The organism is Iamia sp. SCSIO 61187 (assembly GCF_019443745.1).
Classification (GTDB): domain Bacteria; phylum Actinomycetota; class Acidimicrobiia; order Acidimicrobiales; family Iamiaceae; genus Iamia.
On record NZ_CP050948.1, the window covers coordinates 736,531 to 960,474 of the forward strand.

General features: G+C 72.7%; 220 protein-coding genes, 2 tRNA genes, 10 pseudogenes and 5 other annotated features (2 of these 237 cut by a window edge). Of the genes and pseudogenes, 139 read left to right on the plus strand and 93 right to left on the minus strand.

Annotated elements, in window-relative coordinates:
• Positions 1-476 carry the 5' portion of an NADPH-dependent F420 reductase gene (locus tag HC251_RS03545; RefSeq protein ID WP_219943945.1) on the minus strand. The gene continues 166 nt to the left of window position 1, outside the view, so 476 of the gene's 642 nt are visible here — the first part of the coding sequence; it begins with the start codon at positions 474-476; its stop codon lies off the left edge, out of view.
• 82 nt (positions 477-558) lie between these two features.
• On the opposite strand from HC251_RS03545, the gene HC251_RS03550 reads away from it, so the two are divergent.
• Both HC251_RS03550 and truA read left to right on the plus strand, forming a co-directional pair.
• Positions 559-969: a winged helix-turn-helix transcriptional regulator gene (locus HC251_RS03550; protein ID WP_370651270.1), complete on the plus strand. Its 411-nt coding sequence runs from the start codon at positions 559-561 to the stop codon at positions 967-969.
• Between the two features lie 214 nt (positions 970-1,183).
• Entirely contained in the window at positions 1,184-2,014 is an 831-nt protein-coding gene (gene truA, locus HC251_RS03555; RefSeq protein WP_219943947.1) for a tRNA pseudouridine(38-40) synthase TruA, read from the plus strand.
• Between the two features lie 98 nt (positions 2,015-2,112).
• Here the strand turns inward: truA and ilvA are convergent, their stop codons facing one another.
• Together ilvA and HC251_RS03565 are read right to left on the minus strand one after the other, a co-directional pair.
• Positions 2,113-3,378 (minus strand): threonine ammonia-lyase, encoded by a 1,266-nt coding sequence (gene ilvA, locus HC251_RS03560; RefSeq protein ID WP_370651271.1) that lies wholly within the window; start codon positions 3,376-3,378, stop codon positions 2,113-2,115.
• A gap of 36 nt (positions 3,379-3,414) precedes the next feature.
• The gene (locus tag HC251_RS03565; RefSeq protein WP_219943949.1) at positions 3,415-6,117 is read right to left on the minus strand and encodes a DUF6351 family protein; all 2,703 of its coding nucleotides are present in this window, start codon (positions 6,115-6,117) and stop codon (positions 3,415-3,417) included.
• 197 nt (positions 6,118-6,314) lie between these two features.
• On the opposite strand from HC251_RS03565, the gene rplM reads away from it, so the two are divergent.
• The 5 genes from rplM to HC251_RS03590 all read left to right on the plus strand — a co-directional run bounded on the left by rplM (position 6,315) and on the right by HC251_RS03590 (position 12,492).
• Positions 6,315-6,767 (plus strand): 50S ribosomal protein L13, encoded by a 453-nt coding sequence (gene rplM, locus HC251_RS03570; RefSeq protein WP_219943950.1) that lies wholly within the window; start codon positions 6,315-6,317, stop codon positions 6,765-6,767.
• Positions 6,658-7,170, plus strand: a complete 513-nt coding sequence (gene rpsI / locus HC251_RS03575; protein WP_370651272.1) for a 30S ribosomal protein S9 — start codon at positions 6,658-6,660, stop codon at positions 7,168-7,170. Before rplM ends, rpsI begins: the two co-directional genes overlap by 110 nt.
• A gap of 10 nt (positions 7,171-7,180) precedes the next feature.
• Positions 7,181-8,560 (plus strand): phosphoglucosamine mutase, encoded by a 1,380-nt coding sequence (glmM, locus tag HC251_RS03580; protein WP_219943952.1) that lies wholly within the window; start codon positions 7,181-7,183, stop codon positions 8,558-8,560.
• A 76-nt stretch (positions 8,561-8,636) separates the two neighbouring features.
• Complete coding sequence (locus HC251_RS03585) at positions 8,637-12,116, plus strand: SIS domain-containing protein (RefSeq protein WP_219943953.1); 3,480 nt, start codon at positions 8,637-8,639, stop codon at positions 12,114-12,116.
• 10 nt (positions 12,117-12,126) lie between these two features.
• A complete protein-coding gene (locus tag HC251_RS03590) occupies positions 12,127-12,492 on the plus strand; it encodes a holo-ACP synthase (RefSeq protein WP_219943954.1) in 366 nt (121 codons plus the stop codon).
• Between the two features lie 120 nt (positions 12,493-12,612).
• Here HC251_RS03590 and HC251_RS03595 read toward each other — a convergent pair whose 3' ends face one another.
• A complete protein-coding gene (locus HC251_RS03595; RefSeq protein WP_219943955.1) occupies positions 12,613-13,392 on the minus strand; it encodes an alpha/beta fold hydrolase in 780 nt (259 codons plus the stop codon).
• Between the two features lie 93 nt (positions 13,393-13,485).
• Between HC251_RS03595 and HC251_RS03600 the strand changes: the two genes are divergently transcribed.
• The 13 genes from HC251_RS03600 to HC251_RS03660 all read left to right on the plus strand — a co-directional run bounded on the left by HC251_RS03600 (position 13,486) and on the right by HC251_RS03660 (position 26,134).
• Positions 13,486-14,793 (plus strand): homoserine dehydrogenase, encoded by a 1,308-nt coding sequence (locus tag HC251_RS03600; protein WP_219943956.1) that lies wholly within the window; start codon positions 13,486-13,488, stop codon positions 14,791-14,793.
• A gap of 8 nt (positions 14,794-14,801) precedes the next feature.
• Positions 14,802-16,178 (plus strand): threonine synthase, encoded by a 1,377-nt coding sequence (thrC, locus tag HC251_RS03605; protein WP_219943957.1) that lies wholly within the window; start codon positions 14,802-14,804, stop codon positions 16,176-16,178.
• A gap of 76 nt (positions 16,179-16,254) precedes the next feature.
• Complete coding sequence (locus HC251_RS03610; RefSeq protein ID WP_219943958.1) at positions 16,255-17,184, plus strand: LLM class F420-dependent oxidoreductase; 930 nt, start codon at positions 16,255-16,257, stop codon at positions 17,182-17,184.
• 57 nt (positions 17,185-17,241) lie between these two features.
• Positions 17,242-18,084 carry a DUF2510 domain-containing protein gene (locus tag HC251_RS03615; RefSeq protein ID WP_219943959.1) on the plus strand — a complete coding sequence of 281 codons (843 nt, stop codon included), beginning with the start codon at positions 17,242-17,244 and terminating at the stop codon, positions 18,082-18,084.
• 115 nt (positions 18,085-18,199) lie between these two features.
• Positions 18,200-19,123 carry a carboxylating nicotinate-nucleotide diphosphorylase gene (gene nadC, locus HC251_RS03620; RefSeq protein ID WP_219943960.1) on the plus strand — a complete coding sequence of 308 codons (924 nt, stop codon included), beginning with the start codon at positions 18,200-18,202 and terminating at the stop codon, positions 19,121-19,123.
• A 284-nt stretch (positions 19,124-19,407) separates the two neighbouring features.
• Positions 19,408-20,127 (plus strand): amino acid ABC transporter ATP-binding protein, encoded by a 720-nt coding sequence (locus tag HC251_RS03625; protein ID WP_219945609.1) that lies wholly within the window; start codon positions 19,408-19,410, stop codon positions 20,125-20,127.
• An 86-nt stretch (positions 20,128-20,213) separates the two neighbouring features.
• Complete coding sequence (locus HC251_RS03630) at positions 20,214-21,122, plus strand: glutamate ABC transporter substrate-binding protein (protein ID WP_219943961.1); 909 nt, start codon at positions 20,214-20,216, stop codon at positions 21,120-21,122.
• A gap of 52 nt (positions 21,123-21,174) precedes the next feature.
• Positions 21,175-21,876 (plus strand): amino acid ABC transporter permease, encoded by a 702-nt coding sequence (locus tag HC251_RS03635; RefSeq protein ID WP_219943962.1) that lies wholly within the window; start codon positions 21,175-21,177, stop codon positions 21,874-21,876.
• Positions 21,876-22,799, plus strand: coding sequence for an amino acid ABC transporter permease (locus tag HC251_RS03640; RefSeq protein WP_219943963.1), 924 nt, complete (start codon positions 21,876-21,878; stop codon positions 22,797-22,799). Before HC251_RS03635 ends, HC251_RS03640 begins: the two co-directional genes overlap by 1 nt.
• A gap of 71 nt (positions 22,800-22,870) precedes the next feature.
• A complete protein-coding gene (locus HC251_RS03645) occupies positions 22,871-23,686 on the plus strand; it encodes a type III pantothenate kinase (protein WP_219943964.1) in 816 nt (271 codons plus the stop codon).
• A 3-nt stretch (positions 23,687-23,689) separates the two neighbouring features.
• Positions 23,690-24,655, plus strand: coding sequence for an NAD-dependent epimerase/dehydratase family protein (locus HC251_RS03650; RefSeq protein ID WP_219943965.1), 966 nt, complete (start codon positions 23,690-23,692; stop codon positions 24,653-24,655).
• Positions 24,652-25,293, plus strand: coding sequence for a hypothetical protein (locus tag HC251_RS03655; protein WP_219943966.1), 642 nt, complete (start codon positions 24,652-24,654; stop codon positions 25,291-25,293). Before HC251_RS03650 ends, HC251_RS03655 begins: the two co-directional genes overlap by 4 nt.
• Before the next feature lies 1 nt (position 25,294).
• Positions 25,295-26,134, plus strand: coding sequence for an alpha/beta fold hydrolase (locus tag HC251_RS03660; RefSeq protein WP_219943967.1), 840 nt, complete (start codon positions 25,295-25,297; stop codon positions 26,132-26,134).
• 324 nt (positions 26,135-26,458) lie between these two features.
• Here HC251_RS03660 and HC251_RS03665 read toward each other — a convergent pair whose 3' ends face one another.
• On the minus strand, positions 26,459-27,091 hold the full coding sequence (locus tag HC251_RS03665) for a response regulator transcription factor (RefSeq protein WP_219943968.1): 633 nt from the start codon (positions 27,089-27,091) through the stop codon (positions 26,459-26,461).
• A gap of 43 nt (positions 27,092-27,134) precedes the next feature.
• Here HC251_RS03665 and HC251_RS03670 point away from each other — a divergent pair, with 43 nt between their 5' ends.
• Positions 27,135-28,100, plus strand: coding sequence for a diacylglycerol kinase family protein (locus HC251_RS03670; RefSeq protein WP_219943969.1), 966 nt, complete (start codon positions 27,135-27,137; stop codon positions 28,098-28,100).
• A gap of 76 nt (positions 28,101-28,176) precedes the next feature.
• Entirely contained in the window at positions 28,177-29,397 is a 1,221-nt protein-coding gene (locus HC251_RS03675; RefSeq protein ID WP_219943970.1) for a MinD/ParA family protein, read from the plus strand.
• Positions 29,398-29,421: 24 nt separating this feature from the next.
• On the opposite strand, the gene HC251_RS03680 is transcribed toward HC251_RS03675, so the two are convergent.
• On the minus strand, positions 29,422-30,279 hold the full coding sequence (locus tag HC251_RS03680; protein ID WP_219943971.1) for a class I SAM-dependent methyltransferase: 858 nt from the start codon (positions 30,277-30,279) through the stop codon (positions 29,422-29,424).
• Between the two features lie 99 nt (positions 30,280-30,378).
• Positions 30,379-31,461 (minus strand): sensor histidine kinase, encoded by a 1,083-nt coding sequence (locus HC251_RS03685; protein WP_219943972.1) that lies wholly within the window; start codon positions 31,459-31,461, stop codon positions 30,379-30,381.
• 65 nt (positions 31,462-31,526) lie between these two features.
• Between HC251_RS03685 and HC251_RS03690 the strand changes: the two genes are divergently transcribed.
• Both HC251_RS03690 and HC251_RS03695 read left to right on the plus strand, forming a co-directional pair.
• Positions 31,527-32,117 carry a TIGR00730 family Rossman fold protein gene (locus HC251_RS03690; RefSeq protein WP_219943973.1) on the plus strand — a complete coding sequence of 197 codons (591 nt, stop codon included), beginning with the start codon at positions 31,527-31,529 and terminating at the stop codon, positions 32,115-32,117.
• Positions 32,118-32,312: 195 nt separating this feature from the next.
• Positions 32,313-34,859, plus strand: coding sequence for an ATP-dependent Clp protease ATP-binding subunit (locus HC251_RS03695; protein ID WP_219943974.1), 2,547 nt, complete (start codon positions 32,313-32,315; stop codon positions 34,857-34,859).
• Positions 34,860-34,949: 90 nt separating this feature from the next.
• On the opposite strand, the gene HC251_RS03700 is transcribed toward HC251_RS03695, so the two are convergent.
• Both HC251_RS03700 and HC251_RS03705 read right to left on the minus strand, forming a co-directional pair.
• The gene (locus tag HC251_RS03700; RefSeq protein WP_219943975.1) at positions 34,950-35,450 is read right to left on the minus strand and encodes a Dps family protein; all 501 of its coding nucleotides are present in this window, start codon (positions 35,448-35,450) and stop codon (positions 34,950-34,952) included.
• Between the two features lie 72 nt (positions 35,451-35,522).
• Positions 35,523-36,008, minus strand: coding sequence for a carboxymuconolactone decarboxylase family protein (locus tag HC251_RS03705; RefSeq protein ID WP_219943976.1), 486 nt, complete (start codon positions 36,006-36,008; stop codon positions 35,523-35,525).
• Positions 36,009-36,086: 78 nt separating this feature from the next.
• Here HC251_RS03705 and HC251_RS03710 point away from each other — a divergent pair, with 78 nt between their 5' ends.
• On the plus strand, positions 36,087-36,377 hold the full coding sequence (locus tag HC251_RS03710) for a DUF4235 domain-containing protein (RefSeq protein WP_219943977.1): 291 nt from the start codon (positions 36,087-36,089) through the stop codon (positions 36,375-36,377).
• Positions 36,378-36,752: 375 nt separating this feature from the next.
• Here HC251_RS03710 and HC251_RS03715 read toward each other — a convergent pair whose 3' ends face one another.
• Complete coding sequence (locus HC251_RS03715; protein WP_219943978.1) at positions 36,753-37,430, minus strand: hypothetical protein; 678 nt, start codon at positions 37,428-37,430, stop codon at positions 36,753-36,755.
• A 35-nt stretch (positions 37,431-37,465) separates the two neighbouring features.
• Here HC251_RS03715 and HC251_RS03720 point away from each other — a divergent pair, with 35 nt between their 5' ends.
• The 4 genes from HC251_RS03720 (at position 37,466) to disA (ending at position 44,339) form a co-directional block, all read left to right on the plus strand.
• A complete protein-coding gene (locus tag HC251_RS03720; RefSeq protein ID WP_219943979.1) occupies positions 37,466-40,111 on the plus strand; it encodes a helix-turn-helix transcriptional regulator in 2,646 nt (881 codons plus the stop codon).
• A complete protein-coding gene (locus HC251_RS03725) occupies positions 40,108-41,541 on the plus strand; it encodes a hypothetical protein (protein ID WP_219943980.1) in 1,434 nt (477 codons plus the stop codon). The genes HC251_RS03720 and HC251_RS03725 overlap by 4 nt, the downstream gene beginning before the upstream one ends.
• Positions 41,542-41,833: 292 nt before the next feature.
• A complete protein-coding gene (gene radA / locus HC251_RS03730) occupies positions 41,834-43,207 on the plus strand; it encodes a DNA repair protein RadA (protein WP_219943981.1) in 1,374 nt (457 codons plus the stop codon).
• Between the two features lie 58 nt (positions 43,208-43,265).
• Positions 43,266-44,339: a DNA integrity scanning diadenylate cyclase DisA gene (gene disA / locus HC251_RS03735; protein WP_370651331.1), complete on the plus strand. Its 1,074-nt coding sequence runs from the start codon at positions 43,266-43,268 to the stop codon at positions 44,337-44,339.
• A 205-nt stretch (positions 44,340-44,544) separates the two neighbouring features.
• Here disA and HC251_RS03740 read toward each other — a convergent pair whose 3' ends face one another.
• Positions 44,545-45,348, minus strand: coding sequence for an adenylate/guanylate cyclase domain-containing protein (locus tag HC251_RS03740; RefSeq protein WP_219943983.1), 804 nt, complete (start codon positions 45,346-45,348; stop codon positions 44,545-44,547).
• Positions 45,349-45,447: 99 nt separating this feature from the next.
• On the opposite strand from HC251_RS03740, the gene HC251_RS03745 reads away from it, so the two are divergent.
• Positions 45,448-46,107: a dienelactone hydrolase family protein gene (locus HC251_RS03745; protein ID WP_219943984.1), complete on the plus strand. Its 660-nt coding sequence runs from the start codon at positions 45,448-45,450 to the stop codon at positions 46,105-46,107.
• Here the strand turns inward: HC251_RS03745 and HC251_RS03750 are convergent.
• Complete coding sequence (locus HC251_RS03750) at positions 46,104-46,763, minus strand: Crp/Fnr family transcriptional regulator (protein WP_255566590.1); 660 nt, start codon at positions 46,761-46,763, stop codon at positions 46,104-46,106. The genes HC251_RS03745 and HC251_RS03750 overlap by 4 nt on opposite strands.
• Before the next feature lie 82 nt (positions 46,764-46,845).
• On the opposite strand from HC251_RS03750, the gene HC251_RS03755 reads away from it, so the two are divergent.
• The 4 genes from HC251_RS03755 to sigH all read left to right on the plus strand — a co-directional run bounded on the left by HC251_RS03755 (position 46,846) and on the right by sigH (position 49,876).
• Positions 46,846-47,514 carry a 2-C-methyl-D-erythritol 4-phosphate cytidylyltransferase gene (locus HC251_RS03755; protein ID WP_219943985.1) on the plus strand — a complete coding sequence of 223 codons (669 nt, stop codon included), beginning with the start codon at positions 46,846-46,848 and terminating at the stop codon, positions 47,512-47,514.
• Complete coding sequence (ispF, locus tag HC251_RS03760) at positions 47,514-47,996, plus strand: 2-C-methyl-D-erythritol 2,4-cyclodiphosphate synthase (RefSeq protein WP_219943986.1); 483 nt, start codon at positions 47,514-47,516, stop codon at positions 47,994-47,996. Before HC251_RS03755 ends, ispF begins: the two co-directional genes overlap by 1 nt.
• Positions 47,993-48,970: a 23S rRNA (guanosine(2251)-2'-O)-methyltransferase RlmB gene (gene rlmB / locus HC251_RS03765; protein WP_219943987.1), complete on the plus strand. Its 978-nt coding sequence runs from the start codon at positions 47,993-47,995 to the stop codon at positions 48,968-48,970. Before ispF ends, rlmB begins: the two co-directional genes overlap by 4 nt.
• 264 nt (positions 48,971-49,234) lie before the next feature.
• On the plus strand, positions 49,235-49,876 hold the full coding sequence (sigH, locus tag HC251_RS03770) for an RNA polymerase sporulation sigma factor SigH (RefSeq protein ID WP_219943988.1): 642 nt from the start codon (positions 49,235-49,237) through the stop codon (positions 49,874-49,876).
• 172 nt (positions 49,877-50,048) lie between these two features.
• Here sigH and HC251_RS03775 read toward each other — a convergent pair whose 3' ends face one another.
• The gene (locus tag HC251_RS03775) at positions 50,049-50,567 is read right to left on the minus strand and encodes an NUDIX hydrolase (protein ID WP_219943989.1); all 519 of its coding nucleotides are present in this window, start codon (positions 50,565-50,567) and stop codon (positions 50,049-50,051) included.
• Positions 50,568-50,646: 79 nt separating this feature from the next.
• On the opposite strand from HC251_RS03775, the gene HC251_RS03780 reads away from it, so the two are divergent.
• Positions 50,647-51,438, plus strand: coding sequence for a formate dehydrogenase accessory sulfurtransferase FdhD (locus tag HC251_RS03780; RefSeq protein WP_219943990.1), 792 nt, complete (start codon positions 50,647-50,649; stop codon positions 51,436-51,438).
• Positions 51,439-51,462: 24 nt separating this feature from the next.
• Here HC251_RS03780 and egtD read toward each other — a convergent pair whose 3' ends face one another.
• Both egtD and egtB read right to left on the minus strand, forming a co-directional pair.
• The gene (gene egtD, locus HC251_RS03785; protein WP_255566591.1) at positions 51,463-52,422 is read right to left on the minus strand and encodes an L-histidine N(alpha)-methyltransferase; all 960 of its coding nucleotides are present in this window, start codon (positions 52,420-52,422) and stop codon (positions 51,463-51,465) included.
• Complete coding sequence (egtB, locus tag HC251_RS03790) at positions 52,419-53,717, minus strand: ergothioneine biosynthesis protein EgtB (protein WP_255566592.1); 1,299 nt, start codon at positions 53,715-53,717, stop codon at positions 52,419-52,421. The genes egtD and egtB overlap by 4 nt, the downstream gene beginning before the upstream one ends.
• Positions 53,718-53,851: 134 nt before the next feature.
• Here egtB and HC251_RS03795 point away from each other — a divergent pair.
• A tRNA-Thr gene (locus tag HC251_RS03795) sits at positions 53,852-53,924 on the plus strand.
• A gap of 46 nt (positions 53,925-53,970) precedes the next feature.
• Here the strand turns inward: HC251_RS03795 and HC251_RS03800 are convergent.
• The gene (locus HC251_RS03800; protein ID WP_219943991.1) at positions 53,971-55,002 is read right to left on the minus strand and encodes a DNA topoisomerase IB; all 1,032 of its coding nucleotides are present in this window, start codon (positions 55,000-55,002) and stop codon (positions 53,971-53,973) included.
• Positions 55,003-55,032: 30 nt separating this feature from the next.
• Positions 55,033-55,272, minus strand: coding sequence for a CsbD family protein (locus tag HC251_RS03805; RefSeq protein ID WP_370651273.1), 240 nt, complete (start codon positions 55,270-55,272; stop codon positions 55,033-55,035).
• Positions 55,273-55,417: 145 nt separating this feature from the next.
• Between HC251_RS03805 and HC251_RS03810 the strand changes: the two genes are divergently transcribed.
• On the plus strand, positions 55,418-56,002 hold the full coding sequence (locus tag HC251_RS03810) for a hypothetical protein (protein ID WP_219943992.1): 585 nt from the start codon (positions 55,418-55,420) through the stop codon (positions 56,000-56,002).
• Between the two features lie 28 nt (positions 56,003-56,030).
• On the opposite strand, the gene HC251_RS03815 is transcribed toward HC251_RS03810, so the two are convergent.
• Entirely contained in the window at positions 56,031-56,996 is a 966-nt protein-coding gene (locus HC251_RS03815) for a sigma-70 family RNA polymerase sigma factor (RefSeq protein WP_219943993.1), read from the minus strand.
• A 164-nt stretch (positions 56,997-57,160) separates the two neighbouring features.
• On the opposite strand from HC251_RS03815, the gene HC251_RS03820 reads away from it, so the two are divergent.
• From HC251_RS03820 to HC251_RS03840, 5 genes are all read left to right on the plus strand, one after another.
• Entirely contained in the window at positions 57,161-58,948 is a 1,788-nt protein-coding gene (locus HC251_RS03820) for an O-antigen ligase (RefSeq protein WP_219943994.1), read from the plus strand.
• 70 nt (positions 58,949-59,018) lie between these two features.
• The gene (locus HC251_RS03825) at positions 59,019-59,630 is read left to right on the plus strand and encodes an RNA polymerase sigma factor (protein ID WP_219943995.1); all 612 of its coding nucleotides are present in this window, start codon (positions 59,019-59,021) and stop codon (positions 59,628-59,630) included.
• A complete protein-coding gene (locus HC251_RS03830; protein WP_219943996.1) occupies positions 59,627-61,237 on the plus strand; it encodes a hypothetical protein in 1,611 nt (536 codons plus the stop codon). The genes HC251_RS03825 and HC251_RS03830 overlap by 4 nt, the downstream gene beginning before the upstream one ends.
• Before the next feature lie 70 nt (positions 61,238-61,307).
• On the plus strand, positions 61,308-61,598 hold the full coding sequence (locus tag HC251_RS03835) for a DUF3263 domain-containing protein (protein ID WP_219943997.1): 291 nt from the start codon (positions 61,308-61,310) through the stop codon (positions 61,596-61,598).
• Entirely contained in the window at positions 61,595-62,137 is a 543-nt protein-coding gene (locus tag HC251_RS03840; protein WP_219943998.1) for a LytR C-terminal domain-containing protein, read from the plus strand. The genes HC251_RS03835 and HC251_RS03840 overlap by 4 nt, the downstream gene beginning before the upstream one ends.
• Before the next feature lie 7 nt (positions 62,138-62,144).
• Here the strand turns inward: HC251_RS03840 and HC251_RS03845 are convergent, their stop codons facing one another.
• Complete coding sequence (locus tag HC251_RS03845) at positions 62,145-63,521, minus strand: trehalose-6-phosphate synthase (RefSeq protein WP_219943999.1); 1,377 nt, start codon at positions 63,519-63,521, stop codon at positions 62,145-62,147.
• A 32-nt stretch (positions 63,522-63,553) separates the two neighbouring features.
• Between HC251_RS03845 and HC251_RS03850 the strand changes: the two genes are divergently transcribed.
• From HC251_RS03850 to groL, 4 genes are all read left to right on the plus strand, one after another.
• Positions 63,554-64,543, plus strand: a complete 990-nt coding sequence (locus HC251_RS03850) for a glycerate kinase (RefSeq protein ID WP_219944000.1) — start codon at positions 63,554-63,556, stop codon at positions 64,541-64,543.
• A gap of 39 nt (positions 64,544-64,582) precedes the next feature.
• Positions 64,583-65,848 (plus strand): AI-2E family transporter, encoded by a 1,266-nt coding sequence (locus HC251_RS03855; RefSeq protein WP_219944001.1) that lies wholly within the window; start codon positions 64,583-64,585, stop codon positions 65,846-65,848.
• Between the two features lie 38 nt (positions 65,849-65,886).
• Positions 65,887-66,162: a ubiquitin-like small modifier protein 1 gene (locus tag HC251_RS03860; RefSeq protein WP_219945614.1), complete on the plus strand. Its 276-nt coding sequence runs from the start codon at positions 65,887-65,889 to the stop codon at positions 66,160-66,162.
• 243 nt (positions 66,163-66,405) lie between these two features.
• On the plus strand, positions 66,406-68,031 hold the full coding sequence (gene groL / locus HC251_RS03865; protein WP_219944002.1) for a chaperonin GroEL: 1,626 nt from the start codon (positions 66,406-66,408) through the stop codon (positions 68,029-68,031).
• A 216-nt stretch (positions 68,032-68,247) separates the two neighbouring features.
• On the opposite strand, the gene HC251_RS03870 is transcribed toward groL, so the two are convergent.
• The 3 genes from HC251_RS03870 to HC251_RS03880 all read right to left on the minus strand — a co-directional run bounded on the left by HC251_RS03870 (position 68,248) and on the right by HC251_RS03880 (position 74,275).
• Positions 68,248-69,285 carry a GSCFA domain-containing protein gene (locus tag HC251_RS03870; protein WP_219944003.1) on the minus strand — a complete coding sequence of 346 codons (1,038 nt, stop codon included), beginning with the start codon at positions 69,283-69,285 and terminating at the stop codon, positions 68,248-68,250.
• 228 nt (positions 69,286-69,513) lie between these two features.
• Complete coding sequence (locus tag HC251_RS03875; RefSeq protein ID WP_219944004.1) at positions 69,514-69,795, minus strand: hypothetical protein; 282 nt, start codon at positions 69,793-69,795, stop codon at positions 69,514-69,516.
• Positions 69,796-69,955: 160 nt separating this feature from the next.
• Positions 69,956-74,275 carry an FtsK/SpoIIIE domain-containing protein gene (locus tag HC251_RS03880; protein ID WP_219944005.1) on the minus strand — a complete coding sequence of 1,440 codons (4,320 nt, stop codon included), beginning with the start codon at positions 74,273-74,275 and terminating at the stop codon, positions 69,956-69,958.
• Positions 74,276-74,415: 140 nt separating this feature from the next.
• Between HC251_RS03880 and HC251_RS03885 the strand changes: the two genes are divergently transcribed.
• From HC251_RS03885 to HC251_RS03910, 6 genes are all read left to right on the plus strand, one after another.
• Positions 74,416-75,120 (plus strand): chlorite dismutase family protein, encoded by a 705-nt coding sequence (locus tag HC251_RS03885; RefSeq protein ID WP_219944006.1) that lies wholly within the window; start codon positions 74,416-74,418, stop codon positions 75,118-75,120.
• A 24-nt stretch (positions 75,121-75,144) separates the two neighbouring features.
• Complete coding sequence (locus tag HC251_RS03890) at positions 75,145-75,642, plus strand: GNAT family N-acetyltransferase (protein WP_219944007.1); 498 nt, start codon at positions 75,145-75,147, stop codon at positions 75,640-75,642.
• A 108-nt stretch (positions 75,643-75,750) separates the two neighbouring features.
• Positions 75,751-77,121: a branched-chain amino acid ABC transporter permease gene (locus tag HC251_RS03895; RefSeq protein WP_219944008.1), complete on the plus strand. Its 1,371-nt coding sequence runs from the start codon at positions 75,751-75,753 to the stop codon at positions 77,119-77,121.
• A gap of 4 nt (positions 77,122-77,125) precedes the next feature.
• Complete coding sequence (locus HC251_RS03900; protein WP_219944009.1) at positions 77,126-78,163, plus strand: branched-chain amino acid ABC transporter permease; 1,038 nt, start codon at positions 77,126-77,128, stop codon at positions 78,161-78,163.
• Positions 78,150-79,109 (plus strand): ABC transporter ATP-binding protein, encoded by a 960-nt coding sequence (locus tag HC251_RS03905; protein ID WP_219944010.1) that lies wholly within the window; start codon positions 78,150-78,152, stop codon positions 79,107-79,109. Before HC251_RS03900 ends, HC251_RS03905 begins: the two co-directional genes overlap by 14 nt.
• Entirely contained in the window at positions 79,106-79,933 is an 828-nt protein-coding gene (locus HC251_RS03910) for an ABC transporter ATP-binding protein (protein ID WP_219944011.1), read from the plus strand. Before HC251_RS03905 ends, HC251_RS03910 begins: the two co-directional genes overlap by 4 nt.
• A 358-nt stretch (positions 79,934-80,291) precedes the next feature.
• Here HC251_RS03910 and HC251_RS03915 read toward each other — a convergent pair whose 3' ends face one another.
• The 4 genes from HC251_RS03915 to HC251_RS03930 all read right to left on the minus strand — a co-directional run bounded on the left by HC251_RS03915 (position 80,292) and on the right by HC251_RS03930 (position 85,132).
• The gene (locus HC251_RS03915; protein ID WP_219944012.1) at positions 80,292-81,692 is read right to left on the minus strand and encodes an ABC transporter substrate-binding protein; all 1,401 of its coding nucleotides are present in this window, start codon (positions 81,690-81,692) and stop codon (positions 80,292-80,294) included.
• Between the two features lie 159 nt (positions 81,693-81,851).
• Positions 81,852-83,861 (minus strand): hypothetical protein, encoded by a 2,010-nt coding sequence (locus HC251_RS03920; RefSeq protein WP_219944013.1) that lies wholly within the window; start codon positions 83,859-83,861, stop codon positions 81,852-81,854.
• A gap of 429 nt (positions 83,862-84,290) precedes the next feature.
• Positions 84,291-84,584, minus strand: a complete 294-nt coding sequence (locus HC251_RS03925; RefSeq protein ID WP_219944014.1) for a hypothetical protein — start codon at positions 84,582-84,584, stop codon at positions 84,291-84,293.
• Positions 84,585-84,904: 320 nt separating this feature from the next.
• Positions 84,905-85,132 (minus strand): hypothetical protein, encoded by a 228-nt coding sequence (locus tag HC251_RS03930; protein ID WP_219944015.1) that lies wholly within the window; start codon positions 85,130-85,132, stop codon positions 84,905-84,907.
• Positions 85,133-85,266: 134 nt separating this feature from the next.
• Here HC251_RS03930 and HC251_RS03935 point away from each other — a divergent pair, with 134 nt between their 5' ends.
• Positions 85,267-85,758, plus strand: coding sequence for a hypothetical protein (locus HC251_RS03935; RefSeq protein ID WP_219944016.1), 492 nt, complete (start codon positions 85,267-85,269; stop codon positions 85,756-85,758).
• A gap of 24 nt (positions 85,759-85,782) precedes the next feature.
• On the opposite strand, the gene HC251_RS03940 is transcribed toward HC251_RS03935, so the two are convergent.
• Positions 85,783-85,983, minus strand: a complete 201-nt coding sequence (locus tag HC251_RS03940; protein WP_219944017.1) for a cold-shock protein — start codon at positions 85,981-85,983, stop codon at positions 85,783-85,785.
• Between the two features lie 92 nt (positions 85,984-86,075).
• The gene (locus tag HC251_RS03945) at positions 86,076-86,558 is read right to left on the minus strand and encodes an Rrf2 family transcriptional regulator (protein WP_219944018.1); all 483 of its coding nucleotides are present in this window, start codon (positions 86,556-86,558) and stop codon (positions 86,076-86,078) included.
• 224 nt (positions 86,559-86,782) lie between these two features.
• Here HC251_RS03945 and HC251_RS03950 point away from each other — a divergent pair, with 224 nt between their 5' ends.
• From HC251_RS03950 to HC251_RS03960, 3 genes are all read left to right on the plus strand, one after another.
• The gene (locus tag HC251_RS03950) at positions 86,783-88,123 is read left to right on the plus strand and encodes an FAD-dependent oxidoreductase (RefSeq protein WP_219944019.1); all 1,341 of its coding nucleotides are present in this window, start codon (positions 86,783-86,785) and stop codon (positions 88,121-88,123) included.
• A gap of 67 nt (positions 88,124-88,190) precedes the next feature.
• The gene (locus HC251_RS03955; protein WP_219944020.1) at positions 88,191-90,548 is read left to right on the plus strand and encodes a [protein-PII] uridylyltransferase; all 2,358 of its coding nucleotides are present in this window, start codon (positions 88,191-88,193) and stop codon (positions 90,546-90,548) included.
• 35 nt (positions 90,549-90,583) lie between these two features.
• Entirely contained in the window at positions 90,584-91,264 is a 681-nt protein-coding gene (locus HC251_RS03960) for an NUDIX hydrolase N-terminal domain-containing protein (protein ID WP_219944021.1), read from the plus strand.
• A gap of 51 nt (positions 91,265-91,315) precedes the next feature.
• On the opposite strand, the gene HC251_RS03965 is transcribed toward HC251_RS03960, so the two are convergent.
• Positions 91,316-91,783: a hypothetical protein gene (locus HC251_RS03965; RefSeq protein WP_219944022.1), complete on the minus strand. Its 468-nt coding sequence runs from the start codon at positions 91,781-91,783 to the stop codon at positions 91,316-91,318.
• A 95-nt stretch (positions 91,784-91,878) separates the two neighbouring features.
• Here HC251_RS03965 and HC251_RS03970 point away from each other — a divergent pair, with 95 nt between their 5' ends.
• A complete protein-coding gene (locus HC251_RS03970) occupies positions 91,879-93,387 on the plus strand; it encodes a wax ester/triacylglycerol synthase family O-acyltransferase (protein WP_219944023.1) in 1,509 nt (502 codons plus the stop codon).
• A 133-nt stretch (positions 93,388-93,520) separates the two neighbouring features.
• Here the strand turns inward: HC251_RS03970 and HC251_RS03975 are convergent, their stop codons facing one another.
• Positions 93,521-93,721, minus strand: coding sequence for a hypothetical protein (locus HC251_RS03975; RefSeq protein WP_219944024.1), 201 nt, complete (start codon positions 93,719-93,721; stop codon positions 93,521-93,523).
• Between the two features lie 231 nt (positions 93,722-93,952).
• Entirely contained in the window at positions 93,953-94,270 is a 318-nt protein-coding gene (locus HC251_RS03980; RefSeq protein WP_255566594.1) for a winged helix-turn-helix domain-containing protein, read from the minus strand.
• Between the two features lie 119 nt (positions 94,271-94,389).
• Here HC251_RS03980 and HC251_RS03985 point away from each other — a divergent pair, with 119 nt between their 5' ends.
• From HC251_RS03985 to HC251_RS03995, 3 genes are all read left to right on the plus strand, one after another.
• Positions 94,390-94,602: a zf-TFIIB domain-containing protein gene (locus HC251_RS03985; RefSeq protein WP_219944026.1), complete on the plus strand. Its 213-nt coding sequence runs from the start codon at positions 94,390-94,392 to the stop codon at positions 94,600-94,602.
• A complete protein-coding gene (locus HC251_RS03990) occupies positions 94,599-97,256 on the plus strand; it encodes a cation-transporting P-type ATPase (protein ID WP_219944027.1) in 2,658 nt (885 codons plus the stop codon). The genes HC251_RS03985 and HC251_RS03990 overlap by 4 nt, the downstream gene beginning before the upstream one ends.
• A gap of 139 nt (positions 97,257-97,395) precedes the next feature.
• Positions 97,396-97,845 carry a GNAT family N-acetyltransferase gene (locus HC251_RS03995; protein ID WP_219944028.1) on the plus strand — a complete coding sequence of 150 codons (450 nt, stop codon included), beginning with the start codon at positions 97,396-97,398 and terminating at the stop codon, positions 97,843-97,845.
• Between the two features lie 41 nt (positions 97,846-97,886).
• On the opposite strand, the gene HC251_RS04000 is transcribed toward HC251_RS03995, so the two are convergent.
• Complete coding sequence (locus HC251_RS04000) at positions 97,887-98,324, minus strand: helix-turn-helix domain-containing protein (protein WP_219944029.1); 438 nt, start codon at positions 98,322-98,324, stop codon at positions 97,887-97,889.
• 134 nt (positions 98,325-98,458) lie between these two features.
• Between HC251_RS04000 and HC251_RS04005 the strand changes: the two genes are divergently transcribed.
• The 3 genes from HC251_RS04005 to HC251_RS04015 are packed head-to-tail and all read left to right on the plus strand — an operon-like array spanning position 98,459 to position 102,415.
• Positions 98,459-99,862 (plus strand): MFS transporter, encoded by a 1,404-nt coding sequence (locus tag HC251_RS04005; protein ID WP_370651332.1) that lies wholly within the window; start codon positions 98,459-98,461, stop codon positions 99,860-99,862.
• Between the two features lie 11 nt (positions 99,863-99,873).
• Positions 99,874-101,424, plus strand: a complete 1,551-nt coding sequence (locus HC251_RS04010) for a N,N-dimethylformamidase beta subunit family domain-containing protein (RefSeq protein WP_219944031.1) — start codon at positions 99,874-99,876, stop codon at positions 101,422-101,424.
• A gap of 49 nt (positions 101,425-101,473) precedes the next feature.
• A complete protein-coding gene (locus tag HC251_RS04015; protein ID WP_219944032.1) occupies positions 101,474-102,415 on the plus strand; it encodes an ATP-binding protein in 942 nt (313 codons plus the stop codon).
• On the opposite strand, the gene HC251_RS04020 is transcribed toward HC251_RS04015, so the two are convergent.
• Complete coding sequence (locus HC251_RS04020; protein WP_219944033.1) at positions 102,405-102,983, minus strand: TetR/AcrR family transcriptional regulator; 579 nt, start codon at positions 102,981-102,983, stop codon at positions 102,405-102,407. The genes HC251_RS04015 and HC251_RS04020 overlap by 11 nt on opposite strands.
• Positions 102,984-103,081: 98 nt before the next feature.
• Between HC251_RS04020 and HC251_RS04025 the strand changes: the two genes are divergently transcribed.
• Complete coding sequence (locus tag HC251_RS04025) at positions 103,082-103,513, plus strand: hypothetical protein (protein ID WP_219944034.1); 432 nt, start codon at positions 103,082-103,084, stop codon at positions 103,511-103,513.
• Positions 103,514-103,519: 6 nt separating this feature from the next.
• Here HC251_RS04025 and HC251_RS04030 read toward each other — a convergent pair whose 3' ends face one another.
• Positions 103,520-104,710, minus strand: a complete 1,191-nt coding sequence (locus tag HC251_RS04030) for an acyl-CoA dehydrogenase family protein (RefSeq protein ID WP_219944035.1) — start codon at positions 104,708-104,710, stop codon at positions 103,520-103,522.
• Positions 104,711-104,746: 36 nt separating this feature from the next.
• On the opposite strand from HC251_RS04030, the gene HC251_RS04035 reads away from it, so the two are divergent.
• From HC251_RS04035 to HC251_RS04050, 4 genes are all read left to right on the plus strand, one after another.
• Positions 104,747-105,523 carry an SDR family oxidoreductase gene (locus tag HC251_RS04035; RefSeq protein ID WP_219944036.1) on the plus strand — a complete coding sequence of 259 codons (777 nt, stop codon included), beginning with the start codon at positions 104,747-104,749 and terminating at the stop codon, positions 105,521-105,523.
• Between the two features lie 10 nt (positions 105,524-105,533).
• Entirely contained in the window at positions 105,534-105,896 is a 363-nt protein-coding gene (locus HC251_RS04040; RefSeq protein WP_219944037.1) for a hypothetical protein, read from the plus strand.
• A gap of 247 nt (positions 105,897-106,143) precedes the next feature.
• A complete protein-coding gene (locus HC251_RS04045; protein ID WP_219944038.1) occupies positions 106,144-107,400 on the plus strand; it encodes an exonuclease SbcCD subunit D in 1,257 nt (418 codons plus the stop codon).
• Positions 107,397-110,489: an AAA family ATPase gene (locus tag HC251_RS04050; protein WP_219944039.1), complete on the plus strand. Its 3,093-nt coding sequence runs from the start codon at positions 107,397-107,399 to the stop codon at positions 110,487-110,489. The genes HC251_RS04045 and HC251_RS04050 overlap by 4 nt, the downstream gene beginning before the upstream one ends.
• Positions 110,490-110,563: 74 nt before the next feature.
• Here HC251_RS04050 and HC251_RS04055 read toward each other — a convergent pair whose 3' ends face one another.
• Both HC251_RS04055 and tesB read right to left on the minus strand, forming a co-directional pair.
• Positions 110,564-111,841: a sorbosone dehydrogenase family protein gene (locus HC251_RS04055; RefSeq protein ID WP_219944040.1), complete on the minus strand. Its 1,278-nt coding sequence runs from the start codon at positions 111,839-111,841 to the stop codon at positions 110,564-110,566.
• Complete coding sequence (gene tesB, locus HC251_RS04060) at positions 111,838-112,725, minus strand: acyl-CoA thioesterase II (protein WP_219944041.1); 888 nt, start codon at positions 112,723-112,725, stop codon at positions 111,838-111,840. The genes HC251_RS04055 and tesB overlap by 4 nt, the downstream gene beginning before the upstream one ends.
• Before the next feature lie 32 nt (positions 112,726-112,757).
• Between tesB and HC251_RS04065 the strand changes: the two genes are divergently transcribed.
• Positions 112,758-113,975 carry a glycoside hydrolase family 1 protein gene (locus tag HC251_RS04065; protein ID WP_219944042.1) on the plus strand — a complete coding sequence of 406 codons (1,218 nt, stop codon included), beginning with the start codon at positions 112,758-112,760 and terminating at the stop codon, positions 113,973-113,975.
• Between the two features lie 49 nt (positions 113,976-114,024).
• Positions 114,025-114,549 (plus strand): GtrA family protein, encoded by a 525-nt coding sequence (locus HC251_RS04070; protein ID WP_219944043.1) that lies wholly within the window; start codon positions 114,025-114,027, stop codon positions 114,547-114,549.
• 7 nt (positions 114,550-114,556) lie between these two features.
• On the opposite strand, the gene HC251_RS04075 is transcribed toward HC251_RS04070, so the two are convergent.
• Positions 114,557-115,864 (minus strand): DUF2254 domain-containing protein, encoded by a 1,308-nt coding sequence (locus tag HC251_RS04075; RefSeq protein ID WP_219944044.1) that lies wholly within the window; start codon positions 115,862-115,864, stop codon positions 114,557-114,559.
• A gap of 108 nt (positions 115,865-115,972) precedes the next feature.
• Here HC251_RS04075 and HC251_RS04080 point away from each other — a divergent pair, with 108 nt between their 5' ends.
• Entirely contained in the window at positions 115,973-116,560 is a 588-nt protein-coding gene (locus HC251_RS04080) for a class I SAM-dependent methyltransferase (protein WP_219945615.1), read from the plus strand.
• A 119-nt stretch (positions 116,561-116,679) separates the two neighbouring features.
• Here HC251_RS04080 and HC251_RS04085 read toward each other — a convergent pair whose 3' ends face one another.
• From HC251_RS04085 to HC251_RS04125, 9 genes are all read right to left on the minus strand, one after another.
• Entirely contained in the window at positions 116,680-117,687 is a 1,008-nt protein-coding gene (locus tag HC251_RS04085; protein WP_219944045.1) for a TlpA disulfide reductase family protein, read from the minus strand.
• 68 nt (positions 117,688-117,755) lie between these two features.
• Positions 117,756-119,297: an AMP-binding protein gene (locus HC251_RS04090; RefSeq protein ID WP_219944046.1), complete on the minus strand. Its 1,542-nt coding sequence runs from the start codon at positions 119,295-119,297 to the stop codon at positions 117,756-117,758.
• Between the two features lie 11 nt (positions 119,298-119,308).
• Complete coding sequence (gene sigJ, locus HC251_RS04095; protein ID WP_219944047.1) at positions 119,309-120,208, minus strand: RNA polymerase sigma factor SigJ; 900 nt, start codon at positions 120,206-120,208, stop codon at positions 119,309-119,311.
• Complete coding sequence (locus HC251_RS04100) at positions 120,205-120,669, minus strand: carboxymuconolactone decarboxylase family protein (protein WP_219944048.1); 465 nt, start codon at positions 120,667-120,669, stop codon at positions 120,205-120,207. Before HC251_RS04100 ends, sigJ begins: the two co-directional genes overlap by 4 nt.
• A 119-nt stretch (positions 120,670-120,788) precedes the next feature.
• A complete protein-coding gene (locus HC251_RS04105) occupies positions 120,789-121,619 on the minus strand; it encodes a Cof-type HAD-IIB family hydrolase (RefSeq protein WP_219944049.1) in 831 nt (276 codons plus the stop codon).
• 66 nt (positions 121,620-121,685) lie between these two features.
• Entirely contained in the window at positions 121,686-122,732 is a 1,047-nt protein-coding gene (locus HC251_RS04110; protein ID WP_219944050.1) for a hypothetical protein, read from the minus strand.
• The gene (locus HC251_RS04115; RefSeq protein WP_219944051.1) at positions 122,719-123,492 is read right to left on the minus strand and encodes a class I SAM-dependent methyltransferase; all 774 of its coding nucleotides are present in this window, start codon (positions 123,490-123,492) and stop codon (positions 122,719-122,721) included. The genes HC251_RS04110 and HC251_RS04115 overlap by 14 nt, the downstream gene beginning before the upstream one ends.
• A gap of 5 nt (positions 123,493-123,497) precedes the next feature.
• Complete coding sequence (locus HC251_RS04120; RefSeq protein WP_219944052.1) at positions 123,498-124,757, minus strand: glycosyltransferase family 4 protein; 1,260 nt, start codon at positions 124,755-124,757, stop codon at positions 123,498-123,500.
• Between the two features lie 74 nt (positions 124,758-124,831).
• Positions 124,832-126,091, minus strand: a complete 1,260-nt coding sequence (locus tag HC251_RS04125; protein ID WP_219944053.1) for a DUF445 domain-containing protein — start codon at positions 126,089-126,091, stop codon at positions 124,832-124,834.
• A gap of 71 nt (positions 126,092-126,162) precedes the next feature.
• On the opposite strand from HC251_RS04125, the gene dtd reads away from it, so the two are divergent.
• Positions 126,163-126,600, plus strand: a complete 438-nt coding sequence (dtd, locus tag HC251_RS04130; protein WP_219944054.1) for a D-aminoacyl-tRNA deacylase — start codon at positions 126,163-126,165, stop codon at positions 126,598-126,600.
• Here dtd and lnt read toward each other — a convergent pair.
• The 5 genes from lnt to hemE all read right to left on the minus strand — a co-directional run bounded on the left by lnt (position 126,584) and on the right by hemE (position 132,165).
• Positions 126,584-128,095: an apolipoprotein N-acyltransferase gene (lnt, locus tag HC251_RS04135; protein WP_219944055.1), complete on the minus strand. Its 1,512-nt coding sequence runs from the start codon at positions 128,093-128,095 to the stop codon at positions 126,584-126,586. The genes dtd and lnt overlap by 17 nt on opposite strands.
• Before the next feature lie 82 nt (positions 128,096-128,177).
• A complete protein-coding gene (locus HC251_RS04140) occupies positions 128,178-128,594 on the minus strand; it encodes a hypothetical protein (protein WP_219944056.1) in 417 nt (138 codons plus the stop codon).
• Between the two features lie 138 nt (positions 128,595-128,732).
• On the minus strand, positions 128,733-130,133 hold the full coding sequence (hemG, locus tag HC251_RS04145; RefSeq protein WP_219944057.1) for a protoporphyrinogen oxidase: 1,401 nt from the start codon (positions 130,131-130,133) through the stop codon (positions 128,733-128,735).
• The gene (hemH, locus tag HC251_RS04150; protein WP_219944058.1) at positions 130,130-131,071 is read right to left on the minus strand and encodes a ferrochelatase; all 942 of its coding nucleotides are present in this window, start codon (positions 131,069-131,071) and stop codon (positions 130,130-130,132) included. The genes hemG and hemH overlap by 4 nt, the downstream gene beginning before the upstream one ends.
• The gene (gene hemE, locus HC251_RS04155) at positions 131,068-132,165 is read right to left on the minus strand and encodes a uroporphyrinogen decarboxylase (RefSeq protein ID WP_219944059.1); all 1,098 of its coding nucleotides are present in this window, start codon (positions 132,163-132,165) and stop codon (positions 131,068-131,070) included. Before hemE ends, hemH begins: the two co-directional genes overlap by 4 nt.
• 152 nt (positions 132,166-132,317) lie before the next feature.
• Here hemE and HC251_RS04160 point away from each other — a divergent pair, with 152 nt between their 5' ends.
• The 6 genes from HC251_RS04160 (at position 132,318) to HC251_RS04185 (ending at position 138,598) form a co-directional block, all read left to right on the plus strand.
• Complete coding sequence (locus HC251_RS04160; protein WP_219944060.1) at positions 132,318-134,474, plus strand: UvrD-helicase domain-containing protein; 2,157 nt, start codon at positions 132,318-132,320, stop codon at positions 134,472-134,474.
• A 162-nt stretch (positions 134,475-134,636) separates the two neighbouring features.
• Complete coding sequence (locus tag HC251_RS04165; protein ID WP_219944061.1) at positions 134,637-135,398, plus strand: hypothetical protein; 762 nt, start codon at positions 134,637-134,639, stop codon at positions 135,396-135,398.
• Positions 135,399-135,473: 75 nt separating this feature from the next.
• Positions 135,474-136,271 carry a hypothetical protein gene (locus HC251_RS04170; protein WP_219944062.1) on the plus strand — a complete coding sequence of 266 codons (798 nt, stop codon included), beginning with the start codon at positions 135,474-135,476 and terminating at the stop codon, positions 136,269-136,271.
• 51 nt (positions 136,272-136,322) lie between these two features.
• Positions 136,323-136,399 (plus strand) — tRNA-Met (locus HC251_RS04175).
• 346 nt (positions 136,400-136,745) lie between these two features.
• A complete protein-coding gene (locus HC251_RS04180; protein ID WP_219944063.1) occupies positions 136,746-137,918 on the plus strand; it encodes a site-specific integrase in 1,173 nt (390 codons plus the stop codon).
• Between the two features lie 23 nt (positions 137,919-137,941).
• On the plus strand, positions 137,942-138,598 hold the full coding sequence (locus HC251_RS04185; protein WP_219944064.1) for a hypothetical protein: 657 nt from the start codon (positions 137,942-137,944) through the stop codon (positions 138,596-138,598).
• A gap of 490 nt (positions 138,599-139,088) precedes the next feature.
• On the opposite strand, the pseudogene HC251_RS04190 reads toward HC251_RS04185, so the two are convergent.
• The 3 genes and pseudogenes from HC251_RS04190 to HC251_RS04200 form a co-directional block, all read right to left on the minus strand.
• A pseudogene (locus tag HC251_RS04190) lies at positions 139,089-140,060 on the minus strand (IS3 family transposase); the annotation flags it as partial.
• Positions 139,932-140,045 (minus strand) — a sequence feature (AL1L pseudoknot). (Overlaps the previous pseudogene by 114 nt.)
• A gap of 10 nt (positions 140,061-140,070) precedes the next feature.
• On the minus strand, positions 140,071-141,219 hold the full coding sequence (locus HC251_RS04195) for an IS30 family transposase (RefSeq protein ID WP_219941236.1): 1,149 nt from the start codon (positions 141,217-141,219) through the stop codon (positions 140,071-140,073).
• Between the two features lie 73 nt (positions 141,220-141,292).
• Positions 141,293-141,574: pseudogene (locus HC251_RS04200) on the minus strand (transposase); the annotation flags it as partial.
• 392 nt (positions 141,575-141,966) lie between these two features.
• Between HC251_RS04200 and HC251_RS04205 the strand changes: the two are divergent.
• Positions 141,967-142,332: a hypothetical protein gene (locus HC251_RS04205; protein ID WP_219944066.1), complete on the plus strand. Its 366-nt coding sequence runs from the start codon at positions 141,967-141,969 to the stop codon at positions 142,330-142,332.
• On the opposite strand, the gene HC251_RS04210 is transcribed toward HC251_RS04205, so the two are convergent.
• A complete protein-coding gene (locus tag HC251_RS04210) occupies positions 142,305-142,889 on the minus strand; it encodes a hypothetical protein (protein ID WP_219944067.1) in 585 nt (194 codons plus the stop codon). The two genes, HC251_RS04205 and HC251_RS04210, sit on opposite strands and share 28 nt — an antisense overlap.
• A 138-nt stretch (positions 142,890-143,027) precedes the next feature.
• Positions 143,028-143,291 carry a hypothetical protein gene (locus tag HC251_RS04215; RefSeq protein ID WP_219944068.1) on the minus strand — a complete coding sequence of 88 codons (264 nt, stop codon included), beginning with the start codon at positions 143,289-143,291 and terminating at the stop codon, positions 143,028-143,030.
• A 15-nt stretch (positions 143,292-143,306) separates the two neighbouring features.
• On the opposite strand from HC251_RS04215, the gene HC251_RS04220 reads away from it, so the two are divergent.
• The 3 genes and pseudogenes from HC251_RS04220 to HC251_RS04230 all read left to right on the plus strand — a co-directional run bounded on the left by HC251_RS04220 (position 143,307) and on the right by HC251_RS04230 (position 145,453).
• The gene (locus HC251_RS04220) at positions 143,307-144,371 is read left to right on the plus strand and encodes a toprim domain-containing protein (RefSeq protein ID WP_219944069.1); all 1,065 of its coding nucleotides are present in this window, start codon (positions 143,307-143,309) and stop codon (positions 144,369-144,371) included.
• Positions 144,372-144,485: 114 nt separating this feature from the next.
• Positions 144,486-144,986: pseudogene (locus tag HC251_RS04225) on the plus strand (NADH-quinone oxidoreductase subunit B); the annotation flags it as partial.
• 17 nt (positions 144,987-145,003) lie between these two features.
• Positions 145,004-145,453: a pyridoxamine 5'-phosphate oxidase family protein gene (locus tag HC251_RS04230; protein WP_219944071.1), complete on the plus strand. Its 450-nt coding sequence runs from the start codon at positions 145,004-145,006 to the stop codon at positions 145,451-145,453.
• A 64-nt stretch (positions 145,454-145,517) separates the two neighbouring features.
• On the opposite strand, the gene HC251_RS04235 is transcribed toward HC251_RS04230, so the two are convergent.
• A complete protein-coding gene (locus tag HC251_RS04235; RefSeq protein ID WP_219944072.1) occupies positions 145,518-146,723 on the minus strand; it encodes an NAD(P)-binding protein in 1,206 nt (401 codons plus the stop codon).
• Between the two features lie 44 nt (positions 146,724-146,767).
• On the opposite strand from HC251_RS04235, the gene HC251_RS04240 reads away from it, so the two are divergent.
• The 8 genes from HC251_RS04240 (at position 146,768) to HC251_RS04275 (ending at position 151,849) form a co-directional block, all read left to right on the plus strand.
• A complete protein-coding gene (locus tag HC251_RS04240) occupies positions 146,768-147,304 on the plus strand; it encodes an RNA polymerase sigma factor (protein WP_219944073.1) in 537 nt (178 codons plus the stop codon).
• Positions 147,301-147,834: an SRPBCC family protein gene (locus HC251_RS04245; protein ID WP_219944074.1), complete on the plus strand. Its 534-nt coding sequence runs from the start codon at positions 147,301-147,303 to the stop codon at positions 147,832-147,834. The genes HC251_RS04240 and HC251_RS04245 overlap by 4 nt, the downstream gene beginning before the upstream one ends.
• A 163-nt stretch (positions 147,835-147,997) precedes the next feature.
• Positions 147,998-148,861: a nitroreductase/quinone reductase family protein gene (locus tag HC251_RS04250; RefSeq protein WP_219944075.1), complete on the plus strand. Its 864-nt coding sequence runs from the start codon at positions 147,998-148,000 to the stop codon at positions 148,859-148,861.
• Between the two features lie 65 nt (positions 148,862-148,926).
• Positions 148,927-149,418 (plus strand): hypothetical protein, encoded by a 492-nt coding sequence (locus tag HC251_RS04255; RefSeq protein WP_219944076.1) that lies wholly within the window; start codon positions 148,927-148,929, stop codon positions 149,416-149,418.
• A gap of 14 nt (positions 149,419-149,432) precedes the next feature.
• Positions 149,433-149,744, plus strand: a complete 312-nt coding sequence (locus tag HC251_RS04260; protein WP_219944077.1) for a hypothetical protein — start codon at positions 149,433-149,435, stop codon at positions 149,742-149,744.
• On the plus strand, positions 149,744-150,628 hold the full coding sequence (locus HC251_RS04265) for a sigma-70 family RNA polymerase sigma factor (protein ID WP_219944078.1): 885 nt from the start codon (positions 149,744-149,746) through the stop codon (positions 150,626-150,628). The genes HC251_RS04260 and HC251_RS04265 overlap by 1 nt, the downstream gene beginning before the upstream one ends.
• Entirely contained in the window at positions 150,625-150,975 is a 351-nt protein-coding gene (locus HC251_RS04270) for a DoxX family protein (RefSeq protein ID WP_219944079.1), read from the plus strand. The genes HC251_RS04265 and HC251_RS04270 overlap by 4 nt, the downstream gene beginning before the upstream one ends.
• A 76-nt stretch (positions 150,976-151,051) precedes the next feature.
• The gene (locus HC251_RS04275; RefSeq protein WP_219944080.1) at positions 151,052-151,849 is read left to right on the plus strand and encodes an enoyl-CoA hydratase/isomerase family protein; all 798 of its coding nucleotides are present in this window, start codon (positions 151,052-151,054) and stop codon (positions 151,847-151,849) included.
• Here HC251_RS04275 and HC251_RS04280 read toward each other — a convergent pair.
• Entirely contained in the window at positions 151,834-152,235 is a 402-nt protein-coding gene (locus HC251_RS04280) for an NUDIX domain-containing protein (RefSeq protein ID WP_219944081.1), read from the minus strand. The two genes, HC251_RS04275 and HC251_RS04280, sit on opposite strands and share 16 nt — an antisense overlap.
• Before the next feature lie 72 nt (positions 152,236-152,307).
• Between HC251_RS04280 and HC251_RS04285 the strand changes: the two genes are divergently transcribed.
• Complete coding sequence (locus HC251_RS04285; RefSeq protein WP_219944082.1) at positions 152,308-152,895, plus strand: TetR/AcrR family transcriptional regulator; 588 nt, start codon at positions 152,308-152,310, stop codon at positions 152,893-152,895.
• Positions 152,896-152,908: 13 nt separating this feature from the next.
• Here HC251_RS04285 and HC251_RS04290 read toward each other — a convergent pair whose 3' ends face one another.
• The 4 genes from HC251_RS04290 to HC251_RS04305 form a co-directional block, all read right to left on the minus strand.
• Positions 152,909-153,676, minus strand: a complete 768-nt coding sequence (locus HC251_RS04290) for a class I SAM-dependent methyltransferase (RefSeq protein WP_219944083.1) — start codon at positions 153,674-153,676, stop codon at positions 152,909-152,911.
• Positions 153,676-154,698 carry an alcohol dehydrogenase catalytic domain-containing protein gene (locus HC251_RS04295; protein ID WP_219944084.1) on the minus strand — a complete coding sequence of 341 codons (1,023 nt, stop codon included), beginning with the start codon at positions 154,696-154,698 and terminating at the stop codon, positions 153,676-153,678. The genes HC251_RS04290 and HC251_RS04295 overlap by 1 nt, the downstream gene beginning before the upstream one ends.
• Before the next feature lie 40 nt (positions 154,699-154,738).
• Positions 154,739-155,098 carry a hypothetical protein gene (locus HC251_RS04300; protein WP_219944085.1) on the minus strand — a complete coding sequence of 120 codons (360 nt, stop codon included), beginning with the start codon at positions 155,096-155,098 and terminating at the stop codon, positions 154,739-154,741.
• A 111-nt stretch (positions 155,099-155,209) separates the two neighbouring features.
• Positions 155,210-155,602, minus strand: a complete 393-nt coding sequence (locus tag HC251_RS04305) for a DUF6463 family protein (protein WP_219944086.1) — start codon at positions 155,600-155,602, stop codon at positions 155,210-155,212.
• A gap of 216 nt (positions 155,603-155,818) precedes the next feature.
• On the opposite strand from HC251_RS04305, the gene HC251_RS04310 reads away from it, so the two are divergent.
• Positions 155,819-156,187: a DoxX family protein gene (locus HC251_RS04310; RefSeq protein ID WP_219944087.1), complete on the plus strand. Its 369-nt coding sequence runs from the start codon at positions 155,819-155,821 to the stop codon at positions 156,185-156,187.
• 9 nt (positions 156,188-156,196) lie between these two features.
• Here the strand turns inward: HC251_RS04310 and HC251_RS04315 are convergent, their stop codons facing one another.
• The gene (locus tag HC251_RS04315; protein WP_219944088.1) at positions 156,197-156,664 is read right to left on the minus strand and encodes a nuclear transport factor 2 family protein; all 468 of its coding nucleotides are present in this window, start codon (positions 156,662-156,664) and stop codon (positions 156,197-156,199) included.
• Between the two features lie 219 nt (positions 156,665-156,883).
• On the opposite strand from HC251_RS04315, the gene HC251_RS04320 reads away from it, so the two are divergent.
• From HC251_RS04320 to HC251_RS04330, 3 genes are all read left to right on the plus strand, one after another.
• A complete protein-coding gene (locus tag HC251_RS04320) occupies positions 156,884-157,456 on the plus strand; it encodes a hypothetical protein (RefSeq protein ID WP_219944089.1) in 573 nt (190 codons plus the stop codon).
• Between the two features lie 56 nt (positions 157,457-157,512).
• Positions 157,513-158,325 (plus strand): maleylpyruvate isomerase N-terminal domain-containing protein, encoded by an 813-nt coding sequence (locus HC251_RS04325; RefSeq protein WP_219944090.1) that lies wholly within the window; start codon positions 157,513-157,515, stop codon positions 158,323-158,325.
• 64 nt (positions 158,326-158,389) lie between these two features.
• Positions 158,390-159,499: an IS5 family transposase gene (locus HC251_RS04330; protein ID WP_219944091.1), complete on the plus strand. Its 1,110-nt coding sequence runs from the start codon at positions 158,390-158,392 to the stop codon at positions 159,497-159,499.
• Positions 159,500-159,554: 55 nt separating this feature from the next.
• Here HC251_RS04330 and HC251_RS04335 read toward each other — a convergent pair.
• From HC251_RS04335 to HC251_RS04350, 4 genes and pseudogenes are all read right to left on the minus strand, one after another.
• Positions 159,555-159,791, minus strand: a pseudogene (locus HC251_RS04335) (integrase core domain-containing protein); the annotation flags it as partial.
• 26 nt (positions 159,792-159,817) lie between these two features.
• Positions 159,818-160,900, minus strand: coding sequence for an IS110 family transposase (locus tag HC251_RS04340; RefSeq protein ID WP_219943494.1), 1,083 nt, complete (start codon positions 160,898-160,900; stop codon positions 159,818-159,820).
• A 192-nt stretch (positions 160,901-161,092) separates the two neighbouring features.
• Positions 161,093-161,824: an IS3 family transposase gene (locus HC251_RS04345; protein ID WP_219944093.1), complete on the minus strand. Its 732-nt coding sequence runs from the start codon at positions 161,822-161,824 to the stop codon at positions 161,093-161,095.
• Positions 161,732-161,859: a sequence feature (AL1L pseudoknot), on the minus strand. Its footprint overlaps the gene before it by 93 nt.
• The gene (locus tag HC251_RS04350) at positions 161,818-162,144 is read right to left on the minus strand and encodes a transposase (RefSeq protein ID WP_219944094.1); all 327 of its coding nucleotides are present in this window, start codon (positions 162,142-162,144) and stop codon (positions 161,818-161,820) included. (Overlaps the previous feature by 42 nt.) The genes HC251_RS04345 and HC251_RS04350 overlap by 7 nt, the downstream gene beginning before the upstream one ends.
• A 58-nt stretch (positions 162,145-162,202) precedes the next feature.
• Here HC251_RS04350 and HC251_RS04355 point away from each other — a divergent pair, with 58 nt between their 5' ends.
• Complete coding sequence (locus HC251_RS04355; RefSeq protein ID WP_219944095.1) at positions 162,203-162,457, plus strand: IS3 family transposase; 255 nt, start codon at positions 162,203-162,205, stop codon at positions 162,455-162,457.
• 196 nt (positions 162,458-162,653) lie between these two features.
• Here HC251_RS04355 and HC251_RS04360 read toward each other — a convergent pair whose 3' ends face one another.
• From HC251_RS04360 to HC251_RS04370, 3 genes are read right to left on the minus strand one after another with little or no spacing between them, the layout of a single operon-like run.
• Complete coding sequence (locus tag HC251_RS04360) at positions 162,654-163,925, minus strand: trans-acting enoyl reductase family protein (RefSeq protein ID WP_219944096.1); 1,272 nt, start codon at positions 163,923-163,925, stop codon at positions 162,654-162,656.
• A complete protein-coding gene (locus HC251_RS04365; RefSeq protein ID WP_219944097.1) occupies positions 163,922-164,767 on the minus strand; it encodes an SDR family NAD(P)-dependent oxidoreductase in 846 nt (281 codons plus the stop codon). Before HC251_RS04365 ends, HC251_RS04360 begins: the two co-directional genes overlap by 4 nt.
• Complete coding sequence (locus HC251_RS04370) at positions 164,764-165,678, minus strand: alpha/beta fold hydrolase (protein WP_219944098.1); 915 nt, start codon at positions 165,676-165,678, stop codon at positions 164,764-164,766. Before HC251_RS04370 ends, HC251_RS04365 begins: the two co-directional genes overlap by 4 nt.
• 78 nt (positions 165,679-165,756) lie before the next feature.
• Here HC251_RS04370 and HC251_RS04375 point away from each other — a divergent pair, with 78 nt between their 5' ends.
• Positions 165,757-166,386, plus strand: coding sequence for a TetR/AcrR family transcriptional regulator (locus HC251_RS04375; RefSeq protein ID WP_219944099.1), 630 nt, complete (start codon positions 165,757-165,759; stop codon positions 166,384-166,386).
• Positions 166,387-166,666: 280 nt separating this feature from the next.
• Here the strand turns inward: HC251_RS04375 and HC251_RS04380 are convergent, their stop codons facing one another.
• The gene (locus tag HC251_RS04380; RefSeq protein ID WP_219944100.1) at positions 166,667-168,793 is read right to left on the minus strand and encodes an FAD-dependent oxidoreductase; all 2,127 of its coding nucleotides are present in this window, start codon (positions 168,791-168,793) and stop codon (positions 166,667-166,669) included.
• 56 nt (positions 168,794-168,849) lie between these two features.
• Between HC251_RS04380 and HC251_RS04385 the strand changes: the two genes are divergently transcribed.
• From HC251_RS04385 to HC251_RS04395, 3 genes are read left to right on the plus strand one after another with little or no spacing between them, the layout of a single operon-like run.
• The gene (locus HC251_RS04385) at positions 168,850-169,143 is read left to right on the plus strand and encodes a hypothetical protein (protein WP_219944101.1); all 294 of its coding nucleotides are present in this window, start codon (positions 168,850-168,852) and stop codon (positions 169,141-169,143) included.
• Positions 169,140-170,126: a fatty acid desaturase gene (locus tag HC251_RS04390; protein WP_219944102.1), complete on the plus strand. Its 987-nt coding sequence runs from the start codon at positions 169,140-169,142 to the stop codon at positions 170,124-170,126. The genes HC251_RS04385 and HC251_RS04390 overlap by 4 nt, the downstream gene beginning before the upstream one ends.
• Before the next feature lie 22 nt (positions 170,127-170,148).
• Complete coding sequence (locus HC251_RS04395; RefSeq protein WP_219944103.1) at positions 170,149-170,745, plus strand: TetR/AcrR family transcriptional regulator; 597 nt, start codon at positions 170,149-170,151, stop codon at positions 170,743-170,745.
• A 479-nt stretch (positions 170,746-171,224) separates the two neighbouring features.
• Here the strand turns inward: HC251_RS04395 and HC251_RS04400 are convergent, their stop codons facing one another.
• The 3 genes from HC251_RS04400 to HC251_RS04410 all read right to left on the minus strand — a co-directional run bounded on the left by HC251_RS04400 (position 171,225) and on the right by HC251_RS04410 (position 173,765).
• Positions 171,225-172,367: a site-specific integrase gene (locus HC251_RS04400; protein WP_219944104.1), complete on the minus strand. Its 1,143-nt coding sequence runs from the start codon at positions 172,365-172,367 to the stop codon at positions 171,225-171,227.
• 121 nt (positions 172,368-172,488) lie between these two features.
• Entirely contained in the window at positions 172,489-173,313 is an 825-nt protein-coding gene (locus HC251_RS04405; RefSeq protein ID WP_219944105.1) for a class III extradiol ring-cleavage dioxygenase, read from the minus strand.
• Between the two features lie 86 nt (positions 173,314-173,399).
• On the minus strand, positions 173,400-173,765 hold the full coding sequence (locus HC251_RS04410) for a helix-turn-helix domain-containing protein (protein ID WP_219944106.1): 366 nt from the start codon (positions 173,763-173,765) through the stop codon (positions 173,400-173,402).
• Positions 173,766-173,878: 113 nt separating this feature from the next.
• Between HC251_RS04410 and HC251_RS04415 the strand changes: the two genes are divergently transcribed.
• The 4 genes from HC251_RS04415 to HC251_RS04430 are packed head-to-tail and all read left to right on the plus strand — an operon-like array spanning position 173,879 to position 175,703.
• Entirely contained in the window at positions 173,879-174,781 is a 903-nt protein-coding gene (locus HC251_RS04415) for an SDR family oxidoreductase (protein WP_219944107.1), read from the plus strand.
• Positions 174,782-174,817: 36 nt separating this feature from the next.
• Positions 174,818-175,030 carry a hypothetical protein gene (locus tag HC251_RS04420; RefSeq protein WP_219944108.1) on the plus strand — a complete coding sequence of 71 codons (213 nt, stop codon included), beginning with the start codon at positions 174,818-174,820 and terminating at the stop codon, positions 175,028-175,030.
• Positions 175,031-175,047: 17 nt separating this feature from the next.
• Entirely contained in the window at positions 175,048-175,371 is a 324-nt protein-coding gene (locus tag HC251_RS04425) for a type II toxin-antitoxin system RelE/ParE family toxin (RefSeq protein WP_219944109.1), read from the plus strand.
• An 11-nt stretch (positions 175,372-175,382) separates the two neighbouring features.
• Positions 175,383-175,703, plus strand: a complete 321-nt coding sequence (locus tag HC251_RS04430; protein WP_219944110.1) for a helix-turn-helix domain-containing protein — start codon at positions 175,383-175,385, stop codon at positions 175,701-175,703.
• Between the two features lie 153 nt (positions 175,704-175,856).
• On the opposite strand, the pseudogene HC251_RS04435 reads toward HC251_RS04430, so the two are convergent.
• The 3 genes and pseudogenes from HC251_RS04435 to HC251_RS04445 all read right to left on the minus strand — a co-directional run.
• Positions 175,857-176,828, minus strand: a pseudogene (locus HC251_RS04435) (IS3 family transposase); the annotation flags it as partial.
• Positions 176,700-176,813: a sequence feature (AL1L pseudoknot), on the minus strand. Its footprint overlaps the pseudogene before it by 114 nt.
• A 10-nt stretch (positions 176,829-176,838) precedes the next feature.
• Positions 176,839-177,987 carry an IS30 family transposase gene (locus HC251_RS04440; protein WP_219941236.1) on the minus strand — a complete coding sequence of 383 codons (1,149 nt, stop codon included), beginning with the start codon at positions 177,985-177,987 and terminating at the stop codon, positions 176,839-176,841.
• A gap of 73 nt (positions 177,988-178,060) precedes the next feature.
• Positions 178,061-178,342, minus strand: a pseudogene (locus HC251_RS04445) (transposase); the annotation flags it as partial.
• A gap of 518 nt (positions 178,343-178,860) precedes the next feature.
• Here HC251_RS04445 and HC251_RS04450 point away from each other — a divergent pair.
• Positions 178,861-180,162, plus strand: coding sequence for a site-specific integrase (locus tag HC251_RS04450; RefSeq protein WP_219944111.1), 1,302 nt, complete (start codon positions 178,861-178,863; stop codon positions 180,160-180,162).
• 355 nt (positions 180,163-180,517) lie between these two features.
• Positions 180,518-181,198 (plus strand): GIY-YIG nuclease family protein, encoded by a 681-nt coding sequence (locus HC251_RS04455; RefSeq protein ID WP_219944112.1) that lies wholly within the window; start codon positions 180,518-180,520, stop codon positions 181,196-181,198.
• A gap of 186 nt (positions 181,199-181,384) precedes the next feature.
• Here HC251_RS04455 and HC251_RS04460 read toward each other — a convergent pair whose 3' ends face one another.
• The 6 genes and pseudogenes from HC251_RS04460 to HC251_RS04485 all read right to left on the minus strand — a co-directional run bounded on the left by HC251_RS04460 (position 181,385) and on the right by HC251_RS04485 (position 186,926).
• A complete protein-coding gene (locus HC251_RS04460) occupies positions 181,385-182,218 on the minus strand; it encodes a hypothetical protein (RefSeq protein WP_219944113.1) in 834 nt (277 codons plus the stop codon).
• Positions 182,219-182,580: 362 nt separating this feature from the next.
• Positions 182,581-183,552, minus strand: a pseudogene (locus HC251_RS04465) (IS3 family transposase); the annotation flags it as partial.
• Positions 183,424-183,537, minus strand: a sequence feature (AL1L pseudoknot). It overlaps the preceding pseudogene by 114 nt.
• 10 nt (positions 183,553-183,562) lie before the next feature.
• Entirely contained in the window at positions 183,563-184,711 is a 1,149-nt protein-coding gene (locus HC251_RS04470; RefSeq protein ID WP_219941236.1) for an IS30 family transposase, read from the minus strand.
• A gap of 73 nt (positions 184,712-184,784) precedes the next feature.
• Positions 184,785-185,066: pseudogene (locus tag HC251_RS04475) on the minus strand (transposase); the annotation flags it as partial.
• 58 nt (positions 185,067-185,124) lie between these two features.
• Positions 185,125-185,358 (minus strand): helix-turn-helix domain-containing protein, encoded by a 234-nt coding sequence (locus HC251_RS04480; RefSeq protein WP_219944114.1) that lies wholly within the window; start codon positions 185,356-185,358, stop codon positions 185,125-185,127.
• Positions 185,359-185,429: 71 nt separating this feature from the next.
• Positions 185,430-186,926: an ATP-dependent RecD-like DNA helicase gene (locus HC251_RS04485; RefSeq protein ID WP_219944115.1), complete on the minus strand. Its 1,497-nt coding sequence runs from the start codon at positions 186,924-186,926 to the stop codon at positions 185,430-185,432.
• 71 nt (positions 186,927-186,997) lie between these two features.
• On the opposite strand from HC251_RS04485, the pseudogene HC251_RS04490 reads away from it, so the two are divergent.
• The 3 genes and pseudogenes from HC251_RS04490 to HC251_RS04500 form a co-directional block, all read left to right on the plus strand.
• Positions 186,998-187,279 (plus strand): annotated as a pseudogene (locus tag HC251_RS04490) (transposase); the annotation flags it as partial.
• A gap of 73 nt (positions 187,280-187,352) precedes the next feature.
• The gene (locus tag HC251_RS04495) at positions 187,353-188,501 is read left to right on the plus strand and encodes an IS30 family transposase (RefSeq protein ID WP_219941236.1); all 1,149 of its coding nucleotides are present in this window, start codon (positions 187,353-187,355) and stop codon (positions 188,499-188,501) included.
• A gap of 10 nt (positions 188,502-188,511) precedes the next feature.
• Positions 188,512-189,483, plus strand: a pseudogene (locus tag HC251_RS04500) (IS3 family transposase); the annotation flags it as partial.
• Positions 188,527-188,640, plus strand: a sequence feature (AL1L pseudoknot). Its footprint overlaps the pseudogene before it by 114 nt.
• On the opposite strand, the gene mobF reads toward HC251_RS04500, so the two are convergent.
• The 3 genes from mobF to HC251_RS04515 form a co-directional block, all read right to left on the minus strand.
• Positions 189,438-191,300 (minus strand): MobF family relaxase, encoded by a 1,863-nt coding sequence (gene mobF, locus HC251_RS04505; RefSeq protein WP_219944116.1) that lies wholly within the window; start codon positions 191,298-191,300, stop codon positions 189,438-189,440. The pseudogene HC251_RS04500 and the gene mobF overlap by 46 nt on opposite strands.
• A gap of 139 nt (positions 191,301-191,439) precedes the next feature.
• Positions 191,440-191,982, minus strand: a complete 543-nt coding sequence (locus tag HC251_RS04510) for a hypothetical protein (RefSeq protein ID WP_219944117.1) — start codon at positions 191,980-191,982, stop codon at positions 191,440-191,442.
• A gap of 121 nt (positions 191,983-192,103) precedes the next feature.
• Positions 192,104-192,466, minus strand: coding sequence for a hypothetical protein (locus tag HC251_RS04515; protein WP_219944118.1), 363 nt, complete (start codon positions 192,464-192,466; stop codon positions 192,104-192,106).
• Positions 192,467-192,641: 175 nt separating this feature from the next.
• Between HC251_RS04515 and HC251_RS04520 the strand changes: the two genes are divergently transcribed.
• Positions 192,642-193,868, plus strand: a complete 1,227-nt coding sequence (locus HC251_RS04520; protein ID WP_219944119.1) for an IS256 family transposase — start codon at positions 192,642-192,644, stop codon at positions 193,866-193,868.
• A gap of 735 nt (positions 193,869-194,603) precedes the next feature.
• Here the strand turns inward: HC251_RS04520 and HC251_RS04525 are convergent.
• Positions 194,604-195,644, minus strand: coding sequence for a hypothetical protein (locus tag HC251_RS04525; RefSeq protein WP_219944120.1), 1,041 nt, complete (start codon positions 195,642-195,644; stop codon positions 194,604-194,606).
• Between the two features lie 346 nt (positions 195,645-195,990).
• On the opposite strand from HC251_RS04525, the gene HC251_RS04530 reads away from it, so the two are divergent.
• The 13 genes from HC251_RS04530 (at position 195,991) to HC251_RS04590 (ending at position 207,555) form a co-directional block, all read left to right on the plus strand.
• On the plus strand, positions 195,991-196,686 hold the full coding sequence (locus HC251_RS04530; RefSeq protein ID WP_219944121.1) for a hypothetical protein: 696 nt from the start codon (positions 195,991-195,993) through the stop codon (positions 196,684-196,686).
• Positions 196,687-196,932: 246 nt separating this feature from the next.
• A complete protein-coding gene (locus HC251_RS04535; protein WP_219944122.1) occupies positions 196,933-197,580 on the plus strand; it encodes a hypothetical protein in 648 nt (215 codons plus the stop codon).
• A complete protein-coding gene (locus tag HC251_RS04540) occupies positions 197,562-198,425 on the plus strand; it encodes a hypothetical protein (RefSeq protein ID WP_219944123.1) in 864 nt (287 codons plus the stop codon). The genes HC251_RS04535 and HC251_RS04540 overlap by 19 nt, the downstream gene beginning before the upstream one ends.
• A gap of 109 nt (positions 198,426-198,534) precedes the next feature.
• Positions 198,535-199,137: an SAF domain-containing protein gene (locus tag HC251_RS04545; protein ID WP_219944124.1), complete on the plus strand. Its 603-nt coding sequence runs from the start codon at positions 198,535-198,537 to the stop codon at positions 199,135-199,137.
• A gap of 422 nt (positions 199,138-199,559) precedes the next feature.
• A complete protein-coding gene (locus HC251_RS04550) occupies positions 199,560-199,859 on the plus strand; it encodes a hypothetical protein (protein WP_219944125.1) in 300 nt (99 codons plus the stop codon).
• A gap of 11 nt (positions 199,860-199,870) precedes the next feature.
• Positions 199,871-201,232 (plus strand): CpaF family protein, encoded by a 1,362-nt coding sequence (locus HC251_RS04555; protein WP_219944126.1) that lies wholly within the window; start codon positions 199,871-199,873, stop codon positions 201,230-201,232.
• A complete protein-coding gene (locus HC251_RS04560; RefSeq protein ID WP_219944127.1) occupies positions 201,229-202,092 on the plus strand; it encodes a type II secretion system F family protein in 864 nt (287 codons plus the stop codon). The genes HC251_RS04555 and HC251_RS04560 overlap by 4 nt, the downstream gene beginning before the upstream one ends.
• Entirely contained in the window at positions 202,089-203,000 is a 912-nt protein-coding gene (locus tag HC251_RS04565; RefSeq protein ID WP_219944128.1) for a type II secretion system F family protein, read from the plus strand. The genes HC251_RS04560 and HC251_RS04565 overlap by 4 nt, the downstream gene beginning before the upstream one ends.
• 35 nt (positions 203,001-203,035) lie before the next feature.
• Positions 203,036-203,245: a hypothetical protein gene (locus HC251_RS04570; RefSeq protein WP_219944129.1), complete on the plus strand. Its 210-nt coding sequence runs from the start codon at positions 203,036-203,038 to the stop codon at positions 203,243-203,245.
• 5 nt (positions 203,246-203,250) lie between these two features.
• Positions 203,251-203,637: a TadE family protein gene (locus HC251_RS04575; protein ID WP_219944130.1), complete on the plus strand. Its 387-nt coding sequence runs from the start codon at positions 203,251-203,253 to the stop codon at positions 203,635-203,637.
• A complete protein-coding gene (locus HC251_RS04580; protein WP_219944131.1) occupies positions 203,634-204,059 on the plus strand; it encodes a TadE/TadG family type IV pilus assembly protein in 426 nt (141 codons plus the stop codon). The genes HC251_RS04575 and HC251_RS04580 overlap by 4 nt, the downstream gene beginning before the upstream one ends.
• Positions 204,056-204,457 carry a TadE/TadG family type IV pilus assembly protein gene (locus tag HC251_RS04585; protein WP_219944132.1) on the plus strand — a complete coding sequence of 134 codons (402 nt, stop codon included), beginning with the start codon at positions 204,056-204,058 and terminating at the stop codon, positions 204,455-204,457. Before HC251_RS04580 ends, HC251_RS04585 begins: the two co-directional genes overlap by 4 nt.
• The gene (locus HC251_RS04590; protein ID WP_219944133.1) at positions 204,454-207,555 is read left to right on the plus strand and encodes a BTAD domain-containing putative transcriptional regulator; all 3,102 of its coding nucleotides are present in this window, start codon (positions 204,454-204,456) and stop codon (positions 207,553-207,555) included. The genes HC251_RS04585 and HC251_RS04590 overlap by 4 nt, the downstream gene beginning before the upstream one ends.
• A gap of 63 nt (positions 207,556-207,618) precedes the next feature.
• Here the strand turns inward: HC251_RS04590 and HC251_RS04595 are convergent, their stop codons facing one another.
• The 4 genes from HC251_RS04595 to HC251_RS04610 form a co-directional block, all read right to left on the minus strand.
• Positions 207,619-207,828 (minus strand): hypothetical protein, encoded by a 210-nt coding sequence (locus HC251_RS04595; RefSeq protein ID WP_219944134.1) that lies wholly within the window; start codon positions 207,826-207,828, stop codon positions 207,619-207,621.
• A gap of 108 nt (positions 207,829-207,936) precedes the next feature.
• Positions 207,937-208,116 (minus strand): hypothetical protein, encoded by a 180-nt coding sequence (locus tag HC251_RS04600; RefSeq protein ID WP_219944135.1) that lies wholly within the window; start codon positions 208,114-208,116, stop codon positions 207,937-207,939.
• A gap of 99 nt (positions 208,117-208,215) precedes the next feature.
• Complete coding sequence (locus tag HC251_RS04605; RefSeq protein WP_219944136.1) at positions 208,216-208,380, minus strand: hypothetical protein; 165 nt, start codon at positions 208,378-208,380, stop codon at positions 208,216-208,218.
• Positions 208,381-208,503: 123 nt separating this feature from the next.
• A complete protein-coding gene (locus HC251_RS04610) occupies positions 208,504-209,646 on the minus strand; it encodes a peptidoglycan DD-metalloendopeptidase family protein (protein WP_219944137.1) in 1,143 nt (380 codons plus the stop codon).
• 112 nt (positions 209,647-209,758) lie between these two features.
• On the opposite strand from HC251_RS04610, the gene HC251_RS04615 reads away from it, so the two are divergent.
• The 6 genes from HC251_RS04615 to HC251_RS04640 all read left to right on the plus strand — a co-directional run bounded on the left by HC251_RS04615 (position 209,759) and on the right by HC251_RS04640 (position 216,045).
• Positions 209,759-210,049 (plus strand): hypothetical protein, encoded by a 291-nt coding sequence (locus tag HC251_RS04615; RefSeq protein ID WP_219944138.1) that lies wholly within the window; start codon positions 209,759-209,761, stop codon positions 210,047-210,049.
• Positions 210,050-210,117: 68 nt separating this feature from the next.
• Entirely contained in the window at positions 210,118-210,768 is a 651-nt protein-coding gene (locus HC251_RS04620) for a hypothetical protein (protein ID WP_219944139.1), read from the plus strand.
• A complete protein-coding gene (locus HC251_RS04625; RefSeq protein WP_219944140.1) occupies positions 210,765-212,192 on the plus strand; it encodes a type IV secretion system protein in 1,428 nt (475 codons plus the stop codon). The genes HC251_RS04620 and HC251_RS04625 overlap by 4 nt, the downstream gene beginning before the upstream one ends.
• Positions 212,182-213,672 (plus strand): SCO6880 family protein, encoded by a 1,491-nt coding sequence (locus HC251_RS04630; protein WP_219944141.1) that lies wholly within the window; start codon positions 212,182-212,184, stop codon positions 213,670-213,672. Before HC251_RS04625 ends, HC251_RS04630 begins: the two co-directional genes overlap by 11 nt.
• Positions 213,669-214,976, plus strand: a complete 1,308-nt coding sequence (locus HC251_RS04635) for a VirB4 family type IV secretion system protein (protein ID WP_219944142.1) — start codon at positions 213,669-213,671, stop codon at positions 214,974-214,976. Before HC251_RS04630 ends, HC251_RS04635 begins: the two co-directional genes overlap by 4 nt.
• Before the next feature lies 1 nt (position 214,977).
• Entirely contained in the window at positions 214,978-216,045 is a 1,068-nt protein-coding gene (locus HC251_RS04640) for a toprim domain-containing protein (RefSeq protein ID WP_219944143.1), read from the plus strand.
• Between the two features lie 6 nt (positions 216,046-216,051).
• Here HC251_RS04640 and HC251_RS04645 read toward each other — a convergent pair whose 3' ends face one another.
• A complete protein-coding gene (locus HC251_RS04645) occupies positions 216,052-216,627 on the minus strand; it encodes a hypothetical protein (protein ID WP_219944144.1) in 576 nt (191 codons plus the stop codon).
• Between the two features lie 193 nt (positions 216,628-216,820).
• Here HC251_RS04645 and HC251_RS04650 point away from each other — a divergent pair, with 193 nt between their 5' ends.
• The 6 genes from HC251_RS04650 to HC251_RS04675 all read left to right on the plus strand — a co-directional run bounded on the left by HC251_RS04650 (position 216,821) and on the right by HC251_RS04675 (position 220,383).
• A complete protein-coding gene (locus tag HC251_RS04650; RefSeq protein WP_219944136.1) occupies positions 216,821-216,985 on the plus strand; it encodes a hypothetical protein in 165 nt (54 codons plus the stop codon).
• A 99-nt stretch (positions 216,986-217,084) separates the two neighbouring features.
• Complete coding sequence (locus HC251_RS04655) at positions 217,085-217,264, plus strand: hypothetical protein (protein ID WP_219944135.1); 180 nt, start codon at positions 217,085-217,087, stop codon at positions 217,262-217,264.
• Positions 217,265-217,372: 108 nt separating this feature from the next.
• The gene (locus tag HC251_RS04660) at positions 217,373-217,582 is read left to right on the plus strand and encodes a hypothetical protein (RefSeq protein WP_219944145.1); all 210 of its coding nucleotides are present in this window, start codon (positions 217,373-217,375) and stop codon (positions 217,580-217,582) included.
• Between the two features lie 288 nt (positions 217,583-217,870).
• Positions 217,871-218,188 carry a hypothetical protein gene (locus HC251_RS04665; RefSeq protein ID WP_219944146.1) on the plus strand — a complete coding sequence of 106 codons (318 nt, stop codon included), beginning with the start codon at positions 217,871-217,873 and terminating at the stop codon, positions 218,186-218,188.
• A 694-nt stretch (positions 218,189-218,882) separates the two neighbouring features.
• Positions 218,883-219,257 carry a hypothetical protein gene (locus tag HC251_RS04670; RefSeq protein ID WP_219944147.1) on the plus strand — a complete coding sequence of 125 codons (375 nt, stop codon included), beginning with the start codon at positions 218,883-218,885 and terminating at the stop codon, positions 219,255-219,257.
• A 151-nt stretch (positions 219,258-219,408) separates the two neighbouring features.
• Positions 219,409-220,383: a type IV secretory system conjugative DNA transfer family protein gene (locus HC251_RS04675; protein WP_219944148.1), complete on the plus strand. Its 975-nt coding sequence runs from the start codon at positions 219,409-219,411 to the stop codon at positions 220,381-220,383.
• A gap of 19 nt (positions 220,384-220,402) precedes the next feature.
• On the opposite strand, the gene HC251_RS04680 is transcribed toward HC251_RS04675, so the two are convergent.
• Positions 220,403-221,743: an IS256 family transposase gene (locus HC251_RS04680; protein WP_219941247.1), complete on the minus strand. Its 1,341-nt coding sequence runs from the start codon at positions 221,741-221,743 to the stop codon at positions 220,403-220,405.
• 89 nt (positions 221,744-221,832) lie between these two features.
• Between HC251_RS04680 and HC251_RS04685 the strand changes: the two genes are divergently transcribed.
• From HC251_RS04685 to HC251_RS04700, 4 genes are all read left to right on the plus strand, one after another.
• Positions 221,833-222,702, plus strand: coding sequence for a type IV secretory system conjugative DNA transfer family protein (locus HC251_RS04685; RefSeq protein WP_219944149.1), 870 nt, complete (start codon positions 221,833-221,835; stop codon positions 222,700-222,702).
• The gene (locus HC251_RS04690) at positions 222,699-223,019 is read left to right on the plus strand and encodes a hypothetical protein (protein ID WP_219944150.1); all 321 of its coding nucleotides are present in this window, start codon (positions 222,699-222,701) and stop codon (positions 223,017-223,019) included. The genes HC251_RS04685 and HC251_RS04690 overlap by 4 nt, the downstream gene beginning before the upstream one ends.
• 150 nt (positions 223,020-223,169) lie before the next feature.
• On the plus strand, positions 223,170-223,526 hold the full coding sequence (locus HC251_RS04695) for a hypothetical protein (protein ID WP_219944151.1): 357 nt from the start codon (positions 223,170-223,172) through the stop codon (positions 223,524-223,526).
• 194 nt (positions 223,527-223,720) lie between these two features.
• Positions 223,721-223,944: the start of a DEAD/DEAH box helicase family protein gene (locus HC251_RS04700; RefSeq protein ID WP_219944152.1), read on the plus strand. The gene runs 4,567 nt beyond the window's last position; 224 of the gene's 4,791 nt are visible here — the first part of the coding sequence; it begins with the start codon at positions 223,721-223,723; its stop codon lies beyond the right edge, outside the window.

The following is a 223,944-nucleotide window of genomic DNA, read 5'->3' on the forward strand; positions in this document are numbered from 1 at the left end:
GCGAGGGCGTCGGGGTCGTCGCCGGCCATGGCCACCGTCGGCACCTCGTCGCCCGGCTCCCGGTCCCGCCACGTGGTCCCGGCGAAGTGGGTGAGCGCCTTGACCACGCGGCTGCCCACGGCGACGTGCTGCGCTCGTTCGGAGGCGGAGCCCCTGTCGGCGGTCAGCCGGCCGCTCGGGTAGGCGAAGGTGTTGACGCAGTCGAGCAGCGGGAGCCCGGCGAGCATCCCCTCCGGGCCGCCGGCCCGCTCCAGGACGGGCTCGACGGCGTCGTCGGGGACGGCCAGGACGACGATGTCGCTGCCGGTGGCCACGTCGAGGGGATCGGTCGCGCAGGCCCCGTGCCCGGCCGCCGCGGCCGTCGCCGCCGCCCGATCCGGTGACCGGCCGGCGAGCCGGACGGTGTGGCCGGCCCGGCCCCAGGCGGTGGCGAGCGACAGGGCCATGCTCCCCGTCCCGAGGATGGCGATCTCCATGGTTGCTCCCGTGGTCTGGCGGTGGAGCGGGGCACGATACCGACGGCGTCGCGCACCGGACGGTGCGCGACGGCCTGCTTGGATGGGTGGGGTGGGCGACGAGACGACCCCGTGCGAGGTGTTCGTGGCGGACTGCCGGGTCCGGGCCGCCACCGACCTGCTGCGCCACCGCTGGGACCCGGTGGTGCTGCTCGGGCTGAGGGCCGGCCCGCAGCGCCGCGTCGCTCTCCGGTCGGCCATCGGCGGGATCAGCGACAAGGCGCTGTCGGAGAGCCTGGGCCGGCTCGTCTCCTCCGGCCTGCTCACCCGTGAGCGGGAGGTCGCCGCTCCTCCGCGCGTCCGCTACGGCCTCTCGCCGCTCGGGCGCACCCTCGTCGACGGGCCGCTCGCCGCGCTGGGGGAGTGGGCCGTCGAGCACGCCGAGGAGCTGCTCGACGGGACCGACCCGTGGGCCGACGACGCAGGAGCCGGTGCCGTTCGATCGACCCGGTGAGGTGACCCGGCGGTGGCGGCCCCGCCGCCGCCGTACGACGTCCTCCGACCCCGCCCGCCGCCCTGGAGGGGTCGGCTGCGCCGTCGCCGTACGACGTCCTCCGACCCCGCCCGCCGCCCTGGAGGGGTCGGCTGCGCCGTCGCCGTACGACGTCCTCCGACCCCGCCCGCCGCCCTGGAGGGGTCGGCTGCGCCGACGCCGTACTGTCATTGGCATGACGCTCTTCGACCCGGCGGAGGCCGAGACGCCGGTCGGGCCGACACGACGGTTGCGCCTGACCGTCGCCTACGACGGCACCGACTTCCACGGCTTCGCCCCCAACCACGGCGTGCGGACCGTCGCCGGCGTCCTGGCCGAGGCCCTCGCCCGGTGGCTGGGCCACGAGGTCGAGATCACCTGCGCGGGCCGGACCGATCGGGGTGTGCACGCCCACGGCCAGGTGCTCACCGTCGACGTGGCCGAGGCCCGCGTGGCTCGCCCGGGCGACCTCGCCGCCCTGGTGCGATCGGTGAACAAGATGTGCGGGCCCGAGGTGGCGGTGCGGGACCCGCAGCTGGTCGACGACAGCTTCGACGCCCGGTTCTCGGCCACGGCCCGGCGCTACCGGTACCGGATCTGGAACCACCCCGAGCCGGACCCGTTCACCGCCCGCCAGGCGTGGCACGTCGAGAAGCCGCTGGCCCTGGCCGCCCTGCGGCTGGCCTGCGATCCGCTGATCGGCCAGCACGACTTCTCCACCTTCTGCCGCAAGCCCAAGGGCCGGGAGGTCGAGCCGAGCATGGTCCGCCGGGTCACCGAGGCCCGGTGGATCGTCGAGGGCGACGGCCACCTGCGGTTCGAGATCGAGGCGTCGGCCTTCTGCCACCACATGGTCCGCAGCATCGTCGGGACGATGGTCGCCGTCGGGGTGGGCCGCATGACCGCCGGCGACGTGCGCGGCGCCCTCGCCTCCCGCGACCGGGCCCGGTCCGGCGACATGGCCCCGCCCCACGGCCTCACCCTCTGGACGGTCCGCTACCCCGGCTGGTCCAGCGTCCCGGGCTAGGGCCACCCGTCCCGGACTGACCCGAGACATCCGAACTCGGTGGCAGATGTGGGGTGTTCGTCCGAGATCTCCCACCGAGTTCGCAGGGGGCGGCCGCCTCAGCCGAGGAGGTCGACGTGGAGGCCCTCGGCCCGCAGGCGGTCGACGGCCTCGCGGCGCTGGTCCGGGTCCCGGGTCTCGAGGGTGAACACGACCTCGACCTCGTCGACGCCGACCCGCACGCCGGCCCGGTGGTGGTCGACCGAGAGCACGTTCAGGCCCTGGGCGGCCAGCAGCCCGGTGATGCGGGCCAGGGCCCCGGGGCGGTCGGGCACGACGATGCGCAGGCGCACGAACCGGCCCGAGGCCGACAGGCCCCGCTCGATCAGCTTGCCGAGGAGCAGGGGGTCGACGTTGCCACCCGAGAGGACGGCCAGCGCCGGCCCGGTGCCGGGCACCCGCCCGGACAGGAGGGCGGCCAGCCCGACGACCCCGGCGGGCTCGACGACGGCCTTGCACCGCTCGAGCACCAGCACGAGCGTCCGGCCGATCTCCTCGTCGGAGACGGTGATCACGTCGTCGACGAGGGCCTCGACGTGGGCCAGGGTCAGCGCCGAGGGCGACTTCAGGGCGATGCCGTCGGCGATGGTGTGGACCGAGTCGAGGGTGGTGGCCCGCCCGGCGTCCAGGGATGCCCGCATGGCGGCGGCGCCCGCGGCCTCGACGCCGACGATGCGGACCTCGGGGCGCAGGGCCCGCAGCGCGGCGGCGACGCCCGAGAGCAGGCCGCCCCCGCCGACGGGCACGAGGACGGTCTCGACGGCCGGCGCCTCGGTGGCCAGCTCCAGGCCGACGGTGCCCTGGCCGGCGATCACGAGCGGGTCGTCGAAGGGGGGGACGAGGTGCGCCGAGCCGTCGGCGGCGGCGGACAGGGCCTCGGCCAGGGCGTCGTCGACGGTGAGCCCCACCAGCCGGACGACGGCGCCGTAGGCCCGGGTGGCCTCGACCTTGGGGAGGGGCGCCGTCTCGGGCATGACGACGGTGGCCCGCCGCCCCGCCTGGGTCGCGGCCAGGGCGACGCCCTGGGCGTGGTTGCCGGCCGACGCGGCGATCACCGGCCGCCCGTCGTCGGGCAGCGAGCGGATGTGGTGCGAGGCCCCCCGGACCTTGAACGACCCGGTGCGCTGCAGGTGCTCGGGCTTGAGCCACACCTCGCGGCCGGCCAGCCGGGTCAGGGTGTCGGACAGCTGGGCCGGGGTGGGCCGGACCACGTCGGCGACGTGGGGCACCGCCGCCCGCACGTCGTCGATGGTCACCAGCTGCACTCGAGCGACGCTACCCACGCGGCACCGGCCCCGGACGCCACGGATGGTGCCAGGCACCATCCGTGCGCACGGAAGGTGCCTGGCACCATCCGTGCGTCAGCGGCGGCGCTCTCGGGGGCCGGTCGGCTGGGAGAAGGTATGGAGGGCGATGCCGAGGCCGAAGACCAGCAGGGCGGCGGGGACGAGGACGTCGAGCGAGTCGAGGCCGGTGCGGGCGAGCACCCCGTCCCGGGATCCGGTGCCCCGCCCGCTCCCGGGGGTCGAGGGGGCGGCGGACCCGTCACCCCCGGCGCCCACCGGGTCGGGGGTCGCGGGTGTCGACGGCGGCGGTCCCGGCACGCTGGCCGGCGGCTGGGGGACGCTGGCGGGCGGCTCCTCCGGCGGCGGCTCCTCACCCGTCGGCTGGGACCGCCCCACCCGCCACGTCAGCGGGGTGGGCGGCTGGAGGACCTCGCCGCCGAGCGACGGCCAGATCATCGACCGCTCGACCTCGCCCACACCGGGCTGGTCGTAGTCGCAGACCCCGTCGGGGAAGGCGGCGGCGAGGGCGTCGAGCTGGTCCTGGGTCATCGACGGCGGGTAGTCGGCGGGGTCGATCGGCTGGAGCCGGCACTTCACGATGTCGTCGGTGAGCGGCATGCCGGCCACGGCCCGGGGGGTCGAGACGACGGGCAGGACGAGCGAGCACGGGCCCAGGCCCGAGTCGAAGTCCTCGGGCACGTCGACCCGGAGCGGGAGGCCGAGGTCGGGGAGGTCGGCGCCGGGGAGGAGCGGTCCCTGGACCAGGCCCAGGGGCCCGTTGATGGCGGCGGTGTCGAGCCGCCCGCCGATCGTGCCGAACGCGCACCGGTCGTAGACCGACGCCGGCCGGGCCCCGGCGACGGCGGCCACGTGGTCGCCCCCCGGGTCGGGCCGGGCGGCGGCGGTGGCCGTCACCCACTCCTCGGCCTCGTCGAGGGCATCGGCCTGGGTGACCACGCCCCGCCAGATGACCTGGGTGTCGTCCTGGCCGGTGTGCTCCCGGAGCCGGGCCCGGACCTGGAACGGCCGGACCGACTCGTGGATGTTGGCCACCGGGATGAGGTCGAGGTACGGGCCCAGGTCGATGACCGGCGTCTCGCCCAGCGCCCCCCGCCCCACGATGGTGCCGGACTCGTAGAGGATGGCGGCCACCTCGGGGTCCATGGCGTGGCGCTCGGGCTGGGGCTGGCCGTCGATGTCGAGGCCGCCGATCCGGGTGTTGAGGTCGACGAACTGCTCGGGTGTGATGGTGCCGGCCTGGAGGGCGGCCAGGCCGTACTGCACCCCCACGTTGTCGAGGGGCCGGCGGGCGAAGCCGGTGGCCGGGTCGATGCCGAACAGGTTGACGTTGGAGTCCTGGAGGGTGCAGCGCACCCCGTCGGGGTTGGTCGCCGGGTCGTACCGCTGCTCGGCCGGGACGCACGACGCCGTCGGGTCGAGGCGGCTGAAGAAGGCGTCCTTCCAGCTCTGGCAGATGGCGTTGAGCTGGTTGCCGCTCAGGAGGTTGTGGCCGTTAACGGCGGCCTTCTGGGTGTCGGTCCACGAGAGCGTGGTGGCGTCGTAGTAGCCCTGCAGGAGGCCGCAGTCGGCCACGGTCATGGCGGTCGAGGGGATGTCGGTGAACGTGGCCGTCGGCATCCCGGCGGCGAGCAGCCCGGGGGCGTTGTTGATGGCGTTGTACTGCTGGAGGGCGGCGCCGGACCCGTTGGTCCCGATCACCGCCTCGACCAGGCCGTACTGCTCGCTGATGTGCTCCTTCACCATCATCGCCGTCTCGATGCTGATGAACGGGTTGCAGTGGACGCCGAAGCTGGTCAGCGTCGAGTGCACGGTGGCGTGCCCGCGGCCCAGCATCTGGTCGATCCCGGTGAGGTTGATGAGCAGCCGGTCGGCCGACACCTGGGTGAGGTCGACGGCGCCCAGGACCATCATCGGGTCGTTGACGCCCTGCTGGTGGCCCACCCCGCAGGACTCGCCGAAGGCGTGGTACACCCGGCCGTCGAAGGAGCCGCCGGCGAACGCCATCGGGTCGTCGCGGCCGGCCGGATCGTCGAGCACGGCGATGCGGGTGATGCCCCGGTTGATCGTGCGGGTCTCGACCCGGGCCACGAAGGGCACGGCCTCACCGCTCGAGGTCTCCGTGGCCATGACGTCGTCGGGGTAGGGCGCCGACGGGTCGGCCAGCTCGTGGAAGCCCTGGTCGGTCGTCGACCGGTAGAACCACTGGTAGGTCGGGGCGATCGAGCAGTCCTCGTCGAGCGGTGCGCCCAGCCCGGCGTCCTCGGTCCGGCAGGCGAACGGCTCCTGGTGCGGCCCGGAGATGATCGGTCCGGTCACCGGGTGGTCGCGCACGACGAGGGTCGCCCGCTGGCCCCCGGACACGGCGACCAGGGTGTTCTCGCCCTCGGTCAGCCCCGTGACCAGGCCCCGCCGCTCGCCGTCGGCGAGGGTGGCGAAGGCGGCCGTCACGTCGGTGCCGTCGCGGGTGACCGTCAGCGGCGCCCCCGGGTCGAGGCCTCGCACGGCCACGAGCACGTCGCCGCCGCTGACCGTGTCGGGCATGGTCGACAGGGTGATGATCTCGAACTGCCCGTCGCCCAGGGGCGGGGTGCGGAGCGTGTGGAGGTCGGCATCGACCTCGGCTGGACCGACCGGGACCTGGGCCGGCGCCGGGGCGGGTGGGGAGACGACGAGCGTGGCGCCCAGCACCCCCAGGGCGGCGAGCCCGCCCCGCAGCCGGGCGCGCCGGGTCCGTCGTCGTCCGTCAGGCGATCCCATCCGGGGTCCTTCGGCGCCGTCCCGTCGGGTCCTGCCCGGCAGACGGGTGAACGCCCCCTAGCAGACGCCAGGTTGCCCGGGGTGGAGGGCGGACCGTAGAGTTGCCAGTCGGCCCGGAGGGCTGTGACGTGGCGCGAGCCCCGTCTGCGGCCCCGCCCCACAGTACGCCCGGCTCTGCCGGATCGAGGAGAACAGTCGTGCCCACCTACTCGCCGAAGGCCAGTGAGATCCAGCGGCGTTGGTACGTCGTCGACGCCGAGGGCCTCGTCCTCGGCCGGCTGGCCACCGAGGTCGCCCGGATCCTCCGCGGCAAGCACAAGCCGACCTTCGCCCCCCACATGGACACCGGCGACCACGTCATCATCGTGAACGCCGACAAGATCGTCCTCACCTCGAACAAGGCGGAGACGAAGATCCTCTACCGCCACTCCGGCTACCCGGGCGGCATCCGCCAGCAGACCTACGGCGACGCCCTGGCCAAGAAGCCGGCCGACACGGTGCGCGGCACCATCAAGGGCATGCTCCCGCACACCCGCCTCGGTGCCCAGCAGCTCACCAAGCTGCAGGTCTACGCCGGCCCGACGCACCCGCACGCCGCCCAGAAGCCCGAAGTCCTCGAGATCCCCGGCGCCCGTCGCGCCACCGCGTAGGAGACCACCCGTGTCCAAGCCCCTCACCCAGACCACCGGCCGCCGCAAGAGCGCCATCGCCCGCGTCCGCCTGCGTGAGGGCGAGGGCAAGATCACGATCAACGGCCGCGCCGTCGAGGACTACTTCCCGAACGAGACGCACCGCATGGTCCTGTCGGAGCCGCTGGTCGCCATCGAGGCCACCGACCGCTACGACATCGACGTCACCATGGGTGGCGGTGGCCCCTCGGGCCAGGCCGGCGCCATGCGCCTCGGCATCGCCCGGGCGCTGGTGGCCCTCGACGAGGAGACCCGCCCCACGCTGAAGGCGGCCGGCTTCCTCACCCGGGACGCCCGGGAGAAGGAGTCCAAGAAGTACGGCCTCAAGAAGGCCCGCAAGGCTCCGCAGTACTCGAAGCGTTGATCGCCCAGCCTTGACGCTGAGGTTCGGGACCGACGGGGTCCGGGGCGCGGCCAACACCGAGCTCACGCCCGAGCTGGCCCTCGCCCTCGGGCGCGCCGCGGCCCGCACCCTCGGTCCGGGTCCATGGGTCGTCGGCCGCGACACCCGGGTGTCGGGGCCGCTCCTGCACGCCGCCTTCGCCGCCGGGCTGGCGTCGGAGGGGGCGACGAGCGTCGACCTCGGCGTGATCCCCACGCCCGGCCTGGCGTTCCTCGCCGCCGCCGACCAGCTGCCGGGCGCCATGATCTCGGCGTCGCACAACCCCTTCGGCGACAACGGCATCAAGCTGTTCCGCACCGGCGGGCTCAAGCTCGACGACGCCACCGAGGAGCGCCTCGAGGCGGACCTCGAGCGCATCGAGGCCGAGGGCATCCCCGGCTCGCCCACGCGCCCGGGGGGCGACCTCGTCGGCCGGCTGCGCTCGGCGCCCGACGCCTGGGAGCGCTACGCCCACCACCTGACCCACGACGTGCTCGACGGGCGGGACCTGGGCGGGCTCAAGGTCGTCGTCGACTGCGGCCACGGCGCCGCCTCCGAGATCGCCCCGCAGGTCCTCGCCTCGCTGGGCGCCACGGTCACGGTGCTCCACGCCGACCCCGACGGCACCAACATCAACGCCGGCTCCGGGTCCACCCACCCCGAGGCCCTGCAGACGGCCGTGCTGGCCCGCGGCGCCGACGCCGGCCTCGCGTTCGACGGCGACGCCGACCGGGTCCTGGCCGTCGACGCCGCCGGGCGGCTCGTCGACGGCGACCACCTCATCGCCCTGCTGGCCCTCGACATGCGGTCCCGTGGCCTGCTCCACGACGACGCCGTGGTCGTGACCGTGATGACCAACCTCGGGTTCCGCCAGGCCATGGAGGCCGAGGGCATCCGGGTGGTGGAGACCCCCGTCGGCGACCGCCACGTGCTGTCGGCGCTCGAGGAGCACGGGCTGGCCCTCGGCGGCGAGCAGTCGGGCCACATCATCCTGCGGGAGCGGGCCACCACGGGCGACGGCCTGCTCGCCGGCCTCGGCGTGCTCGACGCCGTGAAGCGCTCCGGGCGGACCCTCGAGGACCTGGCCTCGGTGATGGTCCGCCTGCCCCAGGTCCTGCGCAACGTCCGGGTCGCCGGGAACGCCCGCGACGTGGCCGCGGGGATCGCCGCCGAGGTGGCCCAGGCCGAGATCGCCCTGGCCGGGCGGGGCCGGGTGCTGGTCCGGGCCAGCGGCACCGAGCCCCTCGTCCGGGTCATGGTCGAGGCCCCGACCCACGACGAGGCCGAGTCCGTCGCCGCCGCCCTCGAGGCCGCCCTCCCGGCCCCCGCCGGCGGCGCCGCGGACGGCCACCAGGTGCCGGGCCCCTCCTGACCGGACCGGGCCGCGCCGACGAGGATCGGGGCGGCGCTCGGTAGGATCGCTCCGCCTCGACCCCTGGGAGACCCGCATGTGCGGCATCATCGCCGTGGCCCGCCGCACCAGCGAGCGGACACCCCCCGACTCGGCCACCGTGCTGGGCCTGGTCCAGGGCACGGCCGACCGGGTGGCGGCGTGCACGACGGGGCGCGACGTCCGGGGCCCCCTCGAGGAGGTCGCCTCCCGGCTCGTCGAGGCCGACGGCCTGCTCCGCGGGACCCCCGGGGTGCGGGCCCTGCTGGCCGACGGCGCCCTCGTCGCCGGGCTGGAGGCGGCGCTGTCCGAGCTCGCCGGCGCCGTCGCCGCCCTCGACCGCCGCCTCGACGACGTCCTGGCCGACCGGCCCACGGCCGAGCAGGAGGCGATCAACTCCGCCCTCGTCGCCGTGCGCGACGGCGCCTGGGCCATCGGGCGCGACCGGCTGCGGACGGCCCGGGCCGTCGCCGGCCTGACCGGTCCCGGGGCCACCTCCGCGGCCGTGGAGGCGATGACCTCGGTGCAGCTGGCCCTGTCCGCCCTCGACCGGCTCGAGGTCCGCGGCCGCGACTCGGCCGGCATCAGCATCCTGGTCAGCGGGCACGACCTCGACCTCGAAGCGTCCGACGTGGCCGCCGCCCTCGCCGAGCGCAGCGAGGACGCGACCTACGGGTCGGGGTCGGTGCGGGTCGCCGCCGGCTGCCTGTCCTTCGTCTACAAGGCAGCTGCCGAGATCGGTGAGCTGGGCGACAACTCCGCCGCCCTGCGCAGCGCCATCGCCGGCGACGGCCTCCTGGCCCGGGCGGTGGCGGCCGACGGGGCCGAGGCCCTGGTGCTGGGCCACACCCGGTGGGCGAGCGTCGGCATCATCTCCCAGGCCAACGCCCACCCCGTCAACAGCGACGAGCAGGGCACCGCCCCGACCCCCTTCGTGAACGCCGCCCTCAACGGCGACATCGACAACTTCGCCGACCTGAAGGCCGAGGCCGGGCTCCAGATCGCCCCCGAGATCACCACCGACGCCAAGGTGATCCCGACCCTCGTCAGCCGGGCCCTCGCCGCCGAGGCGCCCGGTGGGGCGACGGACCAGGAGGCCGCGGCCGAGGCGTTCCGTCGCACCGTCACCCGCTTCCACGGCTCGGTGGCCATCGCCGCCTCGGTGGCCGACGACCCCCACACCCTCCTGCTGGCCCTGCGGGGCAGCGGCCAGGCCCTCTACGTCGGGTTGGCCGACGACCTCTACCTGGTCGCCTCCGAGCCCTACGGCGTGGTCGAGGAGTGCACCTCGTACCTGCGCATGGACGGCGAGACGGCGGCCGACGCCGCCGACCCCACCGGCAGCCGGGGCCAGGTCGTCGTGCTCGACGCCCGCCGGGCCGGCAGCGTCGCCGGGATCCGGCGCCTGTCCTACGCCGGCGCCGAGCTGCCGGTGGCCGACACCGAGCTGGCCCGGGCCGAGGTGACCACCCGGGACATCGACCGCGGCGACCACCCGCACTTCCTGCTGAAGGAGATCAGCGAGTCGCCGCTGTCGTTCCGCAAGACGCTGCGGGGCAAGGTCGTCACCGGCGACGACGGGTCGCTCGAGGCCCGCCTGGGCCCGGAGACGCTCCCCGACGCCACCCGCGCCGGGCTGGCCAAGGGCACCATCACCCGGGTCATCGCCATCGGCCAGGGCACCGCCGCCGTCGCCGGCCAGGCGCTGGCCGCCACCCTGGCCGGGCTCACCGCCGGCTCGGACCTCCGGGTCGACGCCCGCCTGGCCACCGAGCTGAGCGGCTTCTCGCTCCAGGCCGACATGGCCGACACGCTGATCGTCGCCGTCAGCCAGTCGGGCACCACCACCGACACCAACCGCACCGTCGACCTGGCCCGCTCGCGCGGCGCCACGGTCGTGAGCATCGTGAACCGTCGGGGGAGCGACCTCACCGACCGGTCCGACGGCGTGCTCTACACCTCCGACGGGCGGGACGTGGAGATGAGCGTGGCGTCGACCAAGGCGTTCTACGCCCAGGTCGCGGCGGGCATCCTCCTCGGCTCGGCCATCGCCGCCGAGGTCGACGGCAGCGCCACCGGCCGGGCGACCCGGTCGCGGCTGCTGACCGGTCTCCGGGCGCTGCCCGAGGCCATGGAGGAGGTCCTGGCCACCCGCCCGGCCATCGCCGCCGCCGCCCAGGAGCTGGCCCCGTCGAAGCGCTACTGGGCCATCGTCGGCTCGGGCGCCGACCGCATCGCCGCCCAGGAGCTGCGGATCAAGCTGTCCGAGCTCTGCTACAAGGCCATCGCCTGCGACGCCACCGAGGACAAGAAGCACATCGACCTGTCGTCGGAGCCGCTGATCATCGTCTGCGCCGCCGGCCTCCAGGGGTCGAACGCCGACGACGTGGCCAAGGAGGTGGCGATCTACCGGGCCCACAAGGCGTCGCCCATCGTGATCGCCTCCGAGGGCGACGAGCGCTTCTCGGCCGCCCTCAAGGTCCTGACCGTCCCGGTCGTCGACCCCGCCCTGTCCTTCGTGCTCGCCACCGTGGTCGGCCACCTGTGGGGCTACGAGGCCGCCCTCGCCATCGACGCCTCGGCCCTGCCGCTGCGCCAGGCCCGGGCCGCCATCGAAGCCCGCATCACCGGACCGGGCGACGGCGACGGCGAGCGGCTGCTGGCCGACCTGCGCACCGACTTCACCCCGCTGGCGGCCCGGTTCTTCGACGTGCTGCGCAGCGGCGGCTTCGACGGCACCCTCGAGGCGGCCACCGCCGTCCGGTTGGCGTCGCTCATGCGCTACGCCACCGGGCTGGTGCCGCTCGAGAGCTTCGACGTCGAGCACGGCCGGGCCGGCTCTCCCGTCGCCCTCGTCGAGGACCTGACCAGCGCTCTCACCGACGCCATCGAGGAGCTGACCCGCCCCGTCGACGCCATCAAGCACCAGGCCAAGACGGTCACGGTGGGCATCTCCCGCAGCGACGAGGGCCTCCTCCAGCTGCCCCTCGTGGCTGCGACGCTGGCGGCCGGCGCGCCCCGCGACCGGGTCAGCTACAAGGCCCTGCGCACCCTGGCCGGGCTCGACGCCGCCGTGGCCGAGGTCACCGGCCACACCCGCTACGCCGTCGAGGGCTCGGTCGAGACCCACGAGGCCACCGTCCGGGTCATCGACCGGGGCGGCATCTCCCGGGACCTGCCGCTGCGGACCGTGCGCAACCCGGTCCTCCGGGGCACCAAGCACCGGGTGGCGATGGAGCGCGAGGTCACCGTGGCCGTGGGCCGGAGCGACGGGCGCACCGTCATCATCGTGCCCGAGGTCCGGGGCAACGAGTGCACGGGCCTGACCCTGCTCCACTGCCGGTTCCACGAGCGGCTGCCGGCGGCCCGGGCCCGGTCGGTGCTCGAGCAGTACCGCACCCGGCTCTCGGCCCTGCACGACGCCGTCACCGAGACCGAGCCCACGTTCCGCGACGACCTGCTGGGCGAGATCCCGATGATCGAGCTGCTGACCTCGCCGGTCTACGTCCTGGCGGAGCGCTGGCGCACCCACCCGTGAGCGGACGCCGATGATCGGCATCGGGACCGACGTGGTGGACCTGGACCGGTTCCGCCTCGTCCTCGACCGGACGCCGACGCTGGTCGAGCGGCTGTTCACGGCGGGGGAGAGGTCCCTGGCCGCGTCGCGCCGGGACCCGATCCCGACCCTGGCGGCCCGCTTCGCGGCCAAGGAGGCGGTGATGAAGGCCCTGGGCGTCGGCATCGGGGCCATCGACTGGCACGACGTCGAGGTGGTGCGGGAGGAGTCGGGCCGGCCCCGGCTGGTGGTCACCGGGCGGGCGGCCGCCCTCGCCGCCGCCGCCGGCGTCGGCGCCTGGCACCTCTCGCTGTCGCACTCGGCCCTGGTCGCCACCGCCGTCGCCGCCGCCGACTGACCGACCCACCCACCCACCCTGCGCCGAAACCCCACCCTGCGCCGAACTCGGTGGCAGATGTGGGATGTTCGTCCGACATCTGCCACCGAGTTCGGGTGGGGTGGGGGGTGGAGCTGGCGGTCAGGCGGTGAGGGTGGCCAGGATCTCGGGCCAGTGGGCCCGGTGGAGGCCGTGGTCGCCGTCGACCTCGTGCACGCGGGCGCCGGGGAGCAGGGCGGCCCACCAGCGGGCGAAGGCGACGGGGGCGACGTCGTCGGCCGTGCCGGCCCAGATGGTGGCCGGCGCAGCCGCCCCGGCCAGGTCGACGTCGGGGACCGCGGCCTGGACGGCGATCTCCTGGTGGAGGCCGTCGAGCCCCAGGGCCACGGCCTCCTCCTCGGCCGGCCCCTCGACCGGCGTGAAGGGAGCGACCTCGGCGGCGACGGCGTCCGGGGCCATCTCGGCCGCCATCTCGGCGAACAGCTCACGGCCCGGGCCGGCGGCGAGGCGCACGTCGGGGTCGGCGAAGGCGGTGATCGGCACCGCCGGCGCGGCCAGGCCGACGGCGCTGACCACCGCCGGGTGGCGGGCGGCCAGGGCCACGGCGTAGGGGGCCCCGGCCGACCAGGCCAGGACGGCGGCCCGCTCCACGCCGAGGCGGGCGAGGGTGGCCGCCAGGTCGTCGGCGACCGAGCCGAGCGTCCGCCCGGGGTGCGACGTGCTGCGCCCGCACCCCGGTCGGTCGACCGCCAGGAGGCGGACGCCCGCCGCCGCCGTGGCCGGATCGTCACCGCGCGACAGCCGGGAGTCGGGCGTCCCGTGGAGGTAGACGACCGGCACCCCGTCGGGGTCGCCGACGTCGTCGACGGCCAGGTCACGGCCGTCGGGCAGGCGCACGAGCCGGGGCGGGGTCGGGGGCATCGGCCGAGCGTACGGTCCGGGCCCGGCCACCCGGGCGGGGGAGGCGACAGCATCTCGTCAGGGGCCGGCGGGCCGGGTCGCTACCCTCCACCCGTGACCTCTGCTCCTGCGATCGTCCGCGTCGGCCTGCTGGGCTGCGGCAACGTGGGCGGTCCGCTCGTCTCGCTGGTCGACGAGCGGCGCGAGGCCATCGTCGACGGGGCGGGCGTCCGGCTCGACATCACCCGGGTCGCGGTGCGCAGCCTCACCCGCGACCGGGGCCTCGACCTCGACGACGGCGTGCTCACCCTCGACGCCGAGTCCGTGGCCACCGATCCCGACATCGACGTGGTGGTCGAGCTGATCGGCGGGATCGAGCCGGCGCGGGAGCTGATCCTCGCCGCCCTGGGCGCGGGCAAGCCGGTCGTCACCGGCAACAAGGAGCTGATCGCCAACCACGGCGCCGAGCTGGCCGAGGCCGCGGCCCGGGCCGGCGTCGACCTGCTGTTCGAGGCCGCCGTCGCCGGGGGCATCCCGATCGTCCGCCCCCTCCGGGAGTCCCTGGCCGGCGAGGACATCACCCGGGTGATGGGCATCGTCAACGGCACGACCAACTTCATCCTCACCCGGATGACCGAGGAGGGGACCGGCTACGCCGACGCCCTGGCCGAGGCCCAGAGCCTGGGCTACGCCGAGCGCGACCCCACCGCCGACGTCGAGGGCTACGACGCCGGGGCCAAGGCCGCCATCATCGCCTCGCTCGCCTTCGGCACCCGGGTGGTCGCGGGCGACGTGTACCACGAGGGCATCTCCGGCATCAGCGCCCACGACATCGCCTCGGCCTCGCGGCTCGACCACGTCATCAAGCTGCTGGCCGTGTGCGAGCGCCTCCCCGGCGCCGACGGCCCCGAGGTCGCCGTCCGGGTCCACCCGGCGATGGTCCCGGCCCAGCACCCCCTCGCCGGTGTGCGCGACAGCTTCAACGCCGTGTTCGTCGAGGGCGCCTCCGTCGGTGATCTGATGTTCTACGGCCGGGGCGCCGGCGGCGGCCCCACCGCGTCGGCCGTGCTGGGCGACCTGGTCGACGCCGCCGTCAACCGCACGAAGGGCACCGCCGCCGCGGTCGGCTTCGGCGGTCGGGCCCGGATCCGGCCCATCGACGAGCAGCGCAGCCCCTTCTACCTGAGCCTCGACGTCGAGGACCGGCCCGGTGTGCTGCGCTCGATCGCCGAGGTGTTCGAGACCCACGACGTGTCCATCCGCTCGCTGGAGCAGGAGGGCATCGGTGCCGACGCCCGCATCGTCCTCATCACCCACGTGGCCCGCGAGGCCGACCTCCGGGCGACCGTCCGCGACCTGCGGGGCCTGCCCACGGTGCACGAGGTGGGCAGCGTGATCCGCGTCGTCGCCAGCGAGGAGTAGCGGCCGCCGTGCGCTACCTCAGCACCCGCGGGTCGTGCCCGCCGGTCGGCTTCGACGGCGCCCTCATCGGCGGGCTGGCGCCCGACGGCGGCCTCTACGTCCCCGAGGAGTGGCCGGCGATCGACGTCCACCCGTCGGTCGAGCGCTACACCGACGTCGCCGTCGACGTCCTGGCGCCCTACGTGTCACCGGCCATCCCCCGCGACGAGCTGCGCCCGCTGGTCGAGGAGGCCTACGCCACCTTCTCCCACGCCGACGTCTGCCCCGTGACCCCGCTGGAGGACGGCCTCCACCTCCTGGAGCTGTTCTGGGGGCCGACCCTGGCCTTCAAGGACGTGGCCCTCCAGCTCCTCGGGCGGCTCATGGATCGCGAGCTGGCCCGCCGCGACGAGCGGGCCACGGTGCTGGTCGCCACGTCGGGCGACACCGGGTCGGCCGCCATCGAGGCCTGCCGGGGCCGCGACCGCCTCGACATCGTCGTCCTCCACCCGGCCGGGCGGGTCAGCGACGTGCAGCGCCGCCAGATGACGACCGTCGACGAGCCCAACGTCCGCAACGTCGCCATCGACGGCGACTTCGACACCTGCCAGGACCTGGTGAAGGCCGCCTTCGCCGACACCGCCCTGCGCGACGAGCTGCGCCTGTCGGCCATGAACTCGATCAACTGGGCCCGGGTGATGGCCCAGGTCGTCTACTACGTCACCGCGGCGGCGGCCGTCGCCCCCGACGGTCCGGTGTCCTTCGCCGTCCCGACCGGCAACTTCGGCAACGTCCTGGCCGGTTGGGTGGCCAAGCAGGGCGGTCTCGACGTCGACCGGCTGATCGTGGGGTCCAACCGCAACGACATCCTCACCCGCTGGATCGCCAGCGGGGTGATGGAGGTCGAGGGCGTCGAGCCCAGCCTCAGCCCGTCGATGGACATCCAGGTGTCGAGCAACGTCGAGCGGTACCTGTGGGAGCTCTACGGCCGCAACGGCGCCGTCGTGGCCGAGGCCATGGCCCGGTTCCGGTCCGACGGCCGGCTCGACATCGGCGCCGCCCGCCTCGACCGCGTGCGGGCCACGTTCTCCGGCGTGCGCGTCGACGACGAGGCCACCCTGTTCGAGATCCAGCGGGTCCACGAGGCCCACGGGGTGCTGGTCGACCCCCACACCGCCATCGGGATCGCCGCCGCCCGGGCGGTGCCGTCGGACCCCGACGTCCCCCGGGTCGTGCTGGCCACCGCCCACCCGGCCAAGTTCCCCGACGCCGTCGAGGCCGCGACCGGCGTCCGCCCCCTCCTGCCCGAGCACCTGGCCGACCTGCTCGACCGCCCCGAGCACCTCACCCCGCTGGCCGCCGACAGCGCCGTCCTGGCCGACTACCTCCGCGCCGAGCTGCTCTGACCCCACCGACCCCGGGACGGACCACGCCCGCGCTGCGGGGTCCGTCCGAAGTTCGAGGGCGGTACCGTCGGCGGCCATGGACCTCCGGATCTTCACCGAGCCGCAGCAGGGCGCCAGCTACGACGACCTCCTCGCCGTGGCCCGGCTCAGCGAGGAGCTGGGCTTCGACGCCTTCTTCCGCTCGGACCACTACCAGCGGATGGGCGACGGCTCGCCCCTGCCCGGCCCCACCGACGCCTGGATCACCCTGGCCGGCCTGGCCCGGGAGACCTCGACCATCCGCCTCGGCACGCTGGTCACCGCCGGCACCTTCCGGCTGCCCGGGCCCCTGGCCATCTCCGTGGCCACCGTCGACGCCATGAGCGGCGGGCGGGTCGAGCTCGGCCTCGGCTCCGGGTGGTTCGACGACGAGCACACGTCCTACGGCATCCCGTTCGGGTCGGTGAAGGAGCGCTTCGACCGCTATGAGGAGCAGCTGGCCATCATCACCGGCCTGTGGGCGACGCCCGAGGGCGAGACCTTCTCCTTCGACGGCGCCGAGTACCAGCTGGTCGACTCGCCGGCGCTGCCCAAGCCGGTCCAGTCGCCCCGCCCGCCGATCATCATCGGTGGCGGCGGCCAGAAGCGGACGCCCCGCCTCGCCGCCACCTACGCCGACGAGTTCAACGTGCCCTTCACCGACCTCGACGGCACCGCCGCCGCCTTCGACCGGGTGCGGTCCGCCTGCGAGGCCCGCGACCGGGACCCCGGCACCATGGTCCTCTCGGCCGCCCAGGTCGTGTGCTGCGGCGGCGACGAGGCCGAGGTGGCCCGCCGGGCCCGGGCCATCGGGCGGGAACCGGCCGAGCTGCGCGAGAACGGCGCCGCCGGGACCCCCGCCGAGGTCGTGGCCCGGCTGCAGGCCTACGCCGAGAAGGGCGCCACCCGGGCCTACCTCCAGGTCCTCGACCTGACCGACCTCGACCACCTGCGCCTCCTGGCCGCCGAGGTGGCGCCGCACGTCTGACGCCAGGGCTCGGCGGGCCGAGGGCCCCGGGCGGGCGGGGGTCGGTAGCCTCCGGGCATGACCCTGCCCGCCCCCGCCGACCTCGGCCCCACCGCCGCCGGGCGGGACATGGGCTGGCACGGCGACCCGTGGCAGCGGCACCAGCTCCGCTTCCACGACGGGGGCCAGTGGACCGAGCACGTGGCCGACGGCGGGTTCTGCAGCCTCGACTCGGCACCGGTCGCCGACCTGCCCCGCTCGCACCCCCACCCGGTGCGGGACGCGCCGCCCGACGAGGGCGCCGGGCCGCGGGTCGTGCCCGACGCCGACCACCGCCCGGCCACACTCGCCAGCGAGCTGCTCCTCCTCGACCACCGTGACGGCCGCCGGCGGGCCCTCCTCGGCCCCGACGACCAGGTGGCCGGGTCGGTCGAGGAGCCGGCCCCGGCCTGGCCCCGCCGGCTCGTGGGCCTCCTCGTCGCCGGCCCCCCCACCGCGGCGACCACCCTCGTCGTGCGCGAGGCCGACGGCACCGAGCGCCTGCGCCTCTCCCGACCGGGGCGGCGCATCGAGCCCGTCGTCGACGTGCGGCCGGCCGACGGGCCGCCGGCCACGGTCCGGGCCTCGTCGGTCCGCCAGGGCATCCGGGCCGAGGTGCGCTCCGGCGACGACCTGGTCGGCCGGCTCGAGCAGGTCGGCCGCTCCCGCCACGCCCTGCGGGTCGTCGACGACGCCGGCACCCCTCTCGCCCGCCTGGCCGCGGTGTGGGACGTGCCCGGGCGCCGACGCCACCTGCCGCCCGGCGTCCTCCTGGTCGACCGGCGGCCCCCCGACGGGGGCGCCCTCGACCCGGCCGGGGGGCTCGTCCTCCTCGGCGCCCTCCTCTCCGCCGAGCTCCTGCTGCCCCCGCCCCCTCCCTGACGGGCGAGGTGGGGACGATCGCGGGTGCCCGGACCCCTGATCCGTCCCCGGTCCGGGCGTGCGGGCCGGTCCGTCGGCGGGGGACATCGCGGCACCCAGGCGCTAGCAAGGGGAGATGTCGCCGTTCGACCCGCCCATCACCGCCATCCGCGACGTGGTGGCCCGCGCCCTGGCCGAGGACCTCACCCCCCTCGGCGACATCAGCGCCGCCCTCCTGCCCCCCGGGGCCACGGCCACCGCCGTGCTCCGGTCCCGCGCCGCGGGGGTGGTGGCCGGGTGCGCCTGCGTCACCGAGGTGCTCGACCAGGTCGACCGCCGGCTGGCGGTGGAGTGGCAGGTCGTCGATGGCGACCCGGTCGAGCCCGGCGGGGTGGTGGGCGTCGTGTCCGGGCCCCTCGGCTCCCTGCTCACCGCCGAGCGGACGGCGCTCAACCTCCTGTCCCACCTGAGCGGCGTCGCCACCCTCACCCGGCGCTTCGTCGACGCCGCCGGCCCGGGCCTGCGGGTCTGGGACACCCGCAAGACGACGCCGGGCCTGCGCGCCCTCGAGAAGGCGGCCGTGCGCGCCGGCGGCGGCGCCAGCCACCGGGGGAACCTCTCGGAGTGGGTCATGCTGAAGGACAACCACCTCGAGCTGGTGGACATGGCCGAGGCCGTGGCCCAGGCCCGGGCCTGGTTCCCGGCCCGCACCGTCCACGTCGAGTGCGACACCCACGAGAAGGTCGGCGAGGCCCTCGACGCCGGGGCCGACGCCCTCCTCCTCGACAACATGACGCCGGAGGAGGCCCGGGCGTGCGTCGCCACCATCGACGCCCACGCCGAGGAGGTCGGGCGCCGGCGACCGGTGGTGGAGATCTCGGGCGGCATCACCCTCGAGACGGTCCGCGCCTACGCCGACGTCGGCGCCGACCTGGTCTCGTCGGGCTCGCTCACCAGCTCGGCCCCGGTCCTCGACATCGGCCTCGACGTGGTCTCCACCTGGCTGGAGGGCGACGAGTCGGGTCCGCCCGAGCGGCGCCGGTCGCCGGGCCCCGGCTGACGCCTCGCCCGGTGCGGGCCGACGCCCCCGACGCCGCCGACGCCCCCGGCTGACCTCCGTCTGCCGTCATCCCGAGCAGGGCCTCGGCGGCTGTGGTACCAACGTGTGGACCCTTCGGGGGGGAAGCCCGTCGAGACGAGCTCCCGTTGGACCAGCACCCGGCCGACACCGTCGACCTCCAGAAGCCGACCCCCTCCGCCGGGACCGTCGCGCCGGAGGCCCCGCCGGTCGAGGTCCCCGTCGGCGAGCACGGGTGGGCGCCGAACCCCGACGCCCTCGTCCAGATGCACCAGGTGCAGAAGCACTTCGGCCCGCTTCACGTCCTCAGGGACATCGAGCTCGAGGTCGGCCGGGGTGAGGTCGTCGTCGTCATCGGCCCCTCGGGGTCGGGCAAGTCGACCCTGTGCCGCACCATCAACCGGCTCGAGCCCATCGACTCGGGGTTGATCCTCATCGACGGGGAGCTCCAGCCCCAGGAGGGCACGGCGCTGGCTCGGCTGCGGGCCGACGTCGGGATGGTCTTCCAGAGCTTCAACCTGTTCTCGCACATGTCGGTCCTGAAGAACGTCACCGTCGGCCCCACCAAGGCCCGGGGGGTGAAGCGGTCGCAGGCCGAGGACCGGGCCCGGGAGCTGCTGGAGCGGGTCGGCGTGGCCGAGAAGGCCGACGCCATGCCGAGCGAGCTCTCCGGCGGTCAGCAGCAGCGGGTGGCCATCGCCCGGGCCCTGGCCATGGACCCCAAGATCATCCTCTTCGACGAGCCGACGTCCGCGCTCGACCCGGAGATGATCAGCGAGGTGCTCGACGTCATGGTCGAGCTGGCCGAGGCCGGCATGACGATGGTCGTCGTCACCCACGAGATGGGCTTCGCCCGCAAGGCCGCCGATCGGGTCGTGTTCATGGACCACGGCGAGATCCTCGAGGTCCGCGCCCCGGCCGACTTCTTCGACGACCCGGAGACCGACCGGGCCAAGGACTTCCTCTCCAAGATCCTGAGCCACTGAACGATGCCACCCGCCCGCCTGCCCGCCGTCCCGACGTCTCCCCCCGGCCTCCCTGCCACCCCCTGCCCACCCGAAAGGTCCCACCGATGATGAAGACCCGACTGAGGTTGCTCCTCGCCCTGCTCCTGCCTCTGGCGTTCCTGCTGACCGGCTGCGGCGACGACGACGAGGGGTTGGGCGACGGCGACACGCCCGAGACCACCGACCCCGAGGTCGCCGAGGACACCGAGTTCCCGGAGGGCTCGACCATGGCCCGCCTGGCCGAGGAGGGCTCGATCAAGATCGGCACCAAGTTCGACCAGCCCGGCCTGGGCGCCGTCGGGCTCGAGTCCGAGGACCCCGAGGGCTTCGACATCGAGATCGGCAAGCTCGTCGCCGCCGAGCTCGGCATCGCCCCCGGGGACATCGAGTGGGTCGAGACCGTCTCGGCCAACCGCGAGGCGTTCATCGAGAACGGCACCGTCGACATCGTGATCGCCACCTACACGATCAACGACGAGCGCAAGGAGGTCGTCGACTTCGCCGGCCCGTACTACGTCGCCGGCCAGGACCTGCTCGTCGGAGCCGACGACGACTCCATCAACGGGCCCGACGACCTCGCCGGCAAGCGGGTGTGCGCGGCCAGCGGCTCGACGCCCATCGAGCGCATCCGGGAGGAGTACCCCGACGCCGAGCCGGTCGAGTTCGACACCTACACCGAGTGCGTCGACCAGCTCCAGACCGGCCAGGTCGACGCGGTCAGCACCGACGACATCATCCTCGCCGGCTACGCCGCCGACCCGAACTACGAGGGTGAGTTCCGCGTCGTGGGCGAGACCTTCAGCGAGGAGCCCTACGGCATCGGCCTCGCCAAGGGCGACGACGAGTTCCGCGACTTCCTCAACGACGTCCTCGAGCAGTCCTACGAGGACGGCACCTGGGAGCAGGCCTTCGACGCCACCCTCGGCGCCAGCGGGGTCGAGGCCCCTGAGCCGCCCGAGGTCGACCGGTACTGACCTCGTGCCCGAGCTGACGGTGCGTCCCTCCCGTGGCCTGAGGTCCCCCTAGGTGGACCACGTCTGGGAGAACCGCGACCTCATCCTCGACGGGTTCCGCACCACGGTGTGGCTCACCGTCAGCTCGGGCGTGCTCTCGCTCCTGTTCGGCACCGTCCTCGCCATCATGCGGGTGGGCCCCATCCCGCCCCTGCGCTGGCTGGGCACCACCTACGTGACCCTCGTCCGGAACACGCCGCTCACCCTGGTGTTCATCTTCTCCACCTTCGGCCTGCCGCGGATGGAGGTCCGGCTCTCGTTCGTCGCCTTCGCCATCGTGGCCCTGACGATCTACACGACCGCCTTCGTCTGCGAGGCGGTGCGGTCGGGCATCAACGCGGTGGACGCCGGCGAGATCGAGGCGGCCCGGGCCATCGGGCTGCCGTTCCGGCAGGTCCTCACCCTGGTCGTGCTGCCCCAGGCGTACCGGGCCGTGATCCCGCCCCTCACCGGCGTGCTGAACGCCCTGCTCAAGAACACCTCGGTGGCGGTGGCGTTCAACGTGGCCGAGGCGAACCAGGTGCTGCGCCGGCTCCAGAACGCCGACGCCAGCGCCACGTTCCCCCTCCTGTTCACGACCGGCCTCGGCTACATCATCCTGGCGTCGGTCCTCTTCCTCGGGTCGTGGGCGCTCGAGCGGGCGGTCGACCCCGACCGGGCCCGGCGCCGCCGGTCGGGCGGCGGCGTCCCCGCCATGGCGCGCGAGGCGACCTGATGGCGGTCGCCCTCTTCGACGCGCCGGGCCCCCGGGGCCGGCGCCGCATCCTCATCGGCAGCATCCTGGTGGTCATGCTGGTCCTGGTCCCGCTCGTGGGCCTGGTCCTCTGGCGGCTGCATGCGACGGGCCAGTTCCGAGGCGCCTACTGGGACCCCTTCGGCGGCGCCGGCGTCCAGCGCATCCTCCTCCGCGGCCTGGTGGCGACGCTCAAGGCGGCCGGGTTGGCCCTGGTGCTCGCTCTGGTCCTCGGGGTCCTGCTCGGCGTGGGCCAGCTGTCGCGGCGGTGGCCGATCCGCATGGCTGCCACCGCCTTCGTGAACCTCTTCCGCGCCATCCCGCTCGTGCTGCTCATCTTCTTCGCCTTCCTCGGCCTGCCCCGGCTGGGCGACGAGATCGCGACCTGGTCGTGGGTCCCCGACGACCTCCGGACCTCCATCGTCGACCGGTTCGACGTCAGCTCCTTCGCCGCCCTGGTGATCGGGCTCACCCTCTACAACGGGTCGGTCTTCGCCGAGATCGTCCGGGCCGGGATCCGGTCGGTGCCCTCCGGGCAGGTCGAGGCCGCCTTGAGCATCGGGCTGACGCGCACGGCGGTGACCCGGCTCGTCCAGCTGCCGCAGGCGGTCCGCACCATGCTCCCCACCCTGGTCAGCCAGATGGTGGTGCTGCTGAAGGACTCCGCCCTCGGGTTCATCGTCGCCTACCCGGAGCTGCTGCGGTCGGGGCGGCGCATCTACACCAACATCGGCAACGTCATCCCCACCGCCATCGTCGTGGCCACCATCTACATCGTGATCAACCTGGCCCTCACCACGGTGGCCACCTGGCTCGAGCGCCGGGGGAGGGGCGGGGGGCGCCGGCGGGGGGCGACGGTCGACGCCCCGCCGGTCGCCGCCGACAGCGGGCTGCGCTCGATCTGAGTCGATTTCCCCCGTGGGTGGGGGTCGGAGCATGCTGACCACCTCGGCCCCCGGCCCGGAGGAACACCTCGGTGCTGCTCGCCATCGACATCGGCAACACCCAGACGGTGATCGGCCTCTACGAGGGGCCCGACGCCGACACCCCGGTCCGCGAGGGCGGCTCCCGGTGCGAGCAGGGGCTGCTCGACAACTGGCGGATCGCCACCAAGGCCGAGCGCACGGCCGACGAGCACGCCCTGACCATCCAGGAGTTCCTCGGCTTCCACGGCTTCTCGTTCGACGACGACATCGACGGGATCGCCATCTCGTCGGTCGTGCCCCGGGCCACGGCCGCCTTCCGCAGCATGGTCGAGCGGTACTTCGGCTTCCGGCCCGTCGTGATCGAGCCCGGCGTCCGCACCGGCATGCCCGTCCTGACCGACAACCCCCGCGAGGTCGGCGCCGACCGCATCGCCAACGCCGTGGCCGCCATCGACGTGTACGGCGGCCCCGCGATCGTCATCGACTTCGGCACGGCCACGACCTACGACGCCATCTCGCCCAACGGCGAGCTGCTGGGGTGCGCCATCGCCCCCGGCATCGACATCAGCCTCGATGCCCTGTACCAGCGGGCCGACGCCCTGCGCCGGATCGAGCTGCAGGAGCCCCGCAGCGTGATCGGCCGCAACACCGTCGACGCCCTGCAGGCCGGGGCCGTCTACGGGTTCGCCGGCCAGGTCGACGGCATCGTCGATCGCATGGTCGACGAGGTCGGGACCAACGCGACGATCCTCGCCACCGGTGGCCTGGCCTCGCTGATCGCGCCCTACTCCCGCTCGATCGAGATCCTCGAGCCGTGGCTCACCCTCCACGGCCTCCGGCTCATCTTCGCCAAGAACGTCGCCTGAGCGGTGCGCGTCCTCCTCACCGGCATGGGCGGCGAGCTCGGGACCCGCGTCACCAACCTCCTCGAGGCCGACGACAGCATCGAGGCGATCGTCGGGGTCGACATCGGCCCGCCCCGGGGCCGCATCCCCCGGGCCGAGTTCCACCGGGTCGACCCCCGGGACCGGGCCCGCACCGTCGCCGTCGTGCGCGACCTCGAGCCGACCGCGGTCGTCCACCTGGGCGTCTACGAGCCCGGTGCCCGAGTCGCCGCCCGCACGGCGGCGGCGATGACGCACGCCTCGGCGCTCGTCGCCCTGGGGGCGGCGGCCCAGTGCCCGTCGCTCGACCGCGTCGTCGTCCGCAGCGGCATCGAGGTCTACGGGCGCCCACGGGGTGGGGCCCAGCGTCCCGACGAGACCGTCCACCCCGAGCCGACGACCCCGTGGGGCCGCACCCTGCTCGACGTGGAGGACATGGCCGCCCAGGCCGCCGTCGCCGCCGACGTCCCCGTCACGATCCTCCGCTTCGCCCCCGTCGTCGGCCCCCACATCCCGACCCCGCTGGGTCGCTACCTCCGCCTGCCGGCGGTGCCGGTCTCGGCCGTGACCGACCCTCCGTTCTCGCTCCTGCACCAGGAGGACGCGGCCGCCGCGGTCGTCCGGGCCCTGGCCGCGGGGATCGACGGGACGGTGAACGTCGTCGGGCCGGGGGCCGTCACCCCGTTCCAGGCCGTGCGGCTGGGTGGGCGGATCCCCCTGCCGACCGTCGGCCTGGGGTGGCGGGCGGCGCGGGCCGGTTGCGCCCTCGTCGGCGCCCCGTTGCCGGCCCACGTCATCGAGCTGCTGACGCGTGGCCGCGGCGCCGACGGCGCCCTCGGCGAGGAGGCGCTGGGCCTGGCGCCGGCGCGCTCGACCGTCGACGTCGTCCACGACCTGTACGAGTGGGCCGAGATCGTCCACCTCGCCGTCGACCACCGGTCCGCCGCATGATGGCCGAGGTCCGGCTGACGCCGTCGGCGTTCCTCCGCCGGCGCCTCGACGGCACCCACCCGGTCGACGAGTGGGGCCTCGACCCCGACGTGATCGGGCTGGTCTCGCCCCTGCTGGGGGTCCGCTGGAGCGTCGAGACCCGGTGGTCCGAGCGGATCCCGCGCGAGGGCCCGGCCGTCCTCGTCCACAACCGGGCCCTCGGCCTCTCCGAGCCGGTCGTCCTGGCGCGGGGCGTGCGCCAGGCCACCGGGCGTCACGTCCGGACCGCGGGGCTGGTCGACGTGGCTCCGATCGTCACCGTGGGGCGGGTGCTGGGGGCCGTCGTCGACCGGCCCGCCGAGCTGCGCAGCGTGCTCCGCGCCGGTCACCTCGTCGCCCTGCCCCTGGATCGCGACGTGCGCCCGCGCCGGGCCGGGCGCCTGGCCCCGGCCGCGCTGGCCCCCGCCCTGGCGACCGGTGCGCCGGTCGTCCCCGTCGCCCTGGTGGGCCGGGAGGTGGGGCGGCGGTGGCGCCTGCTCGTCGGCGAGCCCATCGCCCACCCGCCCGGTCGGGGGCCGCTCGCCGTGGCCGACCTGGTGGGCGCGGCCCGGGCCGGCGTCCAGGACCTGCTCGACTCCGCCTCCACCCGGTGGGGCTGACGTGGCCTACGTCCGCACCGACGACGGGGTCCGGCTGCACTACCAGGTGTGGGGCCCGAGCGACGGGGAGCCGCTGCTGCTCGTCCACGGGCTCGGTGCCGACCACCGGGCGTGGATCATGCAGCGCCGGTCGTTCGGGGCCCGGTACCGGTGCATCGCCTTCGACAACCGGGGGGTGGGCAGCTCCGACAAGCCGGAGGGGCCCTACGACCTCGAGGTCATGGCCCGCGACGCCCTGCTCGTGCTCGACGCCGCCGGGCACGACTCGGCCCACGTGGTGGGCGTGTCGATGGGCGGGATCCTGGCCCAGATCATCGGCGTGCGGGCGCCCGAGCGGGTGCGCTCGCTGACCCTGGCGTGCACCGCCTGCCGGCACCTGCCGTGGCGGCGGGAGCTGCTGGCCGAGTGGATCGAGGTGGCCGAGAGCGAGGGCATGGGCGTCTTCGTCCGCGACAACATCCGCTGGCTGATGGGTCCCCGGTCGCTGCGGCGGATCTGGCCGCTGGCCACGTTCCTGGCCCCGCTGGTGGTCAACGTCCCGCCCCACGGGTTCGCGGCCCAGGCCCGGGCGATCCTGGCCATGGACGATGCCGTGGCCGACGAGCTGTCGGCCATCACCGCGCCGACGCTCGTCACCGTCGGCAGCCAGGACATCCTGACGCCCCGGGGCGACTCGCTGGAGCTGGCCGAGCGCATCCCCGGGGCCGAGCTGGTCATCATCCGGGGCGGGGCCCACATGGTCCAGGCCGAGCACGCCGGCACCTTCAACCGCGTCGTCCACGAGCACCTGGACCAGGTCGCCGCCCGCCCGACGAGCGCCAGCGAGTCCCGGACCGCCTGACCCCCCGACGAGCGCCAGCGAGTCCCGGACCGCCTGACCCCCCGACGAGCGCCAGCGAGTCCGCCACCACGTCCTCCGTCGACCAGAGCTCGCCGCGATGACGAGGCAACGCAGGGAACCGCGACCAGGAGCGGCCGAGAGCGTGGCGATGCCGGACGGAACCGGCGCAGCCGCAGGGGGGTGCGGGGGGTCTCCCCCCGCAGAGGCGAGCGTGGCGGCGAGGGACGAGCCGTCCGCCGCCGGGAAGACCTTCAGCCCCGAGCGGAGCGAGGGACGCTCAGCTCGAGGGAACGGAGGGAGCGCCAGCGACCGAGTGACCGAGATTCACTCGATTCCGTGCTCCAGCGCGTAGCGGATGAGCTCCTGCTTGCGGGAGAGGTGGAGCTTGCCGAGGATGTTGCGGACGTGGTTCTCCACCGTCTTCTCGGCGATGAAGAGCTCCTCGCCGATCTGGCGGTAGGTGTGGCCCTTGGCGACGTGCTGGAGGACCTCCCGCTCGCGCTCGGACAGGGCCTGGCCGCCGCCGCCGGTCTTGCTGAGCCGCCGGAACTCGCCCAGGACGAGGGCGGCCAGGCTGGGGGAGAAGACGGGCTCGCCCTGGGCCGCCTTCCAGAGGGCGGTGCGGAGCTCGGCCGACGGCGTCGACTTCACCAGGTAGCCGACGGCGCCGGCGGCCACGGCGTCGAGCAGGTCGCGCTCGGCCTCGCTGACGGTGAGCATGACGATGCGGGTCGTCTCGCCGCAGGTGCGGGCCACCTTGATGCCGCCGCCGCCGGGCATGTTGAGGTCGCACACCACGAGGTCGGGGCGGACCTGCCCGATGACGTCGATGGCCTCGTCGGCGTCGGCGGCCTCGCCGACGACGTGGAAGGTCTCGCCCAGGTCGGCGCGCAGGCCCGAGCGCCAGATCTGGTGGTCGTCGGCCACCACGACCCGCACCGCGTCCAGCTTCGCCACGCCGCCATCCTGGCACGGCCCCCGCCGCGGATACCGTGCGTCGGTGCAGATCGAGGTCGTCGTCAACTGCGGGGCGGGGTCGGTCGACGGCGATGCCGCCGAGGGGGAGCGGGCTCGCGTCGCCGAGGCCTTCGCCCCGATGGGCCTCGAGCCCCGCACCGCGGTCGTTGTCGGTGCCGCGCTCGGCTCGGCGGTCCGGGCCGCGGCCGAGCGGGGGGCCGACGTCGTGGCCGTGGCCGGCGGGGACGGCTCCCTGGGCACGGCGGCCGACGCCCTCCTCGACAGCGACGTCGCCCTCGGGATCTTGCCGCTGGGGACGTTCAACCACTTCGCCAAGGACCTCGGTGTCCCGATGGACCTGGCGGAGGCGGCCGACGTGGTGGTGAACGGCGACACCCGGACCGTCGACGTCGCCCAGGTGAACGGGCGCACGTTCGTGAACAACTCGTCGATCGGGTTGTACCCGGTGATGGTCGACCTCCGGGACGACATCCGCACCAGCCGGGGGTGGGGCAAGGTCCGGTCGGTCCCGCTGGCGTCGTGGCGGGTGCTGCGGCGGTTCCCGACCCGGCGCATGCACATCACGGTCGACGGCCACCGGTGGGATCGGCGGACCCCGTTCGTGTTCGTGGGCAACAACACCTACGAGGTCGGGCCCCGGGGCATCGGCGCCCGCACCGAGATGGCCGGGGGCGTGCTGTGCTGCTTCATCGCCAAGGCCGAGACCCGGTGGGCCTTCGCCCGCATGGCGATCGGCGCGGTCGTGCGGGGGGCCCCGGGGACGCCCTCGCTCGACACCAGCTGCGGACCCGAGATCACCATCGACGCCCACGGCCACCGGATCCTGGTGGCCATCGACGGCGAGGTCGACACGCTGCGCTCGCCGCTGGAGTACCGCTCCCGGCCGGGTGCCCTCCGGGTGCGCGTGCCCCGTGGGGCCGAGCCGCCGACCGGGCCCCCGGATGCCGACGACGTCGAGGTCGGCGTGGACGAGCAGGCCGGGGACTGACCCCCGCAGGGGCTGAGGTTTGCCGGGCAGCCGGTGACGGTAACCACGGGGGACCGCCCGGGCAGGAGGAGCCGCCATGGCCAGCACGTCGACGTCCGCCACCCCGATCCCCGGCCCGAACGGGTCGCGCCCGGCCGCCCCGCCGAGCGTCGACGTGGACCTGACCGTCGCCGGGCCGCCCCCGGCCCCGCCGCCCGACCCCCTCCGGCGCCCGGCCACCGAGCCCGCCTCCGCGGGACCGCGGGCCACCGAGCCCCCCGGCCCCGCCGCCGACCCACCCGCGCCGCCGGCCGCCCCCCTCGCCTCCGGGGGATCGCTCACGCCCGGCGCGAGCGGCCGCCCCGCCGACTCGTCGCTGCCCGACCCGGCCGCCCTCGACCGGCTCTGGCAGCCGCAGTCGCTCATCCCCGTGCCCAAGGCGGTGCCCCGGACCGGCTGGCGCAAGGGCGTGTACAAGGTGTCGGCCGGCAAGGTGAACCCGGGCCCCTCGTCGGCCGAGGCCATGCGGGACGACCTCCGCCACCAGGTCACCAAGCCGCTGGCGGCCCGCCGGGGCGAGCGCATCGCCGTGCTGTCGACCAAGGGGGGCGTGGGCAAGACCACCACGACCCTGATGCTGGGCCACACCCTGGCCATCGAGCGGGGCGACCGCATCGTCGCCCTCGACGCCAACCCGGACTACGGGACCCTCGGGTACCGGGTCAGCCCCGACACCCAGCGCACGGTGCGGGACCTGCTCGACGCCCGCCAGGGCATCCACTCGTACCCTGACGTCCGGGCCTACACCACCCAGGCGCCGTCCCGGCTCGAGGTCCTGGCCGGCGACGCCGACCCGGCGGTGTCGGACGCCTACACGGCCCAGGACTACGCCGACTCCCTCGGGATCCTCGGCCAGCACTACAACGTGATCCTCACCGACTGCGGCACCGGGGTCCTCCACGACGCCATGCGGGCCGTGCTCCACATGGCCACCCAGCTGGTGATCGTCACCGGCCCGGCCGTCGACCAGGCCCGCCACGCCGACCACCTGCTGCGCTGGCTCCACAAGCACGGCGCCGACCACCTCGTCGGCTCGGCCGTCACCGTCGTCAACGCCGCCCGCAACGACCTGGCCGTCGACGTCGACGGTCTGGAGGCCCACTTCCAGCAGATCACCCGGTCGGTGGTGCGCGTCCCCTACGACCCGGTGCTGGCCGCCGGCGGCATCGACGGCCTCGACCGCCTCGATCGGGCCACCCAGGACGCCTACCTGGCCCTGGCCGCCGCCGTCACCGCCGGGTTCGGCCGGGACGCCTGACGGCCCGCCTCCCCGGCGGCCGGGTCACCCCGGCACCCGCAGGTGCCAGATCAGCAGGAATGGGAGGCCGCCGTAGGCCTCCTGGACGGCATCGGGGACGAAGGGGTGGGCGAGGTGGCCGGCGAGCGTCTCGGGGTCGTGCTCGACCTCGACGCAGTCGACGACCTCCAGCCCGGCGCCGTGGAACCCCCGGACGTACGAGCTGATCGGGTGGTGGAGGTTGCGCACGTGGGCCAGGCCGCCCTCGTGGGGGAAGGCGGCCGTGCCGCCGATGAGCACCGACGTGGGGTGGATGTCGGACAGGACCAGCGTCCCGCCGGGGCGCACCACGCAGGCCAGCGAGGCCAGGGCGGCGGCCAGGTCGGGCACGTGGGTGAGGGCCAGCGAGCACACGGCCAGGTCGACGGCGTCGTCGGCGAGGGGCAGGTCGAGGACGTCGCCCTGCTCGAACCGGGCGCTCGGCACCTTGGCCCGGGCCACCTCGAGCATCTCGTGGGTGGCGTCGACCCCGACCACGTCCCACCCGCGCTCGACGAGGTGGGCGGCGTGGCGCCCGGTCCCGCAGCACGCGTCGAGCGCCCGCCCCGGGGCCAGGGCGTCGACGATGCGGTGGACCACCGGCTCCTCGCCGGCGATGGCCGGGTTGGGTCCGTCGTAGGTCGGCGCCCAGGCCGCGTACCCGGTCGTCACCGCGTGCTCGACCACCGGGATGACGATGTCGTTGGGGGACTCGTCCATCCGGGCCGCGATCGCGCGAGCCTCGTCGATCCGTGGTCGGGCCCGGTCGGGGTCGACGAGGACCGACCGCATGGCCGCCAGCCCCGACAGGGCCACGAAGAACTCTCCGCTGGTGAAGGTCTGCGGGGCGACGTCGTCCGTCATGGGCAGACGGTACCGGCCCCTCCGCCGCTCGTCCCGTGGGTTCTCGGGCGCACGGCGCACGGCCGACCGGGCGGGCCGGGTGGCGCGACCGGCCCGCCCTCAGCGGGGCAGGGTGAGGCGCACCTCGGTGCCCCGGCCGGGGGCGGACCGGACCTGGACCTGCCCGCCCACCTCGGCGACCCGACCCCGGATCGACCGGCCCAGGCCGACCCCCTCGGGCACGGCGTCGACGTCGAAGCCGGAGCCGTCGTCGTTGACCGACACCTGGACGCCGTCGTCGTCGGGGTCGACGAACACGACGGCCCGGGTGGCGTCGCCGTGCTTCGACGCGTTGGTGAGCGCCTCCCCGACCGCGCCCACGAGCGCCCGGACGGCGTCGGCGGGGATCTCCCCGGGGTCGTCGACGGCGGTGACCTCCACCGCCAGCCCGTGCCGGGCGGTGGCCGTCGCCGCCGCCTGGCGCAGCTCGGCCAGCAGGTCCCCGGGCGCCCGGTCGATCCCGAACAGGAACTGGCGAAGCTCGCGCTCCTGGGTCCGGGCCAGCTCGGCCAGGTCGCTGTCGGTCGACCGGCGCTGGACGACCGCCAGGGTCTGGAGGACGCCGTCGTGGAGGGTGCGGGCCACCTCCTCGCGGGCCCGGGCGGCGGCGATCTCGTCGGTGGCCTGCTGGAGCCGCCGCATCACGAGACCGGCGGCGCCCCCGGCCAGGGCGTAGAGGAACGTGGTCGACAGGAGGGACAGGAGGCCGGGGGACCCGAGGTCGTCGAGCCGGGTCCCGCCGTAGCGCCCCAGGCCGATGACGACGCCTGCGGCGGCGCCCCCGACCGGGCCGCCGGCGATCCCGGCGGCGAGGGCGCCGGCGATGGGCCACGCCGAGCCGAGGGCCACGCGGTGCGGGCCGCCGTAGACCCACCCGTCGGCCACGAGCAGGGCGGCACCGAGGCCGACCTCGGCGGCGACGACCTCGGGCCGGAAGAGCAGGGCCGGGCGCCACCGCGAGGCGGCGCCGAGGGCGAGCGAGGCCGCCGCCGTCGCCGCGCAGAGCCCCAGCGCCGCCGCCGGGTGGCCCAGCTCGTCCCGGGACACCCAGAGGACGACGGCCATCCAGGCCCACGCCAGGTAGCGGAACACCGCGAGCCCGCCCAGCACCCCCCGCTCCAAGGGGGTGACGCTCCGCTCCACCCCGACAGCATCCCACCCCGAGTCGCGGGTTCGGCACGAGGGCGTTCGGGTGGCAGCATCGCCCGGTGGAGCTGACCAGGGTGTGCGTCTTCTGCGGTTCGAACCCGGGCACCGACCCGGCCTACGTGGCCGAGGCCGAGGCCACGGGGAGGGCACTGGCCGAGCGGGGGATCGGGCTCGTCTACGGCGGCGGCTCGGTCGGGCTCATGGGCCGGGTGGCCGCCGCGGTGATGGACGCCGGGGGCGACGTCACCGGCGTGATCCCCGAGTTCCTGGACGCCGCCGAGATCGCCAAGCGCGACATCACCCGGCTGGAGGTCACGGCGTCGATGCACGACCGCAAGGCCCGCATGGCCGAGCTGTCCGACGCCTTCCTCGCCCTGCCCGGTGGCATCGGCACCTTCGAGGAGGCCTTCGAGGCCATGACCTGGACCCAGCTCGGGGTGCACGACAAGCCCATCGGGCTGGTCGACGTGGCCGGCTTCTGGGCGCCGGCCGCCGCCCTCCTCGACCGGGCCGTCGCCGACGGGTTCCTGGCCGAGGACGTGCGCACCAGCATCGTCGTGGAGCCGACCGGGGCCGAGGCCCTCGACGCCTTCGCCACCTGGCAGCGCCCGGGCCTGGGGAAGTGGACCGAGCGCGACGTGGTGCTGTGACATCGGGCCCGCAGGTGGTCCCAACGGCCCATGGAGGGTGGGCGACCACGGCCGATGGATCCCCGGGGGGATCCCGGGGGGAGGCCCGTCGCCCCCCTCCACCATCCCGGGGGCCGGGAAGGTGGAGGGGAGCGGTAGGCTCGGGACCCACGAACCCACACGGGAACCACCCCGGTCCCGTCGAGGGAGGCACAGGTGTTCGAACGCTTCACTGACAGGGCCCGCCGGGTGGTGGTGCTCGCCCAGGAGGAGGCTCGCCTCCTCAACCACAACTACATCGGGACCGAGCACATCCTGCTCGGCCTCATCCACGAGGGTGAGGGCGTCGCCGCCAAGGCCCTGGAGTCCCTGGGGATCTCGCTCGAGGCCGTGCGCAAGCAGGTCGAGGAGATCATCGGCCAGGGCACCCAGTCGCCCAGCGGCCACATCCCCTTCACCCCCCGCGCCAAGAAGGTGCTGGAGCTGAGCCTCCGCGAGGCCCTGCAGCTCGGCCACAACTACATCGGCACCGAGCACATCCTCCTCGGCCTCATCCGCGAGGGCGAGGGCGTGGCCGCCCAGGTGCTGGTGAAGCTGGGGGCCGACCTGTCCCGGGTCCGCCAGCAGGTCATCCAGCTCCTGTCGGGCTACTCCGGCCCCGGCAGCGGCCAGACCGGCTCGGGCTCGGAGAAGGCCGGGGCCACCTCCGGCGGCTCCGGCGAGGCGTCGCCGTCCGGCTCCCTGGTGCTCGACCAGTTCGGGCGCAACCTCACCCAGCTGGCCCGCGAGAAGAAGCTCGACCCGGTCATCGGGCGCAGCCGCGAGGCCGAGCGGGTCATGCAGGTCCTCAGCCGCCGCACCAAGAACAACCCGGTGCTGATCGGCGAGCCCGGCGTCGGCAAGACCGCCATCGTCGAGGGCCTGGCCCAGTCGATCGCCGGCGGTGACGTCCCCGAGACCATCGAGGACAAGCAGCTCTACACCCTCGACCTCGGCGCCCTGGTCGCCGGGAGCCGCTACCGCGGCGACTTCGAGGAGCGGCTCAAGAAGGTGCTGAAGGAGATCCGCACCCGCGGCGACATCATCCTCTTCATCGACGAGATCCACACGCTCGTCGGGGCGGGGGCCGCCGAGGGCGCCATCGACGCCGCCAGCATCCTCAAGCCGATGCTGGCCCGCGGTGAGCTCCAGACCATCGGGGCCACCACCACCGACGAGTACCGCAAGCACCTCGAGAAGGACGCCGCCCTGGAGCGGCGCTTCCAGCCGATCAAGGTCGAGGAGCCCACGGTGGCCCACACGATCGAGATCCTCAAGGGCCTGCGCGACCGCTACGAGGAGCACCACCGGGTCACCATCACCGACCAGGCGCTCGTCGCGGCGGCCAACCTGGCCGACCGGTACATCTCCGATCGGCACCTGCCCGACAAGGCCATCGACCTCATCGACGAGGCCGGCTCCCGCCTGCGCATCAAGCGCATGCAGACGCCCCCGGACTACAAGGACCTCGAGAACAAGCTGGCCGACGTGGTCAAGCGCAAGAAGGAGGCCGTCGAGGCCCAGCGCTTCGAGGAGGCGGGCAAGCTCCGCGACGAGGAGAAGGAGCTGCTCACCCAGAAGGAGGCGAAGGAGGCCGAGATCAAGGCGTCCGGCGTCGACCTCTTCGACCAGGTCGACGAGGAGGCCGTGGCCGAGGTCCTCTCCATCTGGACCGGCATCCCCGTGTACAAGCTCACCGAGGAGGAGACCAAGAAGCTCCTCGGCATGGAGGACGAGCTGCACAAGCGGGTCATCGGCCAGGAGCAGGCCATCGCCGCCGTCTCCCGGGCGATCCGCCGCACCCGGGCCGGGCTCAAGGACCCGAAGCGACCCTCGGGCAGCTTCATCTTCCTCGGCCCGTCGGGCGTGGGGAAGACCGAGACGGCGCGCACGCTCGCTGAGTTCCTCTTCGGCGACGAGCAGTCGCTCATCACCCTCGACATGTCCGAGTACATGGAGAAGCACACGGTCAGCCGCCTGGTGGGCTCGCCCCCCGGCTACGTGGGCTACGAGGAGGGCGGCCAGCTCACCGAGTCCGTGCGCCGCAAGCCCTTCAGCGTGGTGCTCTTCGACGAGATCGAGAAGGCCCACCCCGACGTGTTCAACACCCTGCTGCAGATCCTCGAGGAGGGCCGGCTGACCGACAGCCAGGGCCGCTCGGTGGACTTCCGCAACACCGTGCTGATCATGACCTCGAACCTCGGCACCCAGGACCTGCGCAAGGCCAACGTCGGCTTCGGCAAGTCCGACGAGGCGGTCACGTACGAGAAGATGAAGGAGAAGGTCAACGAGGCGCTCAAGCAGCACTTCCGGCCCGAGTTCCTGAACCGCATCGACGAGACCATCGTCTTCCACGAGCTCTCGAAGCAGGAGGTCACGACCATCGTCGACCTCATGATCAAGCGGACCAAGGTCCAGCTCGAGAGCCAGGGCATCGGCATCGAGGTCACCGACGCAGCCAAGCTGCTCCTCGTCGACCGGGGCTACGACCCGACCCTCGGGGCCCGGCCCCTCCGCCGGGCGATCCAGCGCTTCGTCGAGGATCCGCTGTCCGAGAAGCTCCTGTACAAGGAGTACTCGGCCGGGCAGATCATCATCGTCGACGCCGAGCCCAACCCCGACGACGACGACAAGCCCGACATCGTGTTCCGGGCCATCGAGGGCTTCGAGCCCCCGACGGTCGAGCTCGAGAAGGCCGGACCGGCGGAGACGCCGTCCCCCTGACCCAGGGCGGGCACATCCCTCGACGCGACGAACCCCCGGCCACGCTGCCGGGGGTTCGTCGCGTCCGGGGCGGGGCGTGGCCCGCCGGGATCAGCTGTCGAGGTTGCCGGACTTGTCCTCGAGGTGGGCCCGGACGAACCACTGGAACAGCTCCAGCTGGCTGGTCTGGGTGATGAGCATGTCCTCGGCCACCGGGTCGATGTCACCGGCCACCTTGATGGCGTTGCGGTGGTCCTCGATGACCCCCACGTAGACATGGTCGAGGGCCTGCAGGTGCTCGTGGGTCAGGGCCCGGTTGAGCTTGTAGTCCTCCCAGGTCCGGCCGTCGACGATGGCGCCGGGGGTGCCGAGGGGCTGGCCACCCATGGTGGCGATGCGCTCGGCCACGTCGTCGACCATCTCCGACACGGCGGCGTACTGGGGGTCGAGCATCTCGTGGACCCCGATGAAGCTGGGCCCCACCACGTTCCAGTGGATGTGCTTGAGGGTCAGCTGGAGGTCGATGAGGGCCAGGAGGCGGTTCTGCAGCGCGTCGCGGACCTTGGCGGCGTCTGCCTCCTCGAGACCGGGTGCGGTGTAGGCGCTGGGCATGGGTGTGTCTCCTTCACGGGCGGGCTCCGACGCCCTACCCGCGACCCCCCGGGTGACACACGCCCGGGCCGGTCAGGACGAGGCGGCGGGCAGGGTGCAGGCGGTGTCGAGCCCGAGGACCCGGTTCAGGCGTCCGAAGGCGATCCACGACCCGAGGCACATGCTCAGCTCGACGATCTCGGCGTCGGTGTAGGCCGCCTTCATCCGGGCCCAGAAGGCGTCGTCGAGCCCGTGGTGGTCGAGGGCGAAGCGCTCGGCGTACTCGGCGGCCAGGCGGGCCCGGGTGTCGAGGGCGTCGGTGGTGCGCCACGCGGTGACGGCGTCGGGGAAGGAGTCCTCGACCGTCTCCCCGTCCCGATCGGTGCGCCAGTCCTGGCAGAACAGGCACCCGTTGATCTGGGCGATCCGGAGCCGGGCGGCCTCGAACTCGCGGAGACCGAGGGTGGAGCACTCGTAGACCTTGGCCGACATCTTCGCCGCCGCCGGGCCGATGCCCGGGACCATCGTGCCCCACACGTGCATGATCGGGTCCGCACCCTCGGGGATGTCGACGCGCATGGGCGCACGGTAGCGACGGGATGGGTCGGGCGCCCGGCCATGGGGCAGGGTGGGCCGACCGACGACCAGGAGGCTGATGTGGAACTCGACGAGGAGCAGGTGTGGAACGGCGTGGCCAGCGCCGCCGCCATCGGGGCGGTCGTGGCGACCAAGCCGCTCGTCGCCCGGACCTGGAAGCTCCTGACCCGTCGGGAGGCCCCCGGCAACCCCGCCAGCCGCGACGTGACCTGGGGGGAGGCCCTGGCCTGGGCCCTCCTCACCGGGGCCCTCGTCGGCGTGATCCGGCTCGTCGCCCAGCGCCTGGCCGCGTCGGGCTGGGCCAAGGCGACGGGCGACTACCCGCCGGCCCTGCGCACGACGCGCCCCTAGCGAGCGAGCGGCGGCTGCGTCCCATCGCTCGGTGGACGAGAGGAACCCGGTCCCGCGGTCGCGTCCGCTCGGCCGGTGGCGTCCATCGCTCCGGCGACGGGTCCCCGAGCTGCACCGCCTCTCGCCAGCCGAGAGGTGCGGCTTCTGGAACGACGTGGCCATCCTCGGCGAGGTGATCACGGGGCTGCTCCAGCCCGTCAAGCTCGCCAACCTGTCGATGGGGTTCCGGAGGGTCCCAGCAGTCACGAACGGATGTTCGTCGCATGCCCGGCCGGCGAGGACGGCAAACCCGAACCTCCAGATCCGGTGACCTCCCTGTGTCCGACCTCAGCGCGCCGGGCGACGAGCCCGGCGCTCGCCCTCGTCCAGGAGCACCTAGCGGGGCGGCGGCTCGCCGAAGACCTGGGTGCGGTCGGGCGGGGTCCCGATGACGGGCCCGCCCGTCGACGGTGCCGGTGGCGGTGGAGGAGGAGCCGTCGCCGGGCCGAAGGGGCTCGGTTCCGGTGCCTGCGGGTCGTGGCCCGGGTCGTACGCCGGCCCGCCACCCCACCCGCCGGCGGGCGGTGCCGGGCGGCTTCTCCGGTCGGCCCCGAGGCTGCCCAGCATCACGGCCAGCCCGACGAGCCATCCGAGCCACATGCCGACGACGGCGCCCGGCGAGGCGTTGAACGAGAAGGTGTCGATGACGTCGTCGCCCGGACGGGGGGCGAACCGGTCGTCGACGACGAGCCCGTACACCCCGGAGCTCACGACCGACGCAGCGAGGAACGCCCCCCAGCCCCCGACGAACGCCGCCAGCGGGCGGGCCCGCCCCACGATCGCGCCGAGGACCGCGGTCACGACGATGAAGCTGAGCAGGTAGGCGATGGTGGCGCCCTGCACGCCGGAGGGGGCGTCCCACACCTGCCACCGCAGTCGGCCGGCGATCGACTGGCGGGTGAGCGCAGCGAAGTCGCCCCCGTCGCCGGCCCGGCGGGCGACCCACCCGTTCCCCAGGACGAGCATCACCACGATCGTGGTGATGGCGGCGAACAAGCCCGACTTGATCGACATGGGCCGGGTCTACCACCGCGGTACCGTGCGCGCCCGTGACCACGAACCGCCGTCCCGTGCCGGCGCCGGACGGCCTGGTGGGGCGGGAGTCGGTGCTGGAGCGCCTGGTGGCGTCGGTCGACGGGGGCTCGGGCACGGTGCTGCGCGGTCCCCGGGGCCGGGGGTGCTCGGCGGTGCTGGCCGAGGTCGCCCGCCGGCTGCGCGCCGCCGACCGCCCGACGGTCGTGCTCGACGCCGTCGGTGCCGCGCCGCGCCCGTTCGGGGCGCTCCACCGGGTCCTCCCCGGACCCCTGCCCGACGGCGTGGCCGGCGCCACCCTCGCCCAGGTGGTCGAGGCGCTCTTCGGCCCTCCCCCCGACGCCGGCGGCGGACCCCTCCCGGTCGTCGTCGTCGACGAGCTCGACGAGGTCGACGACGCCACCTCGGCGGTCCTCCACCACGCCGTGGCCGCAGGCCGGGCCCGCCTCCTGGCCACGGTGCGCGACGACCCGTCCGGCGCCGATGCCTCGCGGGCGTGGTGGCGTGACATCGTCGCCCGCGTCGAGCTTCCGCCGCTCGACCGGGACGGGTCCGACGAGCTCGTCGAGCGCCTCGCCGGTGGCGCCGTCGACGCCGCCAGCCGCGAGCGGCTGTGGCTGATGGCGCGCGGCCACCCGGGCTGGCTGGTGGCCGCCGTGGGCGCGACCCGCGCCGCCGGGGCGTGGACCCGCCACGCCGGCCTGTGGTGCCTGACCGGCGACCTGGCCGACACCGTCGATCCCGAGGTCCTCGCCCACGTCGACGCCCTGCCCGCCGACGTCCGCGCCGTGCTCCAGCCCCTCGCCCTCGCCGACGAGCTCGCCATCGACGATGCCGAGGCCCTCGGCGGGTCGGGTCCGCTGGCCGACGCCGAGCGCCGCGGCCTCGTCCGGGTCGTCGAGCGGGCCGACGGGACGCTGTGGTGCGCCGTCGCCAGCCGCCTGGTCGCGACCGCGCTGGGGGCGACCCGCGACCCCGCCGTCGCCACCGCGTCCTGGCGGCGCGTGGCCGACGTCCTGGCGGCATCGACCTCGACCGCCCCCGAGACGGTGCTGACCCGGGGGCTGGCGCTCGTCGGGGCCGGGTGGGCCGACCCGCCCCGGGGCGACGAGGACCGGGACGCGCTGGTGCGGGGAGCGGAGGCGGCCTACGACCTCAGCCGCTGGGAGGACTGCGTCACCCTGGCCGAGAGGGCGTGGCGCGCCGGCGCCGATGACCGGTCGCTCCAGGTGCTGACGGTGGCCCTCGGGCACCTCGGCGACCCCGAGGCCATCGCCGCCCTGAGCGACGACCTGGCCGGGCTCGACCTCGACCAGGAGGCGGTCGTCGGCCACGCCGAGACCATCGCCATCTCCCAGTTCCACGCCAACGACCCCGAGCAGGCCTTCGCCACCGCCGCTCGCGCCCGCCGGGCCGCACCGGGGCGCCGGGCGGCGATCGACGTCTTCGAGAGCCGGCTGCGCGCCTTCGGCGGCGACCAGGCGACGGCCCGGGCGCTCGTCGAGCCGTGGGTCGCCGACGACGACGCCGAGATCGCCGTCGAGGCCCGGACCGTCGTGGCGTCGGTCGACATGAACGAGGGGGCCACGGCTGCCGCCATCGAGGAGTTCGATCGCATCTTCGCCCTGGCGTCCGACAGCCCCCACGTCCACCCCAGCGCCCTCGGCGTCGCCTACCTCTTCCGCCTCGGCGCGCTGGCCGATGCCGGGCAGGTCGACGCCGCCATCGAGGGGGCCATGGCGGTCGAGCGGGCCACCGCGGCCGGTGGCGACCCCGCCTCGCACGGCTGGCTCGCCCTGCACCTCGGTCGGACCCACCTGCGGGCGGGGCGCCCGCGGACCGCGGCCCGCTGGTTCGGCGAGGCCGTGAGCGACCTCCGCCGGGTGCATCGGCCGGGGTGGCTCGCCCACCCGTCCGCCGGGCTCGTCGCCGCCCACGCTGCCGCCGGTGACCTGCCTGCGGCGCGGGAGGCCCGGGCCGCCTGGGCCGAGCTGCCCGCCCACGCCGTCCGCCTGTTCCGGTGCGAGGAGCTGCGCTACGCGTCGTGGTTGGACGCCGCCGAGGGGCTCCCGGCCGGGCCCCGGCTGCGGGAAGCCGTGGCCGTGGCGCGCGACGCCGGGATGGTCCCGTACGAGGCGGCGGCCTGGCACGACCTCTCTCGGCTGGGCGACGCCGACGACCGGGCCGAGGCGTCCGAGGCGTTGGCGGATGTGGCCGGCCGCACGGACAGCCGCCTCGTGGCCGTCCACGCCCGCCGGGCCACCGCCGTCGTCGAGGGCCGGATCGACGCCCTCGCCCTGGCGGCGGCGGCCTACGAGTCCATGGGCGTCGGGCTCGACGCCGTCGAGACGTGGGCCGAGGTGGCCCGCCGGGCCGACGACGAGCGCCAGGCCGCCCAGGCCCGCCGACGGGTCGGCGCCCTGGCGGCGCGCAGCGAGGGCCTCCGGACCCCCGGGCTGGGCGACGTCGACACCCACCCGGTCCTGACCGACAGGGAGGCGGAGATCGCGGCGATGGTCGTGGCCGGGGCCAGCCGCCAGGACATCGCCGACCACCTGGTCGTGTCGGTCCGCACCATCGACAGCCACCTCCAGCGGGTGTACCGCAAGCTCGGCGTGCGCGGCCGGGAGGGCCTGGTCGACGTGCTCGGACCGCCGACGTGACCGGCCTCGACGTCCTCGCCGCCCGGCTGCGCGAGCTGCGCGAGGGGCTGTGGGACCCGGCCGCGGGGCTCGAGGCGGTGCCGCCCGGCGTCGCCCCCGGGGTCGACCTGGCGGCGCTGGGGCTCCACACGGTCCGCGAGTCGGCCTACGGCGCCCTCGCCGACCTCGAGGACGGGCGGGTCGACCGGGCCGTCGTCGCCCTGCGGCGCATCGTCGCCCTCCAGCTCCACGCCCCCGGCCGCCCGTGGGACGGGACCTTCCCCGTCACCGCCGAGCAGCCGCCACCCCCCGAGGAGGGGGCGGTGGAGTGGCTGCACTGGGACCCCAACTGGCGCCAGTTCGTGGGCACGGCCCTAGCCCTGGTGGTCGAGCGGCACGGCGAGGCGGTGGGCCCGACCGTGGTCGAGGAGCTCCTGGTGCCGGCGGTGCGGGCGTGCGTGCGGGGCGAGCCCGACGACCGCATCCCGCCGTGGTACACCAACCCCGACCTGCTCCACGCCTGGCTCCTCGGGTGGCTCGGGGCCCAGGACGGGTCGACCACCCTGCTGGCCGCGGGGGAGGCCCGGGCCCGGGCCGCGGCCGAGCGCGTCCGCCGCCACGGCGACGTCGACGAGTACAGCTCGCCGACCTACGACGGGGTGGACCTGCTCGCCGCCGGCCTGTGGGCCGTCCACCCGCCGAGCCCGGCCTACGTCGACGCCGCCACCGTCGTCCTGGGCGCCATCGGCCCGCGGATCGCCGCCCTGTTCCACCCGCACCTGGGGGCGATGTGCGGCCCGTACATCCGGGCCTACGGGCTGGGCCTCGACCGGTACGTCGCCCTCGTCTCGCCCTGGCTGGTGGCGGCGGGGGCGCCGGTCGAGCGGGTGCTGCCCTGGCCCCTCGACGAGGCGACCGACCACGTCCACGACCTGTGGGCGGTGCCGATCGTCGCCGCCCTCGCCCCCGCCGTGGCCCCCTGGCTCGTCGTCCGGACCGACCTGCCCCGCCGCCACGTCCAGCGGTTCGGCTCGGTCGAGGCCGTCAGCGTCCTCACGTCCACCGCGGCCCTGGGCGCCGAGCGGGGCCGGCGCCCCGAGTTCGCCCGCGACCAGCACGTGCCCGTGACCCTCCACCACGGCTCGGGCTGGGTCGGGGTGGCCGAGGGCGAGGGGGCGGCGGGCATCGACGCCACGGTGGAGGGCGAGGCGTCCATCCGGGCCATGGTGGTCCCGGCCGAGGGGGCCGCAACGGTCGCGATCCGCACCCTGTGGTCGGCCGAGTCGGTGATCACCGACGGCGGTGCCCGCCTCGCCGTCGGCGCCATGGTCCTGACGCCGTCGGCCGCCCCGGCCTCGGTCACCGTCGAGGAGGAGCACCCCGGCTGGCGGGCCACCCTCACCTGGCCCGCCTCGGCCTCCCCGGTGACCGTCACCCTGACCGTCGGCTGACCGCCACGGATGGTGCCTGGCACCATCCGTGCTGGTCGCGGTGGTCGATCAGCCTGGCGGTGATCCGGAACGCGATGGCCAGGCAGAGGGCGGTGTGGCGGTGTTCTGTGCGGCGGTCGGTGTCGTGGCCGCCGGCACCGTTCTGACACCGCTGCCGGACACCGATGTCGCCTGGCGCGAACAGAACCGAGGGTGGCGACGGAGGTCGTTCCGACGAGCGTGACCGCCACGGATGGTGCCTGGCACCATCCGTGCTGGGTCGGGTGTCGCACCCCCTGCTTAGGGTGTCGCCATGGCCAAGGTCCGGTCCGTCCACCGCTGCACCGAGTGCGGCAGCGCGTCCCCGCAGTGGGTCGGGCGCTGCCCGGGCTGCGGCGAGTGGGGGACCCTGGTCGAGGAGGTCGAGGCGGCCGAGGTCGGGCCCGCCCCGGCATGGGCCGGATGGGGCTCGGGGGTGGCGGCCCGCCCGGCCCGGCCGAGCACCGACGGTGCCGAGGCCGAGGTGGCCCCGGTCCCCACGGGGGTCGACGAGCTCGACCGGGTGCTCTCGGGCGGGCTCGTGCCCGGGTCGGTCACCCTGCTCGGCGGGGCGCCGGGCACCGGCAAGTCGACCCTCGTGCTCCAGGCCGCCGCCGGGCTCGCCCGGGGCGGCGCCACCGTGCTCTACGCCTGCGCCGAGGAGAGCCCGTCCCAGGTGCGCGACCGGGCCCGGCGCCTGGGCGCCCTGCACGACCGTCTGTGGCTCGTGGGCGAGTCCCTCGTGCCCCGGATCCTCGCCTCGGTCGACGAGGTGAGGCCCGACGTGCTCATCGTCGACTCGGCCCAGAGCGTGGCCGACCCCGACCTGTCCTCGACGCCGGGCAGCGTCGCCCAGGTGCGCGAGGTCGCCCAGCGGCTGGTGCGCGAGGCCAAGGCCCGCACGCTGGCCACGGTCCTGATCGGCCACGTCACCAAGGAAGGGGCCCTGGCCGGGCCCCGGGTCCTCGAGCACGTGGTCGACACCGTCCTCGAGCTCGACGGCGACCGTCACCACGCCCTGCGCCTCCTGCGGGCGGTGAAGCACCGCTTCGGGTCGACGGCCGAGCTGGGGCTGTTCCAGCTGGGGGAGGTCGGCCTCGAGGGCGTGCCCGACCCGTCGGGGCTGTTCCTGGCCGACCGCCTCCCCGGGGTCCCGGGGTCCACCGTCGTGCCGACGATCGAGGGCCACCGCCCCCTGCTGGTCGAGGTCCAGGCCCTGGTGGCCCCGTCCAGCCTGGCCGAGCCCCGCCGATCGAGCACCGGTCTCGACCGGGGGCGGGTCTCGATGCTGCTCGCCGTCCTGACCAAGCGGAGCGAGCTCGACATGGGGAAGGTCGACGTCTACGCCCTGGCCGCCGGCGGCGTGCGGGTCACCGAGCCGGCCGCCGACCTGGGTCTGGCCCTGGCCATCACCTCGGCGGCCACCGGCCGCGCCGTCCCGGCCCCGCTCGTCGCCTGCGGCGAGATCGGCCTCGGCGGCGAGGTCCGCAGCGTCACCAGCCTCGAGCGCCGCCTGTCCGAGGCCGCCCGGCTGGGGTTCACCCGGGCCGTCGTCCCCGCCTCGGCACCGGAGCCGCCCGCCGGCATCACCGCGGTTCGCGTGCGCTCGCTCGCCGAGGCGATCGCCGCGGTGGGGCTGCTGGGCTAGGCCCCGACGCTCCCCCAGGGCCCGTCAGCGGGGCGACATCTACACTCCGACCATGACCGTGGCCAGCGCTGATCGTGAGGCGATGCTGCGTGCCCTGGCCCTGCTCTCCCCGGGCACGCCTCTGCGCGACGGTCTCGACCGCATCCTCCAGGCCGGCATGGGCGCGCTCATCGTGGTCGGAGACGGTCCCCCCGTGCTCAACATCTGCTCGGGGGGCTTCCTGCTCGACGCCGCGTACAGCCCGCAGCGGCTCTCGGAGCTGTCGAAGATGGACGGCGCCATCGTGCTGGCACCCAACGCCAGTCGCATCGCCCGGGCCAACGTCCACCTGGTGCCGAACCCCAACGTGCCCACCACCGAGACCGGCACCCGCCACCGCACGGCGGAGCGGGTCGCCCGCTCGATCAACGTCCCGGTCATCTCGGTGTCCCAGCGGATGAACGTCATCAGCGTGTACGTGGGCCACGAGAAGCACCAGATCGACCCCGTGCCCCGGGTCATCGCCCGGGCCAACCAGGCCGTCCAGACCCTCGAGCGCTACAAGGACCGCCTCGACGAGGTGTCGGTGGCCCTCTCCGCCCTCGAGGTCGAGGACCTCGTCACCCTCCGCGACGTCGTCACCGTCCTCCAGCGCAGCGAGATGGTGGCCCGCATCGCGGCCGAGATCGAGGGCTACATCATCGAGCTGGGCGACGACGGCCGCCTCGTGCGCCTCCAGCTCGAGGAGCTGATGGGCGGCATCGGCGACGAGCGCCGCCTGGTCGTGCGCGACTACTTCCACGAGGAGGACTCGTGGCACCTGGCCGAGGCGCTGGGGGCCCTGTCCGACCTGTCCGACGACGACCTCGTCGACCTGCGCCGGGTGGCCTCGGCCGTGCACCTCTCCGACGGACCCCCCGACCTCGACGAGTCCATGTCGCCCCGCGGCCACCGCCTTCTGTCGCGCATCCCCCGCCTCCCCGAGACGGTGGTCGAGGCCATCGTCGACCGCTTCGGCGATCTCCAGAAGATCCTCCGGGCCACCATCGACGAGCTCGACGACGTCGCCGGCGTCGGCAAGCTCCGCGCCCGCGCCGTCAAGGACGGCCTGAGCCGCCTCGCCGAAGCAAGCATCCTCGACCGGTACAGCTGAGTCTTCTCGTCACTCGCTCGGCTGCGCCTCGCTCCGTTCCTCGAGCTGAGGGGGCCTCGCTGCGCTCGGGCCGAAGACCTTCCCAGAGCCGGAGGGCTCGTTCCTCGCCCCCACGGCTCTTCGTCTGGGGGGGACCCCCAGACCCCCAGCGGCTGCGCCGGGCCGCGGCTGCGTCGTCTGCGATCCGTCGCGTGGCTGGGACCGGTCAGGTCGCGGTCACAACACAGGCGCTGACGGGGTCGATGCCCTTGAGGCGGTAGCGCTTGGCCCGGCCGAAGGTGATGCCGCGGATCTCCCCCACCGCGTCCCGCACCGCCACCGACGCCAGGGCGCAGCCGCCCTCGGCCTGCTCGGTGAGCCGGGCGGCGATGTTGACCACGTTGCCGACCACGTCGTCGTGGGTCACCACCGCCTCGCCGTGGTGGAGGCCGGCCCGGACCCGCAGCGGGCCGTGGTCCTCGCCCACGAGCTCGACGGCGGCCAACGCCGCCGCCTCGGGGGCCGGGAAGGTGAGCATGAGCCCGTCGCCCAGGCGCTTGACGACCCGCCCGCCCCGGCTGCGCACGATCGGCCCGAACCGCCGGTTGTGATCGCCCACCAGGTGGGCGGCGGCGTCGTCGCCCTCGGCGGCGGTGAAGGTGGTGAACCCCTCGAGGTCGGTGAACACGACCGTCACCTCCGCCGGGATGGCCACCTCGCCCGCGCCGACCTCGGAGCGGGAGAGCGACATGGCCTGGAGGGCGCTGAGACCGACGCTGGCCAGGACCGACGGCCGCCGCTCCGCGGTCCGCTCGAGGAAGCGCTCCAGCACCTCGGTCGGGGGTGCGATGCGCGCCGGGTTGGCCGTGGGGTCGGCCAACCAGTCGCGGTCCACGAGGCCGACGTCGACGGCCTGGTCGGCCCACTCGGCATCCGATCGGATCAGGCGGGCGAGGCGTTCGGTGATCGACTGGTGGAGCGAGGCGACCGCCCGGGCACCGGTGTCGCGGACGCCATCGGTGGGGGCCATGCTCTCACCCTAGGTCCGGGTCGCGTGGCCGATCGACGCGTCCGGCGTCGATCGGGGCGCGGCCGCCCCGGCGGGCGATCGACCGGCCATGCTGGCGGGGTGAGCAGCACCACCCTCCCGTCCGGAACCTCCGTCTACGTCGCCGAGACCGCCGGGGCGTCGCGCGGCCTCGTGATCGTCCCCGACATCGGCAGCCTCCGGCCGCTCTTCACCGAGCTGTGCGACCGGCTGGCCGCCGAGCACGGCTGGTCGGTGGCATGCTTCGACTCCTGGCCCGACCGGTCCGAGGCGACGCTCGAGGAGCGGCTGGCCGCGGCCGGCAGCCTCGACGACGCCCGGGTCATGGCCGACGCCGCCGCGGCGGCCGACCTGCTCGCCGTCGAGCCCGTCGCCGTCATGGGCTTCTGCCAGGGCGGCATGTTCTCGCTGAAGGCGGCCGCCTCCGGGCGCTTCGACCGGGCCGTGTCGTTCTACGGCATGGTGCGCCTGCCCGAGGAGTGGGTGAGCGAGACCATGGCCGAGCCGCTCGAGGTCCTGGCCGGGGCCGAGGCGGCGCCCATCTTGATGATCGTGGGCACCGAGGATCCGTGGGTCCCGGCCGCCGACGCCGACGCCCTGGAGGCCATCGGAGCCGAGGTCGTGCGCTACGAGGGTGCCGACCACGGCTTCGTGCACGACGCCGACCGCCCGGCCCACCGCGCCGCCGACGCCGAGGACGCGTGGCGTCGGGTGGGGGAGTTCCTGGCGGTGCTGGGCTAGCGGGCCCGCCGGGTGAGCTCGACCCGGTTCAGGATCCGGTAGCGGCGCTCGCGCTGGTCGATCCATCCGAGGCGCACGAAGCTGGCGATGGCCTTGTTCACCCGCTCCCGGGAGGCGCCGACCATGCCGGCCAGCTCCTCCTGGGTGATGGGGAGGACGAACTCCTCCTCGTCGCCGGCCAGCTCGAGCAGGCGCTTGGCCGTGCGCCCGGTGACGTCGAGGAAGACCGAGTCGGCCAGGGCCGTGTTGGTGTTGCGCAGCCGCCCGGCGAGCAGGCGCACGACGCCCCACAGCAGCGCCGGCCGGCCCTCGTAGATCTCGCGCAGCGGGGCGTAGGGGATGGTCAGGACCTGCGACGCCTCGAGGGCGCGGGCCTCGGCGGAGCGCCCCTCGCCGTCGAAGAGGGGCATCTCGCCCACCAGGTCGCCCCGCTCCATGAGGGCGACCATCGACTCGCGGCCGTCGACCGATCGCTTGGAGATGGCGATGCGGCCGCTGACGACCACGTGGAGCTCGTGGGGGACGTCGTCCTCGGCGAAGAGCAGGTCGCCCCGGAGGAGGTCGGTGGTGCTGGTGGCGGCCTCCACGGCCGCCATCTCGTCATCGGTCAGCTCGGTGAGGAGGGGCACATCTCGAAGGAGGGAGGTCTCAGCCACGCTCTCAGCGTACTGGCCCGGTCGAATGTCACAGAACTGGGGCGGGTCCTCGCCGCCCGGCCCGGAGGAATAGCGTGCGGCCGTGACCGACCCCGCCCCTCCCCGCGACGGACCGGTGTGGGCCGTCGTCGTGGCCGGTGGGGGAGGCTCGCGGTTCGGCGGGGCCAAGCAGTACGCCCTCGTCGCCGGGCGGCGGGTCATCGACTGGAGCCTCGCTGCGGCGCGCTCCGAGGCCGACGGGGTCGTGGTCGTGGTGCCGGCCCCGGACGTGGGCCGCACCCTCCCCGGCGCCGACGCCGTGGTGGCCGGGGGCGACTCGCGCTCGGCGTCGGTGCGGGCCGGCCTGGCGGCCGTCCCCCGCCTCGCCGGCGTCGTCGTCGTGCACGACGCCGCCCGCCCGGCGGCGCCCGCTGCCCTCTTCCGCACCGTGGTCGCTGCCGTCCGCGAGGGCGCCGACGCCGCCGTGCCCGGCGTCCCCGTCGTCGACAGCCTGCGCTGGCGGGGAGGGGGGGCCGTCGACCGCGACGCGGTCGTCGCCGTGCAGACGCCGCAGGCGTTCGCCGCGGACGTGCTGCGGGCGGCCCACGCCGACGCCCCGGAGGCGAGCGACGACGCCACCCTCGTGGAGCGGGCCGGGGGCCGGGTCGTCGTCGTCGAGGGCGACCCGGCCAACGTGAAGATCACCCATCCCGCCGACGTCGAGGTGCTCGACCGCCACCTGGCGGCCGCCGGCGCGGGAAGCGGGGCGTGATGCAGGTGCGCGTGGGCCTCGGCGTCGACCTCCACCCGTGGAGCGACGACCCCGAGCGTCGGCTGCGCCTGGGCGGCGTCACCTTCCCCGATGCCGCCGGGCTCGCCGGCCACAGCGACGCTGATGCCGTCGCCCACGCCTGCGCCGATGCCCTCCTCGGCGCGGCCGGGCTCGGCGACATCGGCCAGCACTTCCCCGACACCGACCCCCGCTGGAAGGGGGCCGACAGCGTTGCCCTGCTGGCCGAGGTCGCCCGGCGGGTGCGCGACGAGGGGTGGGAGCCGGGCAACGTCGACTGCTCGGTCGTGCTCGACGCCCCCAAGCTGGCCCCCGTGCGCCGCGAGATGGCCGAGGTCCTCACCGCGGCTGTGGGCGCGCCGGTCACGGTCACCGGCCGCCGCACCGAGGGGATCGGCGCCCTCGGGCGGGGCGAGGGGGTCATGGCCATGGCCGTCGCCGTCGTGACGAGGGACGCGGCATGAGCCGGGGTGGACCCAAGCGGGGCGGCGGGCCCCGGCGCGGCGGGTCCGGCCGGGGCGCGCCCGGCGGGCGCGGGCCGGGCGGCAGCGGGCGCGGCACCCCGAAGGGCCGGGGCGGCCCCTCGCGCCCACCGGCCCGCCCGCCCCGCGACCGGGCCGGGACCGACGAGGGGCGCCCGGCGGGCACCGGCTCGGCCCGCCGGGGCCTGGGCGGCGAGCAGGTCGAGGGCCGCCAGGCCGTCCGGGAGCTCCTGCTGGCCGGGTCCCGCCGCGTCCGCGAGGTGCTGGTGGCGGCGGACCTGGACCGCTCGCCCATCGTCGACGAGATCCTCCAGCTGGCCGAGGACGACCGGGTGCCCGTCCACCGCGTCACCCGGGCCCGCCTCGACGGGGCGGCCCGGACCGACGCCCCCCAGGGCGTCGTCGCCCACGCCGACCCGCTCGTCGAGCACGACGTCGACGACCTGGCGACCGGTGCCGTCCGGGCCACGGCGTCGGGCGACGGGCCCCCGTTCCTCCTCGCCCTGGACGGCCTGACCGACCCCGGCAACCTGGGCGCCGTCCTGCGCTCGGCGTCGGCCGCCGGGGTGACCGGGGTGGTCCTGCCCCGGCACCGGGCCGTGCACGTGACCCCCACGGTGGCCAAGGCGGCGGCCGGCGCCATCGAGCACCTCCCCATGGCCGTCGTCGGCGGGCTGCCGGCCGCCCTCGCCCGCCTGCGGGACCAGGGGGTGTGGTCGGTGGGCCTCGACGCCGACGCCCACCGGTCGCTGTGGGACCTCGAGGCGGCCGACGTGCCCCTCGTCCTCGTGCTCGGCGCCGAGGGGTCGGGGCTGTCGCGGCTCGTCCGCCAGCGGTGCGACCAGGTGGTGTCCATCCCCATGGCCGGCCCCCTCGACAGCCTGAACGCGGCGACCGCCGGTGCCCTCGCCTGCTTCGAGGTGGCGCGGCACCGGGGGGCGACGGCGCCCGACTGAACCGCGTCACCGAGGGCGGTGCCGCCGCCTTGCAGGGTGCGGGCGCCCCGATGGGCTGTCGAACGTGTGTCCGGGTGACCACGCGTCCGGGGTCCGGACTAGCCCGATCGGGCGTCGGCATGTACCCAGGTCAGGAAGCATTACTTGGAGTATTGGACGTGATGGTTGACACATCTTACACGGATGTGGCACAAACCCTTCTAGTCACTTCGGACTATGCCACGCACCACTGCAGCCTCCGCCGCACCGCACGAAGGAACCATCATGGCCCCGAGCACCGCCCTCACCTCCCGCCCCGACGCCGAGCTGGCCCGGCTCTTCCAGGAGGGGGACGGCGACGCCCTCGACGTGCTGCTCACCCGGTACCGGCGCTTCGCCCGGTCCCGGTCCCGCAGCTACTTCCTGATGGGCGGCGATGCCGACGACCTCGAGCAGGAGGCGCTGATCGGCCTGTACAAGGCGGTCCGCGACTACTGCCCGGACCACGAGGTCGCGTTCCGGCCCTTCGCCGAGCTGTGCATCACCCGCCAGCTCCTGAGCGCCATCAAGACGGCCAACCGCCACAAGCACCAGCCCCTCAACACCTCGGTGTCGCTCCACGGCGTGCGCGACGGGAGCGAGGACGAGGGCCGCACCCTCGAGGAGCGGCTGCCGTCGCCGTCGGCCATGGACGACCCCGCCGAGCGCCTGCTGGGTGACGAGCAGGTCGCCGTCCTCGCCGAGGCCATGGCCTCGGACCTCTCCCACCTCGAGATGGAGGTGCTCCGGCTCTACGTGGCCGGCCGCTCCTACGTCGAGATCGCCGACGAGGTCGGCCGTCACGCCAAGTCGGTGGACAACGCCGTGCAGCGCATCAAGCGCAAGCTCGGCCGCAGCCTGGCCGAGTACGAGACCGCCTCGGCCTGAAGCCAGGTCGCAGGCCTCGCCGCTCCTCATCCCGGGGTCCTGCTCTCGGCCTTCCCGCCGAAGCTCGCTTCGCTCGCCGGCTCGATCCGACGCACGCCGGGTGGAGGGGCTGCCGCCGGGCCGGACCGGACCGTCGTCGCGAACCGGACGGGCTCGACGCAGCCGCGGCCCGCTACTCCCGGGCGGGGAGGGGCACGACCGTGCCGGCGAGCAGGTCGTCGACCCGCCGCCGGTGGTCGGCGGCCATCACCGCGGGCACGTCGGCCGGCGCGAACCACGCCCACCCCGCCACCTCGGCCGGATCGGGCCGGACCTCGCCGGTGGCCCTCCCGGCGTAGACCAGCACCAGCAGGTGCTGGCCCTGGGCCGAGGCCTCGACGTAGACGCCGACCAGTCCGGTGAGGGTCACCTCGAGGCCGAGCTCCTCGCGGACCTCCCGGCGGGCGGCGTCCTCGGGGTGCTCGCCCAGCTCGACGAAGCCCCCCGGCGTCTCCCACATCCCGGCGTAGGGCTCGCGGGCCCGCCGGGCGAGGAGGATCTGGCCGGCGTCGTCCTGGATCACCACCGCGGCGCAGGGGGCGTTGCGGACGTGGACCCACCGCGACCCGTGGGTCGGGCAGGTGGGGGTGCCGGCCTCGTCGTCGGGGCTCGGCGCCCCGCACCTGTCGCAGTGCCGCACGCCGATCGCCATCGACCGACCCTAGACACCCGACGTCCGTCCGCCGCCCCGCCCGGCGTGGCCGCCGCCCCGGCCCCGTAGCCTGCGGGGCATGGCCCACTCCCGGTCGCGACGGCTGATGGTGCGCCGCCACGACGGCGGCTCGGCCCGTCGGGCCCCCGACGACGTCGCCGTCGAGGAGCCGCTGGAGATCCGCGTCGACGGCCAGGTCGCCACCACCACGATGCGCACCCCGGGCAACGACCACGACCTGGCCGTGGGGTTCGCCTGGGCCGAGGGGCTGCTCGACGGCGCCCGCCTCGACGGCGTCCGCTCGTGCGGCCTGGGCCTCGACGAGCGGGCCGCCTTCAACGTGGTCGACGTGGCGACCGGCGGGACGGCCCGACCGGTCGTGCCCCGGCTGACGCCCACCACCGCCGCCTGCGGCGTGTGCGGGTCGGCGACCGTCGACGAGATGCTCGACCGGCTGCGCCCCCTCGACGGCGTCCCGTCGATCCCGGTCACGGTCCTGGTCGCCATGGCCGAGGCGGTGCGGCCGCACCAGGAGCTCTTCGCCCGCACCGGCGGCGTGCACGCCGCCGCCGCCTTCCGCCCCGACGGGGAGGTAGTGCTCGTCCGGGAGGACATCGGTCGCCACAACGCCGTGGACAAGGTCGTGGGCCGGCTGCGCCTCACCGAGGCCCTGCCGGCGTCCGACCTCGGGCTCTACGTGTCGGGGAGGGCCGGCTTCGAGATCGTCCAGAAGGCGTGGGCCGCCGGCTTCGGCACCGTGGTCGCCGTCGGCGCCCCCACCTCGCTCGCCGTCGAGGTCGCCCGCACCGCCCGCATCACCCTCGCCGCGTTCCTGCGACCGGGCGGTCTGAACGTCTACTCGCCGGACTGACGCCGCCGCCGGGAGGGGCGACGCTCAGTCCCGCGTCGCCAGGGTCAGGGCGAAGTCGCCGTCGGGGTCGGTCCAGGTCTGGGCCGCGCCGAAGCCGGCCTTGGCCAGCAGGGGGGCCAGCCCCTCGAGCCGGAACTTGGCGCTGATCTCGGTCTGGATCGACTCCCCGTCGGCGAAGGGGACCTCCAGGTCGCACGCCGGCACCCGCAGCACCTGGGCGCCGTCGGACACGAGGTGCATCTCGATGCGCTCGCGGTCCGGGTCCCACCGCGCCTGGTGGCGCCAGCGCCGCAGGGCGGCGTCGGCCCCCAGCTCTCGGTTCAGCACGGCCAGCACGTTCCGGTTGAACGCGGCGGTCACTCCGACGGGGTCGTCGTAGGCGGCCAACAGGCGATCGACGTCCTTCACCAGGTCGGTGCCGAGGAGCAGGCCGTCGCCCGGCTCGAGCGTGGCCGCGACCCGGTCGAGGAAGCGACCCTGCTCGTCGGGGGTGAGGTTGCCGATGGTGCCGCCCAGGAACACGACCAGCCGCCGCCCCCCGGTGGGGATGCGGTCCAGGTCGTGCAGGAAGTCGCCGACGACGGGGACGACCTCGACCGCGGGCCGCTCGGCGGCGATGGCGGTGGCGGCCTGGTCGAGGATGCCGGCGCTGACGTCGAGCGGGCAGAAGCGTCGGAGGTGACCGGCGGCGGCGAAGGCGTCGAGCAGGAGGCGGGTCTTCTCCGACGTGCCCGAGCCCAGCTCGACGACGGTGTCGGCCCCCGAGGCGGCGGCGATCTCGCCGGACCGGGCGACCAGGATGGCCCGCTCCCGGGCCGTCGGGTAGTACTCCGGCAGCCGGGTGATGGCGTCGAACAGGACGCTGCCCAGGTCGTCGTAGAACCACTTGGGCGACAGCCACCGCTGCGGCTCCTCGCGGAGCGTCCGCCCGACGCTCGCCGCCATCGTCTCGGAGGCGGACGGGATGTCCGGGGTGGGCGTCATGCGTCGGCGGCGAGGCGGACGCCGGAGAAGGCCCACCGGGCCCGGGGCGGGAAGAAGTTCCGGTAGGTCGCCCGGGCGTGCCCCGGCGGGGTGGCGCAGCTCGAGCCCCGGAGGACGACCTGCCCGCTCATGAACTTGCCGTTGTACTCGCCGACCGCGCCCGGCGGAGGGGTGTAGCCGGGGAAGCCGACGTAGGCGCTGGCGGTCCACTGCCACACCTCGCCGAACGCCTGGCGGAGCGGCCCGACGGCGCCCTCGGCGCCCCGGGGGTGGGGGCCGGCGGCCGAGAAGGTCGGCTCGACGAAGGGCTGGGCGGCCACGGCCGCCTCCCACTCCTGCTCGGTGGGGAGCCGGGCCCCGGCCCAGCGGGCGAAGGCGTCGGCTTCGTAGTGGCTGACGTGGACGACGGGGCGGTGCGGGTCGACCTCGTGGCGCCCGGCGAGGGTGAACTCGTGCCAGGCGTCGCCGACCTGCTCCCAGTAGAGCGGGGCCTCCCACCCGCCGGCCTGGACCTCGGCCCAGCCGTCGGACAGCCAGAGCTCGGGGCGCTGGTAGCCCCCGTCGGCCACGAACTCCTGCCACTCGCCGTTGGTGACGAGCCGGTCGGCGAGCCGGTGGGGGCGGAGGAGGGTGTCGTGGCGGGGGCCCTCGTTGTCGTAGGCGAACCCGTCGCCGTCGTGGCCCACGGCGACGATGCCGCCGGGTCGGTCGAGCCACCGGAGGGGGCCGGGGTCGGCCGCCCGCTGCGGGTCGTGGGCCAGGTAGGCGGGCCGGAGGGGGTTGCACGAGAGCACGTGCTTGATGTCCATGAGGAGCAGCTCCTGGTGCTGCTGCTCGTGGTGGAGGCCGAGGGTGACCAGCTCGTGGACGGCCTCGCCGATGTCGGACGACAAGGTGGCGGCCATCGAGCGGTCGACCGCCTCGCGGTAGGACCCGACCTCCGAGGCGGTGGGCCGGGTGATCTGACCCCGGTCGGCTCGGGTGTGCCGGGCGCCCACGGTCTCGTAGTACGAGTTGAACAGGTAGCCGAAGGCCTCGTGGAACGGCTGGTAGCCGCCCCGGTGGGGCTGGAGGACGAAGGTCTCGAAGAACCAGGTGGTGTGGGCCCGGTGCCACTTGGTGGGGCTCACGTCGGGCATGGTCTGGACCGTCTGGTCCTCGGGGCCCAGCGGGGCGGCGAGCTCCTCGGTCAGGTCCCGGACCTCGTGGTAGCGCCCCACGAGGGTGGGCGAGGCCGGTGCGGGGGCGTCGGCCGGGATGTCGGCCGTGGTCTCGGCGGTGGTCGGTGGCGGCACAGCGCCTCCTCGGTCGGGGGCGCCGCCCACGCTACCCACCACCGCCGGCGAGCGGAGCGAGTGGGGCAGGCCAGCACCGTGACAGCGAAGCGGCGGGCTCCGGGCCCGGGTCGGGCGCTACCGTGAGCGGCCCCGCCGGGTTAGCTCAGTTGGCAGAGCACCTCTCTTGTAAAGAGGATGTCGCCGGTTCGATCCCGGCACCCGGCTCCGACGCCGTCGCCGCGACCAGGGCCTCAGCGTCCCCGGCGCCGTCTCAGCCGTCCAGCAGGTTCCGGACCGTGCGCTCCGAGCGGCTCATGGCCGCGGTCGAGCGCGACGCCTTCCACGTCTCGGCGAGGGCACCGGACCGGTACCCGTCGGGCACGACGGGGTGGACGTAGCACGTGCGGCAGACGGTGGGCGTGTTGCCCAGCACGTCGGCCGCCTCCTCGAAGGCGCGGATCACGAGCTTGTCGCAGGGCTGGTCGTCGGCGCAGGGGTGGGCGAGGGTGCCGGCGGCGACGCTGGTGCCGCCCCAGGTCCGGAAGTCCTTGGCGCTCACCCCGTCGCCCATCCGGGCCCGCAGGTACTCGTTGACCTCGGCCGAGGAGACGTGCCCGACCTCGCCGTCGTCGTCCAGGAAGGAGAAGAGGTGCTTCCCGGGGAGCTCGTGGCAGCGCTTGGCGATGCGCGCCAGCCGGGCGTCGTGGAGGCTGAGGCGCTGGGCCACGCCCGACTTGCCGACGAAGTCGAGCTCGATCGTCCCCCCGTCGACCTCGACGTGGTCCGGCCTGAGGGTGGTCAGCCCGAAGCTCTCGTTGTCCTCGGCGTAGCGCTCGTTGCCGACCCGGATGAGCGTCTCGTCGAGGAGCCGGACCACCAGGGCCGTGACCTTCTCGGGCGGCAGCCCGCGGCGGGAGAGGTCGGCGTCGACGGCGCGCCGCAGGTCGGGCAGGGCGTCGGCGAAGTCGGCCAGCCGCTCGTACTTGGCCGCGTCGCGGACCTCCCTCCAGCGGTCGTGGTACCGGTAGACCTTGCGACCCTTGGCGTCCCGGCCCGTGGCCAGGAGGTGGGCGTTCGGGTCGGGGCTGATCCACACGTCGGTCCACGCCGGCGGGATGGCGAGCGACCGGATCCGGTCCTTCTCGGCGGCGGGCAGCACGTTGCCCCGCCGGTCGACGTAGGAGAACCCCCGGCCCCGCCGGACGCGGCGGTGGCCGGGGGCCTGGTCGGTGACGTAGGTGAGGCCGGCGGACTCGGCCACCGCCTCGGGGTCCTCGGCCGGGTCGAGCCCGACGACGCTCATGGGACGGGCCCGCGGGGTGGCCGGGGCGGGCTACTCGTGGGCCCGCTGCTCGGCCTCGTGGGCCGCGGCCTCGGCGCGGGCCTTGTCGGCCTCGGCCTCCTTCTTGGCCACGTCGCGCTGGGCGTCGGCCTTGTCCTGCTGGGCCCGGCCCTCGTCGGCCATCCCGTCGTTGCCGGTCACGGCCCCGACGACCTCCTTGGCCTTGCCCTTGATGCCCTCGCCGGCGCCCTTGGCGCCCGCCTCTGGTCCGCTGTCTCCGGCCACGCCCATCTCCTCTGGTAGGGGGCCAGGGGGCTTCCCGCGGCCCCCGGGGGCAAACCCGCGATCCCCCGTCGCACCCTCACCCGACAGGGTGATGGGTCCCGGCGGCCGAGGTTCCGACGCACGGGTGGTCAGTAGGATGCGCCGTCGCACCATGAGCACCACCTCTCCCGCCCTCGCCGACCTCCTGAGCCGGATGCGCGAGCTCGGCCTCGACGACTCCGTCGGGCCCGAGCTGGCCGCCCTGCGGGACGAGGTCCAGGCCACCACCAGCCAGCTCGAGGCGACCACCAAGGAGCTGGTCACGGCCACCTCGGACCTCGAGGCCACCGGCGACGAGCTGGCCCGGGCCGCCACCGAGCTGAGCGCCGTCAACGAGGAGCTCGAGCAGCGCTCCAGCGACGTGGAGCGGGTCACGGCCTACCTGCAGTCGGTCATCGACGGCGTGCCCGGCGCGGTCGTGGTCGTCGACGTCGACCAGAAGGTCCGGGCCTGGAGCGCCGGTGCCGCGGCCCGCTGGGGTTCCCCCCGCTCGGACGTGAGCGGCAGGGCGTTCGGCCGACTCGACCTGAAGGGCGAGACACCCGACCTGATCGGGTGCGTGCGGTCGATCCTGGCCGACGAGTCGGTGGCCGGCGAGCCCACCCCGGTGGGCGAGGACGGGGCCGAGGCCCGGTGCCACCCGCTGCGGGGCGCCGACGGCGGGCTCGAGGGCGCCGTCCTCTTCGTCACCGGCTGAGGAACCCGACGGCGACCGCCGGAGGCGGTCAGGCCTCCATGTGGCTGCGGAGCCGCTTGACGATGCTGGCGATCCACCGCGACACCTGCATCTGGCTCACGCCGTAGCGCTCGGCGATCTGCGACTGCGTCAGCTCGTCGAAGAAGTACAGGCGGATCACGTCCCGGTCGCGGTCGCCCAGCAGCTCGATGGCCTGGTCGAGCACCAGCTGGTCCTCGGCCACGAGCAGGTTGCGGTCGGTGTCGCCGACGACCTCGTGCTGGCTCGGGCCGTCGACGGTCGGCGTGGAGTCGAGCGACGACGGCGTCCGGGCCGCGGCCGCCTGCTGGGTCTCGAGCAGGTCCTTGGTCTCGATCCCGAGCTCCTCGGCGATCTCGTGGGCCTTGGGCGACCGGCCCAGCTCGGTGGTGAGGCGGTCGGCGGCTTCGCGCGCCGGCACGGCCAGCTCGTGGACCCGCCGGGGCACCCGGATGCTCCAGCCGTGGTCGCGGTAGTGGCGGCGGAGGGCGCCCAAGATCGTCGGGGTGGCGAAGGCCGGGAACGGCAGCCCCCGCTCGCAGTCGAACCGCTGAAGGGCGACGACCAGCGACTCGCGCGCCACCTGGTCGAGGTCGTCGCTCGGCTCGCGGTCGCGCCGCAGCCGCCGCGACAGCGACAGGGCGTACTGCTCGTACTCGGCGACGAGGGCGCCCAGGTCCTCCGAGCTGCCCGAGCGGGCGTAGCGCACGTGCAGGATCCACACCTCGAGCGGGACGCCGGGGCGCCGGCTCCAGTCCCGGGCGTCGTCGCCGCGGGGGACCGTCCGACGGGCCTGCAGGACGTCGACCACGTCGGTGACCTGGTCCAGCGTGCGGCGCACGCGACGGCGGCAGGTCCGGCTGCGGGTGGCCACCCGCTTGCTCTCGGCCGTCGCCTCACCTGCCCGATGGAGGCCGTCGGCCAGCTCGTCGATGACGGAGGTGGGCGCCGATCCGGCGCCGGCGGAGCCGGTCACGGGGCGATCGGAGGGGGCGTCGGGGAGGTCGGCACGACCCGACGTCTACCCGATCGCCGGGCCGTTGACCCCTCCGAGACGGGTGGGGACGCCCCGCCTCACCCCATGGGATGAGGCGAGGGCGGTCGGCTCCGCCGTCCCGCCGGCCCTACCGTGGCCCCCTCATGGTCGACCGTCCCGGCGCCACGGTGGTGGCCGCCGGCGTCGCGCCCGCCGCCTTCCTCGCCGTCGACCCCGGCGGCTGGTACCCCTTCGGCCCCCTGCGGTGGATGGTGGTGTCCGTCGGGATCCTGGCCGCCGCCCTGCTCGTCCTGGGCCGCCGCCCGCAGCCCGCCGCCGCCCGGGGCCCGGTGCGGGCGGCCGCCGTGCTGGTGGCCGTCCTCGCCGTCGCCGCCGCCGTCGGGCGCGACCCGCTGTACGCGTGGACGGGGACCCCGGAGCGCCACGCCGGGGTCGCCCTCTGGCTCCTCTGCCTGCTCGCCCTCGTGACCGGGGCCGGGTCGGACCCGGTTCGCGGGCCGGTGGTCGTGGCCCGGGGACTCGTCGTCGCCGCCCTGGGCGTCGGCGCCGTGGCCGGCGCCGAGGCCCTGGGCTGGGAGCCGGCCGAGCTCGACGTCGGATCCCGTCTCACGGGGTCGTTCGGGTCGTCGGCGTTCCTCGGGGCGGCGGGGGCGCTGCTGCTCCCTGCCGTCGTCGGCTCCGCCCTCGACGGCGGGACCGGTCGCCGGTGGCGGTGGGCCGCAGGCCTGGGCGGGGTCGCCATCGCCGTCGCGCTCGTGGGCTCCGGGGCCCGGTCGGCCTGGCTCGGCGTGGCCGTCGCCGGCGCCGTGGCCCTCGCCGCCCGCCGTGAGCAGGTCCGGGCGGGCCTCGCCCGCCACCCCCGGGCCGCCGTCGCCGGGGTGGCGGCGGGGCTGGTCGCGGTGGCCGCCGTCGCCCTCCTGACGCCGGCCGGCGCCCGGCTGGCGGCACTGGGGGACGACGACGCTCCCGGGGGGCGGGGTCGGCTCGACGAGTGGCGCGTCGCCACCCGGGTCATCGCCGACCATCCGGTGCTGGGCGTCGGGCCCGAGGGCTACCGCGTCGCCTTCGCCGACGGCGTCGACGTGGACTACGAGGTGGCCCACGGTCGGGACCCGCAGCCGGACCGGGCCCACAGCGCGCCGCTCGACGTGGCCCTGTCCGGTGGGGTCCCCGGCCTCCTCGCCTGGGGTGCGTGGGTCGTGCTCGTGGTCCGGCGGGCGTGGCAGGCCCTGCGTCGGGGCCCCCCGCTCGTGGCCGGGCTGGCCGCAGCCATCGTGGCCCACCTCGCCGGCCAGCTGACGCTGTTCCCGCTGGCCGAGGTCGAGCCCGTGGCCTGGCTCCTCGCCGGGCTGGTCCTCGCCGCCACCCCGGACGCGGCGGCGACACCGGCCTCGGAGGGGGCGCCGGCCCGGGGATCGGGGCGCCCCCTCGCTGCGGCCCGCGTCGTCGTCGCCGCGCTCCTGGTCGTCGCCCTGGGCGCGGGTGCCCTCGACGTCGCCGCCGACCATCGGGCGGAGGCGGCGGCGCGCGCCCTCGCCCGGGGTGACGGCCGGGCCGCCGCCGACGCGGCCGACGACGCCGTCGGGCTGCGCCCCGACGTCGTCCGGCTGCGCCTCCTGGCGGCGCGCGCCCACGTCGCCGCCGGGGACGGCATCGTGGCCGCCCTGGCCCAGGTCGACGCCGCCCGGCGCACGTCACCCGGCGACCCGATCGTGCGCCGCGAGCGGGTGCGGCTGCTGGTCGAGCGGGCCGCGGCCACCGAGGTCCCCGAGCACGCGCGCCGGGCGCAGGAGGCGGCCGAGGAGGCCGTCGCCGACGATCCCCGCAACGGCGACCTCTGGCTGCTGGTTGCGATGGCCGCCCGTCTGACCGGGGACGAGCGGGCGGCCGAGGTGGCCCGACGCCGGGCCACCGCCCTCGGGGCGGGCTGAGGGCGCCGTGGGCGAGGACCGTCGTCGGAGAGATGTGGAACCGATCGAGGGGGCCGGGGGTTGGTTCAGGGTGAGCACGTCCCTCCCCGCCGACACCCCGGCGCCACCGGTGTGGCCCGGACCGCCGCCCGACTGGGCCGACGACGACCGGCCCGGCCTCCCCACCGACGGGGGCCCGGTGCCGCTCGACGGCGAGGTCCACGTCGTGGCCCCCTCCTTCGAGGCCTTCTACCTGGGCCATCGGGTGGAGCTGGGCCGGGCCCTGGCGCTGGCCATCGGTGATCCGGACCTCGCCGCCGAGGCGACCGACGAGGCCTTCACCCGGGCCTGCGCCCGCTGGTCGTCGCTGCGGGGCGGCAACCCGGCGGGCTGGGTCTACCGGGTGGGCCTGAACTGGTCCCTGTCGGTCCTCCGCCAGCGCCGCCGCAGCCCGCACCGGCTCTACCAGCCCGCCGACCAGGACCCGTCGATCAGCGACCCGTCCGTCCACGCCGCCCTGGCCGAGCTCGACCCCAAGCACCGCAGCGTCGTCGTCTGCCGCCACCTCCTCGGGTGGTCGGTGGCCGACACCGCCGCCGCCCTCCGCCTCCGGGAGGGGACGGTCAAGAGCCGCCTCTCCCGCGCCAACCGCGTGTTGGCCGCCCGCCTCCGCCACCTCCGCCCCGACGAGGAGCAGCCATGACCACCGACCCTCGCCTCGCGAGCTACCTCCGCGTGCGCTCCACCGCCATCGACCTGCCCCACGCCGGCGTCGACACCATCACCCGCCGGGCGCGCCGCCACCAGCGCCGGCGCCGGGCCGCGGCGTGCGGCGGCGTCGCCACCGCCCTCCTCCTCGGGGGGACGGCGATCGCCCTGGGCGCCGGCGGCGACGACCCGACGACGAGCACCACCGACCGGGCCGCGTCCGTCGTCGGCTCACCGCTCGAGTGGACGACCACCGAGGTGCAGGACGGTCTCGGCCTCGCCGGGCCCGTCGTCAGCGACGGCGGTGCCGTCTACGCCCTCTCGACCGAGGCCGGGTCCGACACCTGGGGGAGCCGGCGGCTCTACCGCTCGACCGACGGTGACTCCTGGACCGGCGTCGACCTGCCCGCCGACCTGCACGCCGCGGGCGTGGCGGGGAGCGAGGGATCGCTCTACGCCGTGGGCACCTCGGCCGCCGGCGGCGATCTCCAGATCGCCACGTCGACCGACGGCGGGGCGGGCTGGAGCGGCTCCGACGTCCCCCTGGACCTCGAGGCCCTGGCGGAGGGCTTCCCGGGGACGGCGCGCATCGCCGACGCCGAGGTCGCCGTGGCCGACGGCACGACGGTCGTCGTGGCCTCGGTCCGGGGCCTCGTCGACCCGGCGGAGGTCCTCCCCGCCGACGCCGACCCCGACGCCTGGTACCAGACCTCCGACGGCCTGACCCGCATCCAGGACGACCCCTGCGCGGCGAGCGCCGAGGAGGGGGCCCGATCGGGGGCGACCACCACGGTGCCGCCGACCACCTCGGCCCCGGCCACGGCGCCGGCGGCCGACCCCGAGGGCGTCGACGGGGCGACCGCGGGCGAGGACTGCACACCCACGCGGGAGGTCGTCACGTGGGAGGAGATGGGCGTCGGCGAGGCGGGCATCGCCCTGGCCGAGGGCCAGACCCACGTGTTCGTCGCCACCGACGGCGGGCCCCTGGAGCCGTCCCAGGTGATCCCCGGGACGACGAGCCTGGACCCGATGACGGCGTCGCTCCTCGCCGCCGACGACGGCTTCTGGTACGTCCGGCAGAGCTACGGGGACCAGCAGCCGGGGGAGGGGGCGGCGACGACGGCCTGGCACTCGGTCGACGGCGCGACGTGGACCGAGGTCCCCGTCGCCGGCGGCGAGGGCCTCGTGGCGTCCGGGGTCCTCGACGGCCGGCCCGCCGTCGTCACCATCGGGAACCAGCAGGAGTGGAGCGTCCACGTGCACGTCGTGGCGGCCGACGGCTCGGTCGCCACCACCGACCTGAACGAGCTGCTGGGGATCGAGCCCGGCTCCGGCATGATGGCGGTGGACGTGGGGCCCCTCGGCCTGGCCGTGGTCTTCCAGGACGAGGCCGGGGTGCGCACCGTCGCCCACTCGCCCGACGGGCTCGCCCTCTCGGCGGTGGAGGTGCCGGCCCCGGCCGACGGCACCCGCGAGACCGTCGCCGGGGTCACCGTCACCGCCGACGCCGTGAAGGTCCGGCTCAACGTCCGGCCCGCCGGATCGGACGGCACCACCCCGGCCACGAGCCAGCGGCTCTTCGTCGGGACGCCCCCCGGGTGACCCCTCCGACCGGGTGCCCGCACCCCTCTGGTGACGACCCCCGCCGGGTCGTCGCCAGGGGGGTGCTTGCATGGGCTGCCACCACCTGGCCAACCTGTTGCCCGTGTCGTTGAGCGAGCGTGACCGGTCCGTCCTGGACTTCGAGCGGTCCTGGTGGGCCGAGGGCGGGGTGAAGGAGACGGCGATCCAGGAGCGATTCGAGCTCTCCGCCTCCCGCTACTACGAGCTCCTCGGGGAGCTCATGGACGATCCTGACGCCATGGCCCACGACCCCCTCCTCGTCCGACGCCTCCGCCGGCTGCGCGACGCCCGCCAGAGGGCGCGCGCCACCGCCAGCGGCTCCCAGGCGGCCCGTCGATGACCGCACCGAGCGCAGGGCGCGACGACGCCACCGTCCGCGGCGCGGTCGTCCTGGTCGTGGCCATCGTCATCGGTCTCGCCCTCCTCGCCCGGGGCGGGAGCGGCGGCGGCGGCGATGACGAGGCCGCCAACGGCGAGCCGTCCACCGAGTCCACCGCCTCCACCGAGGCGACGGGCGGCAGCGACTCGACCACGGTGCCCATCGCCTCGTCGTCGACGACGACGGCGCCGGCCGAGGACCCCGCCTCCATCACCGTGGCCGTCCTCAACGCCACCACCCAGGGCGGCTGGGCCGCCGAGAACGCCGGCACCATCGCCGCCAGCGGCTACCAGACGACGGAGGGCAACTTCGGGGGCGAGGACGTCGAGACGTCGCAGATCTACGCCACGCCCGAGGCCCAGGCCTCCGCCCAGGCGGTGGCCGAGCTGCTCGAGCTGGAGGTCCAGGTCGCCGAGAAGCCGGCCGAGCCGCTCGGCGACGCGGGCCAGGATGCCGACGCCGACGTGGTCGTGGTGCTGGGAGCCGACAGCCTCGGGTGACCCGCCCTCAGCCGAGGACGGCGAGCTGGTCGGCGAGCCAGCGCTCCGGGGTGCGGTCGGCGACGCGGCCGCGCAGGGCGGCCGCCCGGGCCGCCCGCTCGTCGGCCCCCATGGCCAACGCGTGGTGGAGGCTCTCGGCGGCGGCGACGACGTCGTAGGCGTCGACGGTGAGCGCTCCGGTCGGTCCGGCCAGCTCGTCGTGGGCGCCGGCGCCCTCGCTGAGCAGCAGGACCACGTCCCGGGTCGACAGGGCCACGGCCTCCTTGGCCACCAGGTTGAGCCCGTCGCGGATGGGGTTGACGAGCACGGCGTCGGCCCGCCGGAGGGCGGCGACCGAGCGCGGGTAGTCGTCGTCGGTCTCGTAGACGATCGGCGTCCAGTCGGCGGTGGCCCACCGCTCGTTGACGGCGGCGACGGTCTCGTCGACCTGCGCCCGGTACTGCCGGTAGGCGGGCACGTCCTCGCGGGACGGGTAGACGAAGGCCCCGAAGGTGACCCGGCCCCGCCACTCGGGCCGGTTGGCGAGCAGCTGGTCGAAGGCGAGGAAGCCGCGCAGGATGTTCTTCGACAGCTCGATGCGGTCGACGCGCACGAGGAAGGCGCGGTCGCCGACGAGGGCGTCGAGGTCGTGCCCGGCGGCGACGCAGGCGTCACCGCCGGCGGTGCGCTCGAGGTCGGCCGGGTCGGGGCCGAGGGGGGCCACGAACGTCGTGAGGTCGAGCCCCACGGCCCGGGCGCAGCCCCGGGCGGCGCCGGCCCAGCGCTCGGAGTGGAAGCCGCAGGCCCGGTGGGCGGCCAGACCGCCCATCAGCTCCTCGCGCACGGCGCCGGGCAGCACCGCCAGCTCGGCGGGGCGGGCGAACGGGGTGTGGCTGAAGTGCACGCACGCCACGTCGGGCCGGGTCCCGGCCAGGGCCGTGGCCACGAGGGGCAGGTGGTAGTCCTGCACCAGCACCGCCGCCCCCTCGGGGGCGACCTCGGCCACGACGGCGGCGAAGGCGGCGTTGACCCGCCGGAAGGCCTCCCACGCCGTGAACCAGGCGGCGTCGAACGTGGGCTCGCGGTAGCCGTCGAACATGCCGTGGTGGGCGAACCAGAGCGTGGAGTTGCTGACGACGTCGTAGGCCTGGCGGAGGTCCTCCGGGTCGAGGTCGACGGTCCGGACCCGCAGACCGTCGGCGTCGATGACACCCTGGGCCGAGGCCTCGCGATCGGCCTCCGACAGCGCCGCCGCCACCCAGATGGCGTCGGTGCCGGCGACGAGGGGGGCCAGCCCCGACACCAGCCCGCCGGCGCCCCGGCGGCTCTCCAGGGCCCCGTCGGGACCGCGGCGGAACGCCACCGGTCCTCGGTTCGAGACGATCACGACCGGCCGGGAGGACATGCGGTCGAAGGTAGTGGTGGAAGGATGGACCGATGCGCGTCGTGGCCGCCCCCGACAAGTTCCGCGGCACGGCCTCGGCCGCCGAGGTCGCCGCCGCCGTCGGGCGGGCCGCCCGCGCCGCCGGCTGGGACTGCGACGAGGTGCCGATGGCCGACGGCGGCGAGGGCACGCTGGACGCCCTGGGCGGCCCCAACCGCACGACCCTCGTCACGGGGCCGTTGGGCGACCCGGTCGAGGCGGCGTGGCGGCTCCACCGGGGCACGGCGGTCATCGAGTCGGCCCGGGCGTCGGGCATCGCCCTGCTCGGCGGGGCCGAGGAGAACGACCCGATCTCGGCGTCGACCTACGGCACCGGCGAGCTGATCGCCCAGGCCGTCGAGCTCGGGGCGCGCCGGGTGATCGTGGCCGTGGGCGGGTCGGCGACCACCGACGGCGGGCTCGGGGCCCTCCGCGCCCTCCACCCGGTCCAGCGGCTGCGGGGGATCGACATCCAGGTCGCCACCGACGTCCGCACCCGCTTCGTCGACGCCGCCGAGCACTTCGCCCCCCAGAAGGGGGCCACGCCCGCCCAGGTCGAGCTGCTGCGGCGCCGGCTCACCCGGTTGGCCCAGGTGTACGAGGAGGACCACGGCGTCGACGTCCGCCCCCTCCCAGGCGGCGGGGCCGCCGGCGGGCTCGCCGGCGGGCTGGCGGCCGTCGGGGCGACGATCGTCCCCGGCTTCGACCTGGTGGCCGACGAGCTCGGCCTCGACGAGCTGCTCGAGGGCGCCGACCTGGCCGTCACGGGCGAGGGGTTCCTCGACGCCCAGTCCTTCGAGGGCAAGGTCGTCGGTGGCGTGGCCGAGCTGGCCGGCGCCCTCGACGTCCCGGTGCTGGCGGTGGCCGGTGAGGTCTACGACGGGGTCGGCGACCGCATCCGCGCCGTGTCGCTCACCGCCCGCGCCGGCGCCGACCGGTCGCGGGCCGAGGCCGCCGCGCTGGTCGAGGCGGTCGTGGCCGAGCACCTCGCCACCATGGGCTGACCCGCGCAGCCCCGGACCCTGCGCAGTACCGTCACCCCGATGGAGGAGCGCCTCGCCCGGGTCGGCCGCACGGCCTGGTGGATCGTGGGCGTGGTCGTCGTCATCGCCCTCGTCGGCGCCGTCGGCTGGTTCTTCCGGGTGATCTTCCCGCCGCTGATCCTCGCCGGCGCCCTGGTCTTCCTCCTCAACCCCATCGTCAACCGGCTCGAGCGGCGCGGGCTGCCGCGGTTGCTCGGCACCCTGGCCGCCTTCTTCATCGTGCTGCTGCTGTTCGCCGGCGTCGGCGCCATCGTCGCCCCGCTCGTGGCCAGCCAGGCCGACGAGCTCTCCGAGCGGGGGCCGGAGCTCCGCGACGACGCCGAGGAGTGGCTCAACGACCTCTCCGAGCGCTCCGAGGAGGACGACTGGCCCTTCCACGTCCCGTCGGTGCAGGAGATCGAGGACCAGGCCGACGAGAACAGCTCGGGCCAGGACGTGGGCGAGCAGTTCGAGACCGTCCGCGAGTACGCGGTGCAGGTCTTCCACGTCGGGATCATCTTCGTGATCGGACCGTTCCTGGCCTTCTACCTCCTGGTCGACCTGCCCGACGTCCGGCGGCGGGTCGAGGAGCTGATCCCCGACCGGTCGCGGGTCGAGGTCGAGTTCATCGCCCACCGCCTCAACCTGGCCATCGGCGGGTTCTTCCGGGGCCAGCTGGCCGTCGCCTTCATCGTCGGCGTGATGGCCTCCATCGGGCTCTGGGCCATCGGCCTGCCCCTGTGGCTGGTCGTGGGCATGATCGCCGGGGTCTTCAACATGATCCCGCTGATCGGTCCGTGGGTCGGGGCCGTGCCCGGCATCGCGGTGGCGCTGGCCACCAAGGACCTCCGGACCGCGGTGCTCGTGGCCGTGGTGATGGTCGTCGTCCAGCAGATCGACAACCACTTCATCACGCCGACGGTCATGCGCCGGGCCGTCCAGCTGCACCCCGCCGCCGTGATGATGGCCCTCCTCGCGTGGGGGACCATCGGTGGGTTCTTCGGCCTCCTCCTCGCCGTGCCCCTGACCGCGTCGCTGAAGATCGTCGGCGGGCACCTCTGGCGCAAGTGGGTCGTGGGGGTGTCGATCCCGGGCCTCGACGAGCCCTACCCCCCGGACCTGGCCCCCGGGCCCGGCGAGGTGGCCCACGAGGAGGTGCGCAACGACGAGCTGCCGCGCGCCGAGGCGGTCGAGCACGGGAGGGCCCGCGGCCGCGACCGTGGCGAGGGCGACCCCAGCGGGGTGGCCGGGCCGGACCCCACCGCTACCATGCCGTCCACACCGTGACCGGGCCGACCGGTCGCCACGAGGAGCAGCCCCCACCCATGACCGTCACCGTCCGAGTCCCCACCACCTTGCGCACCCTCACCGGGGGATCCGCCGAGGTGGCCGTCGACGGCAGCACCGTCGCCGAGGTCCTCGACGGTCTCGAGGGGGCCCACCCGGGCTTCAAGGAGCGCCTCCTCGACGACGGGGGTCAGCTCCGCCGCTTCGTCAACGTCTTCGTCGCCGACGACGACGTGCGCTTCCTCGACGGGCTGGCCACGCCCGTGCCCGACGGCGAGACCGTCGCCATCATCCCGGCGGTCGCGGGCGGCTGACGGCGAAGCCGTCTGGGCGAGCGCAGCGAGCCGAGCGGGACGCGTCGTTGGGGGCGATGGCCCGGATGGTGGCCCGCAGCCCGCTCGTACCCACCTCCGAGATGTCCGCCGACGGTTAGCAGTCGCGGGACGCCGACGGTTAGCAGTCGCGGGACGCGGTTGCTAACGGCGCGCCGACGTGGTTGGCTGTTGGCACTCTCCCTGTGAGAGTGCCAATCATCATCTATGTGAGGAGACCAGGGGATGGCCAAGATCATCGCCTTCGACGAGACCGCTCGTCGCGCGCTCGAGGCGGGCATGAACCAGCTCGCCGACGCTGTCAGCGTCACCCTCGGCCCGAAGGGCCGCAACGTCGTCCTGGAGAAGAAGTGGGGCGCCCCCACCATCACCAAGGACGGCGTCAGCGTCGCCAAGGAGATCGATCTCGAGGACCCCTACGAGCGCATCGGCGCCGAGCTCGTCAAGGAGGTCGCCAAGAAGACCGACGACGTCGCCGGTGACGGCACCACCACCGCCACCGTGCTGGCCCGGGCGCTGGTCCGCGAGGGCCTGCGCAACGTGGCCGCCGGCGCCAACCCGATGTCGCTCAAGCGGGGCATCGAGGCCGCCGTCGAGGCTGCGGTGGCCGCCCTCGGCACCGCCTCCCGCGAGATCGACTCGAAGGAGGACATCGCATCGGTGGCCTCCATCTCGGCCAACAACGACGCCGAGATCGGTGGCTTCATCGCCGAGGCGCTCGACAAGGTCGGCAAGGACGGCGTCATCACCGTCGAGGAGTCGAACACCTTCGGCCTCGAGATGGACCTCGTCGAGGGCATGCGCTTCGACAAGGGCTACATCTCGCCCTACTTCGTCACCGACACCGACCGCATGGAGGCGGTGCTCGACGACGCCGTGATCCTCTTCGTCAGCTCGAAGATCACCTCCGTCCGCGACCTGGTCCCCGTCCTCGAGAAGGTCATGCAGGGCGGTCGCCCGCTCGCCATCGTGGCCGAGGACATCGAGGGCGAGGCCCTCGCCACGCTCGTCGTGAACAAGATCCGCGGCACCTTCAAGTCCGTGGCCGTCAAGGCTCCCGGCTTCGGCGAGCGCCGCAAGGCGATGATGGCCGACATGGCCATCCTCACCGGCGGCCAGGTCATCTCCGAGGACATCGGCCTCAAGCTCGAGAACGCCACCCTCGACCTGCTCGGCACGGCCAAGAAGGTCATCGTCACCAAGGACGAGACCACCATCGTCGAGGGCGGCGGCGACGAGGGCGACATCAAGGGCCGGATCGCCCAGATCAAGGCCGAGATCGACAACACCGACTCGGACTACGACCGCGAGAAGCTCCAGGAGCGGCTGGCCAAGCTGTCCGGCGGCGTCGCCGTCCTCAAGGTCGGCGCGGCCACCGAGGTCGAGCTCAAGGAGAAGAAGCACCGCATCGAGGACGCCGTCTCCACGGCGAAGGCGGCGGTCGAGGAGGGCGTGGTGCCCGGCGGTGGCGTGGCCCTGCTCCGCACCCAGTCCGCCATCCTCGACGTGGCCGAGAAGCTCGACGGCGACGAGGCCACCGGTGCCCGCATCGTGTCCAAGGCCGTCGAGGAGCCCCTGAAGCAGATCGCCATCAACGCCGGCCTCGAGGGCGGCGTCGTGGTCGAGAAGGTCAAGGAGCTCGAGGGCGGCAACGGCTACAACGCCGGCACCGACACCTACGAGGACCTCACCATCAAGGTCCCCGACGCGGCCAAGGTCACCCGCTCGGCGCTGCAGAACGCGGCGTCGATCGCGGCCCTGTTCCTCACCACCGAGGCTGTCATCGTCGACAAGCCCGAGGAGGACGGCGGCGCCGGCGGCGGCATGCCCGGAGGCATGGACGACTTCTGATCCTCGGATCTGCAGGTACCGGCGGAGGCCGGCGCGAGAGCGCCGGCCTCCGCCGCGCCCGGCGCCCGCTCGGGTGCGGTTCTCGGTACGGATCGTGGCCCGGGAGGGCGTGATCGGTACCAGGAACGGTGGGGGGCCGGTCGGGTGCGGTTCTTGGTACGGGTCGTGGTCCGGGAGGGCGTGATCGGTACCGGGAACGGTCCCGGGCGCTCGGCGCTAGCGGCTGGACTCGAGAGCGCCGACGATGACCTCTTCGTCGCAGATGACGTCCTGGCCCTGGGTGGCGGCCGCCACCGGGACCGCAGCAGGGGCGGGGGCGCCGTCGGCGATGTAGTGGCGGGAGAAGGTGCGCATCACGTGGGCCACGCCGAGGTCGCTGACCTCGCGACGGTCCGGGGCGAAGTAGTCGCGATCCGAGGTGGCGCTGGCGATGATCTCGTAGGAGGGGAAGTAGTCGACCCAGTCGAGCTGGCGCTCGACCTCGTCGGCCGCCACCCGCAGCACCGACTTCGAGGCCACCGTCGACACGAGGACGTGACGGTCCTCGAAGGTGGCGATGAGGGGGACGGGCGACACCGTCAGGAGGATCCGCACGTCGGGGTTGACCGAGCGGGCCAGGCGGCACAGCTCGGCCAGGTCGGCCCGGACCTCGTCGACGCCGTAGTTGACGAACTCGTAGTCGTCGGGCCCGCCGGAGGGCGTCCCGGCGGCGCCGGGGGCGGCGGCCACCACGCAGCCGTCGACCCGTGACCGCCAGGCCTCGGTGAGGCCCATGGTGAAGACGAGGACGTCGGCCTCCTCGAACACCCGCCGGGTGGCGGCCAGGTGGGTGGCCCGGTCGGCGGCGAGGTCGGCCTCGGAGGCGAAGCCGTCGGGCTCCACGACGGGCCGGAAGGGGTCGACCAGACGACCGTCGGGGCGGGTCCACGGCCCCTCGGCGGGGACCAGGTCGTCGTAGGCCCGCCGGAACAGCTGCACGGCCTGGGCCACGGTGTACACGTTGCCGTAGCGGGCCGAGAACACCCCGTAGCTGCGCTCGGTCGGGCCCGTCTCGGCCACGAAGTAGGTCAGGCCCGAACTCTGCAGGTGGCGGGACAGGTGCTGGGCGAAGCAGCTGCCCATGGTGGCCACCTTGTGCTCGGGCCCGAGCCGGTAGGGCGCCCGCACCACCGGGTCGACCCCGGCCGGCGGGGCGAAGGTGACGGCCCGGTTCCAGAACTGGTGGTCCGGCAGACCCTGGTACGGGTGGCTCATCGGCGCACCCCTGGTCCGTCCGGGGCGCTCCGCGTGGTGGATCGCACGGGGCACCGATGAGCGCGGACGGCTCCGCGAGCTCCGCCGTCAGAGAGCCCGTGCCGCCTGGGTCGCTCGCTGCGCTCGCTCACGCCTGGACCCTACCGGTGACCGGCGCCCGTCCTCAGCGCGGAGGTGCACCGATGCGGTGCACCTCCGTGCTGGGTTCGACGCTGCGCTGCGCCTCGGTCAGGCGCCGCCGCCGGCGGCGACGATGTCGGTGCGGACCCGCTCGACGGCCGTGCGCAGCTCGCCGAGCTGGGTGAGGGCCTCGTTGAGCTGGGTGCGGGTGTTGGGCCAGCCGCTGCGGAACGTGCCGGCGTGGCGGCCGTCCCAGACGCTGGGCTCGGACAGGGTGTCGCCCTGGGCGATCAGGTCGCGCAGGGTGTCAGCCAGGCTCCCCGTGATGATCGTGCCCATCTTGTTGGACGCGGCCTCGGCCTCGGGGGTGGTGAGGACTCTTCCACTCATCGTGCGGTCTCCGTTGGTTCCGGGTGTCGGGTCCGGCGGGGATGCCGGCGGTGACGTTTCGATACCCTTCATGCATCTCGTGAAACCTCCGACCTTCCTGATGCTCCGGGGAGGCCCCCCACCCGTCCGATCGGTCGCCCTGTCCGGGCGCCCCGCCCGGTCAGACCTGGGCGACCTGGAGGAGCTCGAGGTCGCCGCCCCCGCAGAGGTAGCCCCGGCCCGGGCCGATGGCGGTCGTCGTGCGGCGGGGGAGGCGGACCGACAGGAGGTCGCCGTCGAGGTCGATGTCGGGTTGGAGGAGGAGGCCGGCCCGGCTCTGGCGCAGGGTGCGGGTCCAGTGCGAGTAGAGGCCCCGCAGGGTGTCGGCCCGCCCGGCGCAGAGCACCACGACGTCGGGCCGCCCCAGCACCCCGGGCATGACCGCGCCGTCGGGGTCCACCGTCTCGACGTCGTCGACGAGGAGCAGCACCGGGCTCCCGTCGCCCGGTCCGTCGAGGGCGGGCCCGAGCCCGTCGGCCAGGGCGTCGGGGCTGATGACCGGGCCGAGGCTCCCGTCGCGCCCGAGGCTCGAGCGCCGCCCGGCCACGACGACCGTCCGCCAGCCGGCGTGCCCGGCGCCGGCGCCGGCGACGGCCAGCGCCGTGGTCCGCCCCGACCGGGCGGGGCCGGCGACGAGGGCGTGCTCGCCCTCGTAGAGGACGAGGCCGGCGGGGCCGAGGGTCCGCTCGCTGATCCCCAGGGGCAGCCGCCGGGGCGAGCCCGCCAGGTCGACGTGGTCGACGACGGTCGCGACGGGGACCTGGCGGGGGAGGGCGCCGATGCCCGTCGGCGGCCGGCGCAGGGTCGGGACGGCGCCGGCGATGGCGGCGATGGCGGCGTCGACGCCCTCGGCCGGTCGGGCGACCTGGACCTCCAGGTGGCGCTCGACGTCGAGGGCCCGGCCGGGGACGAACTCGGGCAGCTCGGCGCCCCGGAAGCCGCCCTGGCTGTAGTCGAGGTCGTCGCCCAGCTTGAACAGGAGCTGCTGGCGGACGAGCGACCGGAGCGGTCCGGGGAGGGCGGCGCTGCGGTCGGCGGTGGCCGCGATGTGGATGCCGAGCTCGGGGCCCTCGGCGAAGACGCGGGAGAAGCCCTCCAGCACCGGGCTGATGGCCTCGTCCCACTCGGCCCGGAAGGGGGCCACGCCGTCGAGGAGGACGAGGATCCGCGGCTCGCTGGTGCGGGGCGAGCGGAGGGCGCGCCGCCGTTCGGCCTCGGCCCGCAGCCACGTGACCAGGCGGGCCTGGCGCTCGCGGTCGTTGGCGGGGACGACGGCCCCGGTGTGGGGCAGCGCGGCCAGGGCCTCGAGGTCGCCGGTGCCGTAGTCGAGGGCGTACAGGTGGAGGTCGTCGGGCCCCGTCGCCCGGGCGGCGGCGACGGCCACGCTGAGCAGGGCCGTGGTGGTCCCGGAGCCCGGCAGCCCGACGAGGAGCAGGTTCCCGTCGTCGGGCGACCACCCGACGGGGACCTGGGTCTGGTCCTCGGGCGTGTCGGCCAGGGCGAAGGTGACCTCGGCCCCGGGGGCCGACAGCGGCGCGGCCGGGCCGGCCTGCTGCTGGAGGGTGGCCAGGTCGAGGTCCGGGGGCAGCGGGTCGGGCCAGGGTCGGCGGGGGGCGGGCCGGCCCGACGCAGCGTGGGCCTCGATGCAGGCGTCGACGAGCAGGGCCAGGTCGCTGGGCCCCTCGGTGCGCTCGACCGCGTTCGTCCCGCCACCCGTGCCGCCCGCCGACGGTCCGCCCCCGGCACCGGCTCGGTTGGCGCGGAAGGGTCGCACCTCGACCGCGCCGTGGGTCCCGCGCGACACCCCGGTGCTCAGCGCCGTCTGGACGGGGATGACCTCGCCCGGGCCGAACCGGGCCAGCGCCCGACCGGGCTGGTTCCGGCCGATGCGCGCCGCGTCGGCCACGTCGATGACGTCCTTGGAGTCGCCGGCGTCCTGCACCCGCAGGGCGATGCGGAGGTTGGTGTTGGCCTTGATGTTGTCGTTGACGGCCCCGCTCGGTCGCTGGGTGGCGAGGACCATGTGGACGCCGAGGCTGCGGCCCCGCTGGGCGACGCCGACGAGTGACTCGACGAAGTCGGGCAGCTCGGCCTTCAGGGTGGCGAACTCGTCGATGACCACGACGAGGCGGGGGAGGGTGGGGCGGTCGCCGGCCGGCAGCCGCCGGTAGGCGGGCAGGTCGGGGGCGCCGGCGTCGCGCAGGACCCGCTCCCGGTAGCGCAGCTCGGCCTCGAGGCAGCGCAGGGCGCGCTCGGCCAGGTGGGCGTCGAGGTCGGTGACCATCCCCACGGTGTGGGGCAGGCGAGCGCAGCGGTCGAAGGCGCTGCCCCCCTTGAAGTCGACGAGGACGAACGTGCAGTGGTCGGGGGAGGAGCCCGCCGCCAACCCCGCGACCAGCGATCGCAGGAGCTCGGACTTGCCCGAGCCCGTCGTCCCCGCCACCAGCCCGTGGGGGCCGTCGCGCACCAGGTCGAGGCTGAGCACCCCGTCCTCGGACACGCCGATGGGGCCCACCAGGTCGGGGTCGGTGCCGCCGGCGGACCAGCGGGCGGCGATGTCGCCGGCCGTGGGGGGATCGAGGCCCAGGAGGGGGAGGAGGGCGACGATGGGCGGGAGGCCGGCCCCGGCCACGTCCAGCTCGGGGTCGTCGAAGCGGGCCAGCCCCCGGGCCGTGCGGCGGGCGGTGTCCTCCGAGATCCCGCACGCCAGGACGTCGTCGACGCGGACGCCGGATCGCACGTGGTGGACGCGGGCGGTGCCGTCCTCGTCGGCGATCTCGACCACGGTCGTGCAGCTGGCCGGCAGCTGGTCCTCGGTGGCGGCCAGCACGATGCCGGCCACGTTCCCGGCCCCGCCCCGCAGGACCGAGCGCACCGGCGCCCGCCGCCCCTCGATCAGGGCCTCGTCGTCGACGACCACGAGCCGGGTCGGCCCCCCGCGGTCGGCCGCCAGCTCGTGGCGGGCCTCGGACCGTCGGGTCTCGGACGCCTCCAGCAGGGCCTTGCACACGGCCTCGGCGGCGTCGGGGTCGGCGGTGATGAGCCGGCCCCCGGAGCCGCCGGGGTCCAGCGTGTGGGGCAGCCACTTGGCCCAGTCCCAGTCGCCGGCCCGGTCGGCCGCGCTGAGCACCAGGGCGGGGAGGTCGGCCGGGCCGTGGAGCACGGCGGCCTGGGCGACCAGCGAGCGACCGACGGCGAGCACCGCCGACCGGGGCCCGACCACGCCCACCACGCCGCCCTCGGCCAGGTCGACGAGCACCGGTGTGTCAGCGATGCGGCTGGCCGTGCGGATCGCCTCCCGCACCTCGTCGGGCTGGTTCCGGCGATCGCCGTGCACCGGGGGCGTCCACGCCTCGGCGCCGATCCCGGCGCGGAGGTGCAGCCAGTCGCCGTGACCGGGGCGCCGCTCCCACAGCCGGACGCTGGGCTCCTCGACGCGACGGAGCAGCTCGGCCGGGTCGGGGATCTCGTCGGCGCGCCGGGCCCGCTCCTCCCCGGCCAGCCCGTCGAGCCTGGCGGCCAGCTCGGCCACCTCGCGCCGGAAGCGAGCCTCGTCCCTGCGCCGGCCCTTCCGGCCCCGACGCCTCGAGTCGATGGCGTTGCCGATGATCATCACCGGGCTCAGCAGCAGGAAGAGGGCGAACATCAGCTGCTTGGTGACGAGCACCATGACGCCGCCGAAGAGGATCGGGGCGACGATCGACATCACGCCGATGGCCGAGGTGCCGGTGCTCTCCTTCACCGCGGTCGGGGTGTCGACCGCGTCGGGGGGCTCCGGGGGCGCCGGGCGGGGCGGGCGGTTGAAGGGGACGGTGGCCCCGCCCCGCCCCGGTCCGGTGGCCAGGCCGGCGGGGTGGTCGTCGTCGATCGGCGGACGGACGGCCACCTGCACGGCACCCACCCGGGCGACCTGCCCCGGGGCCAGGGCCCGGGGCCGGTCGGCGACGGCCCCGTCCACCCACGTCCCGTTGAGCGAGCCGGCGTCGACCAGCGTGGCCCGTCCCTCGTCGTCGACCTCGAGGGTGGCGTGGTGGGCCGAGACGGTGTCGTGGCCGATGGCCAGGGTGGGGGTCTCGCGGCCCAGGGCCCACGAGCCCGGCCCGACCCGGCTGCGGGCGCCGGCGTCGAGCCCCCCGACCACGGCCACCTCCAGCTCCCCCGACGGGGCGGTCGGCCCGCCGGCGGGGATCTGGGGCCGGTCGCCGTCGCGGGGGGCCCACCCCGGTGACGGCGAGGGGACCAGCCGCACGGCGGCACCCGAGCGGATCCCGGCCCGGTCGAGCCTCCGGTCGGCGGGGACGAGGTCGCCCTCGGCCTCCAGGGCCACGTCGGTCCGGCCGCCGGTGAGCGCCGTGACCAGGTCCGACACGGTGGCGTCGGGGTCGTGGACGACGACGTCGAGCTCGTGGACCCGACCGCGGTCGGAGAGGACGATCTGCATAGGCCGGCGCTTCTTACCCGCTCGGACCGGGCCCCACCGACCTCCCCCTCCGTCCCGGGGACGATGGTGGGGGCCCGGGCGCCCGGGAACGTCCCCGGTACGCCTGGGGGTGGGGAGCGGTGCGTCGGTAGGTTGGGGGCATGGCCGAGCCCCTCGCCCCCGCCACCGGGCAGGGGGTGGTCCACCTGTTCTGGAAGGTGCCCACCCCCGGCTCCCCGGTGCCCCCCGCCGACGTCGATGCCGTGCGCATCGCGGTGAAGGCGGCCGAGGCCGACGGCGTCCAGGTCGTCCCCGTGGCCATGCTCGGCCACAAGGCCGACCTGGCGACCATGGCGCTCGGCACCGACCTGTGGCGGCTGCGCCGGCTCCAGACCGAGCTGGCCGCGGCCGGGCTGGTCCTCGTCGACTCCTACGTGTCGCTCACCGAGCTGTCGGAGTACGCCCCCGACACGGTCTCCGAGGGCCAGCGCCGGGTCCGCCTCTGGCCCCAGCTCCCGCCCGAGGGCAAGACGGCGTGGTGCTTCTACCCGATGTCGAAGCGGCGCTGGGTCGGCGCCAACTGGTTCACCCTCTCCTACGACGAGCGCCGCGAGCTGATGATGGAGCACGGCGCGTCGGGACGGAAGTTCGCCGGCCGCATCGTCCAGCTGGTCACCGGGTCCACCGGCCTCGACGACCACGAGTGGGGCGTGACGCTCTTCGGCGTGCACCCCGACGACCTCAAGGAGGCCGTCTACACGATGCGCTACGACCAGGCCTCGGCCCACTACGGCGACTTCGGCACCTTCTACACGGGCATGGTCGCCGGCCTCGACGAGGTGCTCGACCGCGTCGGCCTCGGCTGACCGCCCCGAAGCCCGGTCGCACCCGTGGCCCTCGTGGTCCGCACGGCCACGGCCGAGGACTGGCCCGCCATCTGGCCCATCTGGCGCCAGGTCGTCGCCGCCGGCGACACCTACGTGTGGGAGCTCGACGCCATGACCGAGGACGACGCCCGCGCCGCGTGGATGCTCCCGCCCCCGGCCGAGGTGATGGTCGCGGTCGACGACGCGGGCGTCGTCGTCGGCACGGCCGAGGTCCGGCCCAACCAGGTCGGCCGGGGGAGCCACGTGGCCAACGCCAGCTTCATGGTCGACCCGGCGTGCGCCGGTCGGGGGATCGGCCGGGCCCTGGCCGAGGCCGTGCTCGAGCGGGCCCGCGCCGCTGGCTACCGCGCCATGCAGTTCAACGCCGTGGTCGCCTCCAACGTCCGTGCCATCGCCCTGTGGCGATCGCTCGGCTTCACCGTCGTGGGCACCGTCCCGGGCGCGTTCCGCCACGCCGAGCGGGGCGAGGTCGACCTCCTCGTCATGCACCGGTGGCTCTGAGCGGCCCACCGCCACGACAGGCTCGACCTCGATGTGTGAACAGCGCGTGACCGCGTGCGTCCACCATCAGCCGGCGGGCTGATCGCGGAGTATGGTCCGCCGATCTTGATGAGCGAACCCTCTACACCATCGACGCGCCGGACCGGGATCGTTTTTCTCGTCGTGCTCCTCGCGCTGCTGGCCCTGGAGCTCGTCGGCGGCGCCCCCGCGGGTGCGGCCGGGTCCGACCCCGGCGTGGCGACCCAGGCCGAGGAGCCGGCGGCCCCCACCGTCCGCGGCACCCTCGAGAACAAGAAGGGCACCCGCGACCGGTCCGACGACGAGCCCGTGCCGGACGTGACGGTCGTCCTCCTCGACGAGGGCGGCGACGAGGTCGCCGAGACCGAGTCCGACGACGAGGGGGCGTGGGAGATCGAGGCCCCCGGGCCCGGCACCTACAGCGTCCAGCTCGACCAGGACACGCTCCCCGACGGCGTGGGCCTGACCGAGCGGCCCGACACCACGGTCCAGCTCGCCCCCGGCGACTCGCAGATCCAGATCTTCCAGCTCGGCGCCCGCACGCGGAACGTCACCAGCGCCTTCGACAAGTTCCTCCAGCTCGGCTTCACCGGCATCCGCTTCGGGCTGATCATCGCCATCGCCGCCGTCGGCCTGTCGCTCATCTTCGGCACGACGGGGCTCACCAACTTCGCCCACGGCGAGATGGTCACCTTCGGAGGCATCGCCGCCTGGTACGCCAACGTCGACTGGGGCCTCCCGTTCATCCCCGCCGCCCTCGTGGCCATCGCCGCCGGCGCGGGTGGGGCGGCCGCCATGGAGGTCGGGATCTGGCGTCGGCTGCGTCGCCGCGGCGTGAGCCTCCTGGCGATGATGGTGGTGTCGATCGGCCTCTCGATCGTGCTGCGGTACGGGTTCCAGATGTTCTTCGGCGCCAGCCCGCGCGTCTACGCCGCCTACCAGGAGCAGGACCCCATCATCGTCGGCCCGGTGCGGATGGCGCCCCGCGACCTGTGGAGCATCGGGATCATCCTCGCCGTGCTCGTGGCGGTGGCGTTCGTCCTCCAGCGGACCCGCATCGGCAAGGCCATGCGCGCCGTGGCCGACAACCGGGACCTGGCGGCCTCGTCGGGCATCGACGTCGACCGGATCATCCTCTTCGTCTGGGTGCTGGGCGGGGGCCTGGCCGCCCTCGGCGGCCTCCTCTTCGCCCTCAACGAGCGCATCTCGTTCAACAGCGGGTTCAGCCTGCTGCTGCTGATGTTCGCCGGCATCACCCTCGGCGGCCTGGGCACGGCCTACGGCGCCCTCGTGGGCTCGTTCATCGTGGGCATGTTCATCCAGATCTCCACCCTCGACATCAGCGAGTCCATCCCCGGGGTCCCGCCCAACCTGAAGAACGTGGGCGCCCTGCTGGTCCTCATCCTCGTGCTCCTGGTCAGACCCCAGGGCATCCTCGGCCGGGCCGAGAGGGTCGGGTAGCGGCATGGACTGGAGCCTCATCCTCGAGAACGGCCTCAAGGCGCTGGTGGGCACCGACGCCGTCGTGTTCGCCCTGGCGGCCATCGGCCTCAACGTGCACTTCGGCTACACCGGCCTCGTCAACTTCGGGCAGGTGGCCTTCCTGGCCATGGGGGCCTACGGCATCGCCATGGGCGTCGTCACCTTCGGCCTGTCGATGTGGCTGGCCATCTTCCTGGGGCTCTTCGCCGCCGTGGTGCTGGCCGTGCTCCTGGGCCTGCCCACGCTCCGCCTGCGGTCGGACTACCTCGCCATCGTCACCATCGCCGCCGGTGAGATCGTGCGGCTGGTGCTCCGCTCGGCGTCGCTGCGCGGCACCACCGGCGGGTCCGACGGCCTCCAGGCCTTCGCCGACCCGTTCTTCGACATCAACCCCCTGCCCGGCCGGGGCGACGGGGTGGCCTTCGGGCCCATCCACCTCGGCGAGGGCGGCTACGGCCTGTTCAACATCACCTTCGGCCCCAACACGACGTGGGTCCTGATCGTCGGCTGGACCCTGGTGGGGCTCACGTCACTGATGGTGTGGGCCCTCATGCGCAGCCCGTGGGGTCGGATCGTGAAGTCGATCCGCGAGGACGAGGAGGCCGTCCGCAGCCTGGGCAAGAACGTCAACTGGTACAAGATGCAGTCGCTGATCCTGGGCGGCGTGATCGGTGCCATCGGCGGGGTCATCTTCGCCATCTCCCGCCAGTCCGTGCAGCCCGACAACTACTCGACCGCCCTCACCTTCTTCGCCTACACGGCGTTGATCCTCGGGGGCACGGCCCGCATCTTCGGGCCCATCGTGGGCTCGATGCTGTTCTGGTCGCTGCTCTCGTTCACCGACGTGACCCTGCGCCAGGCCGTGGCCAACGACCTCATCCCCGGCGACTTCCTCACCGGGACCCGTGTCGGCATCCTCCGGTTCATCCTCGTGGGGCTGGGGCTCATCTTGCTCATGGTGTTCCGACCACAGGGCATCTTCGGCGACAAGAAGGAGGTGGCCATCGGTGAGCGGGGCTGATCTCTCCAAGGGCGGACCGACCGACCTGACCAAGCCCGGCGGGCGGGGCCCGGACCCGGCGGCCGGGGTGCACGACACCGTGGAGCGGGTGCCGGGTGCGGCCAAGCCCGACCCCATCCTCGTGGCCGACGCCGTCCGCCGGACCTTTGGGGGCCTGACCGCCGTCGACGTCGACCACGTCGAGATCCAGCGGGGCATGATCACCGCCCTGATCGGGCCCAACGGCGCCGGCAAGACGACGTTCTTCAACCTCCTCACCGGCTTCGACAAGCCCGACCACGGGTGGTGGACCTTCAACGGCACCAACCTGGCCGGCATGCCGGCCCACAAGGTCGCCCGCCGCGGGATGGTCCGCACCTTCCAGCTGACCAAGTCGCTGAACCGGCTGCCGGTCATCGAGAACCTCAAGCTCGGCGCCACGGGGCAGCGGGGCGAGAGCTTCTTCGTCGGCCTCCTCGGCCCCCTCTGGGGCGCCCAGGAGCGAGAGATCGAGGCCCGCGCCGACGAGCTGCTCGTCCGCTTCAAGCTCGACCACATGCGCAACGAGTTCGCCGGCTCCCTCTCGGGTGGTCAGCGCAAGCTGCTCGAGATGGCCCGGGCCCTCATGGTCCAGCCCCAGCTGGTGATGCTCGACGAGCCCATGGCCGGCGTGAACCCCGCCCTCACCCAGTCGCTCCTCGGCCACGTGAAGTCGCTGCGCGACGAGGGCATGACCGTCCTCTTCGTCGAGCACGACATGGACGTCGTCCACGACATCAGCGACTGGGTGATCGTCATGGGGGAGGGGCGGGTCATCGCCGAGGGCACCCCCCGTGACATCTCGGCCAACCCCGCCGTGATCGACGCCTACCTCGGCTCCCACCACGACGCCCCCCTCAGCGCCGAGGAGGAGTCGCAGGTGCTGGCCGAGGTCGACGCCGCCATCGCCCAGGAGGAGGCCCGATGACCGAGCCCGGCGGACCATCGCTCGACAAGGCACCCGCGCCGGAGCCGACCGACGCCCGGACCGGCGCCGTCCTCCCCTCGGCCGAGGTCGGAGGGTCGGGCGACCGCATCGTCGTCGCCGAGGACATCGTCGCCGGCTACGTCCCCGAGGTGAACATCCTCAACGGCTGCTCGCTCTACCTCGACCGCCAGGAGCTGGTGGGCATCATCGGCCCCAACGGCGCCGGCAAGTCCACCTTCCTCAAGGCTCTGTTCGGCCTCATCCCCATCCGGGCCGGCACCATGACCCTCGAGGGCCGCAACATCTCCGGGCTCAAGGCCAACCAGCTGGTGGCCCGCGGCATCGGCTACGTGCCCCAGAACGACAACGTCTTCCCCCGGCTCACCGTCGAGGAGAACCTCGAGATGGGCGCCTACAAGCAGAAGGGCTCCGCCTTCAAGGAGCGCTTCGACGTCGTCTGCGACCTGTTCCCCATGCTCGGCGAGCGCCGCAAGCAGCGGGCCGGCTCGCTGTCGGGCGGCGAGCGCCAGATGGTCGCCATGGGCCGCGCCCTCATGCCCGACCCCCAGGTCCTCCTCCTCGACGAGCCCTCCGCCGGGCTGTCGCCGCTGTACCAGGACGAGGTGTTCATCCGCTGCCGGCGCATCAACGCCGCCGGCGTCTCGATCATCATGGTCGAGCAGAACGCCCGGCGCTGCCTCCAGATCTGCGACCGGGCCTACGTCCTCGACCAGGGCACCAACGCCTACACCGGCGGGGGCGAGGAGCTCCTCCACGACCCCAAGGTCATCGAGCTCTACCTGGGGACGCTGGCGCGGGCCTAGCGGCCTCTCGTCGGACGCCTCGCTGGCGCTCGGCCTCCTCCTCGAACTCGGGGTGCTCGCTGCGCTCGCCCTGAAGATCTTCCCGGAGCGGGACGCCTCGTTCCTCGGCGCCACCGCTCCTCTGCGGGGGGAGACCCCCCGCACCCCCCTGCGGCTGCGCCGGGCCGGGCCTGGTCGCGGGACATCTGGCTGGGTCGCGATCGGGCGCCGTCTGGGCTGGCGCGCCGGGCGTTGGCGGGCTTGCTGCGCTCGCCGGGGCACCAGGGTGGCGGGCTTGCTGCGCTCGCTGGGACGCGGGAGGGCCCCGGCCTTGCGGCCGGGGCCCTCTCAGGTTCTGGTCCTCAGCTGAGGGGCTGGATCAGCCCTCGGCCTCGAAGGTCTCGCCGGTGGCGTTGCCCATGTTGCCGTCGGTGCCGTAGATCGGCACGTCCGCCGGGCCGTAGCCCTGCTTGATGAGCTCGGACACGATGCGAGCCGACTCCTCGAAGCCGATGACGACGATGGCGTCGGGGTCCTCACCGACGACCTCGTTCACCTCGGACTCGAAGGTCTGGGCGTCGGGCGAGTACGGCACGATGGTGAGCACCTCACCACCGGCCTCCTCGAACGACGACTGGAGGTCCTCGGCCAGGCCGTTGCCGTAGGAGTCGTCGAGGTTCAGCACGGCGATGGACGCGTTGCCGTCCTCGGCGATGACCTCGGCGAGCACGGCGCCCTGGAGGATGTCCGACGGGGCGTTGCGGAAGTACAGGCCCTTGTCGTCGTAGGTGCTCAGCTCCTTGGAGGTGTTGGCCGGCGAGAACATGGTGACGCCGGCGTTCACCACCGCGTCGATGACCGTCAAGGTGACGCCCGAGGAGGCGGCACCGATGATGGCATCGGCGTTCTGCGACAGCAGCCGGTCGACCGACTGGCTGGCGATGTCGGTGGTGGTGTCACCGGAGTCGGCCAGGACGAGCTCGACGTCCTGGCCGTTGAAGCCACCGGCCTCGTTGATCTCGTTGACGGCGACCTGCACACCAGCGACCTCGGGCGGGCCGAGGAAGGCGAGGCTGCCGGTCTCCGGGAGGAGGGTGCCGATGGTGAGGACGCCGTTGCCGGCCCGGTCGACCTCGGTCTCGGCGAGCGGGATGTCCGCGACCTCGGCCGGGGCCTCGATGGTCTTGAACTCGGTGAGCTCGTCGTCGATGCGGTTGTCCTCACCGAACTGGAGCACGCCGTAGGAACCGACCGTGGGCTCGCCGTTGCCGGAGAACTCGTGGGGGCCGGAGACGCCGTCGTAGTCGATGTCCTCACCGGCCTCGACGAGAGCGAGGCAGTCCGCGTACGTCGTGCACTTCTCGCCCTCCTTCGTCACCCCGACGATCTCGGCGGCGTGGGCGCTGCCGTCGTCGTCGGCGATCTGCGCCGCCAGGGCGATCACGATGGCGGCGTCGTAGGACTCCGGCCCGTAGTTGTAGTCCTGGAGGTTCGGATCGACCTCGTCCATCCGGGCCTGGAAGGCCTCGACCTCGGGCGTGAGCTCGGGGAGGGGCGTGGTGCCCCGCCAGCCCGCCAGGCTGCCCGTGGCCTCGCCGTCGCCGCCGGCCTCGGTGGTGTCGCCACCATCGCCTCCGCCCTCGGCCTCGGTGGTGTCGGTCTCGCCACCACCGTTGTCCCCGCCATCGCCCGAGTCGTCGTCGTCACCGCAGGCTGCAGCGAGGAGGACGAAGGCGAACAGCAGGGCGAAGAGGCGCATGAGCACCCTCTTGTCTCGCATGTATCTGTGTCCCTTCAGATGTGTGATCGACGACCTGGTGACCCCGAGGCCGACGGACGCGCATCGTAGGCCCTCCTCGCCCAGCCTGCCCGTGATGGACGGCCCCCCGTCACCGGATGTTCACACGCCCGACCCGACCCTCGACGGGCCACCTGCCGGTCACGCCGGCTCGACGGTGATCGTGTACGTCGCCGGGCCCGCGGTGAAGAGGTACACCTCCATGGTCGCCTCGAGCGGGCCGTCGACGACGAGCACCTCGTCGCCGTCGACGGCGTAGGACTCGCCGTCGAGCTCGACGTCGACGTCCTCGTCGGGGTCGTCGGCGGCGACCGTCACCACCACGCTCACGCCGTCGGGCACGACGATGTCGTGGAAGGCGACGTCGAGGTCGTCCTCGAGGGTCCCCGTGGCGACGGTGTCCCCGTCGACGGTGGCATCGGACCCCGACCCCGGGGCCGGCGGGGCCACGACCTCGAAGGCCACCGAGACGTCGACCTCGTCATCGCCGAGCAGCCCGCCGCGCCGCATGACGAGGAGGTAGTCGGAGCCCGGGGCGAAGGAGCAGCGCTCGCCCTCGACGCAGGCGAGCTCGCCGTCCTCGAAGACCTCGACGTCGGCGTCGCCGTCGACCACGGGCTCGGCCGTCACCTCTCGGTTGACGGTGAAGGCGACGCGGCGGACGGGCTCCGCCGGCGACACCACGCCCTCGACGGTGCCCGAGAGGGACACCTCGCCCAGGTCCTCGTCGACCACCCGCCCGAGCGTCACCGTCACCGGCGCGTCCCCGTCCCGGCTCTGGCGCTCCAGGACGAGCAGGTAGGAGCGACCCGCCGCGACGGTGTACCCCTCGAGCTCGCGCTCGAGCTCGTCGCCGTCCTGGTCCACGAGGTACGCGTCGGTCTCGTCGTCCACCGTCACGATGACCTCGCCGTCCTCGGGGACGGTCACCGTGCGGGTCGCCACGCCGGCGTCGCCCAGGTCGACCTCGAAGGTCTCCCCGAGCGGGGCCTCGCCGGCGGGCTCCACCAGGTCGGGACGGCCGACGAGGGTGACGACGACGTCGTGGTCGAGGTGCGGCAGCACGTCGCGGATGCCCTGGAAGATCGTCCGCACCGGGCTGACGACCCACCCGCCGCGCTCCTCGACGACGACCACCGTCGGGTCGTCGGGCAGGAGGGCCCGTCCGAGGTAGGTGTCGTCCGCCGCCGCGCACGTGTCGTCGACCAGCTCCTCCATCACCTCGGAGCGGAGGCACCAGCCGTCGAGCTCCCACCCGACCTCGCCGTCGGAACCCTCGACCGTCCCCTCGGCCCCGAGGACGCGGACCTGGGCCAGCCCCCCGCCCTGCTCCTCGACCTCCACGTCGATGTCGGTGACCTCGAGGTCGGGGTCGGGGGCGAGCTCGTCCTCGGCCTCGCCCTCCAGCAGCTCGGTGAGGGCCTCCTCGTAGGGGACGAGGACCGCCCACTCGTCCTCGGGGAGGGCGGCGGTCACGTCGCGGAGGTCGAGCTGCCCGATCGCCTCGACCAGCGCCACCACCGCCGCCTCGGGGTCGGGGGCGGGGTCGCGTCGCTCGACGTCGGCGTCGAAGTCGGCCTCCGCCAGGTCGAGGCCGTCGACGACCTGCTCGGCGATCGTGTAGGCCACGCTGACGAACCAGCCCCCGCCGCGCCGCACGGTGACGAGGTACGCCTGGTCCTCGTCGACCACGTCGTCGACCTCGTCGCTGATGTCGGCCTCATCGGACGACGCCTCCACCTCGTCGGGCAGCAGGCGCCGGGTCCGGTCGCTCAGGTCGTCGGGGTCGAAGGCGTAGCCGAGCGTCCCGTCGACGACGTGCACGCGGGCCACGTCGCCGGCGAGGGGCTCGACCTCGTAGGTCAGGTCCTCGGCCGTGAGGTCGATCCCGGCGAAGGTGTCCCCCTCGGGGGCGAAGCCCTCGTCCTCGGCCCGGTCGGTGACCTCGGCGAGGAGGTCGCCCAGCGTCGCCACCTCGTCCGGGGCGAGGGCGGCCGCGGCGGCGACCGGGTCCTCGGCCGCGATCGCCTCGGCCAGGCGCTCGACCGCCGCCTCCGGGCTGCTCGCGCCCGAGCCGCCGGCGCGGACCACGGCCTGGACGGTGAAGGCCCCCACGGCCAGCACGGCGAGGGCCCCGATGCCGGCGACCACCAACCCGACGCGACGGGGGCCCCGGGGCGCTGGGGACGGAGCCCCCGGACCGGGCGACCCCGGCGGGGCCCAGCCGGGCGGCCCGGCCGGGGGGCCGGCGGGCGCCCAGCCCGTGGGGCCGGGGGGTGGGCCCGGTGGGCCCCAGCCGGTCGGTGCGGGGGGCGGGCCCGGTGGGACCCATGACGGTGCGGGCCCGGGGCCGGGTGGGGGACCGGGCGGGACCCAGACCGACCCTGCGGGGGGCGCCGGGGGCAGGGGCGCGACGCTCGGGGGCGCTCCGGCGACGGGGGTGCCGCACCGCCCGCACCCACCGGCGCCCTCGGGCATCGGCGCTCCACAGGTCGCGCAGTCCATGGCCGTCCTCCCGGGCGGGGAGTCGATGCCGCTGCGGCGTCGCCCCGGCCGCCGAGTGTAGGAGGGTGGCCGCGCTCAGTCGCCGGAGGGGGCTCCCCCTGGTGGGGCGATGTCGACCGGCGTCCACGTCGGGAAGGCCAGGTGCTCGACCCCCAGGTGGCGGATGATGCGGCCGCGGGCCGCCAGCTGCTCGACGCACGGCCGGGCGACCTCCCGCCCGCCGGCCATCAGGACGTACTCGGCCAGCGGCAGGAGGATCGGGCCCTCGTCGGCGTCGCCGGCCCGGAGCACCGCCTCGACCTCGAGGGTGGGCCGGCACGGGTTGGTCCGGTCGAGCACGGCGCAGTGGTACACCACGCCCTCGAACACGCTCAGGGCCCTGATCCTCACGCGGGAGGTCGCCCGTCTCGCGGTGACCCCGCTGCTCGGCTGCGCCTCGCAGGTGAAGAGCGGCCGTGCTTGCTGGGTCGCCTCGCCTGGCGGCTCGGCTCCGTGATCCTCACGCGGGAGGTCGCCCGTCTCGCGGTGACCCCGCTGCTCGGCTGCGCCTCGCAGGTGAAGAGCGGCCGTGCTTGCTGGGTCGCCTCGCCTGGCGGCTCGGCTCCGTGATCCTCACGCGGGAGGTCGCCCGTCTCGCGGTGGCCCCTCGGCTCGGCTGCGCCTCGCCGATGGAGGGCGGCCCATCGGGGTCACCAGTGAGCCGTGCCCGGGCCGCCCTTGATGGGCCCGACGATGGCATCGGTGACCCAGCCGCCGTACACCCCACCGTCCATGGGTCGCACCACCTCACCGTCGACGGTGCACCGGTCGACGGACTGGGGGAAGAACGCCCAGTGCCCGACCAGCTCGGCGAAGGCGGGGACGGGGCGGAGGTAGGTCCACGCCGCCGAAGGTGCCGCCGCCGCTCCCACCACCACGACTCCTGCCCCGGTCCCGGGGCGATGGGTACGGGCCGGTCCACGGCGGCATCCTGCCAGCCGGAGGCGACGGTGCCACCCCGGGGTGGCGGCCCGGGCGGTGGGGCCGGCCGGCGGCTCGGCATGCTGGTCGGGTGGATGCCCCCGTCGACGACCCCGGTGACGCCGCCGCCCTCGCCGGCTACGCCGCCGCCCTGGCCCAGGGGATCGAGGCCCACCTGGCGGCGTGGGTCGAGCGGGTCGTGGCCGAGCGCCACCGGGCCTGGGGCGGTGCGGTGCCCGAGGAGGTGGCCGCCGCCGCCCGCGCTGCGGGCCGCGTCGCCGTGGCCGAGGTCGGCCCGCAGGTGCGCGACCTGCTGGACCGCGACGTCGACGCCCAGGCCACCGGGCCCCTGGCCCTGCTGCGCGCCGCGGCCGTCCACCCCACCCGCGTGCTGCGCGACGCCGGCGTGCCCCCGGTCGAGCGCGACCCGGTGGCGGTGCGCATCCACCCCGACGACGTCTACGACCTCGGCCCGGCCTCGTTCGCCGACGTCCACCCCGACCTCCACGAGCCCGGCCTCACCTGGGGGGCGGCCAAGGCCCACGTGATCCTGGCCCGCCGCCGCCGAGAGGGCCTCCGCTGAACCGCGGCCCGGGGCGGGGTGTGGTCAGACGACGCGGACGTTCAGGGCCTCGTCGCCCTTGCGCCCCGGGCCGATCTCGAAGTCGACGTTCTGGCCCTCCTCGAGGGAGCGGAAGCCCTCGCCCTCGATGTTCGAGAAGTGGACGAACACGTCGTCGCCGTCGGGGCGTGAGATGAACCCGTACCCCTTCTCGTTGTTGAAGAACTTGACGGTACCGGTGGGCACGAGGACACCTCTGCTGCGCTGATCTCCCGCACCACCTCGATGCGGTGCCGGGAGCCTAGGCGTCGGCACGACCGGGCCCCAGCACCTCGCGATCAGTGCGGTTCCCACGCTCCCGGGGTCTCCACCAGGGCGTCGACGTCGGGGGCCAGGGCCCCGGCGGCCAGGTCCGCCAGCGTCGTCCGCTCGAGCACGGCGCGCAGGTTGGCCCGCAGCGCGATCCACATGCGCTGCAGGGCCTCGAGGCCGTCGCGGTAGGCGATGTCCTCCGGGCGCTCGCCGCGGACGTCGGCCAACGGCCCCTCGACGGCCCGGATGACGTCGGCCACGGTGATCTCGGCCGCGGGACGGGCCAGGCGGTAGCCGCCCACCGCCCCCCGCTGGCTGGCCACCAGCTGCGCCCGCTTGAGGTCGGCCAGGATCGACTCGAGGAACTTGGGCGGGATGTCCTCCTCCGAGGCCAGGACGTGCGCCTTCATCGGCTCCGGGCGCACCCCGTCGGCCTCCGCCTCGGCGGCGGTCCGCGCCAGCGCCACCCCCGCCCGGACGGCGTAGTCGACCTTGGCGGTGGTGCGCACCGATCGATCATGGCACCCGGGGCCCGGCGGCGTCGGCGCTGGTCGACGCCCCCACCCCACCGCGAACCGGCGACAGACCCGTTCCGGCGACGGCGGGCCCGGGTCTCGGTGGCTGGATGTGGCACGTCGGCGATGTCGCCGGTCGCACCGATGCCGACGCACGTCCTCCGACCCCGCCCGCCGCCCCGAGGGGGTCGGCGGCGCCGACGCCGTAACCTGCGGGGATGCCCGAGCGCCTCGTCGTCATCGGTGGGGACGCGGCCGGGATGGCGGCGGCGTCGCAGGCCCGCCGTCTGAACCCGAACCTCGACATCGTCGACCTCGAGCGGGGGACGCGCACCAGCTACTCGGCCTGCGGCATCCCGTACCTCGTCGCCGGCGACGTGGCGTCGCCCGACGACCTGGTGGCCCGCACCCCCGAGGAGTTCCGGCGCGAGCACCGCATCGACGTGCGCATGCGCCACGAGGCCATGGCCGTCGACCTCGACGCCCGCACCGTCGAGGTCCGCAGCCTCGACCACGACCGCACCTTCCGGCTCGGGTTCGACCAACTGATGTTCGGGACCGGCGCCCGTCCCATCCGCCCCGCCCTGCCCGGCATCGACGGTGCCCAGGTGCGCGGCGTCCAGACGCTCGACGACGGCTGCCACCTGCTCACCCAGGCCAAGGAGATGGGGTGCAGGGACGTCGTGGTCGTCGGCGCCGGCTACATCGGGCTCGAGATGGCCGAGGCCTTCCACCGGTGGGGCGCCCGGGTCGTGCTGGTCGAGGCGGCCGAGCGCCCCATGAGCCGCACGCTCGACCCGGACATGGCCGACCGGGTGGTGGGTCAGATCCACCGGCTCGGCATCGAGGCCCGCTTCGGCGTCGGCGTCGAGGGGTTCGAGGCCGGCGTCGTCCACACCGCGGCGGGACCCGTGCGCGCCGACCTCGTCGTGCTCGGCCTCGGGGTCGCCCCCGAGTCGACCCTCGCCGAGCAGGCCGGGCTGACCCTGGGCACCCGGGGCTCGATCTCGGTCGACCGGCGCCAGGCGGCCAGCGCACCGGGGGTGTGGTCCGCCGGGGACTGCGCCGAGACCTACAACCGCGTCTCGCAGCGGCGGATGCACGTGGCCCTGGGGACCGTGGCCAACAAGACCGGGCGGGTCGCGGGCGTGAACATCGGCGGCGGCTACGCCACCTTCCCCGGCGTCGTGGGGACCGCCATCACCAAGGTGTGCGGCACCGAGGTGTCCCGGACCGGGCTCTCGACCGACGAGGCCGAGCGGGCCGGGTTCCAGGTGGTCAGCGCCACGGTGGAGACGACGACGGTCGCCGGGTACCTCCCGAACGCCGAGCCCATGACGGCCAAGGCCATCGCCGAGAAGGGCACCGGTCGCCTGCTCGGCTTCCAGATCGTGGGCGGGGCCGGGGCCGCCAAGCGGATCGACACCGCCGCCACCGCCATCACCGCCGAGATGACGGTGATGGACGTCGTCGAGCTCGACCTCGCCTACGCCCCGCCGTTCTCGTCGGTGTGGGACCCGGTCCAGGTCGCGGCCCGGGCCGTCGTCCGCCAGGTCTGAACACGGTGATCACCGGCGCGAAACGTCCCGGCAACATGCTGACGCCAACCTGTCGGGTCTGATGGCCATGACCGCACCTGCGACCGACGGGTCCTCCGTCCCCACCCTCGACCCGGAGGCGGTGATGGCAGCCGCCGGGCCCGGTCTCGACCTGGTCACGACGTGGACCCGGGCCGTGGACCGCTGGGTCGCGGCCCTCTTCGCCCGGGCGGTGGGCGCCGACCCGACGACGGCTGCGGTGGCGCCACCCCCCTCGGGCATCGCCCTCCTGGCCGTGGGGGGCTACGGCCGGGGCCAGCTGTGCCCGGCCAGCGACCTCGACCTGCTGCTGCTCCACGCCAAGGCCATCGATGCCAAGCCGATCGCCGAGGCCCTCTGGTACCCGATCTGGGACGCCGGGGTGAAGCTCGGCCACTCGGTGCGCACCCCCAAGGACGCCCTCGGCCTGGCCGCCGACGACCTCGACACGGCCACGGCCCTGCTCGACGTCCGGCTCCTCGCCGGCGACCCGCTCCTCGCCGACGCCCTGGCCCGGGAGGCCGCCGCCCAGTGGGAGAAGCGGGGCAAGCGGTGGCTGGGCAAGCTGGCCGACTCGGTGGCCGCCCGCCACGCCAAGGCCGACGAGGTGGCGTTCCTCCTCGAGCCCGACCTCAAGCTGGCGCGCGGCGGCCTGCGCGACATCCACGCCGTGCGGTGGGCCGAGCGGGCCCGCCAGGTGCTGCTCGACGACGACCACGCCTCGATCGACGAGGCCGAGGCCGACCTCCTGGCCGTCCGGGCCGAGCTGCACCGGGCCAGCGGCCGGACCAGCGACGTGCTGACCCTCGACCAGCAGGACGCGGTGGCCGAGGCGCTCGGCGTCGACGGCGGCGCCGACGGGCTCATGGCCATGGTGGCCGAGCGGGCCCGCACCGTGGCCTGGCGCTCGGACGAGACCTGGCACCGGGTGCGAGCCATGCTCGCCGGGCCCAGCTGGTCGATGGGCGGGCGACCGCGGGAGATCGGGCCCGGGCTCGAGCTGCGCGACCGGGAGGTGCACCTCACGGCGGCGGCGGACCCGGCGACCGACCCGGCCATCGCCCTGCGGGCGGCGGCGGCTGCCGCCCGGCTCGAGACGCGCATCGACCGGGCATCCCTGGAGCGGCTGGCCGCCGAGACGACGGCGTTCGGCGACCCCTGGCCCGCCGGCGCCCGCGAGGCGCTCGTCGACCTCCTCTCGGTCGGTCCTGCCGCCATCGCCCAGATCGAGGCCCTCGATCAGGTCGGCGTCTGGCTCCGCCTGCTCCCGTTGTGGGCGCCGGTGCGCAACCGCCCCCAGCGCAACGCCTACCACCGCTTCACCGTCGACCGGCACCTGCTGGAGACCGCCACCGGCACGGTCGAGATGATCGACACCGTCGACCGGCCCGACCTGCTGGTGCTGGGGGGGCTCCTGCACGACATCGGCAAGGGCCGCCCCGGCGACCACACCGAGGTGGGCATGGAGCTGGTCGCCGTGCTCGGCCCGCAGATGGGCCTCGACGCCGACGACACGGCCACGCTCGTCGACATGGTGCGGCACCACCTGCTGCTCCCCGACGTCGCCACCCGGCGCGACCTCGACGACCCGGCCACCGCCGAGGGGGTGGCCGCCCGGGTCGGGTCCCTCCGCACCCTCCGGCTGCTCCACGGCCTCACCGTGGCCGACTCCCAGGCGACCGGCCCGGCGGCGTGGGGGTCGTGGAAGGCGGGCCTGGTCACCACCCTGGTCGAGCGCACCGCGGTGGTCCTGGGGGCGGCGCCCGGGGGGGAGACGGCGCTGCCGTTCCCCAGCGCCGAGCACCGGGCCCTGCTGGCGGCGCGCCAGCAGCGGGTGCAGGGCGAGGGCGAGGTGCTCACCGTCGTGGCCCCCGACCGCCCCGGGCTGCTGCGGCGCGTCGCCGGCGCCGTCGCCCTCCACGACCTGGGGGTCCTCGCCGTGGACGCCATCTCCTCCGACGACGGGTGGGCGCTGGAGCGCATCACGGTCGAGCCGCCGTCGTCGGACCCGGTCCCGTGGGCCCGGGTGACGGCCTCGGTGGAGGCCGCCCTCGACGGGCGGCTGGCGCTCCGGGCCCGGCTGGCCGAGCGGGCCCGCACCCACCGGCCCCGCAACCGCATCCGCAGCGCCCACCAGGCCCCCAACGAGGTCCGTTTCGACAACGAGGCGTCGCGCCACGCGACGGTCGTCGAGGTCCACGCCACCGACGCCCTCGGGCTGCTCGAGCGGATCTGCCGGGCGCTGGGGGAGATGGACCTCGACGTCCGCTCGGCCAAGGTCCAGACGCTCGGCGACCGCGTCGTCGACGCCTTCTACGTGCGGGGCCCCGACGGGGCCAAGCTCACCGACGAGGCCCACCTGCGCGAGGTCGAGCGGTCCCTCCTCCACGCCCTCGACTCCGAGTAGGCGGTCGGCCCGAGGCCGCGGGATAGGTTGCCGCGGTGGACCGGGAGCCTGTCAGCGAGGCCGACCTGCTGCGGTGGAGCGAGGCCCTCGCCGGCATCGCCCGCACCGGGCTGGGCTTCAGCGACAACACCTACGAGCGGGAGCGGTTCGAGGAGATCCTCGCCGTGGCCGCCGACATCCGCCACGCCGCCGGCCACCCGTTCGACCCCGCCCAGCTGGTCGTCGAGTGGATGAAGTCGGTGGGCTCGGGCGTCCCCGGCTACGTCACCCCGAAGGTCGCCGTGGGCGCCGTCGTCGGCGACGACCAGGGGCGGCTGCTCCTGGTGCAGCGGGCCGACTCCGGCGTGTGGCTGTACCCCACCGGCTGGGCCGACATCGGCTACTCGCCGGCCGAGGTGGCCCGCAAGGAGGTCCACGAGGAGACCGGGATCGAATGCGAGGTCGAGCGGCTGCTGGCCGTGTTCGACGGCATGCGGCAGGGCTTCAGCCGCATCCCGCTCTACTCGCTGGTGTTCCTGTGCCGGGCCACGGGCGGCGACCTGGCGGCCCATCCGCTCGAGTGCGCCGACGTGGGCTGGTTCGCGGCCGACGCCCTGCCCACCCCGCTCGCCGGGCACGACCGCTGGGGCGAGCTGGCCTTCGCCGCCATCGGCGGCGAGGTCCGACCCACGTGGTTCGACCAGCCCCGCGACGCGCCCTGGCGCACCCCCGGGTAGGGCGACGGACGGGGTCAGACCCTGCACGAGTCCTCGCTGCGGGCACAGCCGTCATCCGAGGGCGTCGAGGAGGTGGGCGATGACGTCCAGGCGGCCGCCCGAGCGCTCCCACGCCCGCCCGAGGTCCCGTCGGTCGATCGCTCCGCTGGCGTCGGGCTCGACCCCGAGGGCGGCGGCGGCGCACGCGTCGAGCTGGTCGGCCGGGAGGTCCTCGTCGAACGCCCACGCCGCCTCCAGCCCCGTCCACACCGCGGTCGGGTCGAGGCGGGGGTCCTCCCCGGCGGCGATGGCCGCCGCGACCTGGGTGAACAGCTGGTCGGCCGCGAGGTCCGGGGGGCGGGTGAAGTCGGCGCAGGGGTGGAGGCGCCACTCGATCGGCATCCCGTCGGGCCCGTCGCTGCGGAGCCACGTCTGGCTCCCGTTGCCGTAGGTGTCGGCGGGCGCGCCGAAGCGCTGGTGGAGGGCCGCCAGGAGCGAGGGCCGGAGGCGCCACACGCAGGTCGCGGCGAGGTCGGGCATCCCCGTCACGCTACGGGTCCGCCCCCGGCACCCGGGGGATGACGTCGGCCGACGGGGACCAGCACGAATCGCGGGCCCGGAGTACGTTCGCCCCGATGTCCTACGACCGCCTCTCGCCCCAGGACTCGGTGTTCCTCCACATCGAGGACGACCACCAGCCCCTGCACGTCGGCGCCCTGGCCTACTTCGAGCGGCAGCCCTTCCTGGACGCCGAGGGCCGGTTCGACCTGGCCCGGGTCCGGCGGCGCATCGAGTCCCGCCTCCACCTGGTGCCCCGGTTCCGCAAGCACATCATGAAGGTCCCCTTCGACCAGGGGCGGCCGATCTGGGTCGACGACGCCGACTTCGACCTCACCTACCACGTCCGCCTCACCGCCATCCCGTCGCCGGGGTCCGAGGCCCAGATCAAGCTGCTGATGGACCGGATCCAGGCCCAGCTGCTCGACCGGCGCCGGCCGCTGTGGGAGATCTGGTTCGTGGAGGGCGTCGAGGGCGACCGCATCGGGCTCATCCAGAAGACGCACCACGCCCTGATCGACGGCATCTCCGGCATCGACGTGGCCACCGTCCTGCTCGACCTGGAGCCCGACGTGGAGGACGCCGACCCCGAGCCGTGGACCCCGGAGCCCCCGCCCGAGGCCTCGACGCTGCTGGTCGACAGCCTCGTCGAGCGGGCCGTCGAGCCGGCCGAGCTGGTGCGCTCGGCCCGCGCCATGGTCCGGGGCCCGCAGCAGGCGGTCGAGCGGATCAGCCAGGTCGCCCGCACCGTCGTCGACCTGGCCCACCGGACGCCGAGCGCGCCGTGGAACGTCGACGTCACCCCCCACCGGCGGTTCGAGCCGGCCCGGATCGAGCTCGACCGGGCCAAGGCCCTGCGCCGGGCGGCGGCCGAGCGGGGCTCCGACCTGGCCAAGACCACGCTCAACGACGTCGTCCTCACCGCCTGCACCGGCGCCATGCGGACCTACCTGCTCGAGCGGGGCGACGACGTGCCCGAGGGCCTCGTCTACCGGGCCATGGTGCCGGTGTCGGTGCGCGACGTGTCCGAGCAGATGGCGCTGGGCAACCGGGTGTCGATGATGGCCGCCGACCTGCCGGTGGGCGACCCCGACCCCATCGAGCGGCTCCGCTTCGTCCACACCCACATGGCGACCCGCAAGGACATGGGCACCGCCGTCGGCGCCGACGCCCTCATGGAGCTCACCGGCTACGCCCCGCCCACCCTCCTCGGGCTGGCCTCGCGGCTCGCGGTGCGGACCATGCCGCTCAACACGGTGATCACCAACATCCCCGGGCCCCAGATGCCGCTCTACTGCCTCGGCGCCAAGATGCTGGAGGCGTTCCCCTACGTCTGCGTGGTCGACGGCATGGCGATGATCATCGCGGTCATCTCCTACGACGGGAAGCTGGCGTTCGGCCTCTCCGGCGACCGCAGCGCCGTCCCCGACCTCGAGGTCCTGGCCGCGTCGGTCGAGGGCGCCTTCACCGAGCTGGAGGAGGCTCTGGGCGTCGGGGCCAAGCCGAAGCCGAAGCGGAAGCCGAAGCCGAGGGCGGCGGCGAAGCGGTCGGGCGGCCGAACCCGGAAGGCCTCCACCGCAAGCTGACCTCACCGGGGCCGGGCGAGCGGGCCGGACGCGAGTGAGTCCGGCCCCGCCGCCGTCCAGGGGGAAGACGGCGGCAGGGCCGGAGTGCAGGTGGCCTCCGGGGTGGCGGGCCCCGGAGCGGGCGATCGGTGCGTCAGGCGGCGACGGCGGCCCGGGGTGCCGACCGAGCGGTCGCGGCGACGGCGTGGGCCTCGACGCGACGGATCAGGTCCTCGGCGGCGTCGATGCGCTGCTCGGCCAGCTCGAGCTCGACACGGGCGTTGCGCACCGCGTCGTCGTGCCCGATCCGGTAGGACAGGTCGGCCAGGACGTGGGGGAGGGCGAACCGGGCCATGAGGGCGAAGGTACGCCCGCCGTGTTGCGGGCGGTCGTCGCGCGCTTTGCCGCTCTGGGTCGACCGGCTGAAGCCTGTGTGACGCGCACCACCGTGGGTGGCCGCTGGGGGCGGACGGCGACGCCCACCGGGAGCGTCGTGGGAGGGGGCGGGGGCCATGCCCTGAGTAAATACGAAGTAGAGTTCGGCTGTCAAGTATCGTGAATCAGGGATCTGTCGATGCTGTCGTCGTCATCGGCTCCCGGCGCGCCGGGGCCGAGGTCGGAGGCGCCCGAGGGTCACCAGCAGCTCGCCGATGGTGTGGTCCTGCTCGAGGGGGTGGCGCAGTGGTGCCTCCGGGTTGACCTCGTAGTGGTTCCGGCGCCCTTCCTTCCGGCGGGTGACGTAGCCGTCGCCGACGAGGTCGCTCACGATCGACTGGGCCGCCCGCTCGGTGATGCCCACGCGCGCCGCGATGTCACGGCCGCGGACGTCGGGCTCCTCGGCGATGCACACCAGGACGTGGGCGTGGTTGGTCAGGAACGTCCAGCCGCGGCCTTGGTCGCTCACAGCACCTCCTGGGTCGGGGGGAGATCCTGACGCTACCCGGCACGGCGGTGATGCACGAGCGTTGACATACGAATTAAAATACGCATATCGTGCATCGCACATCACCCCAAGGAGCCCCGTTGCCTGCCATCGCCCGCTGCCCTCGCTGCGCGATCGACCTCACGGTCGCCATGCGCCACGACGTCGAGGTCGACATCTGCCCCTCGTGCCTCGGCGTGTGGCTGGACCGAGGCGAGATCGACACGATCATCAACCGCCTGGCGGTCGGCGATCCCGACGGCTTCCCCTCCTACTTCAGCAGCGACCTCCACGACGTCGTGGAGCACCGATGAGCACCATCGATCGTCAGATGGCCCCGCCCGCCCCGGCGCCGGGTGGCGAGGGGCTGAGCGACGAGGAGGCGCGCCGTCGCCTCGTCTCCTACGGGCCCAACCAGCTCTCCGAACCGCCTTCGCGCTCGGCCCTGGCCCTCCTGCTGGACCAGTTCCGCAACCTCCTGGTCGTCGTGCTGATCGGCGCCGCGCTCCTGGCCGGTGCGGTCGGCGACATCAAGGACGCCACCGTGATCACGGTCGTGCTGGTCCTCAACGCCGTCCTCGGCTTCGTCCAGGAGAACCGGGCCGAGAAGAGCCTGGCCGCCCTGCGGTCGATGCTGGTCGCCACCGCTCGCGTCCGGCGCGGCGGGCGCGAGGTCGAGGTGCCGGCCTCCGAGCTCGTGCCTGGCGACGTGGTCCTGCTCGACGCGGGGGACCGGGTGCCGGCTGACGCCCGGCTTGCCGTCGCCCGGTCCCTCGAGGTCGACGAGTCGAGCCTCACCGGAGAGTCCGTCGCCGTCGAGAAGGACGCCAGCGGGCCCCACGAGGGCGGCGCCCTCGCCGAGCGCTCGGGTGCCGTGTTCATGAACACGGTCATCACGCGCGGTCGCGGCGAGGCCGTGGTGACGGCGACGGGCATGGCCACCGAGATCGGGGCCGTCGCCGAGCTGCTCCAGGGTGGCGACCGGGACGTGACGCCCCTCCAGCGTCAGCTGGACGGCCTCGGCAAGCGCCTTGCGCTCGTCGCCGGCGCCGCCGTCGCGCTCTACATCACCCTCGAGCTGATGCGGGGGTCCTCCCTGGGCGACACGCTGCTCAGCGCGGTCGCCCTCGCCGTCGCCGCCATCCCCGAGGGCCTCCCGGCGGTCGTCACCGTCACCCTGGCGGTCGGCACCTACCAGATGGCCAAGCGGGGGGCGATCGTCAAGCGCCTCGCGTCGGTGGAGACCCTCGGCGCCACGTCGGTGATCTGCTCCGACAAGACCGGCACGCTGACGATGAACCAGATGACGGCCCGCGCCCTCGTCACCCCGTCCGGTCGCTGCGCGATCAGCGGCGAGGGGTACCGCGTCGAGGGCGCCATCACGCCCACCCCCGGCGATGAGGCCCGGGCGGCCCTGCGGGCCGGGCTGCTGTGCAACGACAGCAAGGTCGACGACGATGGCACGTTGCTGGGCGACCCCACCGAGGGGGCTCTGGTCACCGCCGCCCAGAAGGCCGGGCTCGACCCGGCCCGCGAGGGAGCGGCCCGACCCCGGGTCAACGAGCTCCCGTTCGAGTCGGCCCGCAAGCTGATGGCCACGTTCCACGACGACGGGACGGGGACGCTGGTGCTGGTCAAGGGGGCCGCCGACGTCGTCCTCGACCTCGTCGACCTCGAGCCGGGTGATCGGCAGCGGTGGGAGGCGACCATCGACGAGCTCGCCGGTGAGGGGCTGCGGGTGCTCGCCCTCGCCGACCGCCACCTCGCCGAGCGCATCGACCCCGAGGCCCCGCCGAGCACGTTGGAGGGCGCGCTCGGCTCCATGCGGCTCCTCGGTCTGGTGGGGTTGCTCGACCCGCCCCGGCCCGAGGCCCGCGAGGCCATCGCCCTGTGCCGTCGGGCCGGCATCGCCGTCACCATGATCACCGGCGACCACGCGTCGACCGCCTCGAGCATCGCCCGCGACCTGGGGATCAGGGGCGAGGCCATCACCGGGGCAGAGCTCGACGCCCTCGACGACGAGGCGCTCGCGTCTCGCATCGACCGCATCGGCGTGGTCGCTCGGGTGTCTCCCGAGCACAAGGTCCGCATGGTGCGGGCCCTCAAGGAGCGGGGTCACGTCGTCGCCATGACCGGCGACGGGGTCAACGACGCCCCCGCCCTCCGAGCGGCCGACATCGGCGTCGCCATGGGCATCACCGGCACCGAGGTCAGCAAGGAGGCGGCGGCCATGGTGCTGACCGACGACGACTTCGCCACCATCGTCACCGCGGTGGAGCGAGGCCGGGCGATCTACGCCAACATCGTCACCTTCGTCCGGTTCCAGCTGGCGACCAACCTCGGCGCCATCGCCTCGCTGCTGGGAGCCCCGCTGCTGGGGCTGCCGGTGCCGTTCACCGCCATCCAGATCCTCTGGGTCAACATCATCATGGACGGGCCCCCGGCGATGGCCCTCGGCGTCGATCCGCCCTCACCGGCGGCGATGGAGGCGCCGCCGCGCCGGCCGGGGGCGGCCATCCTCGACGGGCGCCGCCTCGGGGTGCTGGTGATGACCGGGCTCGTCATGGCGATCGGCACCCTCGGGGTGCTGGCGTGGGCCGACGGGCGGGGGAGCGAGGCCGAGGCCCTGACCCTCGCCTTCACGACCTTCGTCCTCTTCCAGGTGGGCAACGCCCTCAACGCCCGGGCGGAGGGGCGGTCGGTCTTCCACCGGGCGACGCTCACCAACGGCAAGCTCTGGGCGGCGCTGGCCGCCGTCGTCCTGCTCCAGGTGGCCGCGGTGCAGCTCGAGTCCCTCCACGGGCTGATGGGCACGACCCACCTCACCATCGGCCAGTGGGCCCTGGCCATCGCCATCGCCTCCACCGTGATCTGGGTGGAGGAGGCCCGCAAGGGTGCGCTGCGCATCGTGGGCGGGAGACGGTCGCAGCCCACCGCCGCGACCTCGGGCGAGCAGGTGGTGCGCTGAGCCCGGCGGTGCTGTCCGCGAGCCGACCGCCCGCTCCCATCGGCCGGACCCGGTCCGCGGCGACGTGAGGGACGCCGGCGTCCCCGGGCCGGGGCCGGGGACGCCGGGTCGGAGCCGGCGGGCGGGTACGGTCCGCGCCATGGCTGACGAGGTGCGGGTGCGCGAGGTGACCGACGAGGGCGAGGCGGGGGCGCTGGCGCCCGCCTTCGCCCGGCTGATCCCGCAGCTGTCGCGGTCTGCGCCGCCGCCCGACGCTGCCGTCCTGGCCGAGATCATCACAGCCCCGGCGACGCACCTGCTCCTCGCCGAGGAGGGCGACGCCGTCCTCGGCTCGCTGACCCTGGTCGTCTTCCGGATCCCGACCGGCCTGCGGGCCTGGATCGAGGACGTCGTGGTCGACGGCGACGCCCGGGGCAAGGGGGTGGGCGACGCCCTCAACCGCTTCGCCATCGACCTGGCGGCCGAGCTCGGCTGCCGCACCGTCGACCTCACCAGCCGGCCCACCCGCGAGGCCGCCAACCGCCTCTACCAGCGTCTCGGCTTCCAGCCCCGCGAGACCAACGTCTACCGCCACGACCTCGACGGGTAGGGCGCCGGCCCGACCGGGCCGGACGCACGACGGGCGGTCCGTCAGACCGAGGTGAGCGCCGCCTCCCCTCGGCGGCGGTCGTCGTAGGCTGCCCGGGCCGAGGCGATGTCGTTCTGGTGGGTCTCGGTCCACACCACGAGCGCCTGGATCGTCTCGCGCAGCGAGGCCCCCAGCGGCGTCAGGGTGTACTCGACCCGGGGCGGGACCACCGGGTGCACGGTCCGGTGGACGAGGCCGTCGCGCTCGAGGTGGCGCAGCGTCACCGTCAGCATCCGCTGGCTCACCCCGTCGATCCGGCGCTGGAGCTCGGTGAACCGCATCGTCTCCTGGGCGAGCAGGGCGATCACGAGCAGCGACCACTTGTCGGCGATGCGATCGAGGATCTGCCGGACCTCGCAGTCCTCGCGGGTGTCCCACTGGACCACGTCGTCATCGGTGACCCCGCAGTGCGTCGGTGACTTCGAAGTGCCGTCTTCCATGGTCCCCGATCGTTACTCATCATGGGCTCACTTACAAGAAGGAACCGAGAACGGAGCCCCCCGTGTCCGCCGCCCCCACCCGCACCGTCGCCGCCCCACCCGTCCCCCCGGCTGCGCCCGTCCCGTCCCCGGCCCTGGGCCGGCGGGGGTGGGCCGTCCTCGCCGTCCTCTGCGGCGCCATCTTCCTGGAGGGCGTCGACGTCGCCATGCTGAACGTGGCCCTGCCCTCGATCCGCACCGACCTCGACCTGTCGAGCGGATCGCTCCACTGGGTGGTCAGCGCCTACGTCCTCGGCTACGGCGGGTTCATGCTGCTCGGCGGCCGGGCCGCCGACCTGCTCGGGCGCCGCCGCATGTTCGTGGTGCCCCTCGCCGTGTTCGTCGCCTTCTCCGGGCTCGGCGGCATCGCCACCGAGGGGTGGACCCTGATCCTGGCCCGGCTGGTGACAGGGGTGGCCGCCGCCTTCATGACCCCGGCCGGGCTCTCGATCATCACCACCAGCTTCGCCGAGGGTCCGGCCCGCAACCGTGCGCTGCTGGTCTACGCCGGCACTGCGTCGGGTGGGTTCTCGCTCGGGCTGGTGGTCGGCGGGTTGCTGACCACCGTCAGCTGGCGGTGGGTGTTCTTCGCCCCCGTCCTCCTCGCCCTCGTCATCCTGGTCGCCGCCCTCGCCCTCCTCGAGCGGGACGAGGCCGAGCCCAAGGACGCCAGGGGCCGCATCGACGTCGCCGGGGCAGTGACGATCACCGGCGCCATGGTGCTCGCCATCTTCACCCTGACCGAGCTCGAGCGGCGCGACGGCCGGTGGGGCCTGATCGTCGCCTCCGGGGTGACCAGCGTCGTCCTGGCCGGGGTCTTCTTCGTCGCCGAGCGCCGATCGTCCGCCCCGCTGGTCCGGTTGGAGCTCCTCGCCCGAGGGTCGCTCGTGCGGACCAACGTCAGCGCCCTGCTGTTCATGGCCGGCTTCTTCGCCTTCCAGTTCGTCGTGACCCTGTACCTCCAGGACCTGCGGGGGTGGTCGTCGATCGCCACCAGCCTGGCGCTGCTCGTCGTCGGCATCGATGCCGTCCTGGCTCCGACGCTGACCCCCCGACTGGTCGCCCGTTTCGGGACCGGACGGGTGATCCTCGGCGGCTTGGGGCTGGCGGCGGTGGCCTACGGCCAGTTCCTCCGCGTGGAGGACGACTGGGCCTACGCCTCGATGTTCCCGTCCATCGCCGTGCTGGGGCTGGCCTTCGCCCTCGTCTACGGCCCGCTGACCATCGCCGCCACCGACGGTGTCGACGAGGACGAGCAGGGGGTGGCCAGTGGCGTCCTCTACACGGCCATGCAGTTCGGCGCCGCCCTCGGGCTGGCTGCGGTCACGGTCGCCCGGGGAGAGGTCGGCCCCGACACCGGGGCCCCCGAGCTCCTCGACGGGTTCCGCACCGCCCTCCTGGTCCCGCTCGTCGCCGTGGTCCTCGCCAGCGCGGTGATCGCGAGCGGCCTGGTCGGTCGCCGCCGCACCGACGGCAGCCGCGAGCCGGCGACCCGGTAGGTTCCGGCGCCGTGGCGTACGAGACGGTGACGGGCTACTGCTGGCCGCAGTCGGTGGTGGGCGGGGGGACGGTCGGCTTGCACCTGTCGTCGGCCGGGGCCCGGCCGGTGGCCGTCGAGGTGGCGCGGGTCGGGTGGCGGCGCGACGTCGTCTTCCACGACGAGGCCGTGCCGGTGGATCACCACCCCACGCCCCGCGGTGCGGCGCGGGACGGCTGCGGCTGGCCCGCCGCCCTGGTGCTGGACGTGGACCCGGCCTGGCGCAGCGGGTACTACGAGGTGGTCCTGGACATCGACGTGGAGGGCAAGCGGCGACGCAGCCACGCCTTCTTCGTGGTCCGGCCCCCGACGGGTGCGCCGACGGCGCCGATCCTGCTCGCCCTGTCGACCAACACCTGGCACGCCTACAACGACTTCGGCGGGCCGAACCTCTACACCGGCGGCACCCACGTCTCGCTCCACCGGCCCATGGCGCCGGGCTACCTCCACAAGCCGCCCGGGGTCGGGCGCCGGGTCACGATCATCGGGCCGCCCGACCCGGAGATGAACGCCCACCGCGGCTACCTGGCGACCCACCACCTCTCGCCCTACGCCGGGTCCGCCGGCTGGCCGGACTGGGAGCTGCCCTTCCTGCAGTGGGCCGAGCGCGAGGGCTACGCGGTCGACGTCGTCACCAACGCCGACCTCGAGGACCACCCCGGCCTCCTCGCGGCGACGGCCGCCGACGGTGGCTACGGGCTGTACCTCTCGGTGGGCCACGACGAGTACTGGTCCCAGGGGATGCGCGACACCGTCGAGGGCTTCATCGCCGCCGGCGGGAACGCCGCCTTCCTCTCCGGCAACACCTCCTTCTGGCAGGTCCGCCTCGAGGAGCCCAGCCCCGAGGGGCCGGCGGCGACCATGGTCGGGTACAAGGGCCAGCTCAAGTCCGACCCGGTGCACGGGACCGACCGGGTCGGCGAGCTCACCAGCATGTGGTCGGACCGGGAGGTCGGCCGACCCGAGAACCACATGACCGGGGTGAGCTTCGCCCGGGGCGGCTACCACCGCATCGGCAAGCGGGCGACCCGGGGGGCCGGCGCCTACACCGTCCACCGGGCGGACCACTGGCTCTTCGAGGGCACCGGGCTCGGCTACGGCGACCTCCTCGGCGCCGCCGGGACCGTCGTCGGCTACGAGTGCGACGGGTGCGACCTCACCTACCGCGACGGCCTGCCCCACCCGACCGGGGTCGACGGCACGCCGGAGGGCTTCACGATCCTGGGCACGGCCCCGGCGGCCCACTTCACCCGGACGACGGCCACCCGCCCGCCCCCGCCGGACCAGCCGTCGGAGGTGGAGTTCATCGCCAGCCGCATCGCCGGCGGGGGTCGCACACCCGAGGACGTGCAGCGCGTCTCGCACGGCCACGCCGTGCTCGGCACCTACACCTCGCCCGGCGGGGGCGTCGTGGTCACCTCCGGCAGCACGGAGTGGGCCCACGGCCTGGCCGGCACCGACCCCACCGTGGAGCAGGTGACCCGCAACCTCCTCACCCGGCTGGCGGGCCCGCCCTCGCCCTGACGGCGGAGGACGCGCCACTGGCGCGCCGGGACCTGCGATGCTCATCCCCGTGGGCACGCCTGAGCGCGTCGAGGTGGCCGGCGAGGCCGATGTCGCCCGGGTCCGCGCCGCGGCGCGCGACGTGCTGTCCTCCGGCGCCCCGGAGCTCGTGCACGCCGCCGAGCTGGTCGCCACCGAGCTGGCCACCAACGGCCTGCTGCACGGCACCGGTCGTGTGGTGGCCACCGTCAGGCCCGTGGACGGAGGCGTGCGGATCGAGGTCGGCGACGCCAGCCGCCGAGCCCCGCTGGTCGCCCCTCCCTCGTCCGAGGGCCTGACCGGGCGGGGCCTGGCCGTCGTCGCCCAGCTCGCCAGCCGGTGGGGGTACGAGGTCACCGGCGACGGCAAGGTCGTGTGGGCCGAGGTCACGGCCGCGGATCCGGTGGGCGCCGCGGACGCGGAGTGGTCCGACGCGGCCGACGACCACCCGCCGCCCGCCCACCACCACGTCACCCTGGGCGAGGTCCCCACCGACCTCCTGGTGGCGGCCAAGCGCCACGTCGACAACCTCCTGCGGGAGTTCGCCCTGGCCTCGATGGGCGAGCGCCGGGGGGCGACCGCCCCGGTGCCGCCAGCGCTGGCCGAGCTGATCGAGCGCGTCGTGCACCGCTTCGCCGAGGCGCGCGTGGAGATCAAGCGCCAGGCGACCGCGGCGGCGCGAGCGGGAGCGACCCACACCGCGCTCGAGCTCGACCTCCTGCCCGAGGTGGCCGACGCCGCCCAGGAGTACGCCGACGCCCTCGACGCGCTCGACGCGCACCTGCGGGCCAACCGGCTGCTGACGCTGGAGACGCCCCACCAGCACAAGGTGTTCCGCCGCTGGTACATCGATGAGATCGTCGCCCAGCTGCGCGCCGCCGAGCAGGGCCTCCCCCCGCCCCGGCGCGTGCGGTTCGAGGAGCGGTGGCGTCAGGAGGCGGAGGCGGCCGAGGCCGGTCGGGTCAGCGGCTGAGGGCGGCCCGGACGGCGGCGACGGCGGCCGGGCCGGCGGCGTCGAGCGCCTCGGTCGTGCGGGCGGTCCGACCGAAGAGGAAGCCGCCCTCGAGGAGCATGAGGAAGGTGAGGGCCAGCGGACGGGCGCGGTCGGCGGGGACGCCTGCGGCGGCGAACCGGTCGGTGAGGGCCGCGGTCCACCCCTCGAAGACCTCGGCGCACGCCTGCCGGAGGGGCTCGCTCGTCCCCGCCACCTCGAGGGCGACGGTGGCGATGGGGCAGGCGTCGGCCCACCCGCTGGCCCGGAGGTGGTCGCCGGCGGCGGCGAAGGAGGCGGCGGTGGCCTCGACGATGTCGTCGTGCTCGTCGAGCGTGGCCCCCACGAGCTCGGCGTAGGCGGCCCCGGCCCGGTGGACGGCGGCCACGCCGAGCTCCTCCTTGCCCCCGGGGAAGTGGTGGTACACCGACCCGAAGGGGGCACCGGAGGCGGCGACGATCTGCTTCATCCCCGTCCCGACGTAGCCCTGGTGGAGGAACAGGGCGGCGCCGGCGTCGACGATGCGGTCGCGGGTGCTGGTCGGGGCCACGGGGTCCTCCCGATTCGAGTGGCGGGCGGTGGCCAGCCTACCTACCCTGGTCGCTAGAGCGATCTATCTAGTCGCTCCGAGCCCCAGGGAGGCACCGCATGGAGACCGTCGACCACCGCCCGCTCCGGACCGCAGGCCTGCTGTTCGCCGCCGGCTTCACCGTCCACAACGCCGACCACGTGCGTCGGGGCATCGACGCCATCACCAACGAGGTGAACTCGGGTGGCCTCGTCGTGGCCATGGCCTCGGCGGTCCTCCTGACCCTCGTCGCCACCCGCCACGCCCTCGCCCCCTTCGCCGCCGCCGCCGGGGGGTTGGCGATCGCCGTCGGCGTGTCGCTGACCCACCTCCTGCCCGACTGGGGCGTGCTCAGCGACCCCCTCCCCGGTGGCGACGTCGACGCCTTCACCTGGGCTGCGGTGCTGGCCGAGATCGCCGGGGCGGTGGGCCTCGGCGTGGTCGGGCTGCGGATCGTGCGGCGCCAGGGGTACCTGGTGCAGCCCGAGCCCGCGACTGCATCGGGCGCCTGAGCCGGGTCAGGCCGGGCGCGGCTCGCGGGGGAGGCCGAGGGCCCGCTCGCCGATGATGTTCCGCTGCACCTGCTCGGTCCCGCCCCCGATCCGCACGGCCCACTGGGTCAGCAGGACCCCCTGCCACGGATGGGTGGCGGGGGCGTCGTGGTCGAACAGCATGGCGTCGGGTCCGAGCACGGCGAGGGCGAAGTCGGCCAGCGCCGCGCAGTAGGTCGAGAACGCCAGCTTCAGCACCGAGCTCTCCGGTCCGGGCACCTGGCCCTGGGAGAGCGCGGTCTGCACCCGCAGGCCCATGTAGGTGATCACCTGGAGCCGGGTGTGGATGCGGGCGAGGTCCTGACGGACGACGGGGTCGTCCTGCTTGCCGGCGGCCCGCACCAGGGCGACGAGCGGGCGCAGCGGGTCGGTGCCACCGGAGCCGATGCCGATGCGCTCGCTCATCAGCGTCGTCATGGCCACGCCCCACCCGCCGTCGACCGGGCCCACGACCTGGTCGAGCGGGACCCGCACGTCGGTCAGGAACACCTCGCTGAAGTGGGAGGCGCCGTTGATCTGGCGGATCGGCCGCACGTCGATGCCGGGCGACCGCATGTCGACGAGCACGAAGGTGATGCCCCGGTGCTTGGGCGCGTCCGGGTCGGTGCGGACCAGGAGCATCCCCCAGTCGGAGAAGTGGGCCGACGAGGTCCACACCTTCTGGCCCGTCACCACCAGCTCGTCACCGTCGCGGACCGCGGCGGTGCGCAGCGAGGCCAGGTCGGACCCGGCCCCCGGCTCGCTGAAGAGCTGGCACCAGACCTCGGTGCCCTCGAGCATCGGCGGCAGGAACCGCGCCTTCTGGGCCTCGGTGCCGTGGGCGATCAGGGTCGGGCCGGCCATGCCGATCCCCTGGGCGAAGATCGACGGGGGCACGTCGAAGCGGGCCTCCTCCTGGGCGAAGATCAGGGCCTCGACCACCGACCCGCCCCGTCCCCCGTTCTCCTTGGGCCAGGTCACACCGGCCCAGCCCTCGCGGTACAGCGTCGCCTGCCACGCCTTGGCCGCGGCGATGTGCGCGGCCTCGACCTCGGGGTCGGTGTCGGCCAGGAACCCGACGGTGCCCTCGCCCGGCTCCCGGAGCGAGGCGTGGCGGGCGAGGAAGGCGTGGGCCTCGGCCCGGAAGGCCGCCTCCTCGGGGGTGTCTCCGAAGTCCATGAGCGGCTCAGACTAGAACGTGTTCTACTGAGGGGCATGGTCCGCACCTACGTCGTCACCGGGTCCGCGTCGGGCATCGGCCGCGCCACCTGCGAGCGCCTGGAGGCCGATGGGCACCGCGTCATCGACGTCGACCTCCACGACGCCACCATCGTCGCCGACCTGGCCAAGCCGGCCGGGCGCCGGACCCTGGTCGAGGAGGTCACGGTGGCCTCGGGCGGGGTCGTCGACGCCGTGATCGCCAACGCCGGGACCCAGGCCTCGCCCGAGCTGTGCGTGCGGGTCAACCACTTCGGCGCCGTGGCCACGGCCGAGGGCCTGCGCCCGCTGCTGGCCGAGTCGGCCGCGCCCCGGGTCGTGGTGACGGCGTCGTCGTCGGTGCTGAACGGCCACACCCCCGAGCTGGTCGACGCCTGCCTGGCGGGGGAGGAGGAGCGCGCCGTCGCCATCGCCCTCGTCGGCCACGAGCTGCTCGCCTACCCGTCGACCAAGCGGGCCCTGGCCCGGTGGGTGCGGCGCGAGGCCGTCCGGCCCGAGTGGGCAGGGGCCGGCATCGCCCTCAACGCCGTGGCGCCCGGCATCGTCGAGACGCCGCTCCTGGCCCCGCTGCTGGGCGACCCGGCCATGGTCGAGCTGATGGACGCCGCCGTGCCGATGCCCCTCGGCGGCCGCTGCCAGCCCGAGCACGTGGCCGAGGTGATCGCCTTCCTCGCCGCCCCGACCACCGAGCGCATCGCCGGCCAGGTCCTCTTCGTCGACGGCGGTGCCGACGCCGTCCTCCGCGGCGACGACGTCTGGGGCCCGCCCGTCTAGCGTCACCCCCGTGCAGGGGTGGGGCTGGCTGACGAAGGACGACCCTCGGCAGCCGAGCGGGCGGGAGCTGATCCTGCACCGCCTGGCCGACGAGAACGGTGCCTGGCCCTTCATGGCCGTGTACGCCGTTTTCCTCGTCGCCGGTGCCCCGATCCGTCGCCATCCTCGGTTCTGTTCGCGCCAGGCGACACGGCTGGCCGAGAGCGGTGTCAGAACGGCGATGGCCGCCTCGACCGCCGTTCTGTTCGCGCCAGGCGACATCGGTGTCCGGCAGCGGTGTCAGAACGGTGCCGGCGGCCACGACACCGACCGCCGAGCAGAACACCGACACGCCGCCCTCCGCGGCGACGACGTCTGGGGCCCGCCCGTCTAGCCCCGACCCACACGGATGGTGCCAGGCACCTTCCGTGTGCCGCAGGTCCACACGGATGGTGCCAGGCACCTTGCGTGGTCCCCGCCACCGCCCGGAGGTCGGCTCGGCACGCGTCGGGGCGGCGGGTCCACCCTCACTGTCACACGTCCTCCGACCCCACCCGCCGCCCTGAGGGCGACGGTGGAGGGTGCGCCTGCGGCGTCGGGGTCCACCGTCACTGTCACACCCCCTGCGTACTGTCGTTCCCATGCGGGTCCTCCACACCTCCGACTGGCACCTCGGGCGCCTGTTCCACGGTGCCCCGCTGCTGTCCGAGCAGGAGTGCGCCCTCGCCCGGGTCGTGGCCATCGCCGGCGACGCCGACGTGGACGCCGTGGTGGTGGCGGGCGACCTCTACGACCGGGCCATCCCCCCGGCCGACGCCGTCGACCTGCTGGCCGAGGCCCTGCGCGAGCTGCGGGGACTGGGCGTCCCGGTCGTCGCCATCACCGGCAACCACGACTCCCCCAACCGGGTCGGCGCCCTCGACCCCCTGCTGCGGGCCGGCGGCGTCACCCTGCGCGGCCGGCTCGACGTCGACGCCCCCGTCGTCGTCCCGGCCACCGACGGCGGCTCCGACCTGGTGATCCACCCGGTGCCGTACCAGGAGCCGCTCGCCGCCCCGCTGGTCGAGCGCACGGGGGAGCGGGCCCGCCGCCCCACCCAGCACGAGGTGCTGGCCCGCGCCCTCGACGCCACCCGGGCCGAGGTGGCGGGCCGGGGCGACGTCCGTTCCGTCGTCGTGGCCCACGCCTTCGTGGCCGGCGCGGCGCCGTCCGACAGCGAGCGCGAGCTCAGCGTGGGCGGCGTCGACCGGGTGCCGACCTCGGCCTTCGACGGCTTCACCTACGCCGCCCTCGGCCACCTCCACCGCCCCCAGGAGGTCGGCCCCCGCGCCGCCTACTCCGGCTCGCTGCTGCCCTACTCCTTCTCGGAGACGGCCCGGGCGTCGGTGCGGGTCGTCGAGCTGGCGCCCGACGGGTCGGTCGAGGCCGAGGTGGTCGAGCTCGGGTGCGAGCGCACCGTCGCCACCCTCGAGGGGCGGCTCGACAGCCTCCTGGCCGACCCCGCCCACCGGGCCGCCGAGCAGGCGTGGGTGCGCGTCCGGCTGCACGACGAGGTGCTGCCCCGCCACGCCATGGAGCGCCTGCGCGACCGCTTCCCCCACACCCTGGTGCTCGAGCACGTCCGCCCGGCGACCGCCTCCACCGCGGCCGACCCCCGCCGCCGGAGCACGCCGGTGACCGACCTCGACCTGGCCCACGCCTTCGTGGCCGAGCGGTTCGGTCGCCCGGTCGACGCCACCGAGGACACCCTGCTCCGGGCCGCCTTCGACGCCGTCACGGCCGCCGGGCGCGAGGACGAGCTGCGCGTCGCTGCCACCGTGGCCACGGCCGATCGCGGGCACGACGAGCACGGCCAGCACGACGACGGTTCGTCGGCCCGGGACGGGGCGGTGGCATGAGACCGCTCCTCCTCGAGGTCGAGGCCTTCGGGCCCTACGCCACCCGCCAGGTGGTCGACTTCGACGCGCTGGGCGACGAGGGCCTGTTCCTCATCTGGGGGCCGACCGGCGCCGGCAAGAGCTTCCTCCTCGACGCACTCTGCTTCGCCCTCTACGGCAAGACGGCCGGCGACCGGCCGTTGTCCCGACTCCACTCCGACCACGCCCGCGGCGCCGTGCCCCGGGTCGAGCTGCGGTTCCGCCTCGGGGCCGACGAGTGGACGGTGCGCCGCGAGGCGCCCCGCTGGCGCACCAAGCGCGACGGCACCGCCGCCCAGCACTCGGCCAAGGCCGTCCTCGAGCGCCGGGTGCCCGGCGGGGTCGACGTGGTGGCCACCAAGGTCACCGACGTCGACCGGATCCTCACCGAGCGGCTGGGGCTCGACGTCGACGAGTTCCGCCGGGTGGTCCTGCTGCCCCAGGGCCGGTTCGAGCAGGTGCTCCGGGCCAGCTCCGCCGACCGGGAGGCGCTGCTCGCCAGCATCTTCGGCACCCACCGGTTCGAGGACGTGGCCCGCCACCTCGACCTGGCCGCCCGCGAGGAGGCCCGGGCCATCGACCAGGCCGAGCACGAGCAGCGGGCCCGACGGCAGGCCGTCGCCGCGACCTGCGCCCGCCTCACGGCCGACCTCGAGCCGTACCGCCCCGCCCTCGCCGCCGTGGTCGACCTCGGGGCCCTCGCCGGTGCGGCGCTCGACGAGGGCGGTGAGGCCGACGGTCAGCCGGCCCTCGACCAGGTTGCCGCCGCCCTCGCCACCGCCACGACCACGCTGCGCTCCGAGGTCGGCACCGCCGAGGCCGCCGCCGACACCGCCCGGGCCGAGGCCGACCGGGCCGAGGGCACGGCCGAGCGGTGGGACGAGCGGGCCCGGCTGCGCCAGCGGGAAGCCGAGCTGGCCGCCGCCGCCGACGAGGTCGAGCGGGCTCGGACCGAGCTGGCGACGGCCGAGCGGGCCCTGCGGGTCGCCCCCACCTTCGCCGCCGCCCACCGGGCCCACCGGGCGGTGCGCGACGCCGTCGACCACCACCGGGTGGCGGCCGAGGAGGCCGCGGCCGCCTGGGCGGCCAGCCCCGTGACCCTCGGCGGCGCCCTGCACGGCCCCGCCCTCGACGGCGCCGCCCTCACCGCCATCGACGACGCCTGGCTCACCGCCGCGGCCACGGCGATCGTCCGGCGCACCACCGAGGTCGAGGCCGCGGCCGAGGCTGCCGTCCGGGCCCAGGAGGGCCGGGAGCAGGCGGCCGCGGCCCAGCGCCGGGCCGAGCAGGCCGCGGCGTCGGCCGAGGGCTGGACCCGCAAGGCCGAGGCCGCCGGTCGGGACCGGGAGGCCCGGGTGGCCGAGCTGGCCGCCGCCCGGGCCGCGGTCGAGCGGGCCGACGCTCTGGTGGCCGACGTCGAGCGGCTGGCGGCGTGGTCGGCGGCCGCCCGACGCCTGCCCGCCGCCGAGGCCGAGGTTCGCCGGGCCGAGGAGGCCCGGCTGGAGGTGGTCGAGGCCGAGGCCCGGGCCCGGGCCACCTACGCCGAGCAGCTCCGCCGTCACCTCGACGGCACCGCCGGTGAGCTGGCCGCCTCCCTGGAGCCCGGTGCCCCGTGCCCCGTCTGCGGCGGCGCCGAGCACCCGGCCCCCGCCCCCCGCCAGCCCGGGGCCCCGACCCGGGCCGAGGTCGACGCGGCCGAGGCCGCCGCCGAGACGGCGGCGCGCCGCCGGGTCGCGGCCGCCGCCGCCGTCGAGGAGGCGCGAGCGGCCCGGGCCGACGTGCGGGCCGAGGCGGGGGAGGCCGCCGACCGCCCCGACGAGGTCGCCGCCGCCCTCGAGGCGGCCCGGTCGGGCCTGGCTGAGGCCCGGGCCTGCGCGGCCGAGGCCGACGGCCTCGAGCGGAAGGTCGCCACCGCCGCCACCGCGGTCGACGAGTGCCGCCGCCTCGCCGACGCCGACACCGCCCGGGCGGCCGAGTGCCGCGAGGCCGTCGCCGTCCACGTCGCCCAGGTGCGCCGGGCCGAGGAGCTGGCCGAGGGCGTGCTCGGCGTCGGCGCCGGGCGCGACGTGGCCGAGCGGGCCTCGGCCGCCCTCGCCCGCCTCCACGACGCCTTCGCCGACCTGGCCCAGACGCGGGGCCAGGCCGCGTCGGCGACCTCGGTGGCCGAGAGCGCGGTCGAGACCCTGGCGGCCGCCCTCGACGAGGCCGGCTTCGTCGATGCCGCCGCCGCCACGGCCGCCGGCCGCGACGACGTCACCCGCCGACGCCTCCGGGCCACCATCGACGGGTGGGAGTCCGAGCGCCAGGCCGTGGCCGCCGCCCTGGACCACGCCGCCCGGTCGGACCTGCCCGACGAGCGCCCCGACCCGGACCCGGCCCGGGCCGCGGCGATCGAGGCCACCGCGACCCACCGATCCCTGGTCGAGGCGTGCGCCCGGGTGGGGGCGGCGGCCGACGCCGTGGCCGACGCGGTCGACGCCCACCGCGAGGAGGCCGCCCACCTGGCGGTGGCCGTGGCCGAGCACGAGGTCCGGCGCCGGCTGGCCGAGGTCTGCGCCGGCCGGGGCCCCGATCGCATCTCCCTCCAGCGGTGGGTCCTGGCCGCCCACTTCGAGACCATCTGCGAGCGGGCCAACGACCGCCTGGCGGTGATGACCGCCGGGCGCTACTCGCTGCGGGTCCACACCGAGTCGAGCCGGGGGGCCCGGGCCGGCCTCGACCTCCGGGTGCTCGACGCCCACAGCGGCGAGGAGCGCGAGGTCACCACCCTCTCCGGGGGCGAGACGTTCCAGGCGTCGCTCGCCCTGGCCCTCGGCGTGGCCGACGTGGTGGGGGAGCGCACCGGGGGCGTGGACCTCGGCGTGCTGTTCGTCGACGAGGGCTTCGGCACGCTCGACGCCGACGCCCTGCACCTGGCCCTCGACGAGCTCGACCGGCTCCGGGCCGGCGGGCGGATGGTCGGCGTCATCAGCCACGTGCCCGGCCTCCGCGAGCGGATCGGCTCGGGCATCGAGGTCCGTCCCGCCCGGGCCGGCTCCGAGGTCCTGGTCGGCTCGGTCCCCGGCGCCTGACCGCACACCCTCCCGTACGGGGGCGATCCCGGGTGCCCTTGCACCCGGATCCGTCCCCAGGACGCAAGGTGGGGTCAGGCGGGGTCGAGGCGGGCGACGACGCCGTCGAGGGACAGCACGTAGACCTCGCCGGCGGCATCGGTGTCGACCGACACGACGGTGGCGGCGGCGTCGTCGAGGACGGCCGTCTCGGCGACGGTGTCGCCGTCGAGGCGGATGGCCGACAGCCCCGGCTTGCAGAAGTCACCGAACAGGTAGGCCCCGGCGAGGTCGGGGATTGCTTCGCCCCGGTAGAGGGCGCCCCCGGACACCGAGCACCACCCGTCGGCGTGCGCCATCTCGAAGACCGGTCCGACCAGCGGCCCGTCGGCCAGCCGGCGGTCGGGGAACTTCTCGTCGGAGCCCTCGAACCGGCTCCAGCCCAGGTTGGCACCGAGGATGGCGCCGGCGGGCAGCCGGTCGATCTCCTCCAGGGCGTTCTGGCCCACGTCCGCGATCCAGAGGTCGCCGGTCGCGCGGTCGAACCGCATGCGCCACGGGTTGCGCAGGCCGAGGAGGGCGATCTCGGGCCGGCCCCCGCCGTCGGAGGCATAGGGGTTGTCGGCGGGGATGCCGTAGGGCCGGTCCCCTTCAGGGCTGCTCGGGTCGATGCGCAGGACCTTGCCCAGCAGGTCGTCGGGGTCCTGGGCTCGCAGGTCGGGGTCGTCGCCCGAGCCGCCGTCGCCCAGACCGATCCACAGCAGCCCGTCCTCGTCGACCAGCAGCTCACCGCCGTTGTGGTTGGCGTAGGGCTGGTCGACGGTCAGGAGGTCGACCCGCGAACCGGGGTCGGCGACGGCGCCGTCCATGGTGAAGGCGGCGATGCGGGTCTCGCCGTCGGTCCCGCTGTGGTGGACGTAGAGCGTGGCCCCGTCGGGGGCGAAGGCCAGCCCCAGCAGCCCCTGCTCGCCCCCGGAGCGGGTGACCGAGGTGAGGTCGAGGGCCGTGGTCACCTCGGCGTCGGGCGCGGTGGACGGGTCGACGGTCACGACCCGGCCCCCCTGCTCGGCGACGTACAGCAGGTCGGAGCCCGGGCGGGGCACGAGCTTGGTCGGCTGATCGAGCTCGACGATCGGGGTCAGGACGACCGCGACCTCGCCCAGGAGCCCGGGTGCGGCCTCGCCGGTCGTGGTCGAGGGCCCGGTCGTCGCCGGGGTGGTGGTGGAGTCCTCCGTCGGCGGGGTCGTCGGCGCCCGGCCCTCGACCTCGGCGCCCCGCTCGGGCGGCTCGGTCTGCTCGTCGTCGCCGCACGCCCCGAGGGCGAGCACCAGCAGCGCCGCCCCCAGGAGGGCGCACGCCCGGCGGCCGGTCACCGGGCCGCAGGCTCCAGCGGGCGGATCAGCCCCTCCTGCACGACCGAGGCGACGAGGGCGCCGGCCCGGTCGAAGAACAGGCCCCGGGCGATGCCCCGCCCGCCCGAGGCCGAGGGCGTGTCCTGGGCGTAGAGGAGCCACTCGTCGGCCCGGAACGGCCGGTGGAACCACATGGCGTGGTCGAGGCTGGCCATCATCACGTCGTTCTCCACGAACGAGCGACCGTGGGGGAACAGGGTGGTGTCGAGCAGGGTCATGTCCGACGCGTAGGTCACCACGCAGGTGTGGAGCACGGGGTCGTCGGGGAGCGTCCCGTCGGCCCGCATCCACACCCGGTTGTGGGGCGGCAGCGGCTCCCGGCGGGCCGAGGGCACGCCGTCGACGTAGCGCATGTCGATGGGGCGGGGCCGCTCCAGCCACGCCCGGCCCTGCTCGCTCCGGCCCATGATCGGCGCCCACCGGGTGGTGAAGTCGGGGAGCGACTCGGGGTCGGGCACGTCGCTCGGCATGGGCGCACCGTGGTCGTAGCCCTCCTCGGCCACGTGGAACGACGCCGACAGGTTGAAGATGGGCTTGCCGTGCTGGATGGCCACGACTCGCCGGGTGGTGAACGACCGGCCGTCCCGGATCCGGTCGACCTCGTAGAGGATCGGCACCGTCGGGTCGCCGGGGCGGAGGAAGTAGGCGTGGAGCGAGTGGACGTGGCGGTCGGCCCCGACGGTCCGGGCCGCGGCCACCAGGGCCTGGCCCGCGACCTGCCCACCGAACACCCGCTGCAGGTCGACGTCGGGGCTCGTGCCCCGGAACAGGTTGACCTCGATGGGCTCCAGGTCGAGCACCGCCACCAGGTCGTCGACCGCCTCCTGCTGCACGGCGTCGATCATGGCAGGCCGGCGCTCCGGTACCGTCGCCGGCCATGCCCTCGACCCCGCACCGCGCCTTCCCCGCCGGCTTCACGTGGGGCACGGCCACCGCCGCCCACCAGATCGAGGGCGGTTGCTGGAACAACGACTGGTGGCGATGGGAGCACACCGCCGGGTCGGGGTGCCGGGAGCCGAGCGGCGACGCCTGCGACTCGTGGCACCGCTGGGAGGACGACGCCGACGTGGTCGCCGACCTGGGCCTCGGGTCGTACCGCTTCTCGCTCGAGTGGAGCCGCATCCAGCCCGAGGCCGACGTCTGGTCGACGGCGACGCTGGACCGCTACGCCCGCCAGTGCGACGGCCTCGTGGCCCGGGGCCTCGACCCCGTCGTCACCTTCCACCACTTCACCACGCCGCGGTGGGTGGCCGACGCCGGCGGCTGGGAGAGCGACGAGACCGTCGACCGCTTCGCCGACTTCTGCGCCCGGGCCGCCGCCCACCTCGGTGCCGACCGGATCGCCCGGGCCTGCACCATCAACGAACCCAACATCGTCGGGGTGATGGGCTACCTGCTGAAGGCCTTCCCTCCGGGCGTCGCCGACCGCGGCCGCGCCGACGACGTCCTCGACCGCTTCGTCGTCGCCCACCGGCGCGCGACCGAGGCCCTGCGGTCGGAGCTGGGCGCCACCCCGATCGGGCTGACGCTGGCCATGGCCGAGTGGACGGCGGTCGGCACCACCGACGACGAGCTCGAGCAGGCGCAGGGCCGGATGGAGCGCAACCGGGCCCGCATGGAGGACCGCTTCCTGGAGGCGGTGGGCGGAGACGACTTCCTCGGCGTCCAGGCCTACTCGCGCTACCGCTACGGGCCCGACGGCATGGTCGGCGGCGAGGACGGCGTCGAGACCCTCGTGATGGGCTACGAGTACTGGCCCCAGGCGCTGGAGGCCACCCTCCGCCGGGCCTGGGCGGTCACCGGGGGTCGGGTCCCGCTCCTCGTCACCGAGAACGGGATCGCCACCGAGGACGACGAGCAGCGCATCCGGTACGTCCACGCCGCCCTCGAGGGTGTGCAGCGCTGCCTGGCCGACGGCATCGACGTCGGCGGCTACACGTACTGGAGCCTGCTCGACAACTTCGAGTGGGCCTTCGGCTACGAGCCCCGCTTCGGCCTGGTCGAGGTCGACCGGACGACGTTCGCCCGCACCCCCAAGCCCAGCGCCCGGTGGTTCGGGGCGGTGGCCCGGGCCAACGCGCTGCCCCCGACGTGAGGTCGCGGGCTTCGGGACGACCGGGACACGCCGCTAACCTGCTCGGCTTGTGATCCTGACCCCTCGAGGCCTCCTGGAGCACAGCCGCACGGAGTCCGGGCGGCGGATGATCCGCTACGCGTCGACGTCGCTGATCATGGTCGCGCTCACGCAGATCTCGATCGTCGCGTTCGTGCAAGGTGTCGGCTGGGACGCTGTCCCGTCGAACCTGGCGTCGACGATGCTCGTGTCGATCCCCGCCTTCCTCACCAACAAGTACTGGGTGTGGGGCAAGTCGGGTCGGGCCCGCATCCGGCGCGAGGTCATCCCGTTCTGGGTGTTCACCGTGGCGGGCTGGGGCCTGTCGACCTTCGCCGTGGCCCTCGCCGCCGACAACACCAAGGAGGACACCCTCTTCCACCTGGTGGCCGTCCTGGTGGCGAGCATCGCCGGCTTCGGCGTGCTGTGGGTGCTGAAGTACCTCTTCCTCGACAAGCTCATGTTCGGTCCCGACCACCACACGCCCTACGACGAGGACTACGAGGTCGAGGAAGCCGTCGTCGATGCTCGCGCCGCCGGCGCCACCGAGATCTAGCGACGGCTCAGCACGCGAACCCGTCCCGGCGGACGCGCTCGCGGTCCGCGGCATCGGGGAAGTGCCGGTCGACGGCCGCGTCGAGCAGGGCGAGCTGCTCCGCCAGGGGTGCCCAGCGCTCGTCGTCGACGACGGTGCGGAGGTCGGCGATCATCATCCGCATCTTCCGCTGGACCTGCGGGTCGCCGCCGCCGTAGAGCCGGATCTCGTCGCAGGCCAGGGCGACCAGGGCCTCCCACCCCGCCACCGGCAGCACCAGGCGCAGGGCGCCGGTCGCGTCGCGGTGGTAGCCGGAGGGGGCGGGCGCCACGGCGACCCGCCGCAGCAGGTCGTGGATCCGGTCGAGGACCTGGACGGCGGTGGTGGGGTCGTTCACCGCCGGCGAGAGGGCCTTCTCGGCGATGTCCACCAGCTGGCGGAAGCCGAAGGCGACGTCCTGGGTCATGGTCCGCTCGCGGTGCAGCCCGATGTGGACCAGGACGTCCCGTTCGGTGAGGGGCGGGGCCTGGCCGTCGTCGCCCCAGACCTCGGCCAGCGGCGACCCCGAGGGGACGAACTGGCCCATGTGGGGGACGAGCCGGATGAGGCTGCGGTGCCGGGCGGCGAGGGCGACGAGGTCGTCCTCGTCGACGGTGGTGATGGCCCCAGGGGCCCGTTCGCTGGTCAGCACCAGGTCGGCCGGCCGGTCGGGGACCTCGGCCGGCACGGGCGGCTCGCTCGGCACGTGGACCTCCCGGATGGCGGCGCGGGTCTCGGCCGCGACCTGGTCGATGATCGACACGATCCGGATGGCGTGCACGACGTGGTCGACGTAGTACACGAAGGTCCCCAAGGCCACCAGGACCAGGAGGAACGCCACCGTGATCGACAGGCGGGGCACGGTGGCGTCGGCCCCGTCGGGGTCGAGGAGGCGCAGCACCACCAGGGCGTAGACGAAGACGCTGACGAAGATGCCCAGGGCCACCTTGGTCCCGGTGTCGCGGAAGAAGGTGCGCAGGACGCGGGGCGAGAACTGCTGGCTGGCGAGCTGGAGGGCGACCACCGTGACCGAGATGACGAGGCTGGTGAAGGTCACGATGGAGGTGGCGATGGTGGCCAGCAGCGTCTGGGCCGCTGACGGGTCCCCGTCGTAGAGCAGGTCGAGGTCCGCGTCGACCAGGGCGTCATCGACCGCGCCGAGGGCGAGGGCGAGCACGATCGCGGCCAGGACGAAGGCGGTGGGGATGACGAGCAGCCCGTTGCGGATCGCCTCCCGCCGCTGGGCGACGCGCACGTCGTGGTCGGGGGGGACAGATGGGCGCTCGGGGACCTCCACGGCGTCGCAGGCTAGGGAACCGGTCCCGTAGGGTCGTCCCCCGTGCCCGACGCCCACCCCACGCTCCCGGCCGACCTGCGCGCCGCGGCCCTCGCGGCGCGGGGGTTCATGCCCCCCGACGAGGGCGACGCGCTGCACGAGGCGGCCGTCCGGGCCGGCGCCGAGGTGCCCGGGGCCCCGTTCCTCGAGGTCGGGTCGTACTGCGGGCGCTCGACGATCTGGCTGGGTGCCGCCGCCCGGGCCTGCGGGACGACGCTGCTGGCCGTCGACCACCACCGCGGGTCGGAGGAGAACCAGGCCGGCTGGGACCACCACGAGCCGGACCTGGTCGACCCCCGCACGGGCCGGATGGACACCCTGCCGGTGTTCCGGCGGACCGTCTTCGACGCCGGGCTGGAGGATGTGGTGGTCGCCCTGGTGGGGCTGTCGCCGACGGTGGCGTCGGTGTGGTCGACGCCGCTGGCGTTCCTCTTCATCGACGGCGGCCACGGCGTGGAGCCGGCCCGGGCCGACTACGTCGGCTGGACGCCGCACGTCGCCCTCGGCGGCACCCTCGCCATCCACGACGTCTTCCCCGACCCGGCCGACGGCGGCCGTCCGCCCTACGAGGAGATCTACCTCCCGGCCCTCGCCAGCGGCCGCTTCACCGAACGCTCCGCCACCGGCAGCCTGAGGATCCTCACCCGCACCGCCTGACCAACCTTGTCCGGAAGTCCCCCTCTGTGGCCGGGTTCCGGACAACGTTCGCAGGAGGCCGTCCAACCTTGTCCGGAAGTCCCCCTCTGTGGCCGGGTTCCGGACAACGTTCGCAGGGGCTAGGTCGTCGGGGTGTAGCCGGGGCGGCCGGCGGCGTCCCACTCCTCCCAGAAGGCGACGAACTCGTCGCCGAGGAAGGGGTCCTCGCCGCGGAGGGCGATGCCGCCCCGGCGGATCGTCCAGTCCCACGGGGCCAGCTCGACGGCCCGGCGGAGGTGGGCGACGGCGGCCTCGGCGTGGCCCTCGCCGTGGAGGTGGGCGGCGAGGCGGCGCTCGGCCAGGGCCAGCTGCTCGTCGGGCGTGCGGGGGGCGGGCGAATCGGCGACGCCCGCCGGCAGCTCGCCGTCGCGCACCCACCGCCGCAGGGCGTCGTGGTGCGTGGCCGGGTCGATCTGGGTGAAGTCCCGGAACTGGTCGTCGCCGGGGGCGATGGTGGGCGGCTTGACGATGCGCCCCTCCTCGTCGACCCACACGACGCTGGGCACGTTGGTGATGCCGTAGCGCTCGGCGGTGACGTGGGCGGTGTCGACGACGACCGGGTACCCGGGGGCGGCCGCCTCGATCCAGGGACGGGAGTCCTCGGGCGTGGCGTCGAGGGCGACCGAGAACACGGCCAGACCCTCGGCGCCGAGCTCGTCCTGGATGGCCTGCCAGGCGGCCAGCTCGTGGCGGCACCCGCACCACGAGGCCCACGTCACCAGGACCCGCTTGCGCCCGGCCAGGTCGCCGAAGCGCCGGGTCGCCCCGTCGACCGTCGGCAGGTCGAGCTCGGGGGCGACGTCGCCCACGCCGGCGGACCCCTGGTCCGCTCGGTGGGCGAGGGCGGCGGCGCCGTGCTCGGCGTCGACGGCGAGGGGCAGGCCGAGGGCCGCCGCCCACTCGGCCAGGTCGATCCGCCCGTCGTCGCGCCGGACGGGTCGGCCCAGCAGGGGGACGCAGGTGTCGTCGCGGCACAGGCCCTCGGGCTTGAGCGTCCAGCCCGTGGCCCCGGCCAGGGCCTCGGCGTCGACCGCCTCGACGTCGCCGGGCAGGTCGTGGCGGCCGCCGTCGGCGTCGAGGAGGATCATCGCCGCACCCTAGAACCGGTTCTACCCGTGTGCCGATCGGACCACGATGGCCCGGCGCCTCGTGGTCCTCAGATGGAGCGGCCGGCGGCGTCCCAGTACTCGTCCTTGAGCAGGCGCTTGTAGAGCTTGCCGGTGGGGTGGCGGGGCAGCTCGGGGCGGAAGTCGACCGAGCGGGGGCACTTCACGTCGGCCAGGTGCTCGCGGCAGTAGGCGATCAGCTCGCGCTCCAGCTCCGGCCCGGCGTCGTCGGCCGAGAGGGGCTGGACGACCGCCTTGACCTCCTCGCCGAAGTCCTCGTTGGGGACGCCGAAGACGGCCACGTCGGCCACCTTGGGGTGCATGGCCAGGACGTTCTCGGCCTCCTGGGGGTACACGTTCACGCCGCCGGTGATGATCATGTACGCCTTGCGGTCGGTCAGGTAGAGGAAGCCGTCCTCGTCCAGCCGGCCCACGTCGCCGAGGGTCGTCCAGCCCTTGGGATGGCGGGAGGCCGCCGTCTTCTCGGGGTCGTTGTGGTACTCGAACTGGGCCGCGCTCTCGGCCCAGATCGTGCCGGGCTCGCCGACGGGCAGCTCGTTGCCCTCGTCGTCGCAGATGTGGAGGGTGCCGAGGAGGTTCTGCCCCACGGTGCCCGGGTGGGCCAGCCACGCCTCGCTGTTGCAGTACACGAAGCAGTTGCCCTCGGTGCCGGCGTAGTACTCGTGCACCACCGGGCCGAACCAGTCGATGATCCGCCGCTTGACCTCCACCGGGCAGGGGGCGGCGGCGTGCACCATCATCTGCATCGAGCTGATGTCGTGCCGGCTGCGCTCCTCGTCGCTGAGCTTGAGCATGCGGATGAACATGGTGGGCACCCACTGGCTGTGGGTCACCTGGTACCGCTCGATGAGGGCCAGCGCCTCGAGGGCGTCGAAGTGCTCCATCACCACCGCGGTACCGCCGTCGCGGTGGACGGCCATCGTGAAGCGCAGCGGAGCGGCGTGGTACAGCGGCGCCGGGTTCAGGTACACCATGTCCTCGCCGTAGCCGAGCAGGCCCTCGGCCAGCATCTGGAGGGCGGGCTTGGTGCCGAGGGGGGCGCCGGGGAGCGGGAGCTGCACGCCCTTGGGCCGGCCCGTCGTGCCCGAGCTGTAGAGCATGTCCATGCCCTCGACCCGGTCGGCGGCGGGCTCGGGCGAGGCCGAGGCGAGGGCGTCCTCGTAGGAGGTGAAGCCGTCGACGACGCCGTCGATCATCAGCCGGGCCTCGACGTTCGGCGTGTCGGCGATCGTGTCCCGGGCCAGGTCGGACAGCGCCGCCGAGGAGATGAACACCCGGGCCCCGCAGTCGTCGATGATGTAGCTCAGCTCGCCCGGCGTCAGACGGGACGAGGCGGCCGTGTAGTAGAGCCCGGCGTAGTGGCAGCCCCACGCCACCTCGAGGAACCGGATCTGGTTCTCGATGCAGAAGGCGACGTGGTCGCCGGGGACCAGGCCCAGCGACCCGAGCAGGTTGGCCAGCCGGGTGGCCCGCTCGTCGAGCTCGGCGTAGGTCAGCACCTCACCGCTGCCCGCCATGATCACGGCCGGCTTGTCAGGGGACGACTCGACGAAGGCACCAGGGAACGACATGGCCGGTGAACCTAGGCGGAACCTCGGCCCTCTTCACGAACCCAGGGGGCGTGGACCCAGCGGAGCTTGTCGGGGTTGAGGACCCAGCGGACGGCGACGACGCAGCCGTCGGCGACCTCGACCGTCCCGGCCAGGACGACCTCGTCGTCGACGAGGGCGAGGATCCCGGGCTCGCCGTTGAGGTCGACGATCTCCACCCGGCGCCCGGGGCCCAGGGCGCGGGGACCGATGGACCGGAGGAAGCGGACGATGCGGTCCCGGCCCTGGATCGGTCGGCGGGCCGCCTTGGTGGCCCGCCCGCCGTCGGACACCATCACGGCGTCGGCGGCCAGCACGGCGACGAGCCCGTCCACGTCGCCCTGGCGGGCGGCGGCCAGGAACCGCTCCAGCACCCGGCGGTGCTCGTCGCGGGCGACGGTCCGGCGGGGGCGGCCGGCCTCGACGCGCGCCCGCGCCCGGGCCACGATCTGGCGGCACGCCGGCTCGGAGCGATCGAGCACGGCCGCCACCTCGTCGTAGCCGTAGCCGAACACCTCCCGCAGGAGGAACGCCGCCCGCTCGACCGGGCCCAGCGCCTCCAGCACCGAGAGCATGGCGAACGACAGCGAGTCGGCGACCTCGGCCGCCTCGGCCCCGTCCTCCAGGGCCTCGCTGACCGGCTCGGGCAGCCACGGGCCGAGGTACTCCTCGCGCTGGACCCGGGCCAGGCGCAGGTGGTCGATCGAGAGCCGGGTGGCGACGGTGGTCACGAACGCCTCCGGGGAGCGCAGCTCCTCCTGCTCGGCCGCCATCGCCACCCGGACCAGGGCCTCCTGGGCCAGGTCCTCGGCCTCGGTCCGGCTCCCCACCATGCGGTACGCCACCGTGGTGGCGACGTGGCGCAGGCCGTCGAGGTCGAGATCCTGGCTCACGCCGCAGCCGTCGCCGACTCGAGCGGCGGCGTGGGGGCGTGGGCGGTGACGGCGAGCCGGTTCCAGACGTTGATGGTGGCGATGGCGACCACCAGGTCGGCGGCGCCGGCGAGCCCGTGGTGGGTGACGGCCTCGTCCCACACCGCGTCGGTGACGCCGTGCTCGCCCAGGCGCGTCACCTCGTCGGTCAGGGCGAAGGCGGCCCGCTCGGCCGGGCTGAAGAAGGCCGACTCCCGCCAGGCGGCGACGGCCATGATCCGGCGGGTGTCCTCGCCCCGCGTCCCGAGGTCGGTGCTGTGCATGTCGACGCAGAACGAGCAGCCGTTGATGATCGAGGCGCGCAGCTTCACCATGTCGTAGAGGATGTCGTCGCCCACCGCCTTCCGGGCCGTCTGCTCCAGGGCATAGATCGCCTTGAAGGCGTCGGGGGTGTCGGTCTGCAGGTCGAACCGTGGGTCCATGGGGAGCCTCCTCGCTCAGGGGAGCCCGGCTGGCTCCCTCTCACCATCGACGACGGATGAGCGCCTCGGTCTGTGACAGCCCATCGGAGCACACGGGCTGCGGCCCCGCCCCCGACGCGTCAGAGGACGTTCTGCTCCAACCAGGCGGCGACGCCGTCGTCGGCGTTGGTGCCGGTGACGTGGTCGGCCGCCTCGATGACCGAGGGGTGGGCGTCGCCCATGGCCACGCCGGTGCCGGCCCAGGCGAGCATGGCGAGGTCGTTGCGGGCGTCGCCGAAGGCCACCACCCGCTCGGGCGGGATGCCCCGCTCGTCGCACAGCAGGGCCAGCGTCGTGGCCTTGTCGACTCCGGGTGCGGAGACCTCGACCAGCTGGAGGCCGCCGCTCGCCGTCACCTCGGCGATGTCGCCGACGGCCTCGGTGGCGCCGTCGATGAAGGCGTCGCCCTCGGTGCCCGGCACCTTCATGAGGACCTTGGCCGCCGGCCGGACGACCAGCTCCTCGGCGGGGCCGACGTGCTCGCCGGCCAGGGCTCGGGGGATGGTCTCGGCCCACGCCGGCTCGATGGCCACGCCGTCGGCGAACTCCACGGCGAAGTGGCCCTCGGGGTGGAGGGCCCGCAGCCGGCGGACGACCTCGGCGGCGGCGTCGGGGGCCAGGGCCCGCTCGACCACGACCTCCTCGGTCTGGAGGTCGACCACCAGGGCCCCGTTGGAGCAGATGGCCAGGCCCGGCCCGATGTCGATGGCGTGGACCCAGCGGGGCGGCCGGCCGGTGACGGCGACGACCTCCACCCCGTCGGCTCGCAGCCGGTCGAGGACGGTGCGGGTCCGCTCGGTGATCGACCCGAGGTCGACGCGGTCGGCACGCTGACCGTCCCGGCGCCGGACGGGCGGCTGGAGGAGCGTCCCGTCCAGGTCCGACGCGACCAGCTGCACATCGAGGGTCATGGCGCGCTCGTCGAACGTTGGACGGCAACCGCACCATGCTGCGGCGTCTCGTCCAAGGTTCGGCTCCTAGGCGGGGACGTCGGACAGGCCGGGGAGGGCGGCGTCGTGGTCGACGAACAGCCCGGACGCGGCCGAGCAGCCGCCCAGGGCGTCGGCGGCCAGCACGACGGTGGCGGCGGTGTAGGTCGACTGCTCCCCGCCGGGGAAGTGGTCCTCCTGCGGGTACACGGTGCCGGTCCAGTACCGGCCACCGGGCTCGCGGTACTGCTGGGCCCAGGCGAACAGCGTCGTGGCCGTCTCCCGCTCACCGACGGCCAGGTGGGCCATCGAGCACTCGAGCGTCTCGGCCACGGTGACCCAGGGGCGGTCGGACACGCAGCGGACGCCCCGGCCCTCCATCACGAAGGTCGCGTAGCGGTGGGCCAGGCGCTCCCGGCCGGCGTCGCCGAGGAGGGCGCCGCCGAGGATCGGGTAGTACCAGTCCATCGCCCACCGGTGCTTGGGGGCGAAGGCGTCGGGCTCGGTGCGGATCACGTGGGCCAGCCGGCTGGCGGCCTGGATCCAGTGGGGCCGCTCGTGACCGAGCTCGGTGGCCACGGCGGCGGCGCAGCGCAGGCTGTGGCAGATGCTCGACGAGCCGGTGAGGAGGGCGAAGGACCACGGCGTGCCGTCGGCGTGGCGGGCCCACAGGATCTCCCCCCGCTCGGTCTGGAGCTCGAGCACGAACCCGATGGCGGCGTCGACGACCGGCCACAGGGCCTCGAGGAAGCCACGGTCGCTGGTGAGGAGCCAGTGGTGCCAGGCGCCGGCGGCGATGTAGGCGATGACGTTGGCGTCGAGCTTGTCCTGCTCGATGGAGTCCTCGAGGTAGTACTGGTGCCACGACCCGTCGGGGCGCTGGAGGTCGACCAGCCACTGGTAGGCGCGCTCGGCCTCGGGGATGCGGCCGCCCAGGGCCAGGGCCATGGCCGCCTCGACGTGGTTCCACGGGTCGGCGTGGCCGCCCGGGTACCACGGGATCATCCCGTTGGGGAGCTGCCACTCGGCGATGGCGTCGACCGTCTCCTGCGTCTCGGCGCTGGTGAGCAGGCCGGGGACCTCAGGCGCGGGCATCGGCCATCTCCCTCGTGGTGTGGGGTGCCGTCACCGGCACGGGCTTGCGGGCGTAGACCACCAGGCTCTTGCCCAGGACGGGGTTCAGGAGCCGCTCGGTCCAGCGGGTGGTCCTGGGGGCCTTGGTGATGTCCCACACCAGGAGGCGGTGGTACGCCTTCACCAGCGGGTGGTCGTCGTTGGTCGGCCCGACGGCGCACTTCAGCCACCAGTACGGCGAGTGGAGGGCGTGGGCGTGGTGGCTGTCGCCGGGGCGGAACCCGGCGGCGCGCATCTTGGCGCGCAGCTCGGGCTCGCCGAAGATCCGCACGTGCCCGCCGGGGACGAACGGCGCGTGGTACTCCTCCGACAGCCGCCAGCACACCTTCTCGGGGAACCAGGTCGGGACCGTGGCCGCCAGACGGCCGCCGGGCTTGAGGATCCGGAACAGCTCGCGCAGGGCGGCCTCGTCGTCGGGGATGTGCTCGAGCACCTCGGAGCAGATGATGCGGTCGAAGGTGTCGTCGGGGAACGGCAGCCGTGTCCCGTCGCCGTTGACTGCGACCCCCATGGCGTGGGGACGGGTCCCGGCCTCGCCGCTCTCCTTCATGGCCCCGAACAGGCCCATGACCTCGGGCAGCTCGTCGAAGCCGTAGTCCAGGGCCACCACCCGGGCCCCGCGCCGGAAGGCCTCGAAGGCGTGCCGCCCGGCCCCCGCCCCCATGTCGAGGACGAGGTCACCCGGCTCGAGGCGCAGGCGTGCATAGTCGACGGTCAGCATCGGGCTCAGGCTTCTGCGAGGAGGGCGCGGTACTGGGCGATGGTGCGCTCGGCGGTGTGGCGCCAGCTCCACTGGGCCTTGACCCGCTCGCGGCCGGCGGCGCCGACCGTCCGGCGGACGCCGGGGTGGTCGAGGGCCCAGCCGATCTTGGCGGCCAGGGCGTCGGCATCGCCGGGGGGGACGAGCAGGGCGGTCTCGCCGTCGGGGCCGACGACCTCGGGCAGGGCGCCGCCGGTGGTGGCCACCACGGGGACGCCGCACGACATGGCCTCGATGGCCGGCAGGGAGAACCCCTCGTAGAGCGAGGGCACGACGGCCAGCTCGGCCTCGCTGTAGAGCTCGACGATGCGCTGGTCGGTCACGCCCGTGACCCACTCGATGTGGTCGGTGAGGCCGAGGCGGTCGATCGTCGCCGCCGACTTGCCGCCCTCCTTCTTGCGTCCGATCACGGTGAGGTGCAGCTCGGGCCGCTCGACGCGCAGCTTGGCCAGCGCCTCGAGCAGGAACGACAGACCCTTCATGGCCACGTCCGCGCTGGCGGTGGTGATCAGGTGGCCGGGGCGGCGCTCGATGCCGGCCACCGGCTTGAACAGGTCGGGGTCGACGCCCACGGGGACGACGTGCATCCGCTCGGGCGGGACCTTGTGGTCGCGCACGATGTCGGCGAAGGAGTTCTCCGACACGGTGATGACCCGCTTGATGCGCCGGGCGACCTCGGTCTGCATGCGGGTGAAGCCGTACCAGCGGGTGAGGGTCAGCTTCCGGTACAGCGAGGTGGCGTGCTCGATCTCGAGCCGGCGGTCCACCGTGATGGGGTGGTGGATCGTGGCGATCAGCGGCAACCCGAGCAACCGCTCGACGCCGAGCAGCCCGTAGCCCAGGCTCTGGTTGTCGTGCACCAGGTCGAAGTCGTCCTTGCGGGCCTTGAGGGCCTGGAAGGCCCGGACGGAGAAGGCCAGCGGCTCGGGGAAGGTGCCGAGGGAGAAGGCGCCGACCTCGACCACGTCGGCCAGGGTCTTGAGCTCCCAGACGCCCGGCATCCGCATGGGGAAGTGGTCGTTGTAGATGTCGAGGCTCTCGAGCCCGTGGAGGGGGACGCGGGGGTCGACCTCGGGCAGCGGCTGGCCCGAGAAGACCTCGACGTGGTGGCCCAGGTCGACCAGCGCCTTCGCCAGGTGGCGCACGTAGATCCCCTGGCCCCCGACGTGGGGCTTGCCCCGATAGGTGAGCAGGGCGATCCGGAGGCTTCGATCGTCGGTCGCCATGAGGGCGTCAGCCTCGTCTGCCGTTGACCGACCGGTCAAACGGCGCCGGTCACACGTCAGGCGTGCGCGCCGGGTCAGCCGATGAGCTTGCCGACCGAGTAGATGACCAGGCCGGCGAGACCGCCGACCACGGTGCCGTTGATCCGGATGAACTGGAGGTCCCGACCGACCTGGAGCTCGATGCGGTCGGTGGCCTCGGTCGAGTCCCAGCGGGCGACGGTGGAGGCGATCACCTCGCCGACCTCGCCCTTCGACCGCTCGACCACCTCGACGGCGGTCGACGCCACCCAGCCGTCGACCCGGGCCTGCAGGGTCGGGTCGTCGCGCAGGCGCTCGCCGAAGGATCGGGCCGCACCGACCAGGCGGAGGCGCAGGTCAGACTCGGGGTCGTCGGCGTGGGCGAGGAGCGACGCCTTGATGTCGGCCCACATGGTCGACGACCACTCGCGGACGGCCGGGTGCTGGACCAGCTCCTCCTTGAGGGCGTCGGCCCGGGCCCGCATCGACGGCGACCGGGCCAGCTGGTCGGCCAGGGTGGTGATGCGCTCGTCGAAGGTGGCCCGCATCGGGTGGGCGGTGTCGTCGGCGACCTCGTGGAGGAACCGCTGCACGCCGGTGTGGACGCGGTCGAAGATGCGGTCGTCGAAGCGGTCGGGGACCCACCACGGCGTCTCGGCCTGGAGGCGCGACCGCAGCACCTCCTCGTTGTCGGTCACCGCCTCGGCCACCCGCCGGAGCAGCACCGAGAGCACCTCCTGGTGGCGACCGTCGGCGACGACCAGCTCCAGCCCCTTGGCCAGGACCGGCCCGGCCTCGATGGCCCGGACCCGGGTGGCGACGGCCACCTCCAGGGTCTCCTGGACGTCTTCGTCCTTGAGGGTGTCGAGCGTGGTGCGGAGCACGCCCCCCAGCTGGTCGCCGACCCGCTCGGCGTTGCCCGGCTCGGTCAGCCAGTCACCGAGGCGGGCGGCGAGCGACACCCCGGCCAGGCGCTCCTCGACGACGTCCCGGGTCAGGAAGTGCTGCTGCACGAACGTGCCCAGACCCCGGCCGATGTCGTCCTTGCGGTTGGGGATGATGGCGGTGTGGGGGATGGGGATGCCCAGCGGGTGGCGGAACAGCGCGGTCACCGCGAACCAGTCGGCGATGGCGCCGACCATGGCCGCCTCGGCGGTGGCCCGCACGAAGCCCAGCCACGACGCGTCCTCCTCGAGCACCCGGGCGACCAGGAACACGGCGGTGGCGGCCAGCAGCAGACCGGTGGCCGTCCGCTTCATCCGCCGGAGGTCGGCTCGCCGGGCATCGGCGTCGGCGACTGCGGTGGGGAGGGCCACGGCGGCAGCATCGCAGGTCCCGGTGGGCCGTAAGGTCAGCCGGTGGACGTTCGGCGGGGCCCGGTGCGGTCGTGAGAGCGCTGGTCCAGCAGGTCACCCGGGCCCGGGTGCTGGTCGCCGGTGAGGAGGTCGGCGCCATCGGTCCCGGCCTGTGCGCCTTCGTCGGCGTCACCCACGACGACACCGAGGCCGAGGCGCGGCGGCTGGCCGACAAGATCTGGCACCTCCGGGTGTTCGACGACGAGGCCGGGGCCATGAACCTCGCCCTCCCCGACGTCGGCGGGGCCGTGCTCGTCGTCAGCCAGTTCACCCTCTACGGCAGCACCGAGCGGGGGCGCCGGCCGTCGTGGATCGCCGCCGCCCGGCCCGAGCAGGCCGAGCCCCTCGTCGACGCCGTCGTCGCCGCCCTGCGGGACCGGGGGGCGACGGTGGCGACCGGTCGCTTCCGGGCCCACATGCAGGTCGAGCTGGTCAACGACGGCCCGACCACGCTCATGCTCGAGGTCTGAACCGCCGGTCGGCCCCGTTGGCCGCCACCACCAGTGCCACCGCGAGCAGGAACGGCGGCCACGGGCCCCACACCATGAACAGGGTCCGGCCGTGGCGGAACGGCACCTCCCGGACCTCGACGCGGCGCTCGCTCACGCCGCTGCGCTCGAACACCTCGCCGGTGTCGGACACGAAGGCGCTGAACCCGGTGGGCGCGACCTGCACCACCCAGCGCCCGGTCTCCAGGGCCCGGAGCCGGCTCGACGCCACCTGCTGGGTCTGGACCTGCGTCCCGGTGTAGCTGGAGCCGTTGGTCGGGTTGACCAGGAACCGGGCCGGGCTCCCGTCGCCGTTGGCGGCGTCGCGGCCCCGGTCGCCGAAGAACACCTCCCACGAGATGACGACGCCGACGCGGGTCTCGATGGCGTCGTCGCCGAGCGTGACGTCGATCGTGTTCTGAGCCCGGCCGACGATGGCGTCCTTGGCCGGCAGGGCGGATCCGGCCACGTCGTCGAGGACCCCACGGAGGGGGACGTACTCGCCGAAGGGGACCCGGCGGACCTTGTCGTAGCGGGCGGTGATCCGGCCGTCGACGTCGAACAGGACGGAGGCGTTGGTGAAAAGGTCGTCGCCGGCGCCCTCGACGATGCCGGCGAGGATGGGCGTCTCCAGGTCGACGGCCAGCTGGGCCAGCTCACGCCCCTCCCGGGTCTCCTCGATGGGGTCGTCGACGTTGACCACGTTCTCGGGCCAGACGATGAGGTCGGCCTCGCCCGGCGACAGCTGGAGGGTCGCGTCGTAGTGGGCGAGGAACACCTCGCGGTCGTCGGTCTCGGCGTCGACGGTGCCCTGCTCGCCGCCGCCCTGCACGTAGGCCACGACGACCTCGGGCCCCGAGGCCTCGCCCCGGGGGGCGACCGCGGCCACCCCCACAGCGACCAGGACCGCGGCCAGCAGGGCCAGCGCCGGCCGCCAGGCCCGGTGGGTCGCGGCGCTGAGGGCCATGGCGCCGACGACGGTGACCACGGCGACGAGGATCACCCCGCCGACCCGGGCCACAGGCCCGAGGGGGCCGGCGATCTGGCCCATGGCCAGCTCGGAGAGGGGGACGCCCCCGAAGGGCCAGCGGCCCTTGACCGCCTCGAAGGCCGCCCAGGACCCGGGCAGCGCCAGCCAGCGCCACCGGCTGGAGGGGGCGGCCATGACGGCGACGCCGAGGAAGGTGGCGAACCCGACGACCTCGATGACGTAGCCGGGCGGGGTGAAGGCCACCATCCAGAACGTCGACGGGGCCAGCACGCCGACCCCGGTGAGCCACGCCCGCCGGAAGCGGACGACGGCCCGGGTGCCCGCCACGGCCCGGTCGAACACGGCCAGCCCGACGAACGCCAGGGGCCACCAGCCCCACGGCGGCAACGACAGGGCGATGAGCAGCCCGCCGCCCAGCGCCATCAGCCCGGGGACGAACCGGGACCGACCCCCGGGGGTGGCTGCGACCTCGTCCTCCTCGTCCATGAGGCGGCCGAGTCTTGCCGCCCCACCAACCGGCGATCAGATCCGGCCGCTCCCCGACGGTCCGACCGCCCCGGGGCAGGGGTCAGTAGCCCATGTGCTTGCGGAGCTGCTGGCCGACGACCATCGACCTCTTCATGCGGTCGATCCAGACGCCCAGGGCGGCCTTGGCGTCGGCGGCGGGGACGCCGTACATCTCCTCGATGAGGGCGCCCATACCGTCCTCGTCGGTGATGCCCCGGCGCTGGGCCTCGACCCCGGCCTTGCCGTACATCTCCAGGCTCACCCCGTTGACCGGCTGGAGCATGGGGTCGTCCTCGGCCAGGGGCTTGGTCGACGGGCCGCCGATGAGGGCGGGGTCGGCGGCGATCGGGCCCATGCCCTGCACGCCGATCATGCCCGGCTGCTGGGCGGCCGCCTGCTGCTGGTCGTAGGCGGTGGCCATGCCGGCGGCGGTGGCGGCGTCCTGCATGCCCTTCTTGGCCTTCGAGAACAGTCCCATGCGTTGCGATCTCCTCGTGCGGGTGCAACCGCTCCGTGCGGCCCGAGGTCATGGGACCACGCCCTCCCCGGGCGGGCATGAGCGGTGACTACGCAACGGGCCCGGGTGGTCCTCCCACCCTGGGGGAGTCGCGCCCGGTCAGGTGGGCGCGAGCCGGGCGAGGACGCGGGCGGCGGCGGCGTCGGCGCTGGCGATCGATGCCGGGAGGCCCACGCCCCGGAGGTGCATGCCGGCCACGACCAGCCAGGGCGCGTCCCGCGCCAGGGCCGCCTCCATGGCCGCGACCCGGTCCAGGTGACCGGGGCGGTACTGGGCGAAGGCGAGGGGCCAGCGGTGGACTGAGGTGGAGGTCGGCGCCCCCTGGAGGTCGAGGATGGCGGTGAGGTCGTCGACGACCCGCTCCACCAGGGCGGCGTCGTCGAGGCCGAGGACGGCCTGCTCGCCGTCGCGCCCGACCGCGGCCCGGACGATGACCGTGCCGTCGCCCCGGTCGGCGGCCAGGTGCTCCCACTTCTCCGACGCGAACGAGCACGCGGTCACGATCCGGCCCTCGGTCCGGGGGACGAGGACCCCGCTGCCGTCGAGCGGTCGGCCCAGGTCGGCGGTCGGGATGGCGACCCGCACGAAGGCGACCGACACGTGCCGGACGCCGGCGAGGAGGGCCCGGGCCTCGGGCGACACCGAGCCGACGATCTCGGCGGCGGTCGGCCCCGGGGTGGCCAGCACCACGGCCTCGGCCTCCAGGGTGGTGCCGTCGGCGAGGGCCACCAGCCCGCCGTCGGCGACGGCCGACAGGGCGGTGCCGAGGCGGAGGTCGACCATGCCGGTCATCCGGGCGGCGCGGGCCACGGCCTGGGGGAGTCGGGCCATGCCGCCGACAGGGGCGGCGAAGATCGGGGCGTCGGGGTCGCGCCCGGCGGCGCGGGCGGCGGCGACCTGGGCCCGGCACGCTGCCACCAGGCTGGTGTGGTCGGGGTCCCGCCAGGCGGCGTCGAGCTGCGGGGCGACCGCGGCCAGGCTGAGGTGGGCGGTGTCGCCGGCGCTGATCCCGCCGACGAGCGGGTCGACCAGCCGGGCCAGGGCCTCGTCGCCCAGTCGCCCGCCCACGGCCTCGGCGATCGAGACGTCCTCGGGGTCGGCCGGTGGGGCCGGGTCGGTGAGGTCGCGCCGGAGCCGGTCGAGCCCGGCGGGGGAGAGGAGGCGGAGCTCGTCGACCTCGTCGGGGTCGGTGGGGACGCCGAGGACGTGGGCCGGGAGCCGGTGCAGGGCGCCGTGGAGCCACACCCGGGCGTCCCGGCGGGCCGGGCTGACGAGCTCGTCGCCCAGTCCGACGGCCCGGGCCAGGTCGAACGCGGCCGGGGTCCGGACGAGGAAGGCGTCGGCCCCCTCGTCGACCATGCGGCCGGCGAAGGGGGAGGTCTGGACCATGCCCCCGATGCGGATGGCCGGGTCGACCACGAGCACCTCGACGCCCGCCTCGCCGAGGTGCAGGGCGGCGGTGAGCCCGGTGATGCCGGCCCCGGCGACGACGACGGTCACGGCGCCTCGGGCCGGGCCAGGTCGTCGGCCGCGGCCAGGATCCGATCGGCGAGGGCGCCCATCACCGTGGCGTCGTCGTCGACGGTGCGGGTCCGGGCGAACGCCAGCCCGACCTCGTCGGCGACGGCTCGGGCCTCGATGTCGAGGTCGTAGCCGACCTCGAGGTGGTCGGTGACGAAGCCCTGGGGGCAGACGAGCACGCCCTCGCTGCGCCCGGTGTCGGCCAGGTCGCGGATGACCTCGAGGACGTCGGGGCCCCGCCACGGCTCGGGCGTGCGGCCCGCGCTCTGCCAGGCGAGGCCCCACCCCGCCCAGGTGGCCAGCCCGGCCTGGCGGGCGATGGCTCGGGCGCTGCGGGCCAGCTCGCCCGGGTAGGGGTCGCCCACCAGCACCCGCTCCGGCAGCGAGTGGGCGGTGAAGAGGACCTTGGTCGCGGCCGGCAGGTCGGCGAGGGCGTCGCCCACGGCCCGGGCGGTGAAGGCCTGCCACTCGGGCAGGTCGCTCCAGCGGTCGACGGCCGCGGCCCGCCCGCCGCCCTCGGCCATGGCGTCGGCCAGGCGGCGCTGGTACTCGCCCACGCTGAACCCGCTGTAGTGCGGGGCGAGGACGATCCCGACCACGTCGGTGACCCCCTCGGCGAGGAGGGTGGCGGCGGCGTCCTCGACGAACGGGACGGCGTGCTTCTGGCCCAGGACCACCCGGCACCGGCCCGGGGCCCGGGCCTCGAGGGCGGCGGAGATGGCGTCGACCTGGGCCGCGGTGCGGGCCGCCATCGACGACGTGCCGCCGAGGGCGTCGTAGCGGGACCGGAGGTCGGCCAGCTGCTCAGGGGTCGGGGGCCGGCCCCGGCGGATGTGGGTGTAGTACGCCTCGACGTCGTCGGGGGTGGCCGGCGTGCCGTAGGCCATCACCGCGACGCCGACGGGCCCCTCGGTCACGGCTGGGCCCCGGCGCCGTCGAGCAGCGAGGGCTGGGCGTCGGCCCGGCCCTCGGCGTGGACGAGGGCGACGACCTGCTCGAGCACCTCGGGGTCGGTCTCGGGGAGGACACCGTGGCCCAGGTTGAAGATGTGCCCCGGGTGGCCGTCGTTGCGGCGCAGGACGTCGCGGGCTCCCTCGAGGGCGACATCGGCGCCGGCCACGACGAGGGCGGGGTCGAGGTTGCCCTGCAGCACTGCGTCGGCCCCGAGGCGGGCGCGGGCGGCGTCGAGCGGGACCCGCCAGTCGACGCCGACCACGTCGGCACCGGCCTGGCGCATGAGGGGGAGGAGCTCGCCGGTGCTGACCCCGAAGTGGATGCGGGGCACGCCGAGGTCGGCCACGGCGTCGAGCACCTTGGCGCTGGCGGGCATCACGAAGCGCTCGTAGTCGGCCGGGGTCAGGGCGCCGGCCCACGAGTCGAACAGCTGCACGGCCGACGCACCCGCCGCGACCTGGGCTCGCAGCGTGGTGGCGGCCTGGTCGGCCAGCCGGTCCACCAGGGCGGCCCACAGCTCGGGGTCGGTGTGCATCAGGGCCTTGGTCTTGGTCCAGGTGCGGGTGGGGGCGCCCTCGACCAGGTAGCTGGCCACGGTGAAGGGGGCGCCGGCGAAGCCGATCAGGGGCACGTCGCCCAGCTCGTCGACCAGGTTGGCGATCGTCTCGAGCACGTAGGGGATGTCCTCGAACGGCTCGAGGGGCCGCAGCCGGTCGAGGTCGGCGGCCGAGGCGAAGGGCCGCTCGACCACCGGGCCGACGCCGGGGGCGACGTCGACGCCGAAGCCGATGGCGGCGACCGCGGTCACGATGTCGGAGTAGAGGATGGCGGCGTCGACGCCGTAGCGGCGGACCGGCTGCAGGGTGATCTCGGTGGCCAGGTCCGGGGTGCGGATGGCGTCGAGGATGCTGCCCTCGCCCCGCACGGCGCGGTACTCGGGCAGCGACCGCCCGGCCTGGCGCATGAACCACACGGGCACGGTCGGGCCGGGCTCCCCCCGGCAGGCGCGGAGGAACGGGGCGTCGGGGGGCGGGGCCACGGCACCGAGGGTAGGCATCGACCGGGCCCGTCGTCCCTTCCGAGCACGCGGTGCGGCGACGGTCCGGGCCGGGCCTGAACCGTCGCCCCGGCCCGGACCGGTCACATCGCCCAGCCCATCCCGGCCGGGAGCCCACTAGAGTGGTCGACCCTTCGCCCACGCCCCTGCGCATGGGCCACCAACGCCACAGGGGACGGACCCTGCACCCGGAGCTCGAGGCCGAGCAGGCCTACATCGACTACGCCTACGAGTGCCTGGCGGCGGCGCGCGAGCGGGCCACGACGCTGCAGACGATGGTCGAGGTCGGGCGGGGCGGCACCGAGCAGGCCCGCTTCGAGCGCGAGGTCATCTTCGACACCATCGCCCAGCGGCTGGTCCAGCTGCACCTGGGCGACGCCACCTTGTGCTTCGGCCGCATCGACACCGAGCCCGACGGCGTGGCCACGAACGGCGACGGGCCGCCGGTCGGGGACACCTTCTACATCGGCCGGGTGGCGGTGGCCGACGCCAACCAGGAGGTCGTGGTCGTCGACTGGCGGGCCCCCGTGGCAGAGCCCTTCTACCGGGCCACCGGTCGCTCGCCGATGGGCCTGGCCCGCCGGCGCCACTTCGCCACCCGGGGCCCGAAGCTGCTCGACATCGAGGACGAGCTCTTCGGCGAGCGGGCCCTCGGGCTCGGTGCCGACGACGGCATCTCGGGCCACGGGGCCCTGATGGCCGCCCTCGAGACGGCCCGCTCGGGCCGGTTGGGCGACATCGTCGCCACCATCCAGGGCGAGCAGGACGAGATCATCCGGGCGCCCATGCCGGGCCTGCTCGTGGTCCAGGGCGGGCCGGGCACCGGCAAGACGGTCGTCGCCCTCCACCGGGCCGCCTACCTGCTCTACACCCACCGGTTCCCCCTCGAGGACCAGGGCGTGCTGGTCGTGGGGCCCAACCGCCTCTTCCTCGGCTACATCGAGCAGGTCCTCCCGTCGCTCGGCGAGGCCGGCGTCGAGCTGGCCGTGCTGGGCGACCTCATCGACTCCGTCCGGGTCCGCGACCGCGACACCCCGCTGGCGGCCCGCGTCAAGGGCGACGCCCGCATGATCAAGGTGCTGGCCAAGGCGGTCCGCGACCGCAAGCGGCCGCTGCGGCGAGACCTCGTCGTCGGCTTCGGCCTCACCCGCCTCCGGGTCACGGTGGCCGACTCCCAGCGCATCGTGGCCGACGCCCGGCGCCGGGCCCGGCACCACAACGGCGGCCGCCGCTTCGTCGAGGCGGGGCTGTTCGAGGCGCTGGCGGCCAGCAGCCGCACGCCGCTCGACGCCTCCGAGGTCCGCAGCCGCCTGCGCCACGACCCCGCCGTCCGCGAGGCGCTCGAACGCATGTGGCCCGTCCTCACCCCGGCCGAGCTCCTCCACGACCTGTACGGCTCGCGCGGGCTCATCGAGCTGGCCGCCCGCGGGAAGCTCTCGGCCGAGGAGCAGGCCGCCCTCCACCGGCCCCGGTCCGAGTCCGTCGACGCCGTGGTGTGGCGGACCGACGACGTCCCCCTCCTCGACGAGGCCCGCTCGCTCCTCGGCGCCACCCCCAAGGGCAAGCGCCACGGCGACACCGACGAGGTCCGCACCTACGGCCACATCGTCGTCGACGAGGCCCAGGACCTCTCGCCCATGCAGCTGCGCATGCTGGGCCGGCGATCGCTCAACGGGTCGATGACGATCGTGGGCGACATCGCCCAGTCCACCGGCGCCTGGCCCCACGCCACGTGGGACGAGGTGCTCGAGCTCCTGCCCCAGCGCCGCGAGCCCCGCCGGGCCGAGCTCACCGTCGGCTACCGCATCCCCGGGCCCAACATGGACCTGGCCGCCCGGGTCCTCACCGAGGCCGCCCCCGAGCTGCGGCCGCCGCGCTCGGTGCGCCAGGACGGGCGCCCGCCGCGGATCGTGGCCGCCACCCCCGTCGAGGGCGGGCTGGCCGAGGCGGTGCTGCGGCTCACCCGCGAGGAGGTCCGGGCCGTGGGCACCGGCAACGTGGCCGTGATCTGCCCGTCGTCCCTCGTCGAGCCGCTGTCCGCCGCGTTCACCGAGGCCGGGCTCGACCACGGTCTGGCGTCGAACGTGGGCCTGGGCAACCAGGTCACCATCGTCCCGGTGGGCATGGTGAAGGGCCTCGAGCTCGACGCCACCGTCGTGGTCGAGCCGGCGACGATCCTGGCCGAGGAGCCCCAGCCCATGCGCTCGCTCTACGTCGCCCTGACCCGCGCCACCAAGCTGCTCACCATCGTCCACGCCCGCCCGCTGCCGCCGGTCCTGCTCCCCGACCCCCTGGCCTCGTCGGCCTGAGCCTCGCCGCCCTGGCGGGGGTGGGTGGACCCCGGGTGGTGGACCCCCACCCCTGAACTGGACCCCGCCGGCCTCTGATGGGGCATGCTGTGCGCCGCAGGAAGGGGCCCCGTTGCGGTCTTCCTCACCGACAGACCCTCACCCCGACACGAAGGCACTCCCATGAGCTACCCACCGCCCCCACCCCCGCCTCCCGGCGGCGACCCGGGCAACCAGCCGACCCAGGCGTTCCCGCCCCAGGGCACGCCCGCACCCGGTGGCTTCCCGCCGCCCGGTGGCCCGCCCACCGGCGGCGGCTTCCCGCCCCCCGGCGGTCCGCCCCCCGGTGGGTTCCCGCCCCCCGGCGGTGGCTTCCCGCCCCCCGGCGGCGGCTACAACCCGCCGCCCCCGGCCAAGAAGAAGGGCATGGGGTCCGGCGCCATCATCGGCATCGCCGCCGTCGTGATCATCGCCATCCTGGCCGCCGGCATCGGCGTGTTCCTGGTGGCCGGTGGTGACGACGACGACGACGGCGAGCGGGCGTCGAGCAACGGCGACACGACCACGACCGAGGAGGGTGGCGACGACACCACCACCACCGAGGACGAGACGACCACCACCGAGTCGACGACCACCACGACCGAGGCGACGACGACGACCGAGACGATGAGCGGCACCGAGTCGGTCCAGACCGGGTCGATCACCCAGGGCGGCTCGTTCCTGCTCGACGTGGAGGTCGGCAGCCTCGGCGCCACCTTGACCGTGGCTCCCGACAACGACTCGTGGGACCTGGTCCTGATCGTCAACGGCGGCGGCTTCGTCAACGAGGAGATCGACCAGAGCTTCAACGAGGAAGAGGTCACCTTCGAGCCCGGGACCTACACCGTCGAGGTGCGCGGCTACCAGGACGTCGAGTTCGGGTCGTTCACGGCCACCCTCGTCTAGTGCGCGCGGGCGGCGCCGTCCCCGGACCTCGCGGGTCCACGGGGGCGGCGCCGCGGCGCGTCGGGGGACGCCTGCGTGGCTGACGACGACGCCACCTCCTCCCCCTGGGGACGCAGCCGGCGCACGCCGGGCCGTCCCACCCCGGTGCCGGGGGCCACGCCCCCGCCCGAGCCCGGTGGCACCCCGGCGGGCGTCCCCCTCGACAAGGCACCACCGGCCGGCGGGCCGACCCCTCCGCCCACCGTCCCGGGGGGCAGCTGGACGCCCCCGCCTGGCCCGCCCTTCGGCGCCGCCGCCGGGTACGGGGGCACGCCGCCGCCGGGCTACCCGCCCGGCGGCTACCCACCAGGTGGCCCCGTGCCGGCCCGGACGGGGGGCGGCGCCGCGGTCGCCGTGGTCGTCGTGGCGGTCGTCGTGCTGCTCCTGGTCGGCGGCGGGGTGGCCCTCGTCCTGCTGGCCCGGGGAGGCGGTGACGACGACCCGGCCAGCCGCGAGCTGGCGCCCTCGACCGTCGCCCCCACCACCGCCGACGCACCGGGCTCGACCGACGCGCCGGGTTCGACCGACGCACTGGGGACGACCGAGCTCCCGACCAGCTCGGTGCCGCTCGGGCCGACGGCCCCGCCCGACGGGTTCCCCGATCCTCCCGGCGCGGTCACGAGCATCACCGGCGGGATCGAGGTGCCGGGCATGACCGCCCAGCAGGTCGCCGACTTCTACGAGGCCGAGCTTCCCGGGGCCGGTTACACCGTCGACCGGGTCGACGAGGCCGCCGGCAGCTTCGTGGTCACCGTCTCCGGGCCCGCCGAGGGCACCCTCACCATCGTCTCCTTCGACCCGCTCCCCACCACCGTCCTCTGGACCGCCTCCTGACCACAGCCGGTTGGCATCGCCGGGGCGGCGCCGGTACAGTCACCAGTCCGCCGCGGGGTGGAGCAGTCTGGTAGCTCGTCGGGCTCATAACCCGAAGGTCGCAGGTTCAAATCCTGCCCCCGCCACCAACTTAAGTACCTGGTCAGAGGCCCTTTTCGACTCTTCGAGGAGGGCCTCCTCCATGCCCAGAGTGCCCGAACTTCTACACTTTTTCTACACTTTTCAGAGTGACGGGCTGGTAGCTGGTGGCACGGGCTGGTGCTGGACCGCACGAGCGACCGTGGCTGAGGCAGGTTGGCGGAGTGGTCGACCCCGTCGGTCGTCGGCTCGAAGGGTCGACCAACGAGTGGGTGGCGCGTACCCTGAGCGGTGCAGCGCCAACGCCCGTCGGATGCCTCGGGTACAGGCCGTGTCTGCTGCAGGGCGTCCCTTCCTCCAAGCTCCGAGAGAAGGGAATCCGTCATGCACGGAACGGTGACGAAGAAGGGCAACCGCTGGTACGCGGTCGTCTACGAAGGCCGCGACGAGGCCGGGAAGCCGAAGCGCCGGTGGATCTCCGCCGGGACGCGCAAGGCTGACGCGGAGCGGGTGCTCGCCGACCTCATCCGCAAGAAGCACGAGGGTGAGCCGCTCGTGCTCGCCAAGGGCACGCTCGGCCAGTACCTGACCGAGCGGTGGCTCCCGGTGCAGGAGTCGCGACTGAGGCGCAGCACCTACGACTCGTATCGGCGCAACATCGATCTCCACGTGTTGCCAGCGCTCGGCCAGCGCCAGCTCGCCAAGCTGTCGCCGGGCGACCTCGACCTGTTCTACGCCGACCTGCTGGCGAAGGGCCGCCGCGGGAAGGGCACGGACCGCAAAGGCCTGGCACCGAAGACGGTGCGCAACATCCACGTGATGCTGAACAAGGCGCTGTCGGACGCGCAGCGCAAGGGCCTCGTGGTTCGCAACGTCGCCGAGCTGGCCGATCCGCCCAAGCTCAGCGCTCAGCTCCGCGAGGAGGTCAAGGCGTGGGACGCCGATCAGCTCTGCACGTTCCTCGACGCGATCGCCGCGCAGCGGTTCTTCCCGGCCTTCCACCTCTCCGCGCACACGGGTATGCGGCGCGGCGAGATCCTCGGACTTCGCTGGGGTGACCTCGACCTCGAGGCCGGTCGGGTGTCTGTGCGCCAGGCTCTCGTCTCGGTCGCCTACGAGGTCCACATCTCGGACGTGAAGACGGGCAACGGTCGACGGACGATCGACATCGAGGAGGGCGCGGTCGCGGTGCTCGAGGCGTGGCGCCGGCGGCGTACCGATGAGCGCGGTGGCAAGGTGCCGGCGAAGTCGGACCTGGTCTTCACCCGAGAGGACGGAGCGTGGTTCCATCCGGACCTGTTCAGCCAGATCTTCGACCGCGCCGTCGCCAAGCTCGATGTCCCGGAGATCACACTGCACGACCTCCGCCACAGCCACGCCACGATCCTGCTGATGAACGGCACGCCGGTGAAGGTGGTCAGCGAGCGCCTCGGCCATGCCAGCCCCGCCTTCACCATGAGCGTGTACCAGCACGTGCTCCCCGGCATGCAGGCCGAGGCCGCCGAGCTGTTCGCCGAGGTGCTCCGCCAGGCCGCCGAGCGGAGGCGCCTGGGTACGAGCGGCAGCTGACGATCGCTGCGACCATGGACCTCATGGACGAGCGCGAGCCTGGGGGTGCCGGCCGGCCGCTGAACACGATCACCGTGGCCGGTCGCGAGCTCCTGCTCGTCGAGGTCGGTGGCGGCGAGGTGCACGTGGCTTCGGAGTACGTCGACGGCGACATCGGGATCGAGGTCGGCGGAGCACCCGACGACGATGAGAACGCGATCCTCTGGGCGAACAAGACGTTGTGCGGTCGCGAGTGGCGCAACGAGGCGCCGGGTCCCGACGACCCGACGCTTTGGTGGCAGGACGCCGCCTACGCCCCGACCTGTCGAGCGTGCCTCCGGGTCGTCGACTCCTGGCTCCCGAAGTCGACCGCGCCGCTCGGCGTGGCGTTGCTCGCAGAAGTCGTCGCGGAGGCGGTCGTAGCCCGAAGCTCGACCTACGTGACCGGCGTGCCGGGCGAGCACCTCGAGGCCACCCGACGAGCCATCCGAAAGGCTCTCCGCGATCGTGGCTGCAACTCCGGCACCCACGCCTTAGACGACGTCCTGGTCGTGTGGTCAGACGATGCCTTCAACGCCCTTGATCGTGACGAGCTCGGTGCCAGCGCGGCGGCCGCGATCGAGCGAATCATGGCCGGCGGCTCGAAGGCGGAACCGCTGCAAACGGCGACTGCATGGAGAACGTGGGTCGCCGATTTCTGATCTCAACCGAGGGACCGCTCGGCCGTTCTGGCGTGCCACACTGCGTCGCGTGACGGGCATCGAGTTGGCGGGCGAAACGACACCAGGAACCTTTGTTCAGCTTGGTGCTGCCCCCGGCACAGTTCCGGACACTCTGAGGGTGTTTGGCCGTCGGCCACCCACTGATGGCGTGATGTCGCCTGACCTGGCGCTTCTCCTCGCCGCCGTTCTGCTAGCGGTGGCTGAACAGGTCGGACACAGGAAGCTCGCCGCGTTCGGAGTGGGTTCCTCGGATGATCTCTCGATCCTGCAGTTGGCGATGGCGTTTCGGGGAGACGACACCGGGTTGGTAGGAGACGTATTCGAGTGGTCCCTTCTATTGGCCTTGAACGGCGGCGACCCGGGCATCGCAGAGCTGATGACCGACGCTCTCGAACGATGCAACGTTTTCGTTGACCAGCCGCAAGGACTCCTCGTAGCTGAACCGCCCTGGGTCTGGTGGAGGCTCGGGCTATTGGATTCCAACCCCGGTGGGGTCGGCTTGTTGGGCAGCGTAGAAGGCTGCTTCGAGCTCGGCGGGCGGCCGGTGGCCGCAGTGGCCATGAAGGCGCTGCTCGTTGAACCAGTGCACCCACGACAACGTGGCCAGCTCGAGCTCGTCGACGTCGTCCCAGGGCCGTGGGGCGTCGGGTCCGTAGACGCATTCGGTCTTGTAGAGACCGTTGGTCGTCTCGGCCAGAGCGTTGTCGTAGGAGTCGGCGACGGTCCCGATCGATGGCCGGGCGCCGATCTCGTCGAGGCGCTCGGTGAACCGCACCGAGGTGAACTGCGACCCGGCATCGGCGTGTGCGATCAGCCCGACGAGCCGGCGGCCGCCGCGTGAGCGCCGGGCCATCTCCAAGGCGTCGAGCACCATCTCGGTGCGCATGTTCGACGCCACCCGCCAGCCCACGATGCGGCGGCTGAACGCGTCCACGATGAAGCACACGTACGCCATCCCGGACCGGGTCGGGACGTAGGTCAAGTCGGTCACCCACAGAGCGTCGGGCCGGTCCGCGTTGAAGTTCCGGCGCACCAGATCCGGCGCCCGGACCGCGTCCGGGTCGGCGACGGTGGTGAAGACCCGCTTGCGCCGCCGTGACACGCCGGCGATGCCGAGCTCGCGCATCAACCGGGCCGTCTGGTCCCGGCCGATCTCGTGACCGGCCCGCCGAGCGGCGAGCCAGAGCTTGTGGGCGCCGTAGACCTTCCGGTTCGCCACCCACAACGCGAGCAGGATCGGCATCAACACTGCGTCGCGCCGAGCCCTCGCCGAGGGCTCGAGCTGGCGGCGCTTGGCCGCGTAGTAGGTGCTCGGAGCCATCTGCAGCACCCTGCAAATGGGCTCGACCCCGAACTCGCCACGATGGCGATCGATGTAGTCGACCATCACTTCGACGGGCGGTCGAGCTCCGCCGCGAAGAAAGCCGACGCCGACTTCAAGATCGGCGGGTTCAAGCGGTGGCCGCAACGACCTGTGCGTAAGCCTCTGATGGTGTCAGGTAGCCGAGGGTCTTGCGCGGACGGCCGTTGAGGCTCCGCTGGATCTCGACGAGTTCGGAAGCGGAGACCTTCGAGAGGTCGGTGCCCTTGGGCAAGTACTGACGAAGGAGACCGTTGGTGTTCTCGTTCGAGCCGCGCTGCCAGGGCGAGTGCGGATCGCAGAAGTAGATCGGGATGCCTGTCGCCGTCGTGAAGCTGGCGTGGGTCGACATCTCGGCTCCTTGATCCCAGGTGATCGACCGGACGAGCTCGTCGGGCAGCGTGGCGATGGCCTTGCGCATCGCCTTCTCGACGGTCACTGCCGACCGGTCGCCGTCGAGGTGCAGGAGGAGCACGAGGCGGGTGGTGCGCTCGACGAGGGTGCCGACAGCGCTGCGGCTGGCTTCGCCGAGGATGAGGTCGCCTTCCCAGTGACCCGGCACGGCGCGGTCGTCGGCTTCGGCGGGTCGCTCGGAGATGTTGACCATCCCGGGAATGCGCCCTCGCCCGTCGACGGTGCCGCGCTTCTTGCGACTGGCCCGGCCCGAGCGGAGGCATCGGGCCAGTTCACGCCGGAGTTCTCCTCGGCCCTGGACGAACAGCGACTGGTAGATCGTCTCGTGACTCACCCGCATCTCCGGGTCGTCCGGGAAGTCCAACGGTAAGCGTCGAGCGATCTCGTCGGGCGACCACAGCTCCTCGAGCCGCTTGGTCACCTCATCGAGCAGCCGGCCGGCTCCGAGCTTGCAGGGCTTCGGTCGTCGGGCGGCGTGGCGGGCGCGCTGGTGGGCGGCCCAGGCCGAGTAGCCCTGGCGGCCGCCGTTGGCGGCAACCTCGCGGGTCACCACCGACGGGACCCGACCGATCGCCCGGGCGATCGCGCTGAGCGAGTCGCCGGCGCGGATGCCGACGAAGATCTCCTCGCGATCAGCGATGCTCAAACAGCCCGGGCGCGGTTCCCACGTGTCGGGGACCCCGGTTGTGAACCGGCCGTCGCGGACCATGAGCCCGACCATCGGCGCGGTGCAGCCGATCTCCCTGGCGATGTCGACGAGCCGCCACCCACGGCCTCGGAGTCGGAACGCAAGCTGCTTCTGCTCGTGGGTGAGGATTCCGGCCATGGCGCTGCTCCTGTGATCGAGGTGCTCGGATCGTCACAGGACCGGTGCGCCCACCGGTGGATTCCGCCATCGCGTTCGCCCGACGCAGCTCGCGGTTCTCGGCCTCGAGCGCCTTGATCTTCGCTGCGTCCTCCGACGACGTCCCAGCCTTCAGGCCCTCATCGATGTCGGCCTGCTTGACCCACTTCCGCACCGTCTCGACCCCGTAGCCGAGTTGGCTCGCGACCCGCTGGATCGTCCCGTGGTCGGTGCCCAGCTCCCGGCGCAGCTGACGCACCAGCCGCACCGCCTGAGCCTTCTCCTCCGGCGAGTACCGACGCGTCGTCGGCTTCCCCGGCCTGATGTCCTTCGGCATGACTCCATCCTCGTTTCCAAGGTCAGGAGCCTCCAACGAACCCAGGGCGGTTCATAGCAGCCGAGCCGGGGCGACTTGTGAGCTTCTCCCCGGACCTGCCGCCGGGTGCGACCCTCGCCACGGGTCGCCGAGGTCGACCGCCTCACCTCGCGAATCTCTTGGAGTCTGTGGATACCCGCTCGTGGAAGGCTGACCTTCTCCTCGGGGCGGATCAAAGCTGGGTTACCGCGTCGCTGAAGTCGAACCCGAGGGATCTCCAGTCGTCGCTACGCCGTGCCGCGGACACGCCACACCCCCCACGCATCGGAATCACAGCCAGCTACGAGCCGGGCCTCTCGAAGGATCCTGAGACTGGCGCGTTGCTTGTTCACGTGCCTGTCTACGGACATGCCATGGCGCTGTCGAAGTTGGTTCTAGCGGATGTGAAGAACGCCTTCGCTCGGCATCTCGGAGTCTCCGCTACTCCGCTGCAGCAAGATGTCACCGGCATCGGCCACCAGCTCAGTCTGTGGGAGGACCGCACGGTCCGAGACGCTGCAAACACGCTCCTCCAATGGAGTCGAGGATCGGGTCTCGATCCCCTTTTCATCTGGTCACCCCTGGCGACCGGAGCGAGTGCGCCGGACGCGAACGGGGCTCTGGTCGCCGTCAACACGCTCGTCAACGCGGATTGGTGGGCCGACCGATCGCGAGCCCCGTTCGAATACACCGAACTGGAGGACATCAGCGCCTACGGGGAGTTCGATCCGATCGACTGAGATGCTCGGTAGAGCACCGCTGTCCAGAGACGGAAGCGGACGATGTGAACTCGGTTGCGCCAGTGGGCGCGGCTGTTCAGCTCGGTCCAAGTGATCGGGAGCCCGTCGCCACGGAGGCTGAAGGGGTCGCGGTAGCCGAGGTCCCAGAAGGTCCGCACCTCGGCCGTGTCGGAGAGGAACCGGCACACGGAGTTGGTGCGCTGGTGGCCGCGGAGTCCCCGTTTGGTCAGGTCGTCGCCGCAGATGTCGCAGCGCTGGAAGCGGTCCACGAGTCCGAGCGACTGCTCCAGTGAGGCGAAGCACGTGGGGGAGAAGGCTGACTCGACGTCGTGTCCGGCTTGGACCGCGGCACGGGTCACGGTCCACCATCGTCGTCCGGTCACCTCCGGGAGCGGCGACCGGACGACGACGCCATTGGTGGCTGAGTCGTGGAGACGCATGCCAGGTCGGGGCTTCAGCAGGCGGTCGCCGCTGAACGTCGGCTCGATCAGCACGGATTCTGGCATCACCGCTCGCGCTTCGACGGCGCTCTCCTCGCCGAGGAGCACCTCGGTCACGGGACGCCGGCTGTCGGTCCAACGAAATCCGGGACAGCGCTCGCCATGCGGCCCGACCGCCCTGGGGTGAAGCCAGACCTCGCAGCCGTAGGGGCAGCGAGCGGTGAGGTACTCACACTTGGTCATGACGGTCCCTGCTCATTCGCAGTTGGCGAAGGGCTTGAACCAGTCGTTGGGATGGAGGTTGGCGATCCCCAGCTGTTGGTTGACCGGCGAGTCGGGGTCCTCGATGCCGTCGAGGGCCGGGTTGTAGAGCATGAGCACGTCGGTGTCCTGGAGGAGGAGGTCCTCGAGCCACTCGACTTGGTCGTCGTCCTCGTGAGCGGGGAGCCGCTCGATCCAGGTGGGCTCGGCCATGTCGTCGATCTCGTCGACCATGGCGAGGATGACGTGGATGGCCATCTCGTCGGCGGTGCCATGTACGACCGCGAAGCCCTGCTCGCCGCGGTCGACCTCGCCGCACTCGCGGACGACCTGATCGGCGGCCACACCGGCAGCACCCGCAGCCCGATGTGGACCTGTCCCAACCCGAACCACGCTCAGACCGGCCGCACCCCGCCGCTCAGCATCTTCCGCAGCCACCACGGCGAACAACGGTGGCGCTGCCACGGCTGCGGCGACGGCGGCACCGCCATCGACCTCGTCCTCACCTGCAAGGGCGGCACCGTCCGCGACGCCCTCGACTTCCTCGCCGAACGAGTCGGGCACCACGAGAACCCGCCCGATCACACGCCAGCCCGCCGACCGACCCCGACGCATCGACCTGTCGAGGTCGGATGCCGAGACCCCGAAGGGCTCCAGCGCTACGTCGACGAATGCGCCGATCGCCTCTGGAAGCCCGAAGGCCGAGCGATCCGCCGATGGCTCACCAAGTCCCGAGGCATCCCCGTGGACGTCCTCGCCGAGAACAAGATCGGCGCCGACCTCGGCCCCCGCACCCAGGACCGACCCGACGGCATGCCCCGAGCGCTTGGCGCCGTCCTGCCGACCATCGTCGACGGCCGTGCCGTCTACGCCCAGATCCGCGTCCCCCACCCCGCCCCGGACCGACCTCGCTACCTCAACCCTCGATCCGAGCTGGCGCCGAACCCTCGCCTCACCCGGATGCGGCCCACCGAACGCCGGCACCCCGAGATCGTCGTCACCGAAGGAGCGATCGACGCCCTCTCCGCGGCTGCGGCTGGCTACGGGGCCGTGGGCGTGCTCAGCGCAACCTACGGGGACGACTCCGTTGCCCTGGCCCTCTCCCGCATGCGCCAACCGCTCGTCCTGGCCTTCGACGCCGACGACGCTGGCCACAAGGGGGCGGACCGCCTCGCCGCCATGCTTGAAGCCCGCAACCGCACCCCCGTCCGCCTCGAACTCGCCACCGGCGACCTCAACGACGCGCTGCGCCGTTCCGACAACTGGCCTGTCCACTTGAAGACCGTCGTCGAGCGAGCAATGAGCACCCCCTTCGTCGAAGCTGCGGTCGAGCGTTGAGACCGGCTCCGGTCAGCGGGGACCCGCTCGGTGGCGGCTCACGGATAGCGAATACTACGTTCTAGTTGGGCCACGCTAAATATGCCGATTCTAGGAGCGACGATGGGCTGGGAGATGAGGGAAGGCCTCGAGGGCTTGGAGCGCGGGATCCTCACGTCCCGGGTCGAGGACCTGGTGCGCTGGGCCCGCAAGTCGTCGCTGATGCCGGCCCAGTTCGGTCTGGCCTGCTGTGCCATCGAGATGATGGCGGCCGGTGCGTCGCACTACGACCTGGCCCGCTTCGGCATGGAGGTCTTCCGGGCCTCCCCCCGCCAGGCCGACCTGATGATCGTGGCCGGCCGGGTCTCGCAGAAGATGGCCCCCGTGCTCCGCCAGGTCTACGACCAGATGATGGAGCCCAAGTGGGTCCTGTCGATGGGCGTGTGCGCCAGCTCGGGCGGGATGTTCAACAACTACGCGATCGTGCAGGGCGTCGACCAGATCGTGCCCGTCGACGTCTACGCCCCCGGCTGCCCGCCCGGGCCCGAGACGCTCATCCACGCCATCAACACCCTCCACGAGAAGATCCTCACCGGCGAGATCCTGCGCCGGCGGGAGGAGACCGGCAGCGGCGCCGGCCTCACGATCGGCTGATGGCGCCAACGCTGACCGCCGATGGACGCCGACGCCTGGCGCACGAGCGGAACCTGTGGCTCTCGACCGTCCGGCCCGACGGGCGCGCCCACCTGGCGCCGGTGTGGTTCGTCTTCGTGGCCGACAGGTTGTGGGTGGTGACCGGTCGGTCGTCGGTTCGGGTCGCCAACCTCCGGGCCAACCCGGCGGCGGCAGCCAGCCTCGAAGACGCAGATCGGCCGCTCGTGGCCACCGGTCGGGTGACGGTCCACGACCATGTTCGGCCGGGACCTCTGGTCGACGCCTTCGCCGTCAAGTACGGCTGGGATGTCACCGTCGAGGTCGACGACGACCTCGGCGAGCTGGTGCTCTTGGAGATGGAAGTGTCTACCTGGCACCACCCGGGTCGGCCCGCAGGCCCCGACGCACCGGGTGCCCGCGTCGAGCGGCGGCCATGGCGGGGTCAGTGACGGCTGACCGGGGGCCTGCACCATGGGACGAGCGTCCTAAGGTCGCTCGGCGGTGACCGGCGGTTCAGGTCTCGGCGGGCGCGACCGGCCCGTCGGCGGTGGCCCGGCGGGAAAGGGCGGCGACGGCGTGTCGAGCGGCGGTGACGGCGCTGTTGCAGCCGACCTCGGCGAGGTGGCCGGGCGCGGCGACCCAGTCACCGGCGGCCCAGACACCGGGGCTGTGGTCGACGCTCGGCCGGTCCCGCCACGTCAAGCCCGGCAGGTCCACTGCCCCGGTCGCGTCGCGCAGCGCGCCGCGTCGGCGCCAGAGGACCCTCTCGCGCCAGTCGGGATCGGCGGCGTCGAGAACCTGCTCGAGCCGGCCTTCGGCGTCGTCGAGCGACTCGCCGACGCCCATGCCCACGCTCAGCTGGATGAGGTCGGCTTCGTCGGGAGCCAGCCCGTCGAGGATGGCGCTCGGCCGGGTCCAGAAGATGGCCTCGTCGAGGTCGAGCACCAGGTAAGGGTCACGGGCGCGGCGGATGCCGACGTCGAGCACGGCGACGCGTCGTCGCTCGCCCTGGTCCAAGCCGCCCAGGAGGCGACGGGCGGCTGCCGGCTCGACGGCGACGACCACCGGGCCTGCCTCTCGCAGGTCGTCGAGCTGGCGGCGGTCGACGGGGTGGCCGACGTCGATCGTGACGCCCATGTCTCGTGCGTGGGCGGCGGCGCGGTCGATGATCGTCGACCAGCCTCCGGGCACGTAGCGGGCGGCACCGGTCGGTCGAAGGAGGATCCGCTGGATGCGCTCCACCACGAACGCCGCGGACAGGCGCCCGGGGTCGTGGTCGAAGGTGAGCGCCCCGGACACCCCGGCGAGCGCTTGCGCTGTCTCGTCGCCCCATCGCTCGGCCGCCCAGGTCCGCAGGTCGGTGTCGACCGGAGCGTCGACCCGTCCGAGCCGGAACCCGGGCAGCAGGGCGGGCGGCGGCGTCCGGCGCAGCTTGCCCTCCCACCGAAAGCGGATGTTCGGGTTGCGCGCCGGCTTGCAACCGTGGGTGAGCCCTCGGTGCCGCAGCCAGTCCCACAAGGTGGTGCCGTCGTAGAGGGCGTGGGGCCCGAGGTTGGCCGTGAACGGACCAGTGGTCGACACGGCTCTCCCGCCGAGGGACGGTCGGGCCTCCAGGACCCGGACGGCGGCCCCCGACTCGGCAGCTTCCGTCGCGGCGATGAGCCCGCTGAGGCCACCTCCGATCACCGTCACCCGGCCTCGTCGTGCGCTGGTGGTCATGACGTCCTCCACGTGTCGTCTCGTCCCCAAGAGGCTGGGAACCGGTGACCGGTTCCGCGCCTCTTGGGGTGGTGGAGGACGCCACGGTCCGTCGGGCCCAGAGCGGCGACCCAGCCGCCCTCGACGCAGTGTTGCGCGACCTGGCCCCCTACCTGGGCCGCATCTGCGGCGCCATCGCCCTGGACGGAGGAGACGACGCCTTGCAAGACACGATGGTCGCCGTCTCCCGGAACCTGACAAGCCTGCGAGAGCCGGCCGCACTTCGAGGTTGGGCGCGTCGCATTGCGGTGCGCGAGTCGGTCCGGACCGCTCGCCGGTCGGCGTCGGTGCCGGTCGACCCGTCCGACCTCGACCCCATGACGGTCGACCTGTCGCCCGGCGTCGACCGGGTGGCGACCGCCGTCGAGGTCTGGTCGGTCCTCGACACGCTGCGTCCCGAGCAACGGGCGGTCCTCGTCCTGCGTCACATCGACGATCTCGACGAGGCCGAGATGGCGGCCGCTCTCGGGGTCGCTCGCGGCACCGTCAAGTCACGGCTCCACCGCGCTCGGGCCGCGTTCCGGGACCGGTGGACGGCATGACCCCGAGCAACCGGCCGCAGTCGCCCGCCTCCCGCAACTGGCCGGTCGCGACGTTGAGCACCGTCGGCCGTCTGCGCGCCGTGGCCGCAGGCCTGCCCGGCGCCGTCGTCAGCGAGGCCACCATCGACGCCCCCTTAGCGTCAGTGTGGGCGTTCATCGCCGACCTCGAAAGCTCGGTCCCGCGCTTCGACCGCACCGTGTCGAGCCTCTCGGTCCTCGAACGGGACGACACCCGACTGGTGGTGCGAGCGCAGGGGCCGGGGCTCCTGGCCCGGGTGCCGATCACCTTCGACGTCCAGCTCGACGAGGGCTGGTGCTGGATGCTGGCGAGGCCCGGACTGTACCTCGTCGCCATGGCGGCCATGCCCGACAGCGACCCGGCCCGGACGCGCTATGCGCACCTCGAAGCGGTGGCGGCACCAGGACGGGCGTGGAGGCCGCTCCTGGCCGCCACCCGCCAGCGGACCCGACGCCACGTGGCGTCCGACCTGGCCGGCATCATCACCGCGATAGCGAACGACGACCAGTGAGGGACGTATCGGAGGCCGGCCTGGCCAATCAGAGATGCATCGCTAGTATCGGCCCGGTGGCGTTGCGCCCAGGCCTCGACGACGAGCCAACGGTCTCTCGTGTCCACCCGGCCCGTTGGCACGAGCCGCTGTGGCCTGCTGTCGGTGACACGAGGGCGACGGAATGACCCTGCGTCACGTCGATGCCACCCGCAGCCCGGGGCGGTTCGCACGGGCGTACTCGGCGATCGCCCTGACCGGTCCCGCTCGGGCATTGTCGCGGTGGGTCGGGTGGCGGATCGACCCCGTGCTGCTCCGCCTCTCCCGAGGTCGCCTGGCCACCACCCTGGTGTACCCGACCGCCGTCCTCGAGACGGTCGGCGCGCGCACCGGACGGAGGCGCCGCAACGCCGTGATCTACTTCACCGACGCCGACCGCTACGTCGTCGTGGCCAGCAACGCAGGGGCGGCGACACACCCGGCGTGGCTCCACAACCTCCGAGCCCGGCCCGACGCCGTGTCCCTCGGCGGCGTCCCCGTCACCGCCGCCGAGGTCGACGACCCCACAGAGAGGGAACGGTTGTGGACCTGCGCCAGGCGCGTGTTCCCCGGCTTCGCCGCCTACCGGCGTGAGGCCGCAGCGGCAACGCGCCGCGTCCCGATCCTCACCCTGGCCCCAGTCCCTCGACCGGAAGGCGCTGCTGGCACCTTCGTCTTCGACGGAGCCTGCGGCTTCTGCCGCCGCTGGGTCGACTGGCTCGAACGTCGCACCGACGGCGCTGTGACCTTCGTCCCGTACCAGGGCATCGACGACCTGGCCGTCCTCGGGCTCACCCTGGGCGACGTCCGGACCGCCTCACAATGGGTCGACAGCCGGGGCGCCCGGCGGGGCGCCGCGTCCATCGCTGCGGCCCTCGCCCACGCCCGACCGCCATGGCCCATCCTCGGGGCCGTCCTGCGTGCGCCTGTCGTCCGACAAGCCGCCGAGGCGGCGTACGCAGTCGTCGCCCGCAACCGCCACCGCCTGCCCGCCCCTCGCAACCGATGAGACGGCCTCGGGCACCGTCGACGACCAATGGAGGATACGACGTGCGCGAGCAAGAGCCTGTCTCGATGTGGGTTGGCGTCCAGGCAGTACCGGAGGTCACCTGTGACCGCGCTGAGCTGAACGCGGACTACGCCGACCGGTTCAGCATCTCCTTGCCCACCAGCGACCGCTCGGCGCTGGACTGGGCGCGCCTCATCTTGGAGGAGACCCCGGCCGGCCGGGGTGCGCCCCGCCTGTGGACGGCCATCGGTGTCCGGCTCGGGCCTCGGCCGTCGCCCGACCACGTCCAGGGCTGGCGCACCCTGGCCCAGCACCCGACGTGGGCACGGCTCGGAGCAGCGACCACGTACCTGGAGGCCAGAGCCGTGGTCGAAGCCGACGACGACACGCTCGCACTCGCCCTGTTCGTCCGCTACCGCGTGCCGGTCCTGGGCGCAGCTCTGTGGTGGCCCATCTCGGTGATGCACCGACGGGGCGTGCCCGTCATGTTGCAACAAGCCCGGGCCCGTGTCAGCCGACGGTCACCTTCGCCGGCCGACGATCGTCTACCAGGGTGATGACAACCCGGCGCATGATCGAGTTCGAGACCGACACCGACGACGGAGCCCGCAGGGTGGCCGAGTCCGTGAGCCGCGCCTTCGACGAGCTCGCAGCCGTCCAACCGCGGGGCGTCTGCCTCGCCTACTGGCGGGTCACCGGCACCAACCGGTTCCTGGGGTTCCTGACCATCGAGGACGGGTCGACCAACCCCCTCCTCGAGGTCGCATCGACCCGGTCACTTCCCGCAGCCATCGCAGCCCACGTCTATGACGGCTACCCCAACCCTGTCCCCGTCGACCTGATCGGGACCTACGAGCCCGACCGAACCTCGGACGACCGGTGATGGGCACCCCGAACGAAGCCCTCGCCGTCGCCTTCGAGGCCGAGCGGCCACACCTGCTCTCCGTCGCGTCCCGCATCCTCGGCTCATCGCTCGACGCCCACGATGTCGTGCAAGAAGCGTGGTGGCGCTTCTCCAACCACGACCTCTCCGAGATCGACAACCCGCAGGCCTGGTTGACCACCGCCGTGACCCGGCTCAGCATCGACCAGCTGCGCCGTTCGCGCCGCACTGCGCAACCGGTGGCCGAGGCCGACCTGCGAGCCGCCGCCGAGGCCGCCAGCCCTGAGGACATCGTCGTCCTCGCCGCCGAGCTCACCGAAGCATTCACCGTCGTCCTCGACTCCCTCACTCCCGAGCAGCGAGTCGCCCTGATCCTCCACGACGTGTTCGCCATGCCCTTCGACGAGGTGGCCCACGTCCTGGGGACGACGCCGGGATCGGCCAAGAAGTTGGCCAGCCGCGCCCGTGGCCGGCTGCGGTCCGACCAGGGTTACCGCCTCCACTCGGCGGCCGAGCTCATGGCGGCACGACGCGTTGTGGACGCCTTCCTCCACGCCGCCCAGCAGGGCGACGTCGCCACGCTGGTCAACGTGCTCCACCCGGAGGTCACCCGCACAGCCGACCCCCAAGCCATCCCGCCCGGTGCACCGCGCCACCTGGCCGGCGTCGCCGCCGTCGTTCAAGAGACCCGCGCCCTCCGCGAAAACGCCCGCACCGCGCACTTGACGACGATCCTCGGCCGCCCCGGCATCGCCGTCGTCCACGACGGCGCGGTGACCGCGGCGCTGGTCATCGACGTCGTCGACGGCCGCGTCCACCACTACGACGTCGTAGCCGACCCGCACCGGCTCAGCCAGCTGCACATCGAGGACGGCGCCTGGTGAGTGCCCTCGACCTGGTCGTGACCAGCCTGACCGCGGCGGCCAACCTCGCCATCGGCGTCGCCGGCATCGCCCGGGCCGATCCCGTCGTCGCCAACGCCCGGGCCGTCCACGTCGAGCAGAGGTGGGTCCCGACGCTCGGTGCCCTCAAGGCCCTCGGTGCCCTCGGCCTGATCGCCGGCCTCGCCGGGCCGCACGCCGTCGGGATCGCTGCGGCGGCCGGGCTCGTCGTGTTCTTCGTCGGCGCCGTCGCCTTCCACGTCCGCGCTGGCGAGCTGGCGACGATCGGCTTCCCGGGCACCTTCCTGGCCCTCGCCGTGGCGTCCCTGGCCCTCGCCCTGGCGCGATGACCGCCCACCGGCCCACGCCGAGCCGATCCCCGTCCGCCTCTCGCCGCCCCGAACCAGACCACGCCGAGGTCCCATCGTGAAGACCCTCTCCGTCCACCGGGACGGTGCCGTCGTCGAGGTGCGCCTCGAGCGCCCCGACACCCTCAACGCCCAAACCCACGAGATGTGGTTCGAGCTCCGCCAGGTCGCCGCCGACCTCGGACAGGACTCGTCGATCCGAGCCCTCATCGTCTCCGGCGCCGGCCGGTCGTTCTCCGCCGGCCTCGACACCGCCGTCATCGCCGACTTCTTCGGCGGCGCAACCGCGCCCGACCTCGAAGGCCTCGAGGCCCCGGACTACGTCCGCACCCTCCAGAGCAGCTTCACCTGGCTGAAGGAGGCCCCGTTCCCCACCATCGCCGCAGTCCAGGGCCACGCCCTCGGCGCCGGGTTCCAGCTGGCGCTCGCCTGCGACCTGCGCATCGCCGGCGACGACGCGACCTTCGCACTGCTCGAGTCGACCTGGGGCCTCATGCCCGACCTCGGCGCAACCGTGTGGCTGCCCGAGCTCATCGGGCCGTCGCGAGCCCTGGAGCTGATGTGGCTCGCCGACCGCCTCGACGCTGTGCACGCCGAACGCCTCGGTCTGGTGAACCGCGTGGTGCCCACCGCCGACCTCCACGCCGAGGCTAGAGCCATGGCCGACCGCCTCGCCGCGCAGCCTCCGATCGCCGTCACGGCCATCAAGGAAGCCGTCCGGGCCGGGCTCGGCGACAAGGCCCGGGGCTTCGTCGTCGCCGGCGAGGGTCAGGCCCGCTGCCTGTTCTCCAGCGACCTGCGCGAGGCGGCGGCGGCTCGGCTGGAGGGCCGACGTCCCTCCTACACCGGTACCTGATCGACGGCGTCGAACGCCGCGTCGAGCAGCTCAGGGAACGCCGGATGCGGGAACGCCAACCTCGAGACTTCATGCCGAGCGAACCACGCCAGCTCGTCGTGCTCGTGCGGCTGGCGGTTGGCGACTGTGCCGGTCCACCTGGTCACCAACCAGACCGTCAGCTCGAGACCGGCCCGCGTCTCGCGTCGCCACCAACGGCCTTGCGCCGGCCGCACGCCGAGCTCCTCCGCCAACTCCCGGTCCAGCGCCGCCCGACGGGACTCGCCGGCTTCGACGTGACCGCCCGGCATGTCCCACACGCCCGGGAACGACGCCCGCACGGCACTGCGCCGACCGAGCAGCACCGAGCCGCCCGAGAACAGCAACGCACCGACCATCCGCTCCATCTAGAGGACGCTATCTAGATGGCACCGAGGGCGCCCGGTCGGCCGCTCCGGCCTCGGCGCTACGGTGGCTCCATGGGTCGTCCGGCGAAGTTCACCAGCACCGACATCCTCGACGCCGCCGCCGACCTGGTGGCGCAGGGGGGCCCGACCATGGCCACGGTGGCGGCCATCAGCGACCGGCTCCAGGCCCCGTCCGGCTCCGTCTACCACCGGTTCGCCACCCGCGACCTCCTGGTGGCACAGCTGTGGGTGCAGCTGGTCCGTGAGGCCCAAGCCGGCTTCATCGAGGCATTGGCGCTCGACGACGTGGACGAGGCCGCCAAGCAGGCCTGCCTGCACGTCCCCCGCTGGTCGCGCGCCAACCTGCCAAAAGCCCAGGTGCTGCTCCTCTACCGCAGGTCGGACCTCGTCGAGCACTGGCCCGACGAGATGGGCGAGGACCTGGCCACCCTCAACGACGGCCTCGCCCGGGCGCTGCGGTCCTACACGAGACGTCGGTTCTCGACCTCCAGTGCCAGGGCCCGGCGGACGGTGACCTTCGCCCTCATCGATGTCCCCTTCGCCGGGGTGCGCAGCTACCTGCAAGCCGGCCAAGCACCGCCGAAGCACGTCGACGAGCTCGTGCTGCGAACCTGCCGGTGCATCCTCGCCGGTCCGTGAGGACGACCCGCCGTCACGACCCGGCCACGGCCAGACGGAACCCGCCGTCGTAGCTGTCCTGGCCCCGAAGGTGGCCGAACCGCCGGTCCCACTCACCGGAACGGAGGTCGAGGCGGAGCCGCTGCACACCGGCCGAGACGGCCCGACGCGGCAGCATGGAGAGCCACGACATGCCGGCCCTGACGTCAGCGTCCAGGTACGCCTCGGGACGGGCCCAGAAGGCCGTTCCGAAACCATCACGGCAGTCATGGGGGATCAGTACGGGCACGACCCGCTGCACGTCGAGCACGTCCCGCACGAGGCGCTCGCCCAGAGGGTCGCGCTCGGTGTCGAGGTCAGCTGCCTCCGGGAAGTACTCCAATCCCCAGAACCCCCGATCGCGGAGCGGCTCGAAGAAGAGAACCAGCTGTCGTTGGGCGACACGGCGCATCTCGACCAGCCCGCCGGCCGGCGCGTTCCAGTGGTGGACCGTCAAGATCGCCACGGCCACGTCGAAGGCGAGATCGCCGAAGGGCAGAGCTTCCGCGACGCCACGCACCGCCGGCGACGAGCCGATGGGCCGCTGTGCCAACATCTGCACCGACGGCTCGACCGCGACGACCGTGCGGTCCGTCGGCTCGTAGCTACCGGTCCCGGCCCCGATGTTGACGATCGTCCGGCCCGGTCCCAGCGACTCGAAGATGGTGGCCGCGATGCGAGGGTCTTCTCTGCGGGTCCGGGCGTAGGACGTCCCGATCCGGTCGTAGCGAGCACCAGCGGCGACAGACCTACGGCGGCTCATCAGTGGGTCAGAACGAGCTTTCCCGGGGCCTCCAACCACACATCCTCAGCCTCATCGAACGGGGCCACCGTCATGGGGATGCCATCGAGGGAGAGCCGCCCGGCGTCGACCGCCTCGAGCACCCGGGGGAGGTGCCGCCGGGAGTCGGCGCGAGAGGTGTGGAAGGTGATCCCACGGCTGTACATCTGCAGCAAGGGCAGCTCGACCGGCTGGAGGTGGATGGCCGCGCTGGTGCAGGTGCCATACGGCTCGGTCGACATGATCGCCGCCCGCAGACCGTCGGGATCGAGCGACAACGCCACCGTGACCGGAGCCCGATCGAAGCGTCGAGGCCACGCACCGACCACATGCTCGACCTCAGCACCGAGGCCCTCGGCCGCATCGCACCGCCCGATGTCGGTGTCGACGTAGCGCACCCGGCTAGCGCCCAACGCCAGCGCTGAGCTCACGGCGTAGAGCCCCACCGACTCGGCGGCACCGCCGACGATGAGCACCTCGGCCCCCGGCTGGAGGTCGAGCGGGCCAGCGACGCACCGGAACCCGTCGACCACGTTGTCGGCCAGGACGCACCGCTCGACAACACTGAGCCCCAGCGGCGCCGGGAACAAGAGGTGGTCTGCGTGGGGCACGACCAGGACGTCGGCGACGGCGCCGCCGAAGCCACCGCCGGCCGAGCCGAACCCGAACGCCGCACCGGCAGCAGCTCGGTGGACGCCGCATGCCGCGTACCGGCCTGACCCGCACTGTCGGCACTGGCCGCACGACACCTGGAAGGGCACCACCACCTCCTCCCCGGGACGAACTCGGTGGACGTGGTCACCGACCTGCTCGACCACGCCCGCCACCTCATGGCCGACCGGGAACGGCCCCGGAAACATCCCCCAGGTCACCATCGGGGCGTCGAGGTCGCAGCGACCGACCGCCTGGGGCCGGACCACGGCACCGTCAGCCGGGCAGTCCTCCGGCACGGCCATCTCGGTCCATCGGACCTCACCCGGGTTGGTGTAGGTCAGTTGTCGCATGAGCCTTCGCCTTCGCCTTTGCGCGCGGAAGCTTGCTTCGTCACGCTGCTTCGCCGAACAGTGCACCGACGACTGCGGCAGCGTCGTCCGGGGCCGTGACCTCGAGGGCGATGCCGCGCTCGTCGATGGTCAGAGAGAAGTAGAAGAAGGGGCAGCACCGCTGCTCGGCGGCCGCCAGGCTCGCCAGCGCGGCTAAGTCGACCTCGGAAGAGAAGCTGAGGCGGAGACCACCGTCGATCGGGGTGCGGTCGACGACGGGCCGCAGGGCCGCAGCCCACTCCTTGAGGCGGTCGGGGACGGCGGGTCCGTCGAGGGAGCATGCGATCGGGGCCCGAGGTGTGGACGGCGCGCACCCACATGAGGATCCACAGCCACCATGCGAAGCCGACGACGAAGTCATGATCGTCATACTAGCGTGATCTCTCTAAAAGGGGTGAAGTAGAAGTCGGTGCTTGCGGGTTCGCCGCGGCGCGATTGCGAGCGGCCGTGGGCCGGAGGCTGCCGTGATGGGTCACACGGGCACCTCGCCATCCGCACGCGCCTGTCCAATGCCGACGAGGAGCAGGACGTTGGCGATCAGAAGGATCGGCCACGGGGTGAGCAGGTTGATGACAGCGTCGACCAGGGTCAGGGCGACGAGGGTCCAGGCGACGAAGGCCGGGGGAGTGATGCTCCGGCGGTCCATCCACAGCACGACCAGCCCGAGAATGAACAGCGGCGGCCCAAAGCTGGACAGCGACAGCCAGAGCGCGCTGCTGGCGTCGCTCATGTTGGCGAGGTCCTCGCCCCACAGGGCGCCGCTGAACCAGTCGTCGGCGTGCCACGCTGCGCCCTCCACCGTGAGGGCGAGGAGCGTGTGGGCGGCGGCGTAGAGGGCCATGATCCAACCTGCGACCTTGATCATCCTCGGCAGGCTATCCGTCGTATTAGAGGGAAGCGACTGGTACGAGGATGGGCAACGGGGCCCGCCCGTCCGGCCGGCGCCACGAGGTACGACCCGCGAGTCGGACGCTGACGGCGACGGTTGAGTCGTCATAGGTGAGCGGGGGGCGTTCGCGACTCGCGCCCTGACGACACGAGGGGTGGGAACCTCAGTCGACCCTGGCTCCCTCTTGGAGGCATGGATGTCACGGCATGGATCTGCCAGGGACTGCTCGCGGTCGTGTTCTTCGCATCGGGCGTGGCCAAGTCGACGATGTCGCGGGAGCGTCTGCTGGAGACGGGTCAGACCGGAGCCGCAGTGTTCCCGATGCCGGCGGTGAGGGTGGCGGCTGCGTCCGAGCTGATGGCCGCCGCTGGCCTGGTGCTGCCTTGGCTGACCGGTATCGGTCGTCCACTGACGCCGGCCGCGGCCGCCGGGCTGATCGTGGTCATGGTCATCGCTGCGGTGACGCATTGGCGTCTCGGCGAGCCCCGGAACGTCGTCGGGAACCTCGTGCTGCTGACCATGTGCGTGGTGGTGATCGTGGTCCGCGTCGGTCAGCTCTGACAACGCGGGTCAGGCGTCGTCAAGGGCCGCGGCGCGGTCGAGGAACCTCGCCGTCGCAGTGGCGTCGAAGTAGAACATCTGGAGGCGGCGGACACGGCTGTCGACCACGGTGTAGAGGCCGATGACCGGCATCTCGCACGTGCGGCCCTCCGCGTCGCGGCCTCGTTGGACGTAGTGGACCGCGACGTCGTTCCCGGCCGACCCCAGCAGCCGGGGGTCGAGTCGTCGCATGTCGGCGTCCCGCTGCAGCGGTCCCCAGGCTGCGGCGAAGGCCTCCGTCATCGGAGCGACCTCTTCGCCCTGAAAGGTGCCGCCGTAGGGCAGTTCAGGGGGCCACACGAATACGACGTCGGGGTGGTAGGTGGCGACGAGCGTGTCCATATCGCGCTCCTCGACGGCACGGATCATGTCGAGGACCAGCTTCTCGTCTCCGGTCGGCTGGCTGTCCGGCGTCGTGGCCTCTCCAGTGTCGTCCATGTGTTCCTCCGAGCTTCGAGTCGACGTAATAGAGAGTTGCATCTAAATTGCGGACGCCGCAAACCCCCAGGAGGTCCCCGAGTGATCGTGACGGTCGACATCTGTGACGTGCCCATCCGAGAGATGCTGCGAGCCTGGCGGGCAGCCCCCAGGCCGGGCCGATGGCCAGGGCTGCGCGGCCTCGACGTGGCGGTGGCCGCGCCCCTCAGCCCCTCCGTCGTGCCCCGGCCGACCCTCGATCGGGTCATCGTGGTCGCCACGTGGGACGACGACGAGTCCGTCGAGGGCTACATGCAGCAGGCTGCGCTTCCCGAGATGATGATCGGCGGCTGGCACGTGCGCCTCGCCCCGATCCACACGACCGGGTCGTGGCCCGGCCTCGAACCGGCCGCCCGGCGGGGCGAAGGCGAGCACGGCCCCGTCGCCGTGCTCACGCTCGGCCGCTTGCGCCTGCGCCGGAGCGTGCCGTTCTTCCGCGCCAGCGCCCGGGCCGAGGCGCAGATCCTGCGGGCGCCCGGCCTGATCTGGGCCACCGGGATGGGGCGTCCGCCCTTCGTCGGCACGTGCTCGCTCTGGCGTGACGGTGACTCCGTCGATGCCTTCGCCTATCGGGACCAGGGCTCGGCCCACCGTGCCGCCATGGCCGCCGACCACCGCGACCCGTTCCACTCGGTCTCGGCCTTCCTGCGGCTCCGGCCGTACCTCTCACTCGGCCGCCTGGCCGGCGCCAACCCGCTCCGAGCCGACTGGCTCACGTCCGCATCCGACGCGGAACCCTCCGTCAGGCCATGAGGTCCCAAGGACCGCTCGGCTCGCTGGGGGTGGACGATGGCGGTAGGCCAGCAGGCGTGGACGGGATCTATCGGCTCGCGCCGCGGCTGGCGGACCTCGCCTGGCGTCGGCTCCTGGCGATGGCGGAGGTCCTGCGCTCCCTGCCGGAGGTCGAGCTGGAGGCGCCGTCGGCGCTGCCGGGCTGGAGCCGGCTCACCCTCGTCTGCCACCTCCGCTACGGCGCCGAGGCCCTGTTGCACCTGACGGACGAGGCCCTGGCGGGGCGCCGGACGTCGTTCTACCCCGAGGGTCGGGCGGCCCAGCGGCCCGGGACCCTCGTACCTCGTACCGGTGAGCGGGTCTGCGACGTCGTAGAGGCGCTCGTGGAGCGCAGTCGTGAGCTGCACCAGCGGTGGGGCCTGCTCGATGTCCAGGCCTGGTCGACAGAGGTTCGCGAGCCGGTCGGTCGGAGCGATGCTGGTGATCTCCTACTCGCCGAGCACGCCCTCCTGCGGCTCACGGAGGTCGAGGTCCACGGCACCGACGCGGCGGTCGGCCTCCCCGACTGGAGCGGCGTGCTCATCGGTGCCGGGTTGCCGTTCCGGCTCGGACGGCTGGCCGGCCGTCACGTGCCCCCGACAGCGGTCCGACCCGACCTTGGCTCGTGGCTGCTCATCGCCACCGACGGGCCCGTCCACATGGTGACCGTCGAGGGCGGATCGCTGGCGGTCCGACCCGCCGATGCCAACGCCGCTGCGACGGCAACGCTCGAGGCGTCGAGCCGGGACCTGTTCGCGCTCCTCCTCGGCCGGCGGCCCGAGCAGTCCGTGACGATTGAGGGCGACGTCGCCTTCGGCCGGCGCTTCCCGCTCGTCTTCCCCGGCCCCTAGCAGGGTGCGGAAATAGTCGTCGTTGGTGCTCGCGATCGTGGGCGGGGTGGGTTAGACCGCGGTGATGCGTGGCAAGCCTGACCAGCAGCTGGCGATGCTCACCTCGTTGAGCACCGAGGACCTGATCCCGGGTGATCATCCGATCCGGCGGATCCGCCGGGTGGTCGACGAGGTGCTCGCTGAGCTCGACTCCGATTTCGACGCCATGTACTCGGGGATCGGACGTCCGAGCGTCCCGCCTGAGCAGCTGTTGAAGGCGACGATCTTGATGGCGATGTACTCGGTCCGTTCGGAGCGGGCGTTCTGCGAGCGGCTCAACTACGACCTGTTGTTCAAGTGGTTCCTCGACCTCTCGATCGACGCCAAGGCCTTCGACCCGACCACCTTCACCAAGAACCGTGACCGCCTGTTGGACGCTGAGGTCGCGGACCGGTTCTTCGCCGCTGTCGTGCGCCAGGCTGCGCTGCGCCGGTACGTGTCGAGCGACCACTTCGCCGTCGACGGCACGCTCTTGGAGGCGTGGGCGTCGCACAAGAGCTTCAAGCCCAACACCGACAGCGGCACCGACGACCAGCCAGGAGACGGCCCTGGCGGGGCGGTCGGGGGCCGCAACGTCGAGGTCGACTGGCGGGGCCAGCCCCGCAGCAACCAGACCCACCGCTCCACCACTGACCCCGAAGCGCTGCTGGCCCGCAAGGGCAACACCCCAGCGCGGCTCTGTTACTCGGGGCACCTGCTCATCGAGAACCGCAACGCCCTGGTCGTCGACGCCGAGCTCACCGCAGCCGACGGCTACGCCGAACGCGCCACCGCCCTGGACCTGCTGGCCCGTCTCCCCGTCCGTGCCCGACGGCGGACCGTCGCGGCGGACAAGGCATATGACACCCGCGGGTTCGTCGCCGGCTGCCGGGCGTTGAACGTCACCCCCCACGTCGCCCAGAACACAACCCGCCAACGCTCCGCCATCGACGGCCGGACCACCAGACACCCCGGCCACCGGTCGAGCCAACGAGCACGGCCCCGGGTCGAGGAACCCTTCGGCTGGCTCAAGACCATCGCCGGCGGCCGCAAGCTCCGCTACCGAGGACGAGCCCGCAACCGGGCCTGGTTCCTCGTCACCACCGCCACCTACAACCTGCTCCGCATCACCGCCCTCGACGCCCAACCCGCCTGACACCGACACCGGCCGGCCCAGTCGGGACCGGCCAAAGCAGTGAACCGCCCCGGGTTCAGTGGAGGCTGGGTTCTCCCGGGACCGGGTGGTCCCGGGGGTTGAGGTGACGGTAGTAGTCGTCCTCGAACTCGACTGGCGGGAGGTAGCCGAGGCTGCTGTGGAGGCGGACCTCGTTGAACCAGTGGACCCAGCCGAGGGTGGCGAGCTCGAGGTCTCCGAGGGTGTGCCAAGGCCCGTGGGGGCGGACGAGCTCGGTCTTGTAGAGGCCGATGGTCGACTCGGCCAGGGCGTTGATGCTCCTATAGATGGTCAAGTCGTTCAGGCGGCCTCGGCGGTGGGCGCGGTCGGCGCGGCGGTGGGTGGGAGTAGGGCGTAGACCTCGCGGGCGAGGTAGCGCTTGAGGCAGCGGATGATCTCTCGCTTGGTGAGTCCTTCTGCGGTGCGTCGTTCGACGTAGGCGATGGTGGGTGCGTGCCAGCGCATGCGGACGATGACGGCCCGGTAGAGGGCGGCGTTGGCTTGGCGGTTGCCGCCCCGGTTGAGGCGGTGGCGTCCGCTGGTCTTGCCGGATCCGGTCGGGACCGGGCAGGCGCCGCAGAGCTTGGCGAAGGCGGCCTCTGAGCTGATGCGGTCGGTGTTGTCGCCGGCGGCGACGAGGAGCTCGCCTGCGATGTCGGGGCCGATCCCGAACGCAGCGACCAGATCGGGGGCGGCGGTGGTGGTGAGGGCCTTGAGCCGGGTGGTGTGGGTCTTGATCTCGTCGTGGAGGTCGAGCCAACGCTGCGCGAGCGAGGCCAGGACGTGGCCCATGGCGACGGCGGGGTCGGCGGGGTCGCCGTCGGTGCCGAGCGCAGCGCAGGCGACCATGAGCTTGTGGTCGCTCAGCGGCTCGAGCGCGACGCGCAGGTGCTCGGGGGCGGTGACGAGGGTGGCCTTGAGCGCAACGATGGCCTGGGTGTGGGCCTTCACGGCGGTGTTGCGGGCGATGCGGGTGAGCCGGATCGCCTCGACGATCCCGTCGGCGAGCTTCGGGGTCGTGGCGGCTCGCCCGGCAAGGACCTGGCGGGCGGCGTTCTCGGCATCGATGGGGTCACTCTTGCCATCGAGGCGCCGTTCCCCGGCCCGCGGGGGCCGGCTGACCTCGATGACCTTGACGCCTTGGCGGCGCAGGAACCGGGCCAGGCCGATGCCGTAGCTGCCGGTGCCCTCGACCCCGAAGGCGTAGGTCGTGCCGAGAGCGGTCGCCCAGGCGAGCAGATCGGCGTAGCCGGCGTTGGTCGCCGGCAGGTGGTGCACGCCGAGACGGCCGCCGAGGCCGTCGATGGCGACAGCCACGTGGCTGTCTTTGTGGGTGTCGACACCGACGATGACATCGGTCCGGTCGAGTGCGATGCTGGCCATGGCTGTTGGTCCTCTCTTCACGGTCAACGGTCGAGCTCGCCGGCCGGGCGGGAGGACAGGACTGTGATGGGACCTGGTGCGATCAGGCTCCTATGAGGTCACTGCCGCTCGGCTGGCGGGCTGCCTTCGGGGTGCTGGACCGGCCGACCGACAAGTCAACGCAAGGACACAACGGTCGGTCGTAAGCACGGGTCAGGCCGACCGGACCAGCACCCCAGCATCATCACAGTCGTAGGAGTCGCCGACTGTGCCGATCGAGGCGACGGCGCCGGTGTCGGCGAGCCGGTCTGCGTAGCGGATCGAGGTGTATTGGCTGCCGGCGTCGGAGTGGTGGACGAGCCCGTCGAGGCGGTGGCCGTCGCGGGTCCATATGGCCATCTCCAAGGCGTCGAGCGGCAGTTGGGTCGGCATCGACGCCGCGGTGCGCCAGCCGACGATCCGCCTCGAGAACACGTCGGTGACGAAGGCCGTGTAGGCCATGCCGGCCCAGGTCGCGACGTAGGTGAAGTCGACGACCCAGAGCCGGTTCGGGGCCACGGCGGTGAAGTCCCGTCGGACCAGGTCGGGCGGTCGTGGCGCCGTGTCGTCGGGGCGGGTCGTGACGACCTTGCGGCCTCGCCGGGCGCCTTGGAGGCCCTCGGCGCGCATGAGCCGCTCGACGGTGCAGCGCGCCACGGTGATGCCCTCGCGTCGGAGCTGGTGCCAGACCTTGCGGGCGCCGTATAGGCCGCGGCCGACCTCGCCGTGGACGCGACGGACCTCCACGGTCATGGCCTCGTCGGAGGCAGCCCTGGCCGACGGCGGCCGGGACTTCGACGCGTAGTAGGTGCTCGGGGCGATCGCCACGCCGTGGGCGGCCAGGACGCGGCAGATCGGCTCGACCCCGAAGCGGTCACGGTGGTCGTCGACGAAGGCAACTACCAAGGCAGTCGAGGGTCGAGCTCCCTCGCGAAGAAACTCGACGCCGCCAACAAGATCTCGTTCGCCCGCTTGAGCTCGTGCACCTCAGCCTCGAGGTCCTTGATCCGCTGCGCGTCCGACGTCGTAGTCCCCGGCCGCCGGCCGGCGTCGATGTCGGCCTGCTTGCACCAACCCCGCAACGTGTCCTTGTTGACCCCGACCCGCTGGCCGATCCGGACCACCGCCGCGTTCAACGACAGCTCCGGGTCCTGCTCCTGGGCCTCGCGCACAAGGCGCATCGACCGCTCACGCAGCTCGGCCGGGTACTTCCTCGGTGCTGGCATGACTCCACCCTTCCGTGGGATCAGAGCCTCCACAAGACCCGGGGCGGTTCAGAACGACTTGACCATCTATAGGAGCATCAACGCCATGGCCGAGAGCTTCAACAGCCTCTTCAAATGGGAGCTGATCTACCCCCAGGGCCCATGGCGCAGCCTCGACGACGTCGAGTTCGCCACCCTCGGCTACATCGACTGGTTCAACCACCGCCGCCTCCACGGCGAGATCACCACCGACAACACCTACGTCACCCCCGCCGAGTTCGAAGCCGCCCACTACCGTCAGATCACCCCGGCTCCCGAGCCGATCACCCAATGACCTGAGCAGTCACGGAACCCGGGGCGGTTCAGTGTGGCTCGTGCCTGAGGATCCTCGATAACTGGTTCCCCGCCGCTGACACGCCCGCTGGCGTGCACCTTCTCGCCGCCATCGTCGTCGAGGAGGTCATCCACTTCAGCTGGTGGCAGACCCTCCGGCAGAGCTGCATTCGTCGAGGGTTGGGTGGCGGTCTTGGTCAGGCTGGTTCGACGACGAGGCTCACTCCGGGCGCGACCGCCAGGCGCCCAGCAAGGGGCGCGCCCATCGCGTAGGCAGGGGTCATCACGCCGCCGTCGGCGACGAGGTGCTGCCTGTCGAATGCGAGGCAGAGCGCGGACTCGCCGATTAGGACGGAGGTACCGTTGTAGCCGGGGTCGCCGATCTGGCTGATGCGGGCGACGTAGCGCCGCCCGGAGGTCGTCGTGGTGTAGGTCTCGATCGTGTAGCCGCCCTTGAGGCGGGCTTCCTCACTCGGCCCCGTGCCGGGTTTGGGCAGCAGCCGTTCGACGACGCGAGCCGGCACGGCGGCGGCTGCCGCGTTCAGCACTCGGAGGGTGCCGGAGAGGGCGTAGGCGGGAACTGGGGTCGGGCCGACTGCCATAGCTTCGGAGTATTTGAACGAGCGGCCGTACTTCCAGCCGTATAGAGCGTTGGTCCGGCGTACGACCCGGGTGTTGAACGGCGCCATGAAGAACGGTGCCGCCCACCCCTTCAACGACGGGTTGATCCGGTTCGCCCGGACGACCACGTCGTCTCGCTGGGCGCCGTGTTCGGGTTCGGCAGACCGGTCGGTGGTGAGCGTGTAGGGGTCCTTCACCTGCTCGGCATCGTCGTCGTTCTCCTTGGCCCGCACGATCTGCGCGTACCCGGAGGCAGCCGTGCCACCCGACGCTCCTCCACGGATCCTGCGGACTAGGAGGGTGGTCTCACCGAGCTCTCCTGCCCCGTCGGCCACGGCGCGCTCGTGCAGCAGGAACGTCGTGATGTCGGAGGGGATCGAGTCGAAGCCGCAGGCGTGGACGATGCGAGCGCCGCTCGCGACCGCTGGGTCGTGCCAAGCGTCGATGGAGTCCCGCACGAAGAGCGTCTCGCCGGTCAGGTCGGCGTAGTCGGTGCCACGCCGCGCACATGCCTCGACCAGCGGGAGGCCGTAGGTCAGGTACGGGCCGACCGTGGACACGACGACCTGGGAGGCGGCAGCGATGGTGTCGAGGGACTCCGGGTCCGTCGCCGAGGCCACTAGGACGCTCCAGTTGGCTGCGGCGGGGGCCGCCGCAGCCAGCTCGGCGCGCAGCTCCTCGAGCTTGGCCGAGTTCCTTCCGGCCAGCGCGATCCGGGCGCCCGCGGGAGCGGCGGTGGCGAGGTATTGCGCGGTCAGTCGGCCGACGAAGCCCGTTGCTCCGTACAGAGCGATGTCGAAGTCTCGGTCGTCACGCCTGGGGTCGCCGGTCTTCTCGGCGGTGGTCATGCTCCGGTCCTGGCGGGATCGCTGAGCTCGGTTGCCCGCACGATGGTGCGGTCGCTGAAGCCGAAGCGGTCGATGACGCTGCGGAACAGTCCGGGGGCGAGAGCAGGGAGTGTGTTGCTGCTGGGGACGGTGACGGTCTTCGAGCGGCGTTCGATGGCCTTCACCGCGGCGCTGATCACGGCCTCGCGTGGGACGGTCTTGAACGGCTGACGGCGATGGCCGTCCCAGAGGATCTCCCCTGCGGGTTGGTCGAGCATCTGTTCGAGCATCGGGGTTTCGAAGAACGTCGGGTGCAGGGTCCCGACGGCGACGCCGTGGGGGCGGAGCTCGAGACGTGCCGAGTTGCTCAGGGCCCACACGCCGGCCTTGCTCGCGGTGTAGCCGGACTGCAGCGGGGAGTGGACGAACGCGGCCATCGAGGAGACCCCGAGGAGGTAGCCGCGTTGCTTGCGCACGTGCGGGATGGCGGCGCGGTAGGTGCGCCACACCCCGGTGAGGTTGATGTCGACGAGCCGCTCGAATGCGACCGGATCGCCCGCTGCGACGGACTCGATGACGGTGACGCCTGCGTTCGCGACGACGACGTCGATCCGGCCGAAGTGCGCGGCGACCGCGGCGAACGCAGCTTCGAGGCTGCCGAGGTCGCAGACGTCCGCTTGCCAGACCTTCGCATGTTGCGGGCCTCCGAGCTGGTCCGCGAGCGGCTCGACCCGCGCTGCGTCGATGTCGAGGAGTGCCAGGTTGCAGCCCTTGGCTCGAAGCGCCTGCGCGAGGTTGGAGCCGAGTCCTCCGCCGGCGCCGGTGATGGCCACGGTCCGGCCCGCCAGCTCCCAGCGGTTCACGACGGTGCTCCGTTCACGGGGGCGTGGCGTTGGAGGAACCCGACCTGGTCGACGATCGCTTCCTCGAAGGCGTCGCCGACGTAGATGTCGAAGTGGCCGACGTCGTAGAGCTTCGCCTGCCCGTTGGGTGTGGCGGCTGCTGCCTTCTGGGCGGCGGTCGCGGGAGCGACGCTGTCGTGCTCGCAGATGGCGTAGAAGGTCGGCGCCTTGATGTTCGCCACCTGTTTGGTGGGCCGATGCGTGGTGATGTGCAGGGCGAAGCGGGCTGCGACGTGGTTCTCGAAGGGGGCCTCGTCAGGGACAAGGCCGAGGTAGCCGTCGTAGCAGTCCGGGGCGACCATCAGGGCGGCGTCACCTGGGTGGCCGGCGGACGCGACCATCACCGGGCCGCGGCCGAGGCGCGCCCCGATCAGATCCCGCACCGCGAGAGCTGTGACCTTCAGGGCCGATAGCGGGTTGGCCGATCCGGCCGAGGCCAACCCGTCGACGAAGGGGCACTGGGCGATGACCGCAGCGATGCGGGGGTCGCGGGCCGCGGTGATGAGCACGTGGCCGCCGCCGAACGACGTGCCCCAGACCACGGTGCGGTCGGGGTCGATGCCGGGGAGGTTGCGGGCGAAGTCGACCGCTGCCGCCCAGTCCTCGAGCTGGCGTCCGATGTCGAGGAGCTGGCGGGGTTCGCCGCCGCTGTCGCCGAAGTGCCGGTAGTCGAAGAGCACGCAGGCGTAGCCAGCGGCGACGAACCGCTCGGCGTAGGCCGGCAGGCGCATCTGGCGCAACGACCCGAGGCCGTGGCCCATCACGATCACCGGGTGTGGCCCCGGGCCGGCCGGTTGGTGGACGGTCGCGGCGCAGTACGCATCACCTGAGTCGAACTGGGTCTCCACCACCGTGGCTTCGGATGTCGACATGCGGGCTCCTATTGGATAGAACCGGATACTATTCATGGAAGTCTACTCCAACCTTAGAAGATGTGTAAAGTATGAGCCATGGCCAAGACCGCTGCGGTGGGCAAGCGCGAACGCCGGGTCGAGGCCGCGAGGCTCGGAATCATCGATGCCGCTGAGGAACTGCTCGCGGAGCGAGGAGCCCACGGCGTCACCCTGGACGCGGTGGCGGAGCGCGCCGACGTCGTCGTGCAGACCATCTACAACCGCGTGGGCGGTCGCGCCGCTCTGCTGCTAGCGGTCACGCAGCGGGCGATAGCGGAGAACCGCGCCTATGTCGACGCCGCCTACGCGCTGCCTGTGCCACCGGTGGAGCGCATCCGTGCGGCGATGGCGGCATACGTCCGGTTCGCAACGGACAAGCCCCACCAGTTTCGCACCGTGACCAATCCACCGGATGACCCCGAGGTGCTCGCCCAGGTAGACGACCTCATCGCCTCCCACATGACGAACCTTGCCACTGCGCTTCGCGAGGCCATAGCGACCGGCACGATCTCGCCCGACTTCGAACCCGACGTGGCGGCCCCGGCCCTGTGGGCCATGGCCAGTGGCGTCTTGTCGCTCGACATGCGGGCTACCGGCCACCCGTTCTCCGGCGATCACCGGGCACGCATGCTGGACTTCTTCGAGACGCTCGTGGAGCGAGGGATGACAACCCCTGAGCCGCGGTAGTGCGCGGGCGACCTCGGCGTGTCGGACGTCTGGGCGCCCTGGTCGTCAGGAAGACACCACCGAACCCGGGGCGCCTTGGCAGGCCCTGGCAGGCCGCGACCCCGAGCGCGGCGAGCCCGGTGCGCCATCCGACCGTGGCCACGACCCAGGCGGTCAGCGGCGCGAACACGGTCGACGCGAGCCCACCAGCGACCTAGCTGTTGGCGAGTTCCACGAGCAGTTGACGGGTTCGAGCCAGACCTCGGTCGCTCCTGCTCGAAGGTGCCGGGCAGCCCGAGCTTCATGGGCCGACCTTGACGGCTTCGACGATCTTCCAGTCGGGGCCGATGTGTTCCCAGCGGGTGCGGAGCTCAAGGGCGTCGGTGTCGTTGGCGTAGCGGACGTGGAACTCGACGGCGTCGCCGGCGGGTGTCTCGGAGAGGATCTCCCACTGGGTGGTCGACATCGGCGGGATGCTGCCGCCGGCCATGAGGTTCATGAAGACGTTGCCGACGAAGTCGGCCATGAGGGCCTCGATGTCTCCGGCCTGGACGTGGTTGGCGTGGCGTTCCGCGGCCTGGCGGGCGGTGAGCTCGACGGGCTGCTCGCCTGGAGCGACGTGGAGGTGGTGGCAGCCGGTGAGGCCGCCGACGATCTCTTGGAGGTCGTCGAGGTGGTCCTCGTAAACGCCGCGCGGGGTGGTGCTGTGCTTGGTGCACAGGGCCGCCGCGGCGCCGACGGCGATGCCGTGCTGGCCGCCGTTGCCCATCAGCTTGGTGGTGGTGCCGGCGACCCGGGTGACGCTGATGTGCTTGCCGGCCATCATCAGGTTGGCGATGTTGGTGGAGTAGAGGCAGCGGAACGGGATGGCGTAGGGCTTGTTGTCCCGCACGTCCCACACCCAGTCCTTGAGCCTGAAGTCGTAGGCGCCCTCGCCGGGCTGGTTGGGGATGTGGATGCAGAACGCGCCGTCGTTGTTCACCACGGCGTCGGGGAACACCGTGTGGGCGCGGACGTCGTTCTCGGTGAGGATGTAGTCGCCCTTGTAGCGCCGGAACTCGCCCTGGGCGGGGACGAAGGCGAGCCAGTCGAACGCCAGGTTGGCGAAGGTGTCGGGCTCCATCTTCTTGACGTTCGAGAACGTGCCGTACAGGGCGCGCAGCAGGTAGTCACGGATGAGCTCGCCGTCGGTATAGAGGTCGAGCCACTGGCCGTACTCCCAGAAGTGGGTGGCCGGGAACGACTTCATGACCGGGAGGTTGTCGTCCTCGGCGGTCGCCTTGGTGAACTCGAAGGCCGCCCTCGCTTCGTCGCTGGCGGCGGGGCCCGGACCGTTCTCGGTGCCAGGTTCGACGAGCTGGCCGCTGAGGTTGGCGTAGTCCTTGGCGATCTCGGTGGCCCAGGGCACGTCGGGGAAGTCGACGGGTTCGTCGGCCATCTTCGTGCGGAAGAACAGCGTGTGACCGTGGTGCTCCTCGTCGCGCTCGGCTGGGGCGTAGTACTCGCCGTACTCGTCGCGGCCCTCCCGGCCGGTGAGGATCTCGGCACCGGCGAGGATGCCGAGGATGGCCTGCCCGGTGGTGTCGATGAAGACCGGGGCGACGAAGCGCGTCTCGCGCCCGGTGCGTCCCTCGCGCACGTCGATCGACACGATCCGGTCGCCGTCGGTCTGCACGGCCACCACGCGACGCTCCATGAAGACCCTTGCTGTCGGCTCGGCCTCGATGATCTGCCGGGCGACGATGTCGCCGTCGGCACTGCGCGCCGACAGCTCGGCGACGAGGCCGCCGTTCTCGCCCCGGGGGCTGAGGCCGATCTCCTTGCTCGAGTTGCCGCCCAGGACGGGCCGGTCCTGGATCAGCGCCACCGTGCAGCCCTGGCGGGCCGCGGTGAGAGTGGCGGTGCAGCCGGCGATGCCGCCGCCGACCACCACGACGTCGAACTCGCCGGCCGCCTCGGGCTCGGCTGGGAGGCCCCGCAGCTCCCGGCGCCACGCCCGAGCAGCCTCGTCGGCGCCTTCGACCGGCACTGTTCCGTCGCTGCTGAGGAAGATCGCGTCGCACCGCCCGTCGAAGCCGGTCAGGTCGTGCAGCACGAGCGTGGCGTCGCCCGCCGGGAGGGCGACGGTGGCGACCTGCGCCCACGACCAGTCCTGACCGTTTGCGCCGAGCTCGCCCCCGACCTGGGCGCCGTTGACCGACAGCGTGAAGCGTCCCGGGGAGTGCGACGGCACCCAGTCCTTTGCGCGCACCCACACCGCGTACTCGCCCGCTTCGGCGATGCGGACCACGGTGGTCGCGTCGGCGACCGGGACGCCGATGCCGTGGGCCAGCAGGTACGGCGAGCCCATCTGGACCTCGAACTGCGAGTCCATGACCCACCCGCCATAGGTGTCGAACGCTTCGGCTTCGATCAGGATCCCTGTCATCCGGTTGTTCTAACAAACATTTGCGTACGTATGCAAGATGTGGTTCAGTGGCCGGCATGACCGCACGAGCAACCGCCGAACGCCACGCCCAGGACGTCCTCGACGGGAACCTGGGCCGGATCATGGGTGACTTCGCCGGATCGGCGTTCACCCAGCTGATGGGCACCGGCGGCCCACCGCAGCCGACCACGAAGTGGGAGATCCTCACCGAGACGCCCGTCGACGACGCCGTCGAGTTCCAGGTCCGCTACTCCAACGACGCCGGCGAGTCGCTCGACCTGCAGACCACCTGGAGGCAGTTCGACGGCGGCGTGTGGAAGATCGTCGAAGCCAAGAAGGTCGGCGCATGACCGTCGCCGGGCAGGACGAGCGGGTGCCGGCTGCGCTGCGGGCCTCCCGCGCGCCGGCGTTGAGCGCCGAGGAGCAGGCCGTCGCCAAGCGGCTGTCGGGCGGCTTCGGGTGGCCCACCGTCGTGCTGACCGCCGCGCTCCTCAGCGTCGAGATCGGTGTCGTGGCGCTCTGGGCCGTCGGCGTCGTCCCGATGGCCATCGGGTTCGTCATCAACTCGTGGGTGTCCTACGCCTGGTACACGGTCCACCACGACGCCACCCACAAGGCGATCAGCGGCCGCAACCCCAAGCGCTTCTGGATCGAGAACCTGTGCGGCAACATCGCCGGCTACGCAATCCAGCTCGACTTCGGCAGCTACAGCGCCAACCACCTCAAGCACCACGCCCACACCAACACCCCCGCCGACCCCGACCTGGCGGTCAAGGGACCGCTGTGGCAGATGCCGATCAAGTGGCTCGCCGCCACGATCTTCATGACCATCGGCGCGTTTCCCGGCGGCAACCGCCTCGTCGAGAAGCTGATGGCCAAGATGCTCCCGCCGGATGCCCCAGCCAGCTCGGACCGCGAGAAGGCGGCCCGAGCCCGGATGCGCCGGCTCACCCAGGTCGGCCTCGTGTTGCTCCTGGTGACGATCCCGCTCGGGTGGTTCTGGCCGGCGTTCCTGCTGCTGTGGTTGCCCGGTCGCGTCGGGATCCTGGCATTGATGATCCTCTTCCAGTGGCTACCGCACTTCCCCTTCGACCGCACCGACCGGTTCGGCGCAACGAGGATCAACCGGTTCCCCGGCTCCACCTGGCTTCTCCTGCAGCAGGACCGCCACCTGATCCACCACCTGTACCCAACGATCCCGTGGTATCGGTACCGAGCCGCGTTCCGCGAGCTCCGCCCGCTCCTCGAAGCGAACGGCGCGATCATCCAGGGCACCGGCACCCACCCCCATGTCCCGATTCAGCTGCGGGAGACTGCGCCCGCCACCACATGATGCACACCTTGGAAACCAACCCATGAGCACCGCTGAGACGTCGACCCGCCGCACCCAAGCCGACCGCACCGCGACGACGCGGGCGGCGCTCGCCGATGCCGCGACCGAGGTGCTCATCGAGCGCGGCTGGGCTGCCGTCACCGCCATCGAGGTGTGCAACCGCGCCGGCGTGACCCGCGGCGCGTTCCACCACCACTACGACAGCCTCCCCGAGCTCCTCGCCGACGCCCTGCGCCGCCTCTACGCCACCTTCGTCACGAGGAAGCGCCCGACCGTCACCGACCTCCCAAGCCTGATCGACGGCACCTGGGCCATCGTCGGCCAGCCGCGCTTCAAGGCCGTGCTCGAGGCCTGGTTGGCCATGGCGAACGACCCGACGCTCCGGGCCGAGATCGGCCCCGTCGTCGTTGAGTTCGCCAGCCTCGTCAACCCCGAGGGCAAGGAGTCGCCGATCCTCGTCGACGCAGCCCACCGCGACTACTACCTTATGGCCCGCGAGACCATGCTCGGCCTGGCGCTCGGCCGCGCCACGAACGGCGGCAAGCCGCTCGGCCACGAGAAGGCCGTCCTCGATGTCCTCCGTGCCGGCGCATCCAACGTCGGTCAGCAACAGCCCTGACGGAGGACGATGGAGACGACTTCCGCTGGGACGCCGTCCGGGTCGCGTGTGCGCCCCGAAGGTCAGGACTCGGGTGAGCGACCCCAGGAGTCTGGCCAGTCCTGAACCGCTTCCGGCGAGGCGGTTCAGCAGGCCCCGTCGAAGCGCGTCGATGCCAAGACCCTTCTACTGTTCCTTCTACTGTGCGGCGCGGTACGAGGGGTACGGGTTGGCACGACCGGCGTAGGCTGGGCGACGAAACGCCAGCTCAAGGGCACTATCTGGTACGCAGTGGTACGGGTTGAGATCCTGATCGCTCATAACCCGAAGGTCGCAGGTTCAAATCCTGCCCCCGCCACCAACTGAATGTGCTGGTCAGGCCCCACTTCTCGGAGTGGGGCCTGCTGCTTGTCCGGGGTGGCGTCTACCGGGTGGTCTACCGGCTTGGCGCCCGCCGCCCCCGTGACCTGCGCCTTCGCCGTGCCTCGGCCGGTAGACGTCTACCGGCTGTGGGCGGCGGCGAGCAGGGCTGCGAACTGCTGCGCCGCGGCTGCGCTCATGCCGGGAAGCAGGTGCTGGTAGGTGTGGATGGTGAACGCGACGTTGGCGTGGCCGAGCCGTTCGCTCACCACCTTCACCGGCACGCCGTCCATGATCAGCAGCGAGGCGTGGGTGTGGCGCAGGTCGTGGAACCTGATCCGGGTCAGATCGGGCATCGACCGCTGGAGCCGGTTGAACAGCTGGCTGAGCGACTCGGGGTTCACGTGCCGGCCGGTGGTGTTGAGGAACATCCAGTCGTCGGCGCCGTGCGGTAGTCCTTCGCGGGAGAGTCGTCTCCGCCACCGGGCGAGCACGTCGATGGTGGCGTCGTCGAGGTCGATGCAGCGTCGGCTGGTGCGGGTCTTGACGGGGAACTCGACGGGCTGGCCGGCGAGGCTCTGGAGGGTGCGGCTGGTCGAGAGGCGCTGGTTGGCCCGGTCCAGGTCGGACCAACGAAGCCCCGCGACCTCACCGCGGCGCATGCCGGTGCAGGCGGTGAGGTGCAGCGCCGGGTAGAGGCGGTGGTTCTTCGCCGAGCCCAGGAACGACGCCAGTTCCGCGGCGTGCCAGGACCGGGGGACGGTGCGGGTCTGGCGCTTGTGGCGGGCGTTGGTTGCCTGGGCGACGTTGGTGTCGACGAGCTGGCGACGACGGGCGAGGTCGAGCGCGGAGCGCACGATGATGTGGACCTCGTGCACGGTCTTGGGAGCGAGACCGGTGCCGTCGCGGCCGCCGGTGGTGGCGAGCTGGTCGTAGAGCCCGTCGAGGTGGTCAGCCCGCAGACGACGGAGCGGAACGTGGCCGATCGCAGGGTTGATGTAGCGGTCGACGAACCACGTGTAGCGGTAGGCGGTGGAGGCGCGGACGTGGCGGCGCTTGGTGGGCAGCCACGTGTCGACGAGGAACTCGCCGAGGTGCACCGGCCCGCCTCGCAGGGGCGCTGACCCGGCGGCGTCGCGCTCGATGCGGGCGGCCATCGTCTCGGCGTCGTGGCGGTCCCGGCCGGCGGGATGCCATCGGCGGCGTTCCCGCCCGGTGAGGGGGTCGAGGCCGTCGTAGGCGACGACGTAGAAGCGGTCCTTGCGTTCGATGATGTAGGCCATCGCAGCAGCGTGGAAGCGTGACCACTTCGGAACCAACCCGACGAGCTTCGTGGAGCCAGAGCGGTTCGACACTGATGTCTTCGGCCTTCTTCGGGTGGGACTGGTGCGATTCTGCTGGGTGTCAGGCCGGTTGAGTGGAGGAGTCGAAGCGGTAGCTGGATGCGGTCACCGAGCCGAAGAAGGTGTTCTCGTGGTAGGTCCGCACCGCCCGGTCGTTCTCGGCGGCGCCGACGGCGAGCATCAGTGGGATGAAGTGGTCTTCGGTGGGGTGAGCGACCCGGGCGCTCGGGGCCTGCTCCCACGCCAGCAGGGCGGCGGTGCGTTGTTCCGGGTCGGCGGCCAGGGCGTCTCCGAGCCACTTGTCGAAGTCCGCCGACGGCTGCTGGGCGTCGGCGCCCATGCGGCCGAGGTTGTGGTACGAGAGGCCGCTGCCGATGATCACCACTCCCTCGTCGCGCAGCGGGGCCAGGGCCCGTCCGGCGGCGAGGTGCGCAGCGGGGTCGTAGCCGTGTCGGAGCGAGAGCTGCAGGACGGGGACGTCCGCGTCGGGGTAGGCGACGTAGAGCGGAGCGAAGACGCCGTGGTCGAAGCCCCTGTGTGAGTCCTGGCGGACCGGGATCCCCGCCTCGGCGAGCAACTCGGTCACGCGGGTGGCGACCTCCGGTGAGCCGGGGGCCGGGTACTGGATGCGGTAGGTGAAGTCGGGGAAGCCGCCGTAGTCATAGAGCATCGGCGGGTTGGGACCGGTCTGCACCGTGAACTCCGGCGCCTCCCAATGGCCCGACACCATCAGGATCGCTCGGGGCGGTGCGCCGAGCTCTCCGGGTATTGCTCGGAGCGACCGCTCGAGGGGGCCGAGGTCGCCGGGCATGAGGTCCTTGATCCAGGGCCACGGACCACCGCCGTGGGAGATGAAGTAGGTCGGCATTCGCACTGTGTCGGTCATGTCAGGGGTTCTCGCTCATCTGGTCGGGGGCCGCAGGTGCGGGCGTCGGGTCGTTCCATCTCGTCGAACCCGGGCTGGGCGGCCAGTCAGCCGACGATGTCGGCGGCGTGGTCGAGTATCCAGTGGACGAGCGGCTTGAGGTGGGCGACGAGGTCGTCGCCGAGAGGGGTCAGGCTGTACTCGACGTGGGGCGGGATGACGTCCATCGACTCCCGAAGAACAAAGCCGTCGCCCTCGAGGGTGCGCAGGGTCTGAGCCAGCATCTTCTCGCTGACACCCTCGACCGTCCGACGCAGCTCGCCCCAACGCAGGGTGCGGCCGTCGAGGGCCACGAGCACCAGCACGCCCCACTTGCTGGTGACGTGGTCGAGCACGACGCGGCCTGGACAGCTGGGGTCGAAGGCGCCTTCAGGGGCATCGGGCAGCAGAACGGCGGTGGTCGATGGAGCCATGCAACCAGGCTACCCGATACTAACCAAGAAGTGGGTACGTGTGATTTGGACTGTGTACCCGTACCCTCAGGTGAAGCGCCGCCGTGGCGCCCGCCACCCGAGGAGACCACCCCATGTCCACCACCAGTGCAGCCAACCCGAACGGCTCCATCGTCATCGTCGGAGCCACCGGCCACCTGGGGCGCCTCGTCGTCGAGGACCTCCTCGACTCGGGGGTCGATGCCGGCAGGATCGTCGCCACCGGCCGTAACACCGACAAGCTCGCCGACCTGGCCGAGCGAGGCGTCAAGGTCCGCCGACTCGACTTCGACGACCCCGAGACGCTCGACGGCGCCTTCTCGGCCGGTGACCGGGTCCTGCTCGTGTCGGGCAGCGACGTCGGTCAGCGCCAGCGTCAGCACCAAGGGGTCATCGACGCCGCCGTCGCAGCCGGCGTCGCGCAGCTCGCCTACACGAGCGGGCCGAAGGCCGATACCACCCCCATGATCCTGGCAACCGACCACCGCTTGACCGAGGAAGGCATCAAGGCATCAGGCGTGCCAGCCACGATCCTGCGCAACGGCTGGTACTTCGAGAACTACACCGACCAGCTCGGCACCTACCTCGAGCACGGCGCCATCCTCAACAGCGCGGGCGACGCCCGGATCAGCGCAGCCTCCCGCGCCGACTTCGCCGCAGCCGCGGCAGCCGTGCTCACCGGACCGGTCGGCGACCACGTCGGGCGCGTCTACGAACTCGGGGGTGATACGGCAATCACGCTCACCGACCTCGCCGCCGCGATCACCGCCGCCACCGGCCAGACCGTCGTCTCCGCCAACCTGCCTCCGGCCGAGCACCTCGCTGCACTCGTGGGCGCCGGAGTGCCCGAGGCTTTCGCCGGAATCCTGGTCGACGTCGATCAGGCCGCCGCCGCCGGGGCGCTCGAGGTCGAAGGCCACGCGCTCAGCACCCTCATCGGACGACCCACGACATCGCTCGCCGATGCCGTCGCCGCCGCAACAACAGCAAACACCTGACACACACAAAGCTCTCGTCAACACGTCGGATCGCCCATGGACACCGTCCCCACACTGTGGCGACGCAACGAGAAGCGGCCGCGCCCAGCCGATGAGGCCGCCGGGCTGCTCGAACAGGCCGGCGGCTCCCGCCTGACTGTGGATGGGCTCCGTCGATTCGGAGTCCTCGCCATGGAGAGCTACCCGTCGATCCCCGGCTCTGACCGAACAGGCTATGCGATGATCGCTCTTGTGCGATCATCGCATTGATGCGATAGTGTCCGCGTGTGGCCGAACTGGAGCTCCACGACGAGATCGTCGACTGGATGGCCACCCTCGACGACACCGAGGGGGATCGAACGGTCGTGGTGATCGACCGGCTCGCCACGCTCGGGTCGTCGGCGCGGATGCCGCTCTCGAAGAGCCTCGGCGACGGACTGTTCGAGCTGCGGTTCACGCTCGGCCCGACGGCACGACGGATCACCTACCGGTTCACCAAGGACGGTCGGATCATCCTGCTGACCACCTTCCGCAAGCAACGCAACAACGAACGCAACGAGATCACCCGGGCACGCAAGGCCGCCGAGGACTGCGCCGAGCAGTACCCCTGAAGGAGACGACGATGGCCAACTACTCCCGCTGGGACGACGTCAAGAAGAAGCGCCCCGGGCCCGATGCCGACACCCGCGCCGGTGTCGAACAGGACCTCGCGCTCGGCCAGCTCATCTACGACCTGCGAACCGAAGCCGGCCTCAGCCAGCGCGAGCTCGCCGAGCGGATGGGCACCACCCAGTCGGTGATCTCCCGTCTCGAGGAGGGCGGGGGAGCGCGCAACCGCATCGACACCCTCGCCCGAGTGGCCACCGCCCTCGACCGCCACCTCATCGTCTCGTTCCCGGAGAAGGTCCCCGCCAAGCTCAAGGACGCCGTGCAGGTCGCCTGATCGCAGCCACGCCGAGCAGGGCAGCTTCTACACCTCCTTCTACACCGCGGGTTGGTATCCGGTGGTACAACGGGTGACGGACCGGTACGTCGGATGCGCGAAACCCCAGCTCACAGGTACTGTGAACCGCCCTGGGTCTGGTGGAGGCTCGGGCTATTGGATTCCAACCCCGGTGGGGTCGGCTTGTTGGGCAGCGTAGAAGGCTGCTTCGAGCTCGGCGGGCGGCCGGTGGCCGCAGTGGCCATGAAGGCGCTGCTCGTTGAACCAGTGCACCCACGACAACGTGGCCAGCTCGAGCTCGTCGACGTCGTCCCAGGGCCGTGGGGCGTCGGGTCCGTAGACGCATTCGGTCTTGTAGAGACCGTTGGTCGTCTCGGCCAGAGCGTTGTCGTAGGAGTCGGCGACGGTCCCGATCGATGGCCGGGCGCCGATCTCGTCGAGGCGCTCGGTGAACCGCACCGAGGTGAACTGCGACCCGGCATCGGCGTGTGCGATCAGCCCGACGAGCCGGCGGCCGCCGCGTGAGCGCCGGGCCATCTCCAAGGCGTCGAGCACCATCTCGGTGCGCATGTTCGACGCCACCCGCCAGCCCACGATGCGGCGGCTGAACGCGTCCACGATGAAGCACACGTACGCCATCCCGGACCGGGTCGGGACGTAGGTCAAGTCGGTCACCCACAGAGCGTCGGGCCGGTCCGCGTTGAAGTTCCGGCGCACCAGATCCGGCGCCCGGACCGCGTCCGGGTCGGCGACGGTGGTGAAGACCCGCTTGCGCCGCCGTGACACGCCGGCGATGCCGAGCTCGCGCATCAACCGGGCCGTCTGGTCCCGGCCGATCTCGTGACCGGCCCGCCGAGCGGCGAGCCAGAGCTTGTGGGCGCCGTAGACCTTCCGGTTCGCCACCCACAACGCGAGCAGGATCGGCATCAACACTGCGTCGCGCCGAGCCCTCGCCGAGGGCTCGAGCTGGCGGCGCTTGGCCGCGTAGTAGGTGCTCGGAGCCATCTGCAGCACCCTGCAAATGGGCTCGACCCCGAACTCGCCACGATGGCGATCGATGTAGTCGACCATCACTTCGACGGGCGGTCGAGCTCCGCCGCGAAGAAAGCCGACGCCGACTTCAAGATCGGCGGGTTCAAGCGGTGGCCGCAACGACCTGTGCGTAAGCCTCTGATGGTGTCAGGTAGCCGAGGGTCTTGCGCGGACGGCCGTTGAGGCTCCGCTGGATCTCGACGAGTTCGGAAGCGGAGACCTTCGAGAGGTCGGTGCCCTTGGGCAAGTACTGACGAAGGAGACCGTTGGTGTTCTCGTTCGAGCCGCGCTGCCAGGGCGAGTGCGGATCGCAGAAGTAGATCGGGATGCCTGTCGCCGTCGTGAAGCTGGCGTGGGTCGACATCTCGGCTCCTTGATCCCAGGTGATCGACCGGACGAGCTCGTCGGGCAGCGTGGCGATGGCCTTGCGCATCGCCTTCTCGACGGTCACTGCCGACCGGTCGCCGTCGAGGTGCAGGAGGAGCACGAGGCGGGTGGTGCGCTCGACGAGGGTGCCGACAGCGCTGCGGCTGGCTTCGCCGAGGATGAGGTCGCCTTCCCAGTGACCCGGCACGGCGCGGTCGTCGGCTTCGGCGGGTCGCTCGGAGATGTTGACCATCCCGGGAATGCGCCCTCGCCCGTCGACGGTGCCGCGCTTCTTGCGACTGGCCCGGCCCGAGCGGAGGCATCGGGCCAGTTCACGCCGGAGTTCTCCTCGGCCCTGGACGAACAGCGACTGGTAGATCGTCTCGTGACTCACCCGCATCTCCGGGTCGTCCGGGAAGTCCAACGGTAAGCGTCGAGCGATCTCGTCGGGCGACCACAGCTCCTCGAGCCGCTTGGTCACCTCATCGAGCAGCCGGCCGGCTCCGAGCTTGCAGGGCTTCGGTCGTCGGGCGGCGTGGCGGGCGCGCTGGTGGGCGGCCCAGGCCGAGTAGCCCTGGCGGCCGCCGTTGGCGGCAACCTCGCGGGTCACCACCGACGGGACCCGACCGATCGCCCGGGCGATCGCGCTGAGCGAGTCGCCGGCGCGGATGCCGACGAAGATCTCCTCGCGATCAGCGATGCTCAAACAGCCCGGGCGCGGTTCCCACGTGTCGGGGACCCCGGTTGTGAACCGGCCGTCGCGGACCATGAGCCCGACCATCGGCGCGGTGCAGCCGATCTCCCTGGCGATGTCGACGAGCCGCCACCCACGGCCTCGGAGTCGGAACGCAAGCTGCTTCTGCTCGTGGGTGAGGATTCCGGCCATGGCGCTGCTCCTGTGATCGAGGTGCTCGGATCGTCACAGGACCGGTGCGCCCACCGGTGGATTCCGCCATCGCGTTCGCCCGACGCAGCTCGCGGTTCTCGGCCTCGAGCGCCTTGATCTTCGCTGCGTCCTCCGACGACGTCCCAGCCTTCAGGCCCTCATCGATGTCGGCCTGCTTGACCCACTTCCGCACCGTCTCGACCCCGTAGCCGAGTTGGCTCGCGACCCGCTGGATCGTCCCGTGGTCGGTGCCCAGCTCCCGGCGCAGCTGACGCACCAGCCGCACCGCCTGAGCCTTCTCCTCCGGCGAGTACCGACGCGTCGTCGGCTTCCCCGGCCTGATGTCCTTCGGCATGACTCCATCCTCGTTTCCAAGGTCAGGAGCCTCCAACGAACCCAGGGCGGTTCACTGGATGGCACAGGACGGGACAGGAGAGCACGACGCGATTTGGGCTCATAACCCGAAGGTCGCAGGTTCAAATCCTGCCCCCGCCACCAACGTCAGGACGAAAGCCCAGGTCAATGACCTGGGCTTTTGCCTTGTTTGGGGGCGTCTACCGGGTTCCTGGTGGGTTCTCCCGGATGGTCTACCGGGCCTGACTTCTACACCGACTTCTACACCGCGGGATGGGACGCGTTGTAACGCGCTGGTCCGGGACGTCACGCGATGACAAGGCCGCCTGGCCGCGTCCGATGGTCTGGTCGGTGCCTGGAGCGCCTGCCGGGGGCTGGCTCGAACGGTCGACTCTCGACGTTCGGGTTCGACCTCGGTATGGTCGAGATCGGCAGCGCCCATCCCGTCGGACGTCCTGGGATCGGCCTCGAACGCTGCGTGGCGTCTCTTTCGGAATCCACATCGAAAGGGACCGCACCATGCGCGGAGGCATCCAGAAGAAGGGCAACAACTACTACGCCGTCGTCTACGACGGCATCGATTCGGGGACCGGCAGGAAGCGCCGGACCTGGATCCCCGCGGGGACCAGGCGCAACGACGCCGAGAAGGTGCTCGCCGAGGAGATCAAGCGCCGCCACGACGGCGTGCCGGTGCCGACCGAGAAGCTCACCCTCGGGCAGTACCTCACCGATCGGTGGCTGCCGATCCAGAAGTCGCGGGTGCGTGCCAGCACCTACGACTCGTACCGGCGGAACATCGACCTTCACGTGCTGCCGGCGCTCGGCCGTCGGCCGATCGAGCGGCTGACTCCCGACGATCTCGACGTCTTCTACGCGACGCTGCTGACCGAGGGACGCAAGACGCCGAAGGCCTCGAAGCCGACGCGCGTCGTCGGCGAGTGCGACGCGGTCGGGCCGGCCGGGCTGGCCCCGAAGACGGTGCGCAACATCCACCTGATGCTCAACAAGGCGATGAACGACGCCCAGCGCAAGGGCATCGTCGTCCGCAACGTCGTCGCGTTGGCCGACGCGCCGACGCTGAAGAATCGCCAGGAGGGCAACATCAAGGCCTGGGACGCCAGGCAGCTTCGGACGTTCCTCGACTCCGTGCGCAGCCACCGGCTGCACCCGGCGTTCCACTTGTCGTCGCACACCGGGATGCGACGGGGCGAGGTGCTTGGGCTTCGGTGGTGCGATGTCGACCTCGAGAACATGCGGCTATCGGTGCGCCAGGCGCTGGTGTCGATCGCGTACGAGGTGGAGATCTCGGACGTGAAGACCGGCACGGGGCGGCGCACGATCGACCTCGATCCGGTGACCATCGACGTGCTGAAGGCGTGGCGCATCCAGCGGGCTGAGGAGAAGGGTGGCATCGATCCCAAGGGCGACGAGCTGGTGTTCGTAAAGCCGGACGGATCATGGATCCACCCGCACTCGTTCAGCCAGGTCCTCGACCGCAAGGTGGCCAAGCTCGACGTTCCGACGATCTCGCTCCACGACCTGAGGCACACGCACGCGACCCTTCTGCTCAAGGCCGGCGTGCCGGTGAAGGTGGTCAGCGAGCGGCTTGGACACGCGAACGTTGCCTTCACGATGGCCGTGTACCAGCACGTCCTGCCGGGCATGCAGGCCGCTGCCGCGTCCACCTTCGCCCAGCTCCTCGGCAACCCCGGCATCGACTGGAGCGGCTGGGTTACCGACGTGGCCGAACCCTGCCCCGGGCCGCAAGCGACCGAGGACTCGGCGACGAACGTGGTCGAGTCGGAAGGAGAGCAGCTGTGAACGCGGCGAGCGAACTCGCCGCCGAGCACATGCAACTGCCTGCGGGCTGTGGAGGCTGCCGCCTGGTTGCTCGCGACCTCACCTTCGCAGCGCTGACGGTGGGCGCATCTGGCTATGCGCGACATCGGCGACTCCTACCGGGTGCCTGATGAGGTTCTGGTCGTCGCCGACCGGCTGCCTACGTTTGTGGCCAGACCATGTCGAGCGTCCAGCGGCTCGGCAACCGCAGTTCCTGGCACACCGACAAAGCGCCGGCGAGTATCCCGATGGGTCAGCACGGCGTAGGGGACCTCCAGCTGGCCCGCTTCGGCCGGGACCGCCGGAGAGTGAGCGGACGAGCGCTACGTTGGCTTGGATGTCGGTTGGCTCGGTCTACGTGCTCTACAACCCGAGCATGCCTGGTCTGCTGAAGATCGGTCGCACCAAGCGGACGGCTGAGCGGCGAGCGCGTGAACTCAGAACGACTGGCGTTCCGTCGCAATTCATCGTCCTATTCGATGTTCTCGTGGATGATGTCGATCGTGTCGAGAGTGCGATGCACCAGCGCTTTGCGGCTGCCCGGCACGACCCCAAGCGAGAGTTCTTTCGACTTGCTCCCCGCGAGGCGATCTCGGCGCTGCTGGAAGAGTCCTCTGCGTTCCTCAAGGGATCTCCGTTCCAGGGTTCGCGGCTCGACATCACGGCCGCCCTTCAAGCTTCACATGGGCCGATTCTGCGCGACGACCTCAGCACCGTATGTATGGTGCAGACAGCCGACTCCGTGAAGCTCGCGGCGGAGATGCTGACGGGCATCGGTCAGAGGACCACGATCGAGACGGAGTTGGGCTTCATCGTCGACGGTTCTGCCGATGAGCCACTGTTCTCACTCGAGGACTCGCTCGAAGTCAACGCGCAGCGGTTCGTCGATCTGGACGAACTCACGCTCCTGATGTGTACGCCTCTCGTTCACGGCGACCATGCGGAACGGATTGACCACGAGCAGAATCCGTACTGGACGGCGCTATGGGACTCCCTCCCCGACGTGGACTCTGACTAACGCACTCGGGCTAGTGGCCTCCGTGCCCCTCGTCGACATCGGGGCCCACCACGCCCCGGAACAGTGGAGTGATGCGCAGGATGCCCAGACGGCCGGCCAACCGCATCGATCACAGCGAGGGCAGCGACGGTCAAGAGGACGGCGCTACGAGCAGTGTCATCCCGCTCACCACCGGAGGTGTGCCTCTCAGCCGAGGTACTTGAGATTGCGGACGAACTCGGCGTCCGTATCGGTATCGGCGTAGACCGGCTCCTCTGTCGCAGTCACCCACAGGCCGGTGTCGGGGTCATGGCGCAGGCCGTGGTGCGGGCTCACGTAAGCCATCACCGGGGCGAGGTAGTGGCGGAAGAATGGTTCGGCTTCGACGGCCTTGCGGGCGTACATCATCCCCGGCGTGCCGGGGATCAGGCGGCGCTGCACGAACACACCCCACTGCGCGTCCAGTGCGTCGCGCAAGATTGTGATGGCCTCCAAGCTGCGTCCTCGCGGGTCCTCGTAGAGTCCGTCGTTGAAGTGGACGAGGTCGTTGCGGATGATCCGCAGCCGATTGAAATGCTCGGCTGAGGCAGGCTCAAGGACGTCCCACCGGTTGAGGATCTCGAGCGCGGCGGCATAGGTGGGGGCCTTGGGAGCTTCGATCCTGCGACGGTCGGCTTCCGTGGCGCAGTCGTCGACGAGATCGATGAGAAGGTGGTTCAGGACCCGTTCGGCGACCGCGCCGGCGCCGACCGCCGCCGGGAAGTAGGCGCCGGACACGAACGCGTGACGAACCTCTCTCCACAGATGCAAATGCCAGCCGATCGTGGAGAAGGGATCGGCGCCGAGATCCTGGATGTTGGCGATGACGGCCTCAAGGTTTGCCTCGCCGTGGATGTAGCGCAGCCGGTCGATCTGCGCTCGGCGGTTCTCCGCGGCCTGGGCGCGTACCGCGGGGTCAGCTCCCTCGCCTACAGGGTCTAGGAGATGGTGGCCCGTGTTGAAGTCGAGCGGCATGAGGCGGTATCGACGCAGCTCCGGCACTCACTGGAGCCTACGGGCCCGCGCCCGCGTCCCGAGGCAGAGTACGACCTCCCCTGAGGGGCTAAGCACCATGCAGTGGTCGGAAGAAGCCGCGGATGCGGAGGCGCTTGCAACAGGTGAGTCGGACATCGAGTTCGATCCAAGCGATGGGGCCCCGTCGCCGTCGAGCACTTGGGGGTCACGGCAGCAAGGTCCCCAGGGTTCGAACGTTCGATGATGTCGGCGAGGAACCGGCTGATCGAAGTGGCCCCGCGCTCCGCCTCGCCGGCCTGGCCTCACCTCGGTTCCAGCCGAGCGGTGAGGTACTCACAGCGGGATCGCATCGTGGGTCTGAACCGCCCTGGGTCTGGTGGAGGCTCGGGCTATTGGATTCCAACCCCGGTGGGGTCGGCTTGTTGGGCAGCGTAGAAGGCTGCTTCGAGCTCGGCGGGCGGCCGGTGGCCGCAGTGGCCATGAAGGCGCTGCTCGTTGAACCAGTGCACCCACGACAACGTGGCCAGCTCGAGCTCGTCGACGTCGTCCCAGGGCCGTGGGGCGTCGGGTCCGTAGACGCATTCGGTCTTGTAGAGACCGTTGGTCGTCTCGGCCAGAGCGTTGTCGTAGGAGTCGGCGACGGTCCCGATCGATGGCCGGGCGCCGATCTCGTCGAGGCGCTCGGTGAACCGCACCGAGGTGAACTGCGACCCGGCATCGGCGTGTGCGATCAGCCCGACGAGCCGGCGGCCGCCGCGTGAGCGCCGGGCCATCTCCAAGGCGTCGAGCACCATCTCGGTGCGCATGTTCGACGCCACCCGCCAGCCCACGATGCGGCGGCTGAACGCGTCCACGATGAAGCACACGTACGCCATCCCGGACCGGGTCGGGACGTAGGTCAAGTCGGTCACCCACAGAGCGTCGGGCCGGTCCGCGTTGAAGTTCCGGCGCACCAGATCCGGCGCCCGGACCGCGTCCGGGTCGGCGACGGTGGTGAAGACCCGCTTGCGCCGCCGTGACACGCCGGCGATGCCGAGCTCGCGCATCAACCGGGCCGTCTGGTCCCGGCCGATCTCGTGACCGGCCCGCCGAGCGGCGAGCCAGAGCTTGTGGGCGCCGTAGACCTTCCGGTTCGCCACCCACAACGCGAGCAGGATCGGCATCAACACTGCGTCGCGCCGAGCCCTCGCCGAGGGCTCGAGCTGGCGGCGCTTGGCCGCGTAGTAGGTGCTCGGAGCCATCTGCAGCACCCTGCAAATGGGCTCGACCCCGAACTCGCCACGATGGCGATCGATGTAGTCGACCATCACTTCGACGGGCGGTCGAGCTCCGCCGCGAAGAAAGCCGACGCCGACTTCAAGATCGGCGGGTTCAAGCGGTGGCCGCAACGACCTGTGCGTAAGCCTCTGATGGTGTCAGGTAGCCGAGGGTCTTGCGCGGACGGCCGTTGAGGCTCCGCTGGATCTCGACGAGTTCGGAAGCGGAGACCTTCGAGAGGTCGGTGCCCTTGGGCAAGTACTGACGAAGGAGACCGTTGGTGTTCTCGTTCGAGCCGCGCTGCCAGGGCGAGTGCGGATCGCAGAAGTAGATCGGGATGCCTGTCGCCGTCGTGAAGCTGGCGTGGGTCGACATCTCGGCTCCTTGATCCCAGGTGATCGACCGGACGAGCTCGTCGGGCAGCGTGGCGATGGCCTTGCGCATCGCCTTCTCGACGGTCACTGCCGACCGGTCGCCGTCGAGGTGCAGGAGGAGCACGAGGCGGGTGGTGCGCTCGACGAGGGTGCCGACAGCGCTGCGGCTGGCTTCGCCGAGGATGAGGTCGCCTTCCCAGTGACCCGGCACGGCGCGGTCGTCGGCTTCGGCGGGTCGCTCGGAGATGTTGACCATCCCGGGAATGCGCCCTCGCCCGTCGACGGTGCCGCGCTTCTTGCGACTGGCCCGGCCCGAGCGGAGGCATCGGGCCAGTTCACGCCGGAGTTCTCCTCGGCCCTGGACGAACAGCGACTGGTAGATCGTCTCGTGACTCACCCGCATCTCCGGGTCGTCCGGGAAGTCCAACGGTAAGCGTCGAGCGATCTCGTCGGGCGACCACAGCTCCTCGAGCCGCTTGGTCACCTCATCGAGCAGCCGGCCGGCTCCGAGCTTGCAGGGCTTCGGTCGTCGGGCGGCGTGGCGGGCGCGCTGGTGGGCGGCCCAGGCCGAGTAGCCCTGGCGGCCGCCGTTGGCGGCAACCTCGCGGGTCACCACCGACGGGACCCGACCGATCGCCCGGGCGATCGCGCTGAGCGAGTCGCCGGCGCGGATGCCGACGAAGATCTCCTCGCGATCAGCGATGCTCAAACAGCCCGGGCGCGGTTCCCACGTGTCGGGGACCCCGGTTGTGAACCGGCCGTCGCGGACCATGAGCCCGACCATCGGCGCGGTGCAGCCGATCTCCCTGGCGATGTCGACGAGCCGCCACCCACGGCCTCGGAGTCGGAACGCAAGCTGCTTCTGCTCGTGGGTGAGGATTCCGGCCATGGCGCTGCTCCTGTGATCGAGGTGCTCGGATCGTCACAGGACCGGTGCGCCCACCGGTGGATTCCGCCATCGCGTTCGCCCGACGCAGCTCGCGGTTCTCGGCCTCGAGCGCCTTGATCTTCGCTGCGTCCTCCGACGACGTCCCAGCCTTCAGGCCCTCATCGATGTCGGCCTGCTTGACCCACTTCCGCACCGTCTCGACCCCGTAGCCGAGTTGGCTCGCGACCCGCTGGATCGTCCCGTGGTCGGTGCCCAGCTCCCGGCGCAGCTGACGCACCAGCCGCACCGCCTGAGCCTTCTCCTCCGGCGAGTACCGACGCGTCGTCGGCTTCCCCGGCCTGATGTCCTTCGGCATGACTCCATCCTCGTTTCCAAGGTCAGGAGCCTCCAACGAACCCAGGGCGGTTCAGTCCTCACGCGACCTGGTCGTCGGGGTCGTGGGTGGTGGCGGACTGGAGGAGCTGGCGGATGGCCGAGCGAGGGACGCGGACGCTGCGGCCGATCTCGATGCAGGGGAGCCCGACGCGTCCGCCGGTGGCGCGCCACTTGCGGGAGAGGGTGTAGGCGGCGTTGCGGCTGATGCGCAGGATCGCTGCGGCCTCCTCGATGGTGAGGACCTCGTCGTCGATGGGGGTCTCGGTGGTCATGGGGATGCCTCCTGGGGTGAGCCGTGTGCATGTAGGCCGCGATCAGGGCCCGAAATCGACAGGAAATCCGGCTACCGGCTCACGGCCTGCCCGGTGGCAGCTGGTTCGGCTGGGTGGGCGAGCTCCCAGGCGGTGAGCTCGCCGGTGGATCGGTGCAGCCGTTCTGCCACTGCGACGTCGGCGGGTGCGGGTGGGACGCGGGGGAGGGCTTCGCCGTCGAGGGGGTCGCTCGCTGCGGTCAGGTAGAGGTGGTTCTCGTCGCGGCCGCGGGTGATGTCGACGTAGGTCTCGGCGCGGGTGGCGGTGGCATCGACTCGGCTGGTGGAAACGGATCGAGTCGAGCCCTGCACGGCGTAGCTGGTGAGCGCGTAGGCGTGGTCGATGCCGACCTCGGGCCGACTGGCGGCGGTGCGGTGCAGGTCGAAGAACCGGCGGGGGAGGTCGATGACGCCGATGCCGTCGAAGTCCACGGTCACCGTGTCGTTGCGGGGCGTGTCGGGCTCGCGGTGGACAGCGACGATCGTGCCGAGGGCGCCGTTGCGGACGTACGCCTTGGGGTTGCCGGCCACGTGGAGAGTGCGGTTAGGGGCGCGGGCGGTGACGCGGTCGCCGACGGCGAAGGTCCGATCCCCGCTGGCGGGGATCTCGTCTGCCCCGAGCTCGCCGTTGACTCGTCGAAGGAGGTGGGCGAGGCGGTTGAGCTGGCGACGGGTGGCGTTGCGCCGATCGACCATGGGATGGTCGTCACCGTTGCGGTGGGCGTCCCACCAGCGGCCCAGCACGTGGCGGTACATGGTGAGGTCGTCACCGACGACGTGGAGGTGACCGGCAGCGGCGAGGTGGTCGAAGGCTTCGTCGATGTGGCCTTGGCGGAGCGCTTCGGCGGCGGCGCGGTCGTCCGGGTGTTGGAGTCGGTGGGTGGTGCTCAGCTCGGGGGTGAGGGCCGGGTGGCGTTCGCACAGCACGCGGAACATGCCCCCGGCGGCGATCGCGCCGTGCTGAGCAGGGTCACCTATGAACCGGATCGACGCTCCGGTGTCGGCGACCATGCTCATGAAGGTGTCCAGCGCCCGGTCGTGCAGCGTCGATGCCTCGTCGATCACGAGCACGGTGCGGGCGTCGAGGGGCGGGTGCTCAGGGTCGGTGTGGGCGAGGTACCAGGCAACGGTCTCGCACTCGATCCCGGTCGCGGCGGCAAGGGTTCGGGCGGCCTCGCCCTTCACTGCGGCACCGACCACCCGGTAGCCGGCGGCACGCCAGGCCTCCGCGCAGGCGGCAACGGTGGTGGTCTTGCCGGTGCCGGCGCGACCGATGGCGGTCTGGAAGCGATGGCCGCCCTGGCACCACGAAATCACCAGGTCGCGTTGCTCCTGGGTGAGGTGCGGGTTCTCGGCGAGGGCGCCGGCGAGTTGGTGGTCGCTGACGACGTGGGTGGCTTCGTGGCGGCCGGCCCGGAATCGAGCCGTGATCCGGTTCTGGACTTCGAGCATCTCGCTCGTGGTGAACAACGGGTCGTCGGTGTCGTTGAGGCACACGACCCGATCCGAGGCGAGGAACGCGTCGGTCAACTCGAGGACCTCCGCTGTGAACCGCCCTGGGTTCGTTGGAGGCTCCTGACCTTGGAAACGAGGATGGAGTCATGCCGAAGGACATCAGGCCGGGGAAGCCGACGACGCGTCGGTACTCGCCGGAGGAGAAGGCTCAGGCGGTGCGGCTGGTGCGTCAGCTGCGCCGGGAGCTGGGCACCGACCACGGGACGATCCAGCGGGTCGCGAGCCAACTCGGCTACGGGGTCGAGACGGTGCGGAAGTGGGTCAAGCAGGCCGACATCGATGAGGGCCTGAAGGCTGGGACGTCGTCGGAGGACGCAGCGAAGATCAAGGCGCTCGAGGCCGAGAACCGCGAGCTGCGTCGGGCGAACGCGATGGCGGAATCCACCGGTGGGCGCACCGGTCCTGTGACGATCCGAGCACCTCGATCACAGGAGCAGCGCCATGGCCGGAATCCTCACCCACGAGCAGAAGCAGCTTGCGTTCCGACTCCGAGGCCGTGGGTGGCGGCTCGTCGACATCGCCAGGGAGATCGGCTGCACCGCGCCGATGGTCGGGCTCATGGTCCGCGACGGCCGGTTCACAACCGGGGTCCCCGACACGTGGGAACCGCGCCCGGGCTGTTTGAGCATCGCTGATCGCGAGGAGATCTTCGTCGGCATCCGCGCCGGCGACTCGCTCAGCGCGATCGCCCGGGCGATCGGTCGGGTCCCGTCGGTGGTGACCCGCGAGGTTGCCGCCAACGGCGGCCGCCAGGGCTACTCGGCCTGGGCCGCCCACCAGCGCGCCCGCCACGCCGCCCGACGACCGAAGCCCTGCAAGCTCGGAGCCGGCCGGCTGCTCGATGAGGTGACCAAGCGGCTCGAGGAGCTGTGGTCGCCCGACGAGATCGCTCGACGCTTACCGTTGGACTTCCCGGACGACCCGGAGATGCGGGTGAGTCACGAGACGATCTACCAGTCGCTGTTCGTCCAGGGCCGAGGAGAACTCCGGCGTGAACTGGCCCGATGCCTCCGCTCGGGCCGGGCCAGTCGCAAGAAGCGCGGCACCGTCGACGGGCGAGGGCGCATTCCCGGGATGGTCAACATCTCCGAGCGACCCGCCGAAGCCGACGACCGCGCCGTGCCGGGTCACTGGGAAGGCGACCTCATCCTCGGCGAAGCCAGCCGCAGCGCTGTCGGCACCCTCGTCGAGCGCACCACCCGCCTCGTGCTCCTCCTGCACCTCGACGGCGACCGGTCGGCAGTGACCGTCGAGAAGGCGATGCGCAAGGCCATCGCCACGCTGCCCGACGAGCTCGTCCGGTCGATCACCTGGGATCAAGGAGCCGAGATGTCGACCCACGCCAGCTTCACGACGGCGACAGGCATCCCGATCTACTTCTGCGATCCGCACTCGCCCTGGCAGCGCGGCTCGAACGAGAACACCAACGGTCTCCTTCGTCAGTACTTGCCCAAGGGCACCGACCTCTCGAAGGTCTCCGCTTCCGAACTCGTCGAGATCCAGCGGAGCCTCAACGGCCGTCCGCGCAAGACCCTCGGCTACCTGACACCATCAGAGGCTTACGCACAGGTCGTTGCGGCCACCGCTTGAACCCGCCGATCTTGAAGTCGGCGTCGGCTTTCTTCGCGGCGGAGCTCGACCGCCCGTCGAAGTGATGGTCGACTACATCGATCGCCATCGTGGCGAGTTCGGGGTCGAGCCCATTTGCAGGGTGCTGCAGATGGCTCCGAGCACCTACTACGCGGCCAAGCGCCGCCAGCTCGAGCCCTCGGCGAGGGCTCGGCGCGACGCAGTGTTGATGCCGATCCTGCTCGCGTTGTGGGTGGCGAACCGGAAGGTCTACGGCGCCCACAAGCTCTGGCTCGCCGCTCGGCGGGCCGGTCACGAGATCGGCCGGGACCAGACGGCCCGGTTGATGCGCGAGCTCGGCATCGCCGGCGTGTCACGGCGGCGCAAGCGGGTCTTCACCACCGTCGCCGACCCGGACGCGGTCCGGGCGCCGGATCTGGTGCGCCGGAACTTCAACGCGGACCGGCCCGACGCTCTGTGGGTGACCGACTTGACCTACGTCCCGACCCGGTCCGGGATGGCGTACGTGTGCTTCATCGTGGACGCGTTCAGCCGCCGCATCGTGGGCTGGCGGGTGGCGTCGAACATGCGCACCGAGATGGTGCTCGACGCCTTGGAGATGGCCCGGCGCTCACGCGGCGGCCGCCGGCTCGTCGGGCTGATCGCACACGCCGATGCCGGGTCGCAGTTCACCTCGGTGCGGTTCACCGAGCGCCTCGACGAGATCGGCGCCCGGCCATCGATCGGGACCGTCGCCGACTCCTACGACAACGCTCTGGCCGAGACGACCAACGGTCTCTACAAGACCGAATGCGTCTACGGACCCGACGCCCCACGGCCCTGGGACGACGTCGACGAGCTCGAGCTGGCCACGTTGTCGTGGGTGCACTGGTTCAACGAGCAGCGCCTTCATGGCCACTGCGGCCACCGGCCGCCCGCCGAGCTCGAAGCAGCCTTCTACGCTGCCCAACAAGCCGACCCCACCGGGGTTGGAATCCAATAGCCCGAGCCTCCACCAGACCCAGGGCGGTTCACTGCGCCGCCGAGGAGCGGCTGGGCGACGCCGTCGGCGTCGGGGACGCCGAGGTTGGCGATGGCGGTGATGGCGTCGACGCGTGTGAACACCGATCCCCCGGCGCAGATGCCATCGGGGTCCGCGAGCAGGTCGAATACGACATCCCGCTGGGTCGCCCGCTGGCTGTCCCGCTGGGTAGCCGGTTGGCTGAGCCGGTCGATGTCGTCGCTGGTCAGCCCGCATGCGGCAGCACGCTCCCGCCACCGGGCGACCAGGTCGTCGGCTGGTGTGTGGTTCTTCGCCGGGCGGGTGCGCAACACGATGTGCTCGACCTCACTGGGATGAGCTCCCCGGCCGATCTCGGCCTCCAACTCCCGGAGGGCGTCGTCGATCTCGTTGCGGCGCTTGGAGAACTCCGAGACGACCTTGGGGCTGATCCCGTCGATCTCCCACCCGGACTTGCGGCCGGGCCGCCAATCGATGTCGAGACGCTCGGCGAGGTGGTGCCGCATCTCGGCGGTGGCCAGCGCCGAGGCGGCGTGGGCGTTCTGGTAGAGGCACCGCGACCACAGCGACCGGTGCGAACCGTCGGGGGCTGTCACGGTGTTCATCACGACGTTGTGGTGGTGCGGGAACGGGTCGAGCGCCCGCGAGGTCAGGTGTCGGAACGACGCAACCATCAGCCCCTCGGCCGGCACCGGTTCGCCGTCGATGCGGCCGACGGCGCGGTCCTCGAGCCAGCCGAGGGCCCAGTCGTTGCCCGCTTGGATCGAGCCGAGGACTGCCTCCCGGGTCGCGGCCTCGCCGAGCAGGGCCAGGACGCCGAGGCTCTTCTCGGTGGTCAGCGTGAGGTCGTACGCGACCCTCACCGCCGGAGGTCGACGTCGTTCGAGGAACTCGGCCAGGCGCTCGCGGGTGACCAACCATCGGTTCTTCGTCCCGCGGTGCGCCTCCAGGTAGGCGTGTCGAGGCTGACGACCGGCGGCCACGGCCTGGTCGATCTCATCGCTGTGGTCCTCGTGATAGCGGGCCACGCCGCGCAGGTACTGGGCAGTCACCCCGGCGAGCCGGGCGGCCTCACTGATCGACAATTGGTCCTGGGGTGCGCCAAGCGAACGGATCGCATCGGGGGTCACGCCTTCTTCGCGAGCAAGCCGGCACCGGGAGAGCTCAGCCTCGGTGACCCATCGAGAACCGTCGGCGTCGACGAAGGGAACGAGGAACGACGCCTGTGGCTCCTCGGCATCGGTGCTGGTCAGTGGGGGTTGCAGGCCCTCAACGGGATAGCCAGCGGGATACCCGGCGGGAGGGGTTGGAGCGCTGGCAGTACTTGCTCCGAACAGGGTGGTGACTGCCCTGCGAGTACCAGCGTCGAGCAGCCGCTCCACCTCGCGCTGGGCCACGTCCAGCACCGCGGCCGCGTCAGCGACATCGAAGAGGGGCTCATTGCCGGGTCCGAGCCGCGAGTGGTTCCCTGACCCGAGCGTCGGTCGCCTGCCAGCGGAACCTTGCGCGGTGATCAGCCGCTCGCCGGTGTGCGGGTCCCGACCTGCGAGAACCGAGGCGAAGTCGTCACGTGCGACAGCTCCCGCTAGTCCTGCGGCCGCAGAGGATCGACCGAGCCACCGGCCGGGTTCCTCGCCCGCGTCGGCGTAGTAGCGCTCGGGTCCGGACGTGCCGCCAGCCGCGGTTCCAGGGGCCGGGTTGCCCTTCGTCCCGGGTGGTTGGAGGTAGCGGACGATCGAGTCGACGACTCGGGCCGTGTCGGCCCGGCCGCCGCCGAGGGGGGTGACGGTGAACTTCACGACGAACCGCCAACCGGACAGCCAACAGGTTTCCCAGAGGGAAACCTGTCAATGTGTGCGCGCCAGACCTGCCGTTCAGGAGCGACGACGGTCGCCGGACGGGGCGGGCTTCCGGGAGAGCCGGGACGGCGCTTGAGGCTCATCGCCCGAGGGCCTGCTGATGTCCGTTCAGGGCGATCTCGGGTTGGGTAGCCCGTTGGCGAAACCGCTCGAGGTCGACCGTCGTCGCGGTCACCTTCGACCGGTGCTCGGCGACGCTTTCGAAGCCCTCGAGGTGCGCGGTGAACAACTGCTCGTGAGCCGAGCGGGTCCACTTCGGAACTCGCTCGAGCTGCCGGGGCTGGAGTGGCGCTACCTCGAGGAACACGTCGAGCCCGCCGGCCCGATCCGGCCGGGCGAGACCGAACCGCACAAGACGGTCCATCGTCGACGCCAGCCGGCTGTTCGGCCCGGTGCCGGCGCCGAGGCCGAGCGACTGACTGAACTCGCTCGCGGGGAGCTCTGCGGGGACCTGATGTCGCCACAGTTCGGGCAGCCGGCGCAGCAGCAGCGTGGCGCTGGGTCCGATGACGGCCGACCAGCACTGCTCGACGTAGGTGTCAGTCAGGTCGAACCCAACCTGTCGGACCCGAGGATCCGGATGGTTGACAGGAGCGAAGACAAGATCACGATCACGTTCCATGCCCCTGTAGGCCGCGAAACGCTCCGGTTCCCGCGCAGAAGCTTGCTCCTCCCAGGCCCCATTCGGTGGCGGTGACACCTACCCGGCGTTTCGGGGCAGGGTCCGCGCTACTGGTGGAGCGTCAGCCCGACGACGCTGTCCCCTCCTGCGTCGCACGGACGTCGAGGTCAGACAGCAAGCCGTCGAGCACGCCGATCGCAGCCAGGATGATCTTCCGGATCTCACCATCCCGGGCCTCGTCGATGGCGCCGCCCCGGTGCTTTACGGTGCGGCGCTCGACGTTCAGAGCACGTAGTGCAGCGAGGTCCTCCGGCCCGACCACCTGCCTCGACTCGGCTCGCTCCATCAGCGTCGCCCAGTTCACGCTCTGCCCTGCTCCGAGGACATGCCGCAGCACGATCTCGGATCCCGAGTGGATCTCCTCGATGGCGATCTCGTGCGGAACGTTGTCTACGAGCCAGCCGTTGACAATCTCGTCGCACACTCGCAGTCGAGGCTCAGACACGCCATCCGGCAAAGGCAGGTTTGGCCAGAAGAATCGGCCCGGGGGTCCGGTATGAGTCCCCTGGCGTGGTGGGAATTGGGTCCACCGTGGGGTGAGCCACCGGCGTGATGCTCGGTGTGTACCGACCAAAGTGCACACCAAGGAGAACACGCCGATGGCTCTTGCCGAGTCTGCCGTTTCCGACCTTCTCGACGCGCTCCGCGTCGGGGAGGGCACCGACCTCGTCCGCGAGCTGGCCCAGTGGGCGCTCCAGCAGCTCATCGACGCCGAGGCCACCGCGGCCATCGGCGCGGATCCGTGGGAGCGCACCGCTGAGCGGGTCACCCATCGCAACGGGACGCGGCCGAAGGTGCTCTCGACCAAGGCCGGTGATCTGCAGCTGGCGATCCCGAAGCTGCGCAAGGGCTCGTTCTTCCCCGAGCTGCTCGAGCCCCGCCGTCGCATCGACCAGGCGCTGTACGCGGTGGTGATGGAGGCCTACGTCAACGGCGTGTCGACCCGGGCCGTCGACGATCTCGTCGCCGCGATGGGCATCGATACGGGGATCTCGAAGTCCGAGGTGTCTCGGATCTGCGCCCGCCTCGACGAGCGGGTCGCCGCGTTCCGGGGCCGCACCCTCGGGCACGTCTCGTTCCCGTACGTGTACCTCGATGCCACCTACATCAACGTCCGCGACGACGCCCTGGGCCAGGTCGTGTCCCGGGCCGTGGTCATCGCGACCGGGATCACCGCCGGCGGCGACCGTGAGGTCCTCGGCGTCGACATCGGCGACAGCGAAGACGAGACGTTCTGGACCCGGTTCCTGCGCTCGCTGCGCGACCGGGGCCTCGGCGGGGTCCGCCTCGTCATCTCTGACGCCCATGCCGGGCTGACCGCCTCGATCCGCAAGTGCTTCACCGGCGCCAGCTGGCAGCGTTGCAGGGTGCACTTCGCCCGCAACCTGCTGGCCACCATCCCCAAGGCCCATGTCGAGTTCGTGGCCGCCGCGTTCCGGTCGATCTTCGCCCTCGGCACCCGCAAGGAGGTCGAGGCCCGCTGGGACGAAGTCGCCGACACCCTCGCCGAACGGTTCCCCAAGGCGGCCGAGCTGATGCGCGACGCCAAGACCGACGTGTTGGCCTTCACCGCGTTCCCCAAGTCGCACTGGCGAAAGATCTGGTCGAACAACCCCCTCGAGCGGCTCAACAAGGAGGTCAAGCGCCGCTCGAACGTCGTCGGAATCTTCCCCAACGACGCCGCCGTGATCCGCCTCGTCGGAGCCGTGCTCGCCGACCAACACGACGAATGGGCCATCGCCCGCCGCTACCTCTCCGAAGCCTCCATGGCCGAGCTCAGCGCACCGCGCGACACTGACCCCCACCAGCCAGCGCTCGCCGGCTGAACACATCGAGCATCACGCCTCGATTCCCACCACACCTCGGGACTCTGTCGGGGTCCGGGGGTGTCGTCGCCAATACACCAGTCGATCCAGTGCCCGAGGAACGACCTAGCAACCTCGATAGCACGAGCCCCAGAACCCTCCCCGGTGTAGCCCTCGGCCACGATGGGCAACTCCCGCTCGATCTGGTTCACCCACGCAGCGATCCTCCACCCACTGCCGTCGACAGAGAGGTCCCAATCGGTCTGCCCTCGATGGGATCGCAGCTTCTTGTAGTGAACCCTCAGGCCAAGCGCCCGACCCCTCCGTTGAGCAGCACGCAGTAGAACTCGCATCAACTCGTCGTACGAACTCGGGGCCGGTCGATCGACGCCATATCCCGCCATTGCGCGAGCCTACGAGGCTCCAGAAGTGAGCGGTTCCCCCCACAGCATGTTCAGCCGAGATCCAGAGCTGGGGACGCCCCAATTGCCCGGACGTCACTGGGACGCGTCCCGGAAGTGCTGCACGGTCCCGGGGTTCTGGGGCACCCCAAGCATCAGTACAGCATGCAAGGTCGGACTCTCACGATCCACGGCAGCGATCACCCGCGTGGGCAGGCCAAGCTCGATCTGAGTCGGAGTCTCAGCCGCCCTTGTCTGCTCGATCGGGACCAGGCCGACCAAGCGGTTGCCCAACAGCTCCGACGGTGCTGCGGGCGTCGGAGGTGGCCGTGCGTTCAGTCCTGCAGCATCGAGTTCAGAGCGGGAGACCACAGTGTGGGCACGCAGCCGCTGGCACAGCAGTCTGTTTCATCGAGTTCAACATCGACCGGATCCGTTGGCGTTCTGGGTCCTCGTCCTCGACGGGAATCGCTCTCTCCATGCCGTCGACCGTGTCGACGAACTCGAAGTCGGCAAAACCAGGGAGGATTCGAAAAATCGCGTGGTGGTCGATCGCGGCTTGAAGGCACGCCACCATGGTGCGAGCCGCGGATGCCACGTCCAGTGGGTTGATGTTTCGGCCTCGTGCGGAGAGGTGGAGCGAGCCATCGTCCCGACAAATGTCGAGTTCTAGGACAGTCCCGGCGGGGCTACCGGGTGGATCTCGCCGGCCGGCACCGACGGCGTACTCGTCGATGTGCTCGAAGCAGTCGCGAAGGTGCACTAGGTCCGGCACCGCAGCGTCAAAGCGGGTCTTCGCCGCTTCGAGGTGGGCGCCCGGGATCTCCGTCGCGAGGTGGTCTGCTGTACGACGGAGTCGTCGGGCCGCCCCCACCAGGGCGAGACCGTCGATCCGTAGCTGGGCTTCGAGTTCGTATCGCCGATGCCATGCTCTGGCTCCACTTGCCCCGGCGAACTGCTCGATCCCCACAAGGAGGCGGCCTTCGTGAATCGCAAGCTCCGTGAGATGGAATGCGGGCGAGGCGTCACCGGTGGCGCGAACGTGAAAGTCCTGACCGGCCCGAGCAAGCCTCAACGGCGGGTCGTTGCGGTTGTCTACGAGCTGCGACTCAAGCTGCGTGCGGATGGTCGCCGCGGTATCTCGCAGGAATGGGTCGGCGGGGTCGATGTCATTGGCCACGTCTTCGAGGACATCGCACATCGGTGGGGTGATGCCGTTGAGGTACGAGCTGTTCGCGTCCAGGGTGAGCTCCCAGACGCCCGGGAACTCGGGCGGCGCGTGGAGTGCACCCGCCACGCCAAAGTGCTCCGCGACCGCGACGATCTGACCCAGGAGCTCGCACATGGGAGGAGTCGGCTGCTCTGCAAGCTCGAGTTCGATAGTGCGCCAGCCCATGACGCAATCATCGCTCGTCGATACCTTGGGGGCCGACCTGTTTCAGCTGTGGCGCCGACAATGGGCGGGAGTGTAAGGGGCTGGAAGATCGTCCTGGTCTCGCAGACGGGCCTTCTCCCCCCAGGACCTTCAAGGTCGACTGGCGGGCCGACCCCCCGTACACGGCCGCCAAGGTCATCGACATGATCTTCATCATCGAGGGGTTGCGCCCGTCGCCGGCGGGTCCCGCTGGGTAGCCCGGTGACGAATCTCGAAGAAAGTTCGCCAACGGGATAGGTAGCGGGACAGCCAACGGGATGTGCCGCGCGGATCTTCCTGGTGTCCGACTGACACCTGGAGGTTCCCGATGGCATGGATCGTGCAATCGCTGAACGAGGAGTGGGCCACCGTGGCGAGCTCCCCGGCAGCTCGTCGAGCGTTGATGCGCTGGACGTCCCGAAACCCCGCGTCGGCAACGGCGCACAGCGTCGACGACTTCGTCGACACCCGCACCCGCCCCAGGTGGGGCGACCAGGCGCTGCGGGTCCTGGCCGCCGAAGCTCCTGACGACGAGATCGCCGCGCGCACGCTGCTCCAGGCGCTGCTCGGTGGGCTGGTCCGCCTCGCCACCCAGGTCGCCCATGACGATCCCGACGCGGTGGGCGAGGTCGTCTCGATGGCATGGAACCGGATCCGCACCTACCCGAGCCAGCGGTGCGGCCCGGTTGCGGGCAACGTCCTGCTCGACGTCCGCAAGGAGCTGCTCCGCACACGCGTCGATGGGCTTGCGACCCCGAACGACGAGGCGGTCTCCCGTGGCAGCGTCGACCCGGCCCAGACCCCCGAGGAGGTGGTGGTCGAGAAGGCGGTGATCGAGGAGCTCTTCGCCGCCCGGGACCGAGGGCTGGTGTCGGGCGCTGCGCTGGCGACGATCTTCCGCACGCGGGTCGGGGGCGAGTCTCTCGTCGAGGTCGCGGCCGACATGGACATGTCTGCCGACGCCATGTGGCGTCGTCGGACCCGGGCGGAGCGTCGGCTGCGGCTGCTCCCGCTGGCCAGCTGATCGGTGAGAACGGCGCTTTCGATGTTGTCCGGCACCGACCAGGCGACAACTTCGAGCCGATCCGGTACCGTCGTCGGTGGCTGTGCGTGCACGTTGCCCGGTCTCGTCTGCCTGACCGATACGAGGCGGACCTCCCAACCCGGCGTACTCGAGGGCCTCGGCCAGGCGGCATCGGCCCCTCGCCGTCCCATCTCGATGGGCCAGTGGACGCTGGGTCCGGGTTCCCCCGGACGAGGAGGCACGACCATGCCTTGGTTCGATCACTCGAGGCACCGCGCAATGGCAGCCTGCATCGCAGCCGCGCTGCTGGTGGCGGGAACGAGCTGCGGAGACGACGGCGAGGCGAGCCCCGCGTCGACCACGACGACCGAGGCGTCGACGTCAAGTACCGAGTCGACCACCTCGACGACGAGCGAGACCACGACGGCGGCGGGTGCGTCGACGGCGACGACTGCACCCGGCACATCCGCGGAGCAGGAGGTGATCGACCGCTACATCGGCTACTGGAACGCCCGCTTCGAAGCGAACTCCGGCGCGCCCGATCCGAACGACCCAGCGCTTCGCGAGTACGCCACCGGTGAACAGCTCGACACGGTGATCGCCGAGACGCAGTCGAACCTCGACCAAGGCCTCGCCTTCCAGCGTGCTGCCGAGCCGCACAACATCCAGCGGGTCACCGTCGTTGAGATCGAAGGCGACCACGCCGTCGTGCAGGAGTGCGTCGTGGCCGACGGCATCGTCGTTCGTCGGGACACCGGAGAGGTGGTCAACGACGAGGTCAACACCCACAACGTCCAGGCCGAGATGACCCGCGTCGACGGCGTGTGGAAGGTGTCGGCCGCCCGTCTGCTGCAGCGATTCGAGGGGGTGGCCGGATGCGCGCTCGCTTCCTGATCAGCTTGGCGGCGGCGATGCTCGCCGTCCTGGTGGCCTCGCCGGCTGGTGCCGACGAGCGTCCACCCGGCGGCGGTGGTGGTGCCTACGTCGACGGTGAAGGAGACCCGACGGCGACAGCCGGCGACGGGACCACCTCGCCGGGGGGCGGCGGTGGCTCCGGTGGCGGCGGTGGGGGAAGCGGTCCCCCGTGTGAGTGGCACGTCGTCATCGAGGACGACTTCCAGACATCGATCTACGACGTCGACTCTTTGGAGACGCAGCACTCCGAGACCGGACGGTGGCTGGAGTACTGGTGCGAGGGCGTCGGCGCAGTCGAAGTCGGCGGCTACTTCATCATCCCCGAGGGTGGCCTCGTCGATCCCCTGGCTCTCGCCCAGCAGGCGCTGGCCTCGGTGCAGATCGCCCCGCCAGCGATCAGGACGAGCCCCTCGGAAGCCGGGCGCCTCTATGTGCAGATTCCGACGTGGCTGTGGATCGACGGCGGCTGGTGGCATGGCTACACGGCGACGGCGCAGGCCGGCAGGGTGTGGTCGACCGTGACCGCCCGACCCGTGTCGGTCACGTGGGGGCTCGGAGACGGCGACAGCGTCGTGTGCAAGGGCCCGGGCACGGCGTGGACTCCGGGAGCGGCCGAGGAGGCGAGCAACTGCACGCATACCTACCGGCACTCCTCCGCGTCGAGCGATGCTGGCACGTTCGACCTGTCGGCCACTGTTCGGCTCGAGGTGACCTGGACGTCCAATGCCCCCTTCGGAGGGACGCTTCCCGCCATCGCCCGTACGTCGAGCATCGATGTCGAAGTCGGCGAGATCCAGGCGATCGGAACTCGAGGAGGCGGCTGAGATGGCGAGCACACCCACCGTCCGCGCTCCGCGAGCCGGCACTCCCGGCTCCAACGGCCACGGATCTCCCGCAACCATCTCCCTCGCCCCACCCGGCCGTCGGGTGCGCATGCCCGAGCTCGTGGTCGGCGTCCTCGTCATGTCGGTGTTCGCCCTCGGTGCCGTCCTGTGGCACCTGAGCGCCGTCGACCGATCGCCTGCTCTCGCCGTCGTCGGAACCGTCGAACGAGGGGATGTGATCTCATCGGACGACCTCCGCGTCGTCTACGTCTCCAGCGACGACGCCTTGGCTCGGATGAGCGAGTCGCAGATGACCGAGGTGGTCGGTCGGGTCGCTCTGGTTGATCTGGCGCCGGGCACGCTCGTGACCCGTTCGGTGGTGGCCGACCGCCCGACGCTCGAAGAAGGCGAAGGCATCGTCGGCCTCTCCCTCGATCCGGGCGGGTACCCGGACCTGGGACTGGCACCGGGGGACCGCGTGACCATCGTGCGCTCGGGCGACACCGCTGTTCCCGAAGCCACCGATGACTCTGCCGACGACGGCGAGACGAGCTCGAACAACGTGATCGCCCGCGAAGCAACGGTGGTCTCGGTCGAGGAACTGACGGGCGACCGGAGGCTGGTATCGGTTCTCACCACAGAAGCTGACGCCCAGGCGGTCGCTGCTGCGGCCGGATCAGGGTCGCTGCGACTGGTGCAGGTGTCGCCGTGAAGACGGTCGCGCTGTGCTCGGCGCGGGGCGCTCCAGGCGTCACGACCACAGCGCTGCTGCTCGCGGCCCGCCTCGAGAGCGCCGCGCTCGTGGAAGCGGACCTGGCGGGTGGAGTCGTGGCAGTCCGCTATGGCCTCAGCCGTGAGCCGGGGCTCGTCACCCTCGCCGCGTCGAACCCGACCCGGCCCGGTGGCTGGCTCGACCACGCGCAAGACGCAGGCGGCGTCGCCGTCCTGGTCGGGCCCGACTCGGGAGAGGCAGCCGAGGCGCTGTGGCGTTCGGCAGGTGAGCGGATCGCGTCGGTCCTCGCTCGATCCGACGGGTGGGCCGTTGTCGACGGAGGTGGAGTGTGGCGGCGAGCCGCACTCGTCGACTCGGCCGACCTGGTGGCGGTTGTGATCCGGCCGGTTGCGGAACAGGTCGTGAGCGCAGCCCACGCCCTCGGAACCTTGCGTCGCTCGACAAGGGGCGAGCTCGTCGTCGTCCTGGCGGGCGACGGTCCCTACCGATCGGGCGACGTTGCTGACGCTCTCGGATGCGAGGTCCTCGCCCACCTTCCCGACGACCCCGCAACGGCGGAGCACCTCCGTGACGGCGGCGCTTCATCGAAGGCCATCGGTCGATCCCGCCTCGCCCGATCGGTCGTCGCCCTCGGCGACATCATCGAGGCCCGCTTCGCGACGGTCCCCACGTCGGCTGGCGAGGCGGTGCTGTCCCGATGAGCGCTCCATCGGTGGCAACCGGCCTGAACGGCGCTGAACCCCGAGGTCGCCACGCCGTCGACGGCGTCGACACCGAGCTGGTCGCTCGACTCCACCGCATCGTGGGCGAGGCGTTGACTGCCACCCACGCCTCGCACGATGAGGCCGGGAGCGCCCGGCTCTCGCCTTCGGATGAACGGGCCCTGGCCCGCAAGCTGCTCGCCGACGAGCTACGCCGACTCGCCGCCGACGCCTACTCGGCCGGGCAGGCTCCGCTCGACGAACCCACCGAGGATGCCGTCACGGCCGCGGTCCTCGACCGGCTCCACGGCCTCGCCCGCCTGCAGCCGCTGCTCGACGACCCCTCGATCCGAGACATCCACATCTCCGGCTCGGACCGCGTTTGGCTGACGCTGCGCGACGGGACCAAGGAGCGAGGTCCCGCCGTGGCGGCCTCCGACGACGAGCTCGTGGATCTCATCGCCACCGCCGCTCGGCGGCTCGGTCGCAGCGAACGTCGCTGGGACCACGCCCAACCGGAGCTGAACCTTCAACTCCCCAACGGCGACCGGCTACACGCCCTGATGGCGGTGTCGGGCCGACCGACCGTCACCGTCCGCCGCCACGACTTCGACATCCACCGGGTCGACCAGCTCGTCGATCGCGGCGTGTGCGACGACCTCCTCGCCGGCTTTCTGGCCGCGGCGGTCAAGGCTCGAGCGAACCTGATCGTCGCTGGGGGCACCGGCACCGGCAAGACCACAATGCTTCGCTGCCTCATCAACGAGATCGACTCCGAAGAGCGCCTGATCACCGTCGAGGATTCACTCGAGATCGGGCTCGAGCGCTTCGAGGACCTCCACCCCGACCACGAGACGCTCGAGGCACGCGAGGCGAACACCGAAGGCGTGGGTGCCTTCACCCTGGCCGATCTGGTGCGCTCGGCGCTTCGGATGGACCCCCATCGCGTCATCGTCGGCGAGGTCCGCGGCGCCGAGGTCCTGCCGATGCTGCTCGCCATGTCGCAGGGCAACGACGGCTCGATGTGCTCGATCCACGCCGACTCCTCCAAGGGCGTGTTCGGTCGCCTCGCCATGTACGCCGCCATGGCGCCCGAACGTCTCACCCCCGAGGTCACGAACCTGCTCGTCGCCAACGCCGTCGATCTGATCGTCCACCTCGGCTGGGTCGAGGGCGACCGGCGCATCACCAGCATTCGCCAGGTCACCGGAGCGGTCGAAGGCGCGCAAGTTGTGTCCAACGAGCTGTGGCGCCCTGGCCCGACCGGTGCAGCCGCTCCGGCCGCCCCGCCCTCACGTGAGCTGGTCGACAAGCTCGACCGGTACGGCTTCGACGTCGAGGCTCACGCCCTCGCCAACGGGTGGTGGCGATGAGCGCGTTCGTGATCGCCGCGCTCGCTGCCGGCGTCGCGCTCGGACTGCTCCTCGTCATCGCTGGCGTCTCGGGTCGTCCCGTGCTCGAGGGCATCGGCGGCGGTGCGAGGCGCGTGATCGGCGGCCCCGGCGTCACCCGCGCCGCGTGCTGTGTGGGAGCGTTCGTCGTCGTCTGGGCCGTCACCGGCTGGATCATCGGCGGAGTCCTCGCCGCCCTGGCTGTCGCTGCCCTGCCAGGTGTGCTCGGCGGTCGGGCGCAACGCGAGAAGGCAATCGCCCGTACCGAAGCCATTGCCTCCTGGACCGAGATGATCCGCGACTCCATCGTCGCCGCCTCCGGCCTGGAGGAGGCCATCGTGGCGACCGCGTCGGTTGCGCCAGCGCCGATCGAGACCGAGGTCCGCAGACTGGTCCTGCGCCTCGAGCACCAGCGACTTCCCGACGCCCTGGTCGCCTTCGGCGTGGACCTCGACCACCCCTCCGGTGACCTCGTCGTCGCGGCGCTCGTCATCGCCGCCCGGATGGAAGCGAGCGACCTGTCCAGCCTTCTGTCAAGGCTCGCCGAAGCAACCCGGGGCGAAGCGCGGATGCGCATCAGGGTTGAGGTCGGTCGCTCCCGCGTCCGAACGGCCACGAAGGTGATCGTGGGCGTCGTCGCAGTGGCCGTCGTGTTCCTCGCCCTCGTCAACCGGGAGTACCTCGAGGTCTACGACACCCCGGCCGGCCAGTTCGTCCTCGCCATCGTCGGGGCGATCTTCGCCACCGGAGGCTGGCTGCTCACCCGCATGGCCCGCATAGACCTGCCGGACCGGTTCACCGCTCGGGCCACCAGCCCGTCACTATCCGGAGTCGAACCGTGAACGCGGCCGTCATGCTCGTCCTCGGCGCCGGTGTCGGGCTCGGGGTCTTGCTGATCTGGCGAGCCTTCGCACCACGACCGACACCGATCCCCGCGATCCTCAGCGACCTGGCCAAGCCCGGCGCGCCGATCGGTGCCAAGGTCCCGACGGGTGACCCGGTGATCGATCGAGTCGGCTCCGTCTCACAGCGCATTGTCGAAGCGCTCGGCCATGACAGCACCGGACTGCGGCGCGAGCTCGAGCTCGTCGGCCGTACCCCCGAACGCCACGCCTTCGACAAGCTCCTCGGCGGTGTCACAGGCCTGCTCGTCCCCAACATGGCGGCCGCCGGCCTCATCCTCGCCGGCATGGCCCTGCCCATCGGTGTCGTCGGCGTCCTGTCGCTGGTCACCTGCGTCGCCGGGTTCGTGCTTCCTGACTTCTTGCTCCGTGACGAAGCCGAGCGCCGACGCCGAGCGTTCCGACACACGCTCTCGTCCTACCTCGACCTGGTGAACGTGCTCCTCGCGGGTGGAGCGGGCATCGAGACCGCCCTGCACGCGGCCGCTGATGCGGGTGATGGATGGGGCTACCAGACCATTCGCAGCGAACTGCGCCGTGCGCGCCTCACCGGCCAGTCACCCTGGGACACCTTCGCCGGCTTGGCCGAACGTCTCGGCGTCAGCGAGCTCGCAGAACTGGCCGCCAGCGTCTCGCTTGCCGGATCTCACGGTGCACGAATCCGCGCCTCGCTCGCCGCCAAGGCCGACACCCTCCGAGGCCACCAGATCGCCGAGACCGAATCAGCGGCAGAAGCCGCCACGGAACGGATGACCGTCCCCGTCGCCGTCCTCCTCTTCGGCTTCCTCGTCTTCATCGCCTATCCGGCCATCGCCCAGATCACCTCGGTGAGCGGGCCCCAACCCTGAGCGAGCCGCCAACCCCAGCCCGAAGGGACCCCGCCATGCCCGATCCAACCCTGGTCTTCGACTACCTCTGCGCCCGGTTCGGCGTCGACCTCGACTTCTCCGACGAGCGAGGCATGACCACCACCGAGGTCGCGGTCATCACCTTCCTCCTCGTCGGTGCCGCCATCGTCGTGCTCGGCATCATCTACACCGCGGCCAAGGGCAACGCCGACAACATCCCCACACCGGAACAGCCCGCAGGCTGACGCCGATGACCGGCCGACTCCGCAGCGAACGGGGGATGACCACCATCCAGGTCGCCATCTTGTTCCCGGCCGTCCTGCTCTGGTTGATGCTCATCGTCCAGTACGGGCTGTGGTGGCACGCCAAGCAGGTCGCCAACGCCGCCGCGGCCGAAGCCGTCGATGCCGCCCAGGTGAGCGACGGCAGCGCCGCAGAGGGCGAGGCTGCCGCATCCAGCTACCTCGCGCAGTCCGGCAACCTCGACAACATCACGGTGACCGTCGACCGTCAGCCCACCGTCGTCGTCGCCGAGGTCCGTGGCGACGCGCCGCAGCTCGTGCCCGGATTCTCCTGGTCGGTCACGGCCCGCAGCCAGGCCCCCGTCGAGCGGTTCATCCCGGAGCCCGAACGATGAACGCTCCCTCCTGGCGCTCAGAGCGCGGTTCGATCTCGGTCGAGGTCGCCGTGATCGCCCCCGCCTTCGTGTTCCTGATGCTGCTCGTCGTGTACGCCGGCAAGGTCTCCGAAGCCGACGGCAACGTCGAGCGCGCTGCTGCCGAGGGCGCTCGTGCGGCATCGCTGCGCCAGGACCCGGCCGCCGCCATCGACGACGCCCGAGCGGTGGTCGAAGCCAACCTTGCCGCCGCTGGCGTTCCGTGCTCCCAGCTCGACACGTCGGTTGACACCTCGGGGTTCGAGCCTGGCGGGACCGTGACGGTCACCGTCCGCTGCGACGCCTCGATGGCCGACGTCACCCTCCTCGGCGTCCCCGGCACCCGCTCGTTCACCGCCTCCTCGATCGAAGTCATCGACACCTATCGGAGCGATGGGCCATGACCAACCTCGCCGACGAGCGCGGAAGCATCACCGGCTTCGTCGCCGTCATCGCTACGGCGCTCGTGATGGTCGCCGGGATGGCCTACGACGGCGGCCAGGTCATCCACGCCCACAACGCCGCTCGCAACGATGCCGAACAAGCCGCCCGCGCCGGCGCGCAGCAGATCGACATCACCCACCTCCGTCAGACCAGCGAGCCCCGCCTCGACCCTGTCGAAGCCGAAGCCGCCGCCCTCGACTACCTCGCCCAGGTCGGAGCGACCGGCACCGCATCGGTGGACGGAGCCGACATCACCGTGACCGTCACCCGAACCCAGTCGCTCCACATCCTCCCTGGCCAGGACCGCACGATCACCGTCACCGAGACCGCCAGCGCCGTCGAGGAGGCAGCGCCATGACCCGTCGAGGCTCCGTTGTCGTGCGGGGCCTGATCTCGTTGATCGCCACCGCAGCACTTCTCGTCGGCGTCCCGATCGGTCTCGCGGTCTTGGTCGGTTGGCCCCTCCCGACGTCGGTCCCCGATGGGGAGACGCTCTCGCGGGCGATGAACACCGGGATCACCGACGCGTTCATCGTCAACGCACTCGCTGTCATCGCATGGCTGGCCTGGGCACAGCTCACCCTCGCTCTGCTGATCGAGGCCATCGCTGCCGTCCGTGGTCGTCAGCCGAGAGACCTTCCGCTCGCCCCCGGCCTCCAGGCCGCCGCCGCCCGTCTCGTCGCCGGGATCGTCATGCTCGTCGCGCCGCTCCAACCGGCTCGGGCGTTCGCCGCCCCTGCTCATCCAGTTGCCGTGGTGGCTCCGCTCGAGGTGGCCGAGTCGGTGATCGACCTTCGAATCCCTGCCTCCACGGTCAACCTCACGCCGCCCCAACCGAGCGCTTCTTCGGCCCCGGGCGCTTCGGTCCCGGGGACCGCCAGCCGCACGGTCACGGTGGAACGCCACGACTCCTACTGGGCGATCGCGGAGCGAGAGCTGGGGGATGGTCTGCGCTGGCGGGAGGTCCAGGCTCTGAACGTCGGTCGCACCATGACGGACGGCCATGTGATCGGCATCGGCGACGAGCTGCTGCGGGCCGGATGGATCCTCGATCTGCCCACCGATGGCCCGGCAGGTGCCGAGGCGCCCGAACACGCTTCTTCCTCTACCGCGACCGAGGTCGTCGTCGAAGCCGGCGACAACCTCTGGGACATGTCCGAGGATCGCCTGGCCGACGACCTCGACCGCGAGCCGACCGATCCCGAGACCGTGCCCTACTGGCGGGACGTGATGACGGCCAACCACGACCGCCTCGTCGACCCGGCCAACCCCAGCCTCATCCACCCCGGCCAGGTCCTTGTCCTTCCCCCGACCGGCTACGCCGACGCTCCGACGGTCGAACCAGCACCAGTGCCCGCGGAGCCGATCCCCGAAGTTCCGCCCACAGCTCCCGAGCCGCCGACCATGACCCCGTCGACTGCGGCGCCGTCGACCACCGCACCGTCCACTACCGCACCGTCCACCACGTCATCTCCGACGACCACCGTGAGCCCGGCCGCTGCTTCAGACGTACCGGCGTCAGCTGAGAACGTCACCCCGGCCGACCGAGGAGAGAGCGACGACGAGTCGAACGCGGTTCCCGTGTGGCTGACGCTCGGCGGACTCACCAGCGTGGCGATGGCCGTCGGCGCCAAGCGGGTCATACAGAAGCGCCGACGGGAGTTTGCCCTCGACCACGATGGGGCCGGACTGCCCGCGCCGGCCCCTGAGGATCGCCACCTTCACCAGGCGATGGTGGCCATGGCCGACGAGGAGCTCATCGAGGAGCTCCAGTACGCCCTCGGAGAACTGGCAGTCGCCCTCGCGGAGTCGGGGGCCCGATGCCGACCCCGACTCGTGCGGCACTCGGCAGACAGCCTCGAGGTACTGCTCGACAAGCCGACCCCGGACGCGCCGCCAGGGTGGCTGTCCGAAGGGGACGGTGTCGTCTGGTCGCTCGATCACACCGTCAACGTCGAGGTGGACCTCGACGGTCCATCGCGCCCGGCGCCCCTGCTCGTCACCATCGGTCAGCCCGATGAAGGCGCGCACCTGTATCTCGACCTCGAGGTGGACAACGTCGTGTCCCTCGTCGGCGACGTCGAGGCTGCTCGACGCCTCGCCCGGTCGATCCTCACTGAGCTGGCGTTGTCGCCACTGGCCGACGGCAATCGGGTCATCTCCGTCGGTGACCTGATCGAACCGGAGGCTGCCGGGCTTCCCCACCTCACGCACAAGGAGACGTGGGACGACTTCGCCAAGGATCTGACCGCATGGGTCCACGCCTCCCACAACGCGCTCGAGGTGAACGAGTGGCCCAACGCGTTCGTCGGCCGAGGGCACGATCCCGACCACGAAGCGCTCATGCCAATGGTCGTGATCGCCACCAAGCCGCCTCCGCCCGAATTGCTTGACCTGCTCCTCGACAACCGCCCGTCCGCTGTGGCGGTGGTCGTGGCCGACGTGTTCGAGGGTGCCCTCACGACGATCACGTGCGACGAGGAGATGATCCACCTCGACGACGTCGACCTGTCGTTCGTCCCGCAGCAGGTCGACGAGACCGCACTCGAGGACATGGGACGTCTCATTTGCGTTCCCGAGCCAGACCCTGAGGCCGAGGAGGACCACCGCGAAGGTTTCGACCTCGACGACGCGCCGCCGCCGGGCGAGGCGCTCGATGTGGTCGAGCCCTCGGAGCCAGCCAGCCCGCCCGAATACGAGATCCTCGTGCGCGTGCTCGGCGACATCCGGGTCGAGGGTGGTGCGAAGAAGCTGCACCCGAAGCCGACGGCGGTGCTCGCTTACCTGGCCCTCAACCGATCGGTGACCTCCGACCGCCTGGAGGAGGCGTGCTGGTTCGGCTCGAACGGCACGTCACATCGCAAACGCCTGCGCGAGACGATGAGCATCTGTCGGGATGCCATCGGCTCTCATCACCTCCCGCCGAACGAGGGCGGCACATACGTCATCGGCGACGCCGTGCGAACCGATGTCGAGCTGTTCGACTGGCACGTCGCCCGGGCCGTCCACCAGGACCCCGCCGAAGCCGTCGAGAGCTACCGCTCAGCGCTCGAGCTTGTGACCGGCCGACCCTTCAGCTACGGCAACAACGCCCGCGCCTCCTACGGCTGGGTCGACTTCGAGCACCACGCCACCACCTGGGAGCTGCGCATCGCCGGGGTGGCCAAGGCCTTCACCGAGCTCTGCATCGACCTCGGCCAGCCCGGCGCCGCCGTCGACGACCTCCGCCGTCTCCTCCAGGCCGCCCCGCTCAACGGGGGCGTCGTTGCAGCACTCATGCGCGCCCACATCGAGTCCGGTGACCGGTCGGCTGCCGACCGCGTGTACGAGGAGCATGCCGCTGCGCTGGAGCAGGCTGACCTCGGTGAGCCCGACGACTCGGTGGAGCAGCTGCATCTGGACTTGACCGGTCCGTCGGGACGCTGGCGCGCGGCTGCAAGTGAATCCTCGCCGTGAGGCGTGCACCTCGCAGTGGGCGCCGGGGACTCGAACCCCGGTGTCTGCCGGTCGCCCTGTAGGTCAGCCGATGGCGGAGCCGTCGGGGCCGATGATGTTCGTCTGCTTCGCGCCGGTCGCCAGGTCGTACTGGCTGTGGTAGGCGAGGCCGGGGTACCGAGGATCCGTGGTCGAGTTGACCGTGTGCCGGATCCCGTCGGCCTCGAACTGCACGCCGTCCTGCATGGGGACGAAGTTCAGCGCGATGCGGCCGATGTCGCGGGGATCTGCCATTTGCTCTCACCTCCTTTCCGCCGCGGTAGCGGCTGATGTCGCCCTGGTGGCGAAATCGTGGGCGCCGGGGACTCGAACCCCGGGGTCTGCCAGTCGCCCGTACCGGGATCAGCGGTTGCGGCGCTCCGCCGCGATCGCGCCGCCGATGGCGAAGGCCCCGAGGGGGTTCTGCACCGGGACGTGGTCGATCTTGCGGCCGTCGGCGTACTGGTCCATGTGGAGGAACGACCCGTTGCCGTGGTCGCTCCAGTGGGGGACGGAGATGAAGCCGTCCTTGGGCTGCTGCATCTGATGCTCCTTGGTGTTGGGGTTGGTGGCCCGCACGGTCGCGGGTCGTGGGCGCCGAGGACTCGAACCTCGGTGTCTGCCGGTCGCCCTGTGGAGCGGCTAGCTCCGGTAGGTCGGCGTGCTGGCGACGTGGATCACCGGCGGCTGCGCCCAGTCGGGCAAGCCGGGGTGCGGGTACGGCGGCGGCTGGCGCCACTCGCGGTACGGGTCGAACCACGGGTGCCGGGTCGGCGGCCAGTGGAGCGGCGGCGACTCGATGTGCATCTACACCTCCCTTCCTCGTGAGTGTAAGTGTAAGACAACTACACCTGCCGCGCTGTGTCAAGCACGCGTTCGGCGATTGGGGAAGGGGCACGCAGTCTGCGCGAGTACGTCAGCTGGTTCGCATCAACTGGTGCAGCCCCCGCGGGGAAGGTCACCCGGAAACCTGGGTGCGTCGCTCACGATCGAGACCAGGAACTCCTGTGGGCATCTCGCGGTGCCGTCGACCTTGATGGCGAAGTGGAGATGGGGGCCGGTGCTGTTGCCGGTCGAGGCGCTGTCCATGAGGTACTGGCCGACCGTGACACGGTCGCCGGTGGTGATGGCGTGGCTGCCCGGGAGGCCGTGGCAGTAGGTGTACTGGGCGCCGTCGTCGCCGTTGAGGATGACGCCGATGCCGCAGCGCCCGCTCGTGGGCGTGGACACCACGACCCCGTTGGTGACGGCGTAGAGGGGCGTGCCGGTGGGGACCGGGATGTCCGCCGCCGGGTAGTCGTGGTGGGGCTTCGTGAACCACTCGGGATGCTCGTCGTACCAACGGCGCTCCACCGGGAGTGCGTAGTCGCCGGCCAGCGCCAGGTCGCCGGCCGGGCAGCCCGCCGAGGTGCCGTCCCACGGCGTCGCCGTCGTCTGGCCCGCGGCTTCGAGCATCGAGCCGTAGACGTCGCTCAGCAGCGTCCAGTAGGTCGAGGAGGTCGCCCATGTGCCGGCGAGCCCGCCCCACGTGCTGGCTGAGGCGCCGGCGTTGGGGGAGACGTCGGCGTTGGCGAGGGAGACGTCGTTGCCTCCGGCGTACTTCTTCAGCAGCTGGATGTGGGCACGCACGCCGATGATCGGATCGGCGAAGCCGGCACCGGACGCTGCGCCGTCGTAGTGGGCGATGCCGGCGAAGTTGTTGATCGACGTGTCGGTGTTGGTGAAGTAGCCGGTCTCGGCCACGGCCTGCGCGAAGGCCATGTCGCCCCGCACGCCCTCCGCGTCGCCTTCGCTGAGGTAGACGGCGATGAGGTCGCCGATGTCCATCTGCAGGCGCGTCGGTTGGCCCCGCCCGCTTGAGGTCCACCACGTGCGCAGGTCGGCGACGGTGAGCGTGGATGGGCCGAGCAGGCTCGGGGTGCCGTCGTCCTCCACCTCGACCGGCCCGGCCGCACCGCAGCCCGGTGAGTCGCCGGCAGCGGCGACCGCCAGGAACGGGATGGCGACGAGGCCGCCGATGAACAGCAGGAACGTGAGGGCGATGGCCGAGGCCACCTTCGTTGGCTTCTCCATGCGGGTGTAGGCCGCAGATCGGCGAGGTTCCCGCGCAACTTCTTGTCGGTTTTCGACCGGCTTCGCGGCTTACAGGGGTGCCCACCCGCCCCGTCTCGAAGGAGGTGACCCGATGATCCGACTCATCGGCGTCCTTGCCCAGGTCGACGTCGACCCCAACTCCGATGGCATGCCCGGTGCCGACCTCATCCAGAAGCTCCTGAACTGGTCGCAGATGCTGGCCCTGTGGGGCAGCCTCGGCGCGCTGCTCATCGGAGCCGCGATGTACGGGCTGGCGCGAGAGGGCGGCAGCTACGGCGGCGCCAGCCGCGGCAAGGCACTCGCGATGGGCGGCGTGGTCGGAGCCATCCTCGCCGGGGTCGCTCCCACCGCGGTCAACATGCTCTTCGAGGCGGCGAGCTGATGCCGGCGACCTCCCCCGCTCCCAAGCGAGGCACGGTCGCCCTCGCGGCGATCGCCACGGTGATGCTCGTGGCCGGAGTGACAGTCACGCGCTTCTTCGGCGGCGGCGACGATCGCTCCGCGTCGACCGCCGCCGAGTCGCAGGAGCCGACACCACGACCCTCGGCACCGGCCGGGGGCTCGGGACCCAGCCTGGAGCGAGCCGGACTCGATGTCGGCTTCGCCGCGGACCAAGACGGCGCTGTCGCCGCGGCTGTCAGCTACGCGACGGCCTCGCAGCGGTGGCTCTACTTCACCGACGACGAGATCCGAGACGCGATCGCCGAGATCGCCACACCCGTCGCTGCCCCACGCATGGCCGATGAGATCGTGCTCGAGGTTTCGACCGCTCGTGAGCAGCTCGGCGCATCGCCGGGTCGGATCTGGTGGCTCGTGCGCCCGCTGGCATGGCGGGTCGAGCACCACGATGCCGACGACGCACGGGTGTCGGTCTGGGTGGTCACCATCCTGTCGGCCGCCGAGGTCGCCGCACCCCAGAGCGAGTTCAGGACGGTCACGCTCGACCTGGCGTGGGTCGGCGGTGACTGGCGGGTCGACGGCGTCCGCGACGCGCCCGGTCCGACGCCGCTGTCGGGTCCTCAGGACCAGCCCTGGGACGCGGTGCCGTTCGACGACGCACTGGACGGCTTCACCCGTCTCGACGGGGAGGCGCTCCGATGATCCTCGGCATCGGCTTCCCCAACCCGATCGGCTGGGCGATCGACAAGGTCACCGGCTTCGTCGGCGGGGTCGCCACCGCGGGCTTCGAGATGATCATCGGCGGGCTCGTCGCGTGGATCGTCGACGCCGTCGTGTGGGTGGTCGGCGGGGTCTTCAACTTCTTCCTCGACTCGACCGACCCCAACGTCCAGGCCGACTGGTTCGTCACCGGAGACGGCCCCTACGCCACCACCGTCGGCATCGGCGCCAGCCTCCTCCTGCTGTTCCTCCTCGCCGGGATCGTCCAGGGAACACTCAGCGGTGACGTCGGCGGGATGCTCCGCCGCATCGGCCTCGAGCTTCCGATCTCGATCATCGGGATGGTCGGCCTCGTCACGATCACGCAGATCCTCATCCAGCTCACCGACGCGCTCTCGGGCGAGGTGCTCGGCAACTTCCAGGACGACATCTCCGAGTTCGGAGCCGTCGTCGCCACCCTCAGCCACCTCTCGGGCGGCACATCTACCGCGTTCGTGGTGTTCATCCTGGGGATCGTCACCGTGCTCGCCGGACTGATCCTCGTGGCCGAGCTCGTCGTGCGGTCCGCGCTCATCTACATCGTCGTCGCGCTGGCCCCGCTGGTGTTCGCCGCCCGCCTGTGGCCGGCCACACGCGGCGCCAGCCGGAAGCTCCTTGACCTGCTCGTCGCACTCATCGTCTCGAAGCTGGTCATCGCCATCGCCCTGTCGGTCGCTGCGGCCGCGGCCGTCGGCGCGGGATCGGGGGGTGAGGTCACCGCTCTTCCCGAACCCGAGGTGTTCGCCGAGGACCCCGGTGGCTCGGTCACCCAGGCCGTCGGCATCCTCCTCACCGCCGCAGCAGCTTTCGGCGTGTCTGCGTTCTCGCCGCTGCTCATCGCCCGGCTGTTGCCCATCACCGAGGGGGCGGTGATCGCCCAAGGGGTCAAGGGCGGACCGGTTCGTGCCGGGCAACAGGCGATGATGGGTGCCAACACCATGCAGATGGTGTCGGGCCGTCGCTACAGCCAGATCGCCAACGGAAAAGCAGCCGCCGCGAACGTTGCCGGCTCCAACGGTGCGCTCTCGGCCGGCGCCGCCAGCGGTTCAGCGCCGGGCGCCGGCGCCGCTGGGTCGGCCGGGGCGGCGGGCGGTGGAGCCTCTGCTGCAGGAGCCGCCGCGGGACCGGTCGGCGTAGCCGTGGTCGCCGCCCAGGCTGCCGCTCAAGGTGCCACCCGTGCCGCGAAGCGGGGCGCGTCCGCAGCGACGGGCACCGCCGAGGCGGTGGCGGACAGCGGTGACGCTCGGCCGGGACGTCCTCCCTCGAGCGGGAAGGGCTCCACGCCGCAGCCGCGCCCGAGCCGACCGAGTCGGGGGGCGGGTGGCACGGACCGCTCGGATCGGAGCGGTGGCAGCGATGCGCGCTGAGCGAACCGAGCGCACCTACCGACTCGAACCGCTCGACAGCGCGGGGGTGTTCCTCGGTCTCGGTGTGGTCCAGTGCGGGCTGCTCGGGGGTGGGATCGTCCTCGGAGTCGCCGCGCTCACCATCGGCGTGCCGCTTCCGGCCGCAGCCGTACCGGTGGTGGCTTCGGTCGTGGTGAGCTTCACCAGGATCGGCGGGCACGCCACCTGGGAGTGGCTGCCCCTCGTCGTCAGCTGGTTCCTGTCGGGATTTCGCCGCGGTCGTCGGTGGCACGCCCCACTGCCGCTGTGGACCGACGGCGACGCCCCGGCACCGATGCCACCGTGCCTCGACGGCATCGACATCGTCGACCTCGACTGGCGGGCTGGGTCCCGACTCGGAGCCTTTCGCGACAAGAACCGCCGCACCCTCACCGTGGTGGTCCCCGTATCGGGCCCGCAGTTCGTCGTCGAACCCCGAGCCGAGCAGGAACGACTTCTCGCTGGGTGGGGTGACCTGCTCGGCCAGTACGCCGTCGAGCGGGGTGTCGTCTCCCACCTGTCGTGGTCGGACCTCGCTCGCCCCTCGGGGATGCAGGAGCACATCCAGTGGCTCGACTCGGACGAGCGCGGAGCCGCCAACCTGGCGGCAGCTGCGTCGTACCGCGAGTTGCTCGACTCCGGGACGACGGCTGCGATCAGCCACGAGGCGGTGGTCACCATCACGGTCGCGAAGGAACGTCTGTCCCGCCATCGCTCGAGCGCGGGGAGCGCGGACGATCAACTTCGCCGCGCGCTCGTCACCTCGACCGAGGCGCTCCTGCGGGGTCTGCGCTCAGCGGGCCTCAGCGCGGACGACCCGCTCGACGCCCCTGGACTGCAACGCCTGATCCGCGCCCGCATCGACCCCGTTTCGGCTCGGCCTCGTCCCCGACGCGGACGCCTCGTCGAGCGGCTGGCGCTCGTACGGGCCGCGACCGCTGGACCGCTCGTGCTCGATGCCCGGTGGCGAGACCTCCAGGTCGACGCCGCGTTCCACCGCACCTGGTGGATCGGCACCTGGCCCCGCCTCGCCGTCCCGCCCGCGTGGCTCGAACCATTCCTGTCCAGCGGCGGCATCACCCGCTCGATGACCGTCTATTTCCAGCCCGTTCCCACCCACCAGAGCCGGCGCCGCATCGAACGAGACCTCGTGAAGCTCGAGTCGGACGCCATCACCAAGGAAGACAAGGGGCGACGGGTCGACGCCCGGCACCGGCGAGCCACGCAAGCCCTGCTCGACCGTGAGGAGGAGCTCGTCGCTGGGTACCCCGAGATGGGCTACGCCGGGCTCGTCTCGGTCGCCGCCCGATCCCAGCAGGAGCTCGACGAGCAGTCCGAGATCGTCGAACAGCTCGCCCGCGAGACCGGCATGGACCTGCGCGTCCTCGACGCCCGTCAAGACCTTGCCTGGGCCGCGTCGCTGCCGCTCGGCCTCGCCCCCTCGACCCTCCTCGCGTCGTGACCCGCTCGTCGCTCCGACTCGCCTACCACCGGGGCACCACCGCCCATGTGGCGAGCATCTATCCCTTCTCCGTCCAAGGCTCTCTCGGGCACCGAGGCGCCTATGTCGGCCTCGACCTCCTCGCTGGCGGAGGCGAGTTCTGCTGGGACCCGTTCGAGGCCTACGCCGCCGGGCTCGTCACCAACCCCAACGGCTGGGTGCTGGGAGAGCCTGGCAACGGCAAGTCCGCCCTCGTGAAGTGCCTGCTGTGGCGCCAGGCCGCCGTCTACGGCACTGGCAATGCCGGCCGGTGGATGGCGATCGCCGACCCGAAAGGGGAGTACGCATCCCTGGCCGAGCACCTCGGCCTCACCACGGTGAAACTGAGCCCCGGTGGCACCGCCACCATCAACCCGCTCGCTCCCGGCCCGGCCGCAGCGCACGAACCCGAGGACCGCCAGGTCCTGCGCCGCGCCGAGATGTGCACCGCGCTCGTCGCGACGGTCCTCGAGCGCAGCCTCACCCAACTCGAGGACGCCGTCGTCTTCGCCGCGGTCGAGCAGCTCACCGCTGCACCCCTCACCGAACCCACGCTGACCGATGTCGCTCACCTCGTCGCCGATCCGACGGAAGGTATGGCGGCGCGGCTCCGTTCCCACGATCGTGACCTTGCTGCAGAGACCAGCAACGTCGCCTACGCCCTCGACAAGCTCCTGTCCAGGTCGTTGCGAGGCATGTTCGACGGGCGCTCCACGGTGCCTCTGCGCTGGGACGGACCGGGTGTCGTCCTCGACCTCTCTGCGGTGCCGCTGGACTCCGAAGCCCTCCCGCTGGTCATGGTCGCCACCGCCGGCTGGTTCCAGCAGCTCATGGCCTGCCCTGGCCCACAACGCATCCAGGTCCTCGACGAGGCGTGGGCGCTGCTCGGCAACCGCCACACAGCCGGCTACCTCCAGACCTGCTTCAAGCTCGGACGGACCTACGGCGTCGCCAACCTCTGCATCACCCACCGGGCCTCTGACCTCGTCGCCCAGGCTGACGACGGCACTGCGACCAGCAAGATCGCCGCCGGGCTCCTCGCCGACTCGGCCACCAAGATCATCTTGCGCCAGGCCCCCGACCAGCTCGACGCAGCCGTCACCCACTTCGGCCTCACCGAACCTGAGGCGTCGATCGTCGGACAACTCACCCGCGGCCGGGCGCTGTGGAAGCTGGGTGGTCGAACCGCCGTGGTCCACCACGTCCTCGGCCCGAGCGAGGCAGCGATCTGCGACACCGATGCCCGCATGAACGCTCGCCCGGCCGACGAGGTGGAGGCCGCGTGACATGTACGACCGAGAGGCTCTGCTCGCCGCGGTGGACCTGGCCGACCTGGCCGACGACCTACTCGGCGCCCACGCCGGCCCGCTTCGTTCGCCAAAGTGGCACTGCCCGAACCCTCAACACGCGCAGACTGGACGGACCCCGCCGCTCAGCATCTTCCACAGCCACCACGGCGAACAGCGCTGGCGCTGCCACGGGTGTGGCGACGGCGGCACCGCCATCGACCTCGTCGTCGCGTGCAAGGGAGGCGACGTCCGCGACGCTCTCGACTTCCTCGCCGGTCGCGTCGGACACCACGACCGCGGCGGCGACTGGTCGCCACCCGCTCGTCCAGCGGTGAAGCGATCGCCCGTGGACCGAGCGTGCCGAGATCCTGAAGGGCTCCAGCGCTACGTCGACGAGTGCGCCGAGCGGCTGTGGAAGCCCGAAGGTCGAGCCATCCGCCGGTGGCTCACCAACGTCCGAGGCATCCCTGCCGACGTCCTGGACGCCAACCACATCGGTGCCGACCTCGGGCCGCGGACACAGGAGCGACCCGACGGCATGCCCCGAGCCCTCGGCGCCGTCCTCCCGACGATCGCCCAAGGCGAGGTCACCTACGCCCAGATCCGCGTCCCGCATCCCGACCCCGGTCGACCTCGCTACCTCAACCCCACATCCGACCTCGCCCCCAACCCGCGGGTGACCAGGATGCGACCCGTCGACTGTCGCCGCCCCGAAGTGATCGTCACCGAGGGAGCGATCGACGCGCTCTCGGCGGCCACGGCCGGCTACCGAGCCGTGGGCGTGCTCAGCGCCGCCTACGGCCACGAGGCCGTGGCTGCCGCTGTCGCCCGGCTACGCCAACCGCTCGTCCTGGCCCTCGACGCCGACGAAGCCGGCAAGGCCGCCTCAGCCCGGCTCGCGGCCTTGCTCGAAGCCCGGGGACGAACCCCGGTCCGGCTCGACATCAGGGAGGGTGACCTCAACGACGCCATGCGTCGCGCCGGCGACTGGCCCACCCGTCTCAACCACGCGGTCGACCACGCAACATCGGCTCAGCGATCCGTCGGTGCTGGCCTCGAACGATGAGACCCGCTACGGGTTGGCGCCGAGCGCAGCGGCGACCGCTTCGGTTCCGCGCCTTGCGGCCAGGCAGGCCGTGAGTATCACGGTCAGGTACGGCAACCACGGTCCGGCGAGTGCGTACGGCGGGTCGTCGTCGAACAGCATCGTGACCCGGTGCTGTTCGAGATCGGGGTGCAGCTCCCGGATGCCGTCGTACCAGACCGACGCCCAAGCTCCCTCGAACCAGACCAGGAGCCGCAAGTCGGTGGCCAGCACGCGCAGCCGGCCGAGCGACCGCCACTGCGGAGCGGCAAGCCGCTCGGCCTCGGCCCGCGCTCGACGTCGCGCCGACGCGGCGCCGATCGAGGCAGCGGCGAACAGCACCGGCCCACCGATCGCCAGGATCCTCGGCTCCTCGTAGAAGACGTCCATGGCCTGGAAGCGCCACCCGACGGCAGCGACGTCGGCATGGAGCATCTCGCCAGGATCGAGCAGAACCGTGCTTGGCAGCGCCGGCAGTGGGCTGCCGTGAGCGACCAGCTCTGCCAGTTCGACCGCGGCATCCCACGCGCTGTCGATAGCCCCGCGACCCCAGGTCGCATCCATGTCCCAAAGGTACCCAGGGCATGTGACACCGGCGGCGTCGGAGAGGCTGCGGCCTTACTAGGAGGTGGTGGGGAGCGGAACATGGGACCCGTGGCCGTCTTCAGCGAGCGGCGGACTCGGGCGTGAAGTGCTGGGTTGACGCGTAGGTGTAAGTGTCTTACAGTGCGTCTTGCATCCTGAGAGGAGGACACCGATGCACATCGAGTCGCCGCCGCTCCACTGGCCGCCGACCCGGCACCCGTGGTTCGACCCGTACCGCGAGTGGCGCCAGCCGCCGCCGTACCCGCACCCCGGCTTGCCCGACTGGGCGCAGCCGCCGGTGATCCACGTCGCCAGCACGCCGACCTACCGGAGCTAGCCGCTCCACAGGGCGACCGGCAGACACCGAGGTTCGAGTCCTCGGCGCCCACGACCCGCGACCGTGCGGGCCACCAACCCCAACACCAAGGAGCATCAGATGCAGCAGCCCAAGGACGGCTTCATCTCCGTCCCCCACTGGAGCGACCACGGCAACGGGTCGTTCCTCCACATGGACCAGTACGCCGACGGCCGCAAGATCGACCACGTCCCGGTGCAGAACCCCCTCGGGGCCTTCGCCATCGGCGGCGCGATCGCGGCGGAGCGCCGCAACCGCTGATCCCGGTACGGGCGACTGGCAGACCCCGGGGTTCGAGTCCCCGGCGCCCACGATTTCGCCACCAGGGCGACATCAGCCGCTACCGCGGCGGAAAGGAGGTGAGAGCAAATGGCTTCGACCAGCTTCTCGCAGCAGCCCGGCAACCCGGCTGCCTACGACTTCCACGCCTACTACGGCGGGACGGGCTCGCCCAACGAGCACGGCACCCCGAATGGGCACGGACACCTGCACATCCAGAACGGCCAGACGGTGTACAACCGGATGCCCGTGGAGCGCGGCGTGGGCCAGATCGCCGTCAGCGGCATCTTCCACGACTGATCTTCAGCTGACTGGAGGAGAGGCGGTCAGCCTCTCCTCCAGTCGCGCGCGCCGGAACGATCTCAGGCTTGCGCGCTACAAGCGGGCTCGGCGCCGAGCCGTGGCCAGGTTGCAGGCGGCTCCACCGATAGGGGCCACGGCGCCATGTCCCCTGCGAGCATCCGGTCGGTTGTGCTTGCCGGGCTTCGCCCGGTCGACGTCGGCGTCTTACGAATACGCTTTACAAAGACGCCGACGCTCCGTATGCTGAGACGCGCTACTGATCCAGGAACAGAAAGGAGGCGCACGATGGGAGCAAAGCGACGAGAGGCCACCCGCTCGGTCACGTTCCGTGTCCCGGTCGAGCTCTACGCGCGGCTGGAGCACTTGGCCTTCGCTGAGCTCGAGGCGCTTGAGGGCTTGGATGCGCGAGTCGCGGATGTGAATGTCTCGGACTACCTCCGCACGGTGATGCGTGAGTACGTCGAAGAGGGGGAAAGCGAGCACCCCGGCGGCGCTGATGCACTGCGCTCGAACTACAAGCGAGCCGAAGCGCGGGACCTCAGGGCCCAGTTGGAGGTCGCTGAGCTCGAAGCGGGCGACCTCGCCCTTGCAAAGAAGCGATAACGAGGGGAGACTGCCGCCGTGGACACCAGCCCATCACTCCGCCGCTCCGCCCTCCGGCGCTTGTGGCTGAAGCGCCGCATGCGCCTGAGTGCCACGGCAGCATTCGGAATGAAGCTGTCGCTGATCGTGCTCCTCCGGAGCGCCGGCGAGAGCGTGGGCAGTGAGGTCTACCTCGAAGCGGCGACTTCTCAGATCTGCGCCCAGGCGCGCAGGCGTGGTCAGCACGCTCCTCCCCCTCGCGGTACTTCTTGGGATTACCGGGGAAATCTTCGGCATGACTCAGGCGAAGCTGTTCCTTGCCTAAGGATGGGACCTCTTTGGTCAACACTGGATGCACCGACAAATGGTCGCCCCACGGCTACAGGAGACCGGGGACTTTGGCCGGACCGCATCCATACATTGAGCATGCGAAGGTGTCAGAAGGCTTGCTCAACGACCAAGACTCGAGAATTGAGTCGAGGTTCAGCCTCCTTTGAGGGCACGTGTGGCTCCGGTCGATATCCGCGGCATGGCTTGCCTACGCGGTCGACGGCAACAGCACCGCTCGGCTGAGCGTATGGACGAGGAGATCGGTTCTCCGGGAAGGGGAACCGATCTCACCGCCTAGGTAGCTAGTGTTTCGCCCTAGCGAGCGAACCCGGGATCCACCTGGGAGGGGCGAGGCACCATGCAGGATGCGACATTCGTTCGGACCGTGGCGAAGCCCAGCGCGTTCGCAGACCTTGCTCCAACCGTGGAGTTGGCGTTTACTCGACTCAAGGCGCTCGGGAACGTCCCGGACTCGTGGACGTTCGACCTGAGTTCGGTCGACTGCGTAAGCCAGCAGGAGTTGGTCCGCCGGGATGGCCTAGCGGCCGTAACTATGCGCAAGCTGCAGGCTTTGAACGTCCAGATCCAGGAGCCGACGCGATCGCTCGCTGTGATGCGCCTCCTCGCAGAAGTCCTGCACGTGCTCGAGCTCTTTGCTCCGGCAGACACTGACCTGGGTGAATCTGCGATCCCCACCATTCATACGGCAATGGCCTCGATATGGGATCTTTGCGGCGAGGACGATGTCGTGCTTGCGTGAACATTGCGTCCGCCTGAGGTAGCTCCGGCCCTGGTCGGCGGGCATCCCCGGGTCCAAGCACGGACAGTTCGATCGCCAGACGTCGCGGTCAAGAGCGCGGTTTTCGCTGTGTTCCGCGGCTTACAGGGGCATGGAACGCGATGGGCTCGGGGTGTTCGAGGTCCTGGTGCTGGTGCTCGCCGGGGTGGCGGTGCTGGTCATCGGGGTCGTGTGGGCGGGGGCGGCCCTCTCGCTCCTGCTGTCGGGGAGCCCACAGGGTGTCGCGTTCTCTGCTGCGGCTGACGCGGTCGGTCGGCTCCCGGCGAACCTCGGTGCTCCCGCGAGCGCTTGGGCGGCGCCGTACTCGGAGGCGTTGCCTGCTGCTCCGCTCTACTGGCTGAGCACCGGACTGGCAGGGGCAGGCGCGGCGACGGCGACCGGAGCAGCGATCAGTTGGTTCGGGCGGTCGAAGGTCGGGACGTCGCGTCGTCGTCCACTCGGAGTCGATGCTCGGCCTCGGTTCGCCACACGTCGGGACCTCCGTGCCCTGCTTGTTGACGAGCCAGTTCATGGCCGGTTCGTGGTCGCCAAGTTCGGGCGCCATCTCGTCGCCACCGAGCCTCCTCCGATCGCCGGTGGGGCGCCGCCGCCGAAGCACAACCGTGGGCCTCGACGCGGTGATCGGGGAGCGGTCGCGCTCGTCGGTCCTTCGCGGTCGGGCAAGACCACGGCCGCGGTGGCGGGGATCCTCGAGTGGAACGGGCCGGCGGTGCTGTCGTCGGTGAAGGCGGACCTGCTCGGCGCGACCCACGGGTGGCGGTCGGAGGTCGGCGAGGTGCGGGTGTACGACCCGATGTCGTCGAGCATCCCCCGGGGGACCACGGCGCTGTGGTCGCCGTTGCAGCAGGCGGGGTCGGTGGCGGGCGCTCAGCGAGCGGCCCGGGCGCTGTGCGATGCCGCTCCGCGAAGCGGGGTCGAGGGCGGCATGGACTTCTGGCTGGCCCAGGCCGAGATCTTGCTGTCGGGGTTGTTGTTCATCGCCCACCAGGGCCACCGCGACATGGGCGCCGTGTGCCAGTGGGTCTTCGCTCAGGACCGCCCGACCGACGCCGGTGACGGCGAGGGGCCTGTCAAGACTTCTGTGTAAGCAGCTCGTGGTTGGGGGGTCAGATCCGGCCGGCGAGGCGGTCGGGGTAGGCGATGGTGAGGGCGCCGAGGGCGGGTCGCCATCCGTGGGTGGCGGCGCCTTCGACCAGGTGGCCGGGGGCGGTGCGCTTGTTGCGGGCCTTGCCGGCTTCGGCGGCGCGTTGGCGGGCCCGCTTGTCTTCGATGTCTCGGATGGCGAGCCAGAGGAGCTTCACGACGGCGTCGTCGTTGGGGAAGTGACCGCGGTTCTTGATGATCTTGCGGAGCTGGTAGTTCAGCGACTCGATCGTGTTGGTCGTGTAGATCACCTTGCGCAGCGCCGGCGGGAACTCGAGGAACGGGATGAACCGCTCCCACGCGGCGGTCCAGGTCGAGACCGTGGCCGGGTAGCGCTGACCGAGGTCTGACTCGGCGAACTCGAGCAAGGCGGCCTCGGCGACCTCGGCGTTGGGGGCGGTGTAGACGAGCTTGAGCGCAGCGGCGACGGCTCGGCGGTCCTTGTAGGACACGAAGCGCATCGAGGCCCGGATGAGGTGCACGACGCAGGTCTGCACGGTGGCCTGGGGCCAGGTCGCCTCGATGGCCTCGGGGAACCCGGTGAGCCCGTCGCAGCAGACGATGAGGACGTCTCGGACGCCCCTGTTGGCCAGCTCGGCGCAGACCGCCGCCCAGAACTTGGCCCCTTCGTTGGCCTGGACCCAGATCCCCAGCACGTGCTTGATGCCGTCGAGATCGACGCCGACGGCGATGTGGGCGGCCTTGTTGCGGACCTGATGGCCGTCTCGGACCTTGACCACCAGAGCGTCGAGGTAGATCACCGGGTAGAGCTCCTCGAGCGGCCTGCTCTGCCAGGCCTTGACCTCCTCGAGCACGGCGTCGGTGATCTTCGAGATCGTCTCGTGGCTCAGCTCGGTGCCCAGCGTCCGGGCCAGGTGAGCGCCGATGTCGCGGATGGTCATGCCGCCGGCGTAGAGCGAGATGATCATCTCGTCGAGGCCCCCGGTCCGCCGGGCGCCCTTCGGGACCAGCCGGGGTTCGAAGGTCCCGAGCCGGTCCCGGGGCGTGGCCAGATCGACATCGCCGACCTCGGTCGCCACCGTCTTCGGCGTGGAGCCGTTGCGCGAGTTCCCCGACCCCCGTCCGGCCGGGTCGCCCCGCTCGTAGCCGAGATGGCCGGTCAGCTCAGCGGCCAGACCCCGTTCGAGGACGGCCTTGATCATCTCGGGCAAGAAGCCGCCCTCGCCGGTCAGCTGCACCTCCCCGGCATCAACCCGGGACATCAGATCGTCGAGCAGTCCGGCATCGACGAGCTGCTGCACAGCAGCCCGCTCAGCCGACCGCTCGACCTCGTCATCGGTCATGGACACGTTCACTACCTCATGGAAGAGGAGCTCCTACACAGACCATCTGACAGGCCCACGGCGAGGTCTACGACGCGCTGAAGCCGCTGTTGAACTCGAACAACAGCGCCGTGTCGGGCGGGGCGAGCGAGGTCCACAAGAGCCTCAAGTCGGTGTGGCAGATGGAGGACCGCACCCGCTCGTCGATCTACGCCACCGCGCAGACGGTCGTGTGGCCCTGGTCCGACCCCGGTGTCGCGCTCTCAGCTCGCCCGCCGCACACACCACCGGGCAAGGGGCGACCACCCAAGCGCGGAAAGGAGGGGGAGGGCCAGATCGACCTGGCGTGGCTGCTCGGCGGGGCCAACACCGTCTATCTGTGCTCGCCGATCGAGGACCAGCGTCGCCTGGCCCCGGCGTTCGGTGGGCTGCTCAACGATCTGATCAACCAGGCCTACCGCCACGTCGCCGAGCGCGGGAAGCCGCTCGATCCACCGTTGCTGGTGGTGATCGACGAGGCGGGCAACACGCCGCTGCGGTCACTACCGGAGTACGCGTCCACGCTGGCCGGCCTCGGCGTATTGCTGGTGACGATCTGGCAGAGCATCGCCCAGCTCAACGCCGCCTACGGCCCCCAGTCCGACACGATCCTCACGAACCACCTGACCAAGCTCATGTACGCAGGGCTGTCCGATCCAGCCTCGCTGTCCTACGTCGATCGAATCCTCGGGCAGGCCGAGGTCGACACCCGATCGAGGACGGCCACCGAGCGGGTGAGCGGCGGTTCGGACCAGTTCTCCACGACGCAGGTCCCGCTGGCGCCGGCACACGTGTTGCGCCAGATGCGTCCGGGTGACGCGCTGTTGGTGCACGGGACCCTGCCGCCGGCGCACGTGAGGACCCGCCCGTTCTACGCCACACCGCACCTCGCAGAGCGCGCCGCGATGAAGCCCGATCGTTCCCAGACGGCGAAGCCGTGAAGCCGTTCCTCCGCCCGACCTCACGCGCTCGACTCGCGCCGGTCGGCTGGACCTCCGAGCCCGCCGGGCAGTGGGCGGGCCGCGAGGTCGAGGTCGTCTACGACCCGAGCCAGCACCAGATCGTGCTGTGCCGGAACGATCCCGGCGACCACATGCGCTCCGAGCTGGCCGACGCCGGCTACCGCCGCTACGCGACCGACGGGACCCAGGAGATGTGGGTCCGAGACAAGGCCGCGTCGGCCGACGCGGCTCTCGCCCGGTCGACGGATCGCAGCCAGCACCGTCCGGCAGCCGGGCTCGAGGCCCGTGGGCTGTGACCGGACGCGCCCTCCGGGGCTCGTGGACGCCACGGCGGTAGGTTGTGGCCAGCGATCGGAGCGCTCGCCGTGCCCCGTCGAACCAGCTCTCGCTGTTCGACATCGAGCTCCCGCCCACCGAGGCCGACACGTCGGCACAGGAGGCGCACCGTGATGAACCACTACGGCCAGCTCGCCCTCGACCACAGCCGGAACCACCGGCCGGTCGCCTATTCGCAGATCCTCGACCCGGACGAGTTCTTCGCCGAAGCGGGGGAGGAGATCGCCGCAGCGATTACCGAGACCCGCGACCAGATCCTCGGCCCACCCCGGGCCGACGAGGACCTGGAGAGCTACCGCCGACGCGGCTACCAGGCGTTGGCGACGGCCGAGGAGCTGGTCCTGACGGACCACTTCCTCTTCCAACCGGAGACGACGACGGACGAGGACTTCGACGAGGATCCGGACCTGGCCGATCGCTACCGGCTGCTCGACGAGATCAACCGCGTGATCAACCAGTCGCTGTAGCCGACGATCCACCAGCCCGAGCGGAGCCGAGCGAGCCCACCCGAGCGGAGCGGCCACCAGCGTTCCGTCCGGATGGGCCGGACGACCTGGCGCCCGCAGGCTCGACCGCGAAGCTACGAGCGAACCTTGCCGCGCTCGACGTCCTACGACGTTGCCGCGACGAGGACCGGTGGGCCGACGCCGAGGAGCAGGCGGTGCTCGCCCGATGGGCGGGGTGGGGTGCGGTCCCGAAGGTCTTCGACGAACGTGACGAGCAGTTCGTCGCGGAGCGGGCGGAGTTGCGGCGGTTGCTCGGCACCGAGGAGGCGTGGGCCCAGGCGCGGCGCACCACCTTGAACGCCCACTACACGTCGGCCTCGGTCGTCAACGCGATGTGGGGAGCCGCGTCGGCCCTCGGTGTCGACGGCCCAATCCGCGT

Bases quoted from the DNA above. Each gene is read 5' to 3' on its own strand.
- HC251_RS03550 (WP_370651270.1), top strand. From the start codon at position 559: ATGGGTGGGGTGGGCGACGAGACGACCCCGTGCGAGGTGTTCGTGGCG.
- truA (WP_219943947.1), top strand. From the start codon at position 1,184: ATGACGCTCTTCGACCCGGCGGAGGCCGAGACGCCGGTCGGGCCGACA.
- ilvA (WP_370651271.1), bottom strand. From the start codon at position 3,378: ATGGTGCCTGGCACCATCCGTGGCGTCCGGGGCCGGTGCCGCGTGGGT.
- HC251_RS03565 (WP_219943949.1), bottom strand. From the start codon at position 6,117: ATGGGATCGCCTGACGGACGACGACGGACCCGGCGCGCCCGGCTGCGG.
- HC251_RS03585 (WP_219943953.1), top strand. From the start codon at position 8,637: ATGTGCGGCATCATCGCCGTGGCCCGCCGCACCAGCGAGCGGACACCC.
- HC251_RS03590 (WP_219943954.1), top strand. From the start codon at position 12,127: ATGATCGGCATCGGGACCGACGTGGTGGACCTGGACCGGTTCCGCCTC.
- HC251_RS03595 (WP_219943955.1), bottom strand. From the start codon at position 13,392: ATGCCCCCGACCCCGCCCCGGCTCGTGCGCCTGCCCGACGGCCGTGAC.
- HC251_RS03610 (WP_219943958.1), top strand. From the start codon at position 16,255: ATGGACCTCCGGATCTTCACCGAGCCGCAGCAGGGCGCCAGCTACGAC.
- HC251_RS03615 (WP_219943959.1), top strand. From the start codon at position 17,242: ATGACCCTGCCCGCCCCCGCCGACCTCGGCCCCACCGCCGCCGGGCGG.
- nadC (WP_219943960.1), top strand. From the start codon at position 18,200: ATGTCGCCGTTCGACCCGCCCATCACCGCCATCCGCGACGTGGTGGCC.
- HC251_RS03625 (WP_219945609.1), top strand. From the start codon at position 19,408: ATGCACCAGGTGCAGAAGCACTTCGGCCCGCTTCACGTCCTCAGGGAC.
- HC251_RS03630 (WP_219943961.1), top strand. From the start codon at position 20,214: ATGATGAAGACCCGACTGAGGTTGCTCCTCGCCCTGCTCCTGCCTCTG.
- HC251_RS03640 (WP_219943963.1), top strand. From the start codon at position 21,876: ATGGCGGTCGCCCTCTTCGACGCGCCGGGCCCCCGGGGCCGGCGCCGC.
- HC251_RS03655 (WP_219943966.1), top strand. From the start codon at position 24,652: ATGATGGCCGAGGTCCGGCTGACGCCGTCGGCGTTCCTCCGCCGGCGC.
- HC251_RS03675 (WP_219943970.1), top strand. From the start codon at position 28,177: ATGGCCAGCACGTCGACGTCCGCCACCCCGATCCCCGGCCCGAACGGG.
- HC251_RS03680 (WP_219943971.1), bottom strand. From the start codon at position 30,279: ATGACGGACGACGTCGCCCCGCAGACCTTCACCAGCGGAGAGTTCTTC.
- HC251_RS03700 (WP_219943975.1), bottom strand. From the start codon at position 35,450: ATGCCCAGCGCCTACACCGCACCCGGTCTCGAGGAGGCAGACGCCGCC.
- HC251_RS03705 (WP_219943976.1), bottom strand. From the start codon at position 36,008: ATGCGCGTCGACATCCCCGAGGGTGCGGACCCGATCATGCACGTGTGG.
- HC251_RS03715 (WP_219943978.1), bottom strand. From the start codon at position 37,430: ATGTCGATCAAGTCGGGCTTGTTCGCCGCCATCACCACGATCGTGGTG.
- radA (WP_219943981.1), top strand. From the start codon at position 41,834: ATGGCCAAGGTCCGGTCCGTCCACCGCTGCACCGAGTGCGGCAGCGCG.
- HC251_RS03740 (WP_219943983.1), bottom strand. From the start codon at position 45,348: ATGGCCCCCACCGATGGCGTCCGCGACACCGGTGCCCGGGCGGTCGCC.
- ispF (WP_219943986.1), top strand. From the start codon at position 47,514: ATGCAGGTGCGCGTGGGCCTCGGCGTCGACCTCCACCCGTGGAGCGAC.
- rlmB (WP_219943987.1), top strand. From the start codon at position 47,993: ATGAGCCGGGGTGGACCCAAGCGGGGCGGCGGGCCCCGGCGCGGCGGG.
- sigH (WP_219943988.1), top strand. From the start codon at position 49,235: ATGGCCCCGAGCACCGCCCTCACCTCCCGCCCCGACGCCGAGCTGGCC.
- HC251_RS03775 (WP_219943989.1), bottom strand. From the start codon at position 50,567: ATGGCGATCGGCGTGCGGCACTGCGACAGGTGCGGGGCGCCGAGCCCC.
- HC251_RS03780 (WP_219943990.1), top strand. From the start codon at position 50,647: ATGGCCCACTCCCGGTCGCGACGGCTGATGGTGCGCCGCCACGACGGC.
- egtD (WP_255566591.1), bottom strand. From the start codon at position 52,422: ATGACGCCCACCCCGGACATCCCGTCCGCCTCCGAGACGATGGCGGCG.
- HC251_RS03800 (WP_219943991.1), bottom strand. From the start codon at position 55,002: ATGAGCGTCGTCGGGCTCGACCCGGCCGAGGACCCCGAGGCGGTGGCC.
- HC251_RS03805 (WP_370651273.1), bottom strand. From the start codon at position 55,272: ATGGGCGTGGCCGGAGACAGCGGACCAGAGGCGGGCGCCAAGGGCGCC.
- HC251_RS03810 (WP_219943992.1), top strand. From the start codon at position 55,418: ATGAGCACCACCTCTCCCGCCCTCGCCGACCTCCTGAGCCGGATGCGC.
- HC251_RS03820 (WP_219943994.1), top strand. From the start codon at position 57,161: ATGGTCGACCGTCCCGGCGCCACGGTGGTGGCCGCCGGCGTCGCGCCC.
- HC251_RS03830 (WP_219943996.1), top strand. From the start codon at position 59,627: ATGACCACCGACCCTCGCCTCGCGAGCTACCTCCGCGTGCGCTCCACC.
- HC251_RS03835 (WP_219943997.1), top strand. From the start codon at position 61,308: ATGGGCTGCCACCACCTGGCCAACCTGTTGCCCGTGTCGTTGAGCGAG.
- HC251_RS03840 (WP_219943998.1), top strand. From the start codon at position 61,595: ATGACCGCACCGAGCGCAGGGCGCGACGACGCCACCGTCCGCGGCGCG.
- HC251_RS03845 (WP_219943999.1), bottom strand. From the start codon at position 63,521: ATGTCCTCCCGGCCGGTCGTGATCGTCTCGAACCGAGGACCGGTGGCG.
- HC251_RS03850 (WP_219944000.1), top strand. From the start codon at position 63,554: ATGCGCGTCGTGGCCGCCCCCGACAAGTTCCGCGGCACGGCCTCGGCC.
- HC251_RS03855 (WP_219944001.1), top strand. From the start codon at position 64,583: ATGGAGGAGCGCCTCGCCCGGGTCGGCCGCACGGCCTGGTGGATCGTG.
- HC251_RS03860 (WP_219945614.1), top strand. From the start codon at position 65,887: ATGACCGTCACCGTCCGAGTCCCCACCACCTTGCGCACCCTCACCGGG.
- groL (WP_219944002.1), top strand. From the start codon at position 66,406: ATGGCCAAGATCATCGCCTTCGACGAGACCGCTCGTCGCGCGCTCGAG.
- HC251_RS03870 (WP_219944003.1), bottom strand. From the start codon at position 69,285: ATGAGCCACCCGTACCAGGGTCTGCCGGACCACCAGTTCTGGAACCGG.
- HC251_RS03875 (WP_219944004.1), bottom strand. From the start codon at position 69,795: ATGAGTGGAAGAGTCCTCACCACCCCCGAGGCCGAGGCCGCGTCCAAC.
- HC251_RS03880 (WP_219944005.1), bottom strand. From the start codon at position 74,275: ATGCAGATCGTCCTCTCCGACCGCGGTCGGGTCCACGAGCTCGACGTC.
- HC251_RS03885 (WP_219944006.1), top strand. From the start codon at position 74,416: ATGGCCGAGCCCCTCGCCCCCGCCACCGGGCAGGGGGTGGTCCACCTG.
- HC251_RS03895 (WP_219944008.1), top strand. From the start codon at position 75,751: ATGAGCGAACCCTCTACACCATCGACGCGCCGGACCGGGATCGTTTTT.
- HC251_RS03900 (WP_219944009.1), top strand. From the start codon at position 77,126: ATGGACTGGAGCCTCATCCTCGAGAACGGCCTCAAGGCGCTGGTGGGC.
- HC251_RS03910 (WP_219944011.1), top strand. From the start codon at position 79,106: ATGACCGAGCCCGGCGGACCATCGCTCGACAAGGCACCCGCGCCGGAG.
- HC251_RS03915 (WP_219944012.1), bottom strand. From the start codon at position 81,692: ATGCGAGACAAGAGGGTGCTCATGCGCCTCTTCGCCCTGCTGTTCGCC.
- HC251_RS03950 (WP_219944019.1), top strand. From the start codon at position 86,783: ATGCCCGAGCGCCTCGTCGTCATCGGTGGGGACGCGGCCGGGATGGCG.
- HC251_RS03955 (WP_219944020.1), top strand. From the start codon at position 88,191: ATGACCGCACCTGCGACCGACGGGTCCTCCGTCCCCACCCTCGACCCG.
- HC251_RS03965 (WP_219944022.1), bottom strand. From the start codon at position 91,783: ATGCCCGACCTCGCCGCGACCTGCGTGTGGCGCCTCCGGCCCTCGCTC.
- HC251_RS03970 (WP_219944023.1), top strand. From the start codon at position 91,879: ATGTCCTACGACCGCCTCTCGCCCCAGGACTCGGTGTTCCTCCACATC.
- HC251_RS03975 (WP_219944024.1), bottom strand. From the start codon at position 93,721: ATGGCCCGGTTCGCCCTCCCCCACGTCCTGGCCGACCTGTCCTACCGG.
- HC251_RS03990 (WP_219944027.1), top strand. From the start codon at position 94,599: ATGAGCACCATCGATCGTCAGATGGCCCCGCCCGCCCCGGCGCCGGGT.
- HC251_RS03995 (WP_219944028.1), top strand. From the start codon at position 97,396: ATGGCTGACGAGGTGCGGGTGCGCGAGGTGACCGACGAGGGCGAGGCG.
- HC251_RS04000 (WP_219944029.1), bottom strand. From the start codon at position 98,324: ATGGAAGACGGCACTTCGAAGTCACCGACGCACTGCGGGGTCACCGAT.
- HC251_RS04025 (WP_219944034.1), top strand. From the start codon at position 103,082: ATGGAGACCGTCGACCACCGCCCGCTCCGGACCGCAGGCCTGCTGTTC.
- HC251_RS04030 (WP_219944035.1), bottom strand. From the start codon at position 104,710: ATGGACTTCGGAGACACCCCCGAGGAGGCGGCCTTCCGGGCCGAGGCC.
- HC251_RS04035 (WP_219944036.1), top strand. From the start codon at position 104,747: ATGGTCCGCACCTACGTCGTCACCGGGTCCGCGTCGGGCATCGGCCGC.
- HC251_RS04045 (WP_219944038.1), top strand. From the start codon at position 106,144: ATGCGGGTCCTCCACACCTCCGACTGGCACCTCGGGCGCCTGTTCCAC.
- HC251_RS04050 (WP_219944039.1), top strand. From the start codon at position 107,397: ATGAGACCGCTCCTCCTCGAGGTCGAGGCCTTCGGGCCCTACGCCACC.
- tesB (WP_219944041.1), bottom strand. From the start codon at position 112,725: ATGATCGACGCCGTGCAGCAGGAGGCGGTCGACGACCTGGTGGCGGTG.
- HC251_RS04065 (WP_219944042.1), top strand. From the start codon at position 112,758: ATGCCCTCGACCCCGCACCGCGCCTTCCCCGCCGGCTTCACGTGGGGC.
- HC251_RS04080 (WP_219945615.1), top strand. From the start codon at position 115,973: ATGCCCCCCGACGAGGGCGACGCGCTGCACGAGGCGGCCGTCCGGGCC.
- HC251_RS04085 (WP_219944045.1), bottom strand. From the start codon at position 117,687: ATGATCCTCCTCGACGCCGACGGCGGCCGCCACGACCTGCCCGGCGAC.
- HC251_RS04090 (WP_219944046.1), bottom strand. From the start codon at position 119,297: ATGTCGTTCCCTGGTGCCTTCGTCGAGTCGTCCCCTGACAAGCCGGCC.
- HC251_RS04100 (WP_219944048.1), bottom strand. From the start codon at position 120,669: ATGGACCCACGGTTCGACCTGCAGACCGACACCCCCGACGCCTTCAAG.
- HC251_RS04105 (WP_219944049.1), bottom strand. From the start codon at position 121,619: ATGACCCTCGATGTGCAGCTGGTCGCGTCGGACCTGGACGGGACGCTC.
- HC251_RS04110 (WP_219944050.1), bottom strand. From the start codon at position 122,732: ATGCCCGCGCCTGAGGTCCCCGGCCTGCTCACCAGCGCCGAGACGCAG.
- HC251_RS04115 (WP_219944051.1), bottom strand. From the start codon at position 123,492: ATGCTGACCGTCGACTATGCACGCCTGCGCCTCGAGCCGGGTGACCTC.
- HC251_RS04120 (WP_219944052.1), bottom strand. From the start codon at position 124,757: ATGGCGACCGACGATCGAAGCCTCCGGATCGCCCTGCTCACCTATCGG.
- lnt (WP_219944055.1), bottom strand. From the start codon at position 128,095: ATGGACGAGGAGGACGAGGTCGCAGCCACCCCCGGGGGTCGGTCCCGG.
- HC251_RS04140 (WP_219944056.1), bottom strand. From the start codon at position 128,594: ATGGGACTGTTCTCGAAGGCCAAGAAGGGCATGCAGGACGCCGCCACC.
- hemE (WP_219944059.1), bottom strand. From the start codon at position 132,165: ATGCCTACCCTCGGTGCCGTGGCCCCGCCCCCCGACGCCCCGTTCCTC.
- HC251_RS04160 (WP_219944060.1), top strand. From the start codon at position 132,318: ATGGGCCACCAACGCCACAGGGGACGGACCCTGCACCCGGAGCTCGAG.
- HC251_RS04165 (WP_219944061.1), top strand. From the start codon at position 134,637: ATGAGCTACCCACCGCCCCCACCCCCGCCTCCCGGCGGCGACCCGGGC.
- HC251_RS04185 (WP_219944064.1), top strand. From the start codon at position 137,942: ATGGACGAGCGCGAGCCTGGGGGTGCCGGCCGGCCGCTGAACACGATC.
- HC251_RS04195 (WP_219941236.1), bottom strand. From the start codon at position 141,219: ATGGCCGGAATCCTCACCCACGAGCAGAAGCAGCTTGCGTTCCGACTC.
- HC251_RS04205 (WP_219944066.1), top strand. From the start codon at position 141,967: ATGGCGCTGTCGAAGTTGGTTCTAGCGGATGTGAAGAACGCCTTCGCT.
- HC251_RS04215 (WP_219944068.1), bottom strand. From the start codon at position 143,291: ATGGCCATCCACGTCATCCTCGCCATGGTCGACGAGATCGACGACATG.
- HC251_RS04220 (WP_219944069.1), top strand. From the start codon at position 143,307: ATGTACGACCGCGAAGCCCTGCTCGCCGCGGTCGACCTCGCCGCACTC.
- HC251_RS04230 (WP_219944071.1), top strand. From the start codon at position 145,004: ATGGCGCCAACGCTGACCGCCGATGGACGCCGACGCCTGGCGCACGAG.
- HC251_RS04235 (WP_219944072.1), bottom strand. From the start codon at position 146,723: ATGACCACCAGCGCACGACGAGGCCGGGTGACGGTGATCGGAGGTGGC.
- HC251_RS04245 (WP_219944074.1), top strand. From the start codon at position 147,301: ATGACCCCGAGCAACCGGCCGCAGTCGCCCGCCTCCCGCAACTGGCCG.
- HC251_RS04250 (WP_219944075.1), top strand. From the start codon at position 147,998: ATGACCCTGCGTCACGTCGATGCCACCCGCAGCCCGGGGCGGTTCGCA.
- HC251_RS04255 (WP_219944076.1), top strand. From the start codon at position 148,927: ATGTGGGTTGGCGTCCAGGCAGTACCGGAGGTCACCTGTGACCGCGCT.
- HC251_RS04260 (WP_219944077.1), top strand. From the start codon at position 149,433: ATGATCGAGTTCGAGACCGACACCGACGACGGAGCCCGCAGGGTGGCC.
- HC251_RS04265 (WP_219944078.1), top strand. From the start codon at position 149,744: ATGGGCACCCCGAACGAAGCCCTCGCCGTCGCCTTCGAGGCCGAGCGG.
- HC251_RS04280 (WP_219944081.1), bottom strand. From the start codon at position 152,235: ATGGAGCGGATGGTCGGTGCGTTGCTGTTCTCGGGCGGCTCGGTGCTG.
- HC251_RS04285 (WP_219944082.1), top strand. From the start codon at position 152,308: ATGGGTCGTCCGGCGAAGTTCACCAGCACCGACATCCTCGACGCCGCC.
- HC251_RS04290 (WP_219944083.1), bottom strand. From the start codon at position 153,676: ATGAGCCGCCGTAGGTCTGTCGCCGCTGGTGCTCGCTACGACCGGATC.
- HC251_RS04295 (WP_219944084.1), bottom strand. From the start codon at position 154,698: ATGCGACAACTGACCTACACCAACCCGGGTGAGGTCCGATGGACCGAG.
- HC251_RS04300 (WP_219944085.1), bottom strand. From the start codon at position 155,098: ATGACTTCGTCGTCGGCTTCGCATGGTGGCTGTGGATCCTCATGTGGG.
- HC251_RS04305 (WP_219944086.1), bottom strand. From the start codon at position 155,602: ATGATCAAGGTCGCAGGTTGGATCATGGCCCTCTACGCCGCCGCCCAC.
- HC251_RS04310 (WP_219944087.1), top strand. From the start codon at position 155,819: ATGGATGTCACGGCATGGATCTGCCAGGGACTGCTCGCGGTCGTGTTC.
- HC251_RS04315 (WP_219944088.1), bottom strand. From the start codon at position 156,664: ATGGACGACACTGGAGAGGCCACGACGCCGGACAGCCAGCCGACCGGA.
- HC251_RS04330 (WP_219944091.1), top strand. From the start codon at position 158,390: ATGCGTGGCAAGCCTGACCAGCAGCTGGCGATGCTCACCTCGTTGAGC.
- HC251_RS04340 (WP_219943494.1), bottom strand. From the start codon at position 160,900: ATGGCCAGCATCGCACTCGACCGGACCGATGTCATCGTCGGTGTCGAC.
- HC251_RS04350 (WP_219944094.1), bottom strand. From the start codon at position 162,144: ATGCCAGCACCGAGGAAGTACCCGGCCGAGCTGCGTGAGCGGTCGATG.
- HC251_RS04360 (WP_219944096.1), bottom strand. From the start codon at position 163,925: ATGACCACCGCCGAGAAGACCGGCGACCCCAGGCGTGACGACCGAGAC.
- HC251_RS04370 (WP_219944098.1), bottom strand. From the start codon at position 165,678: ATGTCGACATCCGAAGCCACGGTGGTGGAGACCCAGTTCGACTCAGGT.
- HC251_RS04375 (WP_219944099.1), top strand. From the start codon at position 165,757: ATGGCCAAGACCGCTGCGGTGGGCAAGCGCGAACGCCGGGTCGAGGCC.
- HC251_RS04380 (WP_219944100.1), bottom strand. From the start codon at position 168,793: ATGACAGGGATCCTGATCGAAGCCGAAGCGTTCGACACCTATGGCGGG.
- HC251_RS04385 (WP_219944101.1), top strand. From the start codon at position 168,850: ATGACCGCACGAGCAACCGCCGAACGCCACGCCCAGGACGTCCTCGAC.
- HC251_RS04390 (WP_219944102.1), top strand. From the start codon at position 169,140: ATGACCGTCGCCGGGCAGGACGAGCGGGTGCCGGCTGCGCTGCGGGCC.
- HC251_RS04395 (WP_219944103.1), top strand. From the start codon at position 170,149: ATGAGCACCGCTGAGACGTCGACCCGCCGCACCCAAGCCGACCGCACC.
- HC251_RS04400 (WP_219944104.1), bottom strand. From the start codon at position 172,367: ATGGCCTACATCATCGAACGCAAGGACCGCTTCTACGTCGTCGCCTAC.
- HC251_RS04405 (WP_219944105.1), bottom strand. From the start codon at position 173,313: ATGACCGACACAGTGCGAATGCCGACCTACTTCATCTCCCACGGCGGT.
- HC251_RS04410 (WP_219944106.1), bottom strand. From the start codon at position 173,765: ATGGCTCCATCGACCACCGCCGTTCTGCTGCCCGATGCCCCTGAAGGC.
- HC251_RS04415 (WP_219944107.1), top strand. From the start codon at position 173,879: ATGTCCACCACCAGTGCAGCCAACCCGAACGGCTCCATCGTCATCGTC.
- HC251_RS04420 (WP_219944108.1), top strand. From the start codon at position 174,818: ATGGACACCGTCCCCACACTGTGGCGACGCAACGAGAAGCGGCCGCGC.
- HC251_RS04430 (WP_219944110.1), top strand. From the start codon at position 175,383: ATGGCCAACTACTCCCGCTGGGACGACGTCAAGAAGAAGCGCCCCGGG.
- HC251_RS04440 (WP_219941236.1), bottom strand. From the start codon at position 177,987: ATGGCCGGAATCCTCACCCACGAGCAGAAGCAGCTTGCGTTCCGACTC.
- HC251_RS04450 (WP_219944111.1), top strand. From the start codon at position 178,861: ATGCGCGGAGGCATCCAGAAGAAGGGCAACAACTACTACGCCGTCGTC.
- HC251_RS04455 (WP_219944112.1), top strand. From the start codon at position 180,518: ATGTCGGTTGGCTCGGTCTACGTGCTCTACAACCCGAGCATGCCTGGT.
- HC251_RS04470 (WP_219941236.1), bottom strand. From the start codon at position 184,711: ATGGCCGGAATCCTCACCCACGAGCAGAAGCAGCTTGCGTTCCGACTC.
- HC251_RS04480 (WP_219944114.1), bottom strand. From the start codon at position 185,358: ATGACCACCGAGACCCCCATCGACGACGAGGTCCTCACCATCGAGGAG.
- HC251_RS04495 (WP_219941236.1), top strand. From the start codon at position 187,353: ATGGCCGGAATCCTCACCCACGAGCAGAAGCAGCTTGCGTTCCGACTC.
- HC251_RS04510 (WP_219944117.1), bottom strand. From the start codon at position 191,982: ATGGAACGTGATCGTGATCTTGTCTTCGCTCCTGTCAACCATCCGGAT.
- HC251_RS04520 (WP_219944119.1), top strand. From the start codon at position 192,642: ATGGCTCTTGCCGAGTCTGCCGTTTCCGACCTTCTCGACGCGCTCCGC.
- HC251_RS04525 (WP_219944120.1), bottom strand. From the start codon at position 195,644: ATGGGCTGGCGCACTATCGAACTCGAGCTTGCAGAGCAGCCGACTCCT.
- HC251_RS04530 (WP_219944121.1), top strand. From the start codon at position 195,991: ATGGCATGGATCGTGCAATCGCTGAACGAGGAGTGGGCCACCGTGGCG.
- HC251_RS04535 (WP_219944122.1), top strand. From the start codon at position 196,933: ATGCCTTGGTTCGATCACTCGAGGCACCGCGCAATGGCAGCCTGCATC.
- HC251_RS04540 (WP_219944123.1), top strand. From the start codon at position 197,562: ATGCGCGCTCGCTTCCTGATCAGCTTGGCGGCGGCGATGCTCGCCGTC.
- HC251_RS04545 (WP_219944124.1), top strand. From the start codon at position 198,535: ATGCCCGAGCTCGTGGTCGGCGTCCTCGTCATGTCGGTGTTCGCCCTC.
- HC251_RS04560 (WP_219944127.1), top strand. From the start codon at position 201,229: ATGAGCGCGTTCGTGATCGCCGCGCTCGCTGCCGGCGTCGCGCTCGGA.
- HC251_RS04570 (WP_219944129.1), top strand. From the start codon at position 203,036: ATGCCCGATCCAACCCTGGTCTTCGACTACCTCTGCGCCCGGTTCGGC.
- HC251_RS04575 (WP_219944130.1), top strand. From the start codon at position 203,251: ATGACCGGCCGACTCCGCAGCGAACGGGGGATGACCACCATCCAGGTC.
- HC251_RS04580 (WP_219944131.1), top strand. From the start codon at position 203,634: ATGAACGCTCCCTCCTGGCGCTCAGAGCGCGGTTCGATCTCGGTCGAG.
- HC251_RS04585 (WP_219944132.1), top strand. From the start codon at position 204,056: ATGACCAACCTCGCCGACGAGCGCGGAAGCATCACCGGCTTCGTCGCC.
- HC251_RS04590 (WP_219944133.1), top strand. From the start codon at position 204,454: ATGACCCGTCGAGGCTCCGTTGTCGTGCGGGGCCTGATCTCGTTGATC.
- HC251_RS04595 (WP_219944134.1), bottom strand. From the start codon at position 207,828: ATGGCAGATCCCCGCGACATCGGCCGCATCGCGCTGAACTTCGTCCCC.
- HC251_RS04600 (WP_219944135.1), bottom strand. From the start codon at position 208,116: ATGCAGCAGCCCAAGGACGGCTTCATCTCCGTCCCCCACTGGAGCGAC.
- HC251_RS04605 (WP_219944136.1), bottom strand. From the start codon at position 208,380: ATGCACATCGAGTCGCCGCCGCTCCACTGGCCGCCGACCCGGCACCCG.
- HC251_RS04610 (WP_219944137.1), bottom strand. From the start codon at position 209,646: ATGGAGAAGCCAACGAAGGTGGCCTCGGCCATCGCCCTCACGTTCCTG.
- HC251_RS04615 (WP_219944138.1), top strand. From the start codon at position 209,759: ATGATCCGACTCATCGGCGTCCTTGCCCAGGTCGACGTCGACCCCAAC.
- HC251_RS04625 (WP_219944140.1), top strand. From the start codon at position 210,765: ATGATCCTCGGCATCGGCTTCCCCAACCCGATCGGCTGGGCGATCGAC.
- HC251_RS04630 (WP_219944141.1), top strand. From the start codon at position 212,182: ATGCGCGCTGAGCGAACCGAGCGCACCTACCGACTCGAACCGCTCGAC.
- HC251_RS04640 (WP_219944143.1), top strand. From the start codon at position 214,978: ATGTACGACCGAGAGGCTCTGCTCGCCGCGGTGGACCTGGCCGACCTG.
- HC251_RS04645 (WP_219944144.1), bottom strand. From the start codon at position 216,627: ATGGATGCGACCTGGGGTCGCGGGGCTATCGACAGCGCGTGGGATGCC.
- HC251_RS04650 (WP_219944136.1), top strand. From the start codon at position 216,821: ATGCACATCGAGTCGCCGCCGCTCCACTGGCCGCCGACCCGGCACCCG.
- HC251_RS04655 (WP_219944135.1), top strand. From the start codon at position 217,085: ATGCAGCAGCCCAAGGACGGCTTCATCTCCGTCCCCCACTGGAGCGAC.
- HC251_RS04660 (WP_219944145.1), top strand. From the start codon at position 217,373: ATGGCTTCGACCAGCTTCTCGCAGCAGCCCGGCAACCCGGCTGCCTAC.
- HC251_RS04665 (WP_219944146.1), top strand. From the start codon at position 217,871: ATGGGAGCAAAGCGACGAGAGGCCACCCGCTCGGTCACGTTCCGTGTC.
- HC251_RS04680 (WP_219941247.1), bottom strand. From the start codon at position 221,743: ATGACCGATGACGAGGTCGAGCGGTCGGCTGAGCGGGCTGCTGTGCAG.